227 protein-coding genes, 3 tRNA genes, 3 rRNA genes, 1 other RNA gene, 3 pseudogenes, 3 riboswitches and 3 other annotated features (2 of these 243 only partly in view) are annotated in these 230,686 nt (G+C 38.8%); of the genes and pseudogenes, 167 read left to right on the top strand and 70 right to left on the bottom strand.

All coding sequences use genetic code 11. The annotated features are described in order from the left end of the window. Positions 1 to 1,388: the 3' portion of a malate dehydrogenase (quinone) gene (gene mqo / locus C8270_RS04820; RefSeq protein ID WP_442785789.1), read on the top strand. The gene continues 91 nt to the left of window position 1, outside the view; 1,388 of the gene's 1,479 nt are visible here — the last part of the coding sequence; its start codon lies off the left edge, out of view; the stop codon is at positions 1,386 to 1,388. Positions 1,389 to 1,951: 563 nt separating this feature from the next. On the opposite strand, the gene C8270_RS04815 is transcribed toward mqo, so the two are convergent. Continuing rightward, positions 1,952 to 2,317 (bottom strand): hypothetical protein, encoded by a 366-nt coding sequence (locus C8270_RS04815; RefSeq protein WP_106495744.1) that lies wholly within the window; start codon positions 2,315 to 2,317, stop codon positions 1,952 to 1,954. 26 nt (positions 2,318 to 2,343) lie between these two features. Here C8270_RS04815 and C8270_RS04810 point away from each other — a divergent pair. Next, positions 2,344 to 2,577: pseudogene (locus C8270_RS04810) on the top strand (IS1634 family transposase); the annotation flags it as partial. A 206-nt stretch (positions 2,578 to 2,783) separates the two neighbouring features. On the opposite strand, the gene hepT reads toward C8270_RS04810, so the two are convergent. From hepT to C8270_RS04795, 3 genes are all read right to left on the bottom strand, one after another. Next, the gene (gene hepT / locus C8270_RS04805; RefSeq protein ID WP_106495743.1) at positions 2,784 to 3,194 is read right to left on the bottom strand and encodes a type VII toxin-antitoxin system HepT family RNase toxin; all 411 of its coding nucleotides are present in this window, start codon (positions 3,192 to 3,194) and stop codon (positions 2,784 to 2,786) included. Then, positions 3,187 to 3,597 carry a type VII toxin-antitoxin system MntA family adenylyltransferase antitoxin gene (gene mntA, locus C8270_RS04800; RefSeq protein WP_106495742.1) on the bottom strand — a complete coding sequence of 137 codons (411 nt, stop codon included), beginning with the start codon at positions 3,595 to 3,597 and terminating at the stop codon, positions 3,187 to 3,189. Before mntA ends, hepT begins: the two co-directional genes overlap by 8 nt. A gap of 369 nt (positions 3,598 to 3,966) precedes the next feature. Then, entirely contained in the window at positions 3,967 to 4,341 is a 375-nt protein-coding gene (locus C8270_RS04795) for a winged helix-turn-helix transcriptional regulator (RefSeq protein ID WP_234028474.1), read from the bottom strand. Between the two features lie 117 nt (positions 4,342 to 4,458). On the opposite strand from C8270_RS04795, the gene C8270_RS04790 reads away from it, so the two are divergent. Both C8270_RS04790 and C8270_RS04785 read left to right on the top strand, forming a co-directional pair. Next, positions 4,459 to 5,235, top strand: coding sequence for an SDR family NAD(P)-dependent oxidoreductase (locus tag C8270_RS04790; protein ID WP_106495741.1), 777 nt, complete (start codon positions 4,459 to 4,461; stop codon positions 5,233 to 5,235). 359 nt (positions 5,236 to 5,594) lie between these two features. Then, on the top strand, positions 5,595 to 6,476 hold the full coding sequence (locus C8270_RS04785) for a recombinase zinc beta ribbon domain-containing protein (RefSeq protein ID WP_106495740.1): 882 nt from the start codon (positions 5,595 to 5,597) through the stop codon (positions 6,474 to 6,476). On the opposite strand, the gene rlmH is transcribed toward C8270_RS04785, so the two are convergent. Further along, complete coding sequence (gene rlmH / locus C8270_RS04780; RefSeq protein WP_106495739.1) at positions 6,369 to 6,848, bottom strand: 23S rRNA (pseudouridine(1915)-N(3))-methyltransferase RlmH; 480 nt, start codon at positions 6,846 to 6,848, stop codon at positions 6,369 to 6,371. The genes C8270_RS04785 and rlmH overlap by 108 nt on opposite strands. A gap of 64 nt (positions 6,849 to 6,912) precedes the next feature. After that, the gene (locus C8270_RS04775) at positions 6,913 to 7,671 is read right to left on the bottom strand and encodes an AAA family ATPase (protein WP_106495738.1); all 759 of its coding nucleotides are present in this window, start codon (positions 7,669 to 7,671) and stop codon (positions 6,913 to 6,915) included. Between the two features lie 159 nt (positions 7,672 to 7,830). On the opposite strand from C8270_RS04775, the gene C8270_RS04770 reads away from it, so the two are divergent. Then, on the top strand, positions 7,831 to 9,408 hold the full coding sequence (locus C8270_RS04770; protein WP_106495737.1) for a cation:proton antiporter: 1,578 nt from the start codon (positions 7,831 to 7,833) through the stop codon (positions 9,406 to 9,408). 107 nt (positions 9,409 to 9,515) lie between these two features. Then, positions 9,516 to 9,875 carry a Lin0512 family protein gene (locus C8270_RS04765; RefSeq protein WP_106495736.1) on the top strand — a complete coding sequence of 120 codons (360 nt, stop codon included), beginning with the start codon at positions 9,516 to 9,518 and terminating at the stop codon, positions 9,873 to 9,875. A gap of 66 nt (positions 9,876 to 9,941) precedes the next feature. Here C8270_RS04765 and C8270_RS04760 read toward each other — a convergent pair whose 3' ends face one another. The 5 genes from C8270_RS04760 to C8270_RS04740 form a co-directional block, all read right to left on the bottom strand. Next, entirely contained in the window at positions 9,942 to 11,114 is a 1,173-nt protein-coding gene (locus C8270_RS04760; protein WP_106495735.1) for an MFS transporter, read from the bottom strand. A 145-nt stretch (positions 11,115 to 11,259) separates the two neighbouring features. Continuing rightward, a riboswitch (purine riboswitch) is annotated at positions 11,260 to 11,359 on the bottom strand. 204 nt (positions 11,360 to 11,563) lie between these two features. Further along, entirely contained in the window at positions 11,564 to 12,370 is an 807-nt protein-coding gene (locus tag C8270_RS04755) for an SDR family NAD(P)-dependent oxidoreductase (RefSeq protein WP_106495734.1), read from the bottom strand. Positions 12,371 to 12,388: 18 nt separating this feature from the next. After that, positions 12,389 to 12,814: a MarR family winged helix-turn-helix transcriptional regulator gene (locus C8270_RS04750; protein ID WP_106495733.1), complete on the bottom strand. Its 426-nt coding sequence runs from the start codon at positions 12,812 to 12,814 to the stop codon at positions 12,389 to 12,391. Positions 12,815 to 12,829: 15 nt separating this feature from the next. After that, positions 12,830 to 13,585 (bottom strand): SDR family NAD(P)-dependent oxidoreductase, encoded by a 756-nt coding sequence (locus C8270_RS04745; protein ID WP_106495732.1) that lies wholly within the window; start codon positions 13,583 to 13,585, stop codon positions 12,830 to 12,832. 263 nt (positions 13,586 to 13,848) lie between these two features. Next, positions 13,849 to 15,141: a purine/pyrimidine permease gene (locus C8270_RS04740; RefSeq protein WP_106495731.1), complete on the bottom strand. Its 1,293-nt coding sequence runs from the start codon at positions 15,139 to 15,141 to the stop codon at positions 13,849 to 13,851. 119 nt (positions 15,142 to 15,260) lie between these two features. Here C8270_RS04740 and C8270_RS04735 point away from each other — a divergent pair, with 119 nt between their 5' ends. Beyond that, on the top strand, positions 15,261 to 15,470 hold the full coding sequence (locus C8270_RS04735; RefSeq protein WP_106495730.1) for a helix-turn-helix domain-containing protein: 210 nt from the start codon (positions 15,261 to 15,263) through the stop codon (positions 15,468 to 15,470). 398 nt (positions 15,471 to 15,868) lie between these two features. Here the strand turns inward: C8270_RS04735 and C8270_RS04730 are convergent, their stop codons facing one another. Next, on the bottom strand, positions 15,869 to 19,306 hold the full coding sequence (locus C8270_RS04730; protein WP_106495729.1) for a hypothetical protein: 3,438 nt from the start codon (positions 19,304 to 19,306) through the stop codon (positions 15,869 to 15,871). 240 nt (positions 19,307 to 19,546) lie between these two features. Here C8270_RS04730 and C8270_RS04725 point away from each other — a divergent pair, with 240 nt between their 5' ends. Both C8270_RS04725 and C8270_RS04720 read left to right on the top strand, forming a co-directional pair. Further along, entirely contained in the window at positions 19,547 to 20,092 is a 546-nt protein-coding gene (locus tag C8270_RS04725; protein ID WP_106495728.1) for a GNAT family N-acetyltransferase, read from the top strand. Between the two features lie 49 nt (positions 20,093 to 20,141). Then, positions 20,142 to 20,627, top strand: coding sequence for a GNAT family N-acetyltransferase (locus tag C8270_RS04720; protein WP_106495727.1), 486 nt, complete (start codon positions 20,142 to 20,144; stop codon positions 20,625 to 20,627). Positions 20,628 to 20,785: 158 nt separating this feature from the next. Here the strand turns inward: C8270_RS04720 and C8270_RS04715 are convergent, their stop codons facing one another. Together C8270_RS04715 and C8270_RS04710 are read right to left on the bottom strand one after the other, a co-directional pair. Further along, positions 20,786 to 21,082: a 4a-hydroxytetrahydrobiopterin dehydratase gene (locus tag C8270_RS04715; RefSeq protein ID WP_106495726.1), complete on the bottom strand. Its 297-nt coding sequence runs from the start codon at positions 21,080 to 21,082 to the stop codon at positions 20,786 to 20,788. Between the two features lie 187 nt (positions 21,083 to 21,269). Further along, positions 21,270 to 22,985: an ABC transporter ATP-binding protein gene (locus C8270_RS04710; protein ID WP_106495725.1), complete on the bottom strand. Its 1,716-nt coding sequence runs from the start codon at positions 22,983 to 22,985 to the stop codon at positions 21,270 to 21,272. A 255-nt stretch (positions 22,986 to 23,240) separates the two neighbouring features. Here C8270_RS04710 and C8270_RS04705 point away from each other — a divergent pair, with 255 nt between their 5' ends. Continuing rightward, positions 23,241 to 23,627 carry a DoxX family protein gene (locus C8270_RS04705; protein WP_106495724.1) on the top strand — a complete coding sequence of 129 codons (387 nt, stop codon included), beginning with the start codon at positions 23,241 to 23,243 and terminating at the stop codon, positions 23,625 to 23,627. 766 nt (positions 23,628 to 24,393) lie between these two features. Here C8270_RS04705 and C8270_RS04700 read toward each other — a convergent pair. From C8270_RS04700 to C8270_RS04640, 12 genes are all read right to left on the bottom strand, one after another. Continuing rightward, positions 24,394 to 25,614, bottom strand: coding sequence for a S1C family serine protease (locus C8270_RS04700; RefSeq protein WP_106495723.1), 1,221 nt, complete (start codon positions 25,612 to 25,614; stop codon positions 24,394 to 24,396). Positions 25,615 to 25,733: 119 nt separating this feature from the next. Beyond that, on the bottom strand, positions 25,734 to 26,531 hold the full coding sequence (locus C8270_RS04695) for an MBL fold metallo-hydrolase (protein ID WP_106495722.1): 798 nt from the start codon (positions 26,529 to 26,531) through the stop codon (positions 25,734 to 25,736). Then, positions 26,528 to 27,454 carry a two-component system regulatory protein YycI gene (locus tag C8270_RS04690; protein ID WP_106495721.1) on the bottom strand — a complete coding sequence of 309 codons (927 nt, stop codon included), beginning with the start codon at positions 27,452 to 27,454 and terminating at the stop codon, positions 26,528 to 26,530. The genes C8270_RS04695 and C8270_RS04690 overlap by 4 nt, the downstream gene beginning before the upstream one ends. A 2-nt stretch (positions 27,455 to 27,456) precedes the next feature. Beyond that, positions 27,457 to 28,752 carry a YycH family regulatory protein gene (locus tag C8270_RS04685; RefSeq protein ID WP_106495720.1) on the bottom strand — a complete coding sequence of 432 codons (1,296 nt, stop codon included), beginning with the start codon at positions 28,750 to 28,752 and terminating at the stop codon, positions 27,457 to 27,459. Next, a complete protein-coding gene (gene walK / locus C8270_RS04680; protein WP_106495719.1) occupies positions 28,749 to 30,578 on the bottom strand; it encodes a cell wall metabolism sensor histidine kinase WalK in 1,830 nt (609 codons plus the stop codon). The genes C8270_RS04685 and walK overlap by 4 nt, the downstream gene beginning before the upstream one ends. 6 nt (positions 30,579 to 30,584) lie before the next feature. After that, the gene (gene yycF / locus C8270_RS04675; RefSeq protein ID WP_106495718.1) at positions 30,585 to 31,289 is read right to left on the bottom strand and encodes a response regulator YycF; all 705 of its coding nucleotides are present in this window, start codon (positions 31,287 to 31,289) and stop codon (positions 30,585 to 30,587) included. A gap of 531 nt (positions 31,290 to 31,820) precedes the next feature. Then, positions 31,821 to 33,281, bottom strand: coding sequence for a peptidoglycan DD-metalloendopeptidase family protein (locus C8270_RS04670; RefSeq protein WP_234028473.1), 1,461 nt, complete (start codon positions 33,279 to 33,281; stop codon positions 31,821 to 31,823). A gap of 364 nt (positions 33,282 to 33,645) precedes the next feature. Beyond that, on the bottom strand, positions 33,646 to 34,932 hold the full coding sequence (locus tag C8270_RS04665) for an adenylosuccinate synthase (protein ID WP_106495717.1): 1,287 nt from the start codon (positions 34,930 to 34,932) through the stop codon (positions 33,646 to 33,648). A gap of 951 nt (positions 34,933 to 35,883) precedes the next feature. Then, positions 35,884 to 37,254 carry a replicative DNA helicase gene (gene dnaB, locus C8270_RS04655; protein ID WP_106495715.1) on the bottom strand — a complete coding sequence of 457 codons (1,371 nt, stop codon included), beginning with the start codon at positions 37,252 to 37,254 and terminating at the stop codon, positions 35,884 to 35,886. A gap of 74 nt (positions 37,255 to 37,328) precedes the next feature. Next, on the bottom strand, positions 37,329 to 37,775 hold the full coding sequence (gene rplI, locus C8270_RS04650) for a 50S ribosomal protein L9 (RefSeq protein WP_106495714.1): 447 nt from the start codon (positions 37,773 to 37,775) through the stop codon (positions 37,329 to 37,331). Continuing rightward, a complete protein-coding gene (locus C8270_RS04645; RefSeq protein WP_106495713.1) occupies positions 37,772 to 39,745 on the bottom strand; it encodes a DHH family phosphoesterase in 1,974 nt (657 codons plus the stop codon). The genes rplI and C8270_RS04645 overlap by 4 nt, the downstream gene beginning before the upstream one ends. Positions 39,746 to 39,772: 27 nt before the next feature. Further along, entirely contained in the window at positions 39,773 to 40,720 is a 948-nt protein-coding gene (locus tag C8270_RS04640; protein ID WP_106495712.1) for a YybS family protein, read from the bottom strand. Positions 40,721 to 41,695: 975 nt separating this feature from the next. Between C8270_RS04640 and C8270_RS04635 the strand changes: the two genes are divergently transcribed. From C8270_RS04635 to C8270_RS04605, 6 genes are all read left to right on the top strand, one after another. Further along, positions 41,696 to 42,196, top strand: a complete 501-nt coding sequence (locus C8270_RS04635) for a DUF1189 family protein (protein ID WP_106495711.1) — start codon at positions 41,696 to 41,698, stop codon at positions 42,194 to 42,196. Next, positions 42,196 to 42,975: a molybdate ABC transporter substrate-binding protein gene (gene modA / locus C8270_RS04630; protein WP_106495710.1), complete on the top strand. Its 780-nt coding sequence runs from the start codon at positions 42,196 to 42,198 to the stop codon at positions 42,973 to 42,975. Before C8270_RS04635 ends, modA begins: the two co-directional genes overlap by 1 nt. A gap of 21 nt (positions 42,976 to 42,996) precedes the next feature. After that, positions 42,997 to 43,668, top strand: coding sequence for a molybdate ABC transporter permease subunit (modB, locus tag C8270_RS04625; RefSeq protein WP_106495709.1), 672 nt, complete (start codon positions 42,997 to 42,999; stop codon positions 43,666 to 43,668). A 15-nt stretch (positions 43,669 to 43,683) separates the two neighbouring features. Next, complete coding sequence (locus C8270_RS04620; RefSeq protein WP_106495708.1) at positions 43,684 to 44,298, top strand: ATP-binding cassette domain-containing protein; 615 nt, start codon at positions 43,684 to 43,686, stop codon at positions 44,296 to 44,298. A 1,069-nt stretch (positions 44,299 to 45,367) separates the two neighbouring features. Continuing rightward, the gene (locus C8270_RS04610; RefSeq protein ID WP_106495706.1) at positions 45,368 to 45,688 is read left to right on the top strand and encodes a hypothetical protein; all 321 of its coding nucleotides are present in this window, start codon (positions 45,368 to 45,370) and stop codon (positions 45,686 to 45,688) included. Positions 45,689 to 46,246: 558 nt separating this feature from the next. After that, the gene (locus C8270_RS04605) at positions 46,247 to 46,777 is read left to right on the top strand and encodes an isochorismatase family protein (RefSeq protein ID WP_106495705.1); all 531 of its coding nucleotides are present in this window, start codon (positions 46,247 to 46,249) and stop codon (positions 46,775 to 46,777) included. Between the two features lie 76 nt (positions 46,778 to 46,853). Here C8270_RS04605 and rpsR read toward each other — a convergent pair whose 3' ends face one another. From rpsR to C8270_RS04570, 7 genes are all read right to left on the bottom strand, one after another. Further along, the gene (rpsR, locus tag C8270_RS04600; protein WP_106495704.1) at positions 46,854 to 47,084 is read right to left on the bottom strand and encodes a 30S ribosomal protein S18; all 231 of its coding nucleotides are present in this window, start codon (positions 47,082 to 47,084) and stop codon (positions 46,854 to 46,856) included. 20 nt (positions 47,085 to 47,104) lie between these two features. Next, positions 47,105 to 47,575, bottom strand: coding sequence for a single-stranded DNA-binding protein (ssb, locus tag C8270_RS04595; RefSeq protein ID WP_106495703.1), 471 nt, complete (start codon positions 47,573 to 47,575; stop codon positions 47,105 to 47,107). 15 nt (positions 47,576 to 47,590) lie between these two features. Continuing rightward, positions 47,591 to 47,881: a 30S ribosomal protein S6 gene (rpsF, locus tag C8270_RS04590; RefSeq protein WP_106495702.1), complete on the bottom strand. Its 291-nt coding sequence runs from the start codon at positions 47,879 to 47,881 to the stop codon at positions 47,591 to 47,593. A 226-nt stretch (positions 47,882 to 48,107) separates the two neighbouring features. Continuing rightward, complete coding sequence (gene ychF, locus C8270_RS04585) at positions 48,108 to 49,208, bottom strand: redox-regulated ATPase YchF (protein ID WP_106495701.1); 1,101 nt, start codon at positions 49,206 to 49,208, stop codon at positions 48,108 to 48,110. Positions 49,209 to 49,437: 229 nt separating this feature from the next. Then, entirely contained in the window at positions 49,438 to 49,635 is a 198-nt protein-coding gene (locus tag C8270_RS04580; protein WP_106495700.1) for a DUF951 domain-containing protein, read from the bottom strand. 17 nt (positions 49,636 to 49,652) lie between these two features. Then, positions 49,653 to 50,558 carry a mechanosensitive ion channel family protein gene (locus C8270_RS04575; RefSeq protein WP_234028472.1) on the bottom strand — a complete coding sequence of 302 codons (906 nt, stop codon included), beginning with the start codon at positions 50,556 to 50,558 and terminating at the stop codon, positions 49,653 to 49,655. 117 nt (positions 50,559 to 50,675) lie between these two features. Continuing rightward, positions 50,676 to 51,686, bottom strand: coding sequence for a YkvI family membrane protein (locus C8270_RS04570; RefSeq protein WP_106495699.1), 1,011 nt, complete (start codon positions 51,684 to 51,686; stop codon positions 50,676 to 50,678). Between the two features lie 89 nt (positions 51,687 to 51,775). Between C8270_RS04570 and yyaC the strand changes: the two genes are divergently transcribed. Then, on the top strand, positions 51,776 to 52,402 hold the full coding sequence (gene yyaC / locus C8270_RS04565; protein ID WP_106495698.1) for a spore protease YyaC: 627 nt from the start codon (positions 51,776 to 51,778) through the stop codon (positions 52,400 to 52,402). 211 nt (positions 52,403 to 52,613) lie between these two features. Here yyaC and C8270_RS20235 read toward each other — a convergent pair whose 3' ends face one another. From C8270_RS20235 to rpmH, 13 genes are all read right to left on the bottom strand, one after another. Then, a complete protein-coding gene (locus tag C8270_RS20235) occupies positions 52,614 to 53,543 on the bottom strand; it encodes a hypothetical protein (protein WP_199794641.1) in 930 nt (309 codons plus the stop codon). Between the two features lie 438 nt (positions 53,544 to 53,981). After that, a complete protein-coding gene (locus C8270_RS04555) occupies positions 53,982 to 54,686 on the bottom strand; it encodes a DUF554 domain-containing protein (protein ID WP_106495697.1) in 705 nt (234 codons plus the stop codon). Positions 54,687 to 54,704: 18 nt separating this feature from the next. Then, positions 54,705 to 55,859, bottom strand: coding sequence for an aminotransferase class V-fold PLP-dependent enzyme (locus tag C8270_RS04550; RefSeq protein ID WP_106495696.1), 1,155 nt, complete (start codon positions 55,857 to 55,859; stop codon positions 54,705 to 54,707). A gap of 97 nt (positions 55,860 to 55,956) precedes the next feature. Then, on the bottom strand, positions 55,957 to 56,796 hold the full coding sequence (locus C8270_RS04545) for a ParB/RepB/Spo0J family partition protein (protein ID WP_106495695.1): 840 nt from the start codon (positions 56,794 to 56,796) through the stop codon (positions 55,957 to 55,959). Next, the gene (locus C8270_RS04540; RefSeq protein WP_106495694.1) at positions 56,777 to 57,550 is read right to left on the bottom strand and encodes a ParA family protein; all 774 of its coding nucleotides are present in this window, start codon (positions 57,548 to 57,550) and stop codon (positions 56,777 to 56,779) included. Before C8270_RS04540 ends, C8270_RS04545 begins: the two co-directional genes overlap by 20 nt. Positions 57,551 to 58,491: 941 nt before the next feature. Beyond that, entirely contained in the window at positions 58,492 to 59,352 is an 861-nt protein-coding gene (gene noc / locus C8270_RS04535) for a nucleoid occlusion protein (RefSeq protein ID WP_106495693.1), read from the bottom strand. 213 nt (positions 59,353 to 59,565) lie between these two features. Beyond that, the gene (gene rsmG / locus C8270_RS04530) at positions 59,566 to 60,282 is read right to left on the bottom strand and encodes a 16S rRNA (guanine(527)-N(7))-methyltransferase RsmG (RefSeq protein WP_106495692.1); all 717 of its coding nucleotides are present in this window, start codon (positions 60,280 to 60,282) and stop codon (positions 59,566 to 59,568) included. An 18-nt stretch (positions 60,283 to 60,300) separates the two neighbouring features. Then, positions 60,301 to 62,187, bottom strand: a complete 1,887-nt coding sequence (mnmG, locus tag C8270_RS04525) for a tRNA uridine-5-carboxymethylaminomethyl(34) synthesis enzyme MnmG (protein ID WP_106495691.1) — start codon at positions 62,185 to 62,187, stop codon at positions 60,301 to 60,303. Positions 62,188 to 62,281: 94 nt separating this feature from the next. Then, a complete protein-coding gene (mnmE, locus tag C8270_RS04520; RefSeq protein ID WP_106498445.1) occupies positions 62,282 to 63,658 on the bottom strand; it encodes a tRNA uridine-5-carboxymethylaminomethyl(34) synthesis GTPase MnmE in 1,377 nt (458 codons plus the stop codon). 528 nt (positions 63,659 to 64,186) lie between these two features. Then, positions 64,187 to 64,801: an RNA-binding cell elongation regulator Jag/EloR gene (gene jag, locus C8270_RS04515; RefSeq protein ID WP_106495690.1), complete on the bottom strand. Its 615-nt coding sequence runs from the start codon at positions 64,799 to 64,801 to the stop codon at positions 64,187 to 64,189. After that, positions 64,798 to 65,571 (bottom strand): YidC family membrane integrase SpoIIIJ, encoded by a 774-nt coding sequence (gene spoIIIJ / locus C8270_RS04510; protein ID WP_106495689.1) that lies wholly within the window; start codon positions 65,569 to 65,571, stop codon positions 64,798 to 64,800. The genes jag and spoIIIJ overlap by 4 nt, the downstream gene beginning before the upstream one ends. A 154-nt stretch (positions 65,572 to 65,725) precedes the next feature. Then, complete coding sequence (rnpA, locus tag C8270_RS04505; protein WP_106495688.1) at positions 65,726 to 66,073, bottom strand: ribonuclease P protein component; 348 nt, start codon at positions 66,071 to 66,073, stop codon at positions 65,726 to 65,728. Between the two features lie 211 nt (positions 66,074 to 66,284). After that, complete coding sequence (rpmH, locus tag C8270_RS04500) at positions 66,285 to 66,419, bottom strand: 50S ribosomal protein L34 (RefSeq protein WP_019377820.1); 135 nt, start codon at positions 66,417 to 66,419, stop codon at positions 66,285 to 66,287. Positions 66,420 to 67,037: 618 nt separating this feature from the next. Between rpmH and dnaA the strand changes: the two genes are divergently transcribed. From dnaA to C8270_RS04450, 8 genes are all read left to right on the top strand, one after another. Continuing rightward, the gene (gene dnaA / locus C8270_RS04495) at positions 67,038 to 68,387 is read left to right on the top strand and encodes a chromosomal replication initiator protein DnaA (RefSeq protein WP_106495687.1); all 1,350 of its coding nucleotides are present in this window, start codon (positions 67,038 to 67,040) and stop codon (positions 68,385 to 68,387) included. A 184-nt stretch (positions 68,388 to 68,571) separates the two neighbouring features. Beyond that, the gene (gene dnaN, locus C8270_RS04490) at positions 68,572 to 69,708 is read left to right on the top strand and encodes a DNA polymerase III subunit beta (RefSeq protein WP_106495686.1); all 1,137 of its coding nucleotides are present in this window, start codon (positions 68,572 to 68,574) and stop codon (positions 69,706 to 69,708) included. Positions 69,709 to 70,570: 862 nt separating this feature from the next. Further along, positions 70,571 to 70,795, top strand: a complete 225-nt coding sequence (gene yaaA, locus C8270_RS04480; RefSeq protein WP_106495684.1) for a S4 domain-containing protein YaaA — start codon at positions 70,571 to 70,573, stop codon at positions 70,793 to 70,795. Positions 70,796 to 70,846: 51 nt separating this feature from the next. Next, positions 70,847 to 71,959, top strand: coding sequence for a DNA replication/repair protein RecF (gene recF / locus C8270_RS04475; RefSeq protein ID WP_106495683.1), 1,113 nt, complete (start codon positions 70,847 to 70,849; stop codon positions 71,957 to 71,959). A gap of 28 nt (positions 71,960 to 71,987) precedes the next feature. Beyond that, entirely contained in the window at positions 71,988 to 72,272 is a 285-nt protein-coding gene (remB, locus tag C8270_RS04470; RefSeq protein WP_106495682.1) for an extracellular matrix regulator RemB, read from the top strand. Between the two features lie 58 nt (positions 72,273 to 72,330). Next, entirely contained in the window at positions 72,331 to 74,256 is a 1,926-nt protein-coding gene (gene gyrB, locus C8270_RS04465; protein ID WP_106495681.1) for a DNA topoisomerase (ATP-hydrolyzing) subunit B, read from the top strand. Positions 74,257 to 74,377: 121 nt separating this feature from the next. Continuing rightward, entirely contained in the window at positions 74,378 to 76,909 is a 2,532-nt protein-coding gene (gene gyrA, locus C8270_RS04460) for a DNA gyrase subunit A (protein WP_106495680.1), read from the top strand. A gap of 362 nt (positions 76,910 to 77,271) precedes the next feature. After that, on the top strand, positions 77,272 to 78,366 hold the full coding sequence (locus C8270_RS04450) for an HD-GYP domain-containing protein (protein ID WP_106495678.1): 1,095 nt from the start codon (positions 77,272 to 77,274) through the stop codon (positions 78,364 to 78,366). Positions 78,367 to 78,724: 358 nt separating this feature from the next. On the opposite strand, the gene C8270_RS04445 is transcribed toward C8270_RS04450, so the two are convergent. Beyond that, positions 78,725 to 79,681: a YaaC family protein gene (locus C8270_RS04445; RefSeq protein ID WP_106495677.1), complete on the bottom strand. Its 957-nt coding sequence runs from the start codon at positions 79,679 to 79,681 to the stop codon at positions 78,725 to 78,727. Between the two features lie 163 nt (positions 79,682 to 79,844). On the opposite strand from C8270_RS04445, the gene guaB reads away from it, so the two are divergent. From guaB to pdxT, 4 genes are all read left to right on the top strand, one after another. Further along, the gene (gene guaB / locus C8270_RS04440) at positions 79,845 to 81,314 is read left to right on the top strand and encodes an IMP dehydrogenase (RefSeq protein WP_106495676.1); all 1,470 of its coding nucleotides are present in this window, start codon (positions 79,845 to 79,847) and stop codon (positions 81,312 to 81,314) included. A gap of 183 nt (positions 81,315 to 81,497) precedes the next feature. Then, positions 81,498 to 82,844, top strand: a complete 1,347-nt coding sequence (locus C8270_RS04435; protein ID WP_325034725.1) for a serine hydrolase — start codon at positions 81,498 to 81,500, stop codon at positions 82,842 to 82,844. A 48-nt stretch (positions 82,845 to 82,892) separates the two neighbouring features. After that, complete coding sequence (pdxS, locus tag C8270_RS04430; RefSeq protein ID WP_199794640.1) at positions 82,893 to 83,777, top strand: pyridoxal 5'-phosphate synthase lyase subunit PdxS; 885 nt, start codon at positions 82,893 to 82,895, stop codon at positions 83,775 to 83,777. Positions 83,778 to 83,792: 15 nt separating this feature from the next. Beyond that, a complete protein-coding gene (gene pdxT / locus C8270_RS04425) occupies positions 83,793 to 84,377 on the top strand; it encodes a pyridoxal 5'-phosphate synthase glutaminase subunit PdxT (RefSeq protein WP_106495674.1) in 585 nt (194 codons plus the stop codon). Between the two features lie 1,178 nt (positions 84,378 to 85,555). Here the strand turns inward: pdxT and C8270_RS04420 are convergent. Beyond that, a complete protein-coding gene (locus C8270_RS04420) occupies positions 85,556 to 85,918 on the bottom strand; it encodes a hypothetical protein (RefSeq protein WP_106495673.1) in 363 nt (120 codons plus the stop codon). Positions 85,919 to 86,133: 215 nt separating this feature from the next. Here C8270_RS04420 and C8270_RS04415 point away from each other — a divergent pair, with 215 nt between their 5' ends. Both C8270_RS04415 and C8270_RS04410 read left to right on the top strand, forming a co-directional pair. Next, positions 86,134 to 86,385 (top strand): AbrB/MazE/SpoVT family DNA-binding domain-containing protein, encoded by a 252-nt coding sequence (locus C8270_RS04415; protein ID WP_106495672.1) that lies wholly within the window; start codon positions 86,134 to 86,136, stop codon positions 86,383 to 86,385. After that, positions 86,385 to 86,783 carry a type II toxin-antitoxin system death-on-curing family toxin gene (locus C8270_RS04410; RefSeq protein WP_199794639.1) on the top strand — a complete coding sequence of 133 codons (399 nt, stop codon included), beginning with the start codon at positions 86,385 to 86,387 and terminating at the stop codon, positions 86,781 to 86,783. The genes C8270_RS04415 and C8270_RS04410 overlap by 1 nt, the downstream gene beginning before the upstream one ends. A 91-nt stretch (positions 86,784 to 86,874) precedes the next feature. On the opposite strand, the gene C8270_RS19715 is transcribed toward C8270_RS04410, so the two are convergent. Further along, positions 86,875 to 87,036: a hypothetical protein gene (locus C8270_RS19715; RefSeq protein ID WP_158701593.1), complete on the bottom strand. Its 162-nt coding sequence runs from the start codon at positions 87,034 to 87,036 to the stop codon at positions 86,875 to 86,877. 298 nt (positions 87,037 to 87,334) lie between these two features. Then, positions 87,335 to 87,546: a binding site (T-box leader), on the top strand. 186 nt (positions 87,547 to 87,732) lie between these two features. Between C8270_RS19715 and serS the strand changes: the two genes are divergently transcribed. Continuing rightward, positions 87,733 to 89,007, top strand: a complete 1,275-nt coding sequence (serS, locus tag C8270_RS04405; RefSeq protein ID WP_106495670.1) for a serine--tRNA ligase — start codon at positions 87,733 to 87,735, stop codon at positions 89,005 to 89,007. A 95-nt stretch (positions 89,008 to 89,102) separates the two neighbouring features. Here serS and C8270_RS04400 read toward each other — a convergent pair whose 3' ends face one another. Beyond that, positions 89,103 to 90,452 carry an MATE family efflux transporter gene (locus C8270_RS04400; protein WP_106495669.1) on the bottom strand — a complete coding sequence of 450 codons (1,350 nt, stop codon included), beginning with the start codon at positions 90,450 to 90,452 and terminating at the stop codon, positions 89,103 to 89,105. A 295-nt stretch (positions 90,453 to 90,747) separates the two neighbouring features. Between C8270_RS04400 and C8270_RS04395 the strand changes: the two genes are divergently transcribed. The 6 genes from C8270_RS04395 (at position 90,748) to C8270_RS04370 (ending at position 96,142) form a co-directional block, all read left to right on the top strand. Next, a complete protein-coding gene (locus C8270_RS04395; protein WP_106495668.1) occupies positions 90,748 to 91,725 on the top strand; it encodes an NAD(P)H-quinone oxidoreductase in 978 nt (325 codons plus the stop codon). Between the two features lie 126 nt (positions 91,726 to 91,851). Beyond that, a riboswitch (SAM riboswitch) is annotated at positions 91,852 to 91,959 on the top strand. A gap of 87 nt (positions 91,960 to 92,046) precedes the next feature. Next, positions 92,047 to 92,150: riboswitch (SAM riboswitch) on the top strand. Between the two features lie 73 nt (positions 92,151 to 92,223). Continuing rightward, complete coding sequence (locus tag C8270_RS04390; RefSeq protein ID WP_106495667.1) at positions 92,224 to 93,255, top strand: methionine ABC transporter ATP-binding protein; 1,032 nt, start codon at positions 92,224 to 92,226, stop codon at positions 93,253 to 93,255. Further along, positions 93,245 to 93,895 carry a methionine ABC transporter permease gene (locus tag C8270_RS04385; RefSeq protein WP_106495666.1) on the top strand — a complete coding sequence of 217 codons (651 nt, stop codon included), beginning with the start codon at positions 93,245 to 93,247 and terminating at the stop codon, positions 93,893 to 93,895. Before C8270_RS04390 ends, C8270_RS04385 begins: the two co-directional genes overlap by 11 nt. 12 nt (positions 93,896 to 93,907) lie before the next feature. Then, positions 93,908 to 94,726 (top strand): MetQ/NlpA family ABC transporter substrate-binding protein, encoded by an 819-nt coding sequence (locus tag C8270_RS04380; RefSeq protein WP_106495665.1) that lies wholly within the window; start codon positions 93,908 to 93,910, stop codon positions 94,724 to 94,726. Between the two features lie 52 nt (positions 94,727 to 94,778). Beyond that, positions 94,779 to 95,987, top strand: a complete 1,209-nt coding sequence (locus C8270_RS04375; RefSeq protein ID WP_106495664.1) for a M20 family metallopeptidase — start codon at positions 94,779 to 94,781, stop codon at positions 95,985 to 95,987. Positions 95,988 to 96,049: 62 nt separating this feature from the next. Next, positions 96,050 to 96,142: transfer RNA gene (locus tag C8270_RS04370), tRNA-Ser, on the top strand. A 73-nt stretch (positions 96,143 to 96,215) separates the two neighbouring features. Here the strand turns inward: C8270_RS04370 and C8270_RS04365 are convergent. Continuing rightward, on the bottom strand, positions 96,216 to 96,959 hold the full coding sequence (locus C8270_RS04365) for a GTP pyrophosphokinase (RefSeq protein WP_106495663.1): 744 nt from the start codon (positions 96,957 to 96,959) through the stop codon (positions 96,216 to 96,218). Between the two features lie 294 nt (positions 96,960 to 97,253). On the opposite strand from C8270_RS04365, the gene tnpA reads away from it, so the two are divergent. From tnpA to proC, 3 genes are all read left to right on the top strand, one after another. Further along, positions 97,254 to 97,652, top strand: coding sequence for an IS200/IS605 family transposase (gene tnpA, locus C8270_RS04360; RefSeq protein WP_106495662.1), 399 nt, complete (start codon positions 97,254 to 97,256; stop codon positions 97,650 to 97,652). 4 nt (positions 97,653 to 97,656) lie between these two features. Next, positions 97,657 to 98,733 (top strand): RNA-guided endonuclease TnpB family protein, encoded by a 1,077-nt coding sequence (locus C8270_RS04355; protein ID WP_106495661.1) that lies wholly within the window; start codon positions 97,657 to 97,659, stop codon positions 98,731 to 98,733. 636 nt (positions 98,734 to 99,369) lie between these two features. Beyond that, positions 99,370 to 100,188, top strand: coding sequence for a pyrroline-5-carboxylate reductase (proC, locus tag C8270_RS04350; protein ID WP_106498443.1), 819 nt, complete (start codon positions 99,370 to 99,372; stop codon positions 100,186 to 100,188). A 48-nt stretch (positions 100,189 to 100,236) separates the two neighbouring features. Here the strand turns inward: proC and C8270_RS04345 are convergent, their stop codons facing one another. After that, the gene (locus C8270_RS04345) at positions 100,237 to 100,557 is read right to left on the bottom strand and encodes a hypothetical protein (RefSeq protein WP_106495660.1); all 321 of its coding nucleotides are present in this window, start codon (positions 100,555 to 100,557) and stop codon (positions 100,237 to 100,239) included. Between the two features lie 175 nt (positions 100,558 to 100,732). Here C8270_RS04345 and C8270_RS04340 point away from each other — a divergent pair, with 175 nt between their 5' ends. Both C8270_RS04340 and C8270_RS20800 read left to right on the top strand, forming a co-directional pair. Next, the gene (locus tag C8270_RS04340; RefSeq protein WP_106495659.1) at positions 100,733 to 101,023 is read left to right on the top strand and encodes a TIGR04104 family putative zinc finger protein; all 291 of its coding nucleotides are present in this window, start codon (positions 100,733 to 100,735) and stop codon (positions 101,021 to 101,023) included. Between the two features lie 198 nt (positions 101,024 to 101,221). Beyond that, positions 101,222 to 101,446: pseudogene (locus C8270_RS20800) on the top strand (hypothetical protein); the annotation flags it as partial. A 72-nt stretch (positions 101,447 to 101,518) separates the two neighbouring features. Here C8270_RS20800 and C8270_RS04330 read toward each other — a convergent pair. Continuing rightward, positions 101,519 to 102,202 carry a deoxynucleoside kinase gene (locus tag C8270_RS04330; protein ID WP_106495658.1) on the bottom strand — a complete coding sequence of 228 codons (684 nt, stop codon included), beginning with the start codon at positions 102,200 to 102,202 and terminating at the stop codon, positions 101,519 to 101,521. Between the two features lie 15 nt (positions 102,203 to 102,217). Further along, complete coding sequence (locus C8270_RS04325) at positions 102,218 to 102,865, bottom strand: deoxynucleoside kinase (RefSeq protein ID WP_106495657.1); 648 nt, start codon at positions 102,863 to 102,865, stop codon at positions 102,218 to 102,220. Between the two features lie 142 nt (positions 102,866 to 103,007). Between C8270_RS04325 and C8270_RS04320 the strand changes: the two genes are divergently transcribed. Together C8270_RS04320 and acsA are read left to right on the top strand one after the other, a co-directional pair. After that, positions 103,008 to 103,080: transfer RNA gene (locus C8270_RS04320), tRNA-Arg, on the top strand. A 337-nt stretch (positions 103,081 to 103,417) separates the two neighbouring features. Beyond that, positions 103,418 to 105,133: an acetate--CoA ligase gene (gene acsA, locus C8270_RS04315; RefSeq protein ID WP_106495656.1), complete on the top strand. Its 1,716-nt coding sequence runs from the start codon at positions 103,418 to 103,420 to the stop codon at positions 105,131 to 105,133. Positions 105,134 to 105,179: 46 nt separating this feature from the next. Here acsA and hmpA read toward each other — a convergent pair whose 3' ends face one another. Beyond that, positions 105,180 to 106,415, bottom strand: coding sequence for an NO-inducible flavohemoprotein (gene hmpA, locus C8270_RS04310; protein ID WP_106495655.1), 1,236 nt, complete (start codon positions 106,413 to 106,415; stop codon positions 105,180 to 105,182). 136 nt (positions 106,416 to 106,551) lie between these two features. Between hmpA and C8270_RS04305 the strand changes: the two genes are divergently transcribed. Together C8270_RS04305 and C8270_RS04300 are read left to right on the top strand one after the other, a co-directional pair. Continuing rightward, entirely contained in the window at positions 106,552 to 106,989 is a 438-nt protein-coding gene (locus tag C8270_RS04305) for an RrF2 family transcriptional regulator (protein WP_106495654.1), read from the top strand. Between the two features lie 98 nt (positions 106,990 to 107,087). Beyond that, positions 107,088 to 107,603: a type 1 glutamine amidotransferase domain-containing protein gene (locus C8270_RS04300; protein ID WP_106495653.1), complete on the top strand. Its 516-nt coding sequence runs from the start codon at positions 107,088 to 107,090 to the stop codon at positions 107,601 to 107,603. Positions 107,604 to 107,697: 94 nt separating this feature from the next. Here the strand turns inward: C8270_RS04300 and C8270_RS04295 are convergent, their stop codons facing one another. Together C8270_RS04295 and C8270_RS04290 are read right to left on the bottom strand one after the other, a co-directional pair. Further along, positions 107,698 to 108,996 (bottom strand): LysM peptidoglycan-binding domain-containing protein, encoded by a 1,299-nt coding sequence (locus C8270_RS04295; RefSeq protein WP_106495652.1) that lies wholly within the window; start codon positions 108,994 to 108,996, stop codon positions 107,698 to 107,700. A 66-nt stretch (positions 108,997 to 109,062) separates the two neighbouring features. After that, complete coding sequence (locus tag C8270_RS04290; protein WP_106495651.1) at positions 109,063 to 109,596, bottom strand: isochorismatase family cysteine hydrolase; 534 nt, start codon at positions 109,594 to 109,596, stop codon at positions 109,063 to 109,065. Between the two features lie 80 nt (positions 109,597 to 109,676). Between C8270_RS04290 and tadA the strand changes: the two genes are divergently transcribed. From tadA to C8270_RS04275, 3 genes are all read left to right on the top strand, one after another. Further along, positions 109,677 to 110,147 (top strand): tRNA adenosine(34) deaminase TadA, encoded by a 471-nt coding sequence (gene tadA, locus C8270_RS04285; protein ID WP_106495650.1) that lies wholly within the window; start codon positions 109,677 to 109,679, stop codon positions 110,145 to 110,147. Positions 110,148 to 110,214: 67 nt separating this feature from the next. Beyond that, positions 110,215 to 110,480, top strand: an RNA gene (gene ffs, locus C8270_RS04280) — signal recognition particle sRNA large type. A gap of 740 nt (positions 110,481 to 111,220) precedes the next feature. Further along, positions 111,221 to 111,397: a ParA family protein gene (locus tag C8270_RS04275; protein WP_325034796.1), complete on the top strand. Its 177-nt coding sequence runs from the start codon at positions 111,221 to 111,223 to the stop codon at positions 111,395 to 111,397. A gap of 463 nt (positions 111,398 to 111,860) precedes the next feature. On the opposite strand, the gene C8270_RS04265 is transcribed toward C8270_RS04275, so the two are convergent. Beyond that, complete coding sequence (locus C8270_RS04265; protein WP_106495647.1) at positions 111,861 to 112,499, bottom strand: hypothetical protein; 639 nt, start codon at positions 112,497 to 112,499, stop codon at positions 111,861 to 111,863. Positions 112,500 to 113,008: 509 nt separating this feature from the next. Beyond that, on the bottom strand, positions 113,009 to 113,497 hold the full coding sequence (locus C8270_RS04260; protein WP_158701592.1) for a hypothetical protein: 489 nt from the start codon (positions 113,495 to 113,497) through the stop codon (positions 113,009 to 113,011). Between the two features lie 374 nt (positions 113,498 to 113,871). Here C8270_RS04260 and C8270_RS19705 point away from each other — a divergent pair, with 374 nt between their 5' ends. Further along, positions 113,872 to 114,114, top strand: a complete 243-nt coding sequence (locus tag C8270_RS19705) for a hypothetical protein (protein WP_158701591.1) — start codon at positions 113,872 to 113,874, stop codon at positions 114,112 to 114,114. A 203-nt stretch (positions 114,115 to 114,317) separates the two neighbouring features. Here the strand turns inward: C8270_RS19705 and C8270_RS04255 are convergent, their stop codons facing one another. The 8 genes from C8270_RS04255 to C8270_RS04220 all read right to left on the bottom strand — a co-directional run bounded on the left by C8270_RS04255 (position 114,318) and on the right by C8270_RS04220 (position 120,812). Continuing rightward, positions 114,318 to 114,887, bottom strand: coding sequence for an SMI1/KNR4 family protein (locus C8270_RS04255; protein WP_106495645.1), 570 nt, complete (start codon positions 114,885 to 114,887; stop codon positions 114,318 to 114,320). A 3-nt stretch (positions 114,888 to 114,890) separates the two neighbouring features. Beyond that, entirely contained in the window at positions 114,891 to 116,177 is a 1,287-nt protein-coding gene (locus C8270_RS04250; protein WP_234028621.1) for a T7SS effector LXG polymorphic toxin, read from the bottom strand. Between the two features lie 182 nt (positions 116,178 to 116,359). After that, positions 116,360 to 116,836, bottom strand: a complete 477-nt coding sequence (locus tag C8270_RS04245) for a hypothetical protein (protein ID WP_106495643.1) — start codon at positions 116,834 to 116,836, stop codon at positions 116,360 to 116,362. Between the two features lie 26 nt (positions 116,837 to 116,862). Then, positions 116,863 to 117,576 (bottom strand): hypothetical protein, encoded by a 714-nt coding sequence (locus tag C8270_RS20230; protein WP_199794638.1) that lies wholly within the window; start codon positions 117,574 to 117,576, stop codon positions 116,863 to 116,865. Further along, a complete protein-coding gene (locus C8270_RS04235; protein WP_106495642.1) occupies positions 117,573 to 117,905 on the bottom strand; it encodes a hypothetical protein in 333 nt (110 codons plus the stop codon). Before C8270_RS04235 ends, C8270_RS20230 begins: the two co-directional genes overlap by 4 nt. Positions 117,906 to 118,141: 236 nt before the next feature. Continuing rightward, the gene (locus C8270_RS04230) at positions 118,142 to 118,591 is read right to left on the bottom strand and encodes an SMI1/KNR4 family protein (RefSeq protein WP_106495641.1); all 450 of its coding nucleotides are present in this window, start codon (positions 118,589 to 118,591) and stop codon (positions 118,142 to 118,144) included. A gap of 17 nt (positions 118,592 to 118,608) precedes the next feature. After that, entirely contained in the window at positions 118,609 to 120,513 is a 1,905-nt protein-coding gene (locus C8270_RS04225) for a T7SS effector LXG polymorphic toxin (RefSeq protein ID WP_106495640.1), read from the bottom strand. 20 nt (positions 120,514 to 120,533) lie between these two features. Continuing rightward, positions 120,534 to 120,812: a DUF5344 family protein gene (locus C8270_RS04220; protein WP_106495639.1), complete on the bottom strand. Its 279-nt coding sequence runs from the start codon at positions 120,810 to 120,812 to the stop codon at positions 120,534 to 120,536. Between the two features lie 272 nt (positions 120,813 to 121,084). Between C8270_RS04220 and dnaX the strand changes: the two genes are divergently transcribed. The 16 genes from dnaX to rsmI all read left to right on the top strand — a co-directional run bounded on the left by dnaX (position 121,085) and on the right by rsmI (position 133,015). Beyond that, on the top strand, positions 121,085 to 122,779 hold the full coding sequence (dnaX, locus tag C8270_RS04215) for a DNA polymerase III subunit gamma/tau (RefSeq protein ID WP_106495638.1): 1,695 nt from the start codon (positions 121,085 to 121,087) through the stop codon (positions 122,777 to 122,779). Between the two features lie 24 nt (positions 122,780 to 122,803). Further along, the gene (locus tag C8270_RS04210) at positions 122,804 to 123,121 is read left to right on the top strand and encodes a YbaB/EbfC family nucleoid-associated protein (protein WP_106495637.1); all 318 of its coding nucleotides are present in this window, start codon (positions 122,804 to 122,806) and stop codon (positions 123,119 to 123,121) included. A 12-nt stretch (positions 123,122 to 123,133) separates the two neighbouring features. Next, on the top strand, positions 123,134 to 123,730 hold the full coding sequence (gene recR, locus C8270_RS04205; protein WP_106495636.1) for a recombination mediator RecR: 597 nt from the start codon (positions 123,134 to 123,136) through the stop codon (positions 123,728 to 123,730). 15 nt (positions 123,731 to 123,745) lie between these two features. Beyond that, on the top strand, positions 123,746 to 123,961 hold the full coding sequence (locus C8270_RS04200) for a YaaL family protein (RefSeq protein WP_106495635.1): 216 nt from the start codon (positions 123,746 to 123,748) through the stop codon (positions 123,959 to 123,961). A gap of 71 nt (positions 123,962 to 124,032) precedes the next feature. Continuing rightward, positions 124,033 to 124,299 (top strand): pro-sigmaK processing inhibitor BofA family protein, encoded by a 267-nt coding sequence (locus tag C8270_RS04195; RefSeq protein WP_106495634.1) that lies wholly within the window; start codon positions 124,033 to 124,035, stop codon positions 124,297 to 124,299. A 943-nt stretch (positions 124,300 to 125,242) separates the two neighbouring features. Then, positions 125,243 to 125,416: a sigma factor G inhibitor Gin gene (locus C8270_RS04185; RefSeq protein ID WP_106495632.1), complete on the top strand. Its 174-nt coding sequence runs from the start codon at positions 125,243 to 125,245 to the stop codon at positions 125,414 to 125,416. A 175-nt stretch (positions 125,417 to 125,591) separates the two neighbouring features. Next, positions 125,592 to 127,022, top strand: a complete 1,431-nt coding sequence (locus C8270_RS04180; RefSeq protein WP_106495631.1) for an aminotransferase class I/II-fold pyridoxal phosphate-dependent enzyme — start codon at positions 125,592 to 125,594, stop codon at positions 127,020 to 127,022. An 18-nt stretch (positions 127,023 to 127,040) separates the two neighbouring features. After that, positions 127,041 to 127,679 (top strand): dTMP kinase, encoded by a 639-nt coding sequence (gene tmk, locus C8270_RS04175; protein ID WP_106495630.1) that lies wholly within the window; start codon positions 127,041 to 127,043, stop codon positions 127,677 to 127,679. A gap of 14 nt (positions 127,680 to 127,693) precedes the next feature. Next, on the top strand, positions 127,694 to 128,023 hold the full coding sequence (locus C8270_RS04170) for a cyclic-di-AMP receptor (protein WP_106495629.1): 330 nt from the start codon (positions 127,694 to 127,696) through the stop codon (positions 128,021 to 128,023). 131 nt (positions 128,024 to 128,154) lie between these two features. Next, positions 128,155 to 128,595: a YaaR family protein gene (locus C8270_RS04165; protein WP_106495628.1), complete on the top strand. Its 441-nt coding sequence runs from the start codon at positions 128,155 to 128,157 to the stop codon at positions 128,593 to 128,595. A gap of 263 nt (positions 128,596 to 128,858) precedes the next feature. Beyond that, a complete protein-coding gene (holB, locus tag C8270_RS04160) occupies positions 128,859 to 129,848 on the top strand; it encodes a DNA polymerase III subunit delta' (RefSeq protein WP_106495627.1) in 990 nt (329 codons plus the stop codon). Positions 129,849 to 129,854: 6 nt separating this feature from the next. Continuing rightward, positions 129,855 to 130,682, top strand: coding sequence for a PSP1 domain-containing protein (locus C8270_RS04155; RefSeq protein WP_106495626.1), 828 nt, complete (start codon positions 129,855 to 129,857; stop codon positions 130,680 to 130,682). A 14-nt stretch (positions 130,683 to 130,696) separates the two neighbouring features. After that, complete coding sequence (yabA, locus tag C8270_RS04150) at positions 130,697 to 131,044, top strand: DNA replication initiation control protein YabA (RefSeq protein WP_106495625.1); 348 nt, start codon at positions 130,697 to 130,699, stop codon at positions 131,042 to 131,044. Positions 131,045 to 131,137: 93 nt separating this feature from the next. Beyond that, complete coding sequence (locus tag C8270_RS04145) at positions 131,138 to 131,884, top strand: tRNA1(Val) (adenine(37)-N6)-methyltransferase (protein WP_106495624.1); 747 nt, start codon at positions 131,138 to 131,140, stop codon at positions 131,882 to 131,884. Further along, positions 131,871 to 132,143, top strand: a complete 273-nt coding sequence (locus C8270_RS04140) for a GIY-YIG nuclease family protein (RefSeq protein ID WP_106495623.1) — start codon at positions 131,871 to 131,873, stop codon at positions 132,141 to 132,143. Before C8270_RS04145 ends, C8270_RS04140 begins: the two co-directional genes overlap by 14 nt. Beyond that, complete coding sequence (gene rsmI, locus C8270_RS04135) at positions 132,140 to 133,015, top strand: 16S rRNA (cytidine(1402)-2'-O)-methyltransferase (protein ID WP_106495622.1); 876 nt, start codon at positions 132,140 to 132,142, stop codon at positions 133,013 to 133,015. The genes C8270_RS04140 and rsmI overlap by 4 nt, the downstream gene beginning before the upstream one ends. Positions 133,016 to 133,266: 251 nt before the next feature. Here the strand turns inward: rsmI and C8270_RS04130 are convergent, their stop codons facing one another. Beyond that, the gene (locus C8270_RS04130; RefSeq protein WP_106495621.1) at positions 133,267 to 133,548 is read right to left on the bottom strand and encodes an AbrB/MazE/SpoVT family DNA-binding domain-containing protein; all 282 of its coding nucleotides are present in this window, start codon (positions 133,546 to 133,548) and stop codon (positions 133,267 to 133,269) included. Between the two features lie 230 nt (positions 133,549 to 133,778). Here C8270_RS04130 and metG point away from each other — a divergent pair, with 230 nt between their 5' ends. The 28 genes from metG (at position 133,779) to C8270_RS19695 (ending at position 160,790) form a co-directional block, all read left to right on the top strand. Then, positions 133,779 to 135,737, top strand: a complete 1,959-nt coding sequence (gene metG, locus C8270_RS04125) for a methionine--tRNA ligase (protein ID WP_106495620.1) — start codon at positions 133,779 to 133,781, stop codon at positions 135,735 to 135,737. A 21-nt stretch (positions 135,738 to 135,758) separates the two neighbouring features. Next, a complete protein-coding gene (locus tag C8270_RS04120) occupies positions 135,759 to 136,526 on the top strand; it encodes a TatD family hydrolase (RefSeq protein ID WP_106495619.1) in 768 nt (255 codons plus the stop codon). 261 nt (positions 136,527 to 136,787) lie between these two features. Next, positions 136,788 to 137,993, top strand: coding sequence for a G5 and 3D domain-containing protein (locus tag C8270_RS04115; RefSeq protein WP_106495618.1), 1,206 nt, complete (start codon positions 136,788 to 136,790; stop codon positions 137,991 to 137,993). 70 nt (positions 137,994 to 138,063) lie between these two features. Continuing rightward, positions 138,064 to 138,633, top strand: a complete 570-nt coding sequence (gene rnmV, locus C8270_RS04110) for a ribonuclease M5 (protein WP_106495617.1) — start codon at positions 138,064 to 138,066, stop codon at positions 138,631 to 138,633. After that, the gene (gene rsmA / locus C8270_RS04105) at positions 138,623 to 139,507 is read left to right on the top strand and encodes a 16S rRNA (adenine(1518)-N(6)/adenine(1519)-N(6))-dimethyltransferase RsmA (protein WP_106495616.1); all 885 of its coding nucleotides are present in this window, start codon (positions 138,623 to 138,625) and stop codon (positions 139,505 to 139,507) included. Before rnmV ends, rsmA begins: the two co-directional genes overlap by 11 nt. A 125-nt stretch (positions 139,508 to 139,632) precedes the next feature. After that, a complete protein-coding gene (yabG, locus tag C8270_RS04100) occupies positions 139,633 to 140,505 on the top strand; it encodes a sporulation peptidase YabG (protein ID WP_106495615.1) in 873 nt (290 codons plus the stop codon). Between the two features lie 54 nt (positions 140,506 to 140,559). Beyond that, the gene (locus C8270_RS04095) at positions 140,560 to 141,162 is read left to right on the top strand and encodes a hypothetical protein (RefSeq protein ID WP_158701590.1); all 603 of its coding nucleotides are present in this window, start codon (positions 140,560 to 140,562) and stop codon (positions 141,160 to 141,162) included. Positions 141,163 to 141,355: 193 nt separating this feature from the next. Continuing rightward, entirely contained in the window at positions 141,356 to 141,622 is a 267-nt protein-coding gene (veg, locus tag C8270_RS04090) for a biofilm formation stimulator Veg (RefSeq protein WP_106495613.1), read from the top strand. A gap of 182 nt (positions 141,623 to 141,804) precedes the next feature. After that, complete coding sequence (locus C8270_RS04085; RefSeq protein ID WP_106495612.1) at positions 141,805 to 141,975, top strand: small, acid-soluble spore protein, alpha/beta type; 171 nt, start codon at positions 141,805 to 141,807, stop codon at positions 141,973 to 141,975. Positions 141,976 to 142,335: 360 nt separating this feature from the next. Next, the gene (ispE, locus tag C8270_RS04080; protein WP_106495611.1) at positions 142,336 to 143,193 is read left to right on the top strand and encodes a 4-(cytidine 5'-diphospho)-2-C-methyl-D-erythritol kinase; all 858 of its coding nucleotides are present in this window, start codon (positions 142,336 to 142,338) and stop codon (positions 143,191 to 143,193) included. A gap of 65 nt (positions 143,194 to 143,258) precedes the next feature. Further along, on the top strand, positions 143,259 to 144,077 hold the full coding sequence (purR, locus tag C8270_RS04075) for a pur operon repressor (RefSeq protein WP_106495610.1): 819 nt from the start codon (positions 143,259 to 143,261) through the stop codon (positions 144,075 to 144,077). Between the two features lie 185 nt (positions 144,078 to 144,262). After that, positions 144,263 to 144,625, top strand: a complete 363-nt coding sequence (locus C8270_RS19700) for a hypothetical protein (RefSeq protein WP_158701589.1) — start codon at positions 144,263 to 144,265, stop codon at positions 144,623 to 144,625. A gap of 120 nt (positions 144,626 to 144,745) precedes the next feature. Beyond that, positions 144,746 to 145,036, top strand: a complete 291-nt coding sequence (spoVG, locus tag C8270_RS04070) for a septation regulator SpoVG (RefSeq protein ID WP_106495609.1) — start codon at positions 144,746 to 144,748, stop codon at positions 145,034 to 145,036. 213 nt (positions 145,037 to 145,249) lie between these two features. Next, a complete protein-coding gene (glmU, locus tag C8270_RS04065; RefSeq protein WP_106495608.1) occupies positions 145,250 to 146,629 on the top strand; it encodes a bifunctional UDP-N-acetylglucosamine diphosphorylase/glucosamine-1-phosphate N-acetyltransferase GlmU in 1,380 nt (459 codons plus the stop codon). A gap of 15 nt (positions 146,630 to 146,644) precedes the next feature. Further along, complete coding sequence (locus C8270_RS04060) at positions 146,645 to 147,598, top strand: ribose-phosphate diphosphokinase (RefSeq protein WP_106495607.1); 954 nt, start codon at positions 146,645 to 146,647, stop codon at positions 147,596 to 147,598. 141 nt (positions 147,599 to 147,739) lie between these two features. Next, complete coding sequence (locus tag C8270_RS04055) at positions 147,740 to 148,366, top strand: 50S ribosomal protein L25/general stress protein Ctc (RefSeq protein ID WP_106495606.1); 627 nt, start codon at positions 147,740 to 147,742, stop codon at positions 148,364 to 148,366. A 261-nt stretch (positions 148,367 to 148,627) separates the two neighbouring features. After that, positions 148,628 to 149,188, top strand: a complete 561-nt coding sequence (pth, locus tag C8270_RS04050; protein ID WP_106495605.1) for an aminoacyl-tRNA hydrolase — start codon at positions 148,628 to 148,630, stop codon at positions 149,186 to 149,188. Between the two features lie 153 nt (positions 149,189 to 149,341). Further along, positions 149,342 to 149,572 carry an anti-sigma-F factor Fin family protein gene (locus C8270_RS04045; protein ID WP_106495604.1) on the top strand — a complete coding sequence of 77 codons (231 nt, stop codon included), beginning with the start codon at positions 149,342 to 149,344 and terminating at the stop codon, positions 149,570 to 149,572. A 70-nt stretch (positions 149,573 to 149,642) separates the two neighbouring features. Next, positions 149,643 to 153,167 (top strand): transcription-repair coupling factor, encoded by a 3,525-nt coding sequence (gene mfd, locus C8270_RS04040; protein ID WP_106495603.1) that lies wholly within the window; start codon positions 149,643 to 149,645, stop codon positions 153,165 to 153,167. Positions 153,168 to 153,430: 263 nt separating this feature from the next. Continuing rightward, the gene (gene spoVT, locus C8270_RS04035) at positions 153,431 to 153,967 is read left to right on the top strand and encodes a stage V sporulation protein T (RefSeq protein WP_106495602.1); all 537 of its coding nucleotides are present in this window, start codon (positions 153,431 to 153,433) and stop codon (positions 153,965 to 153,967) included. A gap of 677 nt (positions 153,968 to 154,644) precedes the next feature. Further along, positions 154,645 to 156,246 carry a putative polysaccharide biosynthesis protein gene (locus tag C8270_RS04030; protein WP_106495601.1) on the top strand — a complete coding sequence of 534 codons (1,602 nt, stop codon included), beginning with the start codon at positions 154,645 to 154,647 and terminating at the stop codon, positions 156,244 to 156,246. Then, positions 156,230 to 157,678, top strand: a complete 1,449-nt coding sequence (gene mazG, locus C8270_RS04025) for a nucleoside triphosphate pyrophosphohydrolase (RefSeq protein WP_106495600.1) — start codon at positions 156,230 to 156,232, stop codon at positions 157,676 to 157,678. Before C8270_RS04030 ends, mazG begins: the two co-directional genes overlap by 17 nt. Before the next feature lie 5 nt (positions 157,679 to 157,683). Continuing rightward, complete coding sequence (locus tag C8270_RS04020; protein ID WP_106495599.1) at positions 157,684 to 157,944, top strand: RNA-binding S4 domain-containing protein; 261 nt, start codon at positions 157,684 to 157,686, stop codon at positions 157,942 to 157,944. Positions 157,945 to 158,488: 544 nt separating this feature from the next. Next, complete coding sequence (yabP, locus tag C8270_RS04015; RefSeq protein WP_106495598.1) at positions 158,489 to 158,788, top strand: sporulation protein YabP; 300 nt, start codon at positions 158,489 to 158,491, stop codon at positions 158,786 to 158,788. After that, positions 158,785 to 159,384, top strand: a complete 600-nt coding sequence (yabQ, locus tag C8270_RS04010) for a spore cortex biosynthesis protein YabQ (protein ID WP_106495597.1) — start codon at positions 158,785 to 158,787, stop codon at positions 159,382 to 159,384. The genes yabP and yabQ overlap by 4 nt, the downstream gene beginning before the upstream one ends. A 6-nt stretch (positions 159,385 to 159,390) precedes the next feature. Then, positions 159,391 to 159,771 carry an FtsB family cell division protein gene (locus C8270_RS04005; protein WP_106495596.1) on the top strand — a complete coding sequence of 127 codons (381 nt, stop codon included), beginning with the start codon at positions 159,391 to 159,393 and terminating at the stop codon, positions 159,769 to 159,771. 72 nt (positions 159,772 to 159,843) lie between these two features. After that, positions 159,844 to 160,227 (top strand): S1 domain-containing RNA-binding protein, encoded by a 384-nt coding sequence (locus C8270_RS04000; protein WP_106495595.1) that lies wholly within the window; start codon positions 159,844 to 159,846, stop codon positions 160,225 to 160,227. Between the two features lie 242 nt (positions 160,228 to 160,469). Beyond that, a complete protein-coding gene (locus C8270_RS19695; protein WP_158701588.1) occupies positions 160,470 to 160,790 on the top strand; it encodes a hypothetical protein in 321 nt (106 codons plus the stop codon). Between the two features lie 206 nt (positions 160,791 to 160,996). Here C8270_RS19695 and C8270_RS03995 read toward each other — a convergent pair. After that, positions 160,997 to 161,070: transfer RNA gene (locus C8270_RS03995), tRNA-Met, on the bottom strand. Positions 161,071 to 161,445: 375 nt separating this feature from the next. Between C8270_RS03995 and spoIIE the strand changes: the two genes are divergently transcribed. The 20 genes and pseudogenes from spoIIE to rrf all read left to right on the top strand — a co-directional run bounded on the left by spoIIE (position 161,446) and on the right by rrf (position 183,894). Further along, positions 161,446 to 163,896, top strand: coding sequence for a stage II sporulation protein E (spoIIE, locus tag C8270_RS03990; RefSeq protein ID WP_106495594.1), 2,451 nt, complete (start codon positions 161,446 to 161,448; stop codon positions 163,894 to 163,896). Further along, entirely contained in the window at positions 163,877 to 164,503 is a 627-nt protein-coding gene (locus tag C8270_RS03985) for a hypothetical protein (protein WP_158701587.1), read from the top strand. The genes spoIIE and C8270_RS03985 overlap by 20 nt, the downstream gene beginning before the upstream one ends. A 33-nt stretch (positions 164,504 to 164,536) precedes the next feature. Then, the gene (locus tag C8270_RS03980; protein WP_106495592.1) at positions 164,537 to 165,277 is read left to right on the top strand and encodes a VWA domain-containing protein; all 741 of its coding nucleotides are present in this window, start codon (positions 164,537 to 164,539) and stop codon (positions 165,275 to 165,277) included. After that, positions 165,240 to 166,184 (top strand): protein kinase domain-containing protein, encoded by a 945-nt coding sequence (locus tag C8270_RS03975; RefSeq protein ID WP_106495591.1) that lies wholly within the window; start codon positions 165,240 to 165,242, stop codon positions 166,182 to 166,184. Before C8270_RS03980 ends, C8270_RS03975 begins: the two co-directional genes overlap by 38 nt. 65 nt (positions 166,185 to 166,249) lie before the next feature. Further along, positions 166,250 to 167,638 carry a tRNA lysidine(34) synthetase TilS gene (gene tilS, locus C8270_RS03970; RefSeq protein WP_106495590.1) on the top strand — a complete coding sequence of 463 codons (1,389 nt, stop codon included), beginning with the start codon at positions 166,250 to 166,252 and terminating at the stop codon, positions 167,636 to 167,638. A 12-nt stretch (positions 167,639 to 167,650) separates the two neighbouring features. Beyond that, positions 167,651 to 168,196: a hypoxanthine phosphoribosyltransferase gene (gene hpt, locus C8270_RS03965; protein WP_106495589.1), complete on the top strand. Its 546-nt coding sequence runs from the start codon at positions 167,651 to 167,653 to the stop codon at positions 168,194 to 168,196. 166 nt (positions 168,197 to 168,362) lie between these two features. After that, the gene (gene ftsH, locus C8270_RS03960; protein ID WP_106495588.1) at positions 168,363 to 170,402 is read left to right on the top strand and encodes an ATP-dependent zinc metalloprotease FtsH; all 2,040 of its coding nucleotides are present in this window, start codon (positions 168,363 to 168,365) and stop codon (positions 170,400 to 170,402) included. A gap of 109 nt (positions 170,403 to 170,511) precedes the next feature. After that, complete coding sequence (locus C8270_RS03955) at positions 170,512 to 171,282, top strand: type III pantothenate kinase (RefSeq protein WP_106495587.1); 771 nt, start codon at positions 170,512 to 170,514, stop codon at positions 171,280 to 171,282. Between the two features lie 90 nt (positions 171,283 to 171,372). Next, positions 171,373 to 172,254 (top strand): Hsp33 family molecular chaperone HslO, encoded by an 882-nt coding sequence (hslO, locus tag C8270_RS03950; protein ID WP_106495586.1) that lies wholly within the window; start codon positions 171,373 to 171,375, stop codon positions 172,252 to 172,254. Positions 172,255 to 172,281: 27 nt separating this feature from the next. Continuing rightward, positions 172,282 to 173,178 carry a peptidylprolyl isomerase gene (locus C8270_RS03945; protein ID WP_106495585.1) on the top strand — a complete coding sequence of 299 codons (897 nt, stop codon included), beginning with the start codon at positions 172,282 to 172,284 and terminating at the stop codon, positions 173,176 to 173,178. Between the two features lie 121 nt (positions 173,179 to 173,299). Continuing rightward, positions 173,300 to 174,229 carry a cysteine synthase A gene (cysK, locus tag C8270_RS03940; RefSeq protein ID WP_106495584.1) on the top strand — a complete coding sequence of 310 codons (930 nt, stop codon included), beginning with the start codon at positions 173,300 to 173,302 and terminating at the stop codon, positions 174,227 to 174,229. A 154-nt stretch (positions 174,230 to 174,383) separates the two neighbouring features. Further along, entirely contained in the window at positions 174,384 to 175,214 is an 831-nt protein-coding gene (folP, locus tag C8270_RS03935; RefSeq protein WP_106495583.1) for a dihydropteroate synthase, read from the top strand. Then, entirely contained in the window at positions 175,207 to 175,572 is a 366-nt protein-coding gene (folB, locus tag C8270_RS03930) for a dihydroneopterin aldolase (RefSeq protein ID WP_106495582.1), read from the top strand. The genes folP and folB overlap by 8 nt, the downstream gene beginning before the upstream one ends. Then, the gene (folK, locus tag C8270_RS03925) at positions 175,569 to 176,081 is read left to right on the top strand and encodes a 2-amino-4-hydroxy-6-hydroxymethyldihydropteridine diphosphokinase (protein ID WP_106495581.1); all 513 of its coding nucleotides are present in this window, start codon (positions 175,569 to 175,571) and stop codon (positions 176,079 to 176,081) included. The genes folB and folK overlap by 4 nt, the downstream gene beginning before the upstream one ends. Then, positions 176,051 to 176,275, top strand: a complete 225-nt coding sequence (locus C8270_RS03920) for a helix-turn-helix domain-containing protein (protein ID WP_106495580.1) — start codon at positions 176,051 to 176,053, stop codon at positions 176,273 to 176,275. Before folK ends, C8270_RS03920 begins: the two co-directional genes overlap by 31 nt. A 75-nt stretch (positions 176,276 to 176,350) precedes the next feature. After that, positions 176,351 to 176,548, top strand: a pseudogene (locus C8270_RS03915) (tRNA dihydrouridine synthase DusB); the annotation flags it as partial. 291 nt (positions 176,549 to 176,839) lie between these two features. Further along, the gene (lysS, locus tag C8270_RS03910) at positions 176,840 to 178,321 is read left to right on the top strand and encodes a lysine--tRNA ligase (protein ID WP_106495578.1); all 1,482 of its coding nucleotides are present in this window, start codon (positions 176,840 to 176,842) and stop codon (positions 178,319 to 178,321) included. A gap of 652 nt (positions 178,322 to 178,973) precedes the next feature. Further along, a 16S ribosomal RNA gene (locus C8270_RS03905) occupies positions 178,974 to 180,537 on the top strand. A 178-nt stretch (positions 180,538 to 180,715) separates the two neighbouring features. Further along, positions 180,716 to 183,636: ribosomal RNA gene (locus C8270_RS03900) — 23S ribosomal RNA — on the top strand. A gap of 142 nt (positions 183,637 to 183,778) precedes the next feature. Beyond that, a 5S ribosomal RNA gene (gene rrf, locus C8270_RS03895) occupies positions 183,779 to 183,894 on the top strand. Together the 16S, 23S and 5S rRNA genes form the textbook arrangement of a ribosomal RNA operon. Before the next feature lie 482 nt (positions 183,895 to 184,376). On the opposite strand, the gene C8270_RS03890 is transcribed toward rrf, so the two are convergent. Then, positions 184,377 to 184,994: an NUDIX hydrolase gene (locus C8270_RS03890; RefSeq protein ID WP_106495577.1), complete on the bottom strand. Its 618-nt coding sequence runs from the start codon at positions 184,992 to 184,994 to the stop codon at positions 184,377 to 184,379. Between the two features lie 252 nt (positions 184,995 to 185,246). Between C8270_RS03890 and C8270_RS03885 the strand changes: the two genes are divergently transcribed. The 52 genes from C8270_RS03885 to secY form a co-directional block, all read left to right on the top strand. Beyond that, positions 185,247 to 185,945, top strand: a complete 699-nt coding sequence (locus C8270_RS03885; protein WP_106495576.1) for an MgtC/SapB family protein — start codon at positions 185,247 to 185,249, stop codon at positions 185,943 to 185,945. 216 nt (positions 185,946 to 186,161) lie between these two features. Beyond that, on the top strand, positions 186,162 to 186,629 hold the full coding sequence (locus tag C8270_RS03880) for a CtsR family transcriptional regulator (RefSeq protein WP_106495575.1): 468 nt from the start codon (positions 186,162 to 186,164) through the stop codon (positions 186,627 to 186,629). Positions 186,630 to 186,661: 32 nt separating this feature from the next. Next, entirely contained in the window at positions 186,662 to 187,201 is a 540-nt protein-coding gene (locus tag C8270_RS03875; protein ID WP_106495574.1) for a UvrB/UvrC motif-containing protein, read from the top strand. Then, positions 187,198 to 188,262 carry a protein arginine kinase gene (locus C8270_RS03870; protein WP_106495573.1) on the top strand — a complete coding sequence of 355 codons (1,065 nt, stop codon included), beginning with the start codon at positions 187,198 to 187,200 and terminating at the stop codon, positions 188,260 to 188,262. The genes C8270_RS03875 and C8270_RS03870 overlap by 4 nt, the downstream gene beginning before the upstream one ends. 14 nt (positions 188,263 to 188,276) lie before the next feature. Continuing rightward, entirely contained in the window at positions 188,277 to 190,703 is a 2,427-nt protein-coding gene (gene clpC / locus C8270_RS03865; protein ID WP_106495572.1) for an ATP-dependent protease ATP-binding subunit ClpC, read from the top strand. A gap of 826 nt (positions 190,704 to 191,529) precedes the next feature. Further along, positions 191,530 to 192,903, top strand: a complete 1,374-nt coding sequence (gene radA, locus C8270_RS03860) for a DNA repair protein RadA (protein ID WP_106495570.1) — start codon at positions 191,530 to 191,532, stop codon at positions 192,901 to 192,903. A gap of 196 nt (positions 192,904 to 193,099) precedes the next feature. Continuing rightward, positions 193,100 to 194,197, top strand: a complete 1,098-nt coding sequence (locus tag C8270_RS03855; protein WP_106495569.1) for a PIN/TRAM domain-containing protein — start codon at positions 193,100 to 193,102, stop codon at positions 194,195 to 194,197. A gap of 120 nt (positions 194,198 to 194,317) precedes the next feature. Further along, the gene (gene gltX, locus C8270_RS03850) at positions 194,318 to 195,787 is read left to right on the top strand and encodes a glutamate--tRNA ligase (protein WP_106495567.1); all 1,470 of its coding nucleotides are present in this window, start codon (positions 194,318 to 194,320) and stop codon (positions 195,785 to 195,787) included. Positions 195,788 to 195,830: 43 nt separating this feature from the next. Continuing rightward, positions 195,831 to 196,047: a binding site (T-box leader), on the top strand. A 53-nt stretch (positions 196,048 to 196,100) separates the two neighbouring features. After that, entirely contained in the window at positions 196,101 to 196,769 is a 669-nt protein-coding gene (cysE, locus tag C8270_RS03845; RefSeq protein ID WP_199794636.1) for a serine O-acetyltransferase, read from the top strand. Next, entirely contained in the window at positions 196,750 to 198,150 is a 1,401-nt protein-coding gene (gene cysS, locus C8270_RS03840; RefSeq protein WP_106495565.1) for a cysteine--tRNA ligase, read from the top strand. Before cysE ends, cysS begins: the two co-directional genes overlap by 20 nt. 2 nt (positions 198,151 to 198,152) lie before the next feature. Continuing rightward, positions 198,153 to 198,551 (top strand): Mini-ribonuclease 3, encoded by a 399-nt coding sequence (locus tag C8270_RS03835; protein ID WP_106495563.1) that lies wholly within the window; start codon positions 198,153 to 198,155, stop codon positions 198,549 to 198,551. 1 nt (position 198,552) lies between these two features. Next, positions 198,553 to 199,296, top strand: a complete 744-nt coding sequence (rlmB, locus tag C8270_RS03830) for a 23S rRNA (guanosine(2251)-2'-O)-methyltransferase RlmB (RefSeq protein ID WP_106495562.1) — start codon at positions 198,553 to 198,555, stop codon at positions 199,294 to 199,296. 3 nt (positions 199,297 to 199,299) lie between these two features. Further along, positions 199,300 to 199,809: an NYN domain-containing protein gene (locus tag C8270_RS03825; RefSeq protein ID WP_106495560.1), complete on the top strand. Its 510-nt coding sequence runs from the start codon at positions 199,300 to 199,302 to the stop codon at positions 199,807 to 199,809. Between the two features lie 235 nt (positions 199,810 to 200,044). Continuing rightward, positions 200,045 to 200,695, top strand: a complete 651-nt coding sequence (gene sigH / locus C8270_RS03820) for an RNA polymerase sporulation sigma factor SigH (RefSeq protein ID WP_442785788.1) — start codon at positions 200,045 to 200,047, stop codon at positions 200,693 to 200,695. A gap of 132 nt (positions 200,696 to 200,827) precedes the next feature. Continuing rightward, positions 200,828 to 200,977, top strand: coding sequence for a 50S ribosomal protein L33 (rpmG, locus tag C8270_RS03815; protein WP_106495556.1), 150 nt, complete (start codon positions 200,828 to 200,830; stop codon positions 200,975 to 200,977). A 34-nt stretch (positions 200,978 to 201,011) separates the two neighbouring features. Beyond that, positions 201,012 to 201,185, top strand: coding sequence for a preprotein translocase subunit SecE (secE, locus tag C8270_RS03810; protein WP_199794635.1), 174 nt, complete (start codon positions 201,012 to 201,014; stop codon positions 201,183 to 201,185). Positions 201,186 to 202,062: 877 nt separating this feature from the next. Further along, on the top strand, positions 202,063 to 202,596 hold the full coding sequence (gene nusG / locus C8270_RS03800) for a transcription termination/antitermination protein NusG (protein ID WP_106495553.1): 534 nt from the start codon (positions 202,063 to 202,065) through the stop codon (positions 202,594 to 202,596). A 179-nt stretch (positions 202,597 to 202,775) separates the two neighbouring features. Further along, the gene (gene rplK, locus C8270_RS03795) at positions 202,776 to 203,201 is read left to right on the top strand and encodes a 50S ribosomal protein L11 (protein WP_019375547.1); all 426 of its coding nucleotides are present in this window, start codon (positions 202,776 to 202,778) and stop codon (positions 203,199 to 203,201) included. 233 nt (positions 203,202 to 203,434) lie between these two features. Continuing rightward, a complete protein-coding gene (gene rplA / locus C8270_RS03790; protein WP_106495551.1) occupies positions 203,435 to 204,127 on the top strand; it encodes a 50S ribosomal protein L1 in 693 nt (230 codons plus the stop codon). 48 nt (positions 204,128 to 204,175) lie between these two features. Continuing rightward, positions 204,176 to 204,324, top strand: a sequence feature (ribosomal protein L10 leader region). A gap of 98 nt (positions 204,325 to 204,422) precedes the next feature. Then, the gene (rplJ, locus tag C8270_RS03785) at positions 204,423 to 204,923 is read left to right on the top strand and encodes a 50S ribosomal protein L10 (RefSeq protein ID WP_106495550.1); all 501 of its coding nucleotides are present in this window, start codon (positions 204,423 to 204,425) and stop codon (positions 204,921 to 204,923) included. A gap of 50 nt (positions 204,924 to 204,973) precedes the next feature. Next, positions 204,974 to 205,339, top strand: a complete 366-nt coding sequence (gene rplL / locus C8270_RS03780; protein ID WP_106495548.1) for a 50S ribosomal protein L7/L12 — start codon at positions 204,974 to 204,976, stop codon at positions 205,337 to 205,339. A 91-nt stretch (positions 205,340 to 205,430) separates the two neighbouring features. After that, positions 205,431 to 206,033: a class I SAM-dependent methyltransferase gene (locus C8270_RS03775; protein WP_106495546.1), complete on the top strand. Its 603-nt coding sequence runs from the start codon at positions 205,431 to 205,433 to the stop codon at positions 206,031 to 206,033. Positions 206,034 to 206,545: 512 nt separating this feature from the next. Beyond that, a complete protein-coding gene (gene rpoB, locus C8270_RS03770; RefSeq protein ID WP_106495545.1) occupies positions 206,546 to 210,082 on the top strand; it encodes a DNA-directed RNA polymerase subunit beta in 3,537 nt (1,178 codons plus the stop codon). Between the two features lie 351 nt (positions 210,083 to 210,433). After that, the gene (rpoC, locus tag C8270_RS03765; RefSeq protein ID WP_106495543.1) at positions 210,434 to 214,039 is read left to right on the top strand and encodes a DNA-directed RNA polymerase subunit beta'; all 3,606 of its coding nucleotides are present in this window, start codon (positions 210,434 to 210,436) and stop codon (positions 214,037 to 214,039) included. Between the two features lie 152 nt (positions 214,040 to 214,191). After that, on the top strand, positions 214,192 to 214,446 hold the full coding sequence (locus C8270_RS03760; protein ID WP_106495542.1) for a ribosomal L7Ae/L30e/S12e/Gadd45 family protein: 255 nt from the start codon (positions 214,192 to 214,194) through the stop codon (positions 214,444 to 214,446). A gap of 142 nt (positions 214,447 to 214,588) precedes the next feature. Beyond that, positions 214,589 to 215,002, top strand: coding sequence for a 30S ribosomal protein S12 (gene rpsL, locus C8270_RS03755; RefSeq protein ID WP_106495540.1), 414 nt, complete (start codon positions 214,589 to 214,591; stop codon positions 215,000 to 215,002). 45 nt (positions 215,003 to 215,047) lie between these two features. Further along, positions 215,048 to 215,518: a 30S ribosomal protein S7 gene (gene rpsG, locus C8270_RS03750; protein ID WP_106495538.1), complete on the top strand. Its 471-nt coding sequence runs from the start codon at positions 215,048 to 215,050 to the stop codon at positions 215,516 to 215,518. 39 nt (positions 215,519 to 215,557) lie between these two features. Further along, positions 215,558 to 217,636, top strand: a complete 2,079-nt coding sequence (gene fusA / locus C8270_RS03745; protein ID WP_106495536.1) for an elongation factor G — start codon at positions 215,558 to 215,560, stop codon at positions 217,634 to 217,636. 120 nt (positions 217,637 to 217,756) lie between these two features. Then, positions 217,757 to 218,947 carry an elongation factor Tu gene (gene tuf / locus C8270_RS03740; protein ID WP_106495535.1) on the top strand — a complete coding sequence of 397 codons (1,191 nt, stop codon included), beginning with the start codon at positions 217,757 to 217,759 and terminating at the stop codon, positions 218,945 to 218,947. 753 nt (positions 218,948 to 219,700) lie between these two features. Next, complete coding sequence (locus C8270_RS03735) at positions 219,701 to 220,627, top strand: glycine betaine ABC transporter substrate-binding protein (RefSeq protein WP_106495533.1); 927 nt, start codon at positions 219,701 to 219,703, stop codon at positions 220,625 to 220,627. A 387-nt stretch (positions 220,628 to 221,014) separates the two neighbouring features. Beyond that, positions 221,015 to 221,323 carry a 30S ribosomal protein S10 gene (gene rpsJ / locus C8270_RS03730; RefSeq protein WP_106495531.1) on the top strand — a complete coding sequence of 103 codons (309 nt, stop codon included), beginning with the start codon at positions 221,015 to 221,017 and terminating at the stop codon, positions 221,321 to 221,323. Positions 221,324 to 221,355: 32 nt separating this feature from the next. Next, on the top strand, positions 221,356 to 221,985 hold the full coding sequence (gene rplC / locus C8270_RS03725; RefSeq protein ID WP_106495529.1) for a 50S ribosomal protein L3: 630 nt from the start codon (positions 221,356 to 221,358) through the stop codon (positions 221,983 to 221,985). Positions 221,986 to 222,011: 26 nt separating this feature from the next. Continuing rightward, positions 222,012 to 222,635, top strand: coding sequence for a 50S ribosomal protein L4 (gene rplD, locus C8270_RS03720; RefSeq protein WP_106495528.1), 624 nt, complete (start codon positions 222,012 to 222,014; stop codon positions 222,633 to 222,635). Then, positions 222,635 to 222,922 carry a 50S ribosomal protein L23 gene (gene rplW / locus C8270_RS03715; RefSeq protein WP_106495526.1) on the top strand — a complete coding sequence of 96 codons (288 nt, stop codon included), beginning with the start codon at positions 222,635 to 222,637 and terminating at the stop codon, positions 222,920 to 222,922. The genes rplD and rplW overlap by 1 nt, the downstream gene beginning before the upstream one ends. A gap of 28 nt (positions 222,923 to 222,950) precedes the next feature. Further along, positions 222,951 to 223,781 (top strand): 50S ribosomal protein L2, encoded by an 831-nt coding sequence (rplB, locus tag C8270_RS03710; protein WP_106495524.1) that lies wholly within the window; start codon positions 222,951 to 222,953, stop codon positions 223,779 to 223,781. Between the two features lie 58 nt (positions 223,782 to 223,839). Continuing rightward, complete coding sequence (gene rpsS / locus C8270_RS03705) at positions 223,840 to 224,118, top strand: 30S ribosomal protein S19 (protein WP_106495522.1); 279 nt, start codon at positions 223,840 to 223,842, stop codon at positions 224,116 to 224,118. Positions 224,119 to 224,136: 18 nt separating this feature from the next. Continuing rightward, positions 224,137 to 224,478, top strand: a complete 342-nt coding sequence (gene rplV, locus C8270_RS03700) for a 50S ribosomal protein L22 (RefSeq protein ID WP_106495521.1) — start codon at positions 224,137 to 224,139, stop codon at positions 224,476 to 224,478. A gap of 3 nt (positions 224,479 to 224,481) precedes the next feature. After that, positions 224,482 to 225,123, top strand: a complete 642-nt coding sequence (gene rpsC / locus C8270_RS03695) for a 30S ribosomal protein S3 (RefSeq protein WP_106495519.1) — start codon at positions 224,482 to 224,484, stop codon at positions 225,121 to 225,123. Positions 225,124 to 225,141: 18 nt separating this feature from the next. Further along, a complete protein-coding gene (rplP, locus tag C8270_RS03690; RefSeq protein ID WP_106495517.1) occupies positions 225,142 to 225,576 on the top strand; it encodes a 50S ribosomal protein L16 in 435 nt (144 codons plus the stop codon). Continuing rightward, positions 225,566 to 225,766 carry a 50S ribosomal protein L29 gene (gene rpmC, locus C8270_RS03685; RefSeq protein WP_106495515.1) on the top strand — a complete coding sequence of 67 codons (201 nt, stop codon included), beginning with the start codon at positions 225,566 to 225,568 and terminating at the stop codon, positions 225,764 to 225,766. Before rplP ends, rpmC begins: the two co-directional genes overlap by 11 nt. Before the next feature lie 29 nt (positions 225,767 to 225,795). Next, positions 225,796 to 226,059, top strand: a complete 264-nt coding sequence (rpsQ, locus tag C8270_RS03680) for a 30S ribosomal protein S17 (protein ID WP_088051834.1) — start codon at positions 225,796 to 225,798, stop codon at positions 226,057 to 226,059. Positions 226,060 to 226,102: 43 nt separating this feature from the next. Beyond that, entirely contained in the window at positions 226,103 to 226,471 is a 369-nt protein-coding gene (rplN, locus tag C8270_RS03675; RefSeq protein WP_106495514.1) for a 50S ribosomal protein L14, read from the top strand. Between the two features lie 39 nt (positions 226,472 to 226,510). Beyond that, positions 226,511 to 226,822, top strand: coding sequence for a 50S ribosomal protein L24 (gene rplX, locus C8270_RS03670; RefSeq protein ID WP_106495512.1), 312 nt, complete (start codon positions 226,511 to 226,513; stop codon positions 226,820 to 226,822). Positions 226,823 to 226,848: 26 nt separating this feature from the next. Next, positions 226,849 to 227,388 (top strand): 50S ribosomal protein L5, encoded by a 540-nt coding sequence (gene rplE / locus C8270_RS03665; RefSeq protein WP_106495510.1) that lies wholly within the window; start codon positions 226,849 to 226,851, stop codon positions 227,386 to 227,388. Between the two features lie 30 nt (positions 227,389 to 227,418). Further along, positions 227,419 to 227,604: a type Z 30S ribosomal protein S14 gene (locus C8270_RS03660; RefSeq protein ID WP_019375521.1), complete on the top strand. Its 186-nt coding sequence runs from the start codon at positions 227,419 to 227,421 to the stop codon at positions 227,602 to 227,604. Between the two features lie 29 nt (positions 227,605 to 227,633). Beyond that, a complete protein-coding gene (gene rpsH, locus C8270_RS03655) occupies positions 227,634 to 228,032 on the top strand; it encodes a 30S ribosomal protein S8 (RefSeq protein ID WP_106495509.1) in 399 nt (132 codons plus the stop codon). Between the two features lie 31 nt (positions 228,033 to 228,063). Further along, positions 228,064 to 228,600 carry a 50S ribosomal protein L6 gene (rplF, locus tag C8270_RS03650; protein WP_106495507.1) on the top strand — a complete coding sequence of 179 codons (537 nt, stop codon included), beginning with the start codon at positions 228,064 to 228,066 and terminating at the stop codon, positions 228,598 to 228,600. A gap of 32 nt (positions 228,601 to 228,632) precedes the next feature. Next, positions 228,633 to 228,995, top strand: a complete 363-nt coding sequence (gene rplR, locus C8270_RS03645; protein ID WP_106495505.1) for a 50S ribosomal protein L18 — start codon at positions 228,633 to 228,635, stop codon at positions 228,993 to 228,995. Between the two features lie 20 nt (positions 228,996 to 229,015). Then, complete coding sequence (rpsE, locus tag C8270_RS03640) at positions 229,016 to 229,519, top strand: 30S ribosomal protein S5 (RefSeq protein WP_106495503.1); 504 nt, start codon at positions 229,016 to 229,018, stop codon at positions 229,517 to 229,519. A gap of 13 nt (positions 229,520 to 229,532) precedes the next feature. Then, positions 229,533 to 229,715 (top strand): 50S ribosomal protein L30, encoded by a 183-nt coding sequence (gene rpmD, locus C8270_RS03635; protein ID WP_106495500.1) that lies wholly within the window; start codon positions 229,533 to 229,535, stop codon positions 229,713 to 229,715. Positions 229,716 to 229,745: 30 nt separating this feature from the next. Continuing rightward, positions 229,746 to 230,186 (top strand): 50S ribosomal protein L15, encoded by a 441-nt coding sequence (rplO, locus tag C8270_RS03630; RefSeq protein ID WP_106495497.1) that lies wholly within the window; start codon positions 229,746 to 229,748, stop codon positions 230,184 to 230,186. Further along, a protein-coding gene (gene secY, locus C8270_RS03625; RefSeq protein ID WP_106495495.1) for a preprotein translocase subunit SecY crosses the window boundary here: on the top strand, positions 230,186 to 230,686 show its beginning. It continues 795 nt past the right edge of the window; 501 of the gene's 1,296 nt are visible here — the first part of the coding sequence; it begins with the start codon at positions 230,186 to 230,188; the stop codon falls past the right edge of the window. Before rplO ends, secY begins: the two co-directional genes overlap by 1 nt.

Below are 230,686 nucleotides of genomic sequence, written 5' to 3'. Positions count from 1 at the left end.
CAGAATGGAAAATTACAGTATTTGAACAACTTGATGAAGCTGGTAAAGAAAGCTCTAACGAACGGAATAATTCAGGAACAGGACATGCTGCTTTATGTGAGATGAATTATACAATTGAGCAACCTGATGGCACAATTGATATGGAAGCTGCAATTAGGATAAATGAACGTTTCCAACTTTCAAGACAGTTCTGGGCTCATCTAGTGGATCAAAAGTTAATTGGTGAGCCACGTAACTTTATTACAGGTTTACCGCATATTAGTTTTGTAAAGGGCAAAAAAAATGTAGCTTTTTTAAAGAAACGTTTTGAAACAATGTCTAAGCACCCATTGTTTAACGGAATGGAGTACTCTGATGATCCAAGTATGCTAAAAGAATGGTTCCCACTTATGATGAAGGATCGATCAACAAATGAAGCCGTTGCAGGGGCAAAAATTGATGATGGTACTGATGTCAACTACGGGGCACTAACCCGCGCAATGTGTGATTACCTAGAAAAAGAAAATGTGAATATCAATTACAACCACAATGTTAAAGATATCAAGCGCAGGAAAGACGGTTTATGGGAAGTTACCGTTCAAAAAGGTGAAGAGGTAATTGAAACACACACAGCGAAGTTCGTATTTATTGGTGCTGGTGGTAAAAGTTTACCTTTACTACAGAAAACGCAAATTCCTGAAAGCAAACATATCGGAGGATTCCCAATTAGTGGGCAATACTTGGAATGTAATAATCCTGAGGTAATAAAACAGCATCATGCGAAGGTATATGGTAAAAATCCAGACGGAGCACCACTACTTGTTGTTCCACACTTGGACTCAAGAACAATTAACGGCAAACAAACGTTGATTTTCGGACCGTTTGCTGGTTTTTCACCTAAATTCCTAAAAACAGGATCAAATATGGATTTATTTGGCTCAGTCAAATCGCATAATCTAATTACGATGATGGCTGCAGGTGCAAAAAACTTATCATTATTACAATACTTAATCCAACAATTAAGATTAACAAAAAAAGAACGAATGAAAGAACTGCGTGAGTTTTTCCCTGATGCGAAAGATGAAGATTGGGAACTAAAAGTGGGAGGACAACGTGTACAAGTAATTAAAGATACAGATAAGGGCAAGGGAACAATTCAATTTAGCGATACAGAAGTTGTACGTTGTAAAGATGGTTCCTTAGCCGCATTACTTGGTGGTTCTCCAGGTGCCTCAACATCCGTTTCAGATATGATTCGTTTAATTGAAAATTGTTTCCCTGAGCAGCTTGATGTATGGAAACCAAAGCTAAAAGAAATGATCCCTTCTTACGGCGAAAAGTTAACTGATAAACCTGAACTCGTTGATAAGATTCAATCTTGGACAATGGAATCACTTGATTTGAAATAATTTGTGTCATGGAAATAAGTTGATATATCTTCTTATTCCTATCAAAGAAAGGTTCTTTGTTAAATATGGAGGTGAGGTGCATGAGATGAATCACCACTATGTTTTACAGAGAACCGTTTTTATATAATACTAAGATTGAATGTAAAAATATTAGCCTAGGTACTGACATAATGTTTTGGATTGTACAACATTATACCAATGCCTTGGAAATACAAATAAGTGCATTAACTGATTTTCTGTTCTTTTAAATATGTTGTTGGAAGAGGCATCCAAAACTTTAATAAATAAAATTGGCTTGTTTTTTAAGTAAACCGCTAACCGCTACCTATTTATGATACGGTTCTGCGCAGTGTGCCTAAATGAGGTTATTCTCCTCGATATAATATCAACATTATACTTTATACAATTGGTTGGCTATGCTACAGTCTGTCTAACTTTAGTCCAGAGTCAGTCCTATCCCCTGTAGTATCGGTCCAATTATCGGTCCGGAATCAGTCCAACCTCTTGTAGTATCGGTCCAATTATTGGCCAGACTGCCGTATTTCATTTCAATATATCATGCATTACTTTAATCTATAATGACTTGCTCGTGCTTTACCTTCTAAAGTAATAATTTCTTTATCCCTTAAACGTTGTAAAATACGCTTACTACTTGTAGATGAAAAACCACATAATCTTTCTACATCAGAACGAGTAATCGAACTATTCTTATTCAGGTATTCAATAATCATTGTTTTAGCTTGTATTTCGTCAAAATCTTTATCTTTAGTATACGCAATATTATCATTCAAACTTTCATACACTCGATGAGTGAACATATATTTATTTCTGATTTCTCTCTGAAGAATATTTTTCTTTTTACAAAGCTTGTTCAACACATTTGATGCGGACTGAGGTGTAATTTGTGCCACTTCCGCAGCTTTACCCAATGTAGCAGTTTTATTAGTCTTAATATATTGTCATCGCAAGAATATTAGAGCGACGGTTGAAAGGGAAGTATTCAATTACGAAAATACTTGACAGCCTAGGGAAAGCTTCGTGTAGCCACATACAAGGAAATTATTATTTATTCGATTTATTTGATGACGTTCTTTTTGATATCAATAAGGAATTGGATGTAGATTTAGGACAAAAATGCTTGTCATTAAAAGAAATTAAAAAAGTTTTAGGAGCAACGAAAATAGGTTGATTTACACTACAACTTTTTGACAAATAAAAGCAGCAAAAAACCTAGTAAGTATAAGGGTTTAAGGCTGCTTTTTCCTCATTTTAGCTGCAAAAGTCAGGTTATACCAAAGTTAGAAAGTAAAATGTAAATGTAATTAGGTATGTGTCATTAAAAACCTCATTTACTTATGGTACGGTTCACCGTACCTAATCTAAATGAGGTTTTTATTATTCCGATAGATTTAAAATAACCGACTTTGCATAAGCTTTAAAATCATCAATGTGCTTTTCTAAGATGGCTTCTAAGATATCCAATTCAATGGATTGATAATCATGTACAGCGATATTACGAAAACCAACCATATTCATTAAAGTTTTGGCTAATGATTCATCTATTATATTTGCTTCTCGTAAAAGCTTAAAGGCTTCACGACTTGCTTTAGGAACACCTAACTTTTTTTCACTGACAATATGCATGGCTAAATCAATACTTGCTTCACAGGCACGCTGGATATTTAGAATGATACTATCCTGCTTTGTGAAATCCTTTAAATTCTTAGGGTTATTTTCATATACTTCATGAATTCGATGAATACAACGTTCAATGGTCGTCACTTTATTCAAAACTACTTCATTCATCCCCAAAAACACTTCCTCTTTCTTGAATACTTCGTAATACTTCCGCCCGCTGCTCATTTAACTCCGCGTACATATGATAAGCCTTTATTCGTTGTTTCACGAATTCATTCTCGTCACGACATTCGATTAGTTTTCCCGTTGAAAATATTTGCATTGCAAATACCGTATCAATTTCTCGTATATTTACTAAATCAACATCTTTCCCGCAAATTTGTGCTAGCTCCCCTGTAAGTATAAAAAGTTCGTATGAAGATAGCGGCTGCTCCTTATAATAAGCCAAATCGACATCACTGTCTCCTCTAGCTCTTTCTTTTGCATAAGAGCCGAATAATAAAATAAACGCTGGATTTACTTTTTCAGTTAAGGTTTCCACAAGTTTCTGTCTGATTTGTTCAGATAGCATGAGTTCACCACTTTCCCCTTTACACTATTTTAAAATTTGGATATCTTTCCTCAATTATATTTTTATTGCTCCGTATAATTCTTGTTCTATACTCAATTCCTATACCATCTTTCTCCTTTTTATTGAATAATAACCCCATTTGTTTTATCTAAAGAGTAATTCAACATATTTCAGGTAAATTCCTTCTATAAAAAAGCATGCGAAACTATTTGTCAACATATCCTTTACTAATTGTTATTTATAACATATATACTTAAGTTCGGGTGTCAGGAACCCACACAATTACCTATAAAGTAAATAAAAAAACTTAAATAAAAAAATATATTTTTCCCTTAAAATTTTCTGCAAAAACAGGTTCAATTCTTATTCCTATTGATACTTGATACCCCACTTATACATTTCATAGTAAACGGGGAATAAATCTTTCCCTTTTTCTGTAATTGTATATTCAACACGTGGAGGGATTTCATTATATTGTTTCCTAGTAATTAAACCGTCCTTTTCAAGTTCTCGTAACGTCGTGGATAGCATAGTATTGGTGATTTTTGGGATAGCTCGTGTAAGCTGACCAAAACGAGCATTTTTTAAAGCGATGATTTCAAATAGTACTTGATTCTTCCACTTGCCCTGCAGGACATTGAAAACGGGATCAAGTGGGTTAAAATTAGGATTGCAGTTTTCTTGATTATTTAAATTTTGTTCCATTAATTCTTGTAAATTCGGTATGTCCATTGTTTTTTCCACTCCTCGGTATTGTCCACCGTACTTGGTAAGTTATTTTATCGTACTTGAAATGAATATCACTCAGTACGATAATCGTACTAGTACAAATAATAAACCGAAAACAGGGGGGATTCAACCATGAAAACATTGTTAATTACAGGAGGAACTAGTGGCATTGGCAAAGGACTGGCGAAGTATTATTTAGCAGCCGGGAATAGGGTCATTATCGTAAGCAGAAATAAAGGTGATCTACATAATGCTATTTATCTTCAAGCAGATTTGAGTCTTGCTTCGGAAAACTACCGTATCATCGAGAACATCCAAAGGACCTATGGCTCAATCGATGGATTGATTCTTTGCGCTGTCCTACAAACAGCTCGCAAAAACACTTTAATCACAAAAGAAGGTTTGGAATTCACCTTTGCATTGCAGTATTTAAGTCGGTATATCCTTTCAAATCGGTTAGCATTCAATGATGACTCCTTTATTTTAAATGTTGCTACCCCAGGCATCAACAGCCCCGTCAACTTTGACGATTTAGAATATCGTCGCAAGTTTAACAGCGTGAAAGCTAACGCCAATGCTAACCGGCTAAATGACTTGCTGGGTGCAGGATTCAAAAGAAAGGGCATTCGTTATATTTTATATAATCCAATGGCTGTAAGAACTTCTGGGGCTAGATCAGTCTTTGCGAATCCATTAATGAGAATATTCTTGAAAGTAGTTCACCGTCTAGTAGGACATGAGGTTGATGAAATCGTAAATAGTATTGTTGACGTCTTAAAGGAATCAAGATCGCAGATTTTCTCAGCTTATAGACTTTCAATACCTGTCGATTTATCCATGAAAACATTTAATCCACAAAAGGCTAAACAGTTGGAAAAGATCACTGAAAAGGTACTTTTAAATGTGTAGGAGAAATTATGAACGGTCTAATAAAAAAAATGATAATACCGGAATTAGATTTAAAACGTGGCAAATATAAAGGTATTTTTCCCCTCCTTTAATACCAATACTGTTATAAAAGTTAAAGGAGTGATTGCGGGTGGTGACGGGCACCGAATAATAAAAAGTGCCTGTCACGCCCCGAATAATGTCGAATGATTCGACAAATTGCGGGTGGTGACAGGCACCGAATCTTAAGAAGGTATACATACTCCCATAATTGAAGTGGAGCTTTGGGATCAAGTGCAGCAAAAATTGAAAACACGTTCTTTTCGTCCAGCACTATCAGCAAAACCATACTTCTTAGGTCGCTTACTTCGTTGTCCTGAATGGGATATGTAATGACTGCTGCAAAGTCTAGAGGTAAAAACGGCAAACAATATAGACTTTATCAATGTGGTCAGTATAAAAACAAAGGTAGAACCGCTTGCCAAGCACATACGATTAATGCCGATAAGGCTGAAAAATTTGTTATTGATGAATTAAAACGTGTTGTAACACATCCCTATTTTATTGATAAATTAGTTGATAAAATGAACGCTGATCGATTAAATGCTGAATCACCATTATTGGATGAAAAGAAACGGCTGTTAAAGAACAAAAGGAAAATCGAAAAGCAGATAGACAATCTAGTTACATTGCTAATGGATGATCCTGAATTAAGAGATATTTATAGCAAGAAAATGCTAGAACAGAAAAATCATCTTGCAACAATAGAAAATCAAATGGAAAATGTAGAAAAAGAGATCAATTCCATTAGTAAAGACCCAATTGATGCAGAAGCACTCATACAACTGCTTAAAAACATTGATGTTCTACTGGATCAAGCAGACGCCACGGAAAAGAAGGAGCTTCTTGCACTTTTTATAAAGGATATCCAAATTACCAAGGAAAAGGCATCCCATAACGAAGGACGCCAAATCAAATGCATCAACCTGATGTTTGACTTCACTATTGAAGCCTTACAAGGTAGCTCTAGTATTTTAATTAACAAAATATCTGAAATAAACTGCATTGCACCACTCGATAGAACCTTCATGGAAGAACCATTTTCAAGGGATGAAAACTTCAGGGAAGCCTTATCTTCCCTTAATTTTTTACCCTTATTTATGGTAAGGTTCCCCCCTAATAATCCGAAAGGCCCGATAAACCTGTTCCAACAACACCAGCCGCATTACCTGATGCGGGAATGTCATCTTAGAAAACGATAACGCCAAATCACTACGCTTTTGTACAGCCTCACTAATCCCAAGTGACCCGCCAATCACAAACGCAATTTTGCTTTTCCCATATGTAGCAAGTTCATCCATCTTGGCCGCCATTTGTTCTGACGTCAGCATTTTGCCGTTGATTTCTAGTGTGATCACATATGTATCCGGTGAAATCGCACCAAGAATTCGGTCGCCTTCCTTCCGCTTCACTTCTACCATTTCTGCTTCGCTCATGTTTTCCGGAGCTTTTTCATCGGCAACCTCGATAATATCTACTTTTGCATAGGCAGTGAGCCTTTTTAAATATTCCTGGATTCCTTGCTTTAAGTACTTTTCCTTCAGTTTCCCAACCGCAACGATTGTTATTTTCATTTCTATCATTCCTTTTCTGGGCCAAGGTTCCTGTCCCCATGTCCCGCAATCTCTCTTCCTAAAACTACTGGAACAAATGATGCAGTAAACGTTCCCGATCTTCGAAAAACTGCTTCATGATCGAATAATGGTTCGTGTCTTCTAAGGATTTTTCTGCCATGCCTTCTTCTGTAAGCTCAATGATTTTTGCAAGATTATACGCCATTATGATTGGCGAGTGGGTTGATATGATGAACTGTGATCCTTGGTTGACCAGCTCATGAATCCGGGCAAGCAAGGACATCTGCCTTAGTGGTGACAGCGCCGCTTCTGGTTCGTCCAAAATATATAGCCCTTTACACTGAAACCGATGGATAAAAGCTGCAAAAAAAGATTCACCGTGCGATTGCTCATGGAGCGATTTGCCACCAAAGGAATCGATAATCCTCGGGGCGGGAGTTGGTTGTGCATCCATCTCCTCAATATTTGTTGCCACATTATAAAACGTTTCTGCACGGAAAAAGAAGCTATCTTTTGGTCTATACGCACCTTTTATTACAGTTAAATATTGATCAAGTTTAGAGTGAGAGTCATAACTAGAAAAGTTAAAATTACGTGTTCCACCTTCAGGATTAAACCCTAACGCAACAGCAATGCCTTCAAGCAATGTTGACTTTCCCATACCATTTTCCCCAATTAGGTACGTAACATTAGGATGAAAAGCGAGATCCCTAAATGTACGGACGACAGGAAGATTATACGGAAACATGTTATATGATGGTATCTCATCCTTTTTTATTCGAAGACTTCTTATATATTGGGTATCACTATTTAACTTAACCATAAATTCATCCCACCTAACACAATATATTGCGATATTGCTGGGACAAGAAACCTGTCCCCATGTCCCAGTTTACCTAATCATGTTTGGATAATCTAATCTTTTTCATGTGTTTGGGGAAAATAAATGATATCCGCAGAAATTAGAAGGGGGCGAGCATCCATGCATGATTTAGATCCACACCATATATTCGAACTGGGACTTATAATGGTTATGATTGCAGCAGGGATTACTGCGATTGCGAAAAAATTTAAACAACCGTATCCGATTGCGCTTGTCGTTGTTGGGGCAATCATTGGGCTTGTAAACATTCCTGCGTTGGAGCCGCTAAAGTCGTTTATTACAGAAGGAGAAGTGTTTAACTTTGTCATTATTACATTATTTTTACCTGCATTGTTGGGGGAAGCTGGATTAAAGTTACCATTCGCTCATATTTACGAAAATAAAACCCCTGTTCTTGCTCTTGCCTTTGGCGGGACCTTATTATCATTTATCGTTGTTGGCTTTTCATCCATGTGGCTTCTGCAGCTTTCTATCCCAGTAGCGTTCGTATTTGCAGCATTGATGAGCGCGACCGATCCAGTAAGCGTATTGTCTATTTTTAAAAGCGTTGGCGTAAATAAGCGCCTTGCAACTGTTATTGAAGGGGAAAGTTTATTTAATGACGGTTTAGCAGTTGTTCTATTCAATATATCAGCTTTTTCCTTACTGCAATATGTGGACCTTGGCTTTGAAGGTATTGGCTTGGGAATATGGGAATTTGTTAAAGTTATCACACTCGGACTGATCATCGGTGGTGCTCTTGGATTTGGGGTATCCCGTTTAACGCGACATTTCGATGATTATCCATTAGAAATTATTTTTAGCATCATCCTCTTTTATGGGGCATATTTACTTGCAGAAAGTGTTGGTGCATCAGGCGTTATCGCAGTTGTTGTTTCTGCCCTTGTTTTGGGTAATTATGGTGCTAAAATTGGAATGAGTCCAACGACAAGGTTAAATATCAGTAATTTTTGGGATGTAGCAGCATTGTTGGCAAATTCACTCGTATTTTTAATGGTCGGCTTGGAAATAACGCGAATCAATGTAGCTGATAAATGGGGACTCATTTTTATTGCTATTCTGATCGTACTTGTTGCGAGAAGTGTTGCAGTTTACAGTAGTTTGTTATTCATTAAAAATTTCCCCAACCCATGGAAGCATATTTTAAATTGGGGCGGTTTAAAAGGTTCATTATCCATTGCACTTGTTCTCAGTCTGCCTGATGATTTTGCAGGTCGGGAGGAAATTTTGATTATGGCCTTTAGTGTGGTGTTATTCTCATTGGTCTTCCAAGGTCTTTCCATTAAGCCGCTTATATCCTTACTAGGTGTCAAGAAGCAAGAGCGAGGATATAAGGATTATCGAGAACTTATATCCCGTTCATATCGTTATGAGACAGCCATTGAAGAAATAATGAAAGTAAAAAAGAACCTGCTGATAACAGAAACAGTAGCAAAGGAAATCATAGACAAATATGAACTGGGAATAACCAATGCGCAGCGTGGTGTAGAGCAGCTGTTGGAGAAATACCCTAACCTTAAAGAAAAACAACAAACTGTCCTCCATAAACATTCCTTATATGCACAGCACGATGCCATTGACCGCTTGTTAAAAGAAGGTATAATTACAAATGATATTGCCGAGAAGGAACAAGCTTCCATAACAAACAAACTTGTGGAATTGGATAATGACCAGTAACACGAATTACATGCCTATTTGATTAGTTGCTATTTACCAATCAACACGTTTGTCATATGTATCACAAGGGAACATCGTTAAAAACTACACAATAAGGAGCGATACTCATGCAACAACTTTTATTTATTCAAACCGGGACAGGCCTTGATGTACATGGTCAGGATGTAACTGTGGCATCCCAGCGAGCAATTGAGGATGCGATTCACTACAATTCCATGCCAGGGATCACGAAAATGCTTCCTGATGGTGATTTAGAAAAGATGAAAGTAAACGTGAAATTAGCAATTCCCGCTGACCATGACAAATTAGACGAGGGAAAAATCAAAGCAATGATTCCATACGGTACGGTGACCGTTGAAGTTGTTGATGGTGGAATGGCAACAACAAGCGGCATCTTTTTGGAGGATAAACACGATAAAAATGATTTGATGTACATTGTTAATGCAGCTGTGGAAGTTGGTTATTAAAAAAACAAGGCGTATCCAGGATGATTCCGGATACGCCTTTCATTTGCAATAGTGCAGCTTTAACTATTATGCATTTCCCAATTCAGACTTCTGAGAAACAACTGGCCTTTTCAATGAGAATACCGCACAAAGCAAGGAAATGATAACAATTACACATCCAACCCAAGATATGTTGGCTACAGATCCGGTTTGTCCCAATGCAATACCACCTATTAAGGAACCGAGGGAAATTCCGATCTGCAATGCCGAATTATTAAAGCTTTGTTGAATATCTGCTGTATTTGGGTCTGTTTGAATCAAATAGCTTTGCTGTGGCGGGGCAAGTGCCCAACTTAATGCAGCCCATATCATCATGATTGGCGTAAATATGACGAGTGAAACCGTTGAAAATGGCAGCACAAACAGTACGATGGCAAATAAACCAATCACAACTAGAATACTTTTTTCGGCGCCTATTTTATCTGAAAGCGATCCGCCAACCGCTCCTCCACTTACAGCTGCTATGCCAAATGCGAAATAAACAATGCTGATCCACGTGGAATTCAGATGGAGTGTGGTTTCCAGAAAAGGTGTAAAATACGCATAAAGGGTATAGTGTCCAGCAAGCATAAACATGGTTGCCAAATGGGCACTTCCTAATTTCGGACTAGCAATTGCCTTTAGTTGTGTTTTAAGCGGAACCGTCTTTTCACTTGGGATTTTGTCCATAAACAGTGCAACAAGAATAAAAGATCCGACTGATAAAGCAGCGATACAAAGGAAAATAACGCGCCATCCAAATGCATCTGATATTAAAATGCCCAAAGGAACGCCCAGTACTAGCGAAGAGCTGATTCCCATATACACAAATCCTACTGCCCTAGCTTGCTGTCCGGGCTTAACAATTTTTGTAGCAATGGTCAAAGACAGGGCTACAATTAATGCCGTACTCATCGCCGTTACTATTCTGGCAATCATTATCAAGGTAAAATTCGGACTGAAAAATGTCATGATATTACCAGCAAAAAAGACAAGCAATGTGATAAGATAGATCTTTTTCCGTTCCATTTTACTTGTTAGTATGAGTAAAACTGGACCGGCAATCGCATATATGAGTGCAAATACTGTTATCAGTTGACCTGCAGTAGCAAGCGAGATGTTTAAATCATTTGCGATTGCAGGAAGTATCCCGCCAACGATTAATTCAACAAGTCCAACTGCAACAGCTGATATAGCGAGTATAAATACTTTAAAATTCATACAAAACCTCAATTCCTTTCTTAGTCTTGTGGGACATGGGGACAGGTTTGTTGTCCCGCCTACAAACTCAGTCACGCCGCCAAGCAGGACTGGGACAACAAACCTGTCCCCATGTCCCATTAACAAACAAATAAAAAAATCCCGACTACAAAATAACTTACTTTGTAATCAGGATTTTCCGGTTCCTGGTAGAGACCCCCAAGCCATATTCTTGGGGTTATACATCAACATATATTGTCTGTTTATAGAATCTAATTTTAAATTATACTCCTTCATTCATTGCTTTTCAAGTTAAAAATCCAACCAGTTTTATCCGTTGAACTAGGCCAGAATTCGTAATTATTTCCGCGGATGATTCTAAAATCCAAACTGCTTGTTCAATAGAGAAAAAAGTATGATAAAGCACATATCCATCTTGTTTTTAATGGATATGCGCCATAGTGAAACACTTATTGTTGCGTCTTCTTCATAAATTCCTGAAAGTCAGCAATACTTGGATTCCCCATATAGTGCCCACCTTCAACTTCAATTGTTTGGCCTGTGATGAATTTTGACTCATCGGACGCTAAAAACAAGACAGTATTTCCAATATCATCTGCTTCCCCATGGTATGGAAGTGCATTGAATTTCGCAAAAATGTCCAGAACTTCTTCAGGCATGTTGTTTTTGGCAGCCGGTGTCAGGACTAATCCTGGTGCGACACCATTACAGCGAATGTTATCCTTGCCATATTGTGTGGCAATATAACGTGTTAAGTTCACGACTGCTGCCTTTGATGCACCATACGCTGATCTGGTTGAATCTCCGGCAAATGCGGCCATTGATGCAGTATTAATAATTGATCCACCGCCAGCCTTGATCATATGTGGAATCGCGAACCTGCTGCCCAATAGCACACTTTTTGTATTCACATTCATCAGGCGATCCCATTCAGCCAAATCAATGTTGACCACGTCAAGGTCCTTCTGTAAATTTGTTAGCCCAACATTGTTATACAAAACGTTAATTGTTCCATACTGATTAACGGTGAATTCCACTGCTTCCTTGATGGATTCTTCCTGTCCAGCGTCGAGAAAAATTCCTGTTGCCTCATAACCTTGATTCCTAATGAGCTCGGCCGCTTCTTTAGCACCGTCAACATTAAAGTCTCCAATTACAACCTTTGCACCTTCTTTTGCCATTAACGTCGCAGCAGAATGGCCAATTCCTGATGCTCCACCTGTAACTAACGCGACTTTTCCTTGTACACGTCCCATCCTATTCATCTCCATCAATTATTTTTCAAAATTCCCTAGTAGCTTTTCATGAATTGCTAAAAACTGTTCTATTTCTTCTTCTGTTAGGACTGAAAAAAGTTCTTTTCTTAATTCAATTCCCTTTTGCTGTGCTTCTTCAAGCAGTTCCATCCCTATATCTGTAATGGCCAATCGGATAATTCTTCGGTCAGCTTCATCATATTTTCGATCTGCATAACCATCTTTGATCAGTCGGTTTGCGATATTGGTCATTGCACCCGGAGTGTATCCTAGCTCATTGGCAAGTTCGGATTGCTTTTGTGCACCTTTTTGCTTTAGTTCTGACAAGACAAGAATCGGGGAAATCCCTATGTTATGCTTGAATGATTTTGTCCATCTAATAATTGATTCATTGGTAAACAACTCAACCGCCCGAATCAATTTAAACACATTATTCTTTTCCAAACGGTACCACTCCAGTTAACGTAGTTTGATGGAACCACCATCTACCATTATGGTCTGGCCGGTGATGTAATCAGAATCTTCACTAGCCAAGAAAACAGCAGCCCGTCCGATATCACTTTCCAGCTCGCCAAATCGGCGCATTGGGATATTGGCTAATACGGATTGATAATATTCTGGTTCTTCCTTAGCCCACGCCTGTACCCCTGGCGAATTGGCAATTGGCGAAATCAAGTTAACATTAATTCCAAACTGGCCAAATTCATTTGCGGCCACACGAGATACTGCCCGAATAGCCTCTTTAGCAGCTGCATAGGCTGCTTGTGTAGAGTGTCCTTCAATTCCCGCACCAGATGCAAAGTTTATAATGCTTCCTTGTGATTCCTTTAAATATGGCAAAGCGGCTTGCATGAGATAAAAAGTTGGATAGAAGCCTGTATTAAAGGACAAATCTAGATCAGCCTGTGTTAATTCGTCAAACGGCTTACGTGTAGATGCATGTGCATTATTAACCAGGATGTCCAATTTACCGTATTTGTCCACCACCTGCTTAATGATCCCCTCTAGTTTGTTGTGCTCAGCAAGATTCGCTTGAATAAATATTGAATTTGGTTGATATTCCTGCAGTTCTTTAATTGATTCTTTGCCAGTTTCCTCATTTAGGTCAACGATAGCGACTGTTGCGCCTTCCTTCACAAATGCAGTTGCCATCCCTTTACCGATTCCACCTGCACCACCAGTAATAATTGCAATTTTATCTTGTAGTTTACCCATTCGTAATCAGCTCCTTTATATATAGTTTAACACTAAACTATTTTATGTTAAACTATCTAATTCTATTGTTACCTATTTCTCTACTTTTTATCTAAAGTGACAAAATTTCTTTCCCTCTCCACTTATAATTACAATTTGTACATCGTGCCATAGAACTATCTCCTTTCCACTAAACTCTACCCAATCGTAAAAGGGTGACTGCTCTAAGTGAACGACCCACCACTTATCACGCTTACAAGCTGATTGAAGTGGGGGCTTCCCAACTACTTAGCAGTTTCCCCCTGCTTCTTTTCCATTTTCGTTAACACTGCTTCCGTTATAACTGCAATAATGGCTCCGAATACAAGACCATTACTAAGCACTGAAACAAGCGTTGGCGGCATTGCGGAAAATGCTTGAGAAGGGATAAACATTACTCCTATTCCTGCAAATAAAGATATCCCCACAACTTGAAAAACATGCCCTTTATTTTCAACCCCTTCAAACTCCTGTAACGCCAAACTAATAATACTAGCAAACACCGGGAATATCGCAGCATACCCAACAGCTTCAGGAATTGCCGCAACAAACGATGTAACTGGTGGAAACAAACTAATTGCGACTATCAAAAGCGAGCCAATGATAAACGGTTTTTTGCTTGTTATTTTTGACGTTTCAATAAACCCAGCTGAACCGGAAACAGGCACCGCACCTATTGCCGAGAAAAACCCGGCAAGCAACTGGTTAATTCCAGAAATAATTCCGGTTTGCTTTAAACGATCCTTCTCTACCGGTACGTGATGACACTCTAATACTTGTTGAACAACGCTTACCGTTGCCAACATATTAGCTAGGAGAAGTAATGTGATAAAAATAACCATTATAATCATATTTGCTTCTATCCGTGGTGAACCAAATGCAAAAACTTCAGGAAGCTTAATGAATGAATTTACCATTGTAACAGGCTTTGAGAGACCAAAAACAGCAAACAAAATCCATCCGAAGATAATACTAAACAATACAGAATAATGCCCAACACGTGGAAGTTTCATAAAGCCATAAGATAAGATGACTATTATAAACGATAATAAAAGAACCTTGCCATCAACAACTTTTGAATCCCCGCTTAACCCAAACATTCCCTGCAGAAATGAACCGCTTAATTGTGCAACCATGAGAATCAGGTAAATGCCCACAACCGTCGGGGTAAACAAACGTGCTAATTTCTTTACCAACCCAAGTACGCTTAACACAATAAAAATAACACCACTCAATAAAAATGCATATTGCAATACCCGCAGTGTTTCCAGTTGGGACCCAAATAAGACGGAGCCTAATCCGGCATATAATGAAAAGACACCCCACCAAAGACCAGCCGGGCCTTCCTGTACTGGCAGACGGTGTCCAAACAATGCTTGCAAGATCCCTGCTATTCCAAGGACAAATAACGTTCGCTGAACAAATTCAACCGTCGAAATTGCATCAAGTCCATAACTAGATGCAATAGCAACCGGTATAACCACACTACTCATCAATATAAATAAAGCCCATTGCAGGGATGAAAAAATAACGCTCAACTTTCTAACACTCCTTTTACATGTTTCACACCAAAATTAAAGAAACTATATACAATCATACGGCAACATTATGTAATGAATCAAATTAATATTTTACATGCTATTATGGGGTGTTACTCATGACAATTACACAGTTTGAGGTTTTTGTCACTGTTGTGGAAACAGGTAGTTTTACAAAGACTGGAGAAAAATTAAACATGACCCAATCGGCAGTGAGTCATGCAGTGAAGGGACTGGAATCTGAACTTGGAGTTGTCCTGTTGATTCGTGACCGACGACGCGGATTACAGTCGCGCACTCTTGGCCGAAACTCGCGCACCCATGCCTGAGAGTCGCGCACTCCTGGACGAAACTCGCGCACCCATGCCTGAAACTCGCGCACCCCTGGACGAAAGTCGCGCACCCATGCCTGAAACTCGCGCATCCCTGGACGAAACTCGCGCATCCATGCCTGAGAGTCGCGCATCCATGCCTGAAACTCGCACACCCCTGGACGAAACTGGCGCACCCATGCCTGAGAGTCGCGCACCCCTGGACGAAACTCGCGCACCCATGCCTGAGAGTCGCGCACCTCGACTAGAAAGTTGCATGTGACAGAACAGCATCGTAATTTCATTGCGGGCATCGCTTTACGCGGGCTAGGGATGATGTTTCCGCTCTGACATCGATGTTTTCTCTCTTGGGTCGATGTCCCCGTTCTCCGATCGATGTATTCTCTCTATGTCCATCAGTCCCACCGCTTTATTCGTTGTATCACTTTCTTATAAAAAATGGTTGCTAATGTTTCTTTTCCATCCGCTGTTTTCTGCTTGTGCCATTCATTATAACTCGCCACTGCAATTAGAATGGATCCTGCTATTAAGAGGTATGCCCACCATGGCAGGTTCCCCCAGTATGGCCTTGTTTGCAAGAAGACATTTAAGAGCAATACACCTGCACCGACAAAGAAAAATGCCTTTCGCTGATATGCCATCCCGCCAAGCATTGAGGCAAGGGATAGCACACCCATGATTAATGCATCATAAATAGTCGAGCTTGCCAGCGCATCCTGAATGAGCAACAGAGAAACAATGATTAGAACGGCCCACTGTATATAATTAATGGTCGTTTTATATTCTCCGCCTGCAACCTTTCTCAAGAAAATAACAGCAATCACCCATGGCAATACATATAGTTCCCGCTCAATTAAATCATAAATTCCTACATTTCCGAGTAACACGTAATAAGGCTGCAGCAAGTAAACACATGCACCAAATAGGATCCATTTTGCTGGTACATATGGAATACGCTTCCGCTGCAACAATAAAAATAGTGAAATTAATATCCCAGGCAATAGTTTTGCCCATAGTGGTTCTGCTGTTACAACATACAAATCACATAGCGCAATAAAGCCAATGATCGAATACCAATCAACCTTGTATGGGATTTTCCCCTTTTGTTCCTCATACATATTAGGATAAATCAGTAAACCAACAATAGTAAGGATCCCTGCAAACACAATAAGTCTAAATAGCATGGCGTAATCCGTTGTGAGCAACCCACCTTGATATAGCCATAGCCCGTAGAAGACCAGTGCAAGCGGGAAAACATTAAAGATATCCCATTTTTCCTTACGCATCATGAATAACGTCAGTATCGCATAAAGCGACGTAACGATAAATAATGTAAAGTCAAAGTCACGCTCGAGTGTGAAAACCAAAACACCTAACACGGAAAATGGAATAACATAAAAGGCAATCCTTTTCGTCCACGCCCCCTTGCTTACGTACCATCCAACAGCAATAACAATACTCGTAACAAGCATGGCATAATGAACATACTCGCCTACATCCAATAAAATAAAGCCTAGACTAAGTCCGATCCAAAACGTGAAAAATCCAGCATATAAAAAGCTCACTATCATCGATTCCACGTTGGCCTTTTTCAAACTAGATCCATAGATAACCACAGCTAACAGGAACGCCCAGACAGCATTTTCCCCAGAAGCCAGTAAACTAACCAATAAAGCAAACGGTAAATAAAGATGGCCAACCCACCAAAAACTCTTCGTTAACGTGGTGTCATGCTTACGAATCAAGATACCTACAATCAAAAGCAGTACCGCACCAGTCACAAATTGCAGCGAGCGAAAGATTTCCGACTGTATATGGAATTGCGAATGAACGGCAACTAATACTGTTATGTAATACAAAAGCGAGATGCCACTGACGACATGTGATACAACAAGCAGCTTTGTCTTTCGGTAAAGCAAATAAGCCATGCCAATTCCACCAAGCATAATCACTGCGCGAAGCACGGAATCAAAGTCAAAGTTAAACGTTAGCAACATTCCCAGCGCATAAAATCCATATGCCGTGTAAAATGCCTGTTCCTCATACGATTTTTGCTTAAATTGTCGCCATCCAAAACTAGCAAGAAGAACAACAAGACCTGCCAAAACAAAACTTTCCGCTTGCATCGGTCCAGCATAATAGTCGATTACCGTATTATTTTCAATAGCAGCATAGAACATCATCACCGCTAGACCCAATGATACTGCATGAATCCAAGAGGCAGCAGCACCCTCTGTGAATACGTTCCTTTTTTCAATTCGTTCCATCAATAAGGCCGTAACACTTATTAATAGAAGCATGGTTCCAACCTGCCACCAATTTAAAAATAGGAAGTCAGTCAAAACACATAGCAGCATGACAATCCCGCCAACATCCCGCGAGCTTTCTTTAATCGTTTGGAAGAATGATACGTTCAACAAGCAACCAAAAACAATGTACAGGATTAGCCCCATCACAAACAGTGGCAAACTTAATGCCTCATAACCAAACCATTCCTGACCAAATAAAACAACCTCATACAGTGCACTCAACATGAAAACAGGACTCAAGTAAGCAAACAATCGCTGCTTTGTCATGTTGGAAAGGACCGTAAAATTCAATGCAATCATCACATACGCCAGCAACATGACAAACGAAGGATCATTCATCCGCATCATAATTCCTTCAAAACTAATGTATAGAAATGCACATGCAGACACGACTGCACTTGTGTAACGAAAGGCTATTTTTAAAGAACGGTCATCCGCTATGAATCTAGGTATTGCCAAGAACACAAATCCTAATAAGGCATAGACAATTGCTCCAACCTCTTGCAAAGCCGAAAACTCAATTAACTGGTATGCACCATAAACAAGCATCACACTGAAGACAAAATGATATTCCTTATGTTTCGTTATCGAGATCATGGCAAAATAAAGGATCGCCGTTAAAATTAAATTAAAACTATACATTAATTCTTGATCATAAAAAACAAGCATCAATAGTGTCGAAAAAACCAAATTGAATTGCAGATAAAGTACAAATTCCTTCATAAACAGCTGGATTTGTTGCTTATCTTTAAGCCATCTGTACACCAACATAAGCAACCCATTAAATAACATGATTCCAAGATAAAATCCGTCAACAGGCAAATAAAGAGCCGCTAGCAAAAAGCCCGCAAAACTAGTAACCGTCACATAGGAGAACCAAACGAACAGGCGTGACGACAATTTTTCAGCAAGCAACAGATAGATGGGTAAAATAACGAAGCTACCAACAGCTCCAAATAGATAGCGCCCATCTCCAGAAAAGGAAAAATATGGGCCAAGTAATTCAAAAAAGCCTACTGACAGGATTGCAATCGGTAGGAACAAACTACCAAGCACATAAAAGGCAAATGCCGTTTTTTCGATTTTTAAAATATGTTTGGTAAAAAGCGCAAGCCCAAAAAATAGTACCGAAACGAGCGCTATTAATCCAGACTTCATCCAGTTATCCAACGTTTCCCATGTACTCGTCGCAAGCACCAGCCCACCGATTAGCAGCAGAACAACCCCTAAATTCAGGGACCAGGTAATATTTCGCTCGCGTATCTCTTGAGGTGATAATGTTTTCTTTGCGACAACAGGTTCCTTCTTCGGTTCCGTCTCTATTGGACTGGCTTTCTCAGTTGTCACCGTATTTTGCATTTGCGCAGACGCTTCTGCTTCTCTTTGTTCCAGATCTGTATAATATTGATCGTGTGCCTCCACAACCTGGGTATATACTTCTGATGGTATGTACTGCGCATCTTCCAGTTGTTTCAGCTCTTCCTTAACGATTCGTTGTCTCGATTTGTTTTGCATATTATCCATTTTATTCACACCTTAAAAGCCTTTAATCAATTCTCATATCCAATATTTTACCTTAAATGCTATCTTTCCTATCCAATATCCTAATAAATCCCCCTCCAACAAATACAACATAACGACCTAAAATTCCTGCAAAAATCAAGTTTCTAAATAAATATGTTTTTCATAAAAGTCATCTCTACTTGACTGAATTTTGTGATACAATACCACATAACTAATTTATCAGATAGGAGATGTGTTTTCATGTTCTTGCATGAAATCGATGAAGAAATTTCACTAAAACTACTAGACTTAAATGATACAGCGGCATTGTTTAACTTAACAGATGATTCACGTCACTACTTGCGTGAATGGCTTTCATGGGTAGATCATACAGTTTCGGCAAATGACTCTAAAGCTTTTATCGAACATACAATACAAATGTATGCAGAAAATAAGATGATAACTACTGGTATTCTTTTTAAAGGGGAACTCGCAGGCACAGCTTCATTCAACCGACTTGATTGGGCTAACAGTGTCGGGAGCATTGGTTATTGGTTGGGGCAGGATTATCAAGGTAATGGAATTATGACAAGAGTTGCACGTGCGTTAACGGATTATGGCTTTCAAGAATTAAAGCTAAACAAAGTCGTTATTCGTGCTGCTTATGAGAATCAAAAAAGCAGATCCATTCCAGAACGGCTTGGTTTCAAAAAGGAAGGACAACTGCGACAAGTTGAATGGCTTTATGATCATTATGTCGATCATGTTGTTTACGGGGTGCTGGCGAGTGAGTGGGCTGATCAATAAAAAGAATAATTCGTTAGCTATGTTAATTTCTTCGGGGAGGGAGAAAGATATGAACTATTTGGTCCGAAACATGGAAAGAGAAGATATACCACACGTGCAGCATGTCGCAAAAACAAGCTGGAATAGTACGTATGACGGGATCATACCAAGGGAGATTCAGGATGATTTTTTGCAGGTGGCTTACAACGATGATAGGATGAAAAAACGCTTGGCAGGATCTTATCTGTATGTAGTTGATGTTGAAGGAGAAATTGTGGGCTTTGCAAACTTCTCACCTGTTAATGAAGAGGGAAAAGCTGAACTAGGTGCGATTTATTTGTTACCTGAATACCAAGGAAACGGGATGGGTACTGCTTTGCTTAAGAAGGGAATTACCGAACTCAAGGATATAAAGGAAATATTCATTAGTGTGGAAAAGGACAACGAGATTGGAAAAAGATTTTATGAGGCAAAAGGGTTTGACGTTATTTCCGAGTTTGATGATAGCTTTGATGGGCATATTTTAAAAACAATCCGCATGGTCCTACATGTATAAAGCTCGCTAAAAGTAGCGAGCTTTATCTTTTTCTTATAAGTAAAATGCGTCGCAACATTAAATCACCCATGTTGCATGGGCGCAGTCCGTACGTCGCTAACCAGGCGCTTTTGCTTTGTCTTTTCGACATTTCCCGGGAAATATCGGCAAAAAATCCCTTATTTTTCTGCCGCTTCATACAGCTCATCAAAATGCTTAACCATTTCAAAATCTACGTCTGTTAATCCTTTTGCCTGCCAGGAAGTAATCTTTAGGGTAACTGCTTTATAGTCAATTGAAATAAACGGATGGTGATTCTTACCTTCTGCATACTCCGCGATCTGATCTACAAAACGCACCCCAGCAAGATAGTTTTTAAAGTGATATTTTCGAGCAACCCACTTTTCATCAAGCCGCTTCCATTTCGGTAATTGTTCCAGTTCCTTGGTAATTTGCTCTTCCGTTAATCGTTCCATATTCTTACGCCCCCTCCTATTTATTCGTTCCATCATGCTGTTAGCTTTAGTTTAACAGAAATAATTGGAAAATGCCGCCACCAAAACTGACAATTTTGACTTATACACAATCTATCCACAGATTTTTGTGTATAAGTATGTGGAAAATCACTTATCCACTGTGTATAACTTTTAATATGTTGATCTGTTATCGCATCTGCACCTTATGCAAATGGGCAAACAATCCATTCCGTTTTAACAATTCTTCATGATTTCCTTCTTCTTCAATACCATTTTTCGTCACAACCATGATTCGATCGGCATTTTTAATCGTTGCTAATCGGTGCGCGATGATTAGCGTTGTTCGATCCTTCGCCAATTCAGTCAATGCCTTCTGGATAATTGTTTCTGTTTCTGTATCTAGTGCGGATGTTGCCTCATCTAAGATAAGAATTGGTGGGTTCTTCAGGAACATTCGGGCAATCGCAATCCGTTGTTTCTGACCACCGGAAAGCTTCAGTCCTCGCTCGCCAACTTGTGTTTCATATCCATCCGGAAGTTCGTTTATAAACTCTTCCATATGAGCACGTTTTGCAGCTTGTTCAATTTCCTCATTGGTAGCATTTAGTTTTCCATATGCAATATTTTCCCGTAATGTTCCAGTGAATAAAAATACATCCTGTTGAACAATACCTATTTGATTGCGCAACGACTCTTTTGTCATATCACGTATATCCATGCCATCAATAGAAATATTACCACTGTCAACATCATAGAAACGCGGTATGAGTGAACTTATGGTTGTTTTACCGGCACCTGATGGACCAACAAACGCGACTGTTTCGCCAGCATTAATCGATAGGTTTAGTGCTGTCAATACTGGTCCTTGTGTTTTTTCATAACCAAATGTCACTTTATAGAAGGTGATATCCCCTTTTAATGCACTTACCTGCTTGGCACCTTTACGATCGACTACTTCTGGAGCAATATCAAGCATATCGGTAAACCGTTTGAATCCTGCCATTCCTTTTGGATATAGTTCAAGCAAAGCACTGATTTTCTCAATCGGTTTAAATAACACATTTGTAAACAATACAAAGGCCACTAACTCACCCATTTCAAGCTTGTCATTAAAGGCCAACCAAGAACCAACCACAAGGACAACTAATACGATAAACCGCATCAACATATAGATGTTAGAATTGACAAACGCCATAACTTTGTACGCACCAATTTTGGCAGTCCGGAAACTATAGTTATCTTTTGTAAAACGCTTCATTTCAAATTCTTCATTTGTAAACGACTGTACCACGCGAACACCCGAAACAGCATCCTCCACACGTGCGTTAACCCCTGCTATGTCATGGTACATATTGCGCCATGCCTTGCTCATTTTGATATTACTGTAGGCAATCAGCCAAACTAGGATTGGTACAATGATCAAAATGATAACTGATAATTGAAAGTTGATATTAAACATCAGCAAAAATGCGCCAACAAACGTCATGATCGCAATAAAAAAGTCCTCTGGGCCATGGTGGGCAAGTTCTCCGATATCGAATAAGTCGTTCGTAATTCGACTCATGATGTGGCCTGTCTTTGTATTGTCAAAAAATCGAAACGACTGCTTTTGCACGTGATTAAACAGCTGCTGCCGCATATCTGTTTCAATGTTGACACCAAGCTTATGTCCCCAATACGTAACAATGTATTGTAAAAAGGTGCTAAGTAAATAGACCAGTAAAAGTCCAATACTAACCAGCACAATTAAATTCCAATCTTCACTTGGCAAAAGTGTATCAATAAACGATTGTACCGCAACAGGAAAAGCTAATTCTAAAAGCGCCACAATCACTGCACAAGAAAAATCAATCATAAATAATCGGCGATGTGGTTTATAGTATGACAAAAAACGTCTAATCATGTGTTGCACTTCCTCTTTTTATGTATGTATACCGGCATTATAAGTGTTGATGAGCAGCTTGGCAACAGGAATGCATTGTTAGTGGGAAAATAGCGTCAGTTTTCAAATGAACAAGACGTATAAAGCAGCTTACATGAGTTTTACTGCCCTGTCCTGTCGTTCGGATAATTTTTCAAAAAGCTTGTCAATGTTGCCTAGATCGTCGCATATACTTTTAAAAAAGGCGGGGCTTGACCGTAAATTGGAGGTGTACAAATGGGCAAATTCCCTACGATAAACTGGATTTGCTACGCTGTTGGCTATGTCTTTATTACTTCTGGAATAATGAAGCTGCTCGTTGATGATTTTAAAGTTGTCTTCAGCAACCTAGCATTACCATTTCCGAATTCATTTTTATTTCTTGTAGCCATAACCGAAATTGTCTGTGGAACCCTTATTGTCAGTCGGCTCTATTTAAAACAGGCTACTGCACCACTTATCTTTATTATGCTTGCGGCAATATTTCTAACTAAAATTCCTATTCTAACAACAAATAATGGCTTTCTTTCATTCCTGTTTGAAGCGCGGCTTGACATTGTCATGCTTATTTTGTTGATGTTGCTATGGAAGCAATTACCAGGGAAAAAATTTAATGACTCCTAGGCTTCTGCTTTCGGAAATTTTAATGCGGTTTAAGATCATGTTTGTAGCATTTTAATTTCGTATTTGTTAGGAAATGCGACCTAACTAAGAATTGCTCTCCCGCCGTTCCGGAAATACACTTCGCTTTCCGCGGGCTCGCGATAAGCCTCCTCATGAGAAGACCGCTCACTGCGGGGTCTTATCGTCTTCGCTTTCCCGCAGGAGTCTACGTGTATTTCCCTCACTTGTGTTGTGCTTTTGCTTGATTAAATCTTTGACTATTTACTTTTTGATAATTAATTGGATTACTTCAGAGAAATTTTCAACTGTTGTTTTTCCTGAAAGTCCTCGTGTATTTCCAATGCTAATTATCACTCACCTTTTTTAAATAATGAACGCATTTATTAGCAGCCCGTATATACGCAGACTCCTGCGGGAGGAAAGGCCTAGGTGAGACCCCACAGTGCGTTAGCACGAGGAGGCTCTCCAGCCGCCCGCGGAAAGCGAAGTATATACGGGCTGCGGTGGTAGAAAGCCTTATTTCGCTATAGGGGTTGTTCGTTTCAACAGATTGCACTTTTAGTTTGAGTAATTTACTGGTTACATTGCACCTTCTATCTATTGTATAAAATACTTCTATAATAATTATCCACATTAGGTTTTCAGCTTGCCACAATACAGTTATCCACAAACTTATCCACATATGCACAAATGTTCGCCCGAAAGACAATGAAAAATCGCTCCGCATTGTGGAGCGATTTCTCAATGATCCCTTTAACTGTAAGTCCTACCGCTGTTCACCAAGTTTAATCGTTGTGGATTGTTTTTTGCCATCTCGGTAATAAACAATATCCACTTTATCCCCAATTTTCTTTTCATGATAAAGTATCTTTCTAAGATCAATCATGTTAAGAACCTCTTTACCATCAAGTTGCGTGATAACATCCAGGCGTTTTAATCCTGCTTGATCTGCTGGAGACACAGGTTCAACACTCCAAATATAGACGCCGCCTTTTACCTCTTTTGGCAAATTCAATGTATTTTTCCACTCGGTTTGCGGGACCTCATCAAGGGAGTAAATTTCAACACCTAAGTATGGCCTAGTTACCTTTCCCTTTTCCGCCAATTCATTGATTATTGGACGAGCCGTGTCAATCGGTATGGCAAAACCAATTCCTTCAACAGCAGTTTGATTAATCTTCATCGAGTTAATTCCAATCAACTGTCCTTCGATATTAATAAGTGCTCCACCACTGTTACCAGGGTTAATCGCTGCATCTGTCTGCAGAACCTCAGCCTGCCAATCTGCCCGGCCGTCCTGATTGAAATCCTGTGGTATTGTCCGTTGTTTTCCACTAATAACCCCTTGTGTTACCGAACCTGAAAACCTCATGCCAAGTGGATTCCCAATTGCAATTGCTGGTTCACCTACTTTGACATTTCCAGATGAACCCATTTCAATGACGCCATCCACCTTATCGTCCTTCATCCGTAATACGGCCAGATCAGAAAACAAATCACTGCCTAATAACTCGGCTTTTAAATGTGTTTCATCTGATAATACTATTTCTAATTCATCTGCACCTTCAACAACATGATGGTTCGTTATAACGTATGCATTGCCGCCTTCTTTTTTATAAATAACACCGGAACCAGTCCCCGCTTCACTTTCCTGTGCTTGTTGTTCCCAAAAGTTCCCCTGACGTTGAATATTGGAAACCCCTACAACTGCAGGACTTACTTTTTCCACGACATCAGTAATTTGTGTCGATACATCAACATTCACATAATTGTTTCCCGAATCATTCTCCAGAGTACCATTCCCACTAGAAAAATGATCCGTTTGTTCTGCCTGTTCTGTCCATGAAGTTGGAAGTAAGTTCGATCGCAATGCTACAAATACAATAACAACACCTATGATAATACCAAAAAGAACCGGAACAAAGCGGCGTTTTTTCTTAACTGGATTTGTTGGCGGTGGGTTTTGATTATCATCGTAATAGTCCATACGTACATCCCTCTCATTCTACCCATTCATTATCATATGTAATAAAGGCTAGTATGATGCGGAATTTACCCGTTCCATACTAGCTGTCTCGCTTAACATATTGGGCGTCTAAAGCGATCTTAACCAACATCATACAGGGATGTCGGCTTATTTGGGTCTGTATCAACTAGTTTAATCGTTTTGTCAACTTCTATACCACGTTCTTTTAATACACTTCCGACAGACATCCTTGCGAGATCCTTCATATTATTGTCTTGACTTAAATGAGCCAAATAAATTCGTTTTGTACGATTACTGATAATGTCAGATAATGCTAACCCGCTATCTTCATTGGAAACATGACCAGAATCACCTAAAATTCGTCGTTTTACATTCCACGGATATCGACCCATTCGGAGCATGCCAACGTCGTGATTTGCTTCAAATATATAAGCATCTGCGTCTTCTATCGTCTTTTTAATTCGCTCAGATACATACCCCAAATCGGTCACTAGTGCTACTTTTTTCCCATCATGACGGAATGTATAAAACATTGGTTCAGCAGCATCATGTGAGACACCAAATGACTCCACTTCTAAATCACTAAATGTCTTGACTGTTTCCATACTAAAATGAAACTTTTGATCTAGCGAAATGGTGCCGATTGAGTTTTCCATTGCCTTCCATGTTTTTTCATTCGCATATATTGGTAAGTTATGCTTTCGAGCAATAATCCCAAGTCCTTTAATATGATCGCTATGTTCATGTGTTACTAAAATACCTGTTAATGTCTTCGGATCAACCTGAACCTGACTAAATAAATTATCTATTTTCTTTCCACTTAATCCTGCATCAACAAGCAGTCTTTCCTTTTCTGACTCTATATAAAACGCATTTCCTGTGCTGCCGGATGCCAACACGCTAAAACGTAATGTCATTCTACCTCACTCCGATTAATTCCATCTAACTTTTTAGTAAGTTGATCGATTAAAGCATTTTTAAATTCCTTTTTATCTTTCATTTTGGCAATTTCACTTTTGATTGCTGTAATCGATTCATTAAGAAATGTAAGATCATCACTAGAAAACGCAAAATTTTCAATGGCATTGATGAAATAATTACGCTCTCCATTTACAGATATTTTCCACGTTGGGACAAACGTTTGCTCACCGCTTGTCATTGGTAATGCTGTATAGAATCCAATCTTAGCATCTGTTACTTCCTCCCCAGTATGGAGTTCATTCTGGTTGTATAGTGTGTCAATTGCTCGAATTGGTTTGATTAATTGCTTTTTACTTGTATCAAAGTCTTCCACTTCTTCACCTAACATTGTTTGGGTGTAGAAGGTTATTTCATTTTCGTCATTTAAGAATACCAACAACAACCCACTTTGGTTAAAATAGATTGGTTGGTCATTTTTCTCTTGAAAGAAAATCAGTACATTCAATTCCTTATTCCAATCCCAATACTCATAATCGTCAGGGAACAAAATGTTACTGTTTATGATTTCTTTGGCTTCATCACTGTCAGTAATAGGGACTGGTTCCTTAAAATGCGATACAATCAAATTATCTGTGACCAACGCTGCGTTCTGATTATCAAACTTGGCAAGCTCGCCCATTTCCTTACCCGTAAAGGCCTTCTGTTTTACGGAAATATACGATTCTTCTAATTCTCCATCTGGCAATTTCTTCGGTATTTTAATATCTTCCAATTTTAACTGTTGTTCAATCGTTGACTCCTGCTGCTCCATGACATCAAGGTCATTTTTTTCCTGTTTATCGAGAAATTGAATTAGCAAATAAACATCTAAAACAAGGAAGCAGAGGATAAATAGTGTTTTTATTTGACTCCATTGCATCCTCAACTCCCTCCTTTATTAAGTGGTAATTCATCAAATGTAATTTCTTTCCAATTTCCGCTTTCCTTTACGTACCAAGCAGGTTTAAGTGTTAAATAATAAGGGAGGTCGTTATCTTCGTACTCTAAATGATAACCGATCTGGATATCCTCTATATTTTCCATCTTGTAATTAGAATTCTGTAAAAAGTAGATGACGTCATTACCAGACTTTAATTCCACAGAATCCTGACCTGGCATCGTATTTAATTTAAATAATGGTCTGTGATATTTATACAGTTCATTGTTGCGCCATTCTTGCTCAATAACCGATAAATTACTATTAAATACCGGATAACCAGCATAATACATTCGGTAGCGAACAAGATTGGTTAATGTTTTTAGCTCTTCCAAATTGTAATCGCCTGTCCAGCCCTTATGTTCATTTATATTTGTCATACTAGTATCCAATAGATTTAGTGGCGCCATTCGTTCATAGTTTGTGTTGAGCGGATTAACGAATTCAATAACCCGTCCATCTCGTTGGACACGCATACCACGTATACCATCTGTATAATAGGATCCGCCTAAATTAGAATTATTACGCCTTACGATTTCCGGGTTGCTAAACAATGCATTGACAAGCTGATCAGCATCTATATTCGTAACGGTTAGTTTTCTTTGAGCGACCGTCTTAGAATGCTTTGGAATATATACTGGCAAACCCGTCTTATCAAGACTTACATATTCACTGAGCCCCTTTTGTTTAGTCGTATAGGACCATAGCAGATCGAATTTTTCCGAATTATTAACAAGGAAACTTGCTTGTTTATCACCATTTGTTGATAAAAAGTGTAATTCCAATGATGAATTATTTATGTCAAACGTAATAAATAGCCGTTGAAAGGACCATTCTGGCAGTGTTACTTCGTCATTTAACGTAAAAAGGTAATTCACTATTTCCATTGGCAACTCGTCCGGAAATAGTAACTCCACTTGATAATCATCTGTTGGTGGTCCATTAGCCCCTTTTGTCTCAAAATTATACAGTACCCATGACTGCATATCACGATACAAGGTCTGCCGATCCTTAGGGTCCGAAAATCCATATAATTGGCTATAGTTATGGAAAATCATAGACTTTGGCTCAACAAGATCCTTTTTGGACACATCATCTTTTCCGCCAATATCTGCTTCTGCGTAATCCATATCCGATAAAGATTTATAATTAGGCTGATAGCTCCATATACCTAATGTTAAAAGCAGACTAATTCCAACTAATATCACCAGTATAAATGATTTAACGGTTTCTAATTTCATTTCCGACCCCTCCGCTTCTGATTCACCAGCGGAAGTGTAAAGAGAATTGTTGTCCCTTTACCTTCTTTACTTTTCGCCCAAATTTTACCGTGATGTGCTTCCACCAATTCCCGTGCAATTGCTAAACCTAAGCCTGTCCCGCCAAGTTTTCTTGTTCGAGCCTTATCAGCCCGGTAAAAGCGGTCAAATATTCGATCCACCTTTTCATAGGAAACGCCGATACCTTGATCTTGGATACTGACTAATACTTGATGCCTTCGTTTTTCCATCTTAAAGCGAATGGTCCCACCCTCAGGTGAGTATTTGATGGCATTGGAAATAATATTATCTAATACTTGGGTCATTTTATCCTTATCCATCCATACATAGAACTGCCCTTCAGGAAGTTCACGCTGAAGCTTGATTCCTTCGTGTTCACTCATATCAAATCGATCGATAATCTCGTGAAAATACGCTAGAAAATCTGTTTCTTCCTTATGCAACCCGTAGTCTTTATTATCCATTTTAGAAAGTTGTAATAAGTCATTGACCATTCGTATCATTCGTTCTGTTTCATTTTGTGTGACACGCAAGAATTTTGGTGCAATCTCTTTGTCCTGCCAAGCTCCGTCTGTCAATGCTTCAATATAGCTACGCATCGTTGTTAATGGCGTACGTAACTCATGGGAAACATTGGATACAAATTCACGACGCTCTTGCTCTACTTTTTGCTGCTCGGTGACATCGCTAATGACAGTTATAAAGCCAATAATATCATCTTCATCATCAGAGATTGTTGAGAAATTAGCCCGTACTAAGAAAATGTGATCATCATCGCTTAAATCAATAATCATTGAACCACTGTCATGTAACTCGGATAGATCAACATCTTTTTCTCCTAACTGTAATGCATCAAGCAGGAATTCCCCTCTTAAATCCTCGGGGTTTTCCCCAATAAGCCTTCCTGCAGCATCATTCATTAGTGAAATAGCTCCCGTTTCATCTGTTGCGATAACACCATCTGACATATTAGACAGTACGGAGCTCAATTTTCGCCGTTCTTCTTCAATAGTTGCATAGGAGTGTTTAAGCTGATCGTTCAAGTCATTAAATGTTTCAGCAAGGGTGCCAATTTCATCTGCACCATATACATTAACCTTTTGCGTAAAATCTCCTTTAGCCATTGTAAGTGCTTGCCTACGCATTTCTGAAATCGGTTTGGTAATCGTTCTAGCAACTAAGATACCGAGGAAGGCGGACACAATGATTGCCAAAATGGATCCTTTAAAAAATATTTTATTAATGGTTTCTAATTGATCGTAAACATCTTCCAAAGATGCCTCCAAATAAATAGCACCAACCACATCTTCTCCATCTTTAATTGGTTCTACTTTAACAAACACACGATTACCTGTCTGTGGATTCCGTTCGGTCTTCTCATCCCGAGCACCATATGAAATAGCTTTTGTTACAAATTCACCGGTTGTCTTTTTGCCGATTTTATCCTGATCCGAATAATTATTTGCACCCAAAACTCGTCCAACTTTATTTACAACTTGCAATTTAGTAATTTCTTCTGGGTCGACATTATTTACGATTCCTTGTATTTCTTGTTGTAAAGATGGTTCCGTTTCGTCTTCCGTCCGATCCTCATCAAATGCTTCTTTTAAGTTATAGGATAAATACTCAACCCGGTGTCTAACAGAGTCCTCATAGTTGGTTGTCAACTGGTCCTCCAGTTCCCGCGCAAAATAGGAGCCAATCACTTGAACGGCAACAAGCAGAAGCAATATATAAATAATAATAAATTTTAATTGTATCGAACGGAAAAAACCGACTTTGTTCATATAAACCTACTCCTCGCCAGGATTACGTAAATAATAACCTACTCCACGGCGTGTAACGATCCACATTGGATTACTTGGACTCTCCTCAATTTTCTCTCGTAATCTTCTTACGGTTACGTCTACTGTTCGAACATCACCGAAATAGTCGTAACCCCATACCGTCTCAAGCAAATGCTCACGTGTCATTACCTGACCAATATGACGTGCTAAATAATGCAGCAATTCAAACTCACGGTGGGTAAGCTCTACTTGCTCGCCATCACGTGTTACTGCATACGCATCCGGGTGAATCACAAGACTTCCCATGACAATATCTTTTGTAGTTTTAACAGCATCATCAGGGACCTGTTGTTGTCGTCTAAGATTAGCCTTCACCCGTGCAATCAATTCACGGTTGCTGAATGGTTTTGTTACATAGTCATCTGCACCAAGCTCAAGGCCGAGTACTTTATCTATTTCTGCATCTTTTGCCGTTAGCATAATAATTGGCATGGATTGCGTCTTGCGTATTTCACGGCATACTTCATTACCATCTTTATTTGGTAGCATTATATCAAGTAAAATCAAGTCAGGTTTTTCTGCTTCTGCTAGCTCGATTGCTTCATCACCGTCATAAGCACAAACCACTTGATAGCCTTCTTTTTCTAAGTTGAATTTCAATATATCTGCAATTGGTTGTTCATCATCGACTACTAAAATCTTCTGACTCATTCCAGTCACATCCTTTTTATCACGTGCTTCTGTCTATTCTATCGTATTTTAGCATAAATGTCTTTAAATGAATTCCTTCTGTATAAGTGCGTGTTCAAAAAGTTGCCAAATTAGAAGCAAGAAGGTCGAGGCGGCGTAGCTTTGAGCCCCGGAGTGTACATAAATAGGTACATGAGGAGGGGAAAAGCAAGCCAACGAAGAGATTCGCTGCTTATTATTTGGTGACTTTTTGAACAACCTCTATAATGGGTAATTTCATTGGATGGAGATCCTTGTGCTCATTCATGATAGCTGTTTTCGCATTGTTTGTTGCTTCCTGCCCCGCAGCCCGTATAACTTCGCTTTTCGGGGGACGGCTGGAGTGCCTCTTTTTCCGTCAGAAGGAAGGCCGACTAAAAGCGGGCTGCTTATGAGAAAATATTGCTTAGTTATTTTATCAAAAACAACAATCATCTAGAAAGCAGCCTTAGCTAAAAAGGACTAACTCCTACGAAATGCATTCACTGGAGTTAGTCCTTTTGTTGATTGTTCTTAAAAATATTCTGCTGGGTGTTGGAGTGTTCCATTTTGATAAACTTCAAAATGTAAATGTATGCCAGTCGAGTCACCAGTTGAACCCATCACACCAATCTTACTACCTTTTTCTACCGTTTGACCGGCTTGAACACTAATGGAGGCGAGATGGGCATAAACGGTTTGCATACCATTGTTATGGTTAATGACTATTTTATTCCCATATCCACCACTATTCCATCCCGCTGAAACAACAACACCATTATCTGCTGCTAGAATGGAACGATTGCTAGGACCCGCGATATCCATTCCCTTATGCATTGATCCCCAACGCATACCAACATGGCTGGAAACATACCCGCCTATCGCTGGCCAGCTTAGTTCTCCGGATCCACGTGAGGATATAACTTTCGTACCTTTTATAATAATTTCTTTCGTCGGTTCTTCCATTACGTTCTCATCAATAATTTCTTTGGAAGTAGCCTCGCCATTTTTCATTTCAATTGCATAATGTACCACTTTTTTACCATCTTTACCTTTTTGTTTTACCTTCTCATCGCCTTTATAAAGCTCGTCCGATTCAACAATCTCTGTCTCATAGTTAATTGTCTTTTCATCTTTCTTCTCTTCTTTGACAATTACATCAACAAATGGTTCGTATTCGGTCACATTGACTTTTTGATCAATTTGTAACAATGAATCTTCGTTAAGGGAAGGGTTTAATTCAAGCAACTCCTCGGTCGTTAAGTCATACTTATTAGCGATATTGCCTAACACATCGCCTTCTTTAACCTGGTAAGTGTTTTCTGTAAGCGTGCCTTTTTCCAATAACTTGACACCGTCTTTAACAGTTAAGACTTCTTTTGGTTGCACTTTTTGTTTAGAAAATGAAACTTTTTCCGATAATGCAACGTCTGTAATAATAGAATCTCCAACAGACAGCTTCATATCTTCTGTCTGATCTGATGGTTCTAGTATGGTCTGTTTTTGCTCTTCTGTTAATTTTTCAAGATCTTCTTCATCGATATATTTTGCTTGATACGCTTGTAATGCAGCTTCAGCAGTATCTTGATCTTTAAAGTAACCGGCCGTTTCATCAGCAATGTCTAGCTCTATAGCCTTTGCATTAACAGACAGCTCATTTTTCAATATGTCAGATACCTTTTCATTATTATATGTAGGATTAAAAACCTTTTCAGGAACAACTGAGACATCCTCGCCGATTGCAATATCATAGTTGTCGAATTGTTCTTGTCCATTGGCGATTTTCTCATCCACGATTTTGTTGACAATGGTTTGGTCATCTACTTTGCCTATGTGTTCTCCATCAACATATACGTGAAAAACACTTTCCAGTTCACCTTTCTCTTCCGCAAAAACTGTCGGACTTAAAAGACCAAAGCTTACACATGTCATTATTATTATTTTGGTTAGTAGACCAGTTCGTTTCCGCTTACATTTCCGACTATCTGTTACCACTATGGAATTTCCCCCTTACAAGACCAATGCATTTTATGTATCTCTCTTTTTCTAGGTCTAAAGACTATCTCAAGGTCCTTCCTTAATCTATCATAAGTAACGTAAGCAGAAAACAGATTTTGTCGGAATGTAACGAAAATGTATCATATTTTCCAGTAAATTGAATTATTTTTATTCATTTTGTGTAAAAAGTTACATATAGTCACTACTATGATGTCGTTTTATTACATTTATATTACAATAAACGACATAACGCTAGTGCATTCTATCTATTTATTGAGTAATGCGTGCATATTATGACGCTGCTTTTTTTGCATAATAAAAAACTCTACAACGGCTTCGGCCCATTGTAAAGTTTTTTTGTTTAACTATAAACACTTCGCACGACATTTGTTTGAGTACGATCCGGTCCAACTGAGAAAATTGATAGCGGAATCTCAGAAAGTTGAGATATTCGTTCTAAATAATGTCTTGCGTTTTCTGGTAACTCATGAAGACTTTTAGCATTTGTAATGTCTTCTGTCCAGCCTGGCATTTCTTCATAAACAGGTTCACATTCAGCTAAAACGGCCAAACTCGCTGGAAATTCATTCATTATTTCCCCTTTGTAGCGATAGGCAACACAAATTTTCAATGTATCAATACCTGTCAAAACATCTAAAGAATTAAGCGATAAATCGGTAATACCACTTACACGTCGAGCATGTCGGACAACCACACTGTCAAACCAGCCAACTCGTCGTGGACGTCCTGTCGTTGTTCCATATTCACGGCCAACCTCGCGAATTTGATTACCAACTTCATCATGCAGCTCTGTCGGGAATGGGCCGTCACCTACACGCGTTGTATATGCTTTTGACACCCCAACAACATGATTGATTTTTGACGGACCGACCCCAGATCCAATCGTTACGCCACCTGCAATCGGGTTTGAAGATGTTACAAATGGATATGTTCCTTGATCGATATCAAGCATTACACCTTGTGCACCTTCAAACAACACCCGGCGACCACCATCAAGGGCATCATTCAATACGACTGACGTATCACAAACGTATTTAGCAAGCTGTTGTCCATAATTGTAGTATTCCTCTAATATATCTTCCACCTGCAAAGGCTCTACTTCATATACTTTCTCAAACAGACGATTTTTTTCTCGTAAATTTTGTTCTAATTTCGTTTGGAAAGCTTCCTTATCTAGCAAGTCAGCGATTCGAATCCCAGAGCGAGCTGCTTTATCCATGTATGCTGGTCCAATTCCTTTTTTCGTCGTACCAATTTTATTAGCACCTTTATCCTCTTCCTGAAGAATGTCCAGTTTAAGATGATACGGTAAAATAACATGTGCTCGATTACTGATACGTAAATTATCCGTTGCAACATTGCGCTCATGTAGATAGGCAAGTTCTTCAACAAATGCTTTTGGATCAATTACCATTCCATTTCCTAATACACATGTTTTTTCTGGAAAGAATATACCAGATGGAATCAAATGTAATTTATACGTGACTTCATCAAACTTAATTGTATGTCCTGCATTGTTACCGCCTTGATAACGGGCAACAACCTCTGCATTTTGGGAAAGAAAGTCAGTAATTTTGCCTTTACCTTCATCTCCCCACTGTGTTCCAACCACTACTACTGAGGACATAGTGCACCTCCATATGAAAATATGTTCATTATTTGTCTTTTTAATTCGTAACAGTGTAAGTTTATCAATAACCACAGATTTAGTCAATCTAAACACGAACATTAGTTTAAATAATTTACCCAACGTTCGCTTAATAAGACTATTTTCTAAGCGAATGTTGTCTTTTACACAATAGATATAAAATGCGAAGTAAGTGCTATATTGGTTTCACATTGTTTGTTGCTCTCTGCCCCGCAGCCCGTATACACTCCGCTTTCCGGGGGCGGCTGGAGAGCCTCCTCGTGCTGGCGCACTGCGGGGTCTCACCTATGCCTCTCATCCCCCAGGAGTCTACGTATATACGGGCTACTTGTGAGGAAATTTATGCATATGCTTTAATATTTCCTTAAAATAAAGCATTAAAAGTTGTAATAATATGTTAATGCACAACACCAGCGAAGGAAATACACGTAGACTCCTGCGGGAAAAGCAACAGCTGAAGATCCCGCAGGACAAGGAAAGCTTCGGCAGCGTTACATCGCACGCAGAAAAAGCGNTTAAAAGTTGTAATAATATGTTAATGCACAACACCAGCGAAGGAAATACACGTAGACTCCTGCGGGAAAAGCAACAGCTGAAGATCCCGCAGGACAAGGAAAGCTTCGGCAGCGTTACATCGCACGCAGAAAAAGCGGTTTTCCTTTTTCAAGGAAGTGCTTTTCTTCCGAGGAAGCTAAAGCGTTGCCCTAAGGTCCGCGTAGTGTATTTCCGTAGCGGTAATTTTGAACCCTACTTACGTCGCAGTTTATATCAACCATCCAAATTAAAAAGCGACAAACATTACGAAGAGAGCTTTTAATAAAGCAACCGTCATTATTAGTATGGTTTGTTTTTTGTTTTTAAACACGTATGCTGTTATCCCTAAGTAAAAAAAGCAGCCCCAATAACACAAGGGCTGCTTTTTCAAAACTATTAAACTGGTACTGGTGGCGGAACATCACTTTCTTGATAGCGATGGTCCAAGTCAACGAATTTGTTATATTGCTTCACAAATGCAAGTTCAACTGTTCCAACTGGGCCGTTACGCTGTTTGGAAATAATAATTTCAATAATATTTTGCTTCTCTGATTCCTGGTCATAATAATCATCACGATATAAAAACCCAACAATATCGGCATCTTGCTCAATACTTCCTGATTCACGTAAGTCAGACATCATTGGACGCTTATCTTGGCGTTGTTCCACACCACGTGATAACTGTGATAAGGCAATGAGTGGGACATTTAACTCACGTGCTAAACCTTTGAGTGAACGGGAAATTTCAGAAACCTCTTGCTGTCTGTTCTCTCTAGAGTTCGCACTTCCTTGAATGAGTTGTAAATAGTCAATTAAAATCATGCCAAGTCCATGTTCCTGCTTCAAACGCCGGCATTTTGACCGAATTTCACTTACACGTATGCCTGGTGAATCATCAATGTAGATCCCTGCATTTGAAAGACTCCCCATCGCCATTGTTAGTTTACTCCAGTCATCAGACTCCAAGCTTCCTGTACGTAAACGTTGGGCATCAATATTTCCTTCCGCACAGAGCATCCGTTGAACAAGTTGTTCGGCACCCATTTCCAAACTAAATATCGCTACATTTTCATCGGTATTAATCGCTACGTTTTGCGCAATATTCAACGCAAATGCTGTTTTACCAACTGATGGACGGGCAGCAATAATGATTAAATCGTTACGTTGAAAACCAGATGTAATATGATCAAGATCACGATAACCTGTTGGAACACCTGTCACGTCTTCCTTGTGGTTGTGTAGTGTTTCAATATCATCGTAAACTTCAATTAGCACATCTTTTATTGATTTAAATGCCCCGGAATTTTGTCGATGGGAGACTTCTAAAATGTTTTTTTCCGCTTCATTTAGAACATCCTCAATCTCATCTTCCCTGGTAAAACCAGTTGTCACAATATCGGTTGCTGTACGAATTAATCGACGTAATACTGATTTTTCCTCCACTATTTTACTATAATATCCAATATTGGCAGCAGTCGGTACACTACCTGCCAAATCAGTTAAATAGGATACCCCTCCAACTTCGTCCAATGTCTTGGCATTTGATAAGGAGGTCGTTACAGTAACAAGATCAATCGGCTCACCAAGATCTGAAAGCTTCATCATCGTTTCAAATATGCGTTGATGGCTGGCGCGATAGAAATCCTCAGGCATCAACAATTCCGATGCTTGTGAAAAAGCATCCGGTTCAAGGAAAATAGCACCGATTACCGCCTGTTCCGCTTCGATATTATGTGGTGGTGTACGATCATTCCAATTTTCATTCATTCTTTCTTCCTCCCAGAGAGGTTTATACTAATTTAAAGAAATCGGCATATCACCGATTTCCTTAAGAGTCTTGTTTACTTTTCTGTTACATGTACTTTAATCGAACCAGAAACTTCCTGATGAAGCTTAACTGGAACCGTCGTATAGCCTAACGCGCGAATTGGTTCATCTAATTCAATTTTACGTTTATCAATCTTATATCCATGTGCCTTTTCAAGTGCCTCTGCGATTTGTTTACTTGTTATGGAGCCAAATAGTCGGCCACTATCCCCAGACTTTGCTTTTAACTCTACTGTTAGATCTGCTAAGGTATCTTTTAATTCGATAGCATCTTCTTTTTCTTGTTGTTCTTCCTGGTCAGCTTTCTTTTTCTGTGCATCTAACGCCTTCATGTTTCCTTTAGTTGCTTCTTCGGCTAACTTATTTTTTAATAAATAGTTACGTGCATAACCGTCCGATACGTTTTTCACATCGCCTTTTTTTCCTTTTCCTTTTACATCTTTTAAGAAAATAACCTTCATTCTGTTTCTCCTCCTCCGAAATATTCCTCTAGTATATCTTTTAATAATGCTTCTGCATCGTCTATTGTTGTATCTTCAATTTGTGTAGCTGCATTTGTTAAATGACCGCCGCCATTCATTTTTTCCATGATAATTTGAACATTGACGTCACCTAGAGACCTGGCACTTATCCCAATTCTACCATCTTCTCGTTCAGAAATAACGAATGAGGCATTAATTCCACTCATTGTTAAAAGTGTATCAGCTGCTTGAGCAATTAGTACAGGACCATATATTTCCTCCGGTTTCCCCTTAGCAATCGCAACCGAATGATTGTACGTTTGTGCCCGTTCAATTAATTTACTCCGCTTAATATATAACTTCAAATCTTCTTTCATAAATTGTTGGACTAATACGGTATCAGCACCCTTAGAACGTAAATATGAAGCAGCGTCAAACGTTCGAGAACCTGTTCGCAATGTAAAGCTTTTCGTATCGACAATAATACCTGCAAGCAATGCTGTCGCTTCCAGCATTTTAAGTTTCAATGTTTTCGGTTGGTATTCCAATAGTTCAGTTACTAGTTCAGCAGTTGATGACGCATATGGTTCCATATAAACAAGCGTTGGATTGTCAACAAAATCCTCAGCACGGCGATGATGGTCAATCACTACCTTGAAATCCGTTTTATTCAATAGGCGCTCATCCGCTACCATGGAAGGCTTATGCGTGTCGACAACAACCACCAAGCTTCTACTGGAGATAAGTGCTTCCGCTTCTTCTGGTTCAATAAAATGTTTCCACAGGCTTTCATCTGCTTTTATGGCATCAACCAACCGATAAACACCTGTGTCCACATCGTCAGGATCAAAAACAATATGGCCTTCCACTTCATTTGCCTTGGCGATATTTAAAATACCAATAGCTGCGCCAAGTGAATCCATATCAGGGGATTTATGACCCATGATAATCACATTGTCACTCTCTTTCACAAGTTCTTTTAATGCATGGGAGATAACACGTGCCCGTACTCTTGTGCGTTTTTCCATTGGATTTGTCTTACCGCCATAAAAACGAACCTTACCAGAGTCATCCTTAATAGCTACCTGGTCGCCCCCACGGCCCAGTGCCAAGTCGAGACTTGATTGGGCAAGTTCGCCAAGAGTCGGTAGCCCCATGTTCCCATATCCAACTCCGATACTGATCGTAACAGGAATATTCTGTTCGGTATTCAATTCTCTGACTTCATCAAGAATATCAAACTTAGTCTTTTCCAATTTCTGTAGAATTTCTTTCGTTCCAACTGCTATAAATCGTTCCTGTGATGTCCGTTTCAAATAGATTCCATACGCGTGTGACCAATTATTTAAAACAGATGTAACTTTAGAGTTTAACTGACTCTTGAAGGTATCATCCATATTTTGTGTAATTTCCTCATAGTTGTCTAAAAAGATGATTGCCAAAACTGTTTGCTCATTCTGATAAAGTGTTTGGATTTCATTTTGCTTCGTCCGATCAAAGAAGTATAATAAACGTTCGTCTTTTCTAACAACTGTTTGAAGTCTGTATCCCTCTAACTCAAAGCCTATTTCATCTTTTCCTTCTTTAATCATCGGCTCTAAATCCTCTGACAAAAGGTTTAATGGTTTTCCGACAAGTGTATCTTCCTCGGCGAAATTGTTCATATATGGATTAGCCCATTCAATGAAAAAATCCTCATTATAAAGGGCGATTCCAATCGGCATTTCTAATAACGCCTCCTCACCAACTTTTTTAATTCGGTGCGAGAGCGTCGAGATATATTCTTCTGTCTCATTTATGATCGTTTTCTCTGTTTGGATACTGTAGTAAAAGGATGCCGCTAGAAATAGCGTCATTAACAGCCCCAATATCCATTGGTAATACCATATAACGCCTAGCAAAATGATTGATAACAGATAAATAATCCATAAATGCCTGCTAAGCGCGGGCTTTTTTTGTAAATCTGGCATTGAATTCACTCCACAACCTATTCCGTTCTATTTTCCACTTTGTGAGATCCGGTCTCGTAGTTTGAAACCTATATCAATTATACCTAAAATCCGCACAAGATAAAGGAACAGAAATGGCATAAGTATTGTCAAAACAACACTACCTATTGGCAATGCCTTTGACTTGTTTTTCTGATATGCATAGAAAAATATCAATGAAAATCCTTGGATCACCATTAACATCCCTGCTAGCATAAGGACATTATTTACTGCTAGGTATAGCATACCATTTTGATCTAATTCAAAAAACGTAAAAATCAATGCAAAAAAGTAGATCCAAACAAGCGATACTGGCAGTTTCAGTTCACGAAATGGTGGAAAGTGAAAGTTCTTATTTTCTAATCGATTAATCACTTTGTAACTTACCCATTGGCCGATAAACGATAGTAAAATACCAATAACCGCGATCCCAACCGGAATCAGATTTTTTAGCATTTCCATTTGTTCCTCGATAAGTGCCATTTGCTCTGCCGCCTGATCAGCTAAACCAAACTGCTCCATCATATCCTGACTCATTTGCATGGATTGGTCAATCATCACATCGATTTCTTCTAACATATTCACGTCAAATACTAACTGACTAATTAAAAGGACAAATACCAATCCAAGTCCAAATCCAACTGCACCTCGTGCCCATGTTTCATAGGCAGATAGTCCCCTATACATTGCACTACCAATCATAACACCGCCGAGCCCCATTAGCACCGTAACTGGCAGGGAAAAGATGGTGGCAAATAAAGAAGATAGTACAAGCGCTACCGCCAACATTAATAGTGACGATTTCCAATCATATCTAGAAGCAAAGATAATAATTGGTACAGGTAAAAGAAATGTAGCGACAAGTTCAATTAGCGGAACAAACATTGCGATTAATAATAATACGATGTAAATGGCTATTAATAGTACCCCATCTGTAAGTAATTTTGATCGATTCATTAACTGCACCTCTTATATTTTGTTGCAACAAAAGTAAAAAAGTATAAATTTAGTTTCTATTTAGCTAACAATACGTAAAACATGACTAGCATAACTCATGTCACAGACGTGAGCTTTTCATCAACCGGCGACCGCGGCGCATCCTTTACAATAAGAATGTCCGAATAAGTTCATTGCCAGTCAGATGCTTATTATTTATCTCATTATAATATGATAACATTTTTCATAAGCAATTTGGTGTTGAAAATTGTAGAAAAAGTATTTCCCGGGCAATTGTTCGTATACCCAGATCTTTTCTCAAGTCACTTTTCGTAATGTCTGCTGCTTTTTAAATTTCGTAGTTTCTACTATGAAAAATGAACAGACTGAAGACCCCGCAGTGAGCGGTTTTTGCTCGCGAGGCTGAAGCGTCCCCATGGAAAGCGAGTATTTCCCCAAGCCGTGAATTAATACTCAACTTGTAAAGGACGGGAAAAGTCACGTAAAAAGTTACATCACAAGTCTCACATTTTCTCCAAACCTTCGTGTGACTTTCTGTATAAGTGAGAAGAACTCCATGAAATGTTGAATTTATAAGTTATACACTATTCTACATTCAGAAAATCCCTACAAGCGGAGGCAGAATACGTAGACTCCTGTGGGAACAGCACGTGTCCGAAGACCCCGCAGGAAGTGCCTTTTGCTTCCGAGGAGGCTGAGGCCGTGCCCACGGAAAGCGAAGTATTCTGCCGTAGCGGGTTCAAGCACTCAGGCACATTAGAATGAGAGAAAGTATCACAAAAAGGAATTATCACTGTGTCGCAGTTTCTATCTATTGTGTAAGAAAACAACAAATGTTTTCGATGGGGCGAGTAATCGCAGTCCCAATCTTTTGAAGACAGCTTTTTAAATAGATAAAAGACAACTAGCGCATTTTCCGGCGTTTTTTATTATAATGGAAGTGATCGTTTATTTTTACACGAAGGATGAATATGCATGATTTTTCTGGAAGCATTTAAACGCAGTATCAAATTGCCGTCCAAAAACGCAATGTTTAAATTAAATCGGATTGGAATGGATGTTACAGTAGTCTATATGTTTATTCTACTGCTAATCGTCTCACTTCCCTCGTTAATTGATCAACTGACAGCCTCTAGTGGTGCTGGTGCCAATCTACAGTTGTTTTTCTTGTTAGTTTATTTTTTTATTTTTTATTATCTCCCATTAGTGATATTTGTATTTGTCATGCTCGCTGTGGTTGCCTATATTGGTACATGGATAAGTCGAACATTACATCGTAAAATTCGCTTTGCAATTCTTTGGAAAATGTGTGCCTATACGACAACAATTCCATTTCTTCTCTATACACTTGTCGCCTTCATTTTTCCAATAAGCGATAATTGGCTATGGTTGTTTTTAGGATATACATTTATTTTAATGGTGAAAATTATTACGATATATCCTAGACGAAAAAAACGGCCGGGGAGGATTCGATAATGAAACGCATATTGCTTTTGCTAACCTGTTTACTTTTTCCGTTTCTTGCTAGTTGCAATCAGACAGATTCAGCTGATTCCGATACCGGCACGACAGAAATTTTTGTCTCAGCCGCCGCTAGTTTGTCGGGGGCGATGAAGGAAATTAGTAAGGAATATGAGGAAAAGAACCCCAATGTGACGATTTCATTTAATTTCAGTGGATCAGGAAAACTGGCCCAGCAAATTCAACAAGGGGCTCCTGTTGATGTATTTCTATCAGCGAACCAAAAATGGATGGATGTTTTAGGAAATGAAAAACTTATTTTACAAGATACAAGAATAGATTTTGCCAAGAATACACTCGTGATGATCGGAAAAAAAGATGCTCATTTGCCATTGGATTCATTTACATCTATTCAACCTACTATCGCCCAAATTGCAATAGGCAATCCTGAAAGTGTACCAGCTGGTAGCTACGCAAAAGAAGCTCTCCAGCACATAGACAAGTGGGATGCGCTTACCGATCAATTTGTTTATGCAAAAGATGTGACACAGGTTCTCTCTTATGTCGAATCCGGTAATACAGCAATTGGTTTTGTTTATGGCAGTGATACCTTGCGTTCAGACAAAGTTAACGTATTAGCAGAAGCTAAAGCAGATTGGTACACGCCTATCGTCTATCCAGGTGCTGTTACAAGTACAAGCGATAATACTGAAGCTGCAAAAGACTTTGTTACATTTTTAACAAGTGACCACGCTCAAAAAACATTAGCCGATTTTGGATTTACAAATAACTAGTTACAAACGAGGTTGGTGTAAATGAATTATACTCCATTTCTATTATCCTTAAAAATAGCGGGTATAGCGACCTGCATTGTCCTTGTCTTCGGTATCATATTTGCGAGGATTTTGGCACGCAGTCATTTCCCAGGCAAACGTATCATCGAATCGGTGTTAATGCTGCCATTAGTATTACCACCTACTGTTGTCGGCTTTGGCTTACTATATTTGTTTGGCAAAAATGGCCCGATTGGTAGTATTTTGTTGCAATGGTTTGATTTCCAGGTTGTGTTCACATGGATCGGCGCAGTGATTGCAGCAACGGTTGTCGCATTTCCATTAATGTATCAAAGTGCGTCTGCTGCCTTTCAAAACTATGACCAAAATATTGAAAATGCTGCATTGACGATGGGAGCTTCCAAATGGAAAGTATTCTGGACAATATCCTTCCCTTTAGCATGGCCTGGGCTTCTAGCAGGATTAGTATTAACCTTTGCCCGCGCATTAGGCGAGTTTGGTGCTACACTCATGATTGCGGGATACATACCAAATAAAACAGAAACCATTCCACTAGCAATCTACTTTGCGGTTGAAAGCGGAAACTCCGATACGGCCGTTTTTTGGGTGATCAGTATTATCATTATAGGATTTAGCGCCATATTATGGCTAAACTGGTGGAGCGGGCGTAACATATTAAGATTAGACAAGTGATTGGCGGGATACATCATGCTTTCTGTAGCTATGACGAAAAAGCTGAAAAACTTTTCAATTGAGTTGGAATTTACTATTGGTGAGGAAATTGTTGTGCTATTTGGTCCATCTGGCGCTGGAAAAACGACGATTCTCAATAGCATCGCCGGACTCTCCCATCCAGACTCAGGTGAGATCACATTAAACGATCGTCTCCTTTACAGTAAAAAAATGAAACCAATACCCGTACAAAAACGAAATATCGGCTATTTATTTCAGGATTATGCTTTATTCCCGCATATGACAGTTGAGAAAAACATTAAGTATGGGATGAAAGATGAAACATTACTTCAAAAACTGGTGAACGTAATCGGTATTGGACATCTATTAGATAGCTATCCACGACAAATTTCAGGCGGAGAAAAACAGCGTGTTGCTTTGATACGTGCACTAGCTACAAAACCAGAAGCCCTCTTACTAGACGAGCCGTTTTCAGCACTAGACGATAAAACCCGACAAGAGTGCCAAAACGAATTACTCCGACTACATCAAATGTGGAAAATACCGATTATCATGGTTACACATGATTATGAAGAGGCTGAAAAGCTAGGTAATCGTATTTTACATATCGAGCAAGGGAAGCTATTGTGATTATTTCATGGTTCCTTGTTGTTATTTATGCTGTGCGCGGGGCGATGTTTTCTCACTGGCGCTGATGTTCTTGCGATTCCGGACGATGTTTTCGTTCTCGCGCCAATGTTTCTGCGATTCCGTACGATGCTCGAACTGCTTGTAGGGGAGTATTGCTTACATTCAAAAAGAAAAGGCCAATTCGCTTGTATAGGTATACGAGTGAATTAACCTTCCCATTATTTACTCTGATAAAAAGTAGTTTTTGATTTAACTATTTCCGAATATTTACATAGATTCACAGCGTCTTTCTATTTTTTATTAGTTTTAATTAGTTTAATTATGAGTGAAATGATGTAAGCTGTAGCAATAACACCTAGTATAATATTGGTAACTTCTAAAGTATTATTTAATTCAGTTATGTGAGATTGTACCTCGATTAGTTGCCGTTGAGTCTTATCTGCTATATTTCCAACATTATTGACGAGATCCTGCCAACTTTCTGTGGTTATTTCATTCAAAATTACCTTGACTCTCCCTTCACTCTATTAGTTATTAATATTATATCACAATTCACTATGAGCATATATTCCTGATTTCCATACAAGTGTGAATACTTTGAACCATATATTAAATAGGTTTATTATCTCAATTGTCTAAAAAATCATTGCAATTCTATTATAAGTATCAGATAATAATGGTGAAATTAAATTTACCAAATAATTAGGAGGTTTTATTTATCGAAAGGTTAAAGAAATTTTTAGTTGTTTGTGCACTAACATTAGGTGTAGCAATTATTGTTCCTGGTTTTACTGCTAGTGCAGCCACAGATGAAGACGGAGAGTTTTTCAAAGAACATATTAAAGGAATTGAATTTAATATCCCCTATTCTGAATCTGAAGTATATATTGAAAAAAGTATTGATGGTTTAGTAGGTAAAATTAATATCTACGACAATGAAACTGATGAACTAGTAGATGTTTTTAAGGTTGAAGATGAACCATTAAGCGAAATTGGTACTCTTGCTAGTGGCAATACCTATTTAAAAAATGTTAGTAGAACAAGAAATGATAATGGTTTAGAAACAAGGTTGCGAGCACGTGTTGAAATTTATTCTTATGGCTCTTTTAGACAAATAAACAAGGTATATAATACGCAATGGTTTACAGGCTCAGGTAATCATACAATAGAAAATGCTTCAGCAGATTCTTTGCCTTTAGATAATGGAGGCAAATTCCCAACAACTAGACTTCAAGTATTAGGAGATGCTACTATTCAAATTGCTACAACCCAAGACTTTTCAGCAGGTTGGGAAGCAGCAGGATTTTCAATTGGTGGATCTTCAGGATCAACAAATTATTATCGTAAATATATTGAGCTAAACTATACTTATTCTTTATATAACGGATAAATAAGGATCCGCTGGGGCTACCGGCGGATTTCTCTCGTATGTTTACAGGCACGTTTAATATAACTAATTTCTCTCTCCATAGTTTAACATTTACTGACGATTACCTGTATTTTGGTTAGTTTTAATACATAAAATCCTAAATATACAAATAAAGCAGCATTAAGTAAACTGATTTGGCTGTTTAATTCAGTTATACGTTAACATGAATTAATTAGGTTATAAAACGGTATTTGAAAAACTTCAAACCAATTCTAAGAATACCTGTTACAATTTCTGTAACAAAAACTGTTTTCAAGGTCTCACCGATGCCTCTCCGTCCCATTGGAAGGAAGCCCGAGTAAGAGTGGGCCTTCGCACAGTCGCCAACATAATCCTGTAAAGAAGCATGTATATAAGCTGCTAAAGAAGCTAAAAAGTTAGGTAATCGTATTTTACATAGAGAGCAAGAGAAACTATTGTGATTATTTTAAAGGTTAAACAAAATTCATCTACTATGCAGGAGAACACTTTGAATATATAGAAGTGTAAATATACCATAATATAAAGTAGGTGGACTAAATGAAGGCATTATTAGTTATTGATGTTCAGAATGGTATCGTTTATCAAGGTGATTTCCAAAATGAACTAGCACGGATGGAAACCATTATAAAAGAATTTAAAAATGATGGAAGCCCTGTTATTTTCATGATGCATATTGATAATGTGGAAGAAAGCCCATTATACAAAGGATCTAAAGGCTCAGAACTTCATTATTCATTAAAAAATTACGCAGACTATACATTGGAGAAAAATACACCAAGCTCCTTCTTTAATACAGAACTAGCAACCATATTACAGAATTCAAATGTAGATCATCTATTTATTACAGGCTTCAATACAGAATTTTGCTGTATGTTTACTGCCATTTCAGCATTTGACCGTGGATATAAAGTTACATTCATTGAAGATGCAACAGGCACAGTCAATACTGATGAAACATATGAAATGAAAGGACTGGACATTAGGGACTTTGTCGGAACAGTTCTGCATTGGTCGGATGTTATTGAGGTATTGGACTTTGATGAATATGTGGAGATGTCTAAGGTGTAATGTGACTTTTTAGGGGTAAAACTAAAAGAGCCATTTCGCTAGTAGATGTATACTAGTGAATGGCTCTTCCTATTATTTACTCTGATACATAAGGCAATAATGCCATTACACGAGCACGTTTGATTGCTCTAGTTAATTTACGTTGATATTTTGCAGATGTTCCTGTGACACGACGAGGAAGAATTTTTCCACGCTCTGAGATGAAACGTCTTAGTAAATCAACATCTTTGTAGTCGATGTGTGTAATTCCGTTCGCTGTGAAATAACACACTTTACGACGTTTTGCACGTCCGCGACGAGCTGCCATAAATACCCCTCCTTACTTGTCTAAAATGGTAAATCATCGTCTGATATATCGATGGGTTCTCCACTATTACCAAATGGGTTCCCTTGGTTTTGGTTTTGATTCTGTTGGTTCTGATTTTGATTTTGATTAGGTTGGAAGCTAGGTGCTCCTTGACCTTTATTCTGAGAAGATCCTTTTGATTCTAAAAATTGTACACTATCTGCTACAATTTCTGTAACAAAAACTGTTTTTCCATCTTGTCCTTCAAATGTACGTGTTTGAACACGACCGTCTACACCTACCATACTACCTTTTTTCATATAGTTGGCAAGATTCTCAGCTGGTCTACGCCATACAACACAATTAATGAAATCCGCTTCACGGTTTCCTTGTTGATTGGAAAATGGTCGATTAACAGCTAACGTGAAATTGGCTACTGCCACTCCGTTTGGCGTATAACGCAAATCTGGATCCTTCGTTAATCTGCCGACAAGTACGACACGATTCAACATCAGAACCACCCCTTATTATTGATCTTCTTCTCGAATTGCCATATGACGAATAATATCATCTGTGAATTTCGCTTGACGATCGAACTCATTAATTGCAGTTTCATCACCAGAGAAATTAATCACTACATAATATCCATCACGGTAATCATTGATTTCGTATGCAAGGCGTTTTTTGCCCTTTTCATCAACTTTTGCAATCTCCGCGCCATTATCAGTTAGAATTTTGTTGAAACGCTCAATCAAAGCTGTTTGCGCTTCCTCTTCTATGTCTGGGCGGATGATGTACATGATTTCATATTTAGTCATCCGTTACACCTCCTTTTGGTCTTAGCGGCCCCTATTTATTGTTAAGCACAGACATTGATGCATGTACTTTCCTCAATAAGAGCAAGGAGTAATCGTTAGTAATTACTCACAATAGTGTATTATACCAAACTTTCTATGAAAAAACAACTTTTCGAGAGAATCCAAATTATACGTTATAACCTTTATGACAATATCCCCATAACTAAATAGTAGCTGCCACTTTTAATTACACATTAAACCGGAAGTGAATAACATCCCCATCTTGCACCAAATACTCCTTGCCTTCCAAGCGAACATTCCCGTTTTCACGTGCATGTGCCATGGAACCAGCATCCATAAGGTCACCATATGATACGGTTTCCGCACGAATAAACCCACGTTCAAAGTCTGTGTGGATGATTCCTGCTGCTTGTGGTGCTTTTATGCCTTTACGGAATGTCCATGCTTTCACTTCCTGCTCGCCTGCAGTAAAATAAGTTGCTAAACCTAATAAGCTGTAGGAAGCTTTAATGAGCTTGTCCAGACCTGATTCCGTAATCCCCAAATCTTCAAGGAACATTTCTTTCTCATCCTGATCTAGCTCAGAAATTTCCTCTTCAATTTTTGCACAAACAACGATTACTTCTGCACCTTCTTCGGCAGCATAATCTCTAACCTTTTGGACATACTCATTTCCATCCGTATCGGCAACTTCATCTTCACTGACGTTTGCTACATATAAAGTTGGCTTGCTTGTCAGCAAATGTAGGCCTTTTACAATTTTCCACTGATCCTCCGTAAGTTCCAATGCGCGTGCAGGTTTTTCTTCCTCAAAACCCGCTTTTAATTTAGTAAGCACATCATACTCAAGTACAGCTTCCTTATCCTTTTGTCTTGCTAGTTTCTCCACTCGTTGATAGCGTTTGTTGACTGTTTCTAAGTCCGCTAAAATTAATTCCAAGTTAATAATTTCAATATCAGAAATTGGATCCACCTTGCCAGATACATGGGTAATGTTCTCATCTTCAAAACAACGAACAACTTGGCAAATTGCATCAACTTGGCGAATGTGGGATAAAAATTGGTTCCCCAATCCTTCCCCTTTACTTGCGCCTTTCACAATACCGGCAATATCGGTAAATTCAAATGCTGTTGGTACTGTTTTTTTCGGATTTACTAATTCTGTTAATTTATTCAAACGATCGTCTGGAACTTCTACAATCCCTACGTTCGGGTCAATCGTTGCAAATGGGTAATTCGCCGCTTCTGCACCCGCTTGTGTAATTGCATTAAATAACGTAGATTTACCTACGTTTGGAAGTCCGACAATTCCTGCTGTTAATGACATTCAACTTTCACTCCTTAAGGATTCCATTCAATGAACGCGTTCCATACCAATTATAATACAAGCACGTATTTTGACAAGTAATGAAAAAGCAAAAATAAGCATTCTGAGATGCCCATTTTTGCTAATAGTTAGACGAAATTTCCGTTTTCCAATCTTAACTACGACACAAAGTTAAACTTTTAAGCGAAAAAATTAATTTTAGAGGTTATTCAAACGCACTTTTACAGATTTATTCTTCAGCCTTTTCAAGTACCTTTTTGAGTTTCTTAGAAAACTGCTTGCGAGGGATAAGCACACTATGATCACAGCCTAAACACTTTATCCGAATGTCCATACCCATCCGAATAATCTTCCAGCGGTTTTCCCCACATGGATGTTGTTTCTTCATTTGCACAATATCATGCAAAGCAAACTCCTTATCTACCATACGATCAAACCTTCTTTCTAATTTGTCTCTTGATCCCGTCTCATTTCTCCCTCTGCTTCTATTGCAGCCGGTGTTTCATTTCGTGAATACATAACTAATCTTGGTGAAGGAATTTCAATACCCTCTTTATAAAGCCGTTCTTTTACCTCTTTTCGGATGATTCGAGCCCCTGCCCATTGATATACTGGTAACGTCTCAGCAATAACACGAATCACAAAATGGGATAATTCTAACGTCTGCACACCAATGATTTCTGGAGTACCAACTATCTCTTCATATTTATCAGGTAATTCCATTGCCATTTCTTCAATAATTTTTTCAGCAGCAGTTATATCACTTTCATAGGGAACGTTAATATCTACAACAGCTAGACCGTTATGGACAGAGTAATTGGTAACCTGTGTCACGTTTCCATTTGGAATTACATGTTGTTCACCCGTCCAACTCATAATTTTCGTTGTTCGTATTCCTATTTCCTCTACTGTACCTTCTACATTTGAGGTATTAATATAATCGCCCACAGAAAATTGATCTTCAAAGATAATAAAAAATCCAGAAATAATATCACGGACTAGGTTTTGCGCACCAAACCCAATTGCTAAACCTGCTACTCCAGCACCAGCTAATAGTGCTCCTACTTTAAACCCAAACACATTATCAAGTAGCATAATTAGGGCAGCAAAATAAACCGTATATGTCAGCGTATTTTGAACTAATTTTTTTAGTGTTGTTTCTCTTCGTTCTGTTATTCTAAACGGACCACGTTGTTTGTTCTTAAATAATCGCTCAATAACATTTTTCCCGACCCGAACAACTAACATAGCCAACACAATAATAAGGACAATCTTAATAAAGCCTTCTGCGATCGTTAGCCATAGCTTCGGACCCGTTAAATACTCCCAAAGTTTGTTAACTTCATCCAAATTAAGACCTCCAAAACTAATGAATTCGTAATGGATACCTTTCCATATATGAATAAAGTTTACAACAATATACGCCATTTTGAAAGAGAGAAGCAAACTCATGAGCATCACGACCTATTATCTATTTTTCCACATTGGATACAATAAAAGTCGGGTTAAAACATACAAGTTAAGCAGTCCATAAATTGGGTAAATATACGTAATTAATGTAGAAAAACCCAACGTCGTTAACGGAACCATGACAATTAAAATTAATAATACTAACAGCCATAACGGAATACTTAAATAGCTCTGCAGCCTAGTAACTATTCCCAATACTCCTGAAGCTGCTGTCGTAAAAATAGCAAACCAAAGCAAAATTGACATGAATATGAGCATTCCGAATGGATAGTGTTTTAAAATAGCAAACAACGGAATTTCATATAAAAGAAGCTCATCAGCGATTTGTATTAAACTATTATTATATACATACGAAATAACTCCTAAGATTAGACCGCTACCAATGCATGCGATCCATATTTCCCCTTTTGTGCGAACCTTGTTACCGATCGCACCCAATACTGCAATTAATGGAAGGATATTTAAAGCTGTAAATGGGAAAGCAGCTGTCCAATTTCGCTGTTCATGCCAATGTGAGAAGAGCGCTAAGTCCTGGTCAAATGTAAATAAGAATAATATATATAGCAGACCACCAAGTAAAAGCGGTAAGATAATTTGATTAATTGATAAAATACCACTTATATCTTTTAAGAATAAAAGAATAAGCGCAATTACAATGAATAAGACACCCCACCAATAAGAAAAATTAAACGCCTGTCCTGTTGCCCCACTTCCAGCAATCATCACAACAGTTGTCGTAAACAAATACAAAAAAATCATGACATCGTAAACACCTGTCAGTTTACTTCCAACAATATCGCGAAGTATTGGCAAATAATCAGTTGACTTCCGCTCATGACTTAAATTCAATATCACAAAGCACGACATCGAAAAAAACACTGCAAACAAGACAATAGCAAGTCCACTTTCATGTCCAAAAAATTGCCACAATTCCCTTCCAGATGCATATCCAGCACCAATTGTTGTTCCAATAATTAAAAACATCCATTTAAGTCCAGCTCTGAGCATTCGATTTCCTCCAATAAATTGTAGTGTGTATGTATACTTCAAACTTTTAATCCGTATACTAATACCAATATGTTTGTGGAGGATAAGCTATGAATCTAAAAAAGCGCTTTGCAAGAAAAAATGAGGATTTTAGAATGGCATATACAGACCCTGATTTACTTGAGACAATGTGTGAAAAAATTACCTCATGGCTCCCAGAACTTCCATTTGAGTATGTCGTCGTTTGTATCGGAACAGATCGTTCAACTGGTGATGCATTAGGTCCGTTTATTGGAACATTTTTTTCGGAATTAAAACCAAAACATATAACCGTATATGGAACTTTGAATGAACCGGTTCATGCCACAAACCTGAATAGTTATATCCAACATATTAACCAACAACATAAAAATCCATATATCATTGCTGTAGATGCTTGTTTAGGAAAAAGCAATTCCGTTGGGTCACTAATAACTGGAATCGGACCAATAAAGCCTGGAGCAGCATTGAACAAACCATTGCCGCCAGTCGGTGACATACACATAACCGGTGTTGTTAATGTTAGTGGATTTATGGAATATTCTATTTTACAAAATACTAGATTGTCGATTGTCGTTGCAATGGCCAAAAAGGTCGTTGCTATTTTAGACCAGATCGATCAACAATTACACTGCAACCAACCAATGCCTGCCATTCTTTCATCACGAGAAATCCCACAATCAACCGCAGATATTTGATAATTAGCAATGCTTCATAAACGATGGGGTAATAAAAGACTCTTTTCGCAATGTAATTAGTTCAGAAAAACGTGGAGAAAATGTTAAATAACAACTCGAATTTCATATTAAAACTCAGCAATATTAACACACACTAAATAACAAACAAAAACGCTTGGATTTTTATACCAAGCGTTTTTTTCATTTTATCCGTGTTTTGTTATTCAGTCCTTTAATTAATTTTCTCATTATTTTCATCCCTTATATTTATTTCATAAGGAACTTTTTCAATAGATAATTCCTCTAATTTCAACTCAATTATTTTATCTACGTATTTTTCAATTTCCTTAACCTTTTCATCAGAATTCCCGAACCAGCTATTATTTATTTTTGTTTTGATAATAATTTGTAATGGTTGCGGATGGAATGAAAAGGCAAATCCTCTATATTCTTTAAATTTCTTATTTATTTCCTCTCTTATTGCAGTAAATACGGGATGCCATTCCTGATCTCTTATCTCTCTTTCACTTTTCTTTGTTAATTGAACTGTAAATTTCATATTTTCCTCTGTTAAAATAGCATTAGAAATGAGTTTTTCAAGTTCAGCATTATCTACAAAATTATTATTTGTTCCTTCAATTATAATTTCTTTCTTCGGTTTAACCGATATTGAATAAGAATGGTTATTATATCCCTCATTCTTTAGTACATCCGACACTATATTTGAAATATTATGTATTGACTCCATTAACTTTTTATCCTCTTTTTTTTGGGAAATGTTCCTGTCTACTATCCTAAACTTTATATCAAAATCATTAAAACCTACCTCTTTTGCAATATTAGATATTATATTTTCAATTTGACTCTTATTGGACTCTAAAAAACCCTTACCTTTAACTTGAGTGGTTAAAATACGATCTTCATTAGAATAACTTAGTCCTACCTCACCGTATCCTTTGTCCATTAATTCTTTTGAACTTCTTGTAAACAATTGTTCTAATTTGTCTTTTTCTTTTTTAGTTTCTTTCATACTTTTAACTAATTCACTTTCTATTTGTTGATCAGATTTAGCATTTTCCGATTCACCTGAGTTGTTTGCAAATACTAAAGTAGCACCAAAAATAATAATTATTAAAGCAATACCAATCAAAGTTTTTTTCATAATAACCAAGCCCCCCTTAATAGGAGCATATGACCAGCATTTCCCATTATTCTTATTATTAGTCTTCTGAAATTATTAAATAACTGCTCCTTTAATTGACCAAACTCCAATCTTTATTTAAGTAACGCACCTGAAAATAACTCATATTACCTCCTGCATAAACTTAGAATATTACTATTTAATAACCAAAAGGGAGGTAATTTAACGAAAAGTAATTGGTTTTTACTGCTTTGATTGTTTTAATTGGCGCATTTCCCATGTCCATTAGAGAAACAATCAATTAACCACGATTCGGTTGGAATGGAACAGCTATTTGACCATTTTATGCCATCACAATCTTTTAGAAAACAGCTTAAGTAAAAAGAGACTTCTACCTAAAAGAAGTCTCTTTTTATTTAAGCTATGCCCTGCGTTGACAAGCTTTTACATGTGAAAATATTATACTAGCTGATAAATATAATAAATAAGTCCTACTGTTACTAGTGATGGTAATAGATTGCCAACCCGGATCTTCGTTAGTTTTAATAGATTGAGACCAATTGCCACGATGAGAAGACCACCCACTGCAGTTATTTCAATAATAAATCCATCCAAAAATGCCTTTGGTAGCCAATTTTCTATTTGCGTTGCTAGTAATGCAATCGAACCCTGATAGATTACTACTGGCAATACTGAAAAAATAACGCCATAGCCTAATGTTGTTGTTAACACGAGCCCAACAAAACCATCAATGATTCCTTTTGTGATTAATATCTCATGGTCACCCCTTATTCCACTATCTAATGCGCCAATTACAGACATTGCACCAATACCAAAAATAAGTGACGCAGTTATAAATCCTTGAGCAACACTGAAATCATCATTTGTTGTCGTGAACTTACTACCTATCCAATTCCCTAAGCGGTTCAATCCCTCTTCAAGGTGAATAAGCTCACCCAAGATTGCACCACTTAATAGACTTAAAAGGACAACAACAATATAATCTGCTTGGAAGGCCATTTGTAATCCTATTAAAATAACTGCCAGTCCAATTCCGTGCATAACTGTTTCTTTATAACGTTCAGGTATTTTCGTGAAAAATAACCCAATTAAGCTTCCAACTATTATACAAACCCCATTTACTAGTGTACCGAATAAGACCATTGCCACATCCCCAACCTGTTAAAATTCGCTATAAGCTGCTGTTATTTCTGCTATTGCTTCAAGAAAACTAGTTACTTCTTTTTCCGTATTATATATGCTTAAACTTGCCCTTACAATACCCTGGTTCGTTGTTTCCAACACTTCATGTGTCAATGGACTGCAATGTAGCCCGGCTCGTACTGCAATGTTATAATGTGAATCTAGAATCATTGCTATTTCCTGTGAATCAACATTGGCTACATTGAAGGCAACGATCGGCATTCGTTGTTCATTTTCATCCGGTCCATAACACGCTACACCTGCTATTTTTGTTAGTCCCTGATACAGTTGCTTTGCTAAAATTGTTTCACGTGGAACATTTTCATCTTTCCTTTGTTCATAGATACAAAAGGCTTCGTAAAGTCCTGCTATACCCGGTGTGTTTAATGTTCCACTTTCCAATTTTTCCGGCCATTGTTCTGGTTGATTTGGACTTTCGGAAAAGCTCCCTGTTCCACCATGATGAATTGGCTCTAATTCAATATCACCTTCTACTAGCAACATCCCCGTTCCTTGTGGTCCTAATAATCCTTTATGGCCCGGAAATGCCAACATATCGATCCCTTGTGCTTTCATGTTTATCGATAAATGTCCAGCTGTTTGCGAGGCATCCACTAATGTCAAAATATGATTCCGTTTAGCTAGCTCCATAATCTCGGTGAGCGGCATAAGTGTACCTGTAACATTAGATGCATGTGTCATGGCAATTAACTTTGTCTCTGGTTGTATTGCTTGTGCAACATCTTGGGTAAAGGCAGTTTTGCTCCCCCTCCACTTCAAATACGTTACACGAACACCATATTTATTTTTTATGTGTTCAAGTGGGCGGCGAATGGAATTATGTTCAAATGCCGTTGCAATAATATGGTCCCCTTTTTGCCATTGCAATCCTTTTATCGCTTGATTTAATGCTACAGTAGCATTGTGGTAAAATAGTGCCTTTTTAGGATCACTGCAGCCAAATATGGAAGCAGCTTTCATTCTTGTCTGATCAATATATGTAGCAGCCTGTCTTGCTAAAGCATGTCCTCCCCTCCCAGGATTTGCTCCACATTCATTCATTACCTTAACCATTGCCTCAGTTACTTCTAACGGTTTAGGAAAAGATGATGCAGCCTGATCGAAATAAATCATACCAATCACTCCTTACTATATTTGTAGAAGCATATAGAAAAAGACTGACATTCGTATACTAGTTACTACTCAAGTCAGTCCTTCATGGTTTCTTCAATTAAACTTCCAATGATTCAATAATTCTTTCCAAGTCATCATCCGAATAAAATTCAATTTCAATTTTACCTTTTCGTTTTCCACGTTGTATTTTTACAGAGGTACCAAATCGATCACGTAGCATTGACTCCCGTTCTTGTAAAAAGATATCCTTTTTCGGCTTCTCCTTTTTCTTTACGGGTTTGCTGTTTAATTCAATAATTAACTTCTCAACTTGGCGGACATTTAGTTTTTCTTGACGTATTTTGTTCACGAATGGAACAACCTTGCTTTTATCCTTCAAACCAAGCAAAGCACGACCATGACCCATCGAGAGTTCGCCATTGTTAATATAAGCAATTACTTGATCAGGCAATGAAAGCAATCGAACAATATTAGCTATATGTGACCTGCTTTTACCTAATCGTTGCGACAAAACTTCCTGGGTAATATTTAATTCGTTCATTAAATTAGCGTAAGCATGTGCTTCTTCAATTGGTGTTAAGTCTTCTCGTTGCAGATTTTCCAGTAAGGCTAACTCCATCATTTTTTCATCTGTTAATTCTTTTACAATTACCGGAATGCTTTCTAAACCTGCTTCTTTCGCTGCTCGAAACCGCCTTTCACCAACAACAATTTCATAACCCTTAATACTTTCACGAACAATTAATGGCTGAATGATGCCATATTGAAGAATCGATTCTTTTAACTCCTCTATTGCATCGGCATGAAATGTTTTTCTAGGTTGATAAGGATTTGGCCTACATTCATTAATCGATATCTCAACAATATTTGCCCCATCCTTTTCCTCTTCTATTTCGGGAAAAAGTGCATTAATACCTTTACCTAACCCTTTCGCCACTATTCATCACTTCCTTCGCTAATTCAAGATATACTTCAGCACCTCTTGATTTCGGATCATAAGTAATGATCGGTTGACCGTGACTAGGAGCCTCCCCTAATCGGATGTTTCTTGGAATAACTGTCTGATATACTTTGTCTTGAAAATACTTCTTCACTTCTTCTATTACTTGTAATCCTAGATTGGTTCGTGCATCAAGCATTGTTAATAATACGCCTTCGATCATTAAATCCTTATTTAAATGTTTTTGAACTAAACGTATGGTATTCAATAGCTGGCTAAGACCTTCTAGCGCATAATATTCACATTGTACTGGAATTAATACCGTATCAGAAGAAGTGAGTGCATTTATTGTCAACAACCCTAATGATGGTGGACAATCAATAATAATATAATCATATTTATCTTTCAGACTATCTAATGACTTTTTCAAACGAATTTCCCGAGAAATAGTTGGCACTAATTCTATTTCTGCCCCCGCTAGTTGAATGGTAGCAGGAATAACATCCAAATTTTCTACGTTCGAGGAAACACAAACTTCTTCGGCAGGTAGATCCTCAACAAGTACATTATAAACACATTGGTCCATGTCTGCTTTATTGATTCCCACACCACTTGTGGCATTTCCTTGCGGGTCAATGTCAACAAGCAATACTTTTTTATTCATATACGCCAAACACGCACTTAAATTAACCGACGATGTTGTTTTCCCAACACCACCCTTTTGATTTGCTATGGCGATTGTTTTACCCATGTTGTCACCTACCTAAAATAACTCTATATCTATCATTTTATCATTCTTTTACTATAAAGAACTACTATTTTTAACTTTATTAAGAAAATGTAAATGAATCGTTGTTTTTGTAAACTTTGTCAGGATAAATCCTATGTTTATTTGAAAGGCTAGTTGATATATAATGCGATGTAACTAAGGAATTGCTCTTCTGTCCACCGTTCTGAAAATACACTTCGCTTTCCGCGAGCGGCTGCTGAGCCTCCTCGATCTGGGTGCTCGCCGCGTTAGGGGTAATTCGGTGAAGTATCGCTCTTCGCAACTCGAAGCTTACTCGGTGGGAGTTTTGCTCGTCGCTCTGCGGGGTCTCACCTAGGCCTTTCCACCCGCTGGAGTCTCCGTGTATTGTCTCCACTGTTATAGTGCTCTAAAAACTCATTACATTCAGCAATTGTTTGATTAAATTACAAAAAAATATAATCACTTTTAAGATAGTTGATCGTTTTCCATAGGATAGGGAATGCTTCGGCAGCACTGCATTCATAAGTGGGAAAGTTGGTTTGTATTTTCACAGAGTCTCGCATTTTTTTCAGCTTGGAATAGCCTTCTGATAAGAACTCCTCGATACATTGATTTCATGAGCTATAACTACTTGTTAATCAGAACACCACTACCAGCGTAGGCAGAATACGTAGACTCCTGCGGGAACAGCACGAGTCTGAAGACCCCGCAGGAAGTGGTTTTTGCTTCCGAGGAGGCTGAAGCCGTGCCCGCGGAAAGCGAAGTATTCTGCCGGAGCGGTATTCAAGTACTCGTCACCTTTAGAACTAAGGAAAACGTTACGAAATAGGATTCATACAGTATCTATTGTATAAAAACAACAATCCAACAAAACAACCAATTATAAAAATAGATTCAAAAATACCCATCATGTTAAAGATGGGTAAAGTAGTAGTAAGGAATTATTTCTTTTTTGGGATCTTGATGGTAATTTGATAGTATTCATCTAAATCTTCTTCATCTGTTTCTACATCAATACCTGTATCAGATACCATACTTAATGATTGCTTAATGGTATTCATGGCAATTCGGATGTCCTTATTAACACCCTTTAGTTTAGGGCGCTTTCGTTTCTTTTCCTCTTTATCCCCATCCAATTTCGCAATGCGCTCTTCCGTCTGTTTTACATTTAAATCCTTTTCCAGAATCTCCTGTAAAATTTTTTCCTGTTTCGCATCATCTTTTAGCTTAATTAATGCACGGGCATGTCGTTCTGTTATTGATTTTTCCAACAGTGCCATTTGAACACTCTCTGGTAACTTTAACAATCGCAGTTTATTAGCAATTGTCGATTGATTTTTACCTAATCGTTGTGCGAGAGCTTCTTGTGTTAATGAATGGAGTTCCAATAACTTTGCATATGCAGTGGCTTCCTCAATCACTGTCAATTCCTCACGCTGTAAGTTTTCGATCAGCGCAACTGAGGCTGTCTCTGCATCAGTCATTTCACGAATAATGACAGGTGCTGTTTCCCATTCCAATAACTGGACAGCACGCCATCTTCGTTCGCCAGCAATAAGCTCATAAGATTCTTCATCTAGCCTTCTGACAACGATCGGCTGAATCATCCCATGTGTATGTATGGTTTGCGCTAATTCTTTGATTTTCTCTTCATTAAATATGGACCTTGGTTGAAAACGGTTTGGTTCAATATTTTTTACAGCAATCTGAATAACTTCATCTGGATGATACGTTTCTTCTTCTCCTGCTTCAGAATCTGACTTTTCCCCTATACCAAATATACGGTTAAAAGGTTGCAACACATCAGACACCACCTTTATTGTAAAAAAACTTTGCTCATCATGGATACAAAATAGAATTGTTTCACGTGGAACATTTTCGTAGCATGATAGGTATACTAAAATTATCTTATAAATGCAGTGTTTACATAACTTCTAATCTAGTGCTATTTCATCCTTGGTCTTATTTTACCATATATAGAACTAGAAAAGTATGGGAAGATAAAATAAAACGACTTAAGCTAAAGGGTTTTTGTTTGGTACCCCTGCCTTTCGTGGATATTTACCTGGTGTTTTACGTTTTTTATCTATCAAAACAATGGATCGTTCGCTATTTTCCTCTGGTAGATAAAATGTATGTATGTCATTTATGGCACCACCCAATTGCTCAATTGCAGATTCCGCATCTGTTAATTCTGCCTCTGTTTGTGCGCCTTTCATGGCAATGAATACACCATCTTTTTTACATAATGGTAAACACAATTCACTCAAAACAGACATACGAGCCACTGCACGTGCCATAACAATATCAAAAGTTCCTCTAAATTGTGGGTTTTTCCCAAAGTTTTCAGCGCGATCATGATAAAACGCAACATCTGTTATATCAAGTTCTGTTGCTAAATGATGAAGAAAACCGATTCGTTTCTTTAATGAATCAACGATTGTCACCTTTAAATTAGGAAAACATATTTTGAGTGGGATGCTTGGGAATCCAGCACCAGCACCCACATCACAAATATGCACATCTTTTGTAAAATCATAATAAAACGCTGCGGAAATGGAATCAAAAAAATGCTTTAAATAAACATCTTGCTCGGATGTTAATGCTGTTAAGTTAATTTTTTCATTCCATTCCACTAATGTTTTGAAGTAAATGGAGAATTGGTTGATCTGTGTTTCATTAAGTTCAATACCGTGTTTTTGTAATTCACGTACAAATTGTTCTGGATTCATATTGACGTCTCCTCAAAATTAGTTGGCTACCCGAGCTATTTTCCCCTGTTCAATATAGATGAGTAAAATAGATACATCTGATGGGTTTACGCCTGAAATTCTTGATGCTTGGCCGACCGATAGTGGACGTACCTTTTTAAGTTTCTCCCTTGCTTCAGTAGCAATACCACTAACATCATCATAATCAAGATTTTCCGGAATTTTTTTATCTTCCATTTTTAACATGCGTTCTACTTGATCATTTGCTTTCTTAATATATCCTTCATACATGATTTGAATTTCAACTTGCTCTTTCACATCAGCTGGTAACGTGTTGTCTGGCTCGATTACCTGTTCTATCATTTCGTACGTCATTTCCGGACGTTTTAATAAATCAGATGCCCTGACAGCTTCTTTTAGTGGTGTAGCATTCGCCTCACGCAATAATGTTTGAACATTTTCATTCGGTTTAATGATGATTTTTCGTAACCGATTCTTCTCTTGCTCAACCAAGCGATTCTTTTCGACAAATTTCTGGTAACGCTCTTCTTTAATCAAACCAAGTTTATAGCCGATTTCTGTTAACCGTATATCCGCATTGTCATGGCGTAACAACAAACGATATTCCGCACGTGACGTTAGTAATCGGTACGGTTCTTTTGTTCCTTTTGTCACAAGGTCATCGATTAAAACACCAATGTATGCCTGTGAGCGATCTAAAATTAATGGATCCTTACCTAAAACTTTGGCTGCAGCATTAATTCCTGCTATCATACCCTGTGCTGCTGCCTCTTCATATCCTGACGTTCCATTGATTTGACCGGCTGTAAAAAGCCCAGGGATTTCCTTTGTCTCTAGTGTAGGCCAAAGCTGTGTAGGGACAATTGCATCATATTCTATTGCATATCCAGCACGCATAATTTCAGCATTTTCAAGACCTGGAACTGATTTAACCATTTCATGTTGAACAGATTCCGGTAATGATGTCGATAAACCTTGCACATATACTTCTTCCGTTTCCCGTCCTTCAGGTTCTAAGAATACTTGGTGGCGTGGTTTATCGTTAAAGCGAACAACTTTATCTTCAATTGATGGACAATAACGTGGGCCTGTTCCGCGTTTTGCACCAGAGTACATTGCCGAAAGCCCTAAATTCTCATTAATAACTTGGTGTGTAAACTCATTTGTATACGTTAACCAGCAAGGGATTTGATCGGTAATAAATTCTGTCGTTTCATAAGAAAATCCTTGTAGTTTCTCATCGCCCGGTTGAATTTCTGTTTTCGAGTAATCAATTGTATGACTATTTACCCGTGGTGGTGTTCCCGTTTTGAAACGTGTAATCTCAAATCCAAGATCCTCTAAATGCTGAGAAAGCTTGATGGATGGGCGTTGATTATTTGGCCCACTCTCATATTCCAGGTCCCCCATAAGCACCTTTCCACGCATAAACGTACCAGTTGTTATAATAACATTATCTGCATGATAAGCTGCTTTGGTTTCCGTTATTACCCCTTTACATACACCATCTTCAATGATTAGTTGATCAACCATTCCTTGACGAAGTGTGAGGTTTTCTTCATTTTCCAATGTTTGTTTCATTTCTCGAATATATAATGGTTTATCAGCTTGCGCACGTAAAGCACGTACAGCTGGTCCTTTTCCAGTATTCAACATACGCATTTGAATATATGTCTTATCGATAACTTTGGCCATGACACCGCCAAGTGCATCAATTTCTCGTACAACAATCCCCTTGGCTGGACCACCAAGTGATGGATTACAAGGCATAAAGGCGATCATGTCTAAATTAAGGGTTAGCATTAACGTCTTCGCGCCCATTCTTGCGGCAGCTACCCCCGCCTCACAACCAGCATGGCCAGCACCGATGACGATTGTATCATAATGACCTGCATCATATACCATAATTTTTCATCCTTTCATTTATGAACAACTAACTACTGTGGTAGCCAACGTCCAGCTTCAGTACCCAGCAAGTAACCGAGCGCTTCCACTATTTTTATTTTCCTAAACAAAATTGTGAGAATAACTGATCAATCAAACTGTCACTAGCAGTATCTCCAATTATCTCTCCTAAAAACTCCCATGTTCTTGTTACATCGATTTGAACGATATCTAAAGGCATTGCTATTTCTAAGCCTTCCATAGCATCTTCCAACGCTTGTTTCGCTTGTTTCAGTAATTGAATATGTCGAACGTTTGACACATATGTTAAATCTCCAGTATCTATATCCCCAGCAAAAAACGTTTCTGCAATTGCAGCTTCCAATTCATCGATCCCTGCTTCATTGATTAAAGCTGTTGTTAGCACTGGATTCCCTTCAGCCAGGCTTGTCACCTTTTCAAGATCAAGTTTTTGCGGTAAATCTGTTTTATTAATAATGACAATATAATCTAATCCTTGAACGGCTGTAAATAATTTCTCGTCTTCTTCTGTAAGTTCTTCATTATAATTTAACACAAATAAGATAAGATCTGACTCTGTTAATACTTTCCTTGACCGTTCAACACCTATTTTTTCGACAATATCCTCTGTTTCACGAATTCCAGCAGTATCAACCAACTTTAATGGAACACCACGAACATTTACATATTCCTCAATAGTATCACGGGTTGTACCAGCCACCTCTGTTACAATTGCTTTATTTTCTTGAACAAGTGCATTCATTAATGATGACTTTCCTACATTCGGCCGACCGATGATTGCTGTTGCTAAACCTTCACGTAAAATTTTCCCCTGTTTAGCTACTTGTAAAAGTTGTTCGATTTCATCATGCACTTTTCTCGTTTTCTCACGCATCATGTCATGGGACATCTCTTCTACATCATCATATTCAGGATAATCAATATTCACTTCAACATGTGCTACTGTTTCAAGTAGTTCCTGCCTTAATCGTTGAATCAGTCCTGATAAGCGTCCATCCATTTGCTTTAGTGCGACAGACATTGCTTTATCTGTCTTCGCACGAATTAAATCCATTACCGCTTCGGCCTGTGATAAATCAATCCGTCCGTTTAAAAAGGCACGTTTGGTAAATTCACCTGGCTCTGCTAAACGCGCATCTTTACTAAGAATAATTTCCAGTACCCGATTAACAGACACCATGCCACCATGACAATTAATTTCAACTACATCTTCACGAGTAAATGTTTTTGGTGCACGCATTACCGACACCATCACCTCTTCCGCAATATCACCTGTTTGCGGATCAATTATTTTGCCGTAATTCATGGTATGTGACGGAACATGAAGCAAATCTTTTCCCTGGAATAAATCATTTGTTATAGCAACTGCCTTTGGACCACTTAGCCTAACAATCGCAATTGCACCCTCACCAATTGGCGTCGAAATTGCTGTAATTGTATCTGTCTCCATCTCTTTCACCTCCATCAAAACCAACATTTTTTTCCTCTATATTTAAAAAATAATTTTTAGCGTCACTAACTTAATAGAATACCACAATTTCAATTAAAAATAAACTTATCCACAGTGAATTTTTTAACTAAATTTCACTTGTTGGTTATCCACATGTGTATATTCGATAATTTTTAATGAAAAATGTCAACAAGTGAATAAAAAAACACCCACCTTGGTTACATAATCAAAGTGGATGCTTTTCTTAAACTTTAGCTCTTTTCACGGCTTTTTTATTTCGCAGTTGATATAAAATGCGAAGTAACTAAAAATCAAGTTCGGAGCTTTGACAACCGCTACGGGAAAACACTACGCTTTCCGCGGGCACGGCTTCAGCCTCCGAAGCGGAAAACCGCCGCTTCAAAAGAGAACTTCATTACTTCGCATTTTATATCCATTGTGTATCAAACATTAGAAAAAGGCCTAAACTTTATAAGCTAACAAAAAAGTGATAATCCATGAATTATGGATCATCACTCAATATAAAAGTTATGGTTTAATGACAATATGCCGATGTGGCTCAACTCCATCCGAATAGGTGGAGATGTTGTCATTTCCCTGAAGGGCGCTATGAATAATTTTACGTTCATATGCTGGCATTGGCTCAAGTGCTACCTTTTTATCAAGCCGCATTGCTTTATCTGCCATTTTTTCTGCTAGAGAATACAGTGTATCTCTTCTCCGTTCACGGTAACCTTCTGCATCAATTGTAACATTATAAAATTGTCCTTCACCCTTATTTATTGCGAGTTGAACTAAATATTGCAAGGCATTCAATGTTTGTCCTCTTTTTCCGATCAGCATTGCAATTTTATCACCTGTTAAATTGTATGTTACATCGTTACCTTCTACTGTTGTTGTGACATCAACAGTAATATTCATATTGTTTATAACTTCTTTAAGGAATACTTCTGCCTGTTCGACTTGATTTTTTTTAATCGTTACTTTGACGACTGCTCGTTTCGACCCGAAGACACCAAGAAGTCCTTTTTTTCCTTCGTCAATAATATCAATTTCAACGTGGTCCTTTGTTGTGTTTAACTGCTCTAATGCTGACTGGACCGCTTCATCAACTGTTTGTCCACTAGCAGTTATTTCTCTCACTTTTTCTCTCCTCCATTACCATTACTATTGTTCATCATTGGTTTCCGGATAAAAAGAGTCTGTGCAACCATAAAGATGTTACCAACTACCCAATACAACGCCAATGCAGATGGGAAGAACATTGCAAAAACGGTAATCATAATTGGCATAACATAAAGCATAACCATCATTTGTGGGTTTTGCCCAGCAGGATTACCTGCCATCATTAATTTTTGCTGCAGGAATGTTGCCGCACCAGCGACCAATGGCAAAATATAGAATGGATCCGGTGACCCTAATTCAAACCATAAGAAGTGATGTGTTTGAATTGCCTCTGTTCTTCTAATCGCATGATAGAAGGCAATTAAAATCGGCATTTGGACAAAAATCGGCAAACATCCAGCAAGTGGATTAACACCATGCTTCTGAAATAATGCCATTGTTTCTTGTTGTAATTTTTGTTGTGTATTTGCATCTTTTGAACTATATTTTTGCTGAATTTCCTTTAATTCTGGTTGTATATCCTGCATTGCCTTTGAGCTTTTTAATTGCTTCACGTTTAATGGCAATAGGATTAAGCGAATAATAATTGTTACAATTACAATTGACAATCCATAATTCTCATTAAACATGTCAGCAAAATAAGTAATTACCCATGACATTGGATATACAAAATATGAATTCCAAAATCCTTCACTTTCAGAAGTGATTGGTTCATTAATTTCTGTACACCCTGAAAGTAACGCCAGCAAGCCTATTAAGGTTGCAAGCAGAAAAATCTTTTTACGCACTCTATTTCCTCCTAACTATAAAAAGCGCGGAACACTTTAAGGGACCTAACTAGTCACTAGATATTCAATCTAGGCAGAAAAAACCTATGTAAACGTTCTTTTATAGTATTAGTTTATCATTAATGGTATATAAGATTCTATATGGAATCTACAATTAATTATATTTTTTTAATAATCGTTCTTTCGAGAGTAAATGAACTAAACTTTTTTTGATATGATGAAAATCCATTTCCTTTGTTGGCTGTCTGGCAATGATTACAATATCATAATTGGTATATACTTTTTTATCCAATTCATGAAATGCTTGACGCAAATATCGTTTTATCCGATTTCTAGTAACCGCATTCCCTATTTTCTTTCCAACTGATAATCCAATTCGGAAATGACCTTGATCAGGTTTTTGCAGATAATAAATAACAAGCTGTCGGTTAGCAAATGACTTCCCTTTTTTAAATACATGTTGAAATTCTTTATTATCTTTAATACGAAATGCTTTCTTCATCTTGATCACCTTTTAAATAAACTAACTGATCCATCTCATTTTATAGCAATGGTAATGGTGAATTCTTTCTTTCTCAAGCAGCTTTCCCTTTAATTTAATGAAACGGATTTAAGCAGCTTCCAATAATAAAAGGAATCACTGCCTAATCCTTTAAAAATTAAGGTAGTTCTTTCTGAAAGTGGAAAAAAGACCACTGACTTTATTCAGTGGCCTATGCAGATAATACTTTTCTTCCCTTACGACGACGACGAGCTAAAACTTTACGTCCGTTTTTTGTACTCATACGCGTGCGAAAGCCATGTACCTTTTTACGTTTACGGTTATTTGGTTGAAACGTTCTTTTCATCTATCATGCACCTCCCAAAGGAACTAAAAAATTCAATCTAAAAACATATCCTATCAGACAGTCTCGTTAATTATACGTAAAACACCAGGATTTTGTCAACTGTCATTCCATTACATTTATCCACAGTCCCATGTTTAAACATTTTCAGCGCATTTTTTTCATCCACAGCAAGAATCGACAAGTTAATAACAAAATATAGTGGTGTGGATAAAACTTGTCTACAACGTGTAGATTTTGTGGATAACTGTCGAAAAACCGTTGCACGTCACTGTTTTTTTTGGTATTATATTTGTGTTTTAACATGTGGAAAAAGCAAACAACATATTCAACTATCCACAGTTTGTGAATAACCTGTGGATAGTTGTTCACATCTCTGTTAATCAACTTATCAACAATCAGGTGGACAATGTATATAAATACTGTTACAACTTTATATACAACATCTTTCTATTCACAGCATAAAATTATAATTTTTTCTACTTCCTATTCCATTTTTGCGTATAGGTTAGTTTGTTTTTTACGTAAAAAGTGCCTTTCCGTCTTTCGTATATATAACACTAGAAAGATTGAGAGAGGCTTTTTCTATCATTAATTTTCCCTGAAAGGAGTGAAATCAGCTTGGAAAACATCAATGAATTATGGATCGCTACGTTAGAAGTAATTGAAGAAAAAATTAGTAAACCAAGCTTTGAAACATGGCTAAAAAATACAAAAGCAGATTCTTTAAAAGATGACACGTTAACTATTTCCGCGCCAAATGAGTTTTCAAAGGATTGGTTAGAAAGCAGATATACAGAATTAATTTCTGAAATATTATTTGATATCACTGGTGCAAAACTAACTGTAAAATTTGTCATTCCTGAAGGCCCTGAAACAAATGAAGTAGATAAAGTTCCTAAAACTGTTCCAAATGTAGAAAATAACCAGGCCACAGATACGCCAAAAACCATGCTTAATCCTAATTATGTTTTTGATACATTTGTTATCGGATCTGGAAATCGCTTTGCCCATGCTGCATCACTCGCAGTTGCAGAGGCACCAGCTAATGCATACAACCCACTGTTTATTTATGGTGGTGTTGGGCTAGGCAAAACACATTTAATGCATGCGATTGGACATTATGTTCGGGAGCATAATCCAAAAGCAAATGTAGTCTATATTACGTCAGAGAAATTTACCAATGAGTTTATTAATGCAATTATGGACAACAAAACGGCGAATTTCCGCAACAAGTATCGAAATGTTGACATTCTATTAATTGATGATATTCAATTTATAGCCGGAAAAGAATCAACTCAAGAAGAATTTTTCCATACTTTTAATGCACTGCATGAGGAAAGTAAACAAATCATCATTTCAAGTGACCGTCCACCTAAAGAAATTCCAACACTTGAAGATCGTTTGCGTTCCCGTTTTGAGTGGGGATTAATTACGGATATTACTCCACCAGATCTAGAGACGAGAATTGCCATTCTAAATAAAAAGGCAAAAGCAGAGGGTTTAGATATTCCAAATGAAGCAATGAATTATATCGCCAATCAAATTGATACCAATATTCGTGAACTTGAGGGTGCATTAATCCGTGTAGTAGCTTACTCATCCTTAGTAAATCGGGACATTGATGCATCACTCACTGCTGACGCATTAAAAGACATAATTCCAAGTAGTAAACCAAAAGTCATCACAATCGCTAAAATTCAACAAGTTGTTGGAGAAAAATATGATGTCAAATTAGAGGATTTTGCAGCAAAAAAGCGAACAAAGCAAATTGCCTTCCCTAGACAAATTGCTATGTATTTATCAAGAGAATTAACTGATTTCTCTTTACCTAAAATTGGTGAGGAATTCGGTGGGCGAGATCATACAACGGTAATCCATGCACACGAAAAAATATCAAAAATGCTGGAAAATGACACATTGCTCGATAAGGATATTGAAAATATTAAAGAACAACTGAAATCATTCTAACTTATGAACATGTGTATAATGTGGATGGTGATAAAAACTTATTAACACTTTATTAACATGTGTATAACTAGTTTTACCAGCGATAAATTATGGTTATCCACATAATCACATGGCTTATTATTATTATTACTATATTTTTATAAAAAAATAATTATAAATAACTTCCACTAGGAGGATTTATTTCATGAAATTTATCATTCAACGCGAGCAATTAATTGCGAGTGTTCAAGATGTAATGAAGGCAATCTCGTCAAAAACTGCAATACCAATTTTGACAGGGATGAAAATAGACGCACGTAAACATGGAATTACATTAACGGGAAGTGACTCCGATATTTCAATTGAATCATATATTCCAACCGAGGAAGATGGAATGGTTCATGTTGAAAACATTGAGGAAGGAAGTATTGTATTACAAGCACGCTATTTCCCTGATATTGTCCGTAAATTACCGGAAAAAACAGTGGAAATTGAAGCGGACTCTAATTTAAAAGTAACCATTCGTTCTGGTAAAGCGGAGTTTAATTTAAACGGTCAAGATGCTGAGGAATATCCTCAACTGCCAAAATTACAGACAGAAGATAGTTTTAATTTGCCAACAGATTTATTAAAAAGCTTAATTAAACAAACTGTATTTGCCATTTCAACGATGGAAACACGGCCGATATTAACCGGGGTTAATTTAAAACTGAGTAATAATACGTTAAGTTTTACTGCGACAGATAGCCATCGACTCGCATCCCGTGATATTCCAGTCAATGATGCAACAGTGGAATTTTCCAATGTTGTTGTTCCTGGAAAAAGTTTAACAGAGTTAAATAAAATTTTAGATGATACGGAAGAGCCAGTTGAAATTAGTGTGACAAATAATCAAATTCTATTCAGAACGAAGCATTTATATTTTCTATCACGATTATTAGACGGAAACTATCCAGAAACGTCACGCTTGATTCCAGAACAAAGCAAAACAGTTTTATTTATAAAAACCAAAGACTTGATGCACACAATTGACCGCGCTTCACTACTTGCGAAGGACGAACGAAATAATGTGGTAAAGCTATCAACAAAAGGCGACAATGTTTTAGAAATCACAAGTAATTCTCCTGAGATAGGACGAGTTGCTGAAGAAATTGCAGTACAATCGATGGAAGGCGAAGAATTAAAAATCTCATTTAGTGCTAAATATATGTTAGATGCACTGAAGGCCATTGAATACGATGATGTCAAAATAGAATTCACCGGAGCAATGCGCCCATTCATTATCCGGCCAGTTAACGAAGAACCAATCCTTCAATTGATCCTACCAGTTCGGACTTACTAATTTTTGAAGGCAATGTTCGTAATGCATGTTGCTTTTTAATTTCGTAGTTGATATAAAATGCGCAATAACTAAAAATCAAGTTCGGAGCTTTGACAACCGCTACGGGAAAACACTACGCTTTCCGCGGGCACGGCTTCAGCCTCCGAAGCGGAAAACCGCCGCTTCGAAGTCTTCAGACACGTGCTGGGGCTGCGCTAACTCGCCCCACCGAAAACCATTGTTCCCGCAGGAGTCTCCGTGTTTTCCCTTCGCTAGTAGGTGCTATTACTTGATATACATGCTATATCTGCACAAAAATCAGGGAACTTCTACTAGCGGAGTCAGAATACGTAGACTCCTTGAAAATACAGTTCGATTTTCTGCGTGCGATGTAACGCTGCCGAAGCATTCCTTGTCCTATGGGAACAGCACGAGTCCGAAGACCCCGCAGGACAAGGAAAACTTCAGTGGTATTACATCGCACGCAGAAAAAGTGGTTTTCTTTTTCAAGGAAGCGCTCTTTGCTTCCGAGGAGGCTGAGGCCGTGCCCATGGAAAGCGGAGTATTCTGACGGAGCGAATACAAACACTCATATACCATTGGAACGAGAAGAAAGTGTCACCAAAAGAGAACTTCATTACTGCGCATTTTATATTTTTAGTGTCAAAAACAACAATTCCTTAGAAAGCAATCTTTTTGAAAAAGCTCTTATCACTTTAGGATAGGAGCTTTTGTCTTTTTTAACGTAATTTTCAGGGGCAATAGGGCCGTTTTAAAACAATTATAGGGTCCTGCCTTTCCTTAACTGCAAAACTTTAGTAGAATAGGTAATAGACATTATTTAATTGATCGCATTAAATTTGCAAAGAGTGTGGTGAGAAAATTGCATGAAAAAGTAGAAATTAAAACCGACTATATTCCATTGGGTCAATTTTTAAAATTGGCAAACATCTTTGAATCAGGTGGAATGATTAAAGCCTTTTTGCAAGATCAAGGTGTTCTCGTCAATGGCCAATTAGAAAAACGACGTGGCAGAAAGCTTTATCAAAATGATGTAGTTGAAATTGACACGATCGGTTCCTATATCGTAATGAAAAATGATACATGAAGCATGAGCGATAAACACATCAATTTTTAAATGGAAAAATGAGGAATTTTCATGCATATTCAGCAATTAACGCTAAAGAATTACCGGAATTATGATCATCAAGACATTAAATTTGATGATAAAATAAATCTCATTATCGGCGAAAATGCCCAGGGGAAGACAAATCTGATGGAGGCTATTTACGTTTTAGCATTTACAAAGTCACATCGAACGCCAAGAGAGAAAGAACTTATCCAGTGGGACAAAGAATATGCTAAAATAGAAGGTAGGATAAAGAAACGAAACCAATCCTTTCCACTCGAAATTGTCGTTTCATCAAAAGGCAAAAAGGCAAAGCTAAATCGTATTGAACAACAACGGTTAAGTGATTATATTGGAGCATTAAATGTCGTTATGTTTGCCCCTGAGGATTTAACCTTAGTAAAGGGCGCGCCACAAATTCGCAGACGTTTCATTGATATGGAACTAGGTCAAATCCAACCTCGCTATGTTTATCATCTTGGACAGTATCAAAAGGTACTAAAGCAACGAAATTATTTATTAAAACAATTACAACGAAATAGCACACAAGATCGGACGATGCTTCAAGTGTTGACAGAACAGTTGATTGAGCATGCCGCAACACTTTTGGAACGACGGTTTGTTTTCTTGGATCTATTACGAAAATGGTCAGGTCCAATCCATTACGGCATCAGCCGCGAGCTTGAACAGCTAGAAATCAAGTATTGTGCGACGATTGAGGTATCAGAAGAGGCAAATAAGGAGAAAATAGAATCTATATACCTAGATAAATTCCAAGAGATACAAGAAAAAGAGATTGAACGCGGGACAACATTAGTCGGACCACATCGTGATGATTTGACTTTTTTAGTGAACAACAAAGACGTACAAACATTTGGATCACAAGGGCAACAACGGACAACCGCATTATCAATGAAACTGGCTGAAATTGAGTTGATTTATAATGAGGTTGGTGAATACCCAGTCTTATTACTTGATGATGTGCTTAGTGAATTAGATGATTATCGGCAATCCCACTTATTAAATACCATTCAAGGGAAAGTTCAAACCTTCGTATCCACGACCAGTATTGATGGAATCAACCACGATACATTGAGGGAGGCGGAGCTTTTTCGTGTCAAAGATGGAACAGTAGAGATATAGGGAAACTCGTTTTTAGGGTGGTGGCAAGATGTTTATTCATATCGGGAATGACACAGTTATTCAGTCTAAAGATGTTGTAACAATTATTGATCGCAATGTTATTACATCCTCTTCTATTATGGAAGAGATGATGGATAATGCAAAAAAGAAAAATGTCATTGTGAGTGAAGCTGAACCAGCTGATACAAAATCAGTTGTAATTACAACAAACCAAATCTACTTTAGCACGTTATCAGTTCCAACACTAAAAAAACGTGCAAGTATGATTTCAACAATAAGTAAGCTTGATGATTACTCCGAAGAGATAGAGTAAGATTAAGACAACCTTTTAAGAGGAACTATCCTCTTTATGAAGAAATGTGGGTGAAAGTATGTCAATGGAAGATAAGGTAACGGATGAACAGGCTTATAATGCCGATCAGATTCAAGTTCTTGAAGGGTTAGAAGCTGTAAGGAAAAGACCAGGTATGTATATCGGGTCAACAAGCGGAAGAGGCTTGCACCATCTTGTATGGGAAATTGTCGATAATAGTATCGATGAAGCATTAGCGGGTTATTGCGATCATATTCAAGTGATCATAGAGAAAGACAATAGTATTACGGTAAAAGATAATGGACGTGGTATTCCTGTTGATATCCAGAAGAAAACAGGCAAACCGGCACTTGAAGTTATTATGACAGTACTTCACGCTGGAGGTAAATTCGGTGGTGGGGGATATAAAGTATCTGGCGGTTTGCACGGAGTTGGTGCTTCTGTTGTTAATGCCCTATCAAGTAATTTGGAGGTATACGTTCATCGTGATGGGAAGATATATTTCTTAGGTTTTGAAAAAGGTAAACCATTGGATGAAATTAAAGTAATTGGTGAAACAACCATAACTGGTACTGTTACACATTTTAAGCCAGATACGGAGATTTTCACGGAAACAACAGAATTTGAATTTGAAACATTGCAACAGCGGGTACGTGAGTTAGCATTTTTGAATAAAGGGATTATGATCTCTATTGAAGATAAACGCACGGATGAGGAACCGGTTAGCTATCATTATGAGGGCGGAATCAGCTCTTATGTGGAATATATTAATCGGACAAAGGAAGTTCTTCATACACCTTTTTATGCTGAAACAGAGGAACAGCAAATAAACGTGGAGGTTGCAATTCAGTATAATGACGGATTTGCTAGCAATATTTATTCGTTTGCTAACAATATTCATACCTATGAAGGTGGAACACACGAATCGGGCTTTAAAACAGGTTTGACACGTGTAATCAATGATTATGCACGGAAAAATAGTTTGTTTAAAGAAAATGACCCGAACTTAACTGGGGATGATGTGCGTGAAGGGTTGACAGCAATCGTCTCGATCAAACATCCAGACCCACAATTCGAGGGGCAAACAAAGACAAAGTTAGGAAATAGCGAAGTTCGAACTGTTACAGATGCCGCATTTAGTGAGTCTTTTTCAACGTTCTTATTTGAAAATCCAACCACAGCTAAGATTATCGTGGAAAAGGGATTAATGGCCTCACGGGCGCGTATGGCAGCGAAAAAGGCACGCGAGTTAACAAGAAGAAAGAGTGCATTGGAAGTTTCCAATCTACCAGGTAAGCTTGCTGATTGTTCATCAAGAGATGCAGAAATTAGTGAATTGTACATTGTTGAGGGTGATTCCGCCGGAGGTTCTGCTAAGCAGGGCCGGGATAGGCACTTTCAGGCAATTCTTCCGTTACGAGGAAAAATTTTAAATGTCGAAAAAGCACGGCTCGATAGAATTTTATCAAATAATGAAGTACGGATGATGATTACAGCACTGGGAACTGGTATTGCTGAGGATTTTGATATTACAAAGGCCCGGTATCATAAAGTTGTCATTATGACGGATGCTGATGTTGATGGTGCTCATATCAGAACATTATTATTGACATTTTTCTACCGGTATATGCGCCCATTAATTGAACATGGTTATATTTATATTGCCCAACCGCCACTTTATAAAATACAGCAAGGCAAAGCAGCCCATTATGCGTACGACGATAAAGAAATGGAGCGTATATTGGCCGAGCTTCCAAAAACACCTAAACCAGGATTACAGCGTTACAAAGGTCTTGGCGAAATGAATGCAACACAGCTTTGGGAAACAACGATGGATCCTGAGACACGAACATTATTACAGGTAGAGCCTTCTGATGCAATTGATGCTGATCAGGTTTTTGATATCTTAATGGGCGATAAAGTTGAACCTAGGCGTAATTTTATCCAGGAAAACGCCCAATATGTTAAAAATCTCGATGTTTAAGCGGGAAGCGTACGCTTAATTGCGTGTTGGAGCCTATAAGTAAAAATAAAAGGATTTTTAAAGAAGTCAGATGAAAAGCGTGAGTAAATACGTTTTTCTTCATGAACGGAGTGATTAATAAATGGCGGATCAACAACGTCCGAACGTTCGAGAAGTGAATTTAAGCCAGGAGATGCGCACATCATTTCTTGACTATGCTATGAGCGTAATTGTGTCACGTGCACTCCCTGATGTACGTGACGGAATGAAACCTGTCCATCGCAGAATATTATATGCGATGAATGACTTAGGTATGCATGCAGATAAGGCATATAAAAAATCTGCACGAATTGTTGGTGAAGTAATCGGTAAATATCACCCACATGGTGACTCTGCTGTCTATGAAGCAATGGTAAGAATGGCACAGAATTTCAGTTATCGTTATATGCTTGTTGATGGCCATGGAAACTTTGGTTCAGTTGATGGTGACTCTGCTGCGGCAATGCGTTATACCGAAGCTCGAATGTCAAAAATATCAATGGAATTATTACGTGATATAAACAAGGATACAATTGACTACCAGGACAACTATGATGGTACAGAACGCGAACCAGCTGTTTTCCCATCTCGTTTTCCAAATCTGCTTGTTAACGGTGCTTCAGGAATCGCCGTTGGAATGGCAACGAATATTCCGCCGCACAATCTGGGTGAAACAATTGATGCTGTCTTAGCAGTAAGTAAAGACCCGGAAATTACAATTGATGAACTAATGGAAAATTATATTCATGGCCCTGACTTCCCAACTGCTGGCCAAATTCTTGGTCGCAGCGGGATTCGTAAAGCTTATGAAACGGGTAAAGGCTCGGTAACCATTCGTGCCAAAGTTGATATTGAAGAACATGCAAATGGTAAGTCAACCATTATTGCAACTGAATTGCCTTACCAGGTAAATAAGGCAAAATTAGTTGAAAAAATCGCGGAGTTAGTCCGTGATAAACGGATTGATGGGATTACTGATTTACGAGATGAATCCGACCGAAACGGTTTGCGGGTTGTTATTGAACTGCGCCGTGATGTGAATGCAAATGTTGTGTTAAATAATTTGTACAAGTATACAGCTATGCAAACTACATTTGGCATTAATATGCTGGCATTAGTTAATGGTCATCCGAAAGTTTTAACCGTAAAACAATGTTTACAGCATTATTTAGACCATCAAATTGTAATTATTAAACGCCGTACTGCATTTGAACTAAGGAAGGCAGAAGCACGTGCGCATATTCTTGAAGGTTTACGGATTGCCTTGGATCATTTAGATGAAGTGATCACACTCATTCGCAATTCGAAAACAGCAGATATAGCACGTGACGGTTTAATGGAGCGCTTTGACCTGTCTGAAAAACAAGCACAAGCTATACTGGATATGCGTCTTCAGCGCCTAACAGGTTTGGAACGGGACAAAATAGAAAATGAATATAATGAACTTAAACAATTAATTGATGAATTAAAGGCGATCTTAGCGGATGAAGAAAAGGTACTAGAGATTATTCGGGAAGAGTTAACCGAGATAAAAGAACGTTACGGAGATGACCGTCGTACTGAAATTGTTGTCGGTGGTGCTGACTTCTTTGAAGATGAGGATCTAATTCCTGAAGAAAATATTGTCGTTACCTTAACACATAAAGGTTATATTAAACGTTTACCATCTTCCACGTATCGTACACAAAAACGTGGTGGTCGTGGAATTCAAGGAATGGGAACAAACGAAGACGACTTTGTAGAACATTTAATCTCTACATCAACACATGATACCGTACTCTTCTTTACCAATAAGGGGAAGGTTTATAAAGCAAAAGGCTATGAAATTCCTGAATTTAGTCGTACTGCAAAAGGAATTCCACTTATTAATCTCTTGCAAGTAGAGAAGGATGAGTGGGTTAATGCGGTTATCACAGTCGAGGAATTTGCTGATGACTGGTATTTCTTCTTTACAACGAAATACGGTATTTCGAAACGTACGAAGCTATCTCAATTTGCTAATATCCGCAAAGGTGGGTTAATTGCTTTAAATTTACGTGATGAAGATGAATTAATTTCTGTTCGGTTAACAGATGGCTCAAAGCATATTATGATTGGCACTAGAAATGGCTATCTCATCCGTTTTCCAGAGGATCAAATTCGCTCAATGGGAAGAACTGCTGCAGGTGTAAAAGGTATTTCATTACGCGATGATGATGAAGTTATTTCGATGGAAATTCTGGAGGAAGGCATGAACATATTAAACGTTACCAATAAAGGGTACGGAAAACAAACGCCTGAAGCAGAATATCGGATAACGAATCGCGGCGGTAAAGGTATTTTTACCTGTAATTTAACGGAAAAGACTGGACATGTTGTTGCAGTAAAGGCAGTTACAGGCGATGAAGATATCATGCTCATTACTGTTGCGGGTGTACTAATTCGAATTCCAGTTAAGGATATTTCGGAAACTGGAAGAAATACACAAGGTGTTCGATTGATTCGCTTACAGGAAAATGAAGAAGTCGCTACAGTAGCAAAAATTGAACAAGACGATGAAGAAGAAGCAGATGAAGGCCCAGAAGCACCAATAGATGAAACAGAAGAGCAAGAAGTAGAACAAGAGGAAACTCAAGAAGAACAAGAAGATGAATAACTAGTAAATTAAGGCTGATTTGTTGCTTTGTAGAATATTTAAAAGCATATGTCTCCTCATAAGCAGCCCGTATACACGTAGACTCCTGGGGGAAGAGAGGCATAGGTGAGCCCCCGTAGTGCGAAGAGGGAGTAAAGGCTAAGATCGCCACGTCCTGTGGCAACGCCTTCATGACCAACGTCGTGTTGGCCTGAGGAGGCTCTCCAGCCGCCCCCAGAAAGCGAAGTGTATACGGGCTGCGGGGCAGATAGCAACAAATAATGCAAAAACAGCTGAAATTAAAAAAGGGACTCAACAAGGTGACTCAGAAGTAAACCATAAAACCTGGGTCACCTTGCTACATCTAGATAGGGGGAAGATGTATGCGTGTAGATCCATCACAACTAGTACCTGGCTGTGTTTTAATTCGCGATGTAATCGGTAAAACCAGTCGACCAATTATGCCAAAAAATACTACTTTGACCGAACAACATATTACAGTTCTACATAAATTTTTAATTGATGCGGTCGATGTTGCTACTAAACTTGAGGATGGGAAACTGTTTAAACCAAAGCACATACATAAAGAGCAAAAACAAAACAAATCCACAGATAAAGAGATCAATCACACATCGAAATCATTTAGTGATCATTATGTGCACGTAGTAAAATATTATAAAACGATATTTAAAGGCTGGCAAAATAATGCTGCAATTGATATGCCCGCGATACGTAAGCTAGTAATTCCATTGCTAAAACGAATCGATGAAATAGGGTCAGATGTTTTTCGATTGAATCATTATGTGCAAAAACAAGATTACTTTTATCATCATAGTGTTGCATTAGGTCTACTCTCTGCTTATATAGCACGGAAAATGGGATATCAAAAAGGAGAGTGGCTGCAAATTGGTTTAGCTGGTTTCCTATGTGACTGTGGAATGTCTAAGGTCAACCCTAATATTGTCATGAAAGAAGACGATTTATCTTCAGTTGAACTTGATGAAATTAAAAAGCATCCTACTTATTCTTATAGGCTGATTGAACAGAAACCAACCATTACGAATGCCGTTAAACTTGCAGTCGTACAGCATCATGAACGTATGGATGGAAGCGGCTATCCATTAGGTCTATCTAAAGATAAAATCCACTCATACGCAAGAATAATAGCTGTTTGTGACTTGTATCATGCAATGACATGTGACCGGCTTTATCGGGAACGGCAATCGCCTTTTAAAGCGATTGAACAGTTGCAAAACGATCAGTTCTCTCAACTTGACCATCAAGTGGTCCAGGCGTTTATTAAAAATCTTACCAATTTCTCAACTGGCACTAAAGTTAGGCTTTCTAATCATCATATTGGCGAAATTGTTTTCATTGAAGAGAAAGACCCAACAAGGCCAATAGTGCGGATGGATGAAACAGGTGAAATTATTACATTAAAAAGCGAACCTTCTTTGTATATTGATGAAATTCTTTAAGAGGTTGTTCAAAAAGTCACCAAATAATAAGCGGCAAATCTCTTCGTTGGCTTGCTTTTTACCTCCTCATGTACCTATTTTTTATGTACACTCCGAGGCTTAAAGCTACGCCGCCTCGATCTTTGACGCACAGGACAAGGAAGGCTACGACAGCGATACATCACACGAAGAAAAAGTGTATTTCTTTTTCGAGGACGTGCTAATGTCGACGTTGGCTATTAACGTGACGTTCTTAGTCGACCTTGCTTCTAATTTGGCAACTTTTTGAACACGAACTTTAAGGTAAAAACGTCATTCATCAGCATCTAACTGTGTTTGAAACATGGCTAGAAAAAGTCGGTGTGAAAGCCGATTTCTTCTACTCATGTGCCAATGCTATCAACTCATTCCCAAGCAAAATCGGCATTTTCCAAGCAGTGATAGCTAGAAACTGCTTAATAAACGGGTAATCACGCTCCGCCTTAAGTGCTAACAACTCTCCCCACCATTCTGTTTCATAGCGACTCACCATACTTAAATTGTACAGTAATAAATAATGAACTAACACTTCCGGTATCGCCAAAAAATTTTCCCTATTCTTTGGAAAGTAGATCTTTCCATGTTCCAGTTCTGTGAAAAATGGCCCTGTTGTCTGTTGAATTGGATTTGTAAGTTGTAATTGAATCATTAGTGAGCTTACTTTTGTAGTCGTTATTGGTGGCAAGTGATTGGAAACACGCTTCACAAAGGCCTTTTCTGTTAGATGAAAAGTATCTAATAAGGTTAGGGGGAAATGAAGTGTAGTAGAGTCTACGTTACCAATTGCTACTAATTTTTCTTCCCCCGACAACAAAAATAAATCATTCATTTCTGGGATTAACGAGAATAAATCCTCCATGTTAATCTTTTCAAATGGAAAGTTCTTTATGTTATATACATGTTGAGCGGCATAGGAAAACAACCCATTGTGCTGGATTTTCACCTCATCATGTATAAAGGTGTATTGCTTCTTTTTCCGTTTTCTACTGGAAACCCCATGTGCCAGAATGGAGGTTGATTCAGGATAATTTGGCCGTTTTGTTAATATACATGCTTTCAATAAGTGGGTTGCACCGTAAAACAGTAAAATTGGTTGCATTAATTCGGGTGATTTTACTCCAGCAGAAAAAAATTGCTTCCCATGGTCAAGGTAATACATAAACGCGTTACAGTTCTCATAACTTTTTGCTTCAGCATCGATATCGTTCAAGTTTTTATAGCATTGCTGCAAATACTCTCGTGCAGTCTCTTGTGATTGTAAATGAGTGTAGAATAATGATGTATCATACTTCAGCATAATGTACCCCAACTATTAAAAGATTTTGAATCTACTTTCTTTTTTAACGGACTTATTCTTTTATTGAAAAAGTGTTTTGGATATCGTATTGTAAATAACAATAATAGTTTAACCATGTGATTAAAAATTTACACTGATATATCCATTCTAAAGGAGGATGACCATGCGAGAAGATAAATTTTCTAAGGAAGGGTTAACGTTTGATGATGTGTTACTGGTCCCGGCCAAATCAGAAGTGTTACCTAAGGATGTCAAATTAGTGACCGAGCTGTCACCTAACCTAAAGCTTAAAGCACCAATTATTAGTGCTGGCATGGATACGGTAACAGAGTCTACAATGGCAATCGCAATGGCGCGTCAAGGTGGATTAGGAGTTATTCATAAAAATATGTCGATTGAGGCCCAAGCTGAACAAGTTGATCGCGTTAAACGTTCAGAAAGTGGTGTAATTACAGATCCGTTCTTTTTAACCCCAGAACATCAGGTTTATGATGCAGAACATCTAATGGGGAAATTTCGCATTTCTGGTGTACCAGTTGTCAATAATGTAAATGACCGGAAATTAATTGGCATTTTGACGAATCGTGATTTACGCTTTATTCAGGATTATTCGACATTGATCAATGATGTGATGACAAGTGAAAATCTTATCACAGCACCAGTTGGAACAACGCTTGAAGAGGCAGAAAAATTGCTGCAAAGCCATAAAATAGAAAAACTACCTTTAATTGATGAAAATGGTGTTTTAAAAGGCCTAATCACAATTAAAGATATTGAAAAAGTGATTGAATTTCCAAACGCTGCAAAGGACAAGCAAGGGAGATTACTTGTTGGCGCGGCTGTTGGGGTGACAGCTGACGGTATGAAGCGAATTGAAAAGCTTGTTGATGCTGACGTTGATGTGATTGTTATTGATACGGCACACGGTCATTCGAAAGGTGTGTTGGATCAGGTTCGTGCAGTTAGACAGGCGTATCCTGATTTAGATATTATTGCTGGAAACGTGGCTACCCCTGAAGCAACCAGAGAATTAATTGAAGCGGGTGCGACGATCGTCAAAGTTGGAATCGGCCCAGGGTCAATTTGTACAACAAGGGTCGTTGCTGGAGTCGGTGTACCACAAATTACTGCAGTTAATGATTGTGCAACAGTAGCACAAGATTATGGTGTAGCAGTTATTGCTGATGGTGGAATTAAGTATTCTGGTGATATCGTCAAAGCACTTGCTGCGGGTGCACATGCTGTTATGCTTGGTAGTATGTTTGCTGGTGTATCTGAAAGCCCGGGAGATACTGAAATTTTCCAAGGTAGACGTTATAAAGTTTATCGTGGTATGGGTTCTGTTGGTGCGATGAAAGCAGGGTCAAAAGATCGCTATTTTCAAGAGTCTGAAGAAACGAAAAAACTTGTCCCAGAGGGTATCGAAGGTCGGGTAGCATACAAGGGTCCACTTGCAGATACTGTTCATCAATTACTAGGTGGATTACGTGCAGGTATGGGATATTGTGGCACCCCAACAATTACTGCTTTACGTGAAGATGCCCGCTTTATTCGGATTACCAATGCAGGCTTGCGCGAGAGCCATCCACACGACGTTCAAATTACCAAAGAAGCACCTAATTATTCTGTGTAATTACAAAAAAGCCGCTTGTTTGGTGTCTATACAGCGTTTAATGTAAGTTATAACATATAAAATATAGTAGTGTTTTCCTATATGAGATTTAATAGATAGGGACTATTCCCTGTCTATTTTTTTGTCGATTCTTGTGGTAAAATAACAAAGATGCATACTATTTATCGGTGGAGGTAGAGAAAGTTGAAACACAAATTAAAAAGAAAAATGTCACTATTACTGGTCATCCTTGTAGTAATGGCATCGTTTAGTTTACAACCATTTTCAGTACATGCTGCAGAAGCAGTAGATATTGAAGCTGAATCAACCATTTTAGTTGATGCAGAGACTGGAAAAATTTTATATGAAAAAAATGCAGATGTTGCACTCCCTCCAGCTAGTATGACCAAAATGATGACCGAATACCTTGTATGGGAAGCTATCGAAAAGGGTCAAATCAGCTGGGACACAACAACACAGATTAGTGACTATCCATACAGTATATCAGCAGATGCTACATTCTCTGGTGTTGGATTAACCCAGGATCAAGATTATACTGTGCGCCAGCTTTATGAGGCAATGGCAATAAACTCTGATAATGGTACGACAATCGCACTTGCAGAATTAGTTGCAGGCTCTGAAGGTGAATTTGTTAAATTAATGAATAAGAAAGCGGAAGAGATGGGACTTCCTGATTATAAATTTGTTAATGCAACCGGATTATCAAATGCAGATCTTGGCGAAAACCATCCAGAAGGAACAGAAGCCGATGCAAACAATTTATTATCAGCCAGATCAGCAGCTTTACTTGCCTATAACCTAATTAAGGATTATCCAGAAGCATTAGAGATTTCTAGTATTCCAGAGGCAAAATTTGAAGATCAGACAATTCGTAATTGGAACTGGATGCTACCACACGATAAAAAAGCTGCTAGTTCATTAACACAGTTTTATTATGAAGGTGTAGATGGTTTAAAGACTGGTTTTACAGATCTTGCCGGATATTGCTTTACAGGTACGGCAGAACGTGATGGACAGCGTTTGATTTCTGTTGTTATGAAAACCAAAAGTGATGAAGCTCGTTTTAAAGAAACAGCAAAATTACTTGATTATGGCTTTTCCAATTTCCAAACAAAGGAATTATTCGCTAAAGGTTACCAATTAAAAGATAAAGAGACACTTCCAGTAGCAAAAGGGAAAGAAGATACGGTAGAAATTGCTACAAATAAGGCAATTAAGGCACCTATTAAAAAAGGACAAGAAAAGAAATATAACATTACGTATAAAATTGATAAAGATAAATTGAATAAAGATGGAGAACTAAAGGCGCCAATTAAAAAAGGCGAGAAAATAGGTACGGCTGAAGTTACATTTGATGGAAAAAACGACTATGGTTATATCGATGGTGCGAAATCCAATGATACCGTTGATGTTGTAACAACAGAGGATGTTGAAAAAGATAATTGGTTTATGCTTTTGCTAGGAGCAATTGGTAGCTTTTTCAGTAATCTATTCTCGACAATTGTTGACACTGTTAAAGGTTGGTTCTAAGTAGTAAAATGAAATAGTTAGAAAAATTTTATTACAGGGGGAAACATTATGGCAAACACTGGTACAGATCGAGTTAAACGAGGAATGGCAGAAATGCAAAAAGGCGGCGTTATTATGGACGTTGTTAACGCTGAACAGGCAAAAATTGCAGAACAAGCTGGAGCCGTTGCTGTAATGGCATTAGAACGTGTTCCTTCCGATATTCGTGCTGCAGGTGGTGTAGCTCGAATGGCAGACCCGACTATTACTGAAGAAGTATTAAATGCAGTATCCATTCCAGTAATGGCAAAAGCACGTATTGGTCATATTGTTGAAGCACGCGTATTAGAAGCAATGGGCGTTGATTATATTGATGAGAGTGAAGTTTTAACGCCAGCAGATGAAGTTTTCCATCTGAAAAAGTCGGATTATACGGTACCATTTGTTTGTGGCTGCCGTAATTTAGGTGAGGCTGCACGCCGTATTGGTGAAGGTGCTTCCATGCTTCGGACAAAGGGAGAACCTGGTACAGGGAATATCGTAGAAGCGGTTCGTCATATGCGCCAGGTACAATCGGAAATCCGCAAGCTTTCGGCAATGTCTGCAGATGAAGTAATGACATTTGCTAAAGAAATTGGTGCACCGTATGAGCTTTTATTGCAAATTCGTGAAGAAGGCCGTTTGCCAGTTGTGAACTTTGCAGCAGGTGGAATTGCAACACCAAGTGATGCTGCCTTAATGATGGAATTAGGAGCAGATGGCGTGTTTGTTGGTTCAGGTATTTTTAAATCAGACAACCCTGAGAAGTTTGCGAAGGCAATCGTTGAAGCAACAACACATTATACGGATTACCAATTAATCGGCGAACTTTCCAAAGGCTTAGGCACTGCCATGAAAGGGATTGAAATGAGTACACTAACAGCTGCAGATCGTATGCAGGATCGCAGTGAGTAGAAAGAAGGAATTGTTATGACAACAATTGGTGTACTTGCGTTACAAGGTGCAGTTCGTGAACATATTCGTTCCATAGAGGCATCTGGGGCAAAAGCAATTGAAATAAAACGTAAAGAGCAACTGGAGGAAATCGATGGTCTGATTCTTCCCGGTGGAGAAAGCACAACAATGCGCCGGTTGATTGATAGCTATGATTTTTTCACTGCAATCCAGGAATTCGGAAAAAGGAAACCAGTATTTGGGACATGTGCTGGCATGATTTTAATGGCAAGTGCAATTGATGGGCAAGACCAAGCACATCTTGGCTTAATCGACATGAAGGTTGCCCGAAATGCATTTGGACGTCAGGTTGCAAGTTTTGAAGCAGAACTATCGATTGCACATGTTGCTGATGATTTTAACGCTGTTTTTATTCGAGCGCCATATGTGCTAGAAGTTGGGCCTGATGTTGAAATTCTTGCAACCTACGAAGACAAAATTATTGCGGTAAAACAAGGGCATTATGTATGTACCGCCTTTCACCCTGAATTGACCGACGATAATCGATTTATGGAATTTTTTGTTGCAATGGTGGAACAATCAATAAAGCTCCCTTCGTAATGTTAAGTAGTTCCGATAACGTGGAGAAAAAGTAAAAAATTAGTGTGAATAGCATCCAAAGTCGCAGGTTAATTAGTAGTATAAATAGCATGAAAAAAAGACCGACAATTATAAGTAACGGGTTCTCTTTAGAGGTGCAAACAAGAGAAAAACATCTCAAATCACAGAAAAATTTACAACAAAAACATCAGGGCAATTCACAGTAGTATTAACTTCTAATATTTGTTGGTGATAGAAAATTTATTGGGAGATTTCTGGTTTTGCTACAAATGGCCGCTCCAGAAAAACACTGCGCTTTCCGTGGGCGGCTGATGAGCCTCCTCGTGCTGTCGCACTGCGGGGTCTCACCTAGGCCTCTTCTCCCACAGGAGTCTCCGTGTTTTTCTTCCGCTGGATAGCAATCAGGGACAACAATTTTAAGTTAGATAATCTCAACTAGCGTAGGCAGAATACGTAGACTCCTGCGGGAACAGCACGTGTCCGAAGACCCCGCAGAGTGATTTGAAAAGGAAGGTCGACTAAAACCGTCCTTTGCGGACAACGTCGACATACCCCTCGCCGGGGCAAGGAGGCTGAGGCCGTGCCCGCGGAAAGCGAAGTATTCTGCCGAAGCGGTTTTCCAGCACTAAATTAAGCGAGGATGTAAGAGTCAATAATATAAAGTTTATGTCATCCACAATCGGAACCGAGCCTTTTTGATTTCCACTTGTAAAATAACTGGTAGTTTATCAAATTACTTTAGCAGAGTGAGAATATCTATTCTCACTCTGCTAAAGTTATTGCTATTTATCATGCTATTTTAACCAACAAATAGCCAAATGCATTGATATAACTACAAAAATAAGGGTGCGATACTGTATGTGATTTTGCACCCCATTTATATTGTTATTTGTTGTTTTGCAACCTTAAAGAGAACCCGTTANTTTATCATGCTATTTTAACCAACAAATAGCCAAATGCATTGATATAACTACAAAAATAAGGGTGCGATACTGTATGTGATTTTGCACCCCATTTATATTGTTATTTGTTGTTTTGCAACCTTAAAGAGAACCCGTTACAATTATAAGTCGGTCTTTTAGTTTACAAATAATGTCCTATTAAACTGACGTACCCGATAGCGGTATTTCATAAGAAACTAAAAAAGAGAATTAGACATTTCAATCTAAATCCTCTTTTTATTGCGTTGATGGGTACAGTTTTAATTTTCCCAAATCAATTATGAAATTATATTGTTTTAAAACATCCAATCCAAGTAATGCGGGGTGTTCTTTTGGTAGTAACATTCCTACATCTACTTCGACATTCTCTACTGTTAATCTGTCAATTTTTAAACTATCCATTATTTTTGTATAGAAAGGAACACTTCCCCCGATTCCATAGGCTTCATAGATCGTATCTTCATTTGCATTTTCATCTTTAATTGGACGGATTGGCGCTATCTCATCAACAATTTTCTTGTCACCTTCATAATGGTAATCCAGAATTGAAACTAAAAGAAATTGATTAGGAAATAATTCTCTTGCTTCTTGCCATTTCAATTAAACCCCACCCTTTTCTATAATCATATATGAATAATAGTCACATACTACAAACTGAATACACTATTTTCCATTAAGTTTATGAATAATATCTTTTCAAATATCTCACCCGTTACTTAAAGTGTAACTGTTCACAAAGTTAATTTATTATAGATTTTCCAATTCACTTTTATATGTTATAATTGTTATAACGATTATAACGAGGATGTGATCTTTTGGAGCAATTTGAAAGAAAAGTTACGAAGGTTGGAAATAGTTTTGGAATCACTCTTCCTAATGAGTTACTCAAACAAGTTGGCTTAGCACATGGTGACGATGTTCAAGTCGAAGTTAAAGATGGGAAAATTGTATTAAGAAAAAAAGAGAAGGTAACACTTCCTAATGGTGTCGATGCAGAATTCATGGATATTTTAAATGAGGTCATTAATGAGCATGATAAAGCATTTAAAGGGTTAGTGAACAGATAATGGATGACGTCATCTATCTCACAACGAACCAAGTGATTGCTATTAATACAGTACAAATTCGTCTATACTCCCCTGATGAACCTTTGGGTGTTAAAGAACCAAACTTACTTGACTCAGCTATTAATCGCCCAAAACAATCTGTTTTTGGTGGTGACGCTTATCCTTCCATTCATGAAAAAGCAGCTGCACTTTTTGAATCCATTGCAAAGAACCATGCTTTTCATAATGCTAATAAACGAACGGCTTTAGCTTCATTAATTGTTTTCTTAAAAATAAACCATTGTCAATGGACGATGGGAGTTGAAGAAGAACAAGACTTCACAGTTGATGTAGTTAATCATAGATACACATTTGAAGAAATAGTTTCAACAATTAGGAATCATACCGAAAACCTATAAATACATTCTCAATTTAATTTAAGAATGGTATTTTTAAATTTTAACAGAACCTAAATTTCAGAAAAGCACCCGTTACTGGAACAAGATCGGACTATTCTTTTATTGCTTTTTTCCTTTTTATTATAATTGAAATTACCGTTCCTGTAATGAATGCACCTAATGCACCATAAATTGCAGTAGAAATGGATTGTCCTGATATATAAACCCCTATAAATGTTCCAATAGTAAGACCAATTGGAAGAACCCAATTCAAGATATCAGCCCCTTTCTTAATGCATTCTCTTTTTGAACTCTTCTGTTCTATTTCAACAAAAAGAATGCAATTTCCTTTTTGAAGAAACCTGCCCGTTGAGGAACTGAATTTTTGTAACCTTTAACTACATTTTACCATACAGTTGTATAAAAACCTTGAAGTTTCTCGAACGGGATAAAAATAACATGCAAAATAATAAGTAAAATAGCACCCTTTTTCACACGATGACAATATCTGTTGTGTAAAAAACTTGCATCCTAATTGGAAATTAGCTATGATGTTAATTAAATGAACACCCTTAAAAGTATAGATAGGAATTAGTAATAGTAGCTCTTTCTTAAGAGAGTCGGTGGTTGGTGTGAATCGATGAAAGAATGCTGTGAATCCATCCTTGAACTGGTTTATGGAACATTTCGTAAATAAGCCCGGTTAAGTGCCGTTATCACTGTGAGCCGGAAGATGTATTCTTCAATAAGGGTGGCAACGCGGGAAAAAACTCTCGTCCCTAGTTTTAAGGGGCGAGAGCTTTTTTGTATGGGTAAAAAAGTACAATATTTGGCTTTAATTTGCTTTTTGCATAATGAGCCACGTCCAGCTCCCAGCGACTAGCGAGACTTCCCTCACCTTCGTCCGATAAGTCAACATCGGTTCGCTTACGCTTTTGTTCATGTACTGAAAATAAGGAGGCAAACAATTATGCTTGATATGAAGTATTTACGTAATCATTTTCAAGAAGTAAAAGAGAAACTTAACCATCGCGGTGAGGATTTATCAGAGTTAGAAAAATTTGAAGACCTTGATGCAAGACGTCGCAAGTTAATTTCCGAAACAGAACAGTTAAAAGCCAAGCGAAATGAAGCATCTCAGCAAATTTCTGTATTAAAAAAGGAGAAAAAAGATGCTGACTCCGCTATTAAGGAAATGCGTGAGGTTGGTGAACGAATTAAAGCATATGATACTGAACTAAAGGAGATTGAAGAAAATTTAGACCATATCATGCTTTCGATACCGAACATTCCTCATGAAAGTGCTCCAATTGGAGAAGATGAAGATGATAATGTGGAAGCACGTACCTGGGGAGAACTTCCTGACTTCCGCTTTGAGGCAAAACCGCATTGGGACATCGCGACAGATTTAGATATTTTAGATTTTGAGGCAGCTGCAAAAGTTACGGGTAGCCGGTTTGTCTTTTATAAAGGGTTGGGTGCTCGTCTGGAGCGTGCACTGATGAATTTCATGATGGATTTGCATGCTGATGAACATGGCTATGAGGAAATGCTACCACCATATATTGTTAATCGAACTAGTATGACTGGGACAGGACAATTGCCGAAGTTTGAAGAAGATGCCTTTAAACTTGAGGATTGGGATTACTTTCTAGTTCCAACTGCTGAAGTTCCTGTAACCAATTATCACCGTGATGATATTTTAAAAGGTGATGACTTGCCCAAAAAGTTTGTTGCATTTAGTGCAAGCTTTCGTTCAGAAGCAGGATCTGCAGGAAGAGATACAAGAGGACTAATCAGACAGCATCAATTCAATAAAGTTGAGCTTGTCCAATTTGTAAAACCAGAAGAATCATATGAGGTGCTGGAAGAATTAACAGGGAATGCTGAAAAGGTATTGCAGTTGTTGAATTTGCCATACCGTGTCATGAGCATGTGTACAGGTGACCTAGGATTCACTGCAGCGAAGAAATATGATATTGAGGTATGGATACCGAGCCAAGATACGTATCGCGAAATATCTTCTTGTTCTAATTTTGAAGATTTCCAAGCAAGACGTGCAGGAATTCGCTTCCGCCGTGAGGAAAAAGGAAAACCGGAATTCGTTCATACATTAAACGGATCTGGCTTAGCTCTTGGCCGAACCGTTGCAGCCATTTTAGAAAACTACCAGCAAGAGGACGGCTCTGTTGTTGTGCCAGAAGTATTACGGCCTTATATGGGCGGAAAAGACATTATTAGCTAAACAACGAACAAAAGCTTAAGCGCCCGTTTAGCAAAAACTTATAACTTCCTATTTTTTAAAAATCCCAGGCTTTACTAATAGCCTGGGATTTAAATTTAAAATCCACGTGAACTTAATCCCTTTCGCATGACACCGCTGCGTGCAAATATCATTAGTGTAACTGCAACTATTCCCTCTGCTACTGGTAATGCAAGCCAAACCCCAATAGTTCCGAACCAAAGCGGCAAAATGAATAGCATTCCTATTAACAGAATAAATCCACGGAAGACGGTAATACCGACAGACGGACGGACATATCCGATTGACTGGTAATAGGTCATGTAAATAAAATTTGTCCCCATAAATAGATAACCAAGGAAAAACAATTTGATTCCTTTGGCGGCAAGTTCAGCAATCTCTGGTGATGCGACACCAAAAATCGACACAAGGAAGTCAGCTCCAAAATAACCAATACCTAAAAATAATATACCAAGTGAAAGTCCAGATATTTCGGCAGTTTTCACGGTTTCCTTAATGGAATGAAATTGTTTGGCTCCATAATAGAAGCTAATCATTGGTTGAATGGATTGACCAATGCCGATAAATGCTAAAAACATAAATGTATGCAAATAGTTAATAACGGAAAAGGCAGCCAGTCCAGTTGTGCCAGCATAATAGGCGATTGCAATATTATAGCCCATGACAAAAACACCTGTCCCTGCTTCAGACAAAAAACTAGGGAGGCCAATGGAGCTAATTCGCTTTAGATCTTTTATTTTCCATCTTGCTTTGACAAATACCAAACCGGAATCTTTTTTAAAGAAATGTAACAAATAGATGATGAGACCCGCAAAAGTTGCAATTACCGTTGCCAATGCTGCCCCTGTCACTTCCAATTTAAGGATAAAGATCATCCAGTAATCTAGCCCAATATTAAGTAGTGCGGAAATAACTAAACCAATCATGGCTAGCTGTGGATCACCATCGTTTCGTACAAAAATACTGAAATAGTTTTCCCAGGCTAGAATTAATGAAAAAATCAACAATATCCTCATGTAGTCAACTGCATATGGAAGTGTTTGTTCATTTGCTCCGAATAAACGGGCTAGGCCATCTATATTTATATAGGCAATCAAACAGATAATGATGGTAATCAGCGTTAAAAAGCCAAACGAAGTAGTAAATAGCCTTTGTGCTTGTTTTTTATTTCCCTCTCCCATTGCCATTGAGTAAAGTGTTCCGCCACCTACCCCAATAAGCAAGGAAATGGAAATGATGATGGAAAAGACGGGTACCGCAATATTCACACTTGCCAATGCAACAGAACCAACCCCATTTCCAACAAAAATACCATCCACGACAACATTTATAGACATCAGCATCATACCAAGCAGTGTCGGAATGAAATATTGAAAAAAGCTTTTGGTTGCAGATTGTGTCGCTAAACGTTGGTTTAAAGAGCTCATACGAATCACCTCGGAATGCCAATTATTATTTATTTTAATCTTATCGTTTAGTATAGTCCATCAAACTGTACCATGGCGTAGAGGATGTTCCAAAACAAGGGGGAATTTAAGTTGAATGGTGAAAAAATCCCCCCAGTTTATCCATCACCTAACAAAATCGTTCTCATGTTCTGTCAATATAATTCACTTTGCTGCTTAAAGTTACACTACATCAGACAATCACTTTTTTTAAAACACACATGCCATTATGATATACTAACTTTCAACAAAAATAAGTTTACAAGGAGCTATTATTATGAAAGCAGTTGTAGTTAATAAACCTGGTGGTGCCGAGCAATTACAATTTCAGGAATTTCCTAACCCGACTGTAGGCAGTGGTGAGCTGCTAATTCAGGTAAAGGCATTTGCAGTCAATCGTACTGATATTATGACACGAGAAGGTAAATCAGGGTATATGCCTAATCCAATTTTAGGTATAGAGGTTGCCGGAGAAGTGGTAGAAGCTGCAGACGGGACAGATATAGAAGTTGGAACCCGTGTGATGGGCCTCGTAAATGGTGGAGCTTATGCAGAATACGTTGTTATGCCAGCTGATCGAGTGATACAGATCCCAGAAAATTTATCGTTTGAAGAAGCAACAGCAATTCCAGAGGTGTTTCTAACCGCATACCAAACTCTATTTTGGTTGGGTAATCTAACAGATCAAGATGCAGTTTTAATCCATGCAGGTGGAAGTGGGGTTGGTACAGCGGCCATCCAATTAACAAAGCAAATGACAAACGCAAAAATTATTACAACAGCGGGCTCACAAGAGAAGTTAGATTTTTGTCGGTCGCTCGGAGCTGATGTTGGAATTAACTATAAAGAACAGAACTTTGCGGAGGAAGTTTTAAAAAGTACAAATCAAGAAGGTGTAAACGTCATACTTGATTTTATTGGAGCTTCCTATTGGGAGAAAAACTTAAAAAGCATTGCAATCGATGGCCGCTGGGTACTGATAGGTGTATTGGGTGGAACAGAGGTTGAACGAGTAGATTTAATGTCAATTCTTGCAAAACGAATTCATCTGAAGGGAACATTGCTAACTCCAAGAAGTGATGCTTATAAAAAAGCTTTGACAGATGAATTTATTCGAAAAGCAATACCCTTATTCAATCAGAAAAAGTTGAAGCCCATTGTTGATCATACCTTTGCTTTCAAGGATATTCAAGAAGCACATCGATATATGGAGGCAAATAAAAACATTGGTAAGATAGTTATCTCGATTAATTAATATTGATACAACAAGGAAACCATCCCATAGTGAGGTATCGCTTTTTCAATTTTTTCAAAAAGTGTATTGACAAAGATTCGTCACGGTAGTATTGTATTAAACAATATCAAATGAATAATTTATAACTTCTTATTCAGAGAGGTGGAGGGAATTGGCCCTGCGAAACCTCGGCAACGGACTTTTTATAAAAAGAACTGTGCCAAATCCAACAAGCATATGCTTGGAAAATAAGAAGAGTGAGCGGAATTGAATGCAAATCTCTTCTTATGAATATCATAAGGAGGGATTTTTTACTTCTATGTGAAAACTAAATAGCAAGACTTCTTATCCAGAGAGGTGGAGGGGCTGGCCCTATGATACCTCGGCAGCGGACTTGTAAAAGTACTGTGCCAATTCCAGCAAGCAATAGGCTTGAAAGATAAGGAGAGGGAAACTCGTAAATGCCTCTTCTTGTTTTTCAAGAAGGGGCATTTTTTCATTTTAAAGAGGAGGGGAATTATGATTACTTTTGAGAATGTAACGAAGATATACCAAAGTGGTGAACAACAGATAAAGGCACTGGATGATGTTGATTTACAGATTGAAAAAGGCGAAATATATGGTGTTATTGGATTTAGTGGTGCCGGAAAAAGTTCATTGATACGTTGTGTGAATTTACTTGAACAACCGACTTCTGGAAAAGTAGTTGTAAATAACCAGGATCTACTCAGTCTTTCCCCAAAGGAATTAAGGGAAGCAAAACGAAGCATTGGAATGATATTTCAACACTTTAATCTATTAAATTCAAAAACGGTTTTTACGAATGTGGCAATGCCATTATTACTAATGAAGACGCCTAAGGAAGAAGTTAAAAAAAGAGTTAATGAACTGTTGGAGTTTGTCGGACTGAGTGATAAGGCTGATAATTACCCGGATCAGCTTTCAGGTGGCCAGAAACAACGAGTAGGTATTGCCCGAGCCTTGGCAACACAGCCATCCATTCTATTGTGTGACGAGGCAACATCGGCACTTGATCCGCAGACAACGAATTCAATCTTGAGGCTTTTGAAGAAAATTAATCAGGAATATAACATTACCATTCTAATCATTACTCATGAAATGGGGGTTATCCGTGAAATATGCGATAAGGTTGCAGTGCTTGATCAGGGTAAAATGATTGAATCGGGATCTGTATTTGATGTATTTGCCCAGCCTAAAACGGAAACTGCCCATAACTTTGTAAGTACAGTCATGCATGATGAAATACCAGAATCGGTTCATCAATTAATTCAATCACAAGAATCTACCAATCAAATTTACCGGATTGTGTTCGTTGGGGAATCGGCAGGTTATCCACTGTTATCTCAAATAGCCAAGCGATTTGATGTAGAGGTAAATGTTTTGTTTGGTAGTATTACAGAATTGCAAGGGACACCATTTGGAAACTTAATCGTGAAGTTTGCAGGTGAAGCAAAAGAAGTGAGTAGAGTTATTATGCATATCAACCAACAAAAGGTAACAGTGAAGGAGGTATTAGAGGATGTTAGTTGATTGGGATCAAATTATCGCAGCCCTATGGGAAACAGTTTCGATGGTTGCATTTTCATTATTATTCGCTACGATCATTGGCTTACCATTAGGTATCTTGCTCGTTGTAACACGTAAAGGACATTTATGGGAAAATGCTCCGGTATTTAATGTTTTAAATGCAATTGTAAATGTGTTCCGCTCGATACCTTTCATTATTTTGATGGTTGCAGTTATACCATTTACCCGATTAGTTGTAGGAACATCAATTGGAACCGCAGCAGCAATTGTTCCAATGGTACTTTTTTCAGGCCCATATATTGCTAGGTTAATTGAAAACTCGTTGTTAGAGGTTGACCCTGGTGTCATGGAGGCCGCTCAAGCAATGGGAGCAACACCGAGACAAATCATAATTCGCTTTTTAATTCCAGAAGCATTAAGTTCACTTTTATTAGGGTTAACGATTGCAACAATTGGGTTAATCGGTGCATCAGCGATGGCTGGTGCGATCGGCGGCGGTGGACTCGGAGATTTAGCAATTACATATGGGTATCAGCGCTTTGACACGGTAGTTATGGTTATTACAGTGGCGATACTTGTCGTCATGGTTCAAGGTCTACAATCCACTGGAAATATATTATCAAGAAAAATTAGACGACGATAGGGAGAGAGGATTATGAAGAAAGTTGGTTTTCTATTATTACTTATGATTTTGTCAATGGGTATCAGTGCTTGCTCAAGTGGTGATGCAGCATCAAGTGTAAAAGTAGGAATTAGCGGTTCTGACACAACAATTTGGGATTATGTTGCAGAAAAGGCAAAAAAGGAGGGAATTGATGTTGAGATTGTTCGCTTTTCTGACTATGTTCAACCAAACTTGGCACTTGCAGAAGGAGAGATTGATGTAAATGCCTTTCAAACTGTTTCATACTTTGACGCATTTATTAAAGAACATGATTTAGATCTTACTCCAATTGCGACAACGGTCATTGCACCAATGGGGTTGTACTCTGAAAAATATGATTCAGTAGATGATTTACCCGATGGTGCGACAATTGCTCTACCAAAAGAGGCAACAAATATGGGGCGAGGATTGTTGCTACTTCAAGAAGCGGGCCTAATTAAGCTAGTAGATGATTTTGATGGGAATGGATCAATTGATAAAATTGCCGAAAATCCTAAGAACATACAGATTGAAACATTAGTGGCAGCCCAAACCCCGCGTGTTTTACCGGATGTTGATGCATCGATTATTAATAATGGAATAGCAGTAGACGCTGGCTTTAGTCCTTTAGAGGATTCCATTTATCACGAGGATGAAACAGCAACACCATACATTAATATCATTGCCGTTCAAACAAAAGACAAAGATGATGAGGTATTAAACAAGTTGGCAGAGATTTATCAATCAGACGATGTCGCAGATTTTATTATGGAAGAACGTAATGGAAACTCAATACCAACATTTGTACCGTTAAGCAAAATTGGTTACTAGGATTCTGGTGTAGAAAGTAAACAAATAAATCAAAATAGGGGAGCGGATGATAATGACTGTTATTACACAAGGGTTGAATCAAATCAAACAACGTATTATTGAAAATGTAGAGGAAAATAAAGAAAAATATGTTCATACAAGTCATGCGATACATGATAAGCCTGAGATTGGCAATGAGGAGTTTTTTGCCTCTGGGTTATTAACCGATATTCTTAGTCATGAAGGATTTGTTATTGAAAAGGGAATAGCAGGACATGAGACAGCTTTTTTGGCTAAAAGAAAAGGAACAAAAGAAGGATTGCGAATTGGTTTTTTAGCTGAGTATGATGCTCTTCCAGAAATAGGCCATGCGTGTGGACATAATATTATTGGAACAACAAGTGTTGCTGCGGCTGTAGCCTTAAGTAAAGTGATTGATGAAATTGGGGGAGAACTAATTGTGCTTGGAACACCTGCAGAGGAAGGTGGTCCAAATGGTAGTGCAAAAGGAAGCTTTGTAAAGGCAGGCTTATTAAAAGATATTGATGCAGCAATTATGCTACACCCCGGCAATGAAACAAATTTAACTGGACCAACCTTGGGTGTTGACCCACTAGATTTTGAATTTTTTGGTAAACCGGCACATGCATCGGCTAAACCAGAAAAGGGAATTAATGCACTAGATGGGGTTATCCAACTATTTAACGGAATCAATGCTTTGCGCCAACACTTGCCGTCTGATGTTAGGATTCATGGCATCATTACGGATGGAGGTGCTGCACCAAATATAGTGCCTGAATATGCTAAAGCGCGATTCTTTATTAGAGCCCAGACTCGAACGGTGTTAAATGAGGTTACAGAAAAAGTAAAAGGTATTGCAAATGGAGCAGCCTTGGCATCTGGGGCAACAGTAAAAATCTCTGCATTTCAAAATGAAGTGGATAATTTTATTATTAATCGTACCTTTGACAATGTATTTAAAGAAGTAATTGAGGATTTAGGGGAGACAGTTCATACAGAGGAAAAATTAGCTTTAGGCTCCACCGATACAGGAAATGTTAGTCAGGTTGTTCCTACTATTCATCCACATATCAAGATAGGATCAAGTGATTTAGTAGGTCATACGGCTGAATTCAGAGAAGCAGCTAGATCTGAAAAAGGAGATCAAGCACTTATCTTGGGCGCGAAAGCAATTGCTCTAACAATTCTAGAGATCCTGACCAATAAATCATTATATGACAATATATATCAAGAGTTTCTGGAGAAAACTGTGGAGGCATAGTTTAATGTATTTTTCCGTTTGACAAGGTAATGCTTACATGGTATATTAGTTCTTGTCGAAACGGAGGAATACCCAAGTCTGGCTGAAGGGATCGGTCTTGAAAACCGACAGGGGTGTCAAAGCCCGCGGGGGTTCGAATCCCTCTTCCTCCTCCATTCATTAAACAAGCGCATAAATTTGGAGATAAAAAATAAAGCCGTTACATTTGTAGCGGCTTTATTTTCGTATTTACTCATTGTCTTTAAGAAAAGAATGCAACATGTCTGTAGGGAAATGAAACTTCTCATTGTTAACTTGTAACAGACTCAATTCACTCTCTGATACATCCTGATTCTTAATGGTATTTACTTGCCTTTGCAGTTGCTCCATCCGTTTATCCAATTCATTAGCTACCGTCGCGGCATCCTTTAGTTCCTTTGTCAAATTTTCTGGTATTGATTTATCATATTTGTAGTAGATTTTATGTTCCAGACTAGCCCAGAAATCCATTGCCACGGTACGGATTTGAATTTCAACAAAAACTTGCTCTTCACGATCAGACATAAAAACAGGTACAGATAGGATAAGATGAAGACTTTTGTAGCCATTTGGTTTTGGATTTTGTATATAATCTTTACATTCGATAACCGTAACATCGTTTTGCTGCTGAATCATCTCACTTATTTTATAAATATCGGAAATGAATGAGCAGACAACACGAATTCCTGCGATATCATGAATATGTTGCTTGATTGATTCAAGCGAAATTTCATGGTCTTTGCGATACATTTTCTTTAAAATACTTTCAGGCGATTTTAATCGTGATTTTATATGCTCAATTGGATTATAGTCATGAATGTGTTGAAATTCCTCTTTTAAGATACTGAATTTAGTGTTCATCTCATCTAAGCCAAACTTATACGTCATCATGAATCGTGTTAATTCATTTTTGATTATTTTCATTTGTTGTAATTGCTTTGTGTCATCGTCCATTCGTATACCTTCCCTCTTACTGTTCTTATGTTTATTATAACGAAAGTTTACTCCGGCTGGAACTTATGTAATTATCATAATTACCTTGACAAATATTTAATTACAGATTTTCCGAACAAGAAAGCCCATTCCGTTGCGATAGTACCCCCTTTAGGGATGGGATGATAGTGAGGTCAAATACGGAGTGACACTTTTAACTGTAAGGTTTTGTGGTGCTTCAAGTATTTGAAAATTCCACTATCTTTATAGTGTATATTTATTGCAGTTATAATTATAAACTGATACAATATAGCTATGGAAGAATATAGAAGAACAAAGACAACTGTATCATTGATTAACTATCATTTTGTATTTTGTCCTCGCTATCGGAGGAAGATATTTCTGGATGCCAAAGTAGAACAAAGATTTAAAGAAATGACGCATGAAATATGTGATTCGCTAAAAGTAAAAGTTGTTGCTTTAGAATGTGACAAAGATCATGCACACATGTTTCTAAATGCACTACCAACATTAAGCCCATCGGACATTATGGCAAAAATAAAGGGAGTGACATCTAAACAATTGCGTGAAGAATTTTCACACCTTCGACACTTGCAGAGTTTGTGGACACGTTCTTATTTTGTTTCGACTGCTGAAAATGTATCAAGCCAGACCATTAAGCAATATGTTGAACAACAAAAAACAAGGGGGTGAAATTATGTCACAAACAATCACTGTAAAAATCAAATTGTTACCTACCAAAGAACAGGATTTAACGTTGACGAATATGAGTAAAATGTACATTTCAACGATTAATAATCTTGTGTCTGAAATGGCGAAAGAAAAGAAAGTCACCAAGAAATCCAGTAAAAATATTGATGTACCTCTGCCAAGTGCGGTGAAAAACCAAGCAATCAAAGATGCTAAAAGTGTTTTTAAGAAGGCAAAGAAAACTAAATTTGAAACGGTTCCAGTATTGAAGAAGCCAGTTTGTATTTGGAACAATCAAAATTATTCTTTTGACCTCACTCATATTTCCATGCCAATCATGATTGACGGAAAAGCAAAGAAAACACCTATTTGTGCCTTATTGGTAGATAAGGATAACCGTAATTTTGATTTGTTAAAACATAAATTAGGTACACTACGTATCACGAAAAAGGCGGACAAATGGATTGCACAAATTTCTGTCACAATTCCCACTGTTCAGGGAACTGGTGTAAAAGTCATGGGGGTGGATTTAGGTCTTAAAGTACCTGCCGCCGCTGTAACAGACGATGAAAAGGTACGCTTCTTTGGTAATGGCAGGCAGAACAAGTTTAAAAAGAGAAAGTTTCGTTCTGTTCGTATAGCATTAGGAAAAAAGAAAAAGTTAAATGCTATTCGCAGTTCAAAAGATAAAGAACAACGTTGGATGGAAGATCAAGACCATAAGATTAGTCGTGCCATTGTTAATTTTGCTAGAGACAATAAAATTTCTGTGATTCGCTTAGAACAATTAGCGAACATTAGACAGACGACACGAACAAGTCGCAAAAATGAAAAGAACTTGAACACATGGTCATTCTATCGCCTATCGCAGTTCATTGAATACAAAGCGAATTTAGAAGGAATTAAAGTTGAATATGTGAACCCTGCATACACAAGCCAAACGTGTCCGGATTGTTCTGAAAAGAATAAAACAAAAGACAGAAAATACAGGTGTAAGTGCGGATTCACAAAACATCGTGATTTAGTAGGTGCTATGAATATTCGATATGCACCTGTGGTTGATGGTAATAGTCAATCAGCGTAGGGAACTATATGTTCTGCCCTATGAGGGGCAATGAGATGCCCCCACCTTGCAGGCTGTTCAAAGCAGAAATGAATTGTGAACGCTTAGTCATGCAAGAATCCCACCCGTTTCACCGTAAGGACTAGGGCTTGCGTCTTTAGACGTGGGAGTCTCAAAGCGTATATTACTTTAAAATATCTATATAAAAATGATGAAGAGCAGGCCAGTAACGATTTATTAGTTCGAAAGAGATTGGAATTCACCGGCTGAAAGATTCCATCGATAGCTAAAGTTGTGAACCTACCTGGGAGTTGTTAGATAAAAACTAACCGCAGTGTACTGCGTTACCAATTTAAGTTGGGCATAGATGTTAATGCCAAAATAGGTGGTACCGCGGATGTAAACCTCACTCCGTCCTTTTGAATTAGGACGGAGTGAGGTTTTTTAGTTAAAGGGTTTTTACGTAATAGATATAAACTGCGACGTAAGCTGTGGTTTTTTCTATAAGTACAGCCGCCCGCGGAAAGCGAAGTGTATTTCCGAAGCGGGTAAACGCACCAACCATCATTTCAAGTTGTGTCGCATTTTATATCAACCACAAAATTAAAAAGCAACAAGCATTACGAAAAAGCTTAGTTAAAGGGGAGTGTTGTGCAAGTGGTTAACAAGGTTTGTTTTGTTGGAGCGGGCTCGATGGCTGAATCGATTATATCTGGAATTTTGAAAAGTGGATTTTTAACGAATCATCAAATCTTTGTAACGAACAAAAGTAATCAAGAACGTTTAGCAAGACTTCAGCAACGATACGACATTAATGAAACAACAGATAAACAGCAAGCCATAGAAGATGCTGATATCATCATATTTGCCACAAAACCATATGATATTGAAGAAGCCATAGACCAAGTTAAAACACACATTCAATCAGGTCAATTGATTATTTCTGTTGTAGCAGGAATTTCAACTGCCTATATTCATCAGAAAATCGGCAAAACAGCTCCAATAATTCGTGCAATGCCCAACACATCAGCATCAATCGGATTTTCAGCAACAGCAATTACAGCAGGGGAAAATACAGGACAGGAACATCTTGAATTGGCCGAAATTCTATTTAATACAATTGGTTATACGACGATTGTCGATGAAGCAGATATGCATGCAGTGACAAGTATTTCTGGAAGTGGCCCAGCATATTTCTATTATGTAGTAGAGGCGATGGAAAAGGCGGCTATTGAAGCGGGTCTGGATGAAAATATAGCAAAAGCTTTAATTACTCAAACCATTGTGGGCGCCGGCGAAATGCTTCAGAATACGGGGGAGCCTGCTAATATATTAAGAGAAAAGATAACAAGCCCCGGGGGAACAACTCAAGCAGCAATTGAAACCTTGGATAGAGATGATTTTCAACAAACCATTATGAAATGTGTAAGAAGTGCGAGGGACCGTTCCATTGAATTAGGTGAAAAAGAAGATTAGTTGGAAATGGGAAACAGTGTATGTATGCCTGTTTCCCATTATAAAAAGCTATTTTTCAACTAATGCTTGTGTATGCAATGTTGCAATCATGCCATAGAATGCGTAGTAAAATTCCTCTGGTGCGTCCAGGCGAAAGTGGCCAACATTACTTGTATCGAAGTCCATCGCCGCTTCTAATAAGTGATAGGTCGAATAGGCGTAAAAGCAAAAGTATTTATAATCAAACTTAGGCATTTTCTCGTAGATCATGGCAATCTCATCTTTATAACTGTCAAAATTCCTTGTTGCCTCATCAATGAGAATTTGCAAGTCAGGCAAGTCAGCTTCAAGAACCATATCTTTTTCATTTTCCATGCGAACAGTAGCCATATAAATTCCCTCCATTTTATAAGCATTACATTCACTATATATAATTCATTGTATATTTTCGGTGATGCAAATCACGCTTTATAAAAATCTCCTTCCAATTTTTGAAGGAATTATGGTATTAGAGAAAGAAATAGAATTATAATGAAGTTCATAACGTAAACGAGGTGTAACAATTATGCCGACATGTCAACATTGTCATCATGAATGGACATATGGGGAGACGATTAGAAAAACGTTTCGGATTAAAAAACGCTGTCCAAATTGTCATCATGTAAATTATGTTACCGCAAAGTCACAGTGGAGGATGAATCTTTCCTCACTGCTCGGATTTTTGATTTTCCCATTATCCATATTTGATGTTTCGATTACTGGAATTATCTTTATAGGAGTATGCCTATTTATGATAATCGTTGGTACGTTTCCTTTTATTGAGCAATTTAGTAAGGAGAAGGAATATTTGACCTGAACAAATCAGGAAGTCGCCGGACGAAAGCGAAAAGTCGCCGGACAAAAGCGGAAAGCAGCCGGACAAAAGCGGAAAGCAGCCGGACGAAAGCGAAAAGTCGCCGGACGAAAGCGAAAAGTCGCCGGACGAAAGCGAAAAGTCGCCGGACGAAAGCGAAAAGTCGCCGGACGAAAGCGAAAAGTCGCCGGACGAAAGCGAGAAGTCGCTGGACAAAAGCGAAAAGTCGCCGGACGAAAGCGAAAAGTCGCCGGACGAAAGCGAGAAGTCGCTGGACAAAAGCGAAAAGTCGCCGGACGAGAGCGAAAAGTCGCCGGACAAAAGCGAGAAGTCGCCGGACGAAAGCGAAAAGTCGCCGGACGAAAGCGAAAAGTCGCCGGACGAGAGTGGGAAGTTGCCAGACGAAAGCGAGAAGTCGCCATTTAAAATTTTATCCTTCCCCGCGTGTTATAAAAGCGAAAACGAGGCAATACATAACAGTATCCCCTCGTCTCTTTTTTACTTGATCAATTCCCTTGATTTCCATTTTCGAGATTGTTGAATAAAGTGGCCAACTTTCTCTAGTATTGGTTCAATTGAATTTTCTTTTTTCATTAAGTCATAATCTGAGATATTAATTCTTAAAATGGGACAGGCGTTAAAATTGTTAATCCAATTATCATAACGTGTATACATTTCTTCCCAATATGAAATTGGTGTGTTTTTCTCCATTTCGCGACCACGGTCTTGGATTCGTTCCAAAATTTCATCCATTGTCCCTTCCAAGTAAATCAATAAATCTGGATGTGGAAAATAGGGTGTCATGACCATTGCTTCAAATAGGTTTGTATATGTGTCATAGTCGATTTTTGACATGGTGCCATTTTCATAATGCATTTTGGCAAAAATCCCTGTATCCTCGTAAATAGAGCGGTCTTGGATGAATCCGCCACCATATTCAAAGATCTTTTTTTGCTCCTTAAAACGTTCTGCAAGAAAATAGATTTGTAAATGAAAACTCCAACGCTCAAAGTCAGCATAAAAGTTTTCCAAATATGGATTGGCATCGACCTTTTCAAAGGAAGTTTTAAAATGTAATGCGTCCGCAAGCGCTTTTGTCATGGTTGACTTTCCAACACCGACCGTACCAGCAATCGTAATAATGCTGTCGTTTGGAATATGGTATTTTTCGCGTAAATTCATTGTTGGTGATCCCCTTCATTGTTTGGATATTACTTTATTATTAGTGAGATAATGTTCCACCTGTTTTATAATTGCATTCAAATCATCTTGCTGTTTGACGAAATCAATTTCATCACCATTGATGCGAATTACCGGAATATCAGGATGAAGCACCTCGAATTCATTCATATAATCTTCATAGTCCTGGGATAGCTGTGCCAGGTAAGAGGATTTGATGTTTTGTTCAATGTCTCTTCCACGCTGTTTAATCCGTGTCAAAATAGTATCAAGACTTGCGTGTAAGTAAATCATCATATTTGGCACAGGCATATCATTCGTTAAAATATGGTAAATTTGTTCGTATTTATCAAATTTGTCTTGATGTAGTGTGCGTTTGGCAAAAATCATGTTTTTAGAAATATGATAGTCAGCAATAACTGCCTTGTTTTGGTTTAAGTATTTCTGTTCAATATCTTCTAGTTGTTTAAATCGATTGCACAAAAAGAACATTTCCGTTTGAAAGCTCCACTCATCGATATCTTCATAAAACTTGCCGAGAAACGGGTTTTCCTCGACAATTTCTTTTAATAAATGAAAATCAAAATGGACAGAAAGTTTTTTTGCAAGTGATGTTTTCCCAATTCCAATTGGCCCTTCTATTGCGATAAACGGAACCTCTGCCATAACTTCCCCTCCAATCAAAACACGGTGTAAGCAGATGTCTTTTATTTTATCATATAAAAAGTGACTGTTCCATGTGGAAAAAGGGATGTTATGCTTTTCATTGTTCATTACTTTTTGTATAATAGTTATTGTTCGTTTATTTGCCCCCGTAGCTCAGGGGATAGAGCGTTAGTTTCCTAAACTATGCGTCGCAGGTTCGAATCCTGCCGGGGGCGTTGTGATAAGATTAGATATAGCAAGGGCTTCATTCGTGAAGCCCTTGCTATTTTTTTGAAGCTAATTAACCTGGATGCCTACTCATTTTATTATCTTTCCACCACTTCACGTAAAACCGCCTTTTTTATATAAAGATTAGTATTTCACAATAATTACCACATAAAAAATATCACTATTTTGAGTTTATTACTTTAAAAATGTCACAAAATGTTCTAAAATAAATATAAGTTACCAAAATGTTTGAATAATTTTCAATTGCATTTTTGCTGTTAGTTGAAAATATACTATATAAACAGAAATTGTAACCGATTTCAAAACTATTAATGAGGTGATTGGATGGATATGCAACGTATACCTGCACAAGAAGGTAATTACAACTTACAAAACTATGAAAAGACAAGAGAAAATTTTTCATGGGACGATATGAAAGAAAACTTTAGCTGGAATAAAACAGGGAAAGTAAATATTGCGTATGAAGCAATTGACCGTCATGCAGAAGATCCAACGAAGAAAGATAAAACAGCCTTATTATATTCTTCACCTGACCGAGAAGAAAAAGTGACATTTGACGAGTTACGCAAACGCAGTAATCAATTTGCCAACGTATTAAAGAAATACAATGTTGAAAAAGGAGATAGGGTGTTTTTATTCCTCCCAAGAAGCCCTGAATTTTACGCTACATTCTTTGGAATATTAAAAACGGGAGCTATTGCAGGCCCATTATTTGAAGCATTTATGGAGCAAGCAGTTCGCGATCGCTTACAAGATAGTGAAGCAAAAATGCTCATCACAACACCTGAATTGTTAGGACGTGTACCTCAAGATGATCTTCCAGCACTTGAGAAAATTGTTCTTGTTGGCGATAACAATGAAACGTCCGTTAAATACATCGACTATAATAGTGAAATGAAAGAGGCATCAACTGACTTTGACATCGAGTGGGTTGACCTAGAAGATGGAATGGTAATCCATTATACATCTGGATCTACTGGAAAACCTAAAGGGGTATATCATGTTCATAATGCAATGATTCAGCAATATGCTACTGCTGAATGGGTTCTTGACCTAAAAGATGATGATATCTATTGGTGTACAGCAGATCCAGGTTGGGTAACTGGTACAAGTTATGGTGTTTTTGCACCTTGGTTAAAAGGTGTAACAAATGTAGTCCGTGGTGGTCGTTTCACACCTGATGCATGGTATGGAACTTTGGCTGAATTTAATGTATCAGTTTGGTATACTGCACCAACAGCATTACGGAAACTGGTTAGTGCCGGTGAAGAGATTGTGAAAAAATATGACCTTTCCTCATTGCGTCACGTTATGAGTGTTGGAGAGCCACTAAATCCAGAAGTTATTACATGGGGGTTAGAGGCATTTAATTTACGGATCCATGATACATGGTGGATGACCGAGACTGGTGCGCAACTTATTGTTAATATTCCATCACTGGAAATTCGCCCAGGTTCAATGGGTAAACCAATCCCGGGAATTGAGGCATCTATTGTTGATAACGAAGGGAATGAGCTGCCACCAAACCAAATGGGTAATCTGGCAATTAAGCAAGGATGGCCAGCGATGATGCGGAAGATCTGGAAACGTCCGGAGAAATATGAAAGTTACTTTATAAACGGCTGGTATGTATCCGGGGACAGTGCGTACAGGGATGAAGATGGCTATTTCTGGTTCCAGGGCAGGTTAGATGATGTCATTAATACATCTGGTGAACGTGTTGGTCCGTTTGAAGTAGAAAGCAAGCTAATTGAGCATCCGGCTGTTGCTGAAGCAGGTGTTATCGGTAAGCCAGATCCAGAGCGTGGTGAGATCATTAAAGCATTTATTACATTAAATGATGGTTATGAGGATTCACCAGAACTGCTGGAAGAAATACGTCAATTTATCAAAACAGGCTTAGCAGCACATGCCGCACCTCGTGAGCTTGAGGTGAAGGATACGATTCCAAAAACACGCAGCGGTAAAATCATGCGCCGTTTGCTGAAGTCGTGGGAGCTTGGTCTACCAACAGGTGATACATCGACATTAGAAGAGTAATAGAAAAAGGGTGCCGAACGTTGGCACCCTTCCTTTAATATAATCACTATTCCGCAATAGCTGTTGCAGGGCCGAATACTTCATAATGAATATCATGATCGGCAACATGTAGTTTTTTAAGATTTTGATACATTGCCTTCATGAATCCTATTGGTCCACAGAAATAAAAAGCAGAATCGTTTGTTGACAATACCGAGTTTAGAAATTCATGGTCAATGTAGCCCAATTTATCATAATTACCATCATCCTCAGTTGATGGCTTATCATATATTGTGAAAGCATGCACGTGATTATGTTGTTCTGCTAAGCTTTGAACTGTTTCCCGCATCGCATGTACCTTGCCATTTTGTGCGGCATGAATATAGTAAACCTCACGTTCCGGCTGATATTTTATAGTAGTGAGCAGCATACTCATCATCGGTGTCAGGCCAACACCGCCGCTCATTAAAACAAGTGGTCGAGTATCGTTTTGGTCTAGCGTAAAATCTCCAGATGGTGCACTGATTGGTAGAATACTTCCCTTTTCGAGATGAGAATGCAAGTAGTTTGATACGATTCCAGCAGGGTTATCACCTATAGCATCTTCCCGTTTAACACTGATTCGATAAACACCTTCACCAGGCGCACATGATAAACTGTATTGTCGTAAATGACTATAAGACTCCCCTTCAATATCAGCTTTGACCGTTACATATTGTCCTGGCTGATATGCTGGAAATGGATTACCATCAGCTGGTTCTAAATAGAACGAGGTAATCACATCACTTTCTATTACTTTGTCAACAACTTTAAAATCACGATAGTCTATCCAACCACCAACAGTATTTTCCATCTCTTGATACATCTGTTTTTCCGTATCAATAAATACGCTAGCAATAACGGAATATGCTTTTTCCCATGCGTTGATGACATCATCATTAGCCGTGTCCCCCAACACATCTTTCATCGCTAATAATAGATGCTTGCCAACGATTGGGTAATGTTCTGGTTTTATGTTTAAACTTCTATGCTTCTGTGAGATTTGTTTGACTTGAGGTAAAATTTCCTCCAAGTGATCAATATTAGCAGCTGCTGCATATACCGTGTTTGCTAGAGCCTTCGATTGATCCCCTTTTCGTTGATTGGTTTGGTTAAAAATATTTTTTAGTTCAGGATGATTTTCGAACATTAGCTGATAAAATCGCTTTGTAATTTCATCGCCACGTTCTTGCAAAATTGGTACAGTAGCTTTTACAATATCCCTAGTGTCTTTCTCTAATCCCGTTGTTACTTGTGTTGCCAAAGCAAAGCACTCCTTTTCTTTTTAAAACATGTATTTTATATACATGTTTATTGTATAATCCTATTGCCACCATAACAATAGGAAAAAGATAATCATTTCTTACAAATTTGTGAAATAGTAAACAAGGAGCAGGACTATGAACCTAAAGAAATATACAGATTACGCATTGCGTGTACTTATTTTCACCAGTATGAAGTCTGACGGTGAGTTAGCAAGTATAAAGGAAATATCCGAAACGTTCTCCATATCCCAACATCATTTGGGGAAGATCGTTCATGAACTAAACAAATTGAATCTATTAAATACAGTGAGAGGCCGTAATGGCGGAATTCAATTAGCTAAAAACCCTGAGGAAATAAATGTCGGCGAGGTTGTCCGTGAACTTGAAGATAACTTCCACTTAATGGAGTGCTTTGATGATGCTACAAATCAATGTGTCATTACACCCGCATGTAAATTAAAGCATGTGTTAAATGAAGCGCTCCAAGCTTTCTTGCACGTACTTGATCAATATACACTTAAAGATTTGATAACCAATGATAAATACTTACTCCGGTTGATGAATATGGACTAGTAGTATGTCTTGTCCATTTCTAATCTTTTAGCTATGTTTTATTTTTATAAGGACGGGTAAACCTATTATGTATTATCTTCTTGAAGGAGCGGATAAAAATGGGTAAAAAAATAGCAACAATTTTAACAAATATGTTTGAAGACGTAGAATATACAGAGCCGGCAAAGGCATTTAAAGACGCTGGACATGAAATGGTAACGATTGAAAAAGAAAAAGGCAATGAAGTTACAGGGAAAAATAATCGAGCGAACGTAACAATTGACGAAGGAATCGATAATGTAAATCCAGATGATTATGATGCACTATTTATTCCGGGTGGATTTTCACCGGATCAATTACGTGCAGATGATCGATTCGTCGCGTTTGCCAAGCATTTTATGGATGTCAAAAAGCCTGTATTTGCGATTTGCCACGGACCACAGCTTCTCATTACGGCGAAGTCACTGGAGGGACGTGCAGCAACTGGCTATAAATCCATTCAAGTAGATATGGAATATGCAGGTGCAAACGTGAAGGATGAAGAAGTAGTCGTTTGTAACAACCAATTAGTAACAAGCCGCCAGCCAGATGATATTCCAGCGTTTAATCGGGAAGCATTAAATTTATTGAAATAATAGACGAGTCCCCCAGCGTTATATGTTGGGGGACTTCTATATCTTCTTATCGTATAGTTGTAGTATTATCTGTCATTTAATTGCCATCTAACACTTATGACGAACCTATATTTTTCCTTATCGTAAAGTTATCCCTGAGTAATAACCAATTCTGCGGAAAGCTTAATCCAAGTTTCCAATAACTAATTCCTCGCAGGTTGAGTTCTTTGATCAAATCAAACTTTGCTTGAATCGAACGAGCATCTTCAAACCAGACTTCATGGCGATTTCCTTGAGCTTCTGTATAGTGATAAAAAGGCGCCTGTGCTTGTTGGTCGTATTCAATAGCCACATTTTGCTCAGACGCAGTTGTTATTGCCTGCTGCGGACTAACTGCCTTTGCTGGTTCGCCGCCTTGTTCGTATGGCAACGTCCAATCATAGCCATATAAATTCTGACCCAATAAAATTTTATCAGCAGGCATAACGCTTACAGCAAAGTTGACTACTTTACGCACTTCATTAATTGGCGATACTGCCAGTGGCGGTCCATAACTATAGCCCCACTCGTATGTCATTAATACAACCATATCGTCAATTTCACCATGGGCCGCATAATCATGTGCCTCATACAGTGTCCCCTGTTGTGTTGCGCTTGTTTTTGGTGCTAAGGCAGTTGACAGTAATAACCCATTGGCATGTAGTCGATCCCTTGCTTTTCGTAAAAAAGAATTATAGTCTTCTCTGTTCTCTGGTGGCAAAAACTCTAGATCAAAGTGAACATCATGGTAGCCACCAGCATTTGCAGTTGTAACAATAGTATCCAATAATTTGTCTTGAACGGTTTGGTTGGTTAGGATCCTTCTACCTAATTCAGTGCTAAATTGGCCTCCTTGGAGATTTGAGACAACAAGCATTAAGGCTGTGTTATTGTTTGCAGCTATTTGTTTGAAGTTATCCAATGGTGGTGGGTTTAATGTACCATCATTATTAATCGTGTAACTGAATGGAGCCAGATAGGTGAGAAATGGAGTATTGTTTGTTGCAGCATTTATTAGTGGTTGGGAGACAGTTTCCCCGTAAGGTTCAATATAGGCATTTGCCGTGATTTCCCTTTTTGGTTGTGGAGGGATATATAACCGCAATCCTACTGGTAGCTCATTTCCAATTGGAAAATTATTGATCTGGGCCAGCTGTTGAACAGAGATACTAAACTTTTGGGCAATGGAAGCTAAACTGTCACCAGATTGTACAAAATAAAATTGCCCAATTATCGGAATAACCAGTGCTTGCCCAACTACAAGGTTATTTGGCGCTTCGAGTTCATTGGCCTCAATAAGTGCATCAGTTGTTGTCCCGTATGTATTTGCAATTTGATAAAGCGTATCCCCTGATTCAATTACATAAACTTGCAAGAAAAACTCCCCCTTTCCGTTTTACTCTACTTACACATTATGCGGGGGATAACTTTAATATGCCTGTTAAATTGGTCTGGTATTTGCATCCATTACCGAGCGCATTAAATAGAGGGCATATTCATTTCCTTGTTTTTCATTGGATGCCATGCAGTTTTCAGGGACATGTAAGGAATATTCATACATGTAAGCATCCTTAGCCGAGAACAATATACAAATATCACCAGCAATGCCTGCCATGATTAGGTGTGTCTTGTTTAAATGAGTCAACAATGATTGTAGTGGTGTTTGGAAAAAGGCCGAGTGTTTCGGTTTTATAAAAAAGTAATCATCGGGATCAGGCTTCATTGCTTCAATCACTTCACGGCTACCGTCATTTTTACAGTAATCGATGATTCGGTGAAAATCTGCTTGCCACAGGTTATAATGATCATTAATATAAATAACAGGAAGCTTATTTTGTTTAGCAAATGATTTTAGTTTTTTTAAGTGTGGTAAAATTTCTTTTGTGTGATGAAGTAATCGTTCACCACGCTCAAATTTAAAATCGTTAATAAGATCAATAAATAAAACAGCACTATTTTCAAGTGAGGTATTCATAGAATTGCTCCTTTCATTTCTTCTTTTATTTTTAACCTGTTTCCTGGATTTAAAACTTTTTATTTAGTGTGGTGTTCGTAATGAATGATGAAAAGTATATGCGTGACGCGATCGACCAGGCAGTTAATGCGGGTAAAGCTGGGGAGGTGCCGATCGGTGCGGTAATTGTTTATAATGGCAAGGTTATTGCTACTGGATTTAATGTTCGGGAAACATCCCAACAGACGCTATCACATGCGGAATTGATTGCAATTGAAGAGGCAAATAAAAAAATTGGTAGTTGGCGTTTGGAGGATTGTACGCTTTATGTAACACTCGAACCATGTCCAATGTGTGCAGGTGCTATCATCCAGTCGCGGATTGCCCGTGTTGTATTTGGAGCGTCTGATCCGAAAGCGGGCTGTGTCGGAACATTAATGAATTTGTTAGATGATGACCGTTTTAATCATCAAGCAGAAGTCACTTCAGGTGTGTTGGAAAAGGAATGTGGACAGATTTTGACTGACTTTTTCCGTAAGCTTCGTGAAAGGAAAAAGCAAAAGGATGGATAAAGTTTCCCTCACCTTGTCCATGAATTTTTATTGCATTTACCACAAAAACTCGTTATAATAGTACTTGCCGTGCTAAGCGGGGAGGTAGCGGTGCCCTGTACTCGCAATCCGCTATAGCGAGGTTGAATTCCCATCCGAGGTGGAGCGACTTTAGGGTCTGCCTTGAGGGATTGGTGTTGACACCGAGGTCCTGCGCAACAGAGACCCATGAATCCTGTCAGGTCCGGAAGGAAGCAGCAGTAAGTGGTCATCTCTGTGTGCCGCGGGGAAGCCTAGGTCGAGCCATGAACTTAAGTAACGCCTAGGGACGTTGCATCGACGATGGGTGCACGGTATACATAGTATAAAAAGCTGTATCAATGTTTTTATAACATTGATACAGCTTTTTAATTATACATTTTGGCATTTGATTATCGTGTAGATGTCACTAGTCCCCTGTGCATGCCATACCTTCAACTTCACAGCTTTATGCAAATTTAGTAAGACTAAATTTAGTAATCCTTTAGTTACCCCAATAATGCATCATGTCGTACGGATAGTGTGGTGTATCTTTAAGATTGCCATCATCAATTTAATAACTTTTTATTTAGGATTTCTGCCTTATACAATTTTTCCAAAAGCGGATTCTGATAATTATTATAATTATCCATATAGGCCATTGTTCCACCAATGATATTAATTTCTCTAATTTCTTTATTGTTATTTAAAATGTCCAGTGCATGCTTGTATCTTTTATCACTAGCGTTGCATTAAAAATATTATAGATTGTCAAACATTATGATTCACCATCTTTTTGTTATTTTGTAAAATTCAGATTTATTATTTGTGGAATTGAATAAAAAAAGACAATAAGGCTAAAGAGTTACACTTCATCCATTATCTACTCTTTATAGTTAGGGATTTGGACAGGACTACCATACCCTATTTATAAGGTTTTTTAGTTACCTTTAAAGTGAAAATTTCCATTATTGGTAATCTATTGACAGAAGTTTTAAAAGTAAAATAGAATACTTACACAAAACTGTATTTACGGTTTTATGTATTAGATATGAGGAGACGGGGGTAAAAAGTGACTGCTACTGTTTACCTATTCTCTTCAAAAAGGGGGAGTAGGTAAAACAACAATGTGTGGACCTAGCGCATTTCTTCTAAGTGAGATGGGATACAAGGTTTTGGGAATTGACATGGACAGTCAGGAGAACTTGACTCAGTTGGTAAGTGGTTATGAAGATCTTGAGCCATTTTATTAGAACACTATAAAAGAATCTTTGGAGACTGGCGATGTTAATAATTTCATAAAAATCGCATGTTAAAAAATCCATTAATTCGTGACTAAGAAATTCATTCTCCTTTTATTTAAGTCAGAAAGGGAGCAGCATAATGCTACCCCCTTTTCTTATAAATCCAACTTATTTGACACCTAAAAATATAGCAATACCACTTAATATCACAACAATGAATGATATTAACCCATACTTCAATTTTTTTATTTTCAAGAAGTAAATCCCTTTTACCAAAAATGATAATAACAATAATAATATTATTATATTGCTATACAATAAATAATGCTCTCGATCAACTAATGTTAAAACAAGACTAATTACTCCCAGAACTATAAGGATAATATCAAACGTAAAATAAGGTTTTTTTGTAGCATCATGTAAGTTAATTTGATATTCCCCCCTGTAATATAAGAAATATAATTTTCTCAAGTTATTGCGCGACTACCCTAGTGTCATCGCCTCTTAGAAGTATAGCAATACCATATCCACGATTCATATGGTCAATACTTGATACACCCATGTTAATAAGAACCCCTGCAATCCCGACAGCCGCTCCTGCTGGAGGATTAACAAGTGAAGTAAGTAAACCAGCGATAGTAACTACACTTGCTCCCTGGCCTATCCAATAAGTAAGATCATCGGTCGAACAATCATCAATAAAGATAATATCCTGAGTTGGATAATACCCCATAGAACCAGCACAACTAGCTAATGTTGAAACTTTTTTATCCGTTTTCAGCTTGTTCATATCCTCTTTTGTACGTAAAATTAATTCTTCATCTACTCCATTTTTACGGGCACTATCTGCATCAAAATAAATATTATCATAATTATCCTTTTTAAAATACCCCTTTATTTCCTCAACCTCTGCCACCATCTCATCAATTTCCTGTTCTGAGTAATAACCTGAATCCTTCAAATCATTAAGCCACAATGATTCTGATTCATTTGTACTTTCTTCCAAATTTTGCTTTGATGCTGCACTAGCAATACCAGGGCCAACTGTTAACAAGGTCAGTGAAAAAATCAACACCAAACTAAACGATTTTCCAAATAAATTTTTAACCATAATCATTCCTTCCTTATACTCAATCTTCGGGAAATAAACAAAAAAACCTCCCCAGAAATATAAAAAAAGGAAATAATACCTATTCTTTTAAGTCTTTTTGTCTAATTTATTAAGGCCTATCTTTTATTTTTCATCATCAATGTCAATTTCAGCAAATAATTGACCATTTGGCGAAAGATTTTTTAGGATTGAGGTGTATTCTTTATCTGTATAGCTCTTATTCTTCGGTAATAAACCTTTCTGAGCTCACTATTCTATTTTTTGGTATTAAAAAACATTACTAGACTTGTTAAAACGCTCAGAATGTAAAATCATGCCTTTCTGAAGGAGTCTTAATGCCGTTTCAACATTTCGGATGTGTCCATTCCTTTCGATGCACTATTTATATTTCACTCAGTCAGAAATCTCCTCTTCCCGCCAACTTTGTAAGCAACTTGTAGATCCGGAAAATCAGGCTTGGCGGAACTTTATTGGTACACCGAACATAAAGGACGTCCCTGTTCAGTAGCTTAAGCCACTTTCGTAAGTATGTTACACCCGGCGGCAGTACCTAGTGCATATGTAACCCAGTGTGAACGGCTTTCTGCATCCCCATTTACCATATCACGTTCAAAGGATTCTGCAATTGCGTTACTAATGTATTTCTCGGTATCGACAGGATTAACCACCATATTCACCATGGAATCCACCGTTTCAACCGGGTGCATGACGGTGTTTCCGATGCCCACTAATGTGTCTTTTCCTACATCATAAACACCAACTGCAGCACCTTTCCCCGTGTTGACTACCCCTTTTCCGAATTCAACAGTGCCCTCTTTTATCTTGGTCCATAAACTAGCTTCTACCTCTTCCTTTGTGACGGGCTCTCCATATACTTCCTTTAAAATAATAGGAAGGGAAGGCAGTTTTAGGGCGGTCAATGCATCAAATGTAGTAATGGAATAATCAGAAGCAAAAGTACGTGTCATCTCATCTATGTATTGATCGAGTAGTTTCAAATCTCCTTCAATTTTATGTGAGGATTTTGTCTGTTAATTATCTAGGTTATACAGCCTTTGCAGGTAACTGATTCTATAATAGGTATCTGTAATTTAACAAAAAATAGACCAGAACGTTTTGTATACGTTCCAGTCTATATGTATGTGACTTCTAGTAATTTTAGCCTTCCACATCTTCATATAACTCACCAAGGAATTAATGTTTTCCGCTATAAAATGTTATTTGACATTTTATAGGGGTTTTCTGATCCCAAATTTTATCTGTTCTACCCCCAAAGCAACATGATATTTCTAGCTCTAGGAAGTAAAGCAATTTTAATACCGTTAAACATCCACCAAAAATCTTGAACAGCAAATATTTATTGAAGATTTGAATGAAATCTTTTGATTATTATTCATTTCTAGCTGCTGGTACAAATGTAATAATTTTTCCATTAGGATATGTACCCTTCCATCCGCCTTGTTTATGGGGGAATAAGGTGTTTTGTGGTTGTTGTCTCAGGGCAACAACCACAAAACACCTTGTGCCAGAAAAAGGCTGGGGGAAAACGAAGGTAAAAGATTTGACGATGAAAACGTTGGTAACTGTTGATTTTGTGATTACTTTTAAGAAGTAGAATACATTAAATAGGTCATACGTTTTAAAGGTGTTGTACGTACTTTATAATTTATTAAAACATCATATAGGGCTTACAAGGCTTATCTCCACTCTAAAAATAATAAGTGGTTCATTCGGCGCTAGGTAGCCCCTCGAAAAAGAAACCTTGAAAGGCATTTAGCCAATCAAGGTTTCTAGATATAATACTTAAGCAACTTATCATCATTTCATTTTTTTAGATGCATTATTTAGAAATGTATTTAACATATCACTTATATTTAATTTAACATTTTCTAAATTATTTCTTTCGACATTTATTCTTTTAAAGTTCATTATAAAACTTTCGAAGGAGTCAGATACTAAATATATATTTTCTCCATCCATTTCGTGAAACCAAATATAAATTTTATTTTGTATGTCATCTTTTATTCCAATGCAAACTAAATCTCCTCCTGGTAAATCTGCAATAGGAATTAAATCAGCTGGTAATAAATCTTTATAAAAATTTATCTTGTCGTCAATATTATTTTCATCGTTATATAATCCATAAAATGAGTCTATTTCAAATTGTGTTAGCTTAATTTTATTTGATAAACCTTCTGAAGGAATAAAGTAAAAATCTTCTTTGATATAATCATTACCATAATGTTGCAGATAAAATGAATAATCTTGAGGTAACTTTATATTATATTTTCCTTCTAGATTTTTTATATGGTCTTCATTCCAACTATTATTAATCTCTTTTACATCAAAATCAATTATTGTTTCTAACTTCTTTTTAAATTGTTCCATTTTTTAATACCCTCCTCGTAAATCTGATGCCGAACCAATATGCGGAATATTTCCATGCAAATCAGTTGGTATTAATTCTATTACTGTACTTGACTTATGGTGTGGTGTAACACCCGCTTGTTTTAATAATTTCTTTGCAGAATTCTTTGATGGCAAATTATATTGTTGCTGTATTTGTTCATACACTAATGAAAAATCATTTGGTGTACCTGTTAATTTTCCTTTCTCAAATACTATATCACCCTCTGACCAAGGTGAAAAGTTAGGTCTACCATTTATAAATTCTACACCTTCACCATTCGTTATATTTTTAACTTCAGGTTTATCAGAATACCATTTTCCATTAACAGGTTCTCCTTCCCATTTTCTATTTGTTCTTGGTAATCTTGTTGTAGGATTATCTAAACCCTTACCCACCCTTTTCAAACTTTCTGCTTGCCAAACCAACTGATCCTTCAAAAAGTTCCCATCCACCACATTATAAGGAACCCTAGCTCCTCCAGCCAGCTGATAATTCGGTGCATAAGGTAAAAACCGCGACAAGTCTACACTTTTAGTAGCGTTATCGGCAACTGTTATAGCTTTCTTTGCGCCCGCTTTGGTTGTTGCCACGCCTGTCTTTGTTACCGTACCAGCGCCTTTTGTGCCAAACACTCTTGTGGCTGCGGTACCAAGTGCATACGTTACCCAGTGTGAGCGGCTCTCGGCATCACCATTGATCATATCGCGTTCGTATGAATCTGCTATTGCATTACTAATATATTTGCCAGTATCGATGGGGTGAAGAATCATATTTCCCATTGATTTTGCTGTGTTAATCGGGTGCATGACGGTGTTTCCGATGCCAACTAATGTGTCTTTCCCCACATCATAAACACCAATTGCCGCACCTTTCCCCGTGTTGACTACCCCTTTTCCGAATTCAACAGTGCCCTCTTTTATCTTGGTCCATAAACTAGCTTCTACCTCTTCCTTTGTGACAGGCTCTCCATATACTTCCTTTAAAATAGTAGGAAGGGAAGGCAGTTTTAGGGCGGTCAATGCATCAAATGTAGTAATGGAATAATCAGAGGCAAAGGTACGTGTCATCTCATTTATGTATTGATCGAGTAGTTTCTGATCTTCCCCTACTTGATTTAAAGATTTTGTTTGTTCGTGATCCAGATCATACAGCTGTTCCACATCATTTTTTGCTTTTCTTTTTCCCTTTTGTACCATGGAGTTAAATTCTTCTGTGTCGAGTGTGGGTAAAGAGACAAGACCATGGACCCATTGTTTAGAGGATTGGATGTTTACTGTAGTTATTCTGGTACTTGGGTGTAAAAGGTAATGAACTATAAAAATTTATCAAAGAGTCCAATAATGTACTTTCATCGCTTCAAAAAATCAATTTGTCCTTTTCAAGTTCTTCAACAGATAACCTTTCCTTGATTTGAATTAGGTAATAAATTTACATCCCCAAATTTTTACAGTTATGATTGTTCCAAGACTAGGACATCACAATTTTGAATTGAAAATTTCTTTAATAAGTCTATAGCGTTTTGAGTTAAAACCAATTCCCCCTTTGGTGAAAGACAAAAGTGATGTCCCGACCAATTTTTATATTGTACTCCTTCTATTTCAACTGTTCCTAGCGGAATAAATCTAACAAAAGAAGGAATTTTTTTATTAGGATATAATTCCTTAAATTCATCGGAGGTTGTTACAAGGCATTTTTCTATTCTATAGTCTTTAAGTTCACTCTTTTTTAACTCATCTGCCAAATCACTTGTTATTATAAAGGCTGGTGCCGACTCTAAAATATCATCACCTAACCATCCTTCGAACTCATAATGCAGAAATTTGACTTTTCCTGATATTCCTTTTTTCTCCACATCCTCATCTGTACCATATAGTGTTTTGTTCCCATGGCCACCAGACACTTCTGGTTCTAGAAAGTATAATTTCATAAGTAAGCGTCCTTTCTATTTTATTATCATTTTTTCACAGGCGGATTAAATTTTTCACCATATTTTTTATCTAACTCAATCATATAATTTATAACTTCCTCTTTTGTAGGATTAGGATGATTTCTATAAAATCTATTCCAGTCCTTCCTAATTTTTGATAAGTGAATATCGTTATTAACTTCTCTTGGTATTCCCCTTAAATTTTCCAATGCATGTATTTCCTCCAGTGAAAATAGATTTGGAAATCTTTTTAGAACTTGTTGCTCAACAGCATGATGAACAACAACACTGCCTTCCAGTTCAGGGTATGCCTCAAAGAAGGTTTTTCTATAATTTTTTATATCTTTAACAGTTTTCCTTGTTCCCTGCAAACTCTCCGCCTTCAAAATCAACTGATCCTTTAAAAAGTCCGCATCCACCACATTATAAGGAACCTTAGCTCCCCCAGCCAGCTGATACTGCGGTGCATAAGGTAAAAACCGTGACAAGTCTACACTTTTAGTAGCATCACCAGCCGCTGCAACTTTTTTGGCACCTGCTTTGGTTGTTGCCACACCTGTCTTTGTAACGGTCCCAGCACCTTTTGTACCAAACACAGTTGTGGCAGCGGTACCCAATGCATACGTGACCCAATGCGCACGGCTTTCAGCATCACCATTGGCCATATCGCGTTCATATGACTCTGCTATTGCATTACTAATATATTTGCCAGTATCAATGGGATTAACCACCATATTCACCATGGAATCCACCGTTTCAACCGGGTGCTTGATGGTTGTTTCCGATGCCAACCCTTTCCTACATCATAAACACCAATCGCCGCACCTTTCCCCGTGTTGACTACCCCTTTTCCGAATTCAACTGTGCCTTCTTTTATCTTGGTCCATAAACTTGCTTCTACCTCTTCCTTTGTGACGGGCTCTCCATATACTTCCTTTAAAATGGTAGGAAGGGAAGGTAGTTTTAGTGCTGTTAACGCATTAAATGTGGTGATGGAGTAATCCGAAGCAAATGACGTAACATCTCGTTTTTGTCTTGATTTGGGTAGCTCAATCTTTGCCTGCGTCATTGAGCGATTTGGCCTGTTCGTAATTCAGGGTGTACAGCTATTCGAAATTGCTTTCCAATTATTTTTGTTTACTATTTTAACGATTTCTTTTTAACATTATAAATTTAATTATTCCTCTTAATAGCTTTGTTTCCCTCGTTTGCCACAACCAATAATAAATCAATGAAAAAAGACCAGGGCGCTTACTTTAACGTTCTGGTCTTACTAAATAACATATTAATTTATGATACCCTAGTTTAATCCTCATTATCTTCATACAACTTATTAAGGAATTCATTAATATCATCCGCTAGAAAATGCATATTTGTCATATCATCGGGGTTTTCTGATTCTTGTTCGTGATCCCAAAAATAAATTTTTTCATAATAGGGATTTTCTGTGCCCAAGCATATAGCGTTTCCGCCCGGGTCATCTGCTATTGGGATGAATCCATCTGGTAGCCTATATTCATATATATCTATATAGTCTTCAAGATTACTATAGAGGTCACCAATTCCATAAAATTTATTCAAAACACTCACACCGTGTTCATTGGAAATCCAGAATAAACTTGGTTCGGGATAACCACCATTCCACTGAAGTAGAAATTCTTTGTATTTTTTTGTTAGTTTCACATTATTCTTCATTTCAAACTGACCAATTTCTTCTAAAGTAAGTTTTTTATGTGAATCTGTAACTTTTACCATGACTTTTTCTCCCCTTGCTATTTCTTATTTACAGTCGATACCCCACCAGTATGAGTAAATTGCTTATGGATTTTTTCTTCAACAAGCATCATTGTTCTTCCATCCTGATGATGATGCCATACATAACCTAAAGGTGGCTTGTTAAGTGCCGGAACCGGCGGGTCAGAGTCTTTGCTTAACTCTACTTTTTGGTTTGCCTTCTTATAATCGAGTGGGCGATTTGCTGGTTTAGCAACCTCAATTTCCACCGGTTTTATTGTAGGATGCATATAAGGTGTAAAATCAGGGTAACCGTCCGGATAACTTACAGATTGCCCTTTCTTATTTGTATATACCCAAGTTCCATTTTTATCCACTTCTACTTTCCCACCTTTTTGTTCCCAGCGACCCGGGATAGGGGAATTTTTAGGTTTAGTACTAAGTAGTTCTTTTGTAAACTTAACTCCACCACTACCCTTATCCAAACTTTCCGCCTTCAAAATCAACTGATCCTTCAAATAGTTCCCATCCACCACATTATAAGGTACCTTAGCTCCCCCAGCCAGCTGATACTGCGGTGCATAAGGTAAAAACCGCGACAGGTCCATATTTTTCACAGTATCATTGGCCGCTGCTGTAGCCTTTTTTGCACCTGCTTTGGTTGTTGCCACGCCTGCCTTTGTTACCGTACCAGCACCTTTTGTACCAAAGACGGTTGTAACGGCAGTACCTAGTGCATATGTAACCCAGTGTGAACGGCTTTCTGCATCCCCATTTACCATATCACGTTCAAAGGATTCTGCAAGTGCATTACTAATGTATTTCCCGGTATCGACAGGATTAACCACCATATTCACCATGGAATCCACCGTTTCAATCGGGTGCATGACGGTGTTTCCAATGCCAACTAATGTGTCTTTCCCCACATCATAAACACCAATTGCCGCACCTTTCCCCGTGTTGACTACCCCTTTTCCGAATTCAACAGTGCCCTCTTTTATCTTGGTCCATAAACTTGCTTCTACCTCTTCCTTTGTGACAGGCTCTCCATATACTTCCTTTAAAATAGTAGGAAGGGAAGGTAGCTTTAGTGCTGTCAATGCATCAAATGTAGTAATGGAATAATCAGAGGCAAAGGTACGTGTCATCTCATTTATGTATTGATCGAGTAGTTTCTGATCTTCCCCTACTTGATTTAAAGATTTTGTTTGTTCGTGATCCAGATCATACAGCTGTTCCACATCATTTTTNACCTCTTCCTTTGTGACAGGCTCTCCATATACTTCCTTTAAAATAGTAGGAAGGGAAGGTAGCTTTAGTGCTGTCAATGCATCAAATGTAGTAATGGAATAATCAGAGGCAAAGGTACGTGTCATCTCATTTATGTATTGATCGAGTAGTTTCTGATCTTCCCCTACTTGATTTAAAGATTTTGTTTGTTCGTGATCCAGATCATACAGCTGTTCCACATCATTTTTCGCTTTCTCTTTTCCCTTTTGTACCATGGAGTTAAATTCTTCTGTGTCGAGTGTGGGTAAAGAGACAAGATCAGCAACGCTGGCCATGATCCCATTTGCTTCGTCAACTAACCCTTCTGTTACCTGCCTCGCTTTATCCAATCCATGTTGAACGTCATTGTCCAGGAATTCCTCTCGTACAAACCCTTCTTCATCCGGCTCATAAGAATATACGGCTTGTTGCAGTTTTTCTAATGCTTGCCTGTATTGGGTTAAGGACTGGTACAAATAGATTAAAAAGGGTCCATGAATGCCTTCATAAAAGGAACGGATTGATTCGCCTGTCCTTCCTTTTAAATAACTTTCTAAATCAATAATCCCTTTAACGCCTTTTTGCATTTCTGTTACTTTACTTTGAACATGTTTGATTTCCTGCAGTGTTGCATTGATCCCTTCATGTAAACTTGCGGAATCTAAGGTCTTCATTCCATTCCCCCTTATTTGGGCTATTTAAATGTCATGTAGTTAGCTAGAATTGAGTCTGTTTCGATTAAGGACTCAACAGAACTTTCCGTTGTTCTTAAATGCTGAAGGATTAGCAACTGATAGGACTCAATCAGAGATGCATAACCGCGATTTAATTGATTTAGCTGGTCCAAAAGATTGAGTTGATTTTCGCCATCTATCTCATTCGGAAAGGAAGATTCAAAGTTTAGTGCAGTCCCTTCCAGTGTTGAAATAGCTTGTTTGATGGGATTTTGTTCAATTTTAATTTCAGTTTCCATTTACGTAACCCCTCCTTTACTTCACACGAAGACTATTGTCATTATATAAATAATAATTCTAAATTCAGATAATAACAATGAATCTATTGACTTGGTACGAAAGTATGAATGCGTTAAATAAATTCATTTATTTCTGGTAATAATGATATTTTGTTACAAATTCCTAATCTCCTGCCACACCAATCAATATAAAATACATCACACATTTAGGTTCACATCCACCCCTCAAATCGGGTATAATTAGATTAGATTATAAAGGGGAAGCGAAGACTATGAGCTATCAAGCATTGTACCGTACATGGCGCCCAAGGACGTTTGTTGATGTGGTTGGACAAGAGCATATTACGAGAACACTGCAGAATGCGATTGTTCAGCAGAAGTTTTCGCATGCTTATTTATTTTCCGGACCACGTGGGACAGGAAAAACAAGCGCTGCGAAAATTTTTGCCAAAACGATTAACTGTGAGCATGCGCCGACAAAGGAACCATGTAATGAATGTGCCGCTTGCCGAGGTATTCAGGATGGTTCAATTTCTGATATTATCGAAATGGACGCTGCCTCGAATACGAGTGTGGAAGATATTCGGGAAATTCGCGATAAAGTAAAATATGCATCTAGTTCTGTACCTTATAAAGTGTACATTATTGATGAGGTTCATATGATATCGGTCAACGCGTTTAATGCTTTATTAAAGACATTAGAGGAACCTCCAAAGCATGTTGTGTTTATTTTAGCAACAACCGAGCCACACAAAATACCGCTAACCATTATATCCAGATGCCAGCGGTTTGACTTTAAGCCGATTTCAAATCAGTCTATTGTCGACCGGATGAAAACTATAACAAATGCAGAAGGAATCTCTGTTTCTCAGGAAGCATTGGACACGGTGGCACTTGCAGCTGAAGGTGGAATGCGTGATGCATTAAGTATTTTGGATCAAGCTATTTCCTATAGTGAAGATAGCGTGGAATTAGCGGATGTATTAGCAGTTACGGGTGGCGTATCCCAACAACTTTTAACGGATATTGTAAAAGCGATGCACGATCGTGAAGTCCAGAAAGCATTGAAATTGTTGGATGAGCTGATTCAACGAGGAAAAGACCCTGGACGCTTTGTTTTTGACTTGATTTATTTTCTACGTGATTTATTACTTTACCAAAGTGCGCCAACACTCGAGGGCATTCTGGAACGAGCGATGATTGATGATCATTTCAAACAACTAGCAGAGCAAGTAAATGCCAGCTGGATTCAAGATGCGATCATCCGACTAAATCAATGTCAGCAGGAAATGAAGTGGTCAAATAGCCCGAAAGTTTTCATCGAGATAGCCATTTTGACGATTACAAATCATAATCAAGAGAAAAATGAAGCAATCACAACAACGAATGATTCAGAAACAGTTACAAAACTTACAAATAGATTAGAGCAGTTGGAAAAAGAATTAAAAACATTAAAAGAAACACCAACGGCACCTGTAAACAACACACCACAAGCTGAACCAAGGCGGACTCAGCCAAGGCAAAACAAAAACAGCTATAAAATTCCGTTTGAAAAGATTCGCCATGTATTACAGGATGCAGAGAAATCAAAATTAAAACAAGTACAATCTGAGTGGGCTGCATTTTTAAATGCCTTGAAAAAAACAAACGCACCTGCACATGCAACAATTCAAGATAGTAAGCCGGCAGCAGCATCTGATCAAGCGCTTGTTGTAGCATTTAAATATGAGATACACTGTTCGCTTTTCCTTGATCACCGTGAAACAAGTGAGTCAGTGCTTGAAAGCGTACTAGGAAAACAGTTGACAATTATTCCGATTCCGGATAATAATTGGCAGGAATTACGCAATGAATATGTACAAAAACAAGAACCCGCAACAGACCAGCAAGCTGAAGAGAAAAGCGACCCATTAGTGGAAGAAGCAAGAAAACTTTTTGGCGATGATCTGCTGGAAATACATGATTAGGATAAATCAAAGGAGGAATTTTCCATGAAGGGAAATATGGGTAACATGATGAAGCAAATGCAAAAAATGCAAAAGAAGATGATGGCAGCACAAGATGAGCTTTATGAAATGACGTTTGAATCATCTGCTGGCGGTGGAATGGTCACCGTTATAGCAAATGGAAAGAAAGAAATTACCGATGTCCAAATTAAAGAAGAAGTTGTCGATCCAGATGATGTAGAAATGTTACAAGATTTAATTTTAACCGCAACAAATGATGTTATAAAACAGATTGATGACAAAACGAATGAAACAATGGGACAATTCACGAAAGGATTAAATATGCCTGGTGGAATGTTCTAGGAGGCGTACGTTATGTATTATCCAGAGCCGATTTCCAAACTGATTGATAGCTTTACAAAATTGCCAGGAATCGGACCGAAAACAGCAGTCCGTCTGGCATTTTTTGTGATAAATATGAATGATGATGATGTAATGGATTTTGCTAATTCGTTAGTGAATGCTAAGCGTGAACTAACCCATTGCTCGATTTGCGGCCATATAACCGACCAAGATCCATGTGCAATTTGTCAAGATACTTCACGTGATTCATCGATTATTTGTGTTGTGCAGGATCCAAAAGACGTAATTGCAATGGAGAAAATGAAGGAATTTCATGGTAAGTACCATGTGTTGCATGGCGCTATTTCTCCAATGGACGGGATAGGACCTGAGGATATTAATGTTCCAGATTTAATTAATCGCTTAAAAGATGAAGGTGTAAAGGAATTAATATTGGCTACAAACCCGAATATTGAAGGGGAAGCAACGGCAATGTACATCTCGCGCCTTGTTAAACCATCTGGCATTCGTACAACCCGAATTGCTCATGGTTTACCTGTTGGTGGCGACTTGGAATATGCCGATGAGGTAACATTATCGAAAGCGTTAGAGGGAAGAAGAGATTTGTAGGAGTTAGGTGACGTTATGAGTAAAAAGGTAAAAAGAAAAGACATTGATGAACAGTTGTTAGATTCTATTTTTACGTTGGAGCATGAATGGAAGCAGATCCGTTCCCTCGTAGAAAAAAGTATCGAACCATTGGAATCAAGCATTTGTAAACAAAAACTTGCCGAAGCTAAATACTTATTTTTATTACGCGAGGCACGTCACCGGAAAGTTAGTGCAATTCGTTATAATTAACAGTTCTTTTTCTGCGTTTCCTTTCATAAATAAGTAGAAAGGGACAAGGACTAGGAGAAGGAGTGAAAGATTTGAGCTCTACTGTAGTTATTACCATCATGGTTGCATTAATTGTTTTACTGCTTATTGTCGGTGCACCAGCGAAACCAATGCGTTTCATTGCCCATAGTACAGTTAAATTAGGGATTGGTGTACTGTTTCTGTTTTTCGCTAACGTTTTTGGTGGGGCAATCGGATTACACATTCCTATCAATCTATTTACGACCATTGTATCAGGATTCTTAGGATTGTTCGGCGTCGCTTCACTCGCTGCAATTCAGTTATTTATCATTCCATAAATGAACGATAAGAAAAAAGCCCGAGGTTATGTAGATACCTCGGGCTTTTCTTTTATCAAGGCTGTTTTATATGGGATTGGGACTGCGATTACTTACCCTGATCGAAGACATTTGTTGTTTTTATGCAATAGATATAAACTGTGCACTAATAACCGTTGCGGTGTAAGGGCACCAATCTTTTGTATAACGTCGTATTTTTTATCAACTACGAAATTTAAAAGGCACCAAACATTAGAAAAGAGCCCTTTCAAAATTTGTTAACGGGTTCTCTTTAGAGGTGCAAACAAGAGAAAAACATCTCAAATCACAGAAAAATTTACAACAAAAACATCAGGGCAATTCACAGTAGTATTAACTTCTAATATTTGTTGGTGATAGAAAATTTTTTGGGAGATTTCTGGTTTTGCTACAAATGGCCGCTCCAGAAAAACACTGCGCTTTCCGTGGGCGGCTGATGAGCCTCCTCGTGCTGCCGCACTGCGGGGTCTCACCTAGGCCTCTTCTCCCACAGGAGTCTCCGTGTTTTTCTTCCGCTGGATAGCAATCAGGGACAACAATTTTAAGTTAGATAATCTTAACTAGCGTAGGCAGAATACGTAGACTCCCGCGGAAAGCGAAGTATTCTGCCGAAGCGGTTTTCCAGCACTAAATTAAGCGAGGATGTGAGAGTCAACAATATAAAGTTTATGTCATCTACAATCGGAACCGACCCTTTTTTGATTTCCATAAGGGTGCGATACTGTATGTGATTTTGCACCCCACTTATATTGTTATTTTTTGTTTTGTAACCTTAAAGAGAACCCGTTAAAAATTTGTGCTTCCCCTTTAATTCTTTGGAAACAAACAGGCTATTAAAACATACAATTAAACATAAGAAAGTTTCACAGATTACATGTATAGAATTCGTTAGATTAGGAGAAACTAAGCTAACGGAGGTGGGGAGATGAAACAAACTATTTCAATGGAACGCTGTGGTATATGTGAGGAAGAAAAAGAGAGAGGAATTCACTTATACAAATTATTTATCTGTTGTGAATGTGAACGAAACATGATTCACACAGAGCCAAGAGAAGAAAAGTATCATTATTATCTACAAAAATTAAAAAATATGAATTAACCAACATTATATTCATAAGAAACAAAAACGTAAGCGGCCGTTCCTGGCCCGAGGAAGAAACAAAAGCTAAATTTTATACATTCTTTACTTATGACAAAGGTCTTTGCGATTTCACTTGCAAAGGCTTTTTTTGTTATCTTTATATATGAAAAGTAAAAAAGGGGACGGGAAAATAATGAAGAGAGATCAACAGCATGTACCGCTTTATCAAAAGTTAACGAAATTTAGTGAAACGAAACCAATTTCATTTCACGTTCCTGGACACAAAAATGGAGCTGTTTTTCCCAGTTATGCCAAGCAGTCTTTCGCTGGCCTTTTGTCACTGGACTTGACTGAATTAACTGGACTTGATGACCTACATGCACCACATGGAGTAATCGCTGAAGCGGAGGAGCTTGCGGCAGATTTTTTCGGGGCTGATCATACTTTTTTCCTTGTTGGAGGTAGTACAGCTGGAAATATAGCAATGATACTGGTGGCTTGCTCAGCTGGCGAAGAAATCATCGTACAACGTAATAGTCATAAATCAATCATTAACGGGTTAGAACTTGGTGGAGCAAATCCGGTCTTTATCACACCCGAATATGATCAGTCGGTGGGTCGTTATACTAGTCCAAGTATAGCTACACTTGAGCGGGCATTACAGCAACATTCCGATGCTAAAGCAGTTGTGTTAACCTATCCTGATTATTTTGGGAAGACGTATAACCTTAAAAAGATGATTGAGCTGGCACATGATTATCATATACCCGTACTAGTTGATGAGGCACATGGTGTACACTTTTCACTAGGGGCCCCATTTCCATTATCTGCTTTAGAAATGGGAGCAGATATTGTTGTTCAATCGGCACATAAAATGGCACCGGCAATGACGATGAGCTCGTATTTACATATGAATACAGAAAGAATTGCAAAGGAACGAGTAGCCCATTATTTGCAAATGCTGCAATCTAGTAGTCCATCCTATCCGCTAATGGCATCATTAGATATTGCCCGCTCATTTTTGGCAACGATTACTTCGGTCCAAATTAAGGCAGTGAAAGATAGTGTTAATCAAGTAAGAGGTATTTTTAAATCAGCAAAAATGTGGAGTCTATTACCAGTTGCGGAATCCGATGATTTTCTAAAATTAACGTTACATATGAAACAAGGAATTTCCGGTTATGAGGTTGCCTGTAAATTTGAACAAGCAGGTGTTTATCCGGAATTAGCGACACATAATCAGGTGTTGTTTATCCATGGACTTCAGCCATTTCAACAAATAGAGCAGTTGAAAAAAGTAGTGAAAAGCGTGGATGAACAATTAAAAATTTGCGAAAGTCGTGCTACAATAGATATAACAAACCTGTTTCCACAAAAAGTACAGATGTTGGAATTGACTTATCAATTAATGAATCAACTAGAGACAAAAGTCCTTTCATTTTATAAGGCAGTCGGTAATGTGGCAGCAGAAGCTATTATTCCATATCCACCTGGAATTCCGCTAATCCTACAGGGAGAGCGAATTACAAGTGAACATATACTGATAATTGAACAATTGATCAAGCAGGGTGTTACCATTCAACACCGTGATATAACAAATGGTATCCGTGTTTTTAATAGGTAAACAAAGGAGAAAACAAACGTGAGTGGACATTTTATAACTTTTGAAGGTGGAGAAGGTGCTGGAAAGACAACCATTCTTCAATCGTTGGGAAAAGAATTGCAAGAATTAGGCTATAATGTCGTTGTCACAAGAGAACCAGGTGGCATTGAAATTGCGGAAAAAATTAGGGGTATCATTTTAGATCCGGCAAATACGAAAATGGACAGTCGAACCGAAGCATTATTATACGCAGCAGCACGTAGGCAGCATTTTGTAGAAAAAGTGTTACCAGCATTAGATGAAGGGAATATTATATTGTGTGATCGGTTTATTGATAGCAGCCTGGCATATCAAGGTTACGCACGAGGGATAGGAATGGATGAGGTATTATCAATTAATCAATTTGCCATTCAAGATTGTATGCCGAATTTGACGTTATTTTTTAATATTGAACCAAAAAAGGGATTACAACGCATAGTGGCGAATAAAAATAGAGAGAAGAATCGTTTAGATTTAGAAACGATTCATTTCCATCAACAAGTATATGAAGCATATCAACAGCTAGCAAATAAATTCCCAGGTCGTTTCACTTCGATCAATGCCGATCAGCCGCTTGATCAGGTGGAAAAAGAAGCAAAGCATACGATCATTTCCTATTTGAACCAAAATAATGGATAAGGGAGGGCTGGACCATGAAATTAATCATTGCTGTTACACAAGATAAAGACTCCAATCGTTTAGTTGATGCACTTGGTGAGGAAAATTTTAAAACGACCAAATTGGCTACAACGGGGGGCTTTTTGAAAGAAGGAAATACGACATTAATGATTGGTTGCGAAGATGAATATGTTGATGAAGCACTTAAGATTATTCGTGACAACTGCTCACAGCGGGAACAAATGGTAGCGCCGATATCACCAATGGGCGGGAATGCGGATTCGTACATTCCTAGACCAGTTAAAGTTGAAGTAGGTGGGGCTACAGTTTTCATCCTGCCAATTGAGTCATTCTTTCAATTTTAATGAAGTACCCAGTTAGCGGAGACGGTGCTGCATACTAGTCGGCGGGCGCTGGAGCTAGGCTACCAAAGTGAACAGCGCCCTTACAATCTAAGAACACTTCCACATATAGAAGGTTTAAAGGGGCTACCCGAATGAAAATCAGTCAGGAAATGCGGGCACAAATGGATGCTGCGACAAAAAATACGAGACAGAATGTAGACGGCAAAAAGTCGTTTGACGGTATTGTTCAGTCGCAAACGCAAAAGTTAAAGCAGCAAGAAATTCAGCAACTAATGAAAGATATTACCATGCAGGGAGATAAACTTGCCCGCTTTCGTTCATTTCGCGATTTGGTTAAATTCAAACGCATGGTAAAAGGGTTTTTGCGCGAAACCGTATCTAGCGGTCTTGATTTGCAGAAATCACACAGTTTTAATTTAGATGGCCAAAGCCGGAAGTTGGCAATCATAAAAACAGTCGACGAAAAGTTAATTGAACTAACGGAAGAAGTTATGGGTCAGGAAAAGAAGACAGTTGATCTGTTAGGACTTATTGGAGAAATTAAAGGATTACTAGTTAATTTATATACGTAAGAACAAAAGCGGAAGCACTTGTTTAGCGACGTATTGAGTGGACTGAGCTGCAGGAGATAAAGGAAACACGGTGAGCGGGAGCGAACCGATGTTGACTTATCGTACGGAGGCGAGGGAAGTCAACTAGTCGCTGAGTGCTGGAGCTGGACGTGGCTCGACCTGTTCCAAGCTAAATAGAGCCAAATCTTTATACACTTTTACTAAGAACAAAAGCGGAAGCGCTCAACAATATTTGACTATGAAAGTTTTAAGGACGGAATAGGATGAAAACATGGGCTGAAATAATGGAAATTCAACCATTGGCAGGAAAAATAATTACAAACAGCATGAAGAAGGATCGTATTTCCCACGCCTATTTAATTCATGGGGAACGTGGAACGGGAAAGGAAGCCATCGCACTTCAGCTTGCGAAAAGTTTGTTCTGTGTTCACAAAGATGGTGTTGAACCTTGTCAAACATGTCATGCATGTAAACGGATTGAATCAGGAAATCATCCAGATGTACATTGGATTGAACCTGAGGGACAATCAATTAAGAAAGAACAAATTGATAATCTGCAAAAGGAATTCATGTATTCTGGAGTAGAATCCAATCGTAAAGTTTATATTATAAAGGCTGCTGATACTTTAACGTTAAATGCGGCAAATCGGATCTTAAAATTTCTCGAGGAACCAAGTAAGGAAACAACAGCAATCATGCTAACAGAAAACAGTCAATCGATTATTCCTACCATTCGTTCGCGCTGTCAAATACTTGATTTACGACCGCTAAACCCGGCTCATTTCCAAAAACAATTACTAGACTCTGGCATATCCATTGAAAATGCTAGTCTTTATAGTGCACTCACGAATAACTTTGATGAAGCAATGCATTTTGATGAGGATGAATGGTTTCGACAGGCGCGAAAATTAATGATACAATTAATAGAAATGCTTGCAACAGATCCGGGTAATGTTTACTTGTTTATTCATAACAAGTGGTTGCCTCATTTTAAGGAAAGAAGTGAGCAAGAACATGGGTTGGATTTGTTACTATTAGCCTTTAAGGATATTCTAATGTCCCATATTGACTATGAAGATGCAATTGTTGTATTTGATAAAGCAAGCAATGAATTGGAAAACCTCGTAATGGCTTTTTCACAGGAAAAGGTCTTGAGTATTTTACATGCCATTCTAGAGGCAAAACAAAAATTGAAGCAAAATGTCCATCCTACATTAGTAATGGAGCAGCTTACACTTCAAATACAGAGGTGATAAATATTGGTTGAAGTAATCGGTGTTCGCTTTAAGAAGGCGGGTAAAATATATTATTTTGATCCCGGAGAACACGACGTTTATATAGATAGCTATGTTATTGTGGAGACAATACGTGGCATTGAGTTTGGTAAGGTTGTAATAGCGAATAAACAGGTTGACGAGGAAGATGTTGTCCTTCCATTGAAAAAGGTAATGCGCATTGCGGATGAAAAGGATAAATTGACCGTAGTGGAAAATCAAGAGCGAGCGGAAACGGCTTTTCAAACATGTGCAGAGAAGATTACCGAGCACAACTTGGATATGAATCTAGTAGAAGTGGAATACACATTTGATCGTAATAAAATCATTTTTTATTTTACAGCAGATGGACGTGTTGACTTCCGCAATTTAGTCAAGGATCTGGCTGCATTATTTAAAACACGGATTGAACTTAGACAAATCGGTGTTCGTGATGAGGCGAAAATGCTTGGCGGAATTGGCCCATGCGGTCGTATGCTTTGTTGTTCAACATTCTTAGGTGACTTTGAGCCAGTATCAATAAAAATGGCTAAAGACCAAAATCTTTCGCTAAATCCAGCGAAAATATCTGGTTTATGTGGCCGGTTAATGTGTTGTTTGAAATATGAAAATGATGATTATGAAACGGCAAAACGTGTATTACCTGATTTGGGGGAAACAATAAAAACACCGTACGGAAACGGGAAAGTGGTTGGTCTGAACATTCTTGAACGTGTCATCCATATTGAACTTCCAGAGAGAGAGCGTGTCATTGAATATACATTAGATGAACTAATCGAAGAAGGAATAATTTCAGCACAAGCCACAGAATAGTGGGGTGTAAAGGATTGAGCAAAAGGCAGATTTTTGATCAAGTATCAGATATGGAAAAGCAAATTGGTGAATTGTACGAGCAACTTGGTGATTTGAAGAACCAATTAGGTAATTTGCTTGAAGAAAATCAACGCCTAATGATGGAAAATCACAATTTACGTAATCACCTAAATAGTAATGAACAGGAAAATGAAGACGCTGGAAGTATGAGAAAGTCGACCAAGGACATTCCGGGTGAAGGGTACGACAACCTAGCAAGACTTTATGAAGAAGGATTTCATATATGTAACCTAGAATTTGGCAGTCCCAGACGTAATGAAGATTGCATCTTTTGTCTGGATTTTTTAAGCAAAACGAAATAAGGCTAATACATAAGCTGTCTCCATGTCTTTCTTTCAAGATAAGATGGGACAGCTTTTCTGTACATACTGGGAATTTAAAGAAGGGATTCGAACATGACTCAACTACATGATGATGAACGTCTTGACTATTTACTAGCAGAAGAAACCATGCAAATCATTCAAAGTCCAAGCGCTTTCTCCTTTTCGCTTGATGCTGTATTACTTGCACATTTCGCTTATGTTCCAATAAAAAGAGGTTCCATCCTAGATTTGTGTACGGGAAATGGAGTAATCCCGCTGCTTTTATCTAGAAGAACGCACGCTCAAATTACTGGCGTCGAAATCCAAGCACGATTAGCTGATATGGCGAAACGGAATGTACAGCTAAATAAATTAGAAGAACAGATAACAATGGTACATGGTGATTTAAAAGACATGCAGCCTGTATTAGGGCAAAGTAATGTTGATGTGGTTACATGTAATCCGCCCTATTTTCGTACACCGGCAAAAACAGAGCACAATAAAAATGATTATTTAACAATTGCCAGGCATGAAGTTTTTTGTACCTTGGAGGATGTAGTAAAGGCATGCAAATTACATGTTCGTCCAGGTGGAAAAGTTGCGATGGTTCATCGACCAGGGCGATTGATCGATATTATTGCTTTGTTTCGTAAATATAAACTGGAACCGAAACGCATGCAATTAGTCTATCCAAAAATGGGCAAGGAAGCGAATATGCTTTTGATCGAAGGCATAAGAGATGGGAAGGCAGATTTAACCATTTTGCCGCCATTGTATATTTATAACCAAGATAATACCTATACAAAAGAGGCAGAGGAAGTTATTTATGGACGAGTTTGAACATGTTGTCTATATGTTAAAGTGTAAAGATGATACATTATATACTGGCTATACGAACAATCTGGAAAAGCGATTACACATGCATGAAAGTGGTAAAGGGGCAAAATATACAAGGGGACGTGGTCCGTTTCAAGTTGAGCTAATTGAGAAGTTTGAAACAAAGGAAGAGGCTATGAAAAGGGAATATGCGATAAAGAAACTTCCGCGTCATGATAAGGAGCACTTAATACGCCACTATAGAAAGAGGGATAACACGTGAACATCCAAAAAAGCTTTCAGAATCAATTAGGTGGTACGGTGTATGTTGTCCCTACACCAATTGGTAATTTAGAGGACATAACGTATCGAGCATTACAAGTTTTGCGTACGGTTGCTATTATCGCAGCTGAGGACACACGAAATACGAAAAAGTTACTAAATCATTTTGACATCCCAACCCCATTGATTAGCTATCATGAGCACAATAAGGAAACAAGAGAGGCATCATTGATTGAGCGTTTGGAAAAGGGGGAATCCATTGCGGTTGTAAGTGACGCTGGTATGCCAGGTATATCAGATCCAGGCTATGAAATTGTCCGAGCCGCAATTGATAAAGAATTACCTGCTGTTGTGTTACCAGGGGCAAATGCAGCGTTATGTGCACTGGTAGGTTCAGGACTCCCGTCAACGGAATTTTTGTTTTATGGATTTTTGCCAAGGAAAAAGAAGGATAAAATTAGTGAATTGGATCGACTAAAGAACATGCAGGCGACATTGCTATTTTACGAATCACCGTTTAGGGTAAAAGAGACGCTTTCTGTACTACTTGAACAACTAGGTAATCGAAAAATTGCCATTGCAAGAGAGTTAACGAAGCGATATGAGGAATATACCCGTGGAACAATTGAAGAAATCATTTCACATTTAGATGACCAAACGTTAAAAGGTGAGTTTTGCATTGTCGTAGAGGGTAATGTACACGATGAAGCTACCGAAGATGCATTATGGTGGGCTTACTTATCAGTCATTGAACATGTCAATTACTATGTAGAAACAAAAGGTATGCATAATAAGGAAGCAATTAAACAGGTTGCTAAGGATCGCCATATGGCAAAACGGGATGTCTATCAAGCATACCATATCGAAAAATAAGGCTCTTTTCGTAATATTTGTTGCTTTTAATTTTGTAGTTGATAGAAAATGCACCACAGTGAAAATTCTTGTTCGGAACAGCAGCTTCCCGCGGAAAGCGTAGTGTATTTCCGGAACGGCGGGAGAGCAATTTCCTAGTTATGCCGCACTTTATATCTATTGTATAAAACAACAACAATCTTTTATAAAACAGCCAAAAATAAAAAGGGGTTGACGTTAGGGTTCTAATGCGTCAGCCCCTTTTGTTTCAATTACTTATTAATAAAGCGTGATTCGATTTCTTCCACTAAACTTTTTGCTCCTTCAGGGCTGAGTACTAGTTTTCCGTCTGCAAATGATATGTTTTCTTCAGAGGTTTCACCAGTGATGTGGCAAGTCATATTTGGAGTGTATTTCTTTAAAACAATTTTGTCATTATCGACATAAATTTCTAATGCATCCTTTTCATGAATGTCAAGTGTACGTCTAAGTTCAATTGGTATGACAACCCGGCCTAGTTCATCAACCTTTCTTACAATTCCCGTAGACTTCATAATTTTTCTCCCCTCTATTAGGTAAAAATCTTTTTCGTCATGGTTCGACAGTATCTATGAAATATAGTACCAACGTTTCCCAAAAGTGTCAATATTTTTTCAACAAAATGTAAAGTATAAATTTTGGCTTAATTTATACTTAGTTAGGAGAGTAGCGCGAAAATGGAAAACTTGTGATAAAATCGCTACAATAGAAGGAAGAATTTTAAAAAGTTTAGGAGGCTAAGTTGATGTCGAAAGAGAAAAAGACGTTTTATATAACGACACCGATTTATTACCCAAGTGGGAATCTACATATTGGACATGCCTACTCTACTGTAGCTGGAGATGCAATGGCACGCTATAAACGGTTACGTGGGTTTGATGTAATGTATTTAACAGGAACAGATGAACATGGGCAAAAGATCCAACGAAAGGCAGAAGAAAAAGGAGTCTCTCCAAAGGAATATGTTGATGAAATTGTTAGCGGCATCCAGGACCTATGGAAGAAATTAAAAATAACCAATGATGACTTTATTCGAACAACAGAAGATCGCCATAAAGAAGTAGTAGCGAAAATTTTTGATCAACTTGTAAAACAAGGGGATATTTATTTAGATGAGTATGAAGGTTGGTATTGTACATCATGTGAATCATTTTTCACGGAACGCCAATTAGATGATGGTCATTGCCCAGACTGTGGTGGCCCTGTTGAAAAGGTTAAAGAAGAGTCCTATTTCTTTAAAATGAGTAAGTATGTCGATCGACTATTACAGTTCTACAATGACAACCCAGAATTTATTCAGCCGGAAAGCCGTAAAAATGAAATGCTAAATAATTTCCTTAAACCGGGCCTAGAGGATTTGGCTGTTTCACGGACTTCTTTTGATTGGGGTATTAAAGTGCCTGGCAATCCGAAGCATGTAATCTATGTCTGGATTGATGCATTAAGTAATTATATTACGGCACTTGGTTATGGAACAGATAATGATGCTAAATTTGAAAAATATTGGCCTGCCGATGTCCATTTGATGAGTAAGGAAATTGTTCGCTTTCACACAATTTACTGGCCGATTATGCTGATGGCGCTTGATTTACCATTACCGAAGAAGGTATTTTCCCATGGTTGGATTTTGATGAAGGACGGAAAAATGTCAAAATCAAAAGGAAATGTCGTTGACCCGGTAAGTCTCATTGACCGTTATGGTCTAGATGCATTACGTTACTATTTACTACGTGAAGTTCCATTTGGATCTGATGGAGTGTTTACGCCAGAAGGCTTCGTTGAACGAACCAATTATGACTTAGCAAATGACCTCGGTAACTTGTTAAACCGTACAGTCGCAATGATTAACAAGTACTTTGACGGAGAAATTCCTGCATACATTGCATCTGAAACAGATGTAGATCAATCACTTGAACAGTTTGCTGAGGAAACCATTACAAAAGTAGAAGATGCGATGGAGAACATGCAATTTTCGGTAGCTCTTTCTTCTCTATGGCAATTAATCAGTCGAACAAATAAATATATTGATGAAACAGAGCCATGGATTTTGGCAAAAGATGAAGATAAAAAGTCGCGCCTTGGTAATGTGATGGCACATCTCGCTGAATCTTTACGCATCGCTGCGGTTATGCTGCAGCCATTCTTGACGGATGCACCAGTTGAGATCTTTCGACAATTGGGAATTCAAGATGACTCCCTAAAAGAATGGGATAGTGTTCATAAACAAGGACAAATTAAAGCTGGAACCAAGGTTGTAAAAGGGAATCCAATTTTCCCACGATTAGATGTTGAAGAAGAAGTTAACGCAATAAAAGCGATGATGCAAAAACCAGCTGAAGAAAAGAAACAAACAACCGTCAAAGAACCGGAAGCAAAAGAGCAAATTGTCTATGATGACTTTATGAAGCTTGATTTACGGGTCGCAGAAGTTGTAAAGGCTGAAAAAATGAAGAAAGCGGACAAGCTATTAAAACTTCAGCTTGATTTAGGTACGGAAAACCGGCAAGTGATCTCAGGCATTGCAGAACACTATCAACCAGATGAACTGGTTGGTAAAAAGGTTATTTGTGTGATAAACCTAAAACCAGTTAAATTACGTGGTGAAATGTCGCAGGGAATGATACTTTCTGGAGAAGATGCTGATGGGAAGCTTTCACTTGCTACCGTTGAACAGACACTTCCAAATGGTTCTGTGGTGAAATAAGGTTTATCAAGGAGGGTTATCGTGTTATTCGATACACATGTACATTTAAATGCGGAGCAGTTTACCGAAGATCGTGATGAAGTAATCAAACGTGCTTACGAAACGGGAGTTAAATATATGGTCGTTGTCGGTTTTGATCGGGAAACAATTCCACTAGCGATTGAAATAGCGGAGCAACATCAAAACATTTATGCAGCAGTCGGGTGGCATCCAGTTGACGCGATCGATATGACTGATGAAGAATTAAATTGGATTGAAGAACTCTCCTCCCATCCAAAAGTAGTAGCCATTGGAGAAATGGGACTAGATTATCACTGGGATAAATCGCCGAAAGATGTTCAAAAAGACGTATTTCGTAAACAGATAAGACTTGCAAAAAAAGTGAACATGCCGATTATTATTCATAATCGGGAGGCAACGGAAGATATTATTGAGATTTTGCAAGAAGAAGATGCCAAACAAATCGGCGGCATTATGCATTGCTATAATGATTCAGTTGACTATGTTCAAACCTGTTTAGACATGAATTTTTACATTTCCTTAGGTGGAACAGTTACATTTAAAAATGCACCATTACCGAAAGAGGTAGCTATCAATGTTCCACTCGACCGACTGCTAATTGAAACAGATGCACCTTTCCTCGCTCCACATCCAAATCGAGGAAAGCGTAATGAGCCAGCATATGTTAAATTGGTTGCTGAAAAGGTTGCTGAGCTAAGAGAAATGGACGTCGAGGAGATTGGTAAAATTACGACAGAAAATGCCCTTTCTTTTTTCAAAATCTCGTAATATGTCGTAAATTAAGTGTAATAATTTGAGCGGAAAAACAGGTGTAATCCTTGAGATTGGTGTAAAAACCAGTCTCTTTTTTTGTTTTTTAAAAGTCAATTTAATGCAGGCATGTCAAGGTTTGTAGCAAGTTACTGGAATGTTTGTAATCAAATGGATATCAATTGTTACTGGATTGTAAACAAACCGTAAACGGAATAACTTTGACTTTGCACAAGACTGTTACTATACTCAGAAAGGAAATGAGGGAGGCAAGAAGCCATGGAGATTATTTCAAAGCTATTGCCGGCGTCGAAAAAGAAGCTGGTTATCTCAAGTATTGGTGTATTAGCACTTGTAGTATTTTCTAGTTTTTTACTATTTGAAGCTACGAAAGCGGAAGTAGATCTTACAGAAGACGGAGAAAAACGAACAGTGAGAACAAATGCCAACACCGTAGAGGAACTGCTTGATGACGAAGGAATTGTTGTTGGGAAGCACGATGCGTTATCCGTTGGTCCCGATGCGCAAATTGAAGATGGTATGAAGATTAATTTGAAACATGCCAAGCAGGTTACTGTAGCAATTGACGGAGAAAAACAAGAGTATTACACAACATTAGGTACAATTGGAGAATTTCTTGAGGAAAATGATCTGTCCTTTTCAAAGCATGATGATAAATCATTTGCTTTAGAAGAAACAATTAAAGACGGATTAAATTTGACGGTTAATAAGGCCTTTCAAGTTACTGTTAATGATGGCGGAAGTGAGCAGAAATACTGGACTACAGGCAGTACAATAGAAGAATTTTTACAAGAACAAGATATTACATACAAAGAAGACAGCGACGATAAAATTAAACCAGCAATTGATAAGAATGTAACAGAAGATACAACGATTACTATCACACGGATTGAAAAGTTACCGAATTTAGTTGTAGAAGAAAAGGTTCCATTTGAGACGGAAACAAAAAAGGATAATACGCTAGTAAAAGGCGATGAAAAGGTAATTGAAGCTGGGAAAGAAGGCGTACGTGAAAAGACGTATGAAGTCGTAAAGAGGAATGGCGAAAAGGTAAAAGAGCTTATTGACACAAAAGTTACCAAGGAAAGTGAAAATAAAATTGTTGCAATCGGTACGAAAGAACAGAAGACAGAATCTGCTGTCATTGAAACAGTTTCCCGGAGCAATGATGACAATGCCAAAGAATTATATATGACAGCAACTGCCTTTACCGCCGACTGTAGTGGGTGTTCCGGTCATACTTCTACAGGTACGAATCTAAAAGCAAACCCAAACGCAAAGGTAGTAGCGGTTGATCCAAGTGTTATTCCATTAGGATCGAAAGTATGGGTAGAAGGGTATGGTTATGCCATTGCCGCTGATACCGGGGGATTTAGTGGTAATCATATTGATGTGCACGTCCCGTCAAAGGCTGATGCCAATCGGTTTGGGAGAAAAAAAGTGAAAGTGAAAATTATAAATTAATTACTGATAATAATGCTCTTACCGTGCTATGATAGGTAAGAGCACTTTTTTACGGAATGAGGAATAGAACTTGAAAATTAAAGAAGTCATCGTTGTCGAGGGACGTGACGATACAGCAAAAATCCGCCAAGCTGTTGCCGCAGATACAATTGAAACGAATGGATCGGCAATAAATAAGGAGATTATAGCCCAAATACAACATGCTAAAGATAAACGTGGGGTGATTATTTTTACTGATCCCGATTATCCTGGGGAGCGGATTCGGCATATTATTGATCAGGCAGTACCTGGTTGTAAGCATGCCTTTTTAAAGCAGGATGATGCAAGAGCAAAGCACCCACACAACAAAAGCTTAGGGATTGAACATGCATCAATTCCGACTATTAAGCAAGCATTAAAAGATGTTTATGAGTTAACAGAAGTGAAAAATAGTGATATTACGAAGCAAGAGTTGGTTGATTATGGCCTAATTGGAGGAGCACATGCAAGCTTACGAAGAGATCGGCTAGGTGAGCTCTTGCAAATTGGACATACTAACGGAAAACAGTTATTGAAACGACTACAAATGTTTGAAATTGAACGACCTCAATTTGAGCAAACAATTAGGCGTGTACTGCAGGAGGAAAATAATGAGCAGTAAAAAATATATTGCAACACCTACACGAACAAATGAAATACTGAAAAAATACGGCTTTTTCTTTAAAAAGAGCCTTGGTCAAAACTTTTTAATCGATGTCAATATTTTGGAAAATATTATCAGGCATGCCGGTATTGATCAACAATCGGGTGTAATTGAGATTGGCCCGGGAATTGGCGCATTAACTGAGCAACTGGCTATTCATGCAAAAAACGTTGTTGCATATGAAATTGACCAGCGTTTGTTACCGATATTAGATAATACACTAGAGGACTATTCTAACATTCAGTTGATTCATCAGGATATTCTAGAAGCGGATGTCAATACCTGTATACAAGCGAACTTTGACCCGGAGCAGCAGACACATATTGTTGCCAATTTACCATACTACATTACAACACCAATTTTAATGAAACTTTTGCGGGAAAAACTGCCAATTTCTAGTTTAACAGTGATGATACAAAAAGAAGTTGCGGAACGAATGGCGGCGGAGCCAAACACAAAAAGTTATGGATCATTGACTATTGCTGTACAGTATTATACAAATGCAGAAGTCGTTATGAACGTTCCTAAACGTGTTTTTATGCCGCAACCCAATGTGGACTCAAGCGTGTTAAAACTTACAATACGAGAAAGCCCACCTGTTGATGTTTTAAATGAACAATACTTTTTCGCCATCGTCCAAGCAGCTTTTGCACAACGGAGAAAAACATTGCGAAATAATTTAATAACCTTTTTCAAAGGATCTGTTATAGAAAAGGAGCATATTAATCAGATATTAGATGCTATTGGAATTGACGGAACAAGACGTGGTGAATCACTTTCAATGGAGGAATTTGCTTTACTAGCTAACGCCTTTTTCCAAGCTACTTCCTAAAACGGGGGCTATTGTCATGATTGGCGATAGCTCTTTTTTTACATAGTTAAAGCACGCATAGGCGGATTCCTACATAGGCTATGTTAGGACGCTTTCATCTGAATGGAGGCTTGTGAGGTGGCTTTATGGAATTTATAACTGGAGATTTAGTTACACGTAAATCATATCATCATGATTTATTATTTCGCGTTTCATCACAAACAAACGATATGGTTATCATTCATGGGGAGGATATCCGCCTAGAAGCAGACGCACCTGCTAATGACCTTGTGCGTATACAGGAACGGGAACTTGAAAAGAGACGTAAAAAAGGAAAGGAGCAAGAAGAATCATCCTATCGACTATTTCGTCAGGATTATCAGCTGATGAAAGAAAAGCGCGATTATCAATCGACTGGTGGATATAATTACACAACAAAATATTTTCAACTACCTGCAAGGGTGCTGCATTTAGATGGTGATCGAACATATCTAAAGAAGTGTATTGATTTATATCAACGGATGGGCTTACAAGTTCATGGTGTACATCTAAATGAAAAGGAAATGCCTTTTGAAATTGGTCCATTAATTGAAAAAATTCAGCCAGACATTATTGTAATAACGGGTCATGATTCATTTTCAAAAAATAAAGGCTTAAAAAGTGACCTTCGTGCCTATCGTCATTCTAAATATTTCGCTGAAACAGTCCGTGCGGCCAGAAGTATAGCTCCCCAATTAGACCAACTCATTATTTTTGCTGGTGCATGTCAATCCCATTTTGAATCGCTAATTCGGGCCGGCGCCAATTTTGCTAGCTCTCCATCTAGAATAAATATACATGCCCTTGATCCAGTATATATAGCCGCTAAAATTGCGTATACACCATTTATGGAGAAAGTTAGTGTATGGGATGCCCTGCGTAATACATTAACAGGAGATAAAGGTATGGGCGGCGTCGAAACAAGAGGCTTACTTCGCACTGGAATGCCGTATGTTGAAGAGGATCCCCATGAAAGTTAACAACTTAACACTGCCGTAAAGGGTTTTTTTACCCTTTACGGATTTGCAGATATATTGTTAGCCCACAGTGTAGTAGTTTGTGTCTTTCTTAAGAGGTATCATCGCGAAAGCAGAAACATCGGCGTGAGCGCGAAAACATCGTCCCGAGCGCGAAAACATCAACCCGAGCGCGAAAACATCAACCCGAAAACGAAAACATCGTCCCGAGCGCGAAAACATCAACCCGTGCGCGAGAACATCGGCGTGAACGAGGAAACATCGTCCCGAACGCGGAAACATCAACCCGTGCGCGAGAACATCGGCGTGAACGAGGAAACATCGTCCCGTGCGCGAAAACATCAACCCGAAAACGAAAACATCGTCCCGAGCGCGGAAACATCGTCCCGAGCGCGGAAACATCAACCCGTGCGCGAAAACATCGTCCCGAACGCGGAAACATCAACCCGAAAGCAGAAACATCAACCCGAGCGCGAAAACATCGTCCCGAAAGCGAGAACATCAACCCGAAAGCAGAAACATCGTCCCGAGCGCGGAAACATCAACCCGAAAGCGAAAACATCGTCCCGAGCGCGAGAACATCAACCCGAAAACGAAAACATCGGCGCGAACGAGGAAACATCGTCCCGAGCGCAGAAACATCGACCTGAGATCTGTTAACCCGCCTGCGTTTTTATTGATTAGTCAAAGTTTCTTAAAATAACATACATAAATTTTTAACATTTTACACATAATAACGTAAATATATGAATTTCACTGTTGACATGAAAAAAGGTATACTGTTATAATATAAAGTTTCATTTGACTATTAAACAAGCGTGTGGTAATATAGTTGTTAGTGAGGTGGAGTATAGTGGCAAAAACATTAATCGAAATTAAGCAAGGTCTTGAGTGCCAAATAGGTAAAAGGTTAAAATTAAAAGCCAATGGTGGGAGAAGGAAGACGATAGAACGTTATGGTATATTGGCAGAAACGTATCCTTCTGTTTTCATTGTTGAACTTGATCAAGACGAGAACGCCTTCGAACGTGTTTCATACAGCTATGCAGACGTTTTAACAGAAACAGTAGAACTAAGCTTTCAAGATGATAGAACAAAAACGATGATACTTGAGCAGTAAACATAACGTTTACTGCTTTGTTTTTTATAATATTAAAGTATGAAGATATGTAACCGAAATATAACACTTCCATAAATTATTTTCCTTTTTTACATATAAATAACTGGTGTATGTTTAGCTAATAGGGTAAAGCTATAAATGTCGTAAGAAGGAAAGCTCATATTAGAAGGGGGAGCTCTTTCATGGGTAGACGTGGCGGTATTATGTCAGACCAATTGAAAGAAGAAATCGCTAAAGAGTTAGGTTTTTACGACACGGTGCAAGAAGAAGGCTGGGGCGGCATTAAGGCTAGAGATGCCGGAAATATGGTGAAACGAGCAATTGAAATAGCTGAGCAGAACATGCAACAATAGAAAAGAGGCAGACTGTAGACGGTCTGCCTCTTTTAGTATATCACCCCAAAGCAGTCGCCTCCACTTTTCTAGATCCAGTTCAGTGGGCTAGAGACTCGAGACATAGTCAATGGACACTCCGAGCACAAGTTCATTGCTCTCTGATCCCTTGACTATGTTTTTCGTCTTTAATCAAGCCCACTTCACTTTTCACGATCCAGTTCCGGCTCCTTGGGGTTCGCGATATAAGCAATAGACACTCCGAACGACAAGGTCACTCGTTCTGCGGTCTTTTGCTTATACGTTTCACCCCAAAGCAGTCGCCTGCACTTTTCATTTTATGATACAATTTGTTATAGTTTTATAAAGTGGGTGACGGAGATGGTTTTTTTTGAGAGGGCGCCGGCTAAGATTAATTTGTCTTTGGATGTGCTGGGAAAGCGGGATGATGGCTTTCATGAGGTTGAGATGATCATGACTGCCATCGATTTAGTTGACCGTGTTGAACTACACGCTTTGTCTGGGGATCATATTGAGGTGTCAGCAGATAATCAATATGTGCCGAATGATGAACGGAATCTGGCGTATAAGGCTGCCTTAGCTTTTAAAAACAAATATCATATTAATAATGGCGTGCGCATTGAAATAGAAAAGAATATCCCGGTTTCAGCTGGCCTAGGCGGGGGGAGTAGTGATGCAGCTGCTGTGTTACGCGGGCTTAACCAAATGTGGTCTGTCCATGCTACACTTAAGGAACTGGCGGATTTGGGTGAATGTATTGGATCGGATGTCCCTTTTTGTGTCTATAGTACAACAGCACTAGCAACTGGTCATGGAGAAAAAATTCATGAATTGGTTTCACCCCCCTTCTGTTATGTTGTCCTAGCAAAGCCAAATATAGGGGTATCGACAAAGACCGTTTTCCAGAAAGTTAATCTTGATGAACTTCATCATCCAAATACAAATAAAATAATCCAGGCAATGGAAAAAGGTGACTTTGCTAGTTTATCAAGCAACATCGGGAATGCTCTGGAAAACATCACATTTTGTTTACACCCAAACGTAAAGCGTATCAAAGAGAAAATGGTACAAGCGGGGGCAGCTGGTGTTGTAATGAGTGGCAGTGGGCCCACCATTGTAGGCTTGGTTGAACATTATAGTAAAGCAAAACGCATTTATAACGGCTTAAGAGGGTTTTGTGAAGAAGTATACATTGTACGATTACTTGATCGTCGCTAAACTTGATTAAAGCCGTATAAAAGTGTAGTATTTTATAATAAATATTCGGTTTTAGAGGTGTAGTAATGAAAAGAAGTGATCGACTAGTTTCATTAACAAATTATTTTCTGGAAAACCCTAAACAACATACATCGTTGCCATACTTTGCAGATCTTTACGAGGCCGCTAAGTCTTCTATTAGTGAAGACCTAGTTATTATTGATCGGGTATTACAGCAAGAAGGACTTGGTCATTTGCAATCTGTTGCCGGTGCAGCTGGCGGGGTGAAATATATACCAGATTTTTCAAAGGGAAAAAGCAATCTATTTATTGATGAACTTTGCCATACCTTAGAAGATCCAAGTCGGATTCTTCCTGGGGGCTATTTATACATGAGTGATATTTTAGGCGACCCAAAGATGGTTAAACAAATCGGTCGAGTATTAGCAGCAGCGTTCTCATCGTTGGAAATAGATGTCGTTATGACGGTAGCGACAAAAGGGATTCCATTAGCATATGCTGTTGCCTCGTTCCTTGATGTACCGGTTGTGATCGTTCGCCGAGACCCGAAAGTAACAGAGGGATCGTCTGTAAGCATTAATTATGTGTCTGGATCATCACGGAAAATTCAAACCATGGTACTTCCAAAGCGAAGTTTACAAGATGGTGCAAATGTCTGTATTGTTGATGATTTTATGAAAGCTGGCGGTACCATTACAGGGATGACAAGTCTGCTTGAAGAATTCAATGCAAATGTAAAGGCTATTGGTGTATTGGCAGAAGCGGATGATGAAGAGGATGAACGTGTTGTTGAAAACTACATATCATTAGTGAAAATTAAAAATGTGGATATGAAACAAAAGCAAATTCAGGTCCTGCCAGGTACTATTGTAAATTCCAATTAATAGTTAACTATAAATCCCCCGGAATATAGAAGAGCTTTTACTTTTGCCGTTCTTTTTACATAAGGCTGTTTTATAAAGGATTGGGACTGCAATTACTCGCCCCACCGAAAACATTTGTTGTTTATGACACATAAGCTATATAATGCGCAGTAACTTTTATGTGACTTCCACTCATTCTTTACAAGATGAGTGGAAATCGCGGCTTGGGGGAAATACTCGCTTTCCGTGGGGAACGCTTCAGCCTCCTCGCGAGCAAAAACCGCTCACTGCGGGGTCTTCAGACAGTTCCTTTCCCACAGGAGTCTCGCATTTCCCCAAAGCCTAAGTCTGATTTTCTGTCCGTGGGAGAAGAAAGCCACTTAATATTAAAATCATTAACAACTACTCACAATCCAGAAAATTCTTATCAGCGAAGTATTCTGGCGGAGCGTATTCAAGCACCTCTGTTAATTAGAACAATTGAAGTCCTTGTAATATTAACTATTGCACATAATCCTTCATATACGAAGTTAAAAAGCAACAAAGTTTACGAAAACAGCCTTACATAAAAAGGTTAATTTGAATAATTTTTAGTAATTATTTAAACTTTTTTCAATATTAAGCAGGAATTATTGATTTTTTGTTGAATATTGGTAATAAGTTCAAAAGGGAAAAGGTGGTGAAACATCATGGAAGTTACTGACGTAAGATTACGCCGCGTCGCTACAGAGGGGAGAATGCGTGCAATCGCATCAATTACATTGGATTCTGAGTTTGTTGTCCATGATATCCGCGTTATTGATGGTAATAATGGTTTGTTCGTGGCAATGCCATCGAAGCGCACTCCGGATGGTGAATTTAGAGATATAGCACATCCAATTAATTCCAATACCCGCGCCAAAATCCAAGATGCTGTATTGGAGGAATATCGCCGGGTTGGTGAAGCTGAAGTTGAATATGAAGAAGCAGGCGCTTCGTAAGTGGGGAACAACGAGAGGTCTAATCTGCAATGGATTAGTCTCTTTTTTTGTCTTAAATAGTATAGACATTACATAACCGAGTATAAATTTGAAAGGCTATGGTTAAACGGCAAAAAAGAAGGTTGATAAGACCGTGAGCCGGGCTTGTATCTATTGAAATTATCCACTTTTTAAGATATATTCATAATGGATAATTAGAATGGAGGTTTCCTGATGATGAATCGCTATGCAGTTATACTTGCAGCGGGACAAGGAACAAGAATGAAATCAACGTTATATAAAGTGCTTCATCCGGTTTTAGGTCGACCTATGGTGCAGCATGTAATCAACCAAATAAAAACCGTAGACTTAGATCAGCTTGTAACTATTGTTGGCTTTGGTGCTGATCAGGTCATGGAGGATATTGGCAGCGAGAGCCAATTTGTTGTTCAAGAAAAACAATTGGGCACTGGACACGCCGTTCAACAGGCCGAGGGTTTATTAAAAGATAAAGATGGTACAACAATTGTCGTATGTGGTGATACACCATTAATTACGGGTGAGACATATCAAGCACTTTTTGATCACCATGAAAAAACAGGGGCTAAGGCGACTGTTCTAACAACAACCGCACCAGACCCAACAGGTTATGGAAGAGTAATTCGTAATGATGATGGAGAAGTGGAAAGAATTGTTGAACATAAAGATGCAACTGATGAAGAACTTCAAGTCAATGAAATAAATACAGGTACATATTGTTTTGATAACCAAGCACTATTCCATGCTCTGAAAAAAGTGTCAAATGATAACGCACAAGGGGAATATTACTTACCGGATGTTATTGAAATTTTACGAAACAATAAAGAAAAGGTTAGTGCTTTTTTAACTCCAAATCATTCTGAAACATTAGGAGTCAACGACCGAGTAGCATTGGCGCAAGCTGAGAAGATAATGAAGAAACGGATTAATGAAAATCATATGCGAAATGGTGTAACAATTATTGATCCGGATAACACATATATTGGACCAGATGTTATAATAGAACAAGATGTAATGATTCACCCTGGTTCTATCATTACGGGGTCTTCTACTATAAAAACAAATGCAATAATTGGACCACATACCGAGATTACAAATTGTACAGTTGGTGAAGAAACAGTCGTCAAACAAAGTGTCGCCAAGGATAGCCAAATTGGCAATCGAGTGCAAATTGGTCCGTATGCACACATTAGACCGGAGGCACAAGTAGGCAATGAAGTGAAGGTTGGTAACTTTGTTGAAGTGAAGAAGTCAACTATTGGTGACAAAAGTAAAGTATCTCATTTAAGCTACATTGGAGATGCTAATGTTGGCAGTAATGTGAATGTTGGTTGTGGGACAATCACTGTCAATTATGATGGAAAAAACAAATTTTTAACCACAATTGAAGATGAAGCTTTTATCGGGTGTAATTCCAATCTAATAGCGCCTGTTACAGTAGGTAAAGGGTCCTATGTCGCTGCAGGCTCTACGATAACAAAGGATGTACCGGGAGATTCACTGTCAGTAGCACGTGCAAGACAAACGAATAAAGAAGGCTATGCAACCAAGCTGAAAAACAGAAAACAAGATTAACGGAGGGTTATTTTCATGACATCGGGCTATAAGGATCCATCTTTAAAAGTATTTTCGTTAAATTCAAATCTAACATTGGCTGAGGATATTGCAAATCATATTGGGACAACACTTGGGAAATGTACAGTATCCTCATTTAGTGACGGGGAAATTCAAATTAACATAGAAGAAAGTATACGTGGCTGTGATGTCTACATTGTGCAGTCAACATGTTCCCCTGTTAATCAACATATTATGGAACTATTAATTATGATTGACGCTGTAAAACGAGCCTCAGCAAAATCAATTAATATTGTTATGCCATATTATGGTTATGCGAGACAAGATCGTAAAGCGCGGGCGAGAGAACCAATTACAGCAAAGTTAATCGCGAACCTGTTAGAGACTGCTGGTGCAGACCGTGTCATTACGCTTGATTTACATGCGCCGCAGATTCAAGGTTTCTTTGATGGACCAATTGACCACTTACAAGGTGTACCGATCCTTTCTGATTACTTTGAAGGTAAAGACTTAGAGGACCTTGTTATCGTTTCGCCAGACCATGGTGGTGTAACACGTGCACGCAAAATGGCTGACCGTTTGAAAGCACCAATTGGCATTATTGATAAACGCAGACCACGTCCAAATGTAGCAGAAGTTATGAACATTGTAGGAAATATTGAAGGTAAAACAGCTATTTTGATTGATGACATTATTGACACAGCTGGAACAATTACCCTTGCTGCAAACGCATTAATTGAGAATGGCGCAAAAGAAGTGTATGCTTGTTGTACACACCCGGTTTTATCCGGTCCAGCAATCGAGCGAATCGATAATTCCAAAATTAAAGAACTTGTCATTACAAATACGATTCCGCTACCAGAAGAAAAACAAATTGAAAAAATTAAAGAACTATCTGTCGCACCACTTATTGGTGAAGCAATTATTCGCGTTCATGAATTACAGTCAGTAAGTATCCTGTTCGATTAATTTAGAGGTTTAGAAAGATGTTAGATCGGGAATTAACTATATAGAGTGTTTTACTCAATAGAAATAGTTATAAGAATCCAACATAATTCTAGCAAGAGACTTAGCAAATGTTGAGTTTTAAATAATTGGAGGATGATGAACATGGCAGTAAAATTAAAAGCGTTAAACCGGGAAGATCATAGGAAATCCACTACAAAACAAGTTAGGGAAAGTGGACAAGTTCCTTCAGTTGTTTATGGTAAGGAAAAAGAAGCAAAATCGATTGCTGTAAATAGCCTGGACTTATTGAAAACGGTTCGCGACGAAGGCAGAAATACTATTATCTCACTTGATGTTGAAAATGGTAATCCTGTCGATGTTATGCTACATGACTATCAAATAGATCCGATTAAAGACGAATTAATCCATGCTGATTTTTACATTGTGAATATGTCTGAAGAAATGGATGTCGAAGTACCACTGAGATTAGACGGCGAAGCTAAAGGCACTAAAGAGGGTGGCGTATTGCAGCAACCATTTTATGAGCTTCAAGTTCGTGCAAAACCTGGAAATATCCCGGAAGAAATCAGTGTAGATGTGTCTGCACTTGAAATAGGGGATAGTATCGCAATTGCTGATTTACCACAAGGAAAAGATTATCAATTCATTGATGATCCAGAACAAACAATTGCGACGGTTGTACCACCAGATACATTACAAGATGTTGAAGAAGTACCAGATGACAATGCCGAACCTGACTTAGTTGATAGAAAAGGTGACGCCGAATAAACAGGAATTCAAGAACAGTGGGGTGAAATAGACCTCATCCAATTAAATTTCCCTTTATCCACCCTCCTGTAAGTGGGTTTGCTCTTATAGGAGGGTGAATTATATGTATACAACTATTTTTTAAATTAAGGCTGTTTTCAAGATTGTTGCTTTTTCACCGCTCCGGAAATACACTTCGCTGGGTTAGGTCACATTTTATATCAACTACGAAATCTAAAAAGCAAACAAAGAAAAGCGCCAAATAAAAAAGGAAGAAATAAAATGAAGTTTATTGTGGGATTAGGCAATCCAGGCAGAAAATATGAAACAACAAGACATAATATTGGCTTTATGGTAATCGATGAACTGTTGCATCGGTTTCAAATGGATTTAAATAAGACAAAATTCAATGGAAAATATGCGATGGAAAATATAAATGGGGAAAAAGTGGTTTTACTCAAGCCTCAGACTTATATGAACCTCTCAGGTGAATCAATTAGACCATTATTAGATTACTACAATATTGATTCAGCTGATTTGCTGGTGATCTATGATGATTTAGATCTCCCTACTGGAAAAGTTCGTTTGCGACAAAAGGGTGGTCATGGAGGACACAATGGCATTCGATCAATTATTGATCACTTAGGTACAAAGGAATTTAAACGCCTGCGTATTGGTGTTGGAAGGCCAACTAAGCCAATTTCAGTTGTTGATTATGTGTTAGGATCATTCCCAAAAGAACAACAGGATGATGTTACAAATAGTATTACGAAAGCCGCAGATGCCTGTGAAACCTGGCTTGATAAACCTTTTATAGATGTTATGAACGATTTTAATGCTTAGTAATACAGTAATTAAAATGTGTGGGAAATGTATTGCAATTGCGGACCCAAATAGCAACAATTCATACGAAAACTGCACATTTTAATTACGTATAAAAAATTACTTTTCGGATAAACTTTATGGTACCCCATGTTTATTCGAGGAGGTATACGTATGTCTATTGTCTATCAATGCAGACATTGCGGGCAGGTTATTGGCGAACTTGAACAGCAAGTTGTTGATTCAGCAATGCTTGGATTGGATAAATTATCTGTAGAGGATAAAAAGGAAATGATTCACTATCAACAAAACGGTGATGTCCATATAAAGACAATTTGCGAGAACTGTGAAGCGTCATTAGGGGCAAATCCGCATTATCATGAATTAGATTTTTTTATACAATAGAACACGCTACACTTAGCTTTGGTTCCTAGCCAAGGCATTTTTGCGGTTCTAGCCTAATCGGGGGTTTACGATGAAAGGGATTAATGAATATTTACAATCAAAAGAAGATATACAATCAATTATAAGTGGTATTTCCAACGGGATGCATGAACAGCTTATAGCCGGTCTGTCAGGATCAGCTAGAAGTTTACTCGTCTCCATTATAAATGAGTCAACAAATAAACCAATATTGTTAGTAACACATCAACTGGTTCAGGCACAACAACTGTATGATGACTTGTCCGAATTTATTGGTGAAAAGGATATCCATTTGTATCCAGTTAATGAATTAATTGCATCGGAAATAGCAATAGCAAGTCCAGAACTGAGAAGTCAGCGGATTGAAGCGTTAACAACATGGTCCGAAAAGAAATCAGGTATACTAATTGCGCCTGTTGCGGCATTGAAACGGATACTTCCACCGCCATCGTACTGGCATACCTATCAATTGCAGTTTAGGCTTGGTGAGGATATTAATATACAATCATATGTCCAATCACTAGTCAATATGGGATATGAACGTGCATCAATGGTCAACACGCCAGGTGAATTCAGCATGCGTGGTGGAATTATTGATATTTATCCGGTTACAGAGGAATATCCAATACGTATCGAACTATTTGATGAAGAAGTAGATTCGATACGCTATTTTGATGCTGACACACAACGTTCATTGGAAAAATTAACAGAAGTAAAGGTTGGCCCAGCCACAGAGCTGCTATTAACTGATGAAAATATTATTGCTGGTGCGGAACGTTTAGAGGATGCTTTGGCTACATCACTGAAAAAAACCAAGACAGCGGAAGCAAAAGAAAAGCTAAACGAGGTAATGGCAAATGACATTGAACGATTGAAGAATTTAGAGCGCTTTCAAGAGATGAATAAATATATTGGATTTCTCTATAAGAACCCTGCTAGTTTGTTAGATTATTTACCAAAAGATGGCCTAATTATCCTTGATGAAATGAGCAGGATTCAGGAGACAGCAACAAATTTGGATACGGAGGAAGCTGAATGGTACAGTAATCTATTAGCCTCAAACCAAATGGTAGGACAGAGCAGATTTTCCTTTGATTGGCATGATATCGGGGAAAGGATGCAACAACAGCGGATTTACATGTCTGTATTTTTACGGCATATCCCAAATACACAACCACAAAACATTATCAATTTATCGTCGAGGGCAATGCAGGAATTTCATGGACAAATGAATTTATTTAAAAATGAATTAAATCGGTGGGAAAAGGGCGATTTTTCTGTTGTTATTTTGGCTCCAAATGAAAAGCGAGCAGAAAAGATTCATTCTATTTTTACTGATTACGATATTGAAGCGACTGTATCGAAAGAATTAAAACTTCCGGTTACGAAGCCAACAATCGTGATTGGAAATATTGGTAGTGGTATTGAACTTCCAATGCATAAATTGGTCCTCATTACTGAAAATGAATTGTTTAAAAAAGTGACCAAACGCACCAGAAAGAAACAAAAGATCTCCAATGCAGAGCGAATCAAAAGTTACCAGGAATTGAAAATCGGCGATTATGTTGTACATGCAAATCATGGTATTGGTAAGTACCTAGGCATTGAGACACTCGAGGTCAATGATTTACACAAAGATTATATGTTAATTAAGTATTCTGGCGATGATAAGCTTTTTGTACCCATCGATCAAATTGATTTGGTTCAAAAGTTTGTTGCTTCTGAAGGAAAGGAACCCAAACTTTACAAATTAGGTGGAAGCGAGTGGACAAAAGTAAAGCGTAAGGTGCAATCGTCTGTTGAAGATATTGCTGATGATCTTATTAAACTTTACGCGGAACGAGAAGCTCGAAAAGGGTATGCATTTTCAGAGGATACGGAGATGCAACGTGAGTTTGAGGCAGCTTTTCCATACCAGGAGACAGATGACCAACTACGATGTATTGAAGAAATTAAACAAGATATGGAAAGGGAAAGGCCGATGGATCGCTTGTTATGCGGTGATGTTGGTTATGGAAAAACAGAAGTAGCAATACGTGCGGCATTTAAGGCAGTTGCCGATGGAAAACAAGTGGCCATTTTAGTACCGACGACAATTTTAGGACAACAGCATTTTGAAACCATTCGCGAGCGCTTCCAAGACCATGCTGTTAACATTGGGCTCTTGAGTCGATTTAAGACAAAAAAGCAGCAAAAGGAAACACTTGATGGATTAAAAAAAGGACTTGTAGATATCGTTATCGGTACACACCGCTTATTATCAAAAGATGTTCAGTACAATGAGCTTGGTTTGCTTATTGTGGATGAAGAACAACGATTTGGTGTAAAGCATAAAGAGAAAATTAAGCAGTTAAAATCAAATGTAGATGTTTTGACTCTAACCGCCACTCCAATACCAAGAACGTTGCATATGTCCATGTTAGGTGTCCGAGACTTATCTGTAATTGAGACACCTCCAGAAAATCGCTTTCCAATTCAAACGTATGTAATGGAATATAATCCGATTTTTATTAGAGAAGCAATCGAACGGGAAATGGCACGTGGGGGTCAGGTGTTTTTCCTTTATAATCGTGTGGAGAACATCGATCGTATTGCCCGGGAAATTGGTATGTTAGTTGGTGATGCCAAAATTGGGGTTGCTCATGGTCAGATGAATGAGACAGAACTTGAAAGCGTGATGTTTGGATTTTTGGAAGGGGAATTCGATATTTTGGTAAGTACAACGATCATCGAAACAGGGGTCGATATCCCAAATGTAAATACACTGATTGTCTATGATGCTGATCGGATGGGCTTGAGTCAGCTGTATCAACTGAGAGGACGAGTAGGACGGTCCAATCGAGTTGCATATGCTTACTTTACGTATCAAAAAGATAAAGTTTTAACCGAAATTGCTGAAAAACGCTTGCAGGCAATAAAGGAGTTTACTGAACTTGGATCAGGATTCAAAATTGCCATGCGCGATTTATCGATCCGTGGCGCTGGAAACTTACTAGGCGCACAACAGCATGGCTTTATTGATTCAGTAGGCTTTGATATGTACTCGCAGATGTTAAAAGATGCTATTGATGCACGGAAAGCTGGTAAAGAACTAGATGAAGTAAAACCTTTTGAACCAGAGCTTTCTCTTGATCTTGATGCTTATATTCCGGACACGTATATAAAAGATGAAAAGCAAAAAATAGAAATGTATAAACGTTTCCAAACCATTGCTGCAGCGGATGACGCAGATGCATTAAAAGAAGAATTAGTCGACCGATTTGGGGATTATCCTGAAGAAGTGGCAAACCTGTTTATTATTGCGACGTTAAAAATGTATGCAAAACAGGAAAGAGTTGAATCGATAAGCGAGAAAAACAAAAAAGTGGAACTACTTGTCGAGGATAGCCGTAGTCAAGGGATTGATGGATCAAAACTATTTACATTAGCCAATACATTTGGCCGTGGTGTGCAACTTGGCACCGAAAATCAAAAACTTAAAGTTGTGTTTAATTGGTCAAAGGAAAACAAATATAAACGATATGAAGTTATTGAAGATTTTATTAAGCAACTGTCCACTGTCGATCGTGACGATTAGAAAAAAATGTGATTAATGTATAGTTCCTTCCAGATGATTCATACTAAAACCACAACTGGTGTTTATTTCACATACAACACGGGAAAATCTGTATGTAAATGAAAAAAGACAAAATGCTGGCGGCTGGAGTTCGGTAAAATACGATGGTCCATGTAAAAGGGTTCAGATCTGAGAAAAAGAAAAATAAAAGCACCCATTGTTTGTAATTTTAATGTGAAAGAAACCCAGGGACGATCATCATAGGAAAGTGAGGCTTCATAAAGATGAAGGCAACAGGAATTGTACGACGAATTGATGATTTAGGAAGAGTTGTTATCCCAAAAGAAATCAGAAGGACACTGCGTATTCGCGAAGGAGACCCATTAGAGATATTTGTTGATCGTGAAGGAGAAGTAATTTTAAAGAAGTATTCACCAATAAATGAATTGGGCAGTTTCGCACAAGAATATGCAGAAGCACTATTTGATTCATTAAATTATCCGGTTATTATCTGTGATCGTGACGAAGTTATTGCAGTTGCCGGGGATTCAAAAAAAGATTACTTAAATAAAAATATTGGAACGAAATTGGAAAAGGCAATTGAGAACCGATCCGTTTTATTAGAAACAGAAACGTCTACATTGGAAATTTTGGAAAGTAAAGATGAGGAATTATCCTCATATTGTTTAAACCCGATTATTGCAAATGGAGATCCGATTGGTTGTGTCATGATGTTTTCAAAAGATGATAAAACACTTAGTAATGTTGAACAAAAAGCAGTGGAAACGGCAGCAAGCTTTATGGCAAAGCAGATGGAATGATAATAGGATGAATCGAATATATCCTAAAAGGGTCTGACTCTCTCGATATTCGAGGGGGTTTGACCCTTTATTTTGTACTTTTGTATAAAAATTTGGTTATAAAGGGCTAACTAGTGGAAGAGGCAAAGCCCAGCTCTAGCGTATGCTATAATAGGGAAAGATAGATAAAATGCGACACAGTGACAATTCTCTATCGTAACAATGATGATGCAATGCCTAAATTCCGCTCCGGCAGAATACTTCGCTTTCCGCGGGCACGGCTTTAGCCTCCTCGGAAGAAAACCACTTCCTTGAAAAAGTAAACCACTTTTTCTGCGTGCGATGTAATGCGCTGAAGCTTTCCTTGTCCTGCGGGGTCTTCAGACTCGTGCTGGGGCTGCGCTAACTCGCCCCACCGAAAACCATTGTTCCCGCAGGAGTCTACGTATTCTGCCTCCGCTGATAGTGGTGCTCTGATTATTGACAGGCAAAAGCCATGGATTCTAACGTTACACGACTTTTTTCCCTTTAACAGAAATTCACTTAAGCAATAGCTGAATATAATGAGCAACAATACCAGTTATTTCCGTAGCGGTAATTAGCGCACATTTTCTATCAACTACGAAAGAATAGCAACAAACAATACGAAAACATTCTAGGAAAAGAAATGAAGTTCGGATGGAAAGGCGTTTGTCAATATGGCTAGCAATGAATCAAATAAATTAGTAAGAGGTGCTTTGCTACTTACATTAGCTGGGTTCGTCAGCAAGCTGCTTAGTGCAGGTTACCGGATTCCGCTGCAAAACTTAACAGGGGATCTTGGTTTTTATATTTACCAGCAAATTTACCCCTTTCTTGGAATGGTCTTGGTCTTATCATTATATGGTTTTCCGTCAGCAATTTCTAAAATAGCGGTTGATCTAAAATCAGAAGGAAGGCAGCTTTCATTTACTCGTTTTTTTGTGCCTGTCTTCACTATTTTATTGACGATCAATGGCGCAATATTTCTATTTTTATTGTCAACCGCTGGAGAGATTGCGAATTGGATGGGTAACCCCAAACTACAGCAGGCATTACAGTTTGCTGCCTTTGCTTTTTTGTTGATTCCCTTTTCATCCTTATTACGTGGCGCGTTTCAAGGAAGTTATCAAATGAAGCCAACCGCACTATCACAAATTGGTGAGCAATTTATACGTGTGTTTATTATTATTTTGGCAGCTGTATTAATTGTCATCAATGGAAGGGATATTTATGAAATCGGACAGGCTGCAGCAATAGCCTCCATAGCTGGCGGGATAATGGCGATTATCGTTCTTGGAATGTTTCTTTTCAAACAAAGGCTAATCCAACCTGACTTGTTTACGATTCCTTGGGGCTATTATCTAAAAACGTTGCTAATCTTTGGTATTATTGCAGCGTTAAACCATATGGTACTAATCGTCATTCAATTCGCTGACGCATTTACATTGGTCCCGGGCCTAAAGGATTTTGGGATATCACAAATCGAGGCAATGGAGTTAAAGGGAGTTTTTGACAGAGGACAACCATTAATTCAACTCGGTACTGTGATTGGATCATCGTTTGCATTAGCCTTGATTCCATCCATATCGAAGCAAAAGTTGCAATCTAATCCTCAACAAAGTTATCATTACATTCGCAGCGGGTTAATATTTAGCTTTTATCTGGCTGTAGGTGCGACAGTTGGGTTACTTGTTATTTTTCCAGAAGTAAATACCGTATTATTTGAAAATGATTTAGGAACAACCAGTTTACGTATTCTTAGCATTGCTGTTTTTCTTTGTTCGCTCGCAATAACGGCCTCATCTATTTTACAGGGATTAGGCTATATCAAGCGAACGGCAGCTTTTATTTTAATTGCCTTTTTCATTAAATGGACGTTGAATCAATTATTTGTACCATTATGGAGTATTACTGGGAGTGCCATTGCAACTGTAATCAGCTTGCTAGTACTGTGTGGATTGGTTATTATCGAATTAAGAAAGAAGTTGCCAGATCTAAACTTTTGGCAAACTATTAATTGGCATGCATTGCTCATTGCTAGCTGTGTCATGGTTGTTTATCTCTATCTTATTCATTATGTTTTCGTGTTTTTTGACATAAATTCTCGCTTGGGATTACTGGCTTATGTTATCGGTGTAGCAGTAACTGGGGCGGTTGTATATATGGTTTTATTGGTGAAAAAGAGGGCATTTTCGGAAGAGGAATTAATGATGCTCCCATTTTCTTCTTTTTTCATTTGGCTACATAGAGGGAGGAATTCGCTTGAATCAAAAAATTGAAGTTGTTGGGTTAGGTGCTGGTGATATTAATCAGTTGCCGCTTGGAATCTATAAAAAGTTAACGAGTACGACGGAAAAAGTTTATGTTCGAACATTTGAGCATCCGGTTGTTGAGGCCTTGCAAGCAGAGGGAGTTCTATTTGAATCGTTTGATAATATTTATGAATCTAATCAGCAATTTGCGGATGTTTACCAAAAGATTGCGAAAGAATTGATTGAGCAATCGGGTGAAGGCAATGTGATTTATGCTGTTCCAGGCCATCCTATGCTTGCGGAAAAAACAGTACAGCTATTACTGGAGCAGAAGGAAGTAACAATTGATGTTGTCGGTGGTCAAAGCTATCTGGATGATTTATTTACGGGATTAAAAATAGATCCAATAGATGGTTTTCAATTTGTTGATGCCACGTCATTTAATCGTCATCAACTCGATTATCGGCATCATCTTATCTTTTGCCAAGTTTACGATCGTTTTACTGCTTCTAATGTAAAGCTTGCATTGTTAGAGGATTTGCCGGCTGATTATCAAGTTACTGTTGTCGAAGCAGCAGGGAGCAAGCAGGAAAAGATGACAATTATTCCATTAGAACAGCTTGATCATTCCATGGAAGTAAATAATTTAACTAGTGTATACATCCCACCAGTATCACATGACCTGTTACATCATACCTTTAGTCGTTTACGAGAAGTAATCGCCAAATTGCGTAGTCCAGATGGTTGCCCATGGGATAAGGAACAGACACATGAATCGCTGCGGGAATATGCAATCGAAGAGGTTTATGAACTTATCGATGCAATTGACGACCAAGATGATGACGGGATTGTTGAGGAATTGGGTGATATTCTTTTACAAGTCATGCTCCACAGTCAAATTGGCGAAGATAACGGATATTTTGTAATTGATGATGTTATTAAATCTATTACAGACAAAATGATCCATCGCCACCCACATGTCTTTGGTGATAAAACGGTTGATTCTGTTGCTGACGTGTATACCAATTGGGATGCCTTAAAACGAGAGGAAAAAGGTGATCAGCGTAAATCCGTTTTAGATGGTGTCTCTAAAAGTATTCCTGCCCTTGCTAAAGCCTATCAGTTGCAAAAAAAGGCTGCAAAGGTTGGATTTGCATGGGAAACGGTTGATGGTGCATGGGATAAATTGCAAGAGGAAATAAAAGAAGTACAAGAGGCTATTGAGGAGAATGACCAAGTAGAAGTAGAGAAGGAATTGGGTGACGTTCTATTTGTACTAGCAAATATTTCAAGGTATTATAAAGTGAATCCGGAAGTTGCATTAAATAGAACGAACCAAAAGTTTATTTCCCGGTTTTCTTATATTGAAGAGAAGGTAAACGAACAAGCAAAGGACATCAATGAAGTAAGTTTAAAAGAAATGGATGCACTCTGGGACCAAGCAAAAGAAAAGGAGTGATTGAAATGCGTTTAGATAAATTTTTAAAAGTATCTAGATTAATTAAACGGCGTACATTAGCAAAAGAAGTTGCAGATAAAGGTCGGATAACGATCAACGGCAACCAGGCAAAGGCCGCCTCTAATGTAGAAGTAGGCGATGAATTAGTTATTCAATTCGGGCAGAAGCTAGTAACTATAGAAATTACCAACTTGAAAGAGGCCGTAAAGAAAGATGAAGCAGAGACATTGTATAAAGTGATCAAAGAGGAAAAGAGCAACAGTTAATTATAAGGGCCATTTTTCGTAATGTTTGTTGCTCCCTGCCCCGCAGCCCGTATACACTTCGCTTTCCGGGGGTGGCTGGAGAGCCTCCTCGTGCTGAGTGCTCGCCTGAGTTACAAGTAATCTCGGTGAAGTAGCGCTCCTCGCAACTCGAAGCATACTCGGTGGGAGTTTTGCTCGTCGCACTGCGGGGTCTCACCGATGCCTCTCATCCCCCAGGAAGTGCTTTTCTTCCGAGGAAGCTGAAGCGTTGCCCGCGGAAAGCGAAGTATATTTCCGGAGCGGCAATTTTGAACATCACTACGTCGCATTTTATATCTATTGTGTAAATAACAACAAATGTTTTCGATGGGGCGAGTAATCGTAGCCCCAATCTTTAGGAAAACAGCCATTATTAAAGTTGGCTGTTTTGGCATTATTTGCTATTTTATGTGTAGCAAAACATTAATAAACAACTTAAAGTTATTAGTTGAAAAATTAACTATCGAATTGTTCTAGACTTGTCCCTCCTGTCATAAGGTAATAATGATAAGGAGGGCTTTAGCAAATGAATTATTATGAAAAAGATTCCGAGCAACGAGTTCAACAAGATCACTTCGTAAAAATTAACAATCGCAAGGATTTGGAAATTACTGGTGTTAAAGAAGTAGATAGTTTTGATAATGAAGAATTTCTACTGGAAACTGTAATGGGTTACTTAATTATTCGTGGACAAAATTTGCAGTTAAAAAACCTTGATGTTGGCGAAGGATTAGTTGCGATTAAAGGCAAAGTATATGAGCTTTCCTATGTGGATGAACATCACCAGGAGAAAGCTAAAGGGTTCTTTAGCAAGTTATTTCGATGACACTAAATGTCCAGTTCATGACGATGATTGTCATGATTATAAGTGGATTTTATTTGGGTATCATACAAGAAACATTTCGCCGCTTTAAGCCACATTGGAAGGATAATCGATTCCTTGTATATTTCATGGAGGTAGCCTTTTGGTTATCACAGGTCTTGCTTGTATTTTATGTGTTATTCCTTGTTAATGCAGGGGAACTACGCTTTTATGTTTTCTTAGCCCTTTTTCTAGGGTTTTCCATTTATCAAGCAGTAGCTGCTCCTCTATATAAATGGTTACTAGAGCATATTATCCGAATCGTTGTAACCTGTTATCGCTTTGTGGAGCGGCTAATTCAAATATTGATTATTACCCCGATAAAGTATATGATAAAATTGTTTGTTACAATTGTCCTGTTGATCGTTCAGTTCATAATGACACTGCTCCTATTTGTAGCGAAAGTTATCTTCTTCCCTATAAAATGGATATTTTATACAATCTATCGGTTATTACCAAGAAATATCCAAAATTTTTTTCACAAACTTGCAGGATTTTATAGTACAATAAAGAATATAGGTAAGAAGGGCATGAAGTATTTAAAGTTTAAGAGGAGGTAGCAAGCAGTGTCAACAAAGAAAAAAACGGTAACAAGATTAGATTCGAATTATATGCAGCAGTATGACGCATACATAGAGAGACAGAAAAAGAAAAAGAAACGTCTAATTCGCCGTCTTGTGTTATTTTCTGTTGTGGTACTCATTGCTATTGGCAGCATGACTGCATATCACGTTAAACAGCGTGTACTTCATGCTGAGAAGAATGAACAATATGAACAAATGCAAGATAAGTTAGCCTCGTTAAAAAAGGAAGAAGAAAACCTTAATGAGGAAATTGACTTATTAAAAGATGAAGACTATGTATTAGAGATCGCTCGAACGAACTATTTTTTCTCTAAAGAAGGAGAATTAATTTTTAAACTTCCTAACGAGGATCCCTCTTATTGACACGCTTTCACATGCTTAGCTATAATATATTAGAACTATATATTTAAAACCTTAAGGAGGAGCATTTTTTTTATGTCAATCGAAGTAGGCAGCAAGCTGCAGGGAAAGGTAACAGGTATCACTAATTTTGGAGCTTTTGTTGAGCTTGGAGAAGGAAAAACAGGCCTTGTCCATATTAGTGAGGTTGCCGATAATTACGTCAAAGACATTAATGAACATCTTAGTGTCGGGGATGAAATAAAGGTGAAAGTAATTAATGTCGAAAAGGACGGCAAGATTGGTTTGTCAATTAAGAAGGCAAAAGATAGACCACAACGCCAAAGAAATACCCGTGAGCGCACGGAATCATTTGAATCAAAAATGAACCGTTTTCTAAAAGATTCCGAAGACCGTTTAGCCTCTTTAAAGAAGCACACGGAATCCAAACGCGGGGGCCGAGGTGCTAAAAGAGGATAGCAACTGCTGTCTATAAGGATGCTCTATTTACGATAAATAAAAAAGGCAGGTACCAACGTAATTACGTTGGTACCTGCTTTTTTGTAACGGGATTAGTTACAGATCGGAAAATAGGCGTATTCCTCCAAACAGAACCCGTAGCATATTCTTTTAAATAAAGGCTGTTTTAACACAATAGATATAAAATGCGACGCAGTGATAATTCTTTTTATGACGCTTTCTCTCACTCTAATGTGGGTTGAGTGATTGAAACCACTCCCTGGAAACATCAACCCGAACGCGGAAACATCGACCCGAATCGCGGGAACATCAACCCGAATGCGGGAACATCAACCCGAATCGCGGAAACATCGACCCGAATCGCGGGAACATCAACCCGAATGCGGAAACATCGACCCAAACGCGGAAACATCAACCCGAATGCGAAAACATCGACCCGAATCGCGAGAACATCAACCCGAATGCGAAAACATCGACCCGAACCGCGAGAACATCAACCCGAATCGCAGGAACATCAACCCGAACGCGGGAACATCAACCCGAACGCGAGAACATCGACCTGATCAAGACCCCGGCGGGAGAGCAACTTCTTAACTTATCTCGCATGTTCTATCAACTACGAAATTATAAAGCAACAAAAGTCAGGAAAAGAGTCTAAATAAAAAAATCGGCATTTAGCCGATTTTTTTACTGTGATGTAATTCGAGCAACTAACGTCTATTGTACGGTTTTTCCGTACATCGTTAAACGTTACTTTCGTTTTTGGTAATAGCGGCGGAGGGGATCGAACCCACGACCTCACGGGTATGAACCGTACGCTCTCGCCAGCTGAGCTACGCCGCCAAATCAGTCACAAGTGATATAATACAACAGCTATAGAAAAGTGTCAATACTGTGCGATTTTTACAGAATAGAATAAATTTAGTGATATTAATAATTTACAATTCAACATTCGAGCAATCTTGATAGGAAAAAACAAATGATACACTAGTTTATCGTGTTAAACGGATAAATTAGAAAAGGGTGTGGATAGTAGTGATGATCTCATGACGTAAGAATAAATGGGACGAAGCGCTAGCCGCGGGTTCCTGTGATACTTGTAGAAAATCGCTTGTCCATCAAAAACTTAGTCGAACGATTTTATGAATACGCTCTGTTGTTTTGACAAAAAAGCAATCCAACTTGTGATTAACTATTTCTAAGAGGGAGTGGTTTTTTATGATGGATTCAATTCCAAGAGTAGAAACGAAAACATTTGGACGTGAAACAAAGGATATAGGTAAATGGCGAAGTAAAATATCTTCCGGTGCAAAAACGGTAATGCTTGAAAAGGGATGGCTGCTTTTTATTGTTGGCTTTTTATTAGGACGAGCTGTGATTTTATCAGATGTATCCCCGTTTGCTGTGGCCTTTTTAGCAACTGTATGGTTTGTACATAAAGAAAAGGCAGCAAAGGTTATGCTAGCAATTATTGCGGGTGCACTAAGCTTTACGATCGCCCAAGGTATATTTGTTACGTTAGCTATGATTGTATTTATTTTTCTTGCTGGATTGTTTAAAAATGTAAAAAATCAACAAACGGTTATTCCGCTGTTTGTTTTCCTTTCTACCATTGCACCACGATTATTTCTTTATTCAATCACAGACCAGCTTTCATCATATGAATGGATGCTTCTATTTGTTGAGGGGGTTTTAGGTACTGTACTTGTATTAATATTTATGCAGAGCATTCCGCTATTATCACCAAAAAGATATAAACCAACTTTAAAAAATGAAGAAATTGTTTGCATGATTATTCTGATTGCATCGATTTTAACAGGGACAATTGGCTGGGAATTCTATGATGCATCCGTGGAACAAATTTTCTCCAGGTATTTCGTGCTCATGCTCGCCTTTATAGGTGGAGCTGCTGTTGGATCAACGGTTGGCGTCGTTGCTGGTCTAATCTTATCACTTGCAAATGTTGCGAACCTTTATCAAATGAGCTTGCTAGCCTTTTCTGGATTACTTGGCGGATTACTAAAAGAAGGAAGGAAAATGGGAGTAAGTGTTGGACTGCTTGTGGGGACATTTTTGGTCGGGATTTATGGAGACGCTTCCACACTGGTACCTTCCATTTTAGAATCATCCATTGCAATTGTATTCTTTTTTCTTACACCGGCAAGCTGGTTTAAAAAATTATCTCGCTATATTCCAGGAACAGAGGAATATACCAATGAACAGGAACAATACTTGCAAAAGGTCCGTAATGTTACAGCTAAACGAGTTGAACAGTTTTCTGATGTGTTTGAAGCATTATCGAAAAGTTTCACAAATACCGAGGAATTTCCACAGGAAGAAATGGATCGCAAGCGGGAGACAGATTTCTTTTTAAGTCAAGTCACGGAAAAAACTTGTCAAAGCTGCTTCATGAAGGAGAAGTGCTGGCAGCAGCAATTTGATAAAACATATACACTAATGGAGAGCATGAAAGATGACCTTGAAGAGGGAAATGAACCGGAACGTAAAATACTCCATCAATTTGAGAATCATTGTGTTAAGTCAAAAAAGGTAATGGAGACAATGAAAGAGGAAATGTCCTTTTTTGAGGCTAATCAAAAGCTAAAAAAACAGGTGATGGAAAGTAAGCGATTTGTAGCAGATCAACTTCAGGGTGTATCAGAAGTGATGGAGAACTTCGCCAAGGAAATTTTGAAAGAGAGACAGCACCATGAAAATCAAGAGGTCCAAATTGTAAATGCATTAAAAAATATGGGAATTGATTTGGAGAAGCTCGATATATTCAGATTGGATAAAGGCAATGTTGATATTGAAATGACCGCTTCTTTTAATGATTACCATGGAGAGGGGCCTAAATTAATCGCCCCAGTTCTCTCTGATATCCTAAACGAGATGATTATTGTGAAAGAGGAAGAGATCTCGCCATTTCCAAATGGTTATTGCTATTTAGCGTTTGGTTCTGCAAAGGAGTTTGTAATTGAAACAGGGGTGGCAAACGCCGCGAAAGGTGGAGGCTTAATCTCTGGTGATAGCTTTACAACAATTGAACTTGGTGCAGGTAAATATGCAATGGCAATTAGTGATGGTATGGGTAATGGGAAACGTGCACACGAAGAAAGTGATGAAACATTACGGTTGTTGCATCAAATTTTGCAAACTGGAATTCCGGAAAAGGTAGCGATTAAATCGATCAATTCCATCTTATCGTTACGTTCTACAGACGAGATGTATGCAACGTTAGATCTTGCTGTTATTAATCTGCATAATGCATTTGTTCGATTTCTGAAAATCGGCTCTACCCCTAGTTTTATCAAACGAGGAGACGAGATGCTTAAAGTGGAAGCTAGTAATTTACCAATGGGGATCATTCAGGAATTTGACGTAGATATTGTTAGTGAACAATTAAAAGCAGAAGATGTATTAATTATGATGAGTGATGGGATCTTTGACGGGCCGAAACATGTAGAAAATACGGATATTTGGTTAAAACGAAAAATCCGCGAAATGCGAACGGATGATCCACAGGAAATGGCTGATTTACTGCTAGAGGAAGTTGTCCGCACTAGGTCTGGAGCAATTGTAGATGATATGACAGTGATGGTAGCCAAAATCGTAAAAAATACGCCCCAATGGACAAGTATACCAGCCTATGAAAAAGAAGCACAGTAACCATGATGGAAACACCCGAGGACAAGAACATCGGCGCCAAGAAGAAAACATCATCCCGAAAGCAAGAAACATCGGCGCCAGGGAGAAAACATCATCCAGAAAACAAGAAACATCGGCGCCAGGGAGAAAACATCATCCCGAAAGCAAGAAACATCGGCGCCAGGGAGAAAACATCATCCCGAAAGCAAGAAACATCGGCGCCAGGGAGAAAACATCATCCCGAAAGCAAGAAACATCGGCGCCAGGGAGAAAACATCATCCCGAAAGCAAGAAACATCGGCGCCAGGGAGAAAACATCATCCGGAAAACAAGAAACATCGGCGCCAGGGAGAAAACATCATCCCGAAAGCAAGAAACATCGGCGCCAGGGGGAAAACATCATCCCGAAAGCAAGAAACATCGGCGCCAGGGGGAAAACATCGTCCCGAAATCAGCAACATCGGCGCCAGAAAGAAAACATCATCCGGAAAGCAGGGAACATCGGCGCCAGGGAGAAAACATCATCCCGAAAGCAAGAAACATCGGCGCCAGGGAGAAAACATCATCTCGAGATCAAGAGCATCCTTCCTACTATATTCCAATGTATACGATCGGCCCTTATTGGTGATGATGGTACTGGAATAGTTGGGAGGGATTTTTGATGAAAAAAGGGACGTTGAAACAGATTTTGTTGATAACAGATGGCTGTTCGAATAGAGGAGAGAGTCCTGCAGCAACAGCAGCAATTGCTTCACAACAAGGGATTACGGTTAATGTAATTGGAATCTTAAATGACGATCAAACGGAAGATCCTGAAGGGCTTAGAGAAGTAGAGGACATTGCACTTTCTGGTGGTGGTGTGAGCCAACTAGTCTATAAGCAAGCATTATCACAAACAGTACAAACAGTAACAAAACAGGCAATGACGCAAACATTACAAGGTTTTGTTAATCAAGAACTAAAACAAATATTAGGACCCAATCAATCGATGGAAGATTTAGAACCGGAAAAACGCGGCGAAATTATGGAAGTGGTAGAGGACATGGGAGAAACGTGTGACCTAGAGGTGCTTGTTCTAGTTGATACAAGTGCTAGTATGCATGACAAACTTCCAACTGTGAAAGAGGCATTGGTTGACTTGTCGATTAGCTTAAATGCACGAATTGGTCGGAATCGCTTTTGTATTTTTAGTTTCCCTGGTAAACGTGAAAGTATACAAAAGGTTTTTGATTGGTCACCAAAACTTGATGCTGTATCAACGGTTTTTCCAAAGCTGACCAGCGGCGGGATTACCCCAACAGGCCCAGCAATACGGGAGGCAATGTATCAATTTGGCAAAAAAAGTTTGTTAAGGAGCCTTCGTAATGAAGATAAATCAAGCATGGAAGAATCAGGGTATTGAATTAAGACCAGGCACGACCATCAGGGGTAAATGGCATAAACATCGTTATGTCATCAAACAAAAGCTAGGAAGTGGGGCTATTGGCTCTGTATATCTGTGTGTTTGCAATGGTAAAAATAGAGCACTAAAAATTAGTGATAACAGCGCATCGATGACAATGGAGGTCAATGTATTAAAGTCGCTTGAAAAGGTCCAAGGAAATCGGCTTGGACCTTCTTTATTCGATGTTGATGATTGGGTCACACCTCAAGGTATAAAGCACACCTTTTACGTAATGGAATATTTACAAGGTGAAACGCTACCTAGTTTTATTAATCGAAATGGAAGTGAGTGGACTGGCGTGTTTATGCTCCAATTACTCGAAGACTTGGAGCAACTACATCAAGCGGGATGGGTGTTTGGGGATTTAAAAACCGATAATTTGCTTGTATTATCATCTCCACCAAAAGTTCGTTGGATCGATGTTGGAGGTACAACACAAATTGGTAGGGCCATCAAGGAATATACCGAGTTTTTTGACCGTGGTTATTGGGGAATGGGTTCTAGACGGGCAGAACCATCCTATGATCTGTTTGCAGTTACAATGGTCTTTTTAAGTATCTATTTCCCTAAACACTTCCAAAAAGGGCCACACCCGGAAAAAACATTAATGACTAAAATGAATGAGGTTAAGGCATTACGGTTATACAGGCCTTGTTTAAAAAAGGCGATTCAGGGAAAATATCAATCTAGTGCACAAATGAGAAGGGAACTGGCCAGTACGATCTATCAAGCGCAAAGAAGGAGCACAAATAGACGTACAACTAAGAAAAGGCCCCCAACTGTGAAGGGACCAGCAGTAATAGAGGCGACAAGTATTTTTATTTTATCGTTGGTTTTTTATCTATCATCCTTACTATTACCATGAATTCATTCGTATCTGAAAATATGATAAGGTAAAAGGGTTAGAAAATAAATTGGGGTTGGGTAAAAATGCGTGAAGCAGTCATTTCATTTATGAAGAAGCACCAATTATTAAAAAAAGGTAAAACGGTATTAGTTGGCGTATCTGGGGGTCCTGATTCCATGGCGCTCTTACACCTTCTATCGTCTATTCGAACAGAGTACAATCTTCGCGTAGTAGTTGTTTCAGTTGACCATCAATTACGCGGTGATGAGTCTAAAGCAGACCTGACTTACGTAAAGGAAATGTGTGATAAATGGGAAATTGATTTTTATGGAACTTCTGTGGATGTATTATCGTATAAACATAGTAGAAAAATTGGAACAGAGGTTGCAGCTAGGGAATTACGGTATCAGATATTTTCTGAACAAATGCAAAAGGAGCAAGCAGATTATTTAATGCTTGGTCACCATGGTGATGACCAAGTTGAAACAATGCTTATGGGACTTACACGATCATCCAATCCAAGGGCAATTGCTGGAATACCTTTTAAGCGACCATTTGCAACAGGTTTTATTGTTCGTCCCCTTTTGGGTGTTTCAAAAAACGAAATAGAGAAGTATTGCAAGCAACATAATATTATTCCAAGGAGAGACCCAACTAATGAAACAACGGATTTTACAAGGAATTATTTTCGAAATAAAGTTATTCCGTTAATAAAAACACAAAACAACAATATACATACTACAGTGCAACATTTAAGTGAAAACATACAGGCCGACGAAACATTTTTGGTTAATGAGGCACTAAAACTTTTCGATAAGGTAGTTACGATAGATAAGGATGAACGTGTGGCAACATTTAAAATTGATGCTTTCCAAACATATCCCCTTGCTTTACAAAGGCGTTTCTATCATCTAATATTAAACTATCTATATGATGAATTGCCAAAAGATTTATCGTATGTTCATGAGGAACAGTTTTTTGTGTTGTTAACCAGCAAAAAGGCTAATGTCCACATTAATTTTCCACATCAATTAAAAGTGGAAAAGGCGTACCAGCAATTGAGCTTTTACTTTGATGAATCCCAAACGCTTAAGGTGAATGAAACATTGCTTATTCCCGGGGAAATAATATTGCCGGATGGAGCAAAAGTAGTCGCAAATTTCACCGATAATCCGGGGGTGACAGATGAGAATACGTATGTATGTAGAAAAGAAGATATTGCGTTACCTTTACATATTAGAATGAGGCAGGATGGAGACCGCATGTGCTGGAAGGGGCTAAACGGAAGTAAAAAGATTAAAGATATCTTCATAGATGCAAAGGTTCCGATGAAAGAACGGGATAAATGGCCGATTGTTACCGATAATAATGGAGAGATCCTATGGCTTATCGGGTTAAAAAAGGGACAGCCAAAAAAACAGGCAAACAACACCTCATATATTAAAATCAGTTATGAAAAAGGCAGTGTGTAGGAGGAACGGAAAATGCATAATGATATTGAAAAAATATTAATATCACAAGAAGATATTGCAAAAAAATGCGCAGAACTCGGCAAACAGCTTACAGAGGAGTATGACGGTAAGTTCCCGCTTGCAATTGGTGTGTTAAAAGGTGCAATGCCATTTATGTCTGATGTACTTAGACATGTAGAAACATACTTGGAAATGGATTTTATGGACGTATCAAGCTATGGTGGTCAAATGCGTTCATCTGGAGAAGTGAAAATCGTAAAAGACCTAGATACAAAGGTAGAAGGCCGTGATTTATTAATTATTGAAGACATCATCGATAGTGGTCTCACATTAAGTTACTTAGTTGATTTATTCAAATATCGTAAAGCAAAGTCAATTAAAATTGTTACTTTATTGGATAAGCCTTCAGGTCGAACAGCAAATATTAAAGCAGATCTTATCGGGTTTAATGTACCAAATGAGTTTGTAGTAGGTTATGGGTTAGATTATGAAGAAAAATATCGTAATTTGCCGTATATCGGTGTATTAAAACCGAAAATATATGGTGGAGAAGCATAACGAAAACAGAAAGAATGAATGTCGAATTTCACAATCATTTCAAGTTTTACAAAGTGAAAAAAATAGTGAGAAATTAAAAGCCATTTATAAGTGGAATTAGTTGTATTCAAACTTTTTACTATGGTACTATGTAAGATAGTTTTTCCCGCTTGGGAGGAGGTAGGCAATGAACCGATTATTTCGGAATGTGATCTTTTATTTCCTTATATTTCTTGTCATTATTGGCGTTATAGGAGTGTTTAAGGGACAAAACGATCAGGCAGAACAATATAATGTAGAAGAATTTATGCAAGCCTTAAATAATGGTGAAATCGCTGAAGTGACGATGCAGCCAGCTAATGGAATTATGCGTTTAACCGGAACACTTGAAAATGATGATAAACAATTCATTGCACAGGTTCCGAATAACACGGATGTAGTCGCTGACATCACAACAAAAGCACAAGAACAAAGTGTGTTGAATGTCGAAGAAGAGGAACAGCCAAGCGGATGGGTTACCTTCTTGACAACGATGATTCCGTTTCTAATTATTGGACTATTTTTCTTCTTTATTCTTAGTCAATCGCAAGGCGGCGGCGGTCGCGTGATGAACTTTGGTAAGAGTAAAGCGAAAATGTATAGTGAAGAAAAGAAAAAGGTCCGTTTCAAAGATGTAGCAGGAGCGGATGAAGAAAAGCAAGAGCTTGTTGAAGTTGTTGACTTTTTGAAGGATCCTCGTAAATTTGCAACCATTGGAGCACGCATTCCAAAAGGTGTCTTATTAGTAGGGCCTCCAGGTACAGGTAAAACATTGCTAGCACGAGCAGTTGCTGGTGAGGCCGGTACACCGTTCTTCTCAATCAGTGGTTCAGACTTTGTTGAGATGTTTGTCGGTGTTGGTGCGTCTCGTGTACGGGATTTATTTGAAAATGCGAAGAAAAATGCTCCATGTATTATATTTATCGATGAGATTGATGCGGTTGGTCGTCAACGTGGTGCCGGACTTGGCGGTGGTCACGATGAACGTGAACAAACACTCAACCAGCTTCTTGTTGAGATGGATGGATTTGGTGCGAATGAAGGTATTATCATTATCGCGGCAACAAACCGTCCAGATATTTTAGATCCAGCATTATTGCGTCCAGGTCGATTTGACCGTCAGATTCCGGTTAATCGTCCAGATGTTAAAGGTCGTCAGGAAGTATTACAAGTACATGCTAGAAACAAACCGCTTGATAATACAGTCGACCTTAAAACAATTGCGATGCGTACACCAGGTTTCTCGGGTGCGGATCTAGAAAACTTATTAAATGAAGCGGCATTAGTTGCAGCCCGTCAAGATAAAAGTACGATTGACATGCTTGATGTTGACGAGGCAATTGACCGTGTTATTGCAGGTCCAGCTAAGAAAAGCCGAGTTATTTCAGAAAAAGAACGCAATATTGTGGCACATCATGAAAGTGGTCATACAGTTATTGGTATGGTGCTGGATGATGCTGATATGGTTCATAAAGTTACAATTGTCCCACGTGGGCAAGCCGGTGGTTATGCGGTAATGCTTCCTAGAGAAGATCGTTACTTTATGACTAAGCCGGAGTTGTTTGATAAAATTACCGGTCTGTTAGGCGGTCGTGTGGCAGAAGAAATCGTCTTTGGTGAAGTAAGTACCGGAGCATCGAATGACTTTGAACGTGCAACAGGTATTGCTCGTAAAATGATTACCGAATATGGCATGAGTGATAAAATAGGTCCACTGCAATTCAATAGTGGCGGTGGTGGAAATGTCTTCTTAGGACGGGACATTCAAAATGAGCAAAATTATAGTGATGCCATCGCACATGAAATTGATATGGAAATGCAAAACTTTATTAATTATTGCTATGATCGTGCAAAAACAATTCTTACTGAACACAAAGATCAGTTATTGTTAATTGCTAAAACACTACTTGAAGTGGAAACGTTAGATGCTAAGCAAATAAAAGGATTGTTTGAGGATGGTGTGCTTCCTGAACCAGAGGAAATAACAGAAGAAGCATCACAAACAACATCTGATAAAGATGATGTTCGGGTCAACATCCAATCAAAACAAGATGATGATACTGCACCGGAAACGTACGATGAAGCAAAAGCACGTGCAGAAATCGAACAAAAAGAAGATCGGGAAGAAGATAAGGAAGAAAACCAAGACGATTCTAACCCTGTCAATGATGACGATAAAAAAGAGTAGTAAGATCAAAAGCAACCTCCCATGTTGAATGGCGAGGTTGTTTTTTTCTGATACAAATATGGTATATTAAAAAGATAAGAAAATGACATAGAGAAGGGTTTGGTAAGAAATGCTTTTCGTGCTTGACGTAGGCAATACGAATACTGTTTTAGGTGTATTTGAACAAGATCAGCTAAAACATGAATGGCGGATTAAAACCGATCGACATAAAACAGAAGATGAATTTGGCGTTTTAATAAAATCGCTTTTTGATCATAAAGGAATCAGCTTTTCTGATATTCACGGTATTATTATTTCATCCGTTGTACCACCTATTATGTTTGCATTAGAAAAAATGTGTACGTATTATTTTAACCAAGAGCCTTTAATTATTGGCAAAGACACGGTCCAGTCATTTTTGAAAATGGGATATCCGAACCCAAAGGAGATTGGAGCAGATCGTATTGTGAATGCAGTTGGTGCAATTGCAGAATATGGCGCACCACTCGTTATTATTGATTTTGGTACAGCGACAACGTATTGTTATATCAATGAAAAAGAAGAATATCAGGGTGGCTCGATTGCGCCGGGGATCCATATTTCCATGGAAGCATTATATAGTAAAGCATCAAAACTACCAAAAATTGAAATTCAAGCACCAGAGCATGTAGTTGGAAAAACAACTGTTGAAGCAATGCAATCTGGTGTGTTTTATGGTTATGTAGGACAAGTAGATGGAATTGTTACGCGCATCAAACAACAAGCAACGGTTGAGCCAAAAGTTGTTGCGACAGGAGGTCTTGCTTCTTTAATATCTGATGCATCAACAACAATCGATTACGTTGATAAACATTTAACATTAAAAGGGTTATATTTAATTTATCAAAAAAATATGCAATAAATTCGTTTCATAAATTTCGTGTTCAAACGAAGAAATTCGATGTGTTTTATATCGAACTTTTTTACAACCTTATAAAGGAGATTATGCATCATGAAGGATTATTTAGTAAAAGCAACAACATATCAAGGAATGGTACGCGCTTATGCCATTCAATCAACAAACATGGTAGAGGAAACAAGACGTAGACAAGATACATGGGCAACTACATCTGCTGCTATAGGGCGAACGGTTACAATAACAGCGATGATGGGTGCTATGTTAAAAGGAGAAGATTCGTTAACGGTAAAAGTTGAAGGAAACGGTCCGATTGGTGCTATTATTGCCGATGCAAACGCTAATGGTGAAGTGCGAGGATATGTCACAAATCCACATGTAGATTTTGATCTCAATGACCGGGGTAAATTAGACGTTGCTCGTGCAGTAGGAACGGAAGGAAGTCTAAGCGTTGTCAAAGATTTAGGTTTAAAAGATTATTTTACAGGTCAAGTTCCAATCGTTTCTGGAGAAATAAGCGAGGATTTTACCTACTACTATGCAAATTCAGAACAGGTCCCTTCAGCTGTAGGTGCTGGTGTATTGGTTAATCCAGACCAAACAATATTGGCTGCAGGTGGATTCATTGTACAAGTAATGCCTGGTGCGGATGAAGAAATTATTAAACGGCTAGAAGAACAAATTCAATTTTTCCCGGCCATTTCAAATTTAATTAGAGAAGGAAATTCGCCAGAGCAAATTTTACAACGATTATTCGGGGAAGAGGAGCTTAATTTTCACGAACGGATGCCAGTAACGTTTACATGTAAATGCTCAAGAGAAAGAATCGAAAATGCCATCAGAGGACTAGGTAATGAAGAAATTCAACAGATGATTGATGAAGATCATGGCGCAGAAGCAACATGTCATTTTTGTAATGAGAGCTATCAATTTAGTGAAGCTGAGCTTGAGGAATTGCAACGCTTGAATGAGCAATAACGCTTGGATTTTTGAAAGGGTGACCATATGTCAAGAAGACTTTTGTTAGGAGTCGTGGTTGTATTAATTGTTACAAACATTACGACATTATTGGCTTGGAACAAAGATGAAAATGTGGCCATCGATGGGACCAAAGCTAAAATTGACAGTGGGAAACCAGTAGCAACGATTGGTGATGAGGAGATCTCGTACAATGACTGGATGCAATCACTTAGAGACGTACATGGCAAAAGTCTGCTAAAGCAATTAGTCGATCATAAACTTGTGGGACAATTAGCAAGTAAACGTAACATTGAGGTCAATGAGAAAGTGATTGATCGGGAAATCGCCCTATTGACGACTATGCAAGGAATTATGACCGAAGAGGAAACGGAAGTCAAGGAGAAAAAATGGCGAAAAAATATTGTTTATCGCTATCAGTTAATGGCGCTTCTAGCCGAGGATACGATGGTTGATGAGAGTGAAATTAGAGCCTATTATAATGGGTACCAAAAACAATATGATTTTCAAGCATCCATGCAAATTTCACACATTGTTGTATCTGATTTTAAAACGGCAAAAAAAGTGATTAAAGAACTAAACGATGGTGCATCATTTAAATTGTTAGCGAACGAGTATTCAATTGATGAAGAGACAAAAAGCGCTGGAGGTTATTTAGGCTTTTTTGTGAATTCAAGTCAATTCCTTCCTAATGGTTATGAGGAAATAGCACAAGAGATGGAACAACGGTCATATAGTGAACCTTTCAAAAGTGATCGTGGTGTGTCGATTATCTACTTGCATCGAAAGTTACCATCCATTACATTTACCTATGATGAAATAAAACCATATGTAAAAGAAGAATTAGCATTGGAAAAAAACGGACTATCCTTAACAGCCAATTCGCTTTGGGACAATGCTGATATTGAATGGGTCTTTGAATAGCAGTTGTTTTTCGGGCTAAAATAACAGTGGACTATTGCCTATTTTAGTTGACAAAAACAGGTCAACAGCGTACATTATAAATAAATCATACAAAAATACTAGGAATTAGGAGGGAATTCATATGAGAGTTGCAGATAATATTGCGGGGTTAGTTGGGCAAACACCAATTGTAAAGTTAAACCGCGCTGCCGACAAAGATAGTGCAGACATTTATTTGAAGTTAGAATTTATGAACCCAGGTAGTTCTGTAAAAGATCGTATTGCAATGTCAATGATTGAAGCCGCAGAAAAGGCAGGTATTTTAAAAGAAGGAGATACGATTATCGAACCAACTAGTGGTAATACAGGGATTGGACTTTCGATGATCGGTTCAGCTAAAGGGTATAAAACGGTTATTGTTATGCCAGATACGATGAGTAAAGAACGTCGTAATTTATTACGTGCATATGGTGCTGAGCTAGTTTTGACACCAGGTGCTGATGGAATGAATGGCGCTATTAAAAAGGCTGAGGAACTTAAAGAAGAAAATGGTTATTTCATGCCGCAACAATTTACCAATGAGGCAAACCCGGAAGTGCACGCACGTACAACTGGAAACGAAATTGTTGAACAAATGAAAGACGGACTTGATGGATTCGTTTCTGGTATTGGTACTGGTGGAACAATTACAGGTGCTGGAAAAGTGTTAAAGGATCATTTTAAAGATATTAAGGTTTATGCAGTCGAACCAGAAGATTCAGCAGTCCTATCTGGTGGCAACCCTGGTCCACATAAAATTCAAGGTCTTGGTGCAGGGTTTGTACCAAAAGTTCTAGACACAGATGTTTATGATGAAGTTGTGCGCATCTCCAATGACGAAGCATTTACTGCATCACGTGAGGCGGCAAGACTAGATGGTATTCTAGGTGGAATTTCCTCTGGTGCGGCAATAGCGGCAGCGAAAAAGGTTGCAAAACAATTAGGTAAAGGTAAAAAAGTGCTTGCAGTATTACCTGATAATGGTGAACGTTATTTATCTACACCGCTTTATCAATTTGATGAGGAAAACTAAATAATTATACGCATCCGTTAAATAGGTCCAGAATTTAAGTCGGTTTCTTTTAACATCATGCAAAGGAGGGGTAGCATCAGGTGGACTGGTGCTAGTCCTTTTTTATGTGATAAGATATAGAGGGAAAAATTGCACTGGAAGAAGGGTTGCTATCATGATATTAAAAACAGGGACGAATACGTTTGATTTAGCAAAAAGAACAAACATAATGGGTATTTTGAATGTAACGCCAGATTCATTTTCTGATGGGGGTAGCTATACAACTACAGCTAAGGCAGTTGAGCAGGCTGTGACAATGGAACATCAAGGTGCAGATATGATTGATATTGGCGGGGAGTCAACAAGGCCTGACCATCAAGCGGTATCATTACAAGAGGAGTTAAATAGAGTTTTACCGATGATTCACGCGGTTAAGCAAGCAATCCATGTACCTATATCAATTGATACATATAAAGCAGAGACGGCGAGACAAGCGATTGAGGCTGGTGCAGAGATCATTAATGATATTTGGGGAGCAAAAAAAGATCCCGAAATAGCAAACGTTGCAGCAGAGTATAATGTTCCGATTATATTAATGCACAATCGCGATAACAAAAGCTACACATCATTAATCGATGATATGAAACGGGATTTACATGATAGTATTGAAATTGCAATTAAGGCTGGTGTAGCTGAGGAAAATATTATTCTTGATCCGGGTGTAGGTTTTGCGAAAACAGCGGAGGACAATCTAGTTGTGATGAACAACCTTGAAAAATTCGCCGACCTAGGATATCCAGTTTTGTTAGGGACCTCCCGGAAGTCGTTCATAGGTAAGGTGTTAGATGTACAAGCCCCTGAACGTGATAACGGTACAGGCGCAACAACTTGTCTTGGGATAGCAAAAGGTGCGCAAATTATCCGTGTACACAATGTAAAAATGAATGTAGAGTTAGCAAAAATGATGGATGCGATGTTACGGAAAGAGGCGACAATGAATGGATAAAATTACAATAAACCGTATGGAGTTTTATGGATACCACGGCCTTTTTCCCGAAGAAAACAAACTTGGTCAGCGATTTTATGTTGATGTAGAGCTAATGATGGACTTAAAAAAACCTGGGCTATCTGATGTAATGGATGATTCGATTGATTATGGACATGTTTATGAATTAATCAAAAATATAGTAGAAGGGGAACCGAAGAATCTTATAGAAGCAGTTGCTGAAAAGATTGCTGACATATTACTTTCATCCTTTGATTTATTAGTAGCGTGCACAGTGAAAGTAACGAAGCCAGATCCCCCGATACCAGGTCACTATCAATCGGTTGCTGTGGAAATTACCCGGGAGAAATCATTATGATGGGTATTTATGTTGCATTAGGATCAAATATTGAACCGCGACATCTACATTTAGAGAAAGCATTGACAATGTTAGAAGAGCATAGCGCTATTCAGATTACGAACCAGTCATCTATATATAAAACAGCACCAGTTGGTTATACAGATCAAGCAGATTTTTTAAACATGGTTATTGAGCTAAACACGGATCTTTCAGCGATAGAGTTATTGGACGTTTGTCAGTCAATCGAGCTTCAATTAGGCCGAAAGAGGGAAATTCGTTTTGGTCCACGTACTATAGATCTTGATATTTTAATCTTTAATAATGAAAATAGAGAAACAAAACGGCTAATTATACCACACCCCCGGATGCATGAACGAGCCTTTGTACTTGTTCCGTTAGCGGAAATCGAACCGAATTTATGTATCCCGAATCAGAATAAGAGCGTGACAGACTTGGTGAAGGAATTGTCAGCCCAAGATAAGAAGGATGTAACAAGATGGACACAAAGCGACTCGGTAGAAGAATAAAAGCATTTCGTAAATTGAAAGGATATACACAAATAACCTTTGCAAAGGAAATTGATGTTTCGATAGCTGTATTAGGCAGGGTTGAACGGGGAACAGAAGTGGCAAGTGATGAGCTGATTAATAAAATTGGTGAAACATTAGCGGTCTCACGGGAAGAGTTAATGTTAGACGAAAAATGGATGGCAGGTAAATAAAGGAGGGGCTTAGTACCTTTTAACTAGAGAATATTTCGACTCCGAATCAAGTGGTTCTTGCGCCAATGGTGGGAGTTAGAAATTAACGATCTAATTGATACCCCTAAACCAATGGAAAAAATCAGTGTGTGCATGCTTCATGCGGATCGTTTAATCAACGTTAAAGGAGAACGAGTAGCCGTTATGGAAATGCACAAATACGTTGCGTGCTATTTGAAAGGGTTAAAAGGGAATGGAAATGTAAGAGCACGTATCAATCATGTTGAGATAAGATAGGGATTGTTAGATATTCTGTATACGTATGCTAGCGAATTAGAAAAGGCAATAAGCACATCTTAAACTCGTATAATTGACATGACCAATTGCATTTCCTATACTTATAATGAAGAGAAATCCTGCCAGTGGCTTGCTGGCAGTTTTTTGTTTATACTTAAGGAAATCATAAAATTATAGCGATGTAATGAAGTTTATTCGACTGAATTATGGACGGGGCAGATACCAAGTTTGAAGTGACTTCCTCTTCCTATCTATACAGACAATTAAATAAACAATGGAGTGATAATGTTGTCAGAAGAATTAAATGAACATATGCGTGTGAGACGGGAAAAAATAGAATCTTATCGTGAACAGGGGATTGATCCGTTTGGAGGGAAATTTAACAGAACCCATTTTGCGAAATCGTTAATTGAAAAATATGATCAGTTTTCAAAAGAAGAATTAGAGGAAAAAACGGATAAGGTCACCATTGCAGGACGAATGATGACAAAGCGCGGAAAGGGAAAAGCGGGATTTGCTCATTTGCAGGACTTAACCGGACAAATCCAAATATACGTACGTAAAGATGCGATTGGTGAAAAGGCATATGAGTTATTTAAATCAACTGATTTAGGTGACATTGTCGGTGTAACAGGTGTGATGTTCAAAACGAAAGTCGGTGAACTTTCTGTAAAGGCCACCGAATTTCATTTACTAACTAAATCAATGCGTCCATTACCAGAAAAATATCATGGCTTAAAGGATGTTGAGCAACGTTATCGTCAACGCTACCTTGATTTAATTACGAACCTTGATAGTAGAGAGACGTTTGTATTACGCAGTAAAATTATTCAATCTATGCGGCACTATTTAAATGAACAAGGGTTTTTAGAAGTGGAAACACCAATGATGCACGGTATTCCGGGCGGGGCGGCTGCCAGACCGTTTGTAACACATCACAATGCATTGGATATCCCGTTATATATGCGTATTGCTATTGAATTACATCTAAAGCGTCTGATCGTTGGTGGAATGGAAAAGGTATACGAAATTGGCCGCGTGTTCCGTAATGAGGGTGTATCAACTAGACACAACCCGGAATTCACCATGATGGAATTGTACGAAGCATACGCTGATTTCCATGATGTCATGTCGTTAACAGAAAATATGATTGCCCATATTGCAAACGAAGTTTTAGGGACAACAACAATTACGTATGGGGAAGAGGAAGTATCATTAGAACCACAGTGGACAAGACTACACATGGTAGATGCGGTAAAAGAGTTTACAGGTGTAGATTTTTGGGAACAGATGAGTGATGAAGACGCTAGAAGTTTAGCAATTGAACATGGGATAGAAATAAAAGAATCAATGACGTTTGGACATGTCGTAAATGAATTCTTTGAACAAAGAGTTGAAGAGAAACTAATCCAACCTACATTTATATACGGTCATCCGGTAGAGATATCGCCGCTAGCAAAGAAAAATAAAGAGGATGGGCGTTTTACCGATCGATTTGAACTGTTTATTGTTGGCCGTGAACATGCAAATGCCTTCAGTGAATTAAATGATCCTATCGACCAAAGAGAACGATTTGAAGCACAGCTTAAGGAAAGAGAACAAGGAAACGACGAGGCCCATTTAATGGACGACGACTTCCTAGAAGCATTGGAGTATGGAATGGCTCCAACTGGTGGACTTGGTATAGGAATCGACCGTCTTGTAATGCTATTAACAAATTCACCATCAATCCGCGATGTATTGTTGTTCCCGCAAATGCGGAATAAGTAAATTGGTCACTGTCACCGTGCTCATAAATGCGAGTTCAAAAAAGGCTGCTAAATTAGAAGTGAAAAGCGTCACGTCCTGTGCAGCAAAGTGGTATAGTCTTGAGGGTTAGAGTGCATAATATAACTGCGTTAGAACCGGACTTGCACAGGATGTGGTGGTTTTAGCAGAAGTTCCACAAATCGCTTAATGAAGAGATTGACCACGTATCAATTGGTGACTTCTTGAGCAACCTCTATAATGAATTGGATGGCGCTGAATGGTGGGTTTTACACTGCCATTCTAGGCTATCTGGCTTATTTATTTATGGACAAATTAAGGCGGATAAATAAACTACAATAATTTCCTGTTGTTTATTTACATTTTTCTCTTGCATTCAGGGAATAATCATGGTAAATTAGTAAACGTTGCGTTGCTGATGAAGCAAAGCAGATTAAAAAATTATAAAAAGTTATTGACATTGGATTGTCAGCTTGATATAATAATCAAGTCGCTAAATTGAAGCGACAAACAAATTTGCTCTTTGAAAACTGAACAAAACAACCAGTATGTCAAGAAAAACACAAACCGTTTTTCTTTTAAAGAACTAGAAGGTAACACTTCTAAAAGCTAAGACATTGAGATGTGATTGATCGGTGTTAATCACATACAAACTTTTTTGGAGAGTTTGATCTTGGCTCAGGACGAACGCTGGCGGCGTGCCTAATACATGCAAGTCGAGCGCGTGAAACTTGCTGAAACCTTCGGGCGGATGCTTGTGGATTGAGCGGCGGACGGGTGAGTAACACGTGGGCAACCTGCCTGTAAGATCGGGATAACTTCGGGAAACCGAGGCTAATACCGGATGATACTTTTTCTCGCATGAGGATAAGTTGAAAGATGGCTTCTGCTATCACTTACAGATGGGCCCGCGGCGCATTAGCTAGTTGGTAAGGTAATGGCTTACCAAGGCAACGATGCGTAGCCGACCTGAGAGGGTGATCGGCCACACTGGGACTGAGACACGGCCCAGACTCCTACGGGAGGCAGCAGTAGGGAATCTTCCGCAATGGACGAAAGTCTGACGGAGCAACGCCGCGTGAGTGATGAAGGTTTTCGGATCGTAAAACTCTGTTGTTAGGGAAGAACAAGTATCGTTCGAATAGGGCGGTACCTTGACGGTACCTAACCAGAAAGCCCCGGCTAACTACGTGCCAGCAGCCGCGGTAATACGTAGGGGGCAAGCGTTGTCCGGAATTATTGGGCGTAAAGCGCGCGCAGGCGGTCTTTTAAGTCTGATGTGAAATCTTGTGGCTTAACCACAAGCGGTCATTGGAAACTGGAGGGCTTGAGTGCAGAAGAGGAGAGTGGAATTCCACGTGTAGCGGTGAAATGCGTAGAGATGTGGAGGAACACCAGTGGCGAAGGCGACTCTCTGGTCTGTAACTGACGCTGAGGCGCGAAAGCGTGGGTAGCGAACAGGATTAGATACCCTGGTAGTCCACGCCGTAAACGATGAGTGCTAGGTGTTAGGGGGTTTCCGCCCCTTAGTGCTGAAGTTAACGCATTAAGCACTCCGCCTGGGGAGTACGGCCGCAAGGCTGAAACTCAAAAGAATTGACGGGGGCCCGCACAAGCGGTGGAGCATGTGGTTTAATTCGAAGCAACGCGAAGAACCTTACCAGGTCTTGACATCCTCTGCAAACTCTAGAGATAGAGTGTTCCCTTCGGGGACAGAGTGACAGGTGGTGCATGGTTGTCGTCAGCTCGTGTCGTGAGATGTTGGGTTAAGTCCCGCAACGAGCGCAACCCTTGATCTTAGTTGCCAGCATTAAGTTGGGCACTCTAAGGTGACTGCCGGTGACAAACCGGAGGAAGGTGGGGATGACGTCAAATCATCATGCCCCTTATGACCTGGGCTACACACGTGCTACAATGGATGGAACAAAGGGCAGCGAAGCCGCAAGGTCAAGCAAATCCCATAAAACCATTCTCAGTTCGGATTGCAGGCTGCAACTCGCCTGCATGAAGCCGGAATCGCTAGTAATCGCGGATCAGCATGCCGCGGTGAATACGTTCCCGGGCCTTGTACACACCGCCCGTCACACCACGAGAGTTGGCAACACCCGAAGTCGGTGAGGTAACCTTTTTGGAGCCAGCCGCCGAAGGTGGGGCCAATGATTGGGGTGAAGTCGTAACAAGGTAGCCGTATCGGAAGGTGCGGCTGGATCACCTCCTTTCTAAGGATTATTAGAAGGAACGCGGAGTGAGGTCATTTCAGATGATCTCCTCGGTAAGGGCGTACTTGGTTGTTTGGTTCAGTTTTGAGAGAGTGAATCTCTCGCTTTGTACCTTGAAAACTAAATAAGAGTAAGACATTCAACGACATCAAATTTAAGTTCTTAATCTTAATATAATAGTTAAGTGAATAAGGGCGCACGGTGGATGCCTTGGCACTAGGAGCCGATGAAGGACGGGACTAACACCGATATGCCTCGGGGAGTCGTAAGTAGACTTCGATCCGAGGATTTCCGAATGGGGGAACCCACTGTTCGTAATGGAGCAGTATTTGTATCTGAATACATAGGATACAAGAGGCAGACCCGGGGAACTGAAACATCTCAGTACCCGGAGGAAGAGAAAGCAAACGCGATTTCCCAAGTAGCGGCGAGCGAAACGGAATCAGCCCAAACCAGAAAGCTTGCTTTCTGGGGTTGTAGGACACTCCTTTGGAGTTACCAAGAAATTCTTTAGATGAATCGATCTGGAACGATCAGCCATAGCGGGTAAGAGCCCTGTAATCGAAAAGGAATTTCCTCCGGAGTGGATCCTGAGTACGGCGGAACACGAGGAATTCCGTCGGAATCTGGGAGGACCATCTCCCAAGGCTAAATACTCCCTAGTGACCGATAGTGAACCAGTACCGTGAGGGAAAGGTGAAAAGCACCCCGGAAGGGGAGTGAAAGAGAACCTGAAACCGTGCGCTTACAAGTAGTCGAAGCCCGTTAATGGGTGACGGCGTACCTTTTGTAGAATGGACCGGCGAGTTACGATCGTATGCAAGGTTAAGTGGAAGACACGGAGCCGAAGCGAAAGCGAGTCTGAACAGGGCGAATATAGTATGCGGTCGTAGACCCGAAACCGTGTGATCTACCCATGTCCAGGGTGAAGGTCAGGTAACACTGACAGGAGGCCCGAACCCACGTATGTTGAAAAATGCGGGGATGAGGTGTGGGTAGGGGTGAAATGCCAATCGAACACGGAGATAGCTGGTTCTCTCCGAAATAGCTTTAGGGCTAGCCTCAAGCAAAGAGTACTGGAGGTAGAGCACTGATTGAACTAGGGGCCCTCATCGGGTTACCGAATTCAGTCAAACTCCGAATGCCAGCTACTTAGACTTGGGAGTCAGACTATGGGTGATAAGGTTCATAGTCGAAAGGGAAACAGCCCAGACCGCCAGCTAAGGTCCCAAAGTATACGTTAAGTGGAAAAGGATGTGGAGTTGCCCAGACAACCAGGATGTTGGCTTAGAAGCAGCCATCATTTAAAGAGTGCGTAATAGCTCACTGGTCGAGTGACTCTGCGCCGAAAATATACCGGGGCTAAACGTATCACCGAAGCTGCGGATTGTTCTTTGAACAATGGTAGGAGAGCGTTCTAAGCGCTGTGAAGTCAGACCGTGAGGACTGGTGGAGCGCTTAGAAGTGAGAATGCCGGTATGAGTAGCGAAAAAAGAGTGAGAATCTCTTTCACCGAATGCCTAAGGTTTCCTGAGGAAGGCTCGTCCTCTCAGGGTTAGTCGGGACCTAAGCCGAGGCCGAAAGGCGTAGGCGATGGACAACAGGTAGATATTCCTGTACCACCTCATGACCGCTATTAGCGATGGGGGGACGCAGAAGGATATGGAAAGCGCACCGATGGATGTGTGCGCCCAAGCAGTTAGAAAGTTGGATAGGCAAATCCGTCCAACAATTTCAAGCTGTGATGGGGAGGGAACTAGAGTACCGAAGTTCCAGATTCCACACTGCCAAGAAAATCCTCTAGCAAGGTCACAGGTGCCCGTACCGCAAACCGACACAGGTAGGCGAGGAGAGAATCCTAAGGTGATCGGGAGAACTCTCGTTAAGGAACTCGGCAAAATGACCCCGTAACTTCGGGAGAAGGGGTGCTTCATTTACATGGAGCCGCAGTGAATAGGCCCAAGCGACTGTTTAGCAAAAACACAGGTCTCTGCGAAGCCGAAAGGCGAAGTATAGGGGCTGACACCTGCCCGGTGCTGGAAGGTTAAGGGGAAGCGTTAGCGCCATTGGCGCGAAGCGTAGAACCGAAGCCCCAGTAAACGGCGGCCGTAACTATAACGGTCCTAAGGTAGCGAAATTCCTTGTCGGGTAAGTTCCGACCCGCACGAAAGGTGCAACGACTTGGGCACTGTCTCAACGAGAGACCCGGTGAAATTATACTATGCGTGAAGATGCGCATTACCCGCGACAGGACGGAAAGACCCCGTGGAGCTTTACTGTAGCCTGATATTGAATGTTGGTACAGCTTGTACAGGATAGGTGGGAGCCTTGGAAACCGGAGCGCTAGCTTCGGTGGAGGCACCCGTGGGATACCACCCTGGCTGTACGGACATTCTAACCCAGGACCGTGATCCGGTTCGGAGACAGTGTCAGGCGGGCAGTTTGACTGGGGCGGTCGCCTCCTAAAAGGTAACGGAGGCGCCCAAAGGTTCCCTCAGAATGGTTGGAAATCATTCGCAGAGTGTAAAGGCAGAAGGGAGCTTGACTGCGAGACCTACAAGTCGAGCAGGGACGAAAGTCGGGCTTAGTGATCCGGTGGTTCCGCATGGAAGGGCCATCGCTCAACGGATAAAAGCTACCCCGGGGATAACAGGCTTATCTCCCCCAAGAGTTCACATCGACGGGGAGGTTTGGCACCTCGATGTCGGCTCATCGCATCCTGGGGCTGTAGTCGGTCCCAAGGGTTGGGCTGTTCGCCCATTAAAGCGGTACGCGAGCTGGGTTCAGAACGTCGTGAGACAGTTCGGTCCCTATCCGTCGTGGGCGTTGGAAGTCTGAGAGGAGCTGTCCTTAGTACGAGAGGACCGGGATGGACACACCGCTGGTGTACCAGTTGTTCCGCCAGGAGCATAGCTGGGTAGCTACGTGTGGCAAGGATAAGTGCTGAAAGCATCTAAGCATGAAGCCCCCCTCAAGATGAGACTTCCCATCACTTCGAGTGAGTAAGATCCCTCAGAGACGATGAGGTTGATAGGTCCGAGGTGGAAGCGTGGTAACACGTGGAGCTGACGGATACTAATAGATCGAGGACTTAACTATATTTCTTTTTGATTCGTTGCTTGAAGAACTCTTATTTAGTTTTTAGGGTACAAAATATAAAAAACACTTGCATTTTTCGACAAAAATGCATATAATATATCTTGTCCTTAATTTTAAACAAGAATGACTTACAAGATGTAGGTCTGGTAGCAATAGCGGAGAGGTCACACCTGTTCCCATGCCGAACACAGTAGTTAAGCTCTCCAGCGCCGATGGTAGTTGGGGCTTTGCCCCTGCAAGAGTAGGACGCCGCCAGGCAAATAAAACTAAGATACGTAATTTGTATCTTAGTTTTTTTCTATCTTCAAAAAAGATTGTTGTTTTTGAAGAAGTATCATGTATAGCCCCGTTATAGGGGTATGCGCTGGTACCTGAACGTAAGCCCATTCTTAGTTGGCCTCTCCTCTAAGGGATAAAAGGCATCGGTGAGACTCGCAGTGTTGTAGCGAGGATACAGAAAAAGAAAGGTTATTGAAATCAGCATTAACTTAACACTATATAAAGTGAAAAGCAATAAAACATCTGTATAATAGTATTTTTTTGCTTCGATTTTTCATTTCAAACACTTTTTCAATGGCATCACGGTAACACAAGGAGGCTTTCCATTCCCAGCGTTAGATCCGCGAAGGTGTATGCGGCCTGCAAGGTAGATATCAATAATTTATGTGAAAACACCCTTAAAAATGAACGCAATCTTTAATTTGTCAGCATTATTATAATGTTAGAGTTATCAGAACAGGTTAATCAAAGACAGCAGCTTTATCAGGATCTCTTAAAAAATCAAACAGCAAATTAATTTGTGACTCTGTATCTCTGCTGGTAGATAAGCCTGGCAAATCTTGTTCTGGAAAAAAGCTAATACCCTTTGTTTCCACTCCGGTAGTTGCATTTCCACCGATAATCTCACACTGAATAAATATTTTATAATAATGATAGGCCTGTGGTGGACGCGGATGTTTGTTCATATCTAAAACAGTAAGTAATTTTCTTGCTTTCACATCATAGCCTGATTCCTCTTTTATTTCTTTTACAGCATTTTCGGAGGCCGAGAAACCTATATCGCAAAATCCCCCGGGTAAAGACCATCTATCATCAATTTTTTCTTTAACCATTAAAATTTTATTATCTTTAAATACGACACCACGAACGTCTACTTTTGGCGTTTGGTACCCTGTTTCATTAGCAAATAGATTCGTCACTTTTTCCAATTCTAAATCAGTATATTTTGCTATAATTTCGATACTTATTTGGCGTAATGCTTCATATCGTTCTATATCGAATTTATTGTTTGAAAAGGCTAATCCAGATTGGGATAAAGATTGGATCTGTTTTGCCCAATCTAGCCATTTATGACTCATATACAACCTTTCTTTTCCTATTTATTCAATCCTATTCAAATTCATATCTTAGACCTGGATTTCATATCGAATGCTGGTTTTCTATCATACATACCTTTTCTACAATTCAGTTTAAATACCCTTTATCCAATCAAATATTTTCTTTAAAACAAGCATATATATGGAATTAATGTACATGATTAAGTAATGATGTTTGACTGTTTATTTTGATTATTTTACTGTAAAATTAAGGCAATATATTAAGCAGGGGGAATGGCAATGAATTTTGATCAATTATTTGGAGATCATTTTCTGCTTATTATGGTACGTGTGTTCATCGCGTTATTATTATCAGGGTTAATTGGCTTTGAACGAGAAATGAAGAATCACTCTGCAGGTTTCCGTACGCATATACTAGTAGGTATTGGGTCTTGTCTGATGATGTTGCTATCTTTATACGGCTTTGAGGCTTACATTGATGCCTATGATAATGTGCGTTTTGATCCGGCGCGTATTCCTTCATATGTCATTAGTGGTATTGGTTTTCTTGGTGCTGGAACGATTATTGTTTATGGCGGTACAATCCGCGGGTTAACTACTGCGGCCTCAATTTGGGCTGTTGCCGGGTTAGGATTGGTTGTTGGGATAGGAATGTACGCTACAGCTGTATTTACAACACTTGTAATCCTATTGAGTTTAATCTTTCTTAATAACTTCGAGAGACTATTTACGAGAGGACGCTCGTCGATGTTGATTGAAATTGTCGCATTGCCGGATTTGCAAATCAGTAGCATTGTGTCTGTTATGGAATCATATCATGTAACAATTAAAAGAGTAGAAATTGTCAAGGTTGAAAATGACTTGAGGAGCATTTTTATTAGGGTTCATCAAGACTCTGATCTGGATAGAATGTCTTTGTTTGAGGGGATTTCCAAATTAAAATTTGTAAAAAATATTGCAGAGAGAAATTAAAGGGGGTTAAAAATGTCGTTCTTAATTAATGAATCGTATTTTCTCTTTATAATGGGTTTTGATTCCTCCAACATTGTCTAAAATAAAAAGGAACAATGTATTTGCATCTCTTGTAATTTGTCGTATAATATAAACATAGTCAAAGATAGTCAAAGTCAAAATGGTTACGATGTTAACAACGAAGAGTTAGCTCATTGGAACAAGAGGAGGAGGGTCATGAGTAACATCTCAGACGTAATTGAGGAGTATTTAAAACAAATACTGAAGCAGGCAGCTCAAGATGCTATTGAAATTAAACGTAGTGAAATTGCGGATCAATTTCAATGTGTTCCATCACAAATAAATTATGTGATTAATACAAGGTTCACGGTGGAAAAAGGGTATATAGTGGAAAGTAAACGTGGTGGTGGCGGATATATTCGGATCATTCGAGTTAAGCACCAAGAGAAATCAGAATTACTTGATGAGATTATCGCTATGATTAATCCCACTGTGACACAACAGGCAGCTCTTGACGTTTTAGAACGGCTATTAGAGGAAAAGTTAATTACAGAGCGTGAGGCTAAAATTATGGTTAGTGCTATTGGACGAAACACATTAGCATTTCAATTGCCGCTTCGTGATGAAGTACGTGCACGTGTGTTAACAGCGATGTTGACGACGTTAAAATACTTGAATAAATAACAATAGGCAAGGTAAGGGAGGAGGAAACAAATATGGAATGCCAAGAATGTCACAAACGACCTGCCACGGTTCATTTTACTCAGCTAATCAATGGCAATAAAATAGAAGTCCATGTATGTGAAATCTGCGCCAAGAAGAAAGGGTATATGACTGACCCTGAAGAAGGCTATTCCCTTCATGATTTACTGACAGGTTTATTTAATTTTGAATCATCACCAATGGGGAATCATAGTAATTCATCTGCGTTTACACCATCAAAAGAATTACAATGCCCACAGTGTGAAATGACGTTTTCTGAATTCAAACGCATTGGGAAATTTGGCTGTTCATCATGTTATCATACATTCGCTGACCGCCTGGATCCGATTTTGCGCCGGGTTCATAGTGGAAACACAAAACACTCAGGGAAAATCCCTAAACGTCAGGGCGGTGATTTGCATGCCAAAAAACAACTGGATGATTATAAAGCGGAACTCAAAAATTTGATTGACCGAGAAGCTTTTGAAGAGGCGGCAACCGTTCGCGATAAAATTAAAGAATTAGAAAAAGAAATGCGGGGTGATAATTCATGACATTACAGAACTTCATGGATGAGGCTATTAGTCCCTGGATGCGCAAAGAGGGGCCAGACAGCGATATTGTCTTGAGCAGTAGAATTCGATTGGCACGTAACTTTGATAAGGTTTCTTTCCCGCTTATCGCTGAAAAGGATGAGCTTGAAGAGGTCCGCAACTTTTTTGAAACAGAATATGCACATAAATCATTTCAAGACTATCAAGATTTTGAATTCATATCGATACCAGATTTAACGTCAACAGAAAAACGGGTTCTAGTAGAGAAACATCTAATTAGTCCACATCTAGCGAAAGATAAACAAGTTGCGGCTGTACTTATTTCAAAAAACGAACAAGTTTCTGTCATGATTAACGAAGAAGATCATATTCGGATGCAGCTCTACTTTCCAGGACTTCAGCTAGACAAAGCATTGGAGAAAGCCTTTGAATTTGATGATTGGTTGGAAGAGAAAATTAATTATGCATTTGATGAAACAAGAGGCTATTTAACAAGCTGTCCGACAAATGTGGGGACAGGAATGCGTGCCTCGGTTATGATGCACCTTCCTTCACTAGCATTGACACGGCAAATTAATCGAATGATCCCAGCCATTAATCAACTAGGTCTTGTCGTTCGAGGAATTTATGGAGAGGGTAGTGAAGCGCTAGGAAACATTTTTCAAATTTCCAATCAGATTACTCTTGGAAAGTCAGAAGAAGATATTGTTGAAGATTTACAAAGTGTTGTAAAGCAATTGATTGAACATGAACGACGAGCAAGAACACGATTAATGGAACAGTCAAGTACCCGCTTGGAAGATCGGATTTATCGTTCATACGGTGTTTTGAAATATAGCCATATTATCGAATCAAAAGAAGCGGCAATATGTTTGTCAAACGTTCGTCTTGGTATTGATTTGGGTTTGATTGAGAATGTCTCAAGAAATATACTTAATGAATTAATGATTCTTACACAGCCAGGATTCCTACAACAATACGCAAAGAAAAATTTGACTGCTAATGAACGGGATGTACTACGGGCATCGCTAATTCGTGAACGGTTAAAATTAGAAAAATAGGAGGAGATAGCTATATGATGTTTGGACGTTTTACGGAGAGAGCACAAAAGGTCTTAGCTTTATCACAAGAAGAAGCGATCAGGCTTGGCCATAACAATATCGGAACAGAGCACATTTTATTAGGACTTGTCCGTGAAGGGGATGGAATTGCTGCCAAAGCATTACAGTCGTTAGGCTTGGAAGTGGAAAAAATTCAGCAAGAAGTGGAGCAGCTTATTGGTGTTGGTAAACAGACGATGCAAACAATTCATTACACACCGAGAGCCAAAAAGGTAGTCGAGTTATCACAAGATGAGGCCAGGAAGCTAGGGCATTCTTATGTAGGAACAGAACATATATTGTTAGGGCTAATTCGTGAAGGTGAAGGTGTTGCTGCTCGTGTTTTAAATAACCTTGGTGTTAGTCTAAATAAAGCACGACAGCAAGTACTGCAATTATTAGGTAGTAACGAATCGCAAGCAGGTCGTCAAGGTAGAGGCCAATCAACCAATGCTAATACACCGACACTTGATTCGCTGGCAAGGGATTTAACTGTCACAGCAAAAGAAGGGAATATTGACCCTGTCATTGGCCGAAGCAAAGAAATTGAGCGCGTTATTCAAGTGCTGAGTCGCCGTACTAAAAACAATCCTGTATTAATAGGTGAACCAGGAGTTGGTAAAACAGCTGTAGCAGAAGGACTGGCACAGCAAATCATTAACAATGAGGTTCCAGAAACATTGCGTGATAAACGGGTTATGACGCTTGATATGGGTACAGTTGTTGCAGGAACGAAATACCGTGGTGAATTTGAAGACCGCCTTAAAAAGGTAATGGAAGAGATTCGTCAAGCAGGCAATATCATTCTATTTATCGATGAATTGCATACATTAATTGGCGCTGGTGGTGCGGAAGGTGCGATTGATGCATCTAATATTTTAAAACCATCTCTTTCACGCGGTGAGCTCCAATGTATTGGTGCAACAACATTAGATGAATATCGGAAATACATTGAAAAAGATGCAGCATTAGAACGCAGATTCCAGCCAATCCAAGTTGATGAACCAACTTTAGAGGAAACGATTCAAATTTTAAAGGGACTTCGCGATCGTTATGAAGCACACCATCGTGTAACGATTACAGATGAAGCGATCGATGCTGCTGCTAATTTATCTGATCGTTATATAACAGATCGGTTCTTACCTGACAAAGCAATTGATTTAATTGATGAAGCAGGTTCTAAAGTCCGTTTGCGTTCGTATACGATTCCACCAAATTTAAAAGAGTTGGAACAAAAGCTAGAAGAGGTGCGTAAAGAAAAGGATGCAGCGGTACAAAGCCAAGAATTTGAGAAGGCGGCATCTTTACGTGACTCTGAACAACGCTTGCGAGAAGAATTGGAAACCACAAAGAATCAATGGAAGGAAAAGCAAGGTCAAGAAAGTTCTGAGGTGATTGTTGAGGATATTGCCTCCGTGGTTTCTACATGGACGGGTGTTCCTGTCGCTAAACTAACAAAAGATGAAAGTGATCGATTATTAAACATGGAAGACACTTTACATGATCGTGTTATTGGTCAGGAAGAAGCGGTAAAAGCAGTTTCAAAGGCAATTCGTAGAGCACGAGCAGGGTTAAAAGACCCTAAACGACCAATTGGTTCCTTCATTTTCCTTGGACCTACAGGGGTGGGGAAAACAGAATTGGCACGCGCTTTAGCAGAGGCAATGTTCGCTGATGAAGATGCGATGATCCGAATTGACATGTCTGAGTATATGGAAAAACACGCCACATCCCGGCTTGTAGGTTCACCTCCAGGTTATGTTGGCTATGAAGAGGGTGGACAATTAACCGAAAAGGTGCGTAGAAAACCGTATTCCGTTGTATTGCTTGATGAAATTGAAAAGGCACATCCAGAAGTGTTTAATATTTTATTACAAGTATTAGAGGATGGTCGATTAACAGATTCCAAAGGTAGAGTAGTTGATTTCCGAAATACCGTTTTAATTATGACCTCTAACGTAGGAGCAAGTGAGCTGAAGCGGAATAAATATGTTGGATTTAATCTTGGTGAAGAAGGCCAAGAATATAGCGATATGAAATCAAAAGTAATGGAAGAACTAAAAAAGGCATTTCGTCCAGAATTTCTTAACCGTATCGATGAAACAATTGTATTCCATTCATTAGAGAAAAAGCATATGAAAAACATTGTAACGTTGATGGTACAACAATTACAACGACGATTGAAACAGCAGGATATTGACTTTTCTGTGACAGATAAAGCTCTAGAGAAAATTGCCAACGACGGTTTTGATCCGGAATATGGGGCGCGGCCATTGCGTCGATCGATCCAGAAAAACGTTGAAGATCTACTTTCCGAAGAATTACTGAAAGAAACAATCGCCAAAGGGCAAAAGGTAAAAATTGGGCTAAATAATAAAGGTGAATTTACTGTTTTAGCCTAGGCAAAAACACTTGAGCTTGTGTGAATATGTCAAAGCCAGTAGGACGTTCCTACTGGCTTTTTCAAAAAGGTTGTTTTCAAAAAGATTGTTGGTTTTGACATATAATCTATAAAATGCGACACAGGATTGAGATGATGGACTGCCGTTCCGGAAAAACACTTCGCTTTCCGCGGGCTCGCGATAAGCCTCCTCGTGAGAAAACCGTTCACTGCGGGGTCTCATCGTCTTCGCTTTCCCGCGGGAGTCTTCGTGTTTTTCCTACACTGGGGATGTGTTTAATCATCATATTACTATTTTGATGCTTGATTACAAGGATATTTTAAAGTATATATTTCCTCACAAGCAGCCCGTATACACGTAGACTCCTGGGGGAGGAGAGGCATCGGTGAGACCCCGCAGTGCGGAAAGGGAGTAAAGGCTAAGATCGCCACGTCCTGTGGCAACGCCTTCATGACCAACGTCGTGTTGGCCTGAGGAGGCTCTCCAGCCGCCCCCGGAAAGCGAAGTGTATACAGGCTGCGGGGCACATAAGCGACATTCTATGTGAAATCACCATAGCGCTTATATCGTATTTTATATCAACTCCGAAATTAAAAAGCAACAAACATTACGAAAAGAGTCTTCTAAAAAGAACGATTGTGTGAATTGGTGCGTAATAGAGAGCAGGCATGGACGATAGGAATAAGAATTTTAACGTTTAAGCGTAAGTACCACTTTCGATTTGTGGCATAGTTATGGAATATAATTTATAAAAATGATAGATTGTTGTAACTTTCACGTTATGTAAATCGTATATAATAGAGATAGATTGAAAGGGATGGATGGAGTGGCAAAGCGGAAGACAAAATTTGTATGTCAGGATTGTGGTTATGAATCTGCAAAATGGATGGGAAAATGTCCTGGTTGCAATAATTGGAATACATTAGTAGAGGAAATTGAAGCATCTACCATTAAGAATCGGAGCGGACTACCAGGAGAGGGGAAACATACTAGTAAACCCGAAAAAATCACAGCGATTCAATCTCAAAAAGAGCCACGTATTACAACGACGATGAAGGAATTTAATCGGGTACTTGGTGGTGGAATTGTACCAGGTTCACTTGTATTAATTGGTGGCGATCCGGGGATTGGGAAATCGACATTACTATTGCAAATATCATCTCAATTAGCAGACAAGCAATTGCCTGTACTCTATATTTCGGGAGAGGAATCCGCTAGGCAAACAAAGCTACGAGCTGATCGTCTTGGTGTAACTGCTGATTCATTATTTGTTTTGCCCGAAACGAACTTATATGATATTGCGAATCACATTGAGCACGTAAAGCCGTCTTTTGTCGTGATTGATTCTATTCAAACGATTTTTCGTGAAGAAGTCACTAGTGCTCCTGGTAGTGTGTCACAGGTTCGGGAATGTACAAGCGAGTTAATGAGAATAGCTAAAACAAACGGAATACCGATTTTCATTGTTGGGCATGTAACGAAAGAAGGGGCTATTGCCGGACCAAGGATGCTGGAACACATGGTTGATGCTGTCCTCTATTTTGAAGGGGAAAGACATCATACCTATCGTATTTTGCGCAGTGTGAAAAATCGATTTGGTAGCACAAATGAAATGGGGATTTTCGAAATGAAAGAAGCGGGTCTGCGAGAGGTATTAAATCCGTCTGAAATATTTCTTGAAGAACGCTCGCACGGCGCTGCTGGGTCAACTGTTGTTGCGTCAATGGAAGGGACAAGGCCAGTGTTAGTAGAAATTCAGGCGCTAATTTCTCCTTCGAGCTATGGCAATCCACGCAGAATGGCAACAGGTGTTGATGCGAATCGTGTTCCATTATTGATGGCTGTATTAGAAAAACGGGTTGGATTAATGTTACAGAACCAAGATGCATATATTAAAGTTGCGGGTGGTGTTAAGTTAGACGAACCTGCTATAGATTTAGCCATTGCAGTGTCGATTGCTTCAAGTTTTAGGGATCAGCCAACAAAGCCAGATGATATATTTGTCGGCGAGGTTGGTTTGACAGGTGAAGTAAGGCGTGTTTCTCGAATCGAACAACGTGTTCAGGAGGCAGCAAAACTTGGATTTAGCCGTGTGATTTGTCCGGAAAAGAATTTAGATGGGTGGACAATACCGAAATCGATTCAGGTTATCGGTGTCAATACAGTTCAGGAAGCATTGGAAATTGGTGTTGCTAGGTAAAATTTCTGCAAAAATACAACAGACCAAAAGACAATTTTGATTGACATTATTATTTCTGTGTGATAAAATTTTATGTTTAACTATTTGACTGTTTTTAACAGTTGTGCTATTGTTTATATTATGTAATAGCTATAATTCCATTTTTTAGACTAATTTTTGTAAAAACAGGTAATACTGAGGTTAGGAGGTGACGGTGGTGCTGAAAAAAATTGTGCATTTATTTTTTATTGTTACAGGTGGTACCATTGGGTATTTATATATACCAGATTTAGTTGAACTGTTGGATTTCACGAAAGCGAATTGGGTTGCATCCCCATATCTAGGCATGATTGTTGGTGCGTTGATCTTATTTCTTTTCTCTTATTTGGTCGCGGGTTATATTGTTGATTTCTTGCGTTGGGTGGAAGAGGCACTCATTAAGATTCCTGTAGGAGATTTGTTATTTGGTAGTTTCGGTTTAATAGGTGGATTGGTAATAGCCTTTTTAATCAATATTCCGTTAACAGACATTAATATTGATTTAGTTTCACAACTTTTGCCACTCTTTATCACGGTTTTGTTGGGTTATTTTGGTTTTCAAATTGGTTTTAGACGTCGTGATGAGTTGATGAACTTATTTAATTTTAATCGAAAAGATCGAGATAAGAAGCGACAGACTGGAAATGATGGAGCAGAGCAAAATCAGCCAAAACCAAAAATATTGGACACAAGTGTTATTATTGATGGTCGGATTGCTGATATTTGCCAAACGAGCTTTTTGGAAGGGACAATTGTTATACCGCAATTCGTACTTGGAGAATTACAGCATATTGCAGATTCATCTGATGCTCTGAAACGTAACAGAGGACGTCGTGGATTAGATGTTTTAAATCGCATCCAAAAGGAATTACCGGTGAACGTGGAGATATATGAAGGTGATTTTGAAGAAATACAGGAAGTGGACAGCAAACTGATTAAATTGGCAAAGGTTATAAACGGGATTGTTGTTACCAATGATTTTAATTTAAATAAAGTTTGTGATCTTCAAAGTGTGCACGTGTTAAATATTAATGATTTGGCAAATGCGGTAAAACCTGTAGTATTGCCTGGTGAGGAATTAATGGTACAAGTGATTAAAGATGGTAAAGAACAAAATCAAGGTATCGCATATTTAGATGACGGGACAATGATTGTAGTGGAAGATGGTCGAGATTATATCGGCAAAACAATTGAAGTATTGATCACAAGTGTTTTACAAACTTCTGCAGGCCGAATGATCTTTGCAAAACCAAAATTACTTGAAAAAGCATTGTAAAAGAGGTATAACTTAAAAGGAATAGAAAAGTGATAACAGTGAATGTTATCGCTTTTTGTTGTAAAGAAAAAGTGCGATAATTAATATATACGAATTGTATCTGAGGAAGGGGTAACACAAATGACTAACCAAGTTCGTGTTCGTTATGCGCCGAGTCCGACTGGCCATTTACATATTGGGAACGCTAGGACTGCTTTGTTTAACTATTTATATGCAAAACATTTTGATGGGAAATTCATTGTACGTACAGAAGATACGGATGAAAAACGAAATGTAGCTGGAGGAGAGGAAAGCCAATTTCGCTATTTGAAATGGCTTGGAATCGAATGGGATGAAGGTGCGGATATTGGCGGTGACTATGGTCCCTATCGACAAATGGAACGACTGAATATTTATCAAAAGCATATTGATGATTTGCTAGAAAGAGGAATAGCCTACAAATGTTATATGACAGAAGAAGAACTTGATGCTGAACGTGAAGAGCAGAAAGCGAAGGGTCAGGCTCCAAAGTATTCCGGTGCACATCGTGATCTAACGGCTGAGCAAATTGCGGCATTTGAACAGGAAGGACGGAAGCCAAGTATTCGTTTTCGTGTTCCTGAAAATAAAACATACACATTCCCAGACATTGTAAGAGGGAACATTACCTTTGAATCAAGCGACTTTGGTGATTGGGTGATTGTGAAAAAGAATGGTATCCCAACGTATAACTTTGCTGTAGCAATTGATGATCATTTGATGGATATTACCCATATTTTACGTGGCGAGGAACATATTTCGAATACACCAAAACAAATGATGATTTACGACGCATTTGGTTGGGAACCACCTAAGTTCGGGCATATGACATTGATCTTAAACGAAGATCGGAAAAAGTTAAGCAAACGTGATGAACATATCCTACAATTTATTGAGCAATATCGCAATTTGGGTTATTTGCCTGAAGCATTATTTAACTTTATTACATTGCTTGGCTGGTCTCCGGTTGGCGAGGAAGAAATCTTCACACAGGATAAGTTGATTGAGATATTTGATCCAGAGCGACTATCAACATCTGCTGCAATTTTTGATCCGCAGAAGTTAAAGTGGATGAACAACGAATACATTAAATCATTGGATCTGGAAACGGTTATTGGCTTAACACTTCCACATTTGATTGAGGCGGGAAAACTATCGAAAGAAATGGATCAGGAAACACGTACATGGGCGGAAAATGTAATTGCCCTTTATAAGGAACAGCTCCGCTATGGTGCAGAGATTGTTGAGTTAACTGATTTATTTTTCAAAACACACATTGAATATGACGAGGCATCTATGGAAATATTGCGTGAAGAACAAGTGCCAGAAGTGCTACAAGTATTTACGGATAAATTAATTCAGTTAGATGACTTTAACAAGGATGCTATTAAAGCGGAGATTAAAGCAACACAGAAGGAAACAAAACAACGAGGTAAGAAGTTATTTATGCCAATTCGTGTAGCTACTACTGGCCAAATGCATGGTCCAGAACTGCCAATGGCGATTGAGCTATTAGGAAAAGATGTCGTGTTAGCGCGTTTGGATAAAATTCTTACACAACTTGGAGCCTAATCTGTTCACAGCTGATACAAAATATAATATAGTAATAATACAATATTGAACGTTGATAAGGAGAAGTAAAAAGTGCGTTACTTACACAGAGAGAATCACCACCGGCTGCGAGTGATTTTAAGAGCCACTTTTGAAATGCACCTTAGAGTCCGTTATGGAAGCGATGTATATAACGGCGGTATTCTTACCGTTATTAAGAATTAAGTTGGAAGAACGTATATCTTCAAACAGAGTGGGACCGCGCCTGAAGCGTCTCTGTGTATCATACACAGAGACGCTTTTTTTATGATTTATGACAAGGGAGGTTAGCTAAATGGGGATTTTTAAGCGGATGAAGGAAGACATGGATGTTGTTTTTGAGCAGGATCCGGCAGCAAGGACTTATTTTGAAGTTTTCTTAACATACTCTGGTTTGCATGCGATATGGTCGCACCGTATCGCGCATGCATTTTATAAACGTAACCTGTTTTTTATTGCGCGGGTCATTTCGCAAATAGGCCGGTTCTTCACGGGGATTGAAATCCACCCTGGAGCGAAGATTGGGCATCGTTTTTTTATAGATCATGGCATGGGTGTTGTTATTGGTGAAACGTGTGAAATTGGGGATAATGTGACCGTATTCCAAGGGGTGACCTTAGGTGGAACGGGTAAGGAAAAAGGGAAGCGACACCCGACAGTAAAGGATAATGCATTAATATCAACAGGGGCAAAAGTTTTAGGATCTATTACAATTGGTGAAAGTTCAAAAGTCGGTGGTGGGTCCGTTGTGTTACACGATGTCCCGGATCACTCGACGGTTGTAGGAATTCCGGGGCGGGTCGTTGTTCAAAATGGTGAAAAGGTTCGCCGGGATTTAGACCATCATAAAATACCTGATCCTGTAGCAAAACAATGTGAGCATTTGCAAGCGGAAATAGATGGATTAAGGAAAGAAATAGCTGAATTGAAGGAAGGGAAGCAAAATGTCGATAACTCTTTATAATACGCTGACACGAAAAAAGGAAACCTTTGTACCACTCCAAGAAGGTAAAGTGAGTATGTATGTTTGTGGGCCGACTGTTTACAACTACATTCATATTGGTAATGCTAGGCCTGCGATTGTTTTTGATACAGTAAGAAGGTATTTGGAATATCGAGGGTATGAAGTTGATTATGTTTTGAACTTTACTGATGTGGACGACAAAATTATTAAAACGGCAAAAGAAGTCGGTGAGGACGTTCCTGAGCTAGCTGATCGTTTTATTGATGCCTATTTAGAGGATGTTGGAGCCCTGGGGGTCAAAAAGGCGACACTCAACCCAAGAGTAACTGAGACGATGGATGATATCATTAACTTTATTGGAGCACTGATTGATAAAGGATATGCCTATGCAGTTGATGGGGATGTTTATTTTAAACCGAGAGCCTTTGATGGGTATGGCAAACTTTCACACCAATCGATCGATGAATTGAGATCTGGTGCTCGGATACAAATAGGAGAGAAAAAGACGGATCCGCTTGATTTCGCTTTATGGAAAAAGGCAAAACCAGATGAAATCGCCTGGGAGGCCCCGTGGGGTAAAGGTCGGCCGGGCTGGCATATCGAATGTTCAGCGATGGTAAAGAAATACCTTGGGGATACGATCGATATTCATGCAGGGGGGCAGGATCTTACTTTCCCACATCATGAAAATGAAATTGCCCAATCGGAAGCGATGACAGGCAAATCATTTGCACGGTATTGGATGCACAATGGATATATTAATATTGACAATGAAAAAATGTCGAAATCACTTGGGAATTTTGTTCTTACACGTGAATTAATTGAACAGCACGATCCACAGGTAATTCGGTTCTTTATGTTGAGTGTTCATTACCGCAACCCGATTAATTTCAGTGAAGAATTGCTGAAGGGTGCTGAAAATAGTTTGGATCGTATTAGAACGGCTTACCATAATCTCGAATACCGAAAACAAGCAAGTTTGAACTTAGAAAAGGATAATGAGCAGTGGTTAGAAAAAATAAATGAGTTAAAAGAGCGCTTTGAAACGGAAATGGATGATGACTTTAATACAGCTAATGCGATTTCCGTGTTATTTGATTTAACGAAGGAAGCGAATATTTACGTAGAGTTAGATCAGACATCAACAACTGTTATCGATGCATTTCAGACAACGATTGCAAAATTCCTTCGTGTCCTTGGTGTCGAAATAAACCAAACAGAGGAATTGTTGGATGATGAAATTGAGGCGTTAATTCAAGAACGGGTGGAAGCAAGAAAAAATCGTGACTTTAAGCGTGCAGATGAGATACGGGATGATTTGAAGGAAAAACAAATTATTTTAGAAGATACACCACAAGGGACACGGTGGAAAAGAGGCTGAATATGGAACTTGATGTAAAGCAACTAAAAAGTTTAGCCCTTGCGTATATGGGTGACGCTGTTTATGAGGTACATGTCAGGAAACATCTGATTCATTCAGGCCAAGTAAAGCCAAACCAATTACACCATAAAGCTGTCACCTTCGTATCCGCAAAATCACAGGCAGCCGTTATTTTACATTGGTTAAACAATGGATTTTTAACGGAAAGCGAAGAGCGTGTTGTTGCAAGAGGGAGAAATGCGAAATCAGGGTCAATTCCCAAAAATACTAGTGTTCAAACGTATCGATATAGTACTGCGTTTGAAGCATTAGTTGGCTACCATTACTTACTTGAAAACAATGAACGTTTAACGGAATTATTAACGCAAGCTATTATGTTTGTGGAGGAAAGGAGTATATAAGATGGATCAGGAAATGATTATTGGAAAAAACCCTGTTATAGAAGCATTGAAATCGGGTCGATCTGTTAATAAAGTTTTGCTTTCTGAACACTTAAATACCAGTTCACTAGGCAAATTACAACATCTAGCTAAACAAGCCGATACAATTGTACAAAAGGTACCTAAGAGTAAACTGGACAAGTTAGCGAATGGAAACCACCAAGGCGTTGTAGCGTATGTTGCCTCTTACCAATATGCTACAATTGATGATTTATTTGCGAATGCTGATGCGAAAAGGGAGACTCCTTTTTTTATCATCTTGGACGAGCTTGAAGATCCACATAATTTAGGTTCCATTTTGCGGACGGCAGACGCGACCGGTGCTCATGGGGTTATTATCCCAAAACGTCGTTCAGTTGGTTTGACTGCAACGGTTGCTAAGACGGCTGCCGGTGCTTTGGAGCATATTCCTGTTGCGCGTGTGACGAATATTGCATCAACAATGGATGAATTGAAGTCGAAAAATATTTGGATTGTCGGAACAGAAGCGGAAGGAACGGAAGATTACCGCTCACTTGATGGTACGATGCCAATTGCACTTGTAATCGGTAATGAAGGAAAAGGGATGAGCCGTCTAGTAAAAGATAAATGCGACTGGACAGTTAATTTACCGATGAAAGGTCAGGTATCCTCTTTAAATGCCTCTGTTGCATGCGGTCTTCTTCTGTATGAAGTATTTCGAAAAAGATACCCGCTTGGGGAGTAACCTATGAATGTTATCGTTGTTGACGGTTATAACATTATCGGAGCCTGGGATGAGTTACAACGGTTAAAGGATGTAGATATGGCACAGGCGAGGGATCGCTTAATAGAACAAATGGCTGAATACAAATCCCATACAGGTGACCGCGTAATTGTTGTGTTTGATGCTTATTTTGTTAAAGGTATTACAAATAAACTTAAAGAATATCAAGTTGAAATTATTTATACAAAGGAAAAAGAAACGGCTGATGAATGTATTGAAAAGCTGGTAAAGAAATTAAAGAACGTAGAAAACCAAGTTTATGTTGCCACGTCCGATTACGCTGAGCAACGTACCATTTTCGGCCGTGGTGCATTACGCAAATCCGCCAGAGAATTATATATCGAATTAAAAAACAGCGAAGCAGAAATAGAGGAACGGATCGATCAGTATACAAAAGTGAAACCACAAATAAAAATTCCTTTGCAAAAGAGTGTGCTTGAAACATTTGAAAAATGGCGTCGTGGGAAAAAGTAATTGAATCCGTTCACTTCACCTGTTTCTACCGATAAGAGAGTATAACATTGTGTCGTTAAAAATATCATTTATAGCAACAGCCATGTCCAGCTTCAACGCCCAGCGACTAGCGCGACTTCCTTCGCCTCGTAAGTCGCTAAATGGGCGCAGCGCTTTTCCTTAACTGTTGAAGTTTGCAAGCGGTTACGATATACTTATGCTATATTGACTGTTGTTAGTCGGGGGGTCATACTTGGTGAGTGTCAAGCTGAAAGAGACAGATAATAAAAGCCTGCATATGCTTGATGATGATGAGGTCATCCAATTGATCCAGGATGGCAATAGCCGTGCGCTTGATTTCTTAATTAACAAATATAGAAGCTTTGTGCGCGCTAAAGCACGTACCTATTTTCTAGTTGGTGCAGATAAAGAGGATATAGTGCAAGAGGGTATGATTGGCCTTTATAAAGCGATTCGGGATTTTGATGAGGACAAGCTATCGTCATTCAAAGCATTTGCGGAGCTATGTATAACCCGGCAAATCATTACAGCGATTAAGACCGCAACAAGACAAAAACATATTCCGTTAAATTCATATGTTTCTTTGGACAAGCCGATTTACGATGAAGAATCAGACCGAACATTATTGGATGTGATTGCTGGGTCAAAGGCGATTGATCCTCAGGAATTATTAGTGAACAGAGAACGGTATGGAGATATGGAAGATAAATTATCTGAATTGTTAAGCGAGTTGGAAAGAAAGGTATTGAATTTATATTTAGATGGTCGTACATACCAGGAAATTTCTGTAGAATTAAAACGGCATGTCAAGTCAATAGATAATGCATTGCAGCGCGTGAAACGTAAATTAGAACAATTGCTTGAAACAAACGAAATAACGTTATAGTTAACAGCTGACGTTGACATAGCCCTGCAGGAGTGCTACATTATTAATCAGAATAAAAGCGGATCTCAACTACTGCATTCTATAATAGATTTATTTTGAGATAGTAAAAGAACCCTACATTGGGGTGAAGTGATGAATAAAAATATTACATTAGCGTGTGCAATATGTTCAAGTCGAAATTATACAACGAATAAAAATATAACCACGCAACCTGTACGCTTGGAAGTGCGTAAATATTGTAAAACGTGCGGAAAACATACATTGCATCGTGAGACAAAATAATACACATGGTCGGGATTAGTTTGGGGGTACAAACATGAATATTTTTAAGTTCTTTAAAAATGTGTCTCGGGAAATGAAAAAGGTTAGTTGGCCAAAGGGGAAAGAGTTAACTAGTTATACGATAACGGTTATAACAACTGTTGCATTTGTCGCAGTCTTCTTTACATTAGTCGATCTTGGGATTACACAGATATTAGAATTGTTTTAACTGAATAATAATGATATATTTATGCTATAATGAAAAATAAATAATACTTTCAACAAAAACCCGCCTCAACGGGTTTTTTAATATTGTTTTTTTACACTTTAAAAAAGGCTCTTTTCGTAGTAGTGTTACTTTTTAAATCTCGTAGTGGATATAAACTGCGATATGGTGAAAATTCTCTATCGTGACACTTTCTCCCCGCTCTTGAGTGCTTGAATTCCGCTCCGGCAGAATACTTCGCTTTCCGCGGGCACGGCTTCAGCCTCCAAAGCGGTAAACCGCCGCTGCGGGGTCTTCAGACTCGTGCTGTTCCCGCAGGAGTCTACGTATTCTGCCTACGCTGGTAAAAATACTGATTATCGAGTGATTATAGCTTATGAAATCAACGTATTCGAGGAGTTCTTATCACTTGAACAGAAGGCTATTCTAAGCTACGGCAAATTGTGAGATTCCTTGAAAATGCAAACCAATTTTTTCGTGTGATGTTGTGCTGCCGAAGCATTCCCTATTTCATGGAAAAAGATCAACTATCTAAATGTAATGAGTCTTTAAAGCGCAACAACAGTGGAGAAAATACACGGAGACTCCTGGGGGAGGACAGGCCTAGGTGAGACCCCGCAGTGCGCTAGCACGAGGAGGCTCTCCAGCCGCCCCCGGAAAGCGTAGTGTATTTTCGGAACGGCGGAAGAGCAATTCCTTAGTTGCGTCGCATTTTATAAACAACAATCTTTTAGGGTTATCATTCGATACAGTCAAAAACAGGCGAAATGCAAAACGACTTATGTCTAGTTTTAATGCTGGTTGGATTTCCTACATTGTAGGATATAACGAAATATTTAATCAAAAGGGAGGGAAGGACAAGCCGAATTGTCCTGTTTGAATGGAGAAAAATTGGTATGTTATTCATACGTACTCAGGGTATGAAAACAAAGTAAAAACAAATTTAGAAAAACGTGTGGAGTCAATGGGCATGGAGGATAAAATTTTTCGTGTGATTGTTCCAGAAGACGAGGAAACTGAAATTAAAAACGGGAAAAAGAAAGTACTCAAAAAGAAGTTTTTTCCTGGCTATGTATTAGCTGAAATGATTATGACAGACGATTCATGGTATGTTGTGAGAAATACACCTGGTGTAACCGGCTTTGTTGGGTCAAGTGGTCATGGATCGAAGCCGACGCCGTTATTACCAGATGAAGTGGATACGGTGTTAAAACGTATGGGTATGGCGGAACCGGTTGCTCAAGTTGATTTTGAAATCAAAGAAAATGTAACGGTCACGGATGGCCCTTTCGCAAACTTCACTGGAACAATAGAACAGATGGACCTTGATAAGCAAAAAGTGAAAGTGCATGTTAATATGTTTGGTAGAGAAACACCGGTAGAATTGGATTTCTCTCAAATTGAAAAATTGTAAAATCAACTAGCTGAAAAGCATTGTAAAGGAAAAATTAAGACAAAACCTTGCATTATTTGCTTATTCATGCTAAAATTTTTTTGTTAATTATGTCCTCAAGCTTTAGAGGAGAAGGGTTAATAATGAGTGGGAGGGGAAACCCCTATTACCACATCACGGACTTTAAGGAGGTGTGTCTCGTGGCTAAAAAAGTAATCAAGTTAGTAAAATTGCAAATTCCAGCTGGTAAAGCAAACCCAGCGCCACCAGTAGGACCAGCATTAGGTCAAGCAGGTGTTAATATCATGGGATTTTGTAAAGAATTTAATGCACGTACGCAAGACCAAGCTGGTATGATTATTCCGGTTGAAATCACGGTTTTTGAAGACCGTTCATTTACATTTATTACTAAAACTCCACCTGCAGCTGTATTATTGAAAAAAGCGGCTGGCATTGAAACTGCATCAGGTGAGCCAAACCGTAATAAAGTCGCAACGGTAAAACGCGATAAAGTAAAAGAAATTGCAGAAACTAAAATGCCTGATCTTAACGCTGCTGATGTAGAAGCAGCGATGCGCATGGTTGAAGGAACTGCAAGAAGCATGGGTATTACGATTGAGGACTAATGCTCACCATTTTTAACGGTACAGGTTGCGATAATGGGCTTCCATCCTTCGCAACCTTTTTCGTGAATAATTGCAACAAGGGTCGGAGGGAAGTTAGATAATAAAACCGGCTATGCGCCGATTTTTTCCAATCCGACTTCTGACCTCTGGCTTCTGTAAGAAAGACGCAGAGGGCGTTTTTCTTAAAGTGGGAGGTATTACCGCTATAAACCACAACCCGAGGAGGAAGTATAATGGCTAAAAAAGGTAAAAGGTATCAAGAGGCTGCGAAGCTTGTTGATCGTTCAAAAGCATATGAAGTAGAAGAAGCTATTGCGTTGGTTAAAGAAACCGCAAAAGCAAAATTTGATGAAACAGTTGAAGCTGCTTTTCGTTTAGGTGTAGATCCAAAGAAAGCAGATCAGCAAATTCGCGGTGCAATGGTGTTACCGCATGGTACAGGTAAAACACAGCGCGTTCTAGTATTCGCTAAAGGTGATAAAGCGAAGGAAGCGGAAGCAGCTGGAGCGGATTATGTTGGTGACCAAGAATTAATCAATAAAATCAATCAAGGTTGGTTTGAATTTGATGTAATCGTAGCAACCCCAGACATGATGGCTGAGGTTGGTAAACTTGGTCGTGTTTTAGGACCTAAAGGATTAATGCCTAACCCTAAAACCGGAACAGTAACATTTGAAGTAGAAAAAGCTGTTAAAGAAATCAAAGCAGGTAAGGTGGAATATCGTGTAGACAAGTCTTCGAACATCCATGTACCTGTTGGAAAAATCTCTTTCGATAATGAAAAATTAGTCGATAACTTTGTAGCTATTACGGAACAATTAGTAAAAGTAAAACCACAAGCTGCAAAAGGTGTTTACATGCGTAATGCGTCCGTAACGTCAACAATGGGACCAGGAGTCAAAGTGGACATATCTAATTACCGTTAATTTTTTGTTGACTTTTAAACCGCTATTAGGTATACTAAATTTCGTTATGAAAATAAATACGTTGTACCGTAGACAGTAGGTGCGAATCATTCGCTTAATTTCCTGCCGAGGTGTTTAGAAGACAAATAAGATCATCTTTGATTTTCGTTTGTTATAAAAAGCCTCCATGTCTGCATGGAGGCTTTATCTATCTTGACGTCTAGCGGAACTGCTCTTCCCCTTTGAGTTTTGATTGGGTATGCAGTTCGCGTTTTCGAGTCCGGTATAATGAGAAGTACGAATAGGAGGTGGAACAATGTCTGGAATTATTGAGACTAAAAAACAACTAGTAAAAGAAATTGCTGATAAATTTCAAGCTAGCCAATCTACATTATTAGTCGATTATCGTGGCCTTGATGTCGCGGAGGTTACAGAACTACGTAAGCAACTTCGCGAAGCTGGTGTTGACTTCAAAGTTTACAAAAACTCCATGACACGTCGTGCAGCTGATTCAGTAGAATTGGGTGAGTTGTCGGAAGTATTAGTTGGGCCTACAGCAGTCGCGTTCAGTAATGATGATGTAGTAGCGCCAGCGAAAATTTTGAACAACTTTGCTAAAGAACATGATGCATTAGAAATAAAAGGCGGCGTGATCGAAGGCAAGATTGCTACACTTGAACAAATTAAAGAGCTTGGTAATCTGCCAAATTACGATGGTATGGTATCTATGTTGCTTAGCGTGCTTCAAGCACCTGTGCGTAACTTTGCGTACGCTGCAAAAGCTATCGCAGAACAAAAAGAAGAACAAGGCGCATAATTTGTGCCTATCGTTATAAAAAAACACACGAAATTAGGAGGAAATAAATCATGACTAAAGAGCAAATTATTGATGCTATTAAAGAAATGTCAGTTTTAGATTTAAACGATCTAGTTAAAGCGATCGAAGAAGAATTCGGAGTAACTGCTGCAGCTCCAGTTGCAGTAGCAGGCGGAGCAGCAGGTGGAGAAGCTGCTGAAGAACAAACTGAATTTGATGTAGTACTTGAAAGTGCTGGCGCATCAAAAATCAAAGTTGTTAAAGCTGTACGCGAAATCACTGGTCTTGGCTTAAAAGACGCTAAAGACTTAGTAGATAACGCTCCTAAAGCAATTAAAGAAGGCGTTTCTAAAGAGGATGCTGAAGAAGTTAAAGGTAAACTTGAAGAAGCTGGAGCAACAGTCGAAGTTAAGTAATAATAGGAAAGCTCGTCGGATTAACGGCGAGCTTTCAATATATTAGTTTATCTTCTCTGGTTTTAAACACTATAACAAAGTGGGTGCCCAAATGTCTGAGCATTACTTTTCACAAAAACCCCAATCTAAAAGTTCACCCAAGACATGGAAATATCAATTAAAAGGAAAAAACTATATATTCACAAGTGACCATGGTGTGTTTTCAAAGGATGATGTTGATTTTGGCTCCAAGCTACTTATTGAACAATTTGCAGAACCTAATATAGCCGGTGATTTACTTGATCTCGGTTGTGGGTATGGGCCAATTGGAATGACCTTGGCGGATAATTTTCGGGATCGGAATGTTGTGCTAGCGGATGTTAATGAACGTGCGTTAAAGTTAGCTGAAAGAAATGTGGCTCATAACAACGTTCAAAATGTTGAATTTGTGTACAGCGACCGATTTTCGCATTTAGCACATCGGAAATTCGCTGCCATTATCACAAACCCTCCGATAAGAGCAGGCAAACAGGTTGTTCATGCTATGTTTGAAGAGGGTAAGCATGCACTATTGGATCGTGGTGAATTATGGGTTGTTATTCAAAAGAAGCAAGGTGCACCATCAGCCAAGGATAAACTACAAACCCTCTTTGGTGAAGTAGAAATTGCTGCGCGTTCAAAAGGATATTTTATTTTACGCGCTAAGAAAATATAAAAAACATATCAACTTTTGATTTGACCTTGCGATACTCTTATGATATTATAGTAAAATGCTAACATGGGACTTCCTTTGTCAAGGGGAATTTTCGTGAAAAATGAAACGTATATTTCATCAGTAAACGGAGACAATGATAAAATCGTATAAATTCTTGATTATGATAGAATGACGACTAAAATGAGAAATGATGTATAAGGTTTTTTAACTGAAAAGCCTTTTTTCTATTTTTTATCTTTAAATAATTGATTTCCTGCTGATGCAAGGGATACAATACTATTCTAATTTCATATGAAAGAGGAATGGATGGTAGTGGTACTTGTAATGACCTTGATTACAAGTTTGTTCAGCATGTTTAGCAATTAGAGTTTCTAGGAAAATTTAACTACAATTTTAGGATCCGAAAAACATGACTGAAATGATTCGTAGCATTTCAGCTTACGTTTTTCTAATATAATAGTCATTTTTCAAGAAGTGTCTATGAAAAATGCTTGATTTGAGAGGTGAAGCAGTTGACAGGTCAACTAGTTCAATATGGACGGCACCGCCAACGCAGGAGCTATGCGCGCATCAGTGAGGTATTAGAATTACCGAATCTAATCGAAATTCAAACCGCTTCTTATCAATGGTTTTTAGAAGAAGGTTTACGGGAAATGTTTCAGGACATTTCGCCAATTGAGGATTTCACGGGTAACCTATCATTGGAGTTTGTTGATTATAGTTTAGGTGAACCTAAATATCCTGTGGATGAATCCAAGGAAAGGGATGTAACGTATAATGCTCCGCTTCGTGTGAAGGTTCGTTTAATTAACAATGAAACCGGTGAAGTGAAAGAGCAAGAAGTATTTATGGGAGACTTTCCACTAATGACAGATACAGGTACATTTGTTATTAATGGGGCAGAACGCGTTATTGTATCGCAACTTGTTCGTTCTCCTAGTGTCTATTACAACGAAAAAATTGATAAAAACGGTAAAAGAGGCATTACCGCAACTGTGATTCCAAACCGTGGTGCATGGCTGGAATTTGAAACGGATGCGAAAGATGTCGCTTATGTCCGAATCGACCGAACACGTAAGTTACCAATTACCGTGTTATTACGTGCGCTTGGATTTGGTACAGACCAAGAAATCATGGACCTAATAGGTGAAAATGAATATCTGAAGAATACATTAGACAAAGATAATACTGAAACAACGGAAAAGGCATTGTTAGAAATCTATGAGCGGTTACGCCCGGGAGAGCCACCTACCGTTGATAATGCGAAAAGTCTATTGATTTCCCGCTTTTTTGATCCTAAACGTTATGACCTAGCACATGTTGGTCGTTATAAAATGAACAAAAAGCTGCACATCAAAAATCGCTTATTTAACCAAGTGTTAGCCGAAACAGTTGTTGATCAGGAGACTGGTGAAGTATTAGCACAAAAAGGTGATAGATTAGAACGCAAACTACTTAACAAACTACTTCCTTATCTTGAAAAGGAAGAGGATATGCTTGGTGAAAAAACGCTTGAACCACATGATGGGGTTTTAGAAGACCCAATTCGTGTTCAGTCGGTAAAAATTGTTGATCCAACAGACCCAAGTGGTGAAAGACAATTAAATATTATCGGAAATGCCGGGATTGATAAAGGTGTAAAAAATATTATGCCAGCTGATATTTTATCTGCTATCAGCTATTTCTTTAACTTGTTGCACCGAGTTGGCGATACAGATGACATTGATCACTTGGGTAACAGAAGATTACGTTCTGTTGGTGAATTGCTACAGAACCAATTCCGCATTGGTTTGTCACGTATGGAACGTGTTGTACGTGAACGGATGTCGATCCAGGATACATCGAGCATTACACCGCAGCAGTTGATCAACATTCGACCGGTTATCGCTTCTATTAAAGAATTCTTTGGTAGTTCGCAGCTGTCTCAGTTTATGGATCAAACAAATCCATTGGCTGAACTGACCCATAAACGTCGTCTCTCAGCACTTGGACCCGGGGGATTAACACGTGAACGTGCGGGCTTTGAAGTGCGTGACGTACACTATTCTCACTACGGTCGGATGTGTCCAATCGAGACGCCTGAGGGACCGAATATCGGGTTGATTAACTCTTTATCAAGTTACGCTAAAGTAAATACATTCGGCTTTATTGAAACACCATATCGCAGAGTGGATCCTGATACAGGTAAGGTAACTGCTAAAATCGATTACTTAACAGCTGACGAAGAAGATAATTACGTGGTAGCACAGGCAAACGCTCACCTCAATGAGGATGGGAGTTTTGAGGATGAGGAAGTTATTGCGCGCTTCCGCGGGGAAAACACCGCTGTACCAAGAGATCGTATTGATTATATGGACGTATCACCTAAGCAGGTTGTTTCGGCAGCAACTGCGTGTATTCCCTTCTTGGAAAACGATGACTCGAACCGTGCTTTAATGGGTGCAAACATGCAACGGCAAGCAGTACCATTGATGAATCCAGAGGCACCACTTGTTGGGACTGGAATGGAATATGTTTCAGGAAAAGATTCAGGTGCCGCAATCATTTGCCGACATGGCGGGGTTGTTGAACATGTAGAGGCAAAAGAAGTATTTGTCCGTCGTATTTCTGAGGTTGACGGAAAAGAAGTTAAAGGTGATTTGGATCGTTATAAAATGCAAAAATACATTCGTTCCAACCAAGGAACATGCTATAACCAACGTCCGATTGTTAGCGCGGGTGATCGCGTAACAAAAGGTGAAATCCTAGCAGATGGTCCGTCAATGGAAAATGGCGAGTTAGCACTTGGTCGTAATCCGTTAGTTGCCTTTATGACTTGGGAAGGCTATAACTATGAGGATGCGATTATTATGAGTGAACGTCTTGTGAAAGATGATGTTTATACTTCCATCCACATTGAGGAATACGAGTCAGAATCTCGTGACACAAAGCTCGGACCTGAGGAAATCACAAGAGATATTCCGAACGTTGGGGAAGATGCATTGAAAAATATCAACGAGCAAGGAATCATCCGTATTGGTGCAGAAGTTTCAGACGGTGATATTCTAGTAGGTAAAGTGACACCAAAAGGCGTTACGGAATTGTCTGCTGAAGAGCGTTTGCTGCATGCGATTTTCGGTGAAAAAGCTCGTGAAGTTAGGGACACATCGTTACGTGTACCACATGGTGCGGGTGGAATCGTCCTAGATGTTAAGATTTTCAATCGTGAAGATGGTGACGAACTACCACCAGGTGTGAACCAGCTTGTTCGTGTCTATATCGTTCAAAAACGTAAAATACATGAAGGCGATAAAATGGCCGGCCGTCATGGTAATAAAGGGGTTATTTCAAAGATACTACCTGAAGAAGATATGCCATTCTTGCCTGATGGGACTCCGGTTGACATTATGCTTAACCCACTAGGTGTTCCATCGAGAATGAATATCGGACAGGTATTTGAACTACACTTAGGAATCGCAGCACGGCAGTTAGGCATTCACGTTGCAACACCAGTGTTTGATGGTGCAAGAGAAGAAGATGTCTGGGAAACATTAGAAGAAGCCGGCATGCCAAAAGACGCAAAAACCATATTGTACGATGGAAGAACAGGGGAACCATTTGATAATCGAGTATCTGTCGGTGTCATGTACATGATTAAACTAGCCCACATGGTTGACGATAAATTACACGCAAGATCAACTGGACCATATTCTCTTGTTACCCAACAACCACTTGGTGGTAAGGCGCAATTTGGTGGACAACGATTTGGTGAAATGGAAGTTTGGGCACTTGAAGCTTACGGGGCTGCATATACACTTCAAGAAATCTTAACGGTTAAATCCGATGATGTCGTAGGTCGTGTCAAAACGTATGAATCAATTGTTAAAGGTGATAACGTTCCAGAGCCGGGAGTTCCAGAGTCATTCAAGGTATTGATTAAAGAACTTCAGAGTCTTGGATTAGACGTTAAGATCCTCTCAAGTGATGAAGAAGAAATTGAAATGCGCGATATTGAGGAAGAGGAAACGCAAGCAGCGAGCAAACTTAACTTAGAAGTTGAACAAAACTAAAAGTAAGCAGCAGAGTGTTGGCTCAAAGCATCGGGTTCAAGCCAGCATTCTTAATCATAACTGTGGAAACTAAAACTAGCATAAGGCGTACGTTGGACAGCAGGCCTGGCCACGGCCGGCTCCAGCGTCCAGCGACTAGTGGACTTCCTTCTCCTCCTTGCGATAAGTCAACATCGACTCTAGTCTAAAGGAAGGCCGACTAAAAACGGGATTTGCACCCAACGTCGGCATACCCCTTTTACAGGGGGCATGTTTCCTTTATCTCATGCGGGGAAGTCTAGTCCATACGTCGCTACCCGGACGCTTACGCCTTTGTTTTTAAAATCGGACACTAAAAGGGAGGTAGGCCCCTTGCTAGATGTAAATAACTTTGAGTATATGAAAATTGGTTTAGCTTCATCTGAGAAAATTCGCTCTTGGTCATATGGTGAGGTCAAAAAGCCAGAAACAATTAACTACCGTACGTTAAAACCTGAAAAGGATGGTCTTTTTTGTGAACGGATTTTTGGGCCGCAAAAAGACTGGGAATGTCATTGTGGAAAGTATAAACGTGTACGTTATAAGGGTGTCGTATGTGATCGGTGCGGTGTTGAAGTAACAAAAGCGAAGGTACGTCGTGAACGTATGGGACACTTGGAACTTGCTGCGCCTGTATCACATATTTGGTACTTCAAGGGTATTCCGAGCAGAATGGGACTTGTGCTAGATATGTCACCGCGGGCGCTAGAGGAAGTCATCTATTTTGCCGCATACATTGTAACGGATCCCGGGAATACTCCTTTGGAAAAGAAACAATTGCTATCAGAGAAGGAATACCGTGCTTACTATGATAAATACGGTAAAACATTTAAAGCACAAATGGGCGCTGAGGCAATCCGTAAACTTCTTGAAGATATTGATCTTGAAAAAGAAGTTGATTTGCTAAAAGAAGAGCTTAAAACTGCACACGGACAACGAAGGACGCGAGCAATTAAACGTCTAGAAGTATTAGAGGCATTCCGTAATTCAGGAAACGATCCATCTTGGATGGTTATGGACGTATTACCTGTAATACCACCAGAAATCAGACCAATGGTTCAACTTGATGGCGGACGTTTTGCTACTTCCGATTTGAACGATTTGTATCGACGTGTTATTAACCGAAATAATCGTTTAAAACGCTTGTTGGACCTAGGTGCACCAAGCATTATCGTTCAAAATGAAAAAAGAATGCTTCAAGAGGCGGTTGACGCCTTAATTGACAACGGTCGCCGTGGTCGTCCGGTTACAGGGCCTGGTAATCGACCGTTAAAGTCCTTGTCACATATGTTGAAAGGGAAACAAGGTCGCTTCCGTCAAAATTTACTTGGAAAACGTGTGGATTATTCTGGCCGTTCCGTTATTGTGGTTGGACCACACCTGAAAATGTACCAATGTGGTCTTCCTAAAGAAATGGCATTAGAATTATTTAAGCCATTTATTATGAAGGAACTTGTGGAAAAAGGGTTGGCACACAATATTAAATCAGCAAAGCGCAAAATTGAGCGTGTCCATCCGGAAGTTTGGGATGTGTTGGAAGAGGTAATTAAAGAGCATCCAGTCTTACTTAACCGTGCACCAACATTGCACCGCTTAGGTATTCAGGCGTTTGAGCCAACACTTGTAGAAGGCCGTGCGATTCGTCTGCATCCATTGGTATGTACTGCATACAATGCCGACTTCGATGGTGACCAAATGGCGGTACACGTACCGTTATCTGCCGAAGCACAAGCAGAAGCACGTATCTTAATGCTAGCTGCACAAAACATCTTAAACCCGAAAGATGGGAAGCCAGTCGTAACACCATCTCAAGATATGGTGTTGGGTAACTATTATTTAACACTGGAACGTGAAAACGCTGTTGGTGAGGGTACTGTATTTAAGGACATTAATGAGGCGTTAATTTCATACCAAAATGGTTATGTTCATTTGCATACAAGAATTGCTGTGCATGCATCAAGCGTAAACAACAAAACGTTTACGGAAAAACAACAAAATCAATTATTGCTGACAACAGTAGGAAAATTGATTTTCAATGAAATATTGTCCGATTCATTCCCTTATATTAATGAGCCAACGAAAAGTAATTTGGAGATTCGTACTCCCGAAAAATACTTTGTGGAAAGTGGAACGGATATTAAAGAGGAAATTAAAAAGCGTGAAATTATTAAACCATTTAAGAAAGGCTTCTTAGGCGATATCATTGCGGAGGTATTTAAGCAATTTAAAATTAGTGAAACATCTAAAATGCTTGACCGTATGAAGGACCTTGGATTCAGCTATTCAACAAAAGCTGGTATGACAGTTGGTGTATCGGACATTGTTGTATTAAAAGAAAAAGAGGAAATTCTTGAAGAAGCTCAAAATAAAGTGGATAAAGTATTAAAACAATTCCGTAGAGGTTTAATTACGGAAGAAGAGCGGTATGATCGTGTGATCGCGGTTTGGTCACAAGCAAAAGATACGATTCAAGATAAATTGATGCAGTCATTAGATGAGCGAAACCCAATCTTCATGATGAGTGATTCCGGAGCACGTGGTAACGCATCAAACTTCACACAACTTGCAGGTATGCGTGGTCTTATGGCTAACCCTGCCGGACGCATTATTGAATTGCCGATCAAATCAAGTTTCCGTGAGGGACTTACAGTGTTAGAATACTTTATTTCAACACACGGTGCACGTAAAGGTTTGGCGGATACTGCATTGAAAACAGCGGATTCTGGTTACTTAACACGACGTCTTGTGGATGTTGCGCAGGATGTTATTGTTCGAGAAACAGATTGTGGAACCGACCGCGGATTGACTGTATCATCGTTAGTGGATGGTACGGAAATGATCGAACCATTAATTGATCGCTTAATAGGTCGTACTGCTTTTGAAACGGTCCGTCACCCAGAAACAAACGAAGTGATCGTTGAGAATGACACTGTCATGTCTGAGGATCAGGCTAAACAAATCGTCGAGGCTGGAATCGAGGAAGTGACGATAAGGTCAGCCTTCACGTGTAATACAAAGCATGGCGTTTGTAAAAAATGTTATGGTCGCAACTTAGCAACAGGTGCAGAGGTAGAAGTTGGGGAAGCAGTCGGAATCATCGCTGCACAATCTATCGGCGAACCTGGTACACAATTAACAATGCGTACGTTCCATACAGGTGGGGTTGCCGGAGATGATATTACACAAGGTCTACCACGTATACAAGAGCTATTTGAAGCACGTAATCCGAAAGGGCAAGCCGTTATCACAGAAATCTTTGGAACAGTTAAGGAAATTAAAGAAGTCAAAGATAAACAAGAAATTGTTATTCAAGGTGATGTAGAAGAAAAATCCTATGCTGTACCATATAATGCCCGGTTGAAAGTTGCACTTGACGATAAAGTTATTGCTGGTCAAGAGCTTACAGAGGGTTCTGTTGACCCTAAAGAACTTTTACGTGTTCAAGGTGTAGACGGAGTGCAAGATTACTTATTACGTGAGGTTCAACGAGTATATCGTATGCAAGGGGTAGAAATTGGCGATAAACACGTAGAGGTAATGGTGCGTCAAATGTTACGTAAGATACGTATTATGGATAATGGCGATACAGATGTTTTACCAGGCTCATTACTTGAAATTCATCAGTTTAAAGACGCAAACTATAATGTTTTAAACGAAGGAAAACAACCAGCTGTAGGTAAACCGGTGCTACTAGGAATTACAAAAGCATCATTGGAAACAGATTCGTTCCTATCTGCTGCCTCCTTCCAAGAAACAACCCGTGTCTTAACAGATGCAGCAATAAAAGGAAAACGTGACGAACTCTTAGGCTTAAAAGAGAACGTTATTATTGGTAAGCTTGTTCCAGCTGGTACTGGTATAGATCGATACCGCAAGATTGAACCAGCTGTAGATGAACCACAAGAAGAGGAACAAGAAGAAACGGAAATAGTACAATAACAGTCGCTTACGTAATAATTATGTCAAAACAAGTGATGGAAAAATCGGAAGCACAAAAAAATAGTAAACTTTAAGTTGACATTAAAAAAAGAGAATGGTACTATATTCAAGGTGCTTCCGATTTATACTTGTTTGCTTTGGAGGATATATGAATGTCTTATGAAAAAGTAACTCAGGTTCAGTCACGCCTAATAATCGGAGTAAAGCAAACTCTTAAAGCTATGAAAAATGGCTCCATAAGCGAAGTGTTTATTGCTAACGATGCAGATCAGCTTATGACCCAAAAGGTTGTACATTTAGCTGAGGAAATGGATATCCCGGTAAAGCGGGTAGAATCCATGGAAAAGCTTGGTGCTGCTTGTGGGATAGATGTTAGTGCATCATCGGTAGCAGTTAAACAACAATAGTTTTGGCGGGTTTTTCCGCGAAAGCTTTGTTTTTTGCTGAAATATGAACCACCTGGATATGTGGTATTACAAATATACGAATATTGGTGGTTGCTGGATTCAATTTTTAAACTTAGATCGTATTAGAAGGGAGGACAAAATCATGCCAACAATTAATCAGCTTGTACGTAAAGGTCGTGTGAGCAAGACAAAGCAATCTGACTCACCAGCACTTAATAAAGGGTACAATAGCTTCAAAAAGTCATTTACAGATTTATCATCTCCACAAAAACGTGGTGTATGTACACGTGTTGGAACATTAACACCAAAAAAACCTAACTCAGCACTTCGTAAATATGCACGTGTGCGTTTGTCGAACAACATCGAGGTAACTGCATACATCCCTGGTATTGGTCACAACCTACAAGAACACAGTGTTGTACTTATCCGTGGTGGTCGTGTAAAAGACTTACCAGGTGTGCGTTATCACATTGTTCGTGGAGCACTTGATACTGCAGGTGTTGAAGGACGTGCACAAGGACGTTCTAAATACGGTACGAAAAGACCGAAAAAATAAGCAAGTATGATGTAACGAGAAAGATTTAGGAAAGGAGGGGGACATATGCCACGTAAAGGACCAGTACCTAAACGCGATGTCTTGCCAGATCCACTATATAATTCAAAATTAGTAACTCGTTTGATTAACCAGATTATGATTAACGGGAAACGAGGCAAAGCTCAAAAAATTCTTTACAATGCGTTTGAACTTGTTGGCGAAAGAAGCGGACAAAACGCAATGGAAGTATTTGAACAGGCAATGAAAAATGTTATGCCAGTACTTGAAGTTCGTGCACGTCGTGTTGGTGGTTCAAACTACCAAGTGCCGATGGAAGTACGCCCAGAACGTCGTCAAGCATTAGGACTTCGTTATATCGTTAACTATTCACGCTTGCGCGGGGAAAAAACGATGGAAGAACGTCTTGCGAATGAGATTCTAGATGCTTCAAACAACACTGGTGCATCCGTTAAAAAACGCGAAGAAATGCACAAAATGGCTGAAGCTAACAAAGCATTTGCTCACTATCGCTGGTAAAACTCTATTAAAAGCTTTTAACAGGAAGGAGAAGAATACATGGCAAGAGAGTTCTCCTTGGAAAAGACGCGTAATATTGGTATTATGGCACACATTGATGCCGGAAAAACCACAACAACTGAGCGTATTCTTTTCTACACAGGACGTATTCATAAAATCGGTGAAACTCATGAAGGTGCTTCACAAATGGACTGGATGGAGCAGGAGCAAGAACGTGGTATCACAATCACATCTGCAGCAACAACTGCTCAATGGAAAGGCTACCGTATTAACATCATTGATACACCAGGACACGTAGACTTCACTGTTGAGGTTGAACGTTCATTACGTGTACTTGATGGTGCGGTTACAGTTCTTGATGCACAATCAGGTGTTGAACCACAAACAGAAACAGTGTGGCGCCAAGCAACAACATATGGTGTACCACGTATTGTGTTTATAAACAAGATGGATAAGATCGGTGCTGACTTCCTATATTCAACAGGAACACTAAAAGAACGCTTGGGTGCAAATGCGCATCCGGTTCAATTACCGATTGGAGCCGAGGACAGTTTTGAAGGCATTATTGACCTTATAACAATGCAGGCATACTATTACGAGGATGATTTAGGAACACGCGCTGAAGCACGTGAAATTCCAGCAGAGTATAAGGAAAAAGCCGAAGAGTTACGTGCTTCACTTGTTGAATCTGTATCAGAATTAGATGAAGATTTGATGATGAAGTATTTAGAAGGCGAAGAAATTTCTAACGAAGAATTAAAGAAAGTGATTCGCCAAGCAACATTAAATGTTGAATTTTATCCTGTATTTGTTGGTTCAGCATTTAAAAATAAAGGTGTTCAATTGATGCTTGATGGTGTGATTGATTACTTACCAGCACCAACAGACGTAGCAGCAATTGAAGGTATTCTTCCTGATTCAGAAGAACAGGTTACACGTCCGTCAGATGACAACGCACCTTTCTCAGCACTAGCATTTAAAGTAATGACAGATCCATACGTAGGTAAATTAACATTCTTCCGCGTATATTCTGGAACTTTAGATTCTGGTTCATATGTGAAAAACTCGGTTAAAGACAAACGCGAACGTGTTGGTCGTATCTTGCAAATGCACGCAAACTCCCGCCAAGAAATCTCTACTGTTTATGCAGGTGAGATTGCAGCAGCGGTAGGTTTGAAAGATACGTCTACAGGGGATACACTTTGTGATGAGAAAGACCTAGTTATCCTAGAATCAATGGAATTCCCAGATCCAGTTATCTCGGTTGCTATTGAACCAAAAACAAAAGCGGACCAAGACAAGATGGGGATTGCGTTAGGAAAACTAGCTGAAGAAGATCCTACGTTCCGAACTGAAACAAACGTTGAAACTGGTCAAACAATTATTTCTGGTATGGGTGAATTACACCTTGATGTTATTGTTGACCGTTTAAAACGCGAATTCAGAGTTGAGGCCAATGTCGGTGCGCCACAGGTTGCGTACCGTGAAACATTCCGCGGATCAGCTGAAGTCGAAGGTAAATTTGTGCGTCAGTCCGGTGGTCGTGGACAATACGGTCATGTTTGGGTTAAATTTGAACCAAACGAAGAGGGCGCTGGCTTTGAATTCGAAAACAAGATCGTTGGTGGTGTTGTTCCGCGTGAATACATTCCATCTGTTGAAGCCGGTATTAAGGAGTCAATGGAAAATGGTGTGTTAGCTGGTTACCCATTAATCGATGTTAAGGCTACACTATATGACGGAAGCTATCATGATGTTGACTCTAACGAGATGGCATTTAAAATCGCTGCATCCATGGCATTGAAAGCAGCAAAAAACAAATGTCAACCTGTTCTTCTTGAACCAATTGAAAAAGTTGAAATTGTAATTCCTGAAGAATACATGGGTGACATTATGGGTGATGTAACTTCACGTCGTGGTCGTGTAGAAGGTATGGAAGCTCGCGGCCCTGCACAAACGATTAAGGCATTTGTACCACTTTCCGAAATGTTTGGTTATGCAACAGCATTACGTTCAAACACGCAAGGACGTGGACAGTACACGATGCACTTTGATCATTACGAAGAGGTGCCGAAGAGCATTTCAGAAGAAATTATCAAAAAAAATGCTGGTGAATAATTGATTTTTTGATAAATCTCAAGTATAACTTTATTGAAGGCTAGGAAATAACATCATTAATGTTATTTCTTGGCTATATGAATACTTAAAAATTTCACTTATTTAAGGGAGGAACTATAAATGGCTAAAGAAAAATTCGATCGTTCAAAAAGTCACGTTAACATTGGAACAATTGGACACGTTGACCATGGTAAAACTACTTTAACTGCTGCAATCACAACTACATTGCACAAAAAATCTGGTAAAGGTACTGCAATGGCATATGACCAAATCGACGGTGCACCAGAAGAAAAAGAACGCGGTATTACAATTGCAACATCTCACGTAGAGTATGAAACAGATACTCGCCACTATGCACACGTTGACTGCCCAGGTCACGCTGACTATGTTAAAAACATGATCACTGGTGCTGCACAAATGGACGGAGCTATCTTAGTAGTATCTGCTGCAGATGGTCCAATGCCACAAACTCGTGAGCACATCCTATTATCACGTAACGTTGGGGTACCTGCAATTGTAGTATTCCTTAACAAATGTGACATGGTAGATGACGAAGAACTATTAGAACTAGTTGAAATGGAAGTTCGTGACTTGTTAACTGAATATGACTTCCCTGGTGATGATGTACCAGTAATCAAAGGTTCTGCACTTAAAGCACTTGAAGGTGACGCAGATTACGAAGCAAAAATTTACGAATTGATGGATGCAGTAGATGAATATATTCCATCTCCAGAACGTGACACTGATAAACCATTCATGATGCCTGTTGAGGACGTATTCTCTATCACTGGCCGTGGTACTGTTGCAACTGGTCGTGTTGAACGTGGACAAGTTAAAGTCGGTGACGAAGTAGAAATCATCGGTCTTAACGAAGGACCAGGAAAAACAACTGTAACTGGTGTTGAAATGTTCCGTAAGCTTCTTGACTATGCAGAAGCTGGAGATAACATCGGTGCACTTCTTCGTGGGGTTGCTCGTGAAGACATCAACCGTGGTCAAGTACTTGCTAAACCAGGTTCAATTACACCACATACTAACTTCAAGGCAGAAGTTTATGTGTTGTCAAAAGAAGAAGGAGGACGTCATACTCCATTCTTTGCTAACTATCGTCCACAATTCTACTTCCGTACAACTGACGTTACTGGAGTTATCCAACTTCCAGAAGGAGTAGAAATGGTAATGCCTGGCGATAACATTGAAATGACTGTTGAGCTTATCGCACCAATCGCTATCGAAGACGGTACTCGTTTCTCTATCCGTGAAGGCGGACGTACTGTTGGATCAGGCGTAGTAACTACAATTGAAAAGTAATTCTGTTAAATATAAAACAGGCAGCGTGACGACGCTGCCTGTTTTTTGTTTTTCTCAATAGCTGTTTTCCGATGAATCGGACCTACAATTCCCCACCCACTTGAAAATGCCTCTTATTTTTAGAACAAAATATATAAAATGACGACATAAGCTCATACGGCTCTTACGGAAATCATGTGGCTGTTATTAATAACTCAACTTTCGTACCGATAAAATAAGATCAAACAGTTAGCTGTGGCAAACTTTGAACACCTCTAATATTTGCCTTGACAACTCTGATAAACCTAAAGACTGTTAAGATTGAGGCTGCGATTACTTGCCCTATTGAAAACATTTGTTGATTTATATATAAAATGCGTAGTAACTAAAAAATAGCTTCCTCGCCGTTCCGGAAATACACTACGCTTTCCGCGGGCAGCTGCTGAGCCTCCTCGAGCTGGGTGCTCGCCTGAGTTGCAAGTAATTTCGGTGAAGTATCGCTCCTCGCAACTCGAAGCTTATTCGGTGGAAGTTTCGCTCGTCGCTCTGCGGGGTCTCACCTAGGCCTCTCTTCCCGCAGGAGTCCCCGTCTATTTCATGCAGCGAAAGTTGAGTTAATATGTACAAATTTAAAGGATAAGCAAGCTAAATATTGATGAAATAGGCTGACAACTATATTCACCCAAATACAGAACAGAACGCAATTTGCCTTGACCATACTACTACACTATAATGAAATTTATTGACTGTAAAAAAGGAGAGGATGATTTATATATGCGGAAAACATATCGTGTCTTAGCCATCGCTGCTATTTTCTTGATGTCTATGGTATTAGTAGCATGCGGCGACAAAAATGATGAAAGTGACAATGCTGCTGATAATAATAACAATGATGGAATCGGAGAAAAAGACATTACATTAGGAACTGATGATTATGTGTCAAACACATCAAATACATATGTAGCAAAATTATTGCTGGAAGAGATCGGTTATAACGTTGAAATAACGCAAACAGACGTCGGTGTTGAATATACCGGCCTTGCTGATGGATCAACAGATGCACTTGTTGGTGCCTGGCTCCCAACAACTCATAAAAGTTACTGGGAAAAATATAAAGATAACCTTGAAAAAATCAATACAGTTACCGAAGAAGTAAAACTTGGTTTAACCGTTCCAGCATATATGGAAGATATTAATTCGATTGAAGATTTGGCAGATAATAAAAATGATATTGGAGAAAAGCTAGAATGGAAAATCACTGGCATCAGCCCTGGAGCAGGCGAAATGAAAATAACAAAAAATGAAGTCATGCCTGGATATGGTTTGGATAAATGGGAACTGGTTGAAAGCTCAGGCCCTGCCATGGCTGCGGTTTTATCTGGTGCAATCGATAAGGAAGAACCAATTGTTGTCACACTATGGACACCGCACTGGACATTCAATAAATTTGACCTAAAGATCTTAGAAGACCCGAAAGGAACATTTGGCGAACCAGATGACGTATTCTCTGTCGCTAGAGATGATTTTAAAGATCAATCACCGGCAGCGTATAAGTTCCTTAAACAATTTTCAATTGAGCAAGAAGATACACAAGAAATAATGCTTGATATTGCGGATGGTATGGATGAAGAAGCTGCTGCACAGAAATTTATTGATGACCATCCCGATTTAAAAGATGAGTGGCTAAAGGGGTTTGAATAAAAAAATAAAGGAATTTATAAAGCGCGTAATAACTTAAAATGAAAAGTTATTACGCGCTTTATAATGGTTGCATTATTATATTTTAACTGGTGGCAGAAGAGATTTTTCTCACAGCAAATGGTTAGTACTCGACTTTCCTGCAAAAAAATACTTACAACCCTTGCATTCCTAGCAAAAAGTTTGTATAATACATAAATGTGCAATCTGATAGTTTTTCACTAAAAAAGGGTTGCATTGATCGCGTTCTTTCTATATAATAAGAATGTTGGTCGTAAAGGCGATGAAGTGAAAGGTTGTTGACACACCCGGCCCCTTTGCCATGGCGGGTGGTTAAGAAATTTTCACGGAGAATGTCTATTATGAAATGGGCGAAAAGGAGGGAAAATAATGGCAAAAGAAAAGATTAGAATTCGTTTAAAGGCATATGATCATCGTATTTTAGATCAGTCTGCTGAAAAAATTGTAGAAACCGCGAAACGTTCTGGAGCAGCTGTTTCCGGACCGATCCCGTTACCTACAGAAAAATCCGTTTATACTGTATTGCGTGCGGTACACAAATACAAGGATTCGCGTGAGCAATTTGAAATGCGCACACATAAACGGTTAATCGATATTGTTAATCCAACACCACAAACGGTTGATTCGTTAATGCGTCTTGACTTACCATCCGGTGTGGATATTGAAATTAAACTATAATAAATTATGTATTACCATAGGAGGTGTAACGGATGGCGAAAGGAATCTTAGGTCGTAAAATCGGCATGACTCAGCTTTTTTCTGAAGACGGAGAGTTGATCCCTGTAACAGTAGTTCAGGCTGAGCCAAACGTAGTATTGCAAAAGAGAACATTAGAAAATGATGGTTATGAAGCGCTACAAATCGGTTTTGCTGATGAAAAGGAATCACGTACAAACAAAGCGGAAAAAGGTCATGCTGAAAAAGCAAACACAACCCCTAAGCGCTACGTTCGTGAAATCCGTAACGCAAATCTTGATGAATATGAAGTAGGTCAAGAAATTAGCGTAGAAGTTTTTCAGGCGGGCGATAAAATTGATGTAACTGGAACATCTAAAGGTAAAGGTTTCCAAGGTGCTATCAAACGCCACAACCAACAGCGCGGACCAATGTCTCATGGCTCTCATTATCATAGAGCACCAGGTTCAATGGGTGTTATCGATCCAATGCGAGTTTTCAAAGGCAAAAAGCTTCCAGGACAAATGGGTGGCGAACAAGTAACGATTCAAAACCTCGAGGTAGTTAATGTAGATGCAGAACGCAATCTATTATTAATTAGAGGAAATGTCCCTGGTGCGAAAAAATCATTCGTAAAAATCACGAGTGCAATAAAGGCTAACTAATCATATAGACGAAGGGAGGATATGTCATGCCTAAAGTAGCACTATTTAAACAAGATGGAACACAAAACGGAGACGTTGAACTAAATGATTCCGTTTTTGGTATTGAACCGAATACACACGTATTACATGAGGCTGTAGTCATGCAACGCGCATCATTACGCCAAGGCACTCATGATGTGAAAAACCGCTCAGAAGTACGTGGCGGTGGTCGCAAACCATGGCGCCAAAAAGGTACAGGTCGTGCACGTCAAGGTTCTACTCGTTCACCACAATGGGTAGGCGGCGGAACTGTATTTGGCCCAACACCACGCAGTTACAGCTATAAACTACCTAAAAAAGTACGTCGTTTAGCGCTTAAGTCTGCATTATCTTCTAAAGTTAAAGAGGAAAGTCTAGTGATATTAGACAGTATTGCTATTGATGCTCCTAAAACAAAAGAAGTTGTAAAAATGTTAGACGCGTTAAATGTTGATACCAAGGCGTTAATTGTTACTGCTGATAAAGACGAAACGGTAATTCGTTCAGCAAACAATCTTCAATCAGTTAAGGTACTTACTGTTGAGGAAGTTAATGTACTAGACTTGCTTACGCATGACAAGCTGATCTTAACGAAAGACGCAGCTGAAAAAGCAGGGGAGGTGCTTGCATAATGAAAGAACCAAGAGATGTTATTAAGCGCCCTGTCATTACAGAGAATTCTGCTGATTTAATGGCGGAGAAAAAATACACGTTTGAAGTAAGCCCAAAAGCAAATAAAACAGAGATTAAAGATGCTGTTGAATTGGTTTTCGGTGTGAAAGTTATAAAAGTAAACACTATGAACTTAAAAGGTAAATTTAAGCGAATGGGTCGATACGGTGGATACCGTTCAGATCGCAAAAAAGCTATCGTTCAGCTTTCAGAGGATAGTGAAGAATTGGACTTCTTTGAAGGCTAAGAAAGTTAAGTGAAGGAGGGAAAACAAGATGGCGATTAAAAAATTCAGACCAACTTCAAATGGTCGTCGTAATATGTCAGTATCTGACTTTGCAGAGATCACCACTGACAAACCAGAGAAATCCCTACTAAGCCCAATTTACAAACGTGGCGGACGTAACAATCAAGGGAAATTAACTGTTCGTCATCAAGGTGGCGGTCATAAACGTCAATATCGTATTATTGATTTTAAACGCGAAAAAGATGGTATACCTGGACGCGTTGCTACGATCGAATATGATCCGAACCGTTCTGCAAACATTGCGTTAATTCATTATGTTGATGGCGAAAAGCGTTACATTTTGGCTCCAAAAGGGCTTAAAGTAGGGCAAAAAATAGAATCAGGTGAAAATGCAGACATCAAACTTGGGAATGCACTAGCACTTAAAGATATGCCTGTAGGTACTGTGATTCATAACATCGAATTAAAACCAGGAAATGGCGGACAATTGGCTAGATCAGCTGGTGCCGAGGCACAAATCCTTGGCCGTGAAGGTAAATATAGCTTAGTTCGTTTAGCTTCAGGAGAGGTTCGATTAGTACTTTCAACTTGTCGTGCAACAGTAGGTCAAGTTGGTAACTTGGAACATGAACTTATCCGTGTTGGTAAAGCAGGTCGTTCTCGCTGGTTAGGCAAGCGCCCAACTGTTCGTGGATCTGTTATGAACCCTAACGATCACCCGCATGGTGGTGGTGAAGGCCGTGCTCCAATCGGACGTAAATCACCAATGTCACCTTGGGGTAAACCTACGCTTGGTTATAAAACACGTCAACGTAATAAGCCGACAGATAAATTTATCGTTCGTAAGCGTAAAAAATAACTAAAGTAATGGGCGGGAAACTCAGACCCGTCTCTCAATTGCGAAAGGAGGTTTATCCATGGGTCGTAGCTTAAAAAAAGGACCTTTTGCAGATGACCATCTAATGAATAAGATCGAGAAATTAAACGAAGATGACAAAAAGCAAGTTATAAAAACTTGGTCACGTCGTTCAACTATATTCCCTAACTTTGTTGGTCATACAGTTGCTGTTTATGACGGACGCAAACATGTGCCTGTATATATCACAGAAGACATGGTCGGACATAAATTAGGTGAATTCGCGCCAAGCCGTACGTTTAAAGGACACGCTGGCGATGACAAGAAAACAAAACGCTAATGAGAGGAGGCACTCTACATGCAAGCTAAAGCCGTTGCGAAATCAGTTCGTATTGCTCCTCGTAAAGTACGTTTAGTTGTAGATTTAATTCGAGGAAAAAATGTTGGCGAAGCAATTGCAATCTTACGCCTTACACAACGTGGTGCTTCTCCAGTCGTAGAAAAAGTTCTTAAGTCTGCAGTTGCAAACGCAGAACACAACTACGAAATGGACACAGATAACCTAGTAGTTTCTGAGGCATTTGTAAATGAAGGTGCAACATTGAAACGTTTCCGTCCACGTGCTCAAGGACGTGCAAGTAAAATTAATAAACGCACAAGCCATATTACATTGGTTGTAACAGAAAAGAAGGAGGGATAGTCAGTGGGTCAAAAAGTAAATCCAACCGGTCTTCGTGTCGGTATCATTCGTGACTGGGAGTCAAAATGGTATGCTGGCAAAGACTATGCAGACTTACTACACGAAGATATCAAAATCAGAGAATATCTTGAAAATCGCTTGCTTACAGCTGCTGTTTCTTCTATTGAAATTGAACGTGCAGCAAATCGTGTGAATATCACTATTCATACTGGTAAACCTGGTATGGTAATTGGTAAAGGCGGATCTGAAGTAGAAGCCCTACGCAAATCATTAAACAGTTTGACTGGCAAGCGTGTTCATATAAATATCGTAGAAATTAAGAAAGTTGATCTTAATGCAACATTGGTTGCTGAAAATATTGCTCGTCAATTAGAAAACCGTATTTCTTTCCGTCGTGCACAAAAACAATCAATTCAACGTGCGATGCGCGGTGGAGCAAAAGGTGTCAAAACACAAGTTTCTGGACGTCTTGGCGGTGCAGATATCGCCCGTGCGGAACATTATAGTGAAGGAACAGTACCACTACACACATTGCGTGCTGATATCGATTATGGTACAGCAGAAGCAGACACTACTTATGGTAAATTAGGTGTTAAAGTGTGGATTTACCGTGGAGAAGTCCTTCCAACAAAAACTGACAAATAAGGAAGGGGGCAATGCATTATGTTAATGCCTAAGCGTGTAAAATATCGTAGACAACACCGTGGCCGCATGAAAGGTCAAGCAAAAGGTGGAACAACAGTAGCATTTGGTGAATATGGCTTACAAGCAATTGATGCATCTTGGATTACAAGCCGTCAAATTGAAGCTGCTCGTATTGCAATGACCCGTTACATGAAACGTGGCGGAAAAGTTTGGATTAAAATCTTTCCTGACAAACCATACACTGCAAAACCCCTAGAAGTTCGGATGGGTTCTGGTAAAGGGGCTCCTGAAGGCTGGGTAGCAGTTGTAAAACCAGGAAAAATCATGTTTGAAATCGCTGGTGTACCAGAAGAAGTGGCACGTGAAGCGTTACGTCTTGCTTCTCATAAACTACCGATTAGAACAAAATTCGTAAAACGTGAAGAAATTGGTGGTGAAATCAATGAAGGCTAAAGAGATCAGAGAACTAACCACTGCCGAAATTGAACAAAAAGTTAAAGTTTTAAAAGAAGAATTATTTAATTTGCGCTTTCAACTTGCAACTGGACAACTGGAAAACACTGCGCGAATTCGTGAAGTTAAAAAGTCTATTGCACGCATGAAAACTGTTGTACGTCAACGTGAACTAAGCGTAAATAACTAACTGAAACAAGAGAGGAGGTTAGCCTCAAAATGACTGAGCGTAATAATCGTAAAGTATATACAGGCCGTGTCGTATCAGACAAAATGGATAAAACAATCACTGTTTTAGTTGAAACATACAAATTCCATAAGTTATACGGCAAACGTGTTAAGTACTCTAAAAAATTCAAAACACATGATGAAAATAACCAAGCAAAAACTGGTGATATCGTTCGCATCATGGAAACTCGTCCGCTATCAGCTACGAAACGTTTTCGTTTAGTTGAAGTCGTTGAAGAAGCGGTAATTATATAATTAAAGTTCGCTCGGAAGGTATCCGAAGGGAGGTCATAGCGATATGATTCAACAAGAAACTCGTTTAAAAGTTGCAGATAACTCTGGTGCCCGTGAAGTTTTAGCGGTTAAAGTGCTAGGTGGATCCGGACGTAAAACAGCTAATATTGGTGATGTAATTGTTTGTTCTGTCAAACAAGCAACACCAGGTGGCGTTGTCAAAAAAGGCGAAGTTGTTAAAGCTGTAATCGTTCGTAGTAAATCTGGTATGCGTCGTAAAGATGGATCATACATTCGTTTTGATGAAAATGCTGCCGTAATCATCCGTGATGACAAAAGTCCAAGAGGTACACGTATCTTCGGACCAGTCGCACGTGAATTACGCGATGCAAAATTCATGAAAATCGTATCTCTAGCTCCAGAAGTTTTATAAAGCGAAAATGTTAAGCCTTGTTAGGGAGGTGCGTCAAGCATGCATGTAAAAAAAGGTGATAAAGTAAAAGTGATTTCCGGTAAAGATAGTGGAAAACAAGGCACTATTTTAGAAGCATATCCGAAGAAGGAACGTGTTCTTGTAGAAGGAATTAACATGGTTAAGAAACACGCAAAACCTTCTCAAGATAATCCACAAGGTGGAATTCTTAATCAAGAAGCGCCAATTCATGTTTCTAATGTAATGCCAATCGATCCTAAGTCCGGTGAACCAACTCGTGTTGGGTATGAAGAACGTGACGGAAAGAAAGTCCGCATCGCTAAAAAATCCGGTGAAGCATTAGATAAATAGTCTACAGCGAAAGGAGGGCTCTCGTGATGAATCAACTTAAAGAGAAATATCAAGGTGAAATTTTACCATCTTTGATGAATAAATTCAGTTATGAATCAGTTATGCAAGTACCAACTATTGAAAAAATTGTTATCAACATGGGTGTTGGTGATGCTGTTTCAAATTCAAAAGCATTGGATAGTGCAGTAGAAGAACTAGCTTTAATTTCTGGACAAAAACCAATGATAACTCGCGCTAAAAAGTCAATCGCTGGCTTCCGCTTACGTGAAGGAATGCCAATTGGAACGAAAGTAACGCTTCGTGGTGAACGCATGTATGAATTCTTACAAAAACTTATTGCCGTATCACTACCACGTGTACGTGACTTCCGTGGTATTTCTAAGAAAGCATTTGATGGCCGTGGTAACTACACATTAGGTGTAAAAGAGCAACTGATTTTCCCAGAAATTAATTACGATAAAGTAAACAAAGTGCGCGGTATGGATATTGTTATTGTTACAACATCAAATACCGACGAAGAAGCGCGTGAACTTTTAGCTCAGCTAGGCATGCCTTTCCAAAAATAAGCTAAAGAGCTAATACAAGGAGGGAAAATTGTGGCTAAAAAATCAATGATTGCAAAACAAAAACGTCCACAAAAATATCAAGTACGTGAATATACACGCTGTGAACGTTGTGGCCGTCCACATTCTGTAATTCGTAAATTTAAATTATGCCGTATTTGTTTCCGCGAACTTGCCTATAAAGGTCAAATTCCTGGTGTCAAAAAAGCAAGCTGGTAAACCCCGATTCGGGAAGGAGGTAATGAGTAATGGTTATGACAGATCCAATCGCAGATATGCTAACTCGTATTCGTAATGCTAACATGGTAAAACATGAAAAGTTGGAGCTTCCAGCATCTAAAATGAAAAAAGAAATCGCTGATATCTTAAAACGTGAAGGATTCGTACGTGATTATGAATTCATTGAAGATAGCAAACAAGGTGTTCTGCGTATTTTCCTTAAGTACGGTGCAAGTGAAGAACGAGTAATTACAGGTATCAAACGTATTAGTAAGCCAGGACTACGTGTTTATGCAAAAGCTGACGAAGTACCACGTGTATTAAACGGCTTAGGCATTGCTATCGTATCAACATCTAAAGGTGTGTTATCTGATAAAGAAGCACGTACACAAGCTGTTGGTGGCGAAGTTCTTGCATATGTTTGGTAATTAACATTTTTGAAATGAGGAGGTGCATGGAATGTCTCGTATAGGACTAAAGCCAATACAAATTCCAGATGGTGTGGAAGTTAAGCTTAACGGAAATACCGTTACAGTAAAAGGCCCTAAAGGCGAATTAACTAGAGATTTTCATGATGATATAAAAATTGTCATTGAAGACAATGTTATTACGATTGAACGTCCAAGCGATCATAAAGATCATCGCGCATTACACGGTACAACACGCAGCCTGATCAACAATATGGTTGAAGGAGTTCATAAAGGATTTGAGAAAAGCCTTGAAATTATTGGTGTCGGATATCGTGCACAAAAACAAGGTGAAAAAGTTGTGGTTAACGCAGGTTATTCACATCCAGTAGAAATCGAACCTCGTGATGGTATTGAAATTGATGTACCTAAAAACACACAAATTATTGTTAAAGGTATCGATAAAGAATTGGTTGGAGCTGTTGCTGCAAATATTAGAGCAATCAGACCACCAGAGCCTTATAAAGGTAAAGGTATTCGCTATGAAGGTGAATATGTACGTCGTAAAGAAGGTAAAACTGCTAAGTAAGGTTAGTTAGGGAGCAGAAAGGAGTGACCTAGATGATCACAAAGCCTGACAAAAACGCAGTACGCAAAAAAAGACATATGCGCGTTCGTAAAAACCTATTTGGAACTGAACAACGCCCACGTCTAAACGTGTACCGTTCAAATAAACACATTTACGCACAATTAATTGATGATATTAATGGTCTTACATTAGCTAGTGCTTCAACCAAGGATAACGAATTGAAAGTAGAAGCAACTGGTAATGTAGAAGCAGCTAAACAAGTCGGAGAATTGATCGCAAAACGTGCCCAAGATAAAGGTTACAAATCGATTGTGTTCGATCGCGGAGGCTACCTTTATCATGGACGTGTGAAAGCTTTAGCAGATGCTGCTCGCGAAGCAGGTCTTGAATTTTAACCGATAAAGGAGGGACATACATGCATAACAGCATTGATCCGAACAAATTAGATCTTGAAGAACGCGTTGTTACGATCAACCGTGTGGCAAAAGTAGTTAAAGGTGGACGTCGTTTCCGTTTTGCCGCATTGGTAGTAGTCGGTGACAAGAATGGTCATGTAGGCTTTGGTACAGGTAAAGCACAAGAGGTACCAGAAGCAATTAAAAAAGCAGTTGACGATGCAAAGAAAAACTTAATTGAAGTACCTATCGTTGGTACAACAATTCCACACGAAATCAACGGACGTTTTGGCTCTGGTAACGTATTAATGAAACCAGCAGCAGAAGGTACTGGAGTTATCTCTGGTGGACCAGTTCGTGCGGTCCTTGAGCTTGCAGGTGTTGGTGATATCTTAACAAAATCACTTGGAGCAAATACACCGATTAATATGATTCGTGCTACTTTAAACGGATTAACAAATTTAAAACGTGCAGAAGAAGTAGCTAAACTACGCGGAAAGTCTGTAGAAGAACTGTTAGGATAAGGAGGGAAATACTATGTCTAAAAAATTAGAAATCACCCTCAAGCGCAGTGTTATTGGTCGAACAGAAGTGCAAAAACAAACTGTTCAAGCGTTAGGACTTAAAAAAATTCAACAATCCGTAGTTCGGGAAGATACACCATCTCTTCGTGGAATGGTTAACAAAGTATCCCATCTCGTAGCGGTCAAAGAACTTTAATAAAACATTAGCGTAAAGGGAGGTGCTCGCATGAAACTTCATGAATTGAAGGCATCAGAAGGAACTCGCAAAGAACGTAATCGTGTAGGTCGTGGAACGTCTTCTGGTAACGGAAAGACATCTGGAAGAGGGCATAAAGGACAAAAAGCACGTTCAGGTGGCGGTACACGTTTGGGCTTTGAAGGTGGTCAAATGCCATTATTCCAAAGCTTGCCAAAACGCGGATTTACGAATGTTCATCGTAAAGAATTTGCTATTGTGAACCTTGATGCATTAAATCGTTTTGAAGACGGCACAGAAATTACACCTGAGCTATTACTTGAAGAAGGTGTCGTAAGCAAACTTAAAGCTGGCATTAAAGTGCTAGGTAAGGGTGCTATCGAAAAGAAACTTACAGTAAAAGCTCACAAGTTCTCTGCTTCAGCCAAAGAAGCTATTGAAGCAGCGGGCGGTAAAACCGAGGTGATTTAATGTTTCGTACAATCTCCAATTTTATGCGCGTGGGTGATATCAGACGGAAAATCATCTTTACATTATTAATGTTAGTTGTCTTCCGTCTTGGTTCTTTTATTCCTGTGCCATATACAAATAAAGAAGCAATTGATTCTTTTATGGACCAAGGAAATGTATTTGGGTTTCTAAATATATTTGGCGGTGGGGCATTACAAAACTTCTCTATATTTGCGATGGGTATTATGCCTTACATCACCGCTTCGATTATAATGCAATTACTTCAAATGGATGTTGTACCGAAATTTGCTGAATGGAAAAAGCAAGGTGAAATGGGACGCAAGAAATTAGCCCAGATCACACGTTATGGAACAGTGGTTCTTGCATTTGTCCAGGCGATAGCAATGTCAGTCGGATTTAATGCAATGGCTGGTGGACAATTAATTTCCAACCAAGGAATTTTGACGTTTCTTGTTATTGCAGTGGTGTTAACTAGTGGAACTACATTTTTAATGTGGCTA

This window comes from Lentibacillus sp. Marseille-P4043 (genome assembly GCF_900258515.1).
GTDB lineage: Bacteria > Bacillota > Bacilli > Bacillales > Amphibacillaceae > Lentibacillus_C.
This window is presented reverse-complemented; position numbering and strand designations above follow the sequence as displayed.

Bases quoted from the DNA above. Each gene is read 5' to 3' on its own strand.
- rplA (WP_106495551.1), top strand. From the start codon at position 203,435: ATGGCTAAAAAAGGTAAAAGGTATCAAGAGGCTGCGAAGCTTGTTGAT.
- C8270_RS03975 (WP_106495591.1), top strand. From the start codon at position 165,240: ATGAAGATAAATCAAGCATGGAAGAATCAGGGTATTGAATTAAGACCA.
- ftsH (WP_106495588.1), top strand. From the start codon at position 168,363: ATGAACCGATTATTTCGGAATGTGATCTTTTATTTCCTTATATTTCTT.
- rplO (WP_106495497.1), top strand. From the start codon at position 229,746: ATGAAACTTCATGAATTGAAGGCATCAGAAGGAACTCGCAAAGAACGT.
- acsA (WP_106495656.1), top strand. From the start codon at position 103,418: ATGGATATGCAACGTATACCTGCACAAGAAGGTAATTACAACTTACAA.
- metG (WP_106495620.1), top strand. From the start codon at position 133,779: ATGTCGAAAGAGAAAAAGACGTTTTATATAACGACACCGATTTATTAC.
- C8270_RS04200 (WP_106495635.1), top strand. From the start codon at position 123,746: ATGAGTAAAAAGGTAAAAAGAAAAGACATTGATGAACAGTTGTTAGAT.
- C8270_RS03955 (WP_106495587.1), top strand. From the start codon at position 170,512: ATGCTTTTCGTGCTTGACGTAGGCAATACGAATACTGTTTTAGGTGTA.
- C8270_RS04785 (WP_106495740.1), top strand. From the start codon at position 5,595: ATGGGATATGTAATGACTGCTGCAAAGTCTAGAGGTAAAAACGGCAAA.
- C8270_RS04115 (WP_106495618.1), top strand. From the start codon at position 136,788: ATGGAGATTATTTCAAAGCTATTGCCGGCGTCGAAAAAGAAGCTGGTT.
- rplC (WP_106495529.1), top strand. From the start codon at position 221,356: ATGGCGAAAGGAATCTTAGGTCGTAAAATCGGCATGACTCAGCTTTTT.
- rplW (WP_106495526.1), top strand. From the start codon at position 222,635: ATGAAAGAACCAAGAGATGTTATTAAGCGCCCTGTCATTACAGAGAAT.
- C8270_RS04395 (WP_106495668.1), top strand. From the start codon at position 90,748: ATGAAAGCAGTTGTAGTTAATAAACCTGGTGGTGCCGAGCAATTACAA.
- C8270_RS04695 (WP_106495722.1), bottom strand. From the start codon at position 26,531: ATGACATTACGTTTTAGCGTGTTGGCATCCGGCAGCACAGGAAATGCG.
- modB (WP_106495709.1), top strand. From the start codon at position 42,997: ATGAATTATACTCCATTTCTATTATCCTTAAAAATAGCGGGTATAGCG.
- C8270_RS04055 (WP_106495606.1), top strand. From the start codon at position 147,740: ATGGCAGTAAAATTAAAAGCGTTAAACCGGGAAGATCATAGGAAATCC.
- rlmB (WP_106495562.1), top strand. From the start codon at position 198,553: ATGGATCAGGAAATGATTATTGGAAAAAACCCTGTTATAGAAGCATTG.
- C8270_RS04700 (WP_106495723.1), bottom strand. From the start codon at position 25,614: ATGGACTATTACGATGATAATCAAAACCCACCGCCAACAAATCCAGTT.
- C8270_RS03825 (WP_106495560.1), top strand. From the start codon at position 199,300: ATGAATGTTATCGTTGTTGACGGTTATAACATTATCGGAGCCTGGGAT.
- tuf (WP_106495535.1), top strand. From the start codon at position 217,757: ATGGCTAAAGAAAAATTCGATCGTTCAAAAAGTCACGTTAACATTGGA.
- C8270_RS04580 (WP_106495700.1), bottom strand. From the start codon at position 49,635: ATGGTAGATAAGGAGTTTGCTTTGCATGATATTGTGCAAATGAAGAAA.
- ychF (WP_106495701.1), bottom strand. From the start codon at position 49,208: ATGTCATTAACAGCAGGAATTGTCGGACTTCCAAACGTAGGTAAATCT.
- yyaC (WP_106495698.1), top strand. From the start codon at position 51,776: ATGAATCTAAAAAAGCGCTTTGCAAGAAAAAATGAGGATTTTAGAATG.
- C8270_RS04180 (WP_106495631.1), top strand. From the start codon at position 125,592: ATGAAGAGAGATCAACAGCATGTACCGCTTTATCAAAAGTTAACGAAA.
- C8270_RS04030 (WP_106495601.1), top strand. From the start codon at position 154,645: ATGGCTAGCAATGAATCAAATAAATTAGTAAGAGGTGCTTTGCTACTT.
- rpsF (WP_106495702.1), bottom strand. From the start codon at position 47,881: ATGACTAAATATGAAATCATGTACATCATCCGCCCAGACATAGAAGAG.
- rplB (WP_106495524.1), top strand. From the start codon at position 222,951: ATGGCGATTAAAAAATTCAGACCAACTTCAAATGGTCGTCGTAATATG.
- rplI (WP_106495714.1), bottom strand. From the start codon at position 37,775: ATGAAGGTTATTTTCTTAAAAGATGTAAAAGGAAAAGGAAAAAAAGGC.
- rpsG (WP_106495538.1), top strand. From the start codon at position 215,048: ATGCCACGTAAAGGACCAGTACCTAAACGCGATGTCTTGCCAGATCCA.
- recF (WP_106495683.1), top strand. From the start codon at position 70,847: ATGCATATTCAGCAATTAACGCTAAAGAATTACCGGAATTATGATCAT.
- C8270_RS03760 (WP_106495542.1), top strand. From the start codon at position 214,192: ATGTCTTATGAAAAAGTAACTCAGGTTCAGTCACGCCTAATAATCGGA.
- spoVT (WP_106495602.1), top strand. From the start codon at position 153,431: ATGAAGGCAACAGGAATTGTACGACGAATTGATGATTTAGGAAGAGTT.
- C8270_RS04365 (WP_106495663.1), bottom strand. From the start codon at position 96,959: ATGGACGATGACACAAAGCAATTACAACAAATGAAAATAATCAAAAAT.
- pdxS (WP_199794640.1), top strand. From the start codon at position 82,893: ATGGCAAACACTGGTACAGATCGAGTTAAACGAGGAATGGCAGAAATG.
- C8270_RS04715 (WP_106495726.1), bottom strand. From the start codon at position 21,082: ATGGAACGATTAACGGAAGAGCAAATTACCAAGGAACTGGAACAATTA.
- C8270_RS04450 (WP_106495678.1), top strand. From the start codon at position 77,272: ATGCGTGTAGATCCATCACAACTAGTACCTGGCTGTGTTTTAATTCGC.
- pdxT (WP_106495674.1), top strand. From the start codon at position 83,793: ATGACAACAATTGGTGTACTTGCGTTACAAGGTGCAGTTCGTGAACAT.
- cysS (WP_106495565.1), top strand. From the start codon at position 196,750: ATGTCGATAACTCTTTATAATACGCTGACACGAAAAAAGGAAACCTTT.
- C8270_RS04635 (WP_106495711.1), top strand. From the start codon at position 41,696: ATGATTTTTCTGGAAGCATTTAAACGCAGTATCAAATTGCCGTCCAAA.
- remB (WP_106495682.1), top strand. From the start codon at position 71,988: ATGTTTATTCATATCGGGAATGACACAGTTATTCAGTCTAAAGATGTT.
- C8270_RS04230 (WP_106495641.1), bottom strand. From the start codon at position 118,591: ATGGTAAAAGTTACAGATTCACATAAAAAACTTACTTTAGAAGAAATT.
- C8270_RS04540 (WP_106495694.1), bottom strand. From the start codon at position 57,550: ATGGGTAAAACAATCGCCATAGCAAATCAAAAGGGTGGTGTTGGGAAA.
- rplP (WP_106495517.1), top strand. From the start codon at position 225,142: ATGTTAATGCCTAAGCGTGTAAAATATCGTAGACAACACCGTGGCCGC.
- C8270_RS04760 (WP_106495735.1), bottom strand. From the start codon at position 11,114: ATGAATTTTAAAGTATTTATACTCGCTATATCAGCTGTTGCAGTTGGA.
- rlmH (WP_106495739.1), bottom strand. From the start codon at position 6,848: ATGAAAATAACAATCGTTGCGGTTGGGAAACTGAAGGAAAAGTACTTA.
- rpsQ (WP_088051834.1), top strand. From the start codon at position 225,796: ATGACTGAGCGTAATAATCGTAAAGTATATACAGGCCGTGTCGTATCA.
- C8270_RS03870 (WP_106495573.1), top strand. From the start codon at position 187,198: ATGACATTACAGAACTTCATGGATGAGGCTATTAGTCCCTGGATGCGC.
- cysK (WP_106495584.1), top strand. From the start codon at position 173,300: ATGAGAGTTGCAGATAATATTGCGGGGTTAGTTGGGCAAACACCAATT.
- C8270_RS04570 (WP_106495699.1), bottom strand. From the start codon at position 51,686: ATGCTCAGAGCTGGACTTAAATGGATGTTTTTAATTATTGGAACAACA.
- mnmG (WP_106495691.1), bottom strand. From the start codon at position 62,187: ATGGTATATGATGCAGGTCATTATGATACAATCGTCATCGGTGCTGGC.
- cysE (WP_199794636.1), top strand. From the start codon at position 196,101: ATGGGGATTTTTAAGCGGATGAAGGAAGACATGGATGTTGTTTTTGAG.
- folP (WP_106495583.1), top strand. From the start codon at position 174,384: ATGATATTAAAAACAGGGACGAATACGTTTGATTTAGCAAAAAGAACA.
- C8270_RS04330 (WP_106495658.1), bottom strand. From the start codon at position 102,202: ATGAATTTACGCGAAAAATACCATATTCCAAACGACAGCATTATTACG.
- C8270_RS04020 (WP_106495599.1), top strand. From the start codon at position 157,684: ATGCGTTTAGATAAATTTTTAAAAGTATCTAGATTAATTAAACGGCGT.
- ssb (WP_106495703.1), bottom strand. From the start codon at position 47,575: ATGTTGAATCGTGTCGTACTTGTCGGCAGATTAACGAAGGATCCAGAT.
- rplR (WP_106495505.1), top strand. From the start codon at position 228,633: ATGATCACAAAGCCTGACAAAAACGCAGTACGCAAAAAAAGACATATG.
- C8270_RS04445 (WP_106495677.1), bottom strand. From the start codon at position 79,681: ATGCTGAAGTATGATACATCATTATTCTACACTCATTTACAATCACAA.
- C8270_RS04170 (WP_106495629.1), top strand. From the start codon at position 127,694: ATGAAATTAATCATTGCTGTTACACAAGATAAAGACTCCAATCGTTTA.
- C8270_RS04290 (WP_106495651.1), bottom strand. From the start codon at position 109,596: ATGAATACCTCACTTGAAAATAGTGCTGTTTTATTTATTGATCTTATT.
- tnpA (WP_106495662.1), top strand. From the start codon at position 97,254: ATGGAAGAATATAGAAGAACAAAGACAACTGTATCATTGATTAACTAT.
- rsmG (WP_106495692.1), bottom strand. From the start codon at position 60,282: ATGAATCCAGAACAATTTGTACGTGAATTACAAAAACACGGTATTGAA.
- C8270_RS04145 (WP_106495624.1), top strand. From the start codon at position 131,138: ATGACTCAACTACATGATGATGAACGTCTTGACTATTTACTAGCAGAA.
- modA (WP_106495710.1), top strand. From the start codon at position 42,196: ATGAAACGCATATTGCTTTTGCTAACCTGTTTACTTTTTCCGTTTCTT.
- C8270_RS04665 (WP_106495717.1), bottom strand. From the start codon at position 34,932: ATGTCCTCAGTAGTAGTGGTTGGAACACAGTGGGGAGATGAAGGTAAA.
- yabG (WP_106495615.1), top strand. From the start codon at position 139,633: ATGGAATTTATAACTGGAGATTTAGTTACACGTAAATCATATCATCAT.
- folK (WP_106495581.1), top strand. From the start codon at position 175,569: ATGATGGGTATTTATGTTGCATTAGGATCAAATATTGAACCGCGACAT.
- C8270_RS04305 (WP_106495654.1), top strand. From the start codon at position 106,552: ATGAACCTAAAGAAATATACAGATTACGCATTGCGTGTACTTATTTTC.
- folB (WP_106495582.1), top strand. From the start codon at position 175,207: ATGGATAAAATTACAATAAACCGTATGGAGTTTTATGGATACCACGGC.
- C8270_RS03920 (WP_106495580.1), top strand. From the start codon at position 176,051: ATGGACACAAAGCGACTCGGTAGAAGAATAAAAGCATTTCGTAAATTG.
- hepT (WP_106495743.1), bottom strand. From the start codon at position 3,194: ATGAATGAAGTAGTTTTGAATAAAGTGACGACCATTGAACGTTGTATT.
- dnaX (WP_106495638.1), top strand. From the start codon at position 121,085: ATGAGCTATCAAGCATTGTACCGTACATGGCGCCCAAGGACGTTTGTT.
- nusG (WP_106495553.1), top strand. From the start codon at position 202,063: ATGGAGAAAAATTGGTATGTTATTCATACGTACTCAGGGTATGAAAAC.
- C8270_RS04400 (WP_106495669.1), bottom strand. From the start codon at position 90,452: ATGAGCTCTTTAAACCAACGTTTAGCGACACAATCTGCAACCAAAAGC.
- C8270_RS19705 (WP_158701591.1), top strand. From the start codon at position 113,872: ATGAAATCTTTTGATTATTATTCATTTCTAGCTGCTGGTACAAATGTA.
- C8270_RS04605 (WP_106495705.1), top strand. From the start codon at position 46,247: ATGAAGGCATTATTAGTTATTGATGTTCAGAATGGTATCGTTTATCAA.
- C8270_RS04645 (WP_106495713.1), bottom strand. From the start codon at position 39,745: ATGCCAGATTTACAAAAAAAGCCCGCGCTTAGCAGGCATTTATGGATT.
- C8270_RS04345 (WP_106495660.1), bottom strand. From the start codon at position 100,557: ATGGCTACTGTTCGCATGGAAAATGAAAAAGATATGGTTCTTGAAGCT.
- rplX (WP_106495512.1), top strand. From the start codon at position 226,511: ATGCATGTAAAAAAAGGTGATAAAGTAAAAGTGATTTCCGGTAAAGAT.
- C8270_RS04720 (WP_106495727.1), top strand. From the start codon at position 20,142: ATGAACTATTTGGTCCGAAACATGGAAAGAGAAGATATACCACACGTG.
- serS (WP_106495670.1), top strand. From the start codon at position 87,733: ATGCTTGATATGAAGTATTTACGTAATCATTTTCAAGAAGTAAAAGAG.
- C8270_RS04550 (WP_106495696.1), bottom strand. From the start codon at position 55,859: ATGATTTATTTCGATCAGGCTGCATCATCTTTTCCTAAACCGTTAGAA.
- C8270_RS03875 (WP_106495574.1), top strand. From the start codon at position 186,662: ATGGAATGCCAAGAATGTCACAAACGACCTGCCACGGTTCATTTTACT.
- rplE (WP_106495510.1), top strand. From the start codon at position 226,849: ATGAATCAACTTAAAGAGAAATATCAAGGTGAAATTTTACCATCTTTG.
- rpmC (WP_106495515.1), top strand. From the start codon at position 225,566: ATGAAGGCTAAAGAGATCAGAGAACTAACCACTGCCGAAATTGAACAA.
- rnpA (WP_106495688.1), bottom strand. From the start codon at position 66,073: ATGAAGAAAGCATTTCGTATTAAAGATAATAAAGAATTTCAACATGTA.
- rplL (WP_106495548.1), top strand. From the start codon at position 204,974: ATGACTAAAGAGCAAATTATTGATGCTATTAAAGAAATGTCAGTTTTA.
- C8270_RS04220 (WP_106495639.1), bottom strand. From the start codon at position 120,812: ATGGAAACTGAAATTAAAATTGAACAAAATCCCATCAAACAAGCTATT.
- C8270_RS04235 (WP_106495642.1), bottom strand. From the start codon at position 117,905: ATGACGCAGGCAAAGATTGAGCTACCCAAATCAAGACAAAAACGAGAT.
- C8270_RS04165 (WP_106495628.1), top strand. From the start codon at position 128,155: ATGAAAATCAGTCAGGAAATGCGGGCACAAATGGATGCTGCGACAAAA.
- C8270_RS04725 (WP_106495728.1), top strand. From the start codon at position 19,547: ATGTTCTTGCATGAAATCGATGAAGAAATTTCACTAAAACTACTAGAC.
- C8270_RS04745 (WP_106495732.1), bottom strand. From the start codon at position 13,585: ATGGGTAAACTACAAGATAAAATTGCAATTATTACTGGTGGTGCAGGT.
- C8270_RS04730 (WP_106495729.1), bottom strand. From the start codon at position 19,306: ATGGATAATATGCAAAACAAATCGAGACAACGAATCGTTAAGGAAGAG.
- walK (WP_106495719.1), bottom strand. From the start codon at position 30,578: ATGAACAAAGTCGGTTTTTTCCGTTCGATACAATTAAAATTTATTATT.
- C8270_RS04130 (WP_106495621.1), bottom strand. From the start codon at position 133,548: ATGAAGTCTACGGGAATTGTAAGAAAGGTTGATGAACTAGGCCGGGTT.
- C8270_RS19700 (WP_158701589.1), top strand. From the start codon at position 144,263: ATGAGTGGAAATCGCGGCTTGGGGGAAATACTCGCTTTCCGTGGGGAA.
- gltX (WP_106495567.1), top strand. From the start codon at position 194,318: ATGACTAACCAAGTTCGTGTTCGTTATGCGCCGAGTCCGACTGGCCAT.
- recR (WP_106495636.1), top strand. From the start codon at position 123,134: ATGTATTATCCAGAGCCGATTTCCAAACTGATTGATAGCTTTACAAAA.
- spoIIE (WP_106495594.1), top strand. From the start codon at position 161,446: ATGATGGATTCAATTCCAAGAGTAGAAACGAAAACATTTGGACGTGAA.
- C8270_RS04300 (WP_106495653.1), top strand. From the start codon at position 107,088: ATGGGTAAAAAAATAGCAACAATTTTAACAAATATGTTTGAAGACGTA.
- ispE (WP_106495611.1), top strand. From the start codon at position 142,336: ATGGTTTTTTTTGAGAGGGCGCCGGCTAAGATTAATTTGTCTTTGGAT.
- C8270_RS04390 (WP_106495667.1), top strand. From the start codon at position 92,224: ATGATTACTTTTGAGAATGTAACGAAGATATACCAAAGTGGTGAACAA.
- C8270_RS04410 (WP_199794639.1), top strand. From the start codon at position 86,385: ATGGATGACGTCATCTATCTCACAACGAACCAAGTGATTGCTATTAAT.
- C8270_RS04060 (WP_106495607.1), top strand. From the start codon at position 146,645: ATGACATCGGGCTATAAGGATCCATCTTTAAAAGTATTTTCGTTAAAT.
- rpsR (WP_106495704.1), bottom strand. From the start codon at position 47,084: ATGGCAGCTCGTCGCGGACGTGCAAAACGTCGTAAAGTGTGTTATTTC.
- spoVG (WP_106495609.1), top strand. From the start codon at position 144,746: ATGGAAGTTACTGACGTAAGATTACGCCGCGTCGCTACAGAGGGGAGA.
- C8270_RS03980 (WP_106495592.1), top strand. From the start codon at position 164,537: ATGAAAAAAGGGACGTTGAAACAGATTTTGTTGATAACAGATGGCTGT.
- C8270_RS03775 (WP_106495546.1), top strand. From the start codon at position 205,431: ATGTCTGAGCATTACTTTTCACAAAAACCCCAATCTAAAAGTTCACCC.
- C8270_RS04375 (WP_106495664.1), top strand. From the start codon at position 94,779: ATGACTGTTATTACACAAGGGTTGAATCAAATCAAACAACGTATTATT.
- rplD (WP_106495528.1), top strand. From the start codon at position 222,012: ATGCCTAAAGTAGCACTATTTAAACAAGATGGAACACAAAACGGAGAC.
- C8270_RS04380 (WP_106495665.1), top strand. From the start codon at position 93,908: ATGAAGAAAGTTGGTTTTCTATTATTACTTATGATTTTGTCAATGGGT.
- glmU (WP_106495608.1), top strand. From the start codon at position 145,250: ATGATGAATCGCTATGCAGTTATACTTGCAGCGGGACAAGGAACAAGA.
- C8270_RS04620 (WP_106495708.1), top strand. From the start codon at position 43,684: ATGCTTTCTGTAGCTATGACGAAAAAGCTGAAAAACTTTTCAATTGAG.
- tadA (WP_106495650.1), top strand. From the start codon at position 109,677: ATGAATGATGAAAAGTATATGCGTGACGCGATCGACCAGGCAGTTAAT.
- rpmH (WP_019377820.1), bottom strand. From the start codon at position 66,419: ATGAAAAGAACGTTTCAACCAAATAACCGTAAACGTAAAAAGGTACAT.
- C8270_RS04140 (WP_106495623.1), top strand. From the start codon at position 131,871: ATGGACGAGTTTGAACATGTTGTCTATATGTTAAAGTGTAAAGATGAT.
- rpsS (WP_106495522.1), top strand. From the start codon at position 223,840: ATGGGTCGTAGCTTAAAAAAAGGACCTTTTGCAGATGACCATCTAATG.
- C8270_RS04245 (WP_106495643.1), bottom strand. From the start codon at position 116,836: ATGAAATTATACTTTCTAGAACCAGAAGTGTCTGGTGGCCATGGGAAC.
- rsmA (WP_106495616.1), top strand. From the start codon at position 138,623: ATGAGCAGTAAAAAATATATTGCAACACCTACACGAACAAATGAAATA.
- C8270_RS04085 (WP_106495612.1), top strand. From the start codon at position 141,805: ATGGGTAGACGTGGCGGTATTATGTCAGACCAATTGAAAGAAGAAATC.
- C8270_RS04710 (WP_106495725.1), bottom strand. From the start codon at position 22,985: ATGATTAGACGTTTTTTGTCATACTATAAACCACATCGCCGATTATTT.
- C8270_RS04255 (WP_106495645.1), bottom strand. From the start codon at position 114,887: ATGGAACAATTTAAAAAGAAGTTAGAAACAATAATTGATTTTGATGTA.
- dnaB (WP_106495715.1), bottom strand. From the start codon at position 37,254: ATGAATGAAAATTGGAATGATCGTACACCACCACATAATATCGAAGCG.
- C8270_RS04385 (WP_106495666.1), top strand. From the start codon at position 93,245: ATGTTAGTTGATTGGGATCAAATTATCGCAGCCCTATGGGAAACAGTT.
- mntA (WP_106495742.1), bottom strand. From the start codon at position 3,597: ATGCTATCTGAACAAATCAGACAGAAACTTGTGGAAACCTTAACTGAA.
- C8270_RS04705 (WP_106495724.1), top strand. From the start codon at position 23,241: ATGGGCAAATTCCCTACGATAAACTGGATTTGCTACGCTGTTGGCTAT.
- C8270_RS04690 (WP_106495721.1), bottom strand. From the start codon at position 27,454: ATGCAATGGAGTCAAATAAAAACACTATTTATCCTCTGCTTCCTTGTT.
- C8270_RS03835 (WP_106495563.1), top strand. From the start codon at position 198,153: ATGGAACTTGATGTAAAGCAACTAAAAAGTTTAGCCCTTGCGTATATG.
- rpsE (WP_106495503.1), top strand. From the start codon at position 229,016: ATGCATAACAGCATTGATCCGAACAAATTAGATCTTGAAGAACGCGTT.
- clpC (WP_106495572.1), top strand. From the start codon at position 188,277: ATGATGTTTGGACGTTTTACGGAGAGAGCACAAAAGGTCTTAGCTTTA.
- C8270_RS04765 (WP_106495736.1), top strand. From the start codon at position 9,516: ATGCAACAACTTTTATTTATTCAAACCGGGACAGGCCTTGATGTACAT.
- yabQ (WP_106495597.1), top strand. From the start codon at position 158,785: ATGACACTAAATGTCCAGTTCATGACGATGATTGTCATGATTATAAGT.
- hpt (WP_106495589.1), top strand. From the start codon at position 167,651: ATGCATAATGATATTGAAAAAATATTAATATCACAAGAAGATATTGCA.
- gyrB (WP_106495681.1), top strand. From the start codon at position 72,331: ATGTCAATGGAAGATAAGGTAACGGATGAACAGGCTTATAATGCCGAT.
- C8270_RS04325 (WP_106495657.1), bottom strand. From the start codon at position 102,865: ATGGCAGAGGTTCCGTTTATCGCAATAGAAGGGCCAATTGGAATTGGG.
- C8270_RS04685 (WP_106495720.1), bottom strand. From the start codon at position 28,752: ATGAAATTAGAAACCGTTAAATCATTTATACTGGTGATATTAGTTGGA.
- mfd (WP_106495603.1), top strand. From the start codon at position 149,643: ATGAAAGGGATTAATGAATATTTACAATCAAAAGAAGATATACAATCA.
- C8270_RS04355 (WP_106495661.1), top strand. From the start codon at position 97,657: ATGTCACAAACAATCACTGTAAAAATCAAATTGTTACCTACCAAAGAA.
- C8270_RS03735 (WP_106495533.1), top strand. From the start codon at position 219,701: ATGCGGAAAACATATCGTGTCTTAGCCATCGCTGCTATTTTCTTGATG.
- holB (WP_106495627.1), top strand. From the start codon at position 128,859: ATGAAAACATGGGCTGAAATAATGGAAATTCAACCATTGGCAGGAAAA.
- C8270_RS04735 (WP_106495730.1), top strand. From the start codon at position 15,261: ATGACAATTACACAGTTTGAGGTTTTTGTCACTGTTGTGGAAACAGGT.
- hslO (WP_106495586.1), top strand. From the start codon at position 171,373: ATGAAGGATTATTTAGTAAAAGCAACAACATATCAAGGAATGGTACGC.
- C8270_RS04775 (WP_106495738.1), bottom strand. From the start codon at position 7,671: ATGGTTAAGTTAAATAGTGATACCCAATATATAAGAAGTCTTCGAATA.
- C8270_RS04790 (WP_106495741.1), top strand. From the start codon at position 4,459: ATGAAAACATTGTTAATTACAGGAGGAACTAGTGGCATTGGCAAAGGA.
- C8270_RS04770 (WP_106495737.1), top strand. From the start codon at position 7,831: ATGCATGATTTAGATCCACACCATATATTCGAACTGGGACTTATAATG.
- secE (WP_199794635.1), top strand. From the start codon at position 201,012: ATGAATATTTTTAAGTTCTTTAAAAATGTGTCTCGGGAAATGAAAAAG.
- yycF (WP_106495718.1), bottom strand. From the start codon at position 31,289: ATGAGTCAGAAGATTTTAGTAGTCGATGATGAACAACCAATTGCAGAT.
- gyrA (WP_106495680.1), top strand. From the start codon at position 74,378: ATGGCGGATCAACAACGTCCGAACGTTCGAGAAGTGAATTTAAGCCAG.
- rpmG (WP_106495556.1), top strand. From the start codon at position 200,828: ATGAATAAAAATATTACATTAGCGTGTGCAATATGTTCAAGTCGAAAT.
- C8270_RS04640 (WP_106495712.1), bottom strand. From the start codon at position 40,720: ATGAATCGATCAAAATTACTTACAGATGGGGTACTATTAATAGCCATT.
- C8270_RS03880 (WP_106495575.1), top strand. From the start codon at position 186,162: ATGAGTAACATCTCAGACGTAATTGAGGAGTATTTAAAACAAATACTG.
- C8270_RS04755 (WP_106495734.1), bottom strand. From the start codon at position 12,370: ATGGGACGTGTACAAGGAAAAGTCGCGTTAGTTACAGGTGGAGCATCA.
- mnmE (WP_106498445.1), bottom strand. From the start codon at position 63,658: ATGGAGACAGATACAATTACAGCAATTTCGACGCCAATTGGTGAGGGT.
- tilS (WP_106495590.1), top strand. From the start codon at position 166,250: ATGCGTGAAGCAGTCATTTCATTTATGAAGAAGCACCAATTATTAAAA.
- C8270_RS03890 (WP_106495577.1), bottom strand. From the start codon at position 184,994: ATGAGTCATAAATGGCTAGATTGGGCAAAACAGATCCAATCTTTATCC.
- dnaN (WP_106495686.1), top strand. From the start codon at position 68,572: ATGAAATTTATCATTCAACGCGAGCAATTAATTGCGAGTGTTCAAGAT.
- rpmD (WP_106495500.1), top strand. From the start codon at position 229,533: ATGTCTAAAAAATTAGAAATCACCCTCAAGCGCAGTGTTATTGGTCGA.
- rpsJ (WP_106495531.1), top strand. From the start codon at position 221,015: ATGGCAAAAGAAAAGATTAGAATTCGTTTAAAGGCATATGATCATCGT.
- purR (WP_106495610.1), top strand. From the start codon at position 143,259: ATGAAAAGAAGTGATCGACTAGTTTCATTAACAAATTATTTTCTGGAA.
- rplN (WP_106495514.1), top strand. From the start codon at position 226,103: ATGATTCAACAAGAAACTCGTTTAAAAGTTGCAGATAACTCTGGTGCC.
- C8270_RS03945 (WP_106495585.1), top strand. From the start codon at position 172,282: ATGTCAAGAAGACTTTTGTTAGGAGTCGTGGTTGTATTAATTGTTACA.
- yabP (WP_106495598.1), top strand. From the start codon at position 158,489: ATGAATTATTATGAAAAAGATTCCGAGCAACGAGTTCAACAAGATCAC.
- C8270_RS03885 (WP_106495576.1), top strand. From the start codon at position 185,247: ATGGCAATGAATTTTGATCAATTATTTGGAGATCATTTTCTGCTTATT.
- fusA (WP_106495536.1), top strand. From the start codon at position 215,558: ATGGCAAGAGAGTTCTCCTTGGAAAAGACGCGTAATATTGGTATTATG.
- rplJ (WP_106495550.1), top strand. From the start codon at position 204,423: ATGTCTGGAATTATTGAGACTAAAAAACAACTAGTAAAAGAAATTGCT.
- C8270_RS04265 (WP_106495647.1), bottom strand. From the start codon at position 112,499: ATGGTTAAAAATTTATTTGGAAAATCGTTTAGTTTGGTGTTGATTTTT.
- C8270_RS04000 (WP_106495595.1), top strand. From the start codon at position 159,844: ATGTCAATCGAAGTAGGCAGCAAGCTGCAGGGAAAGGTAACAGGTATC.
- C8270_RS04340 (WP_106495659.1), top strand. From the start codon at position 100,733: ATGCCGACATGTCAACATTGTCATCATGAATGGACATATGGGGAGACG.
- rplV (WP_106495521.1), top strand. From the start codon at position 224,137: ATGCAAGCTAAAGCCGTTGCGAAATCAGTTCGTATTGCTCCTCGTAAA.
- C8270_RS04185 (WP_106495632.1), top strand. From the start codon at position 125,243: ATGAAACAAACTATTTCAATGGAACGCTGTGGTATATGTGAGGAAGAA.
- rpsL (WP_106495540.1), top strand. From the start codon at position 214,589: ATGCCAACAATTAATCAGCTTGTACGTAAAGGTCGTGTGAGCAAGACA.
- C8270_RS04210 (WP_106495637.1), top strand. From the start codon at position 122,804: ATGAAGGGAAATATGGGTAACATGATGAAGCAAATGCAAAAAATGCAA.
- rplF (WP_106495507.1), top strand. From the start codon at position 228,064: ATGTCTCGTATAGGACTAAAGCCAATACAAATTCCAGATGGTGTGGAA.
- C8270_RS04045 (WP_106495604.1), top strand. From the start codon at position 149,342: ATGTCTATTGTCTATCAATGCAGACATTGCGGGCAGGTTATTGGCGAA.
- guaB (WP_106495676.1), top strand. From the start codon at position 79,845: ATGCGAGAAGATAAATTTTCTAAGGAAGGGTTAACGTTTGATGATGTG.
- rpsH (WP_106495509.1), top strand. From the start codon at position 227,634: ATGGTTATGACAGATCCAATCGCAGATATGCTAACTCGTATTCGTAAT.
- C8270_RS20235 (WP_199794641.1), bottom strand. From the start codon at position 53,543: ATGAAAAAAACTTTGATTGGTATTGCTTTAATAATTATTATTTTTGGT.
- C8270_RS04555 (WP_106495697.1), bottom strand. From the start codon at position 54,686: ATGGTCTTATTCGGTACACTAGTAAATGGGGTTTGTATAATAGTTGGA.
- pth (WP_106495605.1), top strand. From the start codon at position 148,628: ATGAAGTTTATTGTGGGATTAGGCAATCCAGGCAGAAAATATGAAACA.
- C8270_RS03985 (WP_158701587.1), top strand. From the start codon at position 163,877: ATGAAAAAGAAGCACAGTAACCATGATGGAAACACCCGAGGACAAGAA.